Origin of the sequence: Agromyces sp. H17E-10 (assembly GCF_022919715.1) — a bacterium.
Classification (GTDB): domain Bacteria; phylum Actinomycetota; class Actinomycetes; order Actinomycetales; family Microbacteriaceae; genus Agromyces.
Genome location: NZ_CP095042.1, coordinates 3,635,647 through 3,863,585, shown reverse-complemented (window position 1 = coordinate 3,863,585; position 227,939 = coordinate 3,635,647). Strand labels below are relative to the sequence as shown.

Genomic DNA, 227,939 nt, shown 5'->3' with positions numbered 1-227,939 from the left:
CGACGAGTCCACCGGTCAGCGGCGGCGCGCCCGGCACGTCCTCGGTGCGCCAGCGCTCGAACAGCGCCTCGAGGGCGGCGAGGGGCGGCAGCTCGGCGGCGGCGCCGAGCGCCCGCTCGGCGGAGAGCCCGTGGTCGTGCCACTCGACCCGGTCGGCGTGCTCGGTGAGCACGCCATACGACGAGACGCCGACGAACGAGTACCGCGACCAGATGCCGCCCTGTTCGGCCGACTCGAGGAGGAAGGTGCCAGGCCGTCCCTCGCCGAGCTTGCGGTAGATGCCCACGGGCGTCTCGCCGTCGGCGAAGAGCTCGCGGACGACGGGTACGACGCGGCGCCCCGCGAGCAGGCCGGCGAACTCGTCGAAGGTCGTCGTCGCGGTCATCGTGTCTCCTCGTCGTTCGCGTGGATCGGGTGCGGGCGGGTCAGGCGTCGGGCCGGCCAGGCGCCGGGTCGGGTTCGCCGGGGACGCGCCCCTGCACGACCTCGATCGGGTCGCCGTCGAAGCACGTGCGGGTGCCCGTGTGGCAGGCCGCGCCGACCTGCTCCACCCGGACGAGCAGCGTGTCGGCGTCGCAGTCGAGCGCGGCGGAGCGGACGTACTGGGCGTGCCCGGACGTATCGCCCTTGCGCCAGTACTCCTGCCGCGAGCGAGACCAGAAGGTCACGCGCCCCTCGGTGAGGGTGCGGCGCAGCGCTTCGCGGTCCATCCAGCCGAGCATGAGCATCTCGCCGGTGTCCCATTGCTGGATCACGGCCGGCAGGAGCCCCTGTTCGTTGAAGACGGCGCGTTCGAGCGCCTGGTCGGACGTCGAGGGCGTCGAGGGCGTCGTCTCGGGTGCTCGGGTCATCGGACGGTCCTCCCGTCGGCGGCGAGTGCCTGCTTGACCTCGCCGATCGTGAGCTCGCCGTTGTGGAACACGGATGCCGCGAGCACGGCGTCGGCACCGGCGGCGATCGCGGGCGCGAAGTCCTCGACTCGGCCCGCCCCGCCCGAGGCGATGACCGGCACGGTCGAGAGCTCGTGCATGAGCGCGGTGAGCTCGAGGTCGAAGCCCTGCTTCGTGCCGTCGGCGTCGATGGAGTTGACGAGCAGTTCCCCGGCGCCGAGGTCGATCGCCTGTCGTGCCCACTCGAGGGCGTCGAGGTCGGTCTCGGTCCGCCCGCCGTGAGTCGTCACGACGAAGCCCGACTCGGTGCGGTCCGAACGCTTCACGTCGAGCGACAGCACGCACACCTGGGCGCCGAACCGGTCGGCGATCTCGGCGACGAGCGCGGGACGCGCGATCGCGGCGCTGTTGACGCCGATCTTGTCGGCGCCGTGGCCGAGCAACCGCGCGACGTCGTCGGTCGACCGCACGCCGCCGCCCACCGTGAGCGGGATGAACACCTGCTCGGCGACCTGCTGCACCATGTCGTACGTCGTCGACCGGTCGTCGACGGTCGCCGTGACGTCGAGGAACGTGAGTTCGTCGGCGCCCTGCGCGGCGTAGCGCGCCGCGAGCTCGACGGGATCTCCGGCGTCGCGCAGGTTGAGGAAGTTGACGCCCTTGACGACGCGGCCCGCGGCCACGTCGAGGCACGGGATGACGCGGACGGCGAGGCTCATGCGCGCACCCTCACAACCGTGCCGCGTGGATGGCGCTCACGAGGATCGCGCGTGCGCCGAGGGCGTAGAGCTCGTCCATCACGTGGTTCATGTCGACGCGCGGGATCATCACGCGGACGGCGACCCACTCGGGGTCGTGCAGCGGCGAGACGGTCGGCGACTCGAAGCCGGGCGCCGCAGCGGTGGCCTGTTCGAGGTGTTCGACGGGCACGTCGTAGTCGAGCAGCACGTACTGCCGGGCGACGAGCACGCCCTGGAGGCGGCGCAGCAGCGTCGCGGCACCGGGCTTGTCGACGCCCGAGCCGATGAGCACGGCCTCGGACTCGAGGATGACGGGCCCGAAGATCTCGAGCCCGGCCTGCCGGAGGGTCGCACCCGTCGAGACGACGTCGGCGACGGCGTCGGCCACGCCGAGACGCACGGCCGACTCGACCGCGCCGTCGAGCTTCACGAGCTTCGACGGCGTGACGCCCTTGCCTGCCAGGAACGCACCGACGAGTCCGGGGTAGCTGGTCGCGACGCGCACGCCCTCGAGGTCGGCGAGCTCGGCGAAGCGGCCGGCGGGGCCGGCGAAGCGGAAGGTCGAGTCGCCGAAGCCGAGCGGGGCGATCTCCGAGGCATCCGACCCCGAATCGAGCAGGAGATCGCGACCCGTGATGCCGACGTCGAGCGCACCCGAGCCGACGTAGGTCGCGATGTCGCGCGGGCGGAGGTAGAAGAACTCGACCCCGTTGCGCGGGTCGGCGGTGTGCAGGTCGCGCTGGTCGCGACGACCCGTGTAGCCCGCCTCCCACAGCATCTGCGCGGCGGTCTCGGCGAGCGAACCCTTGTTGGGCACGGCGATTCTGAGCATGTCTGAGCTTTCGTGTCGACGGAACTGATCGGGCATGGGCGATCAGAGATGTCGGTACACGTCGGCCGGCGAGAGCCCCTTCGCGAGCATGAGCACCTGGAGGTGGTAGAGGAGCTGCGAGATCTCTTCAGCGGTCTCGGCGTCGGTCTGGTACTCGGCGGCCATCCAGACCTCGGCGGCCTCCTCGACGATCTTCTTGCCGATGGCGTGCACTCCCGCGTCGAGCTCGCGCACGGTGCCGGAACCCTCTGGGCGGGTGCGGGCCTTGTCGCTCAGCTCGACGAAGAGTTCGTCGAAGGTCTTCACACCCACCAGACTATCGGTGCCGGGAGCACCGTCAGTGCGCGTGCGTCGCCGCCGCGGCACGGAGCGCGGCGATCTGGTCCTCGGGGACGCCCCGGAACACCGCCGACCCGGCGACGAACGTGTCGGCTCCGGCCTCCGCCGCGATGCCGATCGTGTCGACCGTGACGCCGCCGTCGACCTGCAGCCAGACGTCGAGTCCGCGGGCGCGCACGGCGTCGGCGACGCGCCGCAGCTTCGGCATGGTCTCGGGCATGAACGACTGCCCGCCGAAGCCCGGCTCGACGGTCATCACGAGCACCTGGTCGAACTCGTGGAGGACGTCGAGGAACGGCTCGGCCCCGGTGCCCGGCTTCAGTGCGATGCCCGCCCGGGCGCCGATCTCGCGCAGCCGCCTGGCGGTCGCGACGACGTCGGTCGCGGCTTCGACATGGAACGTCACACTCGCGGCTCCGAGCTCGGCGTAGGCGGGCGCCCAGCGATCGGGGTCGTCGATCATGAGGTGCACGTCGAGCGGGATCGGGCTCGTCGCCTGGATGCGCTCGACCATCTGCGGGCCGAACGTCAGGTTCGGCACGAAGTGGTTGTCCATGACGTCGACGTGCACGAGGTCGGCGGTCGCGATGCGCGCGAGCTCGTGCTCGATGTTCGCGAAGTCGGCGGCCAGGATGCTCGGATTGATGCGCGTCGTCATGGGCAGCAGCCTAGCCAGCGGCGGATGCCTCGGGCCGCGAGCCGGTCGGGCGTCCGCGGTGCCCGGCCACGCCGGGCGGCCGCCGGCCGAGGCCGGTGGGCGCCCGCTCAGTTCGTGCGACGTACGAGTGCGATGAACATCGCGTCGGTGCCGTGCCGGTGCGGCCAGAGCTGCACCGTCTCGCCGTCGCCGGCGAGGTCGGGCTCCTCGCGGCTGATCGAACGCACCACGGTGCCGGTGTCGAGCTGCTCGAGCCCCGGGTTGCGCTGCAGCGCGGCGCGCAGGGTTCCCCGGGTCTCCGCGGTGTGCGGCGAGCAGGTCACGTAGGCGAGGATGCCGCCGGGCGCGAGCAGCCGCACCGCGTGGTCGAACAGCTCGGCCTGAAGTCGCGTGAGCTCGGGGACGTCGCCCGGCTGCTTGCGCCAGCGCGCCTCCGGGCGACGGCGGAGTGCGCCGAGGCCGGTGCACGGCGCGTCGAGGAGGATGCGGTCGAAGCCGCCATCGGCGTCGCCTCCGCCGAGGAGCATCGATGCCGTCGACTCGCGTCCGTCGCCGACCGCGACGTGCACGTCGAGCGGCACGCCCGCGATCGCGCGTCGCACGAGCTCCGCGCGGGCGGGCACGAGCTCGTTGGCGGCGAGTGTCGCATCGGCGGCCAGCGCCTCCGCGGCGAGGACGGCGGTCTTGCCGCCGGGACCGGCGCACAGGTCGAGCCAGCGCTCCCCGGCCGCACCGGTACGGCACGGGTGAGCGCGAGCGCCGCGAGCTGCGAGCCCTCGTCCTGCACCCGGACGCGGCCCTCGTGCGCTGCGACGAGCGCGAGCGGGCGCTCCGCGGTGAAGCCGATCGGCGAGAACCGGTTCGGCGTGCCGAGCTCGGCGGCGGACTCGTCGCCGAGGCCGGGCAGCGCGACGAGATTGACCCTCGGCGCCGCATTGTCGGCATCGAGCAGGGCGTCGAGCTCGTCGGCACGCCCCTCGGCGTCGAGTGCCGCGCGCAGCGCCCGCACGATCCACTCGGGGTGCGAGGCGAGCGCGGCGATACGGGCGTCGCCCTCGTGCTCTGCGGCCACCGCCTCGCGCCACTCCTCGACGCTCGTGCGCGAGATCGTGCGGAGCACGCCGTTCACGAAGCCGCTCGCGGTCGGGGCGACGCGCTTCGCGATGTCGACCTGCTCGTTGACGGCGGCGTGCGTCGGCACCCGCGTCGACAAGAGCTGGTGGGCGCCGAGCCGCAGCACGTCGAGCACGGGCGGGTCGATGCGGTCGACCGGCCGGCCGGCCGCGATCGCGATGACCTCGTCGTAGAAGCCCCGCATGCGGAGGGTGCCGTACGTGAGCTCGGTCGCGAGCGCGGCGTCGGCCTCGCTGAGCTTCGAGCGCTCGATGCGGTTCGGCAGCAAGAGGTTGGCATATGCTTCGTCGTCGCGCACGGCCGCGAGCACCTCGAACGCGACGATGCGCGGGGGCGAGACCCTCACCTGGCGCGATCGCTGCTGGTCGCGGTCTCGGGAGGGCCGTCGGGCCGGGCGTTGCTGCTGCACCCGTCAACTGTACGCGGCGGCGCCGTGCGCGGCCGGGTCATCCCAGGGCGCGAACGTCCGCGGGGAGTCCGCGACCCCAGTCGGCGGCCGACATCGGGGACTTGCCGGCCGGCTGCACCCGCACGAGTTCGATCGGGTCGCCGGCGGTGCCGACGAGCACGCGGCGGCGTTCGGGGCGCAGTTCGCCCGGCGCGAGAGGCGCCGGCGGCCCGGCCGTGACGTCGGCCGCACGGGCCTCGAGCACCTTGAGCCGCTCGCCGCCGACGGTCGACCACGCGCCAGGCTCGGGCGTCACGCCGCGGAACCGGGCGAGCACCTCGCGTGCGTCGCGCATCCAGTCGAGTCGGCCGTCGTCGAGGCCGAGCTTGGGCGCGAACGTCGGTTCACCCGACTGCGGCTCGGCGTGCGCCGTGCCGTCGGCGATCGCATCGACGACGCCCGCGAGCACCTCGGCACCCTCCTCGGCGAGCAGCTCGAGCGCGGCCCCCGCGGTCAGCGTCTCATCGGCGCGCCGGCGATGCATCGCGAACACGTCGCCCGCGTCGAGCTCGGGCACGAGCTGGAAGACGGATGCGGCGAGCTCGTCGTCGCCTGCGATGATCGAGTGCTGCACGGGGGCGGCGCCCCGCCATGCGGGCAGCGCCGAGAAGTGCAGGTTGATCCAGCCGTGCTGCGGCAGTGACAGCAGCGGTCGGCGCACGAGCCCGCCGTAGGCGACGATCACGCCGAGGTCGGGTTCGAGCGCGTCGATCGCCGCGGTGGCCTCCTCGTCGAGCCTCGCGGCCTTCACGACCGGGAGCCCGAGCCGCTCGGCTGCGGCCGCCACCGGTGAGGGCGTGAGCACGCGCTTGCGCCCGAGCGGGGCATCCGGTCGCGTCACGACGCCCACGATCTGATGCGGCCCGGCCGCGAGGCGTTCGAGGCTCGGCACGGCGGCGGCAGGGGTTCCGGCGAAGACGAGGCGCAGGGTGTTCACTCCGCCATTCTTCCGGATCGGCTCGGGCTTCAGGACCTGCTCGGGGTCGATCGTTCATGGCCTCGGCGGATCCGGAGCGAGCCGGACTCCGCCCTTCAGTCCCTACGGCACCTCGGGGTCGTCGAACCGCACGCGCAGCACCCGAGGCCGCTTCGGCGGGCGACCCGCGACCGGTCGCCGCCGCTCGGTCGCGACGCGGATCATCTCGGCCCGGAGCGCCTTCGCGACCGCCGTGCCGGCCGCGTAGTCGAACCTGACGATGGCGCGTTCGAGTTCGTCATCGGCGGGAGTCGGTCCCAGCACGTCGACGCCCGGCGCGGCCGCTTTCGACGCCGTGATCGCACTGTCGACTCCCGCATGCGGAGCGGTCACGCTCGCGACCCGGACCGCCGGCGGGAAACGGAGCGCGCGGCGGGCGGCGAGCTCGGTGCCCGCCCACTCGAGCTGGCGCCAGCCGGCGAGGGTCTGAGCGAGTACGCCTGCGACGCCGACGAGGAACACGGGGGCCCCGGGCGCGGCGAGGGCTGCGGCGTTCGACCACCAGCGCAGGCAGTCCTCCGCGACGCGGAGGGACTCGCGGAGGAGCATCCGCTCGCCGTCGAGGAGCAGCACGGCGCGATAGCCGCCGTCGGCGATCGGTTCGGCGCCCCTCGTGGCGACCACGAGCGCCGGTTCGGCGCCGACGCGGAGCACGGGACGCTCGCCGTCGGACAGCACGACCTTCGCGCGCGGGAAGGCCCGACCCAGTTCGTCGGCCGTGCGGCTCGCACCGACCGTCGCCGCCCGGAGCCGCGTCGACTCGCAGACCGGGCACTGCCACGAGGCGGCGCTCGTGCCGCACAGCGTGCACCTGGGTGTGCCGCCGCTGCGTGGAACGGCGAGCCCGCCGCCGCACGCCGGGCAGCGCGCCGGCTCGCGACAGCGGTCGCACACGAGCATCGGGGTGTGGCCCGGCCGCGCGACCTGCACGAGCACGGGTCCTTCGCGCACCGCCTCCTGCGCCTGCCGCCACGCCGTCGAGGGGATGCGGGCCGACCCCGGCTCGGGGCTCGACTGCTGCTCGGTCAAGATGACGCGGGGACGGACGTGGCGGTGCGGGGCGATCTCGCGAACCCACCCGATCTCGACCAGGCGCTCGACCTCGACGCTGCGGGTGTGGCCGAGGAAGACGAGCGCGGCGCCCGACTGCTCCTGTCGGATGAGGGCGGCGTCACGCGGATGGACCCCCGGTGAGAGCGGCTCGTGCTGGAGCGCGTCTCCGTCGTCCCACATCGCGATGAGCCCGAGACGTGCCGCGGGTGCATACACCGTCGACCGGTTGCCGATGACGATGCGGGCCGCCTCGCCCGTCGCATCCAGGAACGCCCGGAAACGAGCACCACCCGTCTGGCGCGCGTCGGTCCGCAGCACCCGGCGCGGGTCGACGAGTGCCGCGAGCGCGAGCTCGAGCTGCTCCTGGTCGCGGTAGTCGGGCACGACGAGGAGGCTCGACCTGTCTGCCGCCAGCGTCACGGCGGCCGCCTGCGCGAGCGTGACCGCCCAGGCGCCGACCCACTCGCCGCCCGGCAGGTGTACCGGCCGTGGGTCGGCGGCGAGCGACATGCGCTCCCCCGCAGCGATTCCTGCTTCGACGGCCCCGGGCGCGAAGCCGTCGACCGAGACCGATCCGGGCGCCGGCCGATCGCCCGGATCGGGCTCGGCCGAGAGCCACGATCGCTCGACCCGGACGTAACGGCTCGGGACGGCGAGCCGCAGGATGTCGCTCGCGTTGCCCGCAGCGCGGTCGGCGGCAGCCCGCGCGAGCGCCCAGACCTCGGGAGTGAGCAGCGGCACCTCGGAGACGACGTCGTCGAGCTCGGCGAGCCGCCCGTCGTACTCGCTCGTCGCGACGCGCTCCACCAGCCAGCCGTCGGCGATGCGGCCTCCGGAGCGCAACGGCACGCGAACGCGCACACCCGGCCGGGCGGCCTCGTCGAGGCGGTCGGGGACGCGGTAGTCGAAGAGCTGGTCGAGCTGGGGCAGCGGCGAGTCGACGAGCACCCTGGCGACCGGGCCGCCCGTCACCTCAGAGTCCGGCGGCCGTGCGGAGGTCGGCGACGCGGTCGAGCCGCTCCCACGTGAAGTCGGGCAGCTCGCGGCCGAAGTGGCCGTAGGCGGCGGTCTGCGCGTAGATGGGACGGAGCAGGTCGAGGTCGCGGATAATGGCGGCGGGCCGGAGGTCGAACACGTCGCGGATCGCGGCGATGATCTGCTCGTCGGGCAGCGTGCCCGTGCCGAAGGTCTCAACGTACAGACCCACCGGCGACGCCTTGCCGATGGCGTACGCGACCTGCAGCTCGAGCCGGTCGGCGAGGCCCGCCGCGACCGCGTTCTTCGCGACCCAGCGCATGGCGTACGCCGCCGAGCGGTCGACCTTCGACGGGTCCTTGCCGCTGAACGCGCCGCCGCCGTGCCGGCTCGCGCCGCCGTACGTGTCGATGATGATCTTGCGGCCCGTGAGGCCGGCGTCGCCCTGGGGGCCGCCGATCTCGAAGCGGCCCGTCGGGTTGATGAGCACCGCCAGCTCGGGTCGAGTCAGCTCGACCGTGTCGAGCACGGGTCGGATGACGAGCTCTTCGACCTCGGCACGGAGCTGCTCGTTCGAGACCGCTGGCGAGTGCTGCGTCGAGAGCACGACGGTCTCGATCGTCTTCGGCGTCGGTCCGTCGTAGCCGACCGTCACCTGGGTCTTGCCGTCGGGGCGCAGGTAGTCGAGCTCGCCCGCCTTGCGCACGTGCGCCAGCCGCTCGGCGAGACGGTGCGCGAGCCAGATCGGCACGGGCATGAGCTCGGGCGTCTCGCGGGTCGCGTAGCCGAACATGATGCCCTGGTCGCCCGCGCCCTGCTGGTCGAGCGCGTCGTCGCTCGCCCGCTCGCGCGCCTCGAACGCCTGGTCGACGCCCTGAGCGATGTCGGGCGACTGCCCGCCGATCGAGACCGAGACGCCGCACGAACGGCCGTCGAACCACACGTCGGACGAGTCGTACCCGATCGACGTGACCTTCTCGCGGACGATCGCGGGGATCTCGACGTACCCGGAGGTCGTGACCTCGCCCGCGACGTGCACGAGACCCGTCGTCACGAGGGTCTCGACGGCGACCCGGCTGTGCGGGTCGACGGCGAGCAGCGCGTCGAGGATCGAGTCGGAGATCTGGTCGCAGATCTTGTCGGGGTGCCCCTCGGTCACGGACTCGGAGGTGAACAGGCGGAGGGCGCTCATGCGGGGTCGGCTTCTTTCGTGCGTTCGGTGGTGCTCGTCAGCTTCGAGACAACCACGTCGAGGATGCCATCGGCCACCGACGTCTTCGTTCCGTGTAGTCGTGTGACGACCGTGTCGTCGCGGTCGACGACGACGACCGAGTTCTCGTCGGTCGCGAAGCCCTCGCTCCATCCGACCCGGTTGACCACGAGCAGGTCGGCGCCCTTCGCCCGGCGCTTGGAGCGCCCGAGTTCGAGCAACCGCTCGTCGTCGGGTTCGGTCTCGGCGGCGAAGCCGACGAGCAGCGTCCCGTCGTGCGGCGCCGCCCCGAGGCCGGCCAGGATGTCGGGATTGCGGACCAGTTCGAGGGTGAGGCCGTCGCCCGAGGCATCCTTCTTGATCTTCGACTCGCTCACGGCCGCCGGGCGGTAGTCGGCGACCGCAGCCGCCATGACGACCGCGTCGGCGCCCTGCGCCGCGTCGGTCACTGCGGCCTGCAGCTCGAGCGCGCTCGAGACCCGCCGTACGTCGCAGCCGTCGGGCTCGGCGATCTCGAGGTTCGCGGCGACGAGCGTGACCTCGGCGCCCCGGGCGCGCGCGGCCTCGGCGATCGCGACGCCCTGCTTGCCGCTCGAACGATTGCCGAGGAAGCGCACCGGGTCGAGCGGTTCGCGGGTGCCGCCGGCGGTGACGACGATGCGTCGGCCGGCGAGGTCGCGAGTCGACGGGGATGCCGCGCGCGCGAGCGCCGCGGCGACGATCACGTCGGGCTCCTCCATGCGGCCGGGGCCGCTGTCGGTGCCGGTCAGCTGCCCGACCGCGGGCCCGACGACCGTCACGCCGCGCTCGACGAGAGTCGCGATGTTCGCCTGCGTCGCCGGATTGCGCCACATCTCGGTGTGCATCGCCGGGGCGATGACGACGGGCGCCTCGCTCGCGAGCACCGTGTTGCCGAGCAGGTCGTCGGCGAGTCCCGCGGCGAGCTTCGCGATCGTGTTCGCCGTCGCCGGAGCGATGACGATGAGGTCGGCCGCCTGGCCGATCGCCACGTGGCGCACCTCGGCGACGCCTTCGTAGAGGTCGGTGTGCACCGGGTTGCGCGAGATCGCCTCGAGCGTCGGACGACCGACGAACCGCAGTGCGCCCTCGGTGGGCACGACGTGCACGTCGTGCCCGGCGAGCACGAGGGCTCGCACGACGCCGACGGCCTTGTAGGCCGCGATGCCGCCGGTGATGCCGACGACGATGTTGAGGGTCATGCGGCCCTCGCGGTCACTCGCCGAGGGGGCGGAGCCGGAGCTTGTCCTCGTTGATCTCGTGCATGGCGACCGAGAGCGGCTTGTCGTCGATCGACGAGTCGACGAGCGGGCCGACGTTGTCGAACAGGCTGCCCTCGTGCAGGTCGGCGTAGTAGTCGTTGATCTGACGCGCGCGCTTCGACGCGAAGATGACCAGCTGGTACTTCGAGTCGACCTTCGAGAGCAGGTCGTCGATGGGCGGGTCGATGATGCCGGACTGCTTCTCAGCCATGGAATGACTCCTTGATCGTGGGATGCGCTCGTGGCGCCCGAAAGCTCGTGGCGAGGGAGGCCGGACCGTGACGGTTCAGCGTCGTCCCCTGCGAGGCCTCATCAAGTCTACGACCTTCTGGGCGGCCTCGCCGACGTCGTGGTTCACGACCTGGTGGTCGAACTCGTCGACGGCGGCCAGTTCGACCTTCGCCGTCTCGAGCCGTCGCTGCTGCTCGGCCGCGGTCTCGGTGCCGCGGCCGACGAGTCGGCGCACGAGTTCGTCCCAGCTCGGCGGCAGCAGGAACACGAGCGTCGCATCGGGCATCGCGCGGCGCACCGAACGCGCGCCCTGGATGTCGATCTCGAGCAGGACGCTCTGACCCGCGGCGATCGCCTCCTCGACCGGGCGCCGCGGCGTGCCGTACCGGTAGGCGTTGTGCACCGTCGCCCACTCGAGCAGCTCGCCGGCCGCGACCATGCGATCGAACTCGGCGTCGTCGACGAAGTAGTAGCTCTCACCCTCGACCTCGCCGGGGCGCGGCGCCCGGGTGGTGGCCGACACCGAGAGCCGCACGTCGGGGTGGTGCTGGCGGATGTAACCCGCCACCGTGCCCTTGCCGACCGCCGTCGGACCGGCGAGCACGACGAGGCGGTCGCCCGTGCCGCCATGGGCGGCGATCCAGTCGGCGATGAACTCGCGCAGCCGGCGACGCTGGAGCCGGCCGAGGCCGCCGAGCCGCTTGGAGGTCGAGATCTCGAGGTCGTCCATGATGCGCGCCGACTTGGTCGCACCGATCGCGGGGATCGAGGTCAGGAACTCGGTGACCCGCAGGCGCCCTTCGACGCCCTCGGGCTCCTCGAACGCGACGCGCAGCACGTCGAGCGGGCTCCGTCGGCCGGCGGCCACGTCGGCCTTCACGCTCGCTCGCGCCCGGCGTGCGGCCACGGCGGCGCGCGACGCGGCCACCCGGTCGACGTCGGGCGGGTTCGTCGCGGTCACGGCGCGCTCAGACATCGACCGCGCCGATCTCGTCGATGCGGCGGGCGATGGCGTCGGCGAGCCCGTCGGGCCCGGCGGAGAGCAGCGATCGCGACTCGCTCACGATCACACCGCCCGAGAGGGCACCGAAGACGTGCTTGAGGTCGCGCACCTCGCCGCCCTGGTGGCCGAAGCCCGGCGCGAGCACGGGCAGGCCCGGCCGCGGCACGTCGCCGTGCACGTCGATACCGGATGCCGCGAGGTCGACGGTCGCGCCGATCACGAGGCCGATCGAGCCGAACTCGCGGTCGGCGGCGTCGGGCCGTCCCTGGTTCCAGCTCGTGACGCCGGCGGCGATGGCGCCAGCCACGGTCGCCCCCTCACGGCTCGACTGGGTCAGCACGGCCCGCTGGATCGCTGCCGCCTCGGGGTTCGACGTCGCCGCGAGCACGAAGAGGCCCTTGCCCCAGCGCTCGGCCGAGGTCATGACCGACTCGATCGAGCCGAGGCCCTGGAAGGCGCTGATCGTCATCGCGTCGGCCTCGAGCGACGAGCCCGGACGAAGCCACGCCTCGCCGTAGGCGTCGACGCTCGTGCCGATGTCGCCGCGCTTCGCGTCGGCGATGACGAGCAGGTCGGCGTCGCGCGCCTCGGCGAGCACGCGCTCGAGCGCCGCATAGCCGGCGGCGCCGTGACGCTCGAAGAACGCGACCTGCGGCTTCACGATGCCGGCCAGTCCTGCGGCGGCATCCACGGTGCGCAACCCGAACTCGCGGGCGCCGGCCGCCGAGTCGTCGTACCCCCACGCCGACAGCAGCGAGGCGTGCGGGTCGATGCCGACGCAGAGCCGACCGTAGGCGGCGAAGACGGCACCGAGCCGCTCGCCGAACGCGACGATCTCGTCGGTCACGCGCTCACCTCCCGCTTGCGAGCGTAATCCTGGAGGCTCGTGACCTCGAAGCCGCCGTCCTTCGCGTCGAGCGAGGCGACCGCCGCGGAGAGCTCGGCGATGGTCGTGAACAGCGGGATGTCGGCGGCCACCGCGGCGGCGCGGATCTCGTAGCCGTCGGCACGGGCCGAACGGCCGCTCGGGGTGTTGACGACGACGTCGACCTCGCCGCGGTGGATGAGCTCCACGACCGAGGCGGCGTCGTCGGAGGGCTTCTCGCTGAACTTCATCACCTCGCGGGCGCGGATGCCGTTGCGCTGGAGCACCTCGGCGGTGCCCTCGGTCGCGGCGATCTCGTAGCCGAGCTGCTGCAGGCGCAGCACCGGCAGGATGATCGCGCGCTTGTCGCGGTCGGAGACCGAGACGAACACCGTGCCGGCGTCGGGCATGCCGCCGTAGGCGGCGAGCTGGCTCTTCGCGAACGCGCGCGGGAAGTCGCGGTCGATGCCCATGACCTCGCCGGTCGAGCGCATCTCGGGGCCGAGCACCGAGTCGACCATGATCCCCTCGCGGGTGCGGAAGCGGTGGAACGGGAGCACGGCCTCCTTGACCGCGACCGGTGCGTCCAGCGGGATGCGCGAACCGTCGGCCGCGGGCAGCAGCCCCTCGGCGACGAGCTCGGCGACCGTGGCGCCGACCATGATGCGGCTCGCGGCCTTCGCGAGCGGGATGCCGAGCGCCTTCGAGACGAACGGCACCGTACGGCTCGCACGCGGGTTCGCCTCGAGCACGTAGAGCACGCCCGCGCCGATCGCGAACTGCACGTTGAGCAGGCCTCGCACGCCGATGCCCTCGGCGATCGCCTTCGTCGCCTCGCGAACCCGGTCGACCTCGGCGCGGCCGAGCGTCACGGGCGGCAGCGTGCAGCTCGAGTCGCCCGAGTGGATGCCCGCCTCCTCGATGTGCTCCATGACGCCGCCGATGTAGAGGTCGGTGCCGTCGTACAGGGCGTCGACGTCGATCTCGATCGCGTCGTCGAGGAAGCGGTCGACGAGCAGCGGGTGGCTCGGGCCGACGATGCCCTGGCCCTCGATCCGCGCGAAGTAGTCGGCGAGCGACGCCGAGTCGTACACGATCTCCATGCCGCGGCCGCCGAGCACGTAGCTCGGGCGCACGAGCACGGGGTAGCCGATGCCCTCGGCGACCTGCTGCGCACCCGCGAGGTCGATCGCGGTGCCGTTGCGCGGCGCGAGGAGGCCGGCGGTCTCGAGGATGCCGGCGAACAGGCCGCGCTCCTCGGCGAGGTCGATCGCCTCGGGGGTCGTGCCGAGGATCGGTACGCCGGCCGCCTCCAGGCCCTTGGCGAGGCCGAGCGCCGTCTGGCCGCCGAGCTGCACGACGACGCCCACGAGCTCACCCGTCTGCGACTCGGCGTGGATGACCTCGAGCACGTCCTCGAGGGTGAGCGGCTCGAAGTAGAGCCGGTCGCTCGTGTCGTAGTCGGTCGAGACCGTCTCGGGGTTGCAGTTGATCATGATCGTCTCGAAGCCCGCTGCCGAGAGCGCGAACGAGGCGTGCACGCAGGAGTAATCGAACTCGACGCCCTGGCCGATGCGGTTCGGGCCCGAGCCGAGGATGACGACCTTGCGGCGATCGCTCGGCTCGACCTCGGTCTCGGCGTCGTAGCTCGAGTAGTGGTACGGCGTGAGTGCGGGGAACTCCCCCGCGCACGTGTCGACCGTCTTGTACACCGGGCGGATGCCGAGGATGTGACGCACCTCGCGCGCGTCCGCCTCGCTGCCGAACCCGCGAAGCTCGGCGATCTGCACGTCCGAGAACCCGTGGTCCTTCGCGAGCAGCAGCGTGTCGTGGTCGAGCGCCTCGGCGGCGGCGACGTGCTCGGCGACCTCGTTGATCAGCACGATCTGGTCGAGGAACCACGGGTCGATCTTCGTCGCCTCGAAGGCCTGCTCGATCGACGCGCCCTTGCGGAGCGCCTGCTGCACGAGCACGATGCGGCCGTCGGTCGGCACCTGCGCCTGCTCGAGCAGCTCGTCGACCGTGCGCGCCTCCTCGCCCCAGTGGAACGACGAACCGCGCTTCTCGAGCGAGCGCAGCGCCTTCTGCAGGGCCGTCGAGAAGTTGCGGCCGATCGCCATCGCCTCGCCCACCGACTTCATGGTGGTCGTGAGCGTCGGGTCGGCGGCCGGGAACTTCTCGAACGCGAACCGCGGCACCTTGACGACGACGTAGTCGAGCGTCGGCTCGAAGCTCGCGGGCGTCACCCGGGTGATGTCGTTCGGGATCTCGTCGAGGCGGTACCCGATCGCGAGCTTCGCGGCGATCTTCGCGATCGGGAAGCCCGTCGCCTTCGACGCGAGCGCGCTCGAGCGGGACACGCGCGGGTTCATCTCGATGACGATCACGCGACCGTTCTCGGGGTCGACGGCGAACTGGATGTTGCAGCCGCCGGTGTCGACGCCGACCGCGCGGATGATGTCGATGCCGATGTCGCGCAGCTTCTGGTACTCGCGGTCGGTCAGGGTGAGCGCCGGCGCGACCGTGATCGAGTCGCCCGTGTGCACGCCGACCGGGTCGACGTTCTCGATGGAGCAGACCACGACGGTGTTGTCGTGGGTGTCGCGCATGAGCTCGAGCTCGTACTCCTTCCAGCCGAGGATCGACTCTTCGAGGAGCACCTCGGTCGTGGGCGAGTCGTGCAGTCCGGCACCGGCGATGCGGCGGAGGTCGGTCTCGTCGTAGGCGAAGCCGGAGCCCAGCCCGCCCATCGTGAAGGAGGGGCGTACCACGAGCGGGTAGCCGAGGTCCTCGGCGGCGGCCAGCACCTCGTCCATCGTGTGGGCGATGTGCGAGCGGGCGACGTCGGCGCCGCACTCGACGACGAGTTCTTTGAAGAGCTGGCGGTCCTCGCCCTTGCGGATGGCGTCGACCTTCGCGCCGATGAGCTCGACGCCGTGCTTGGCGAGGATGCCGGCCTCTTCGAGCGCGATCGCCGCGTTGAGCGCGGTCTGCCCGCCGAGCGTCGGCAGCACCGCGTCGGGGCGTTCCTTGATGATGATCTGCTCGATGATCTCGGGCGTGATCGGCTCGATGTAGGTCGCGTCGGCGAAGTCGGGGTCGGTCATGATCGTGGCCGGGTTCGGGTTCACGAGGATGACGCGCACCCCCTCGGAACGCAGCACCCGGCACGCCTGAGTGCCCGAGTAGTCGAACTCGGCCGCCTGGCCGATGACGATCGGCCCTGAGCCGATGACGAGGACGGAGTTGATGTCGTCGCGCTTGGGCATTAGTTGCCGGCCTCCTGGCTGGTGGTCTTCGTCGCGATGACCATGTCGCGGAAACGGTCGAAGAGGTAGTTCGCGTCGTGCGGGCCGGCGGCCGACTCGGGGTGGTACTGCACGCTGAACGCGGGGATGTCGAGGCAGTTGAGTCCCTCGACCACGTTGTCGTTGAGGCCGACGTGGCTGACCTCGACCCGGCCGAAGCCCTGGGCGGACTCGCTCACGGCGTCGATCGGCGCGTCGACGGCGAAGCCGTGGTTGTGCGCGGTGATCTCGACCCGGCCGGTCGAGCGGTCGAGCACCGGCTGGTTGATGCCGCGGTGTCCGAAGGGCAGCTTGTAGGTGCCGAAGCCGAGGGCGCGGCCGAGCAGCTGGTTGCCGAAGCAGATGCCGAAGTACGGCACGCCTGCGCGCAGCGCGGTGCGGAGGATCTCGACGTGCTGGTCGGACGCCGAGGGGTCGCCGGGCCCGTTCGAGTAGAACAGCGCGTCGGGCTGCATCGCGAGGATCTCGTCGGCCGTGATCGTCTGCGGCAGCACGTGCACGTCGAAGCCCCGCTCGGCGAGGTAGTGCAGCGTCGAGGCCTTGACGCCGAGGTCGAGCACCGCCACCGAGCCCACGCGCTCGCCCTCGGCGGGCAGCGTGTAGGCCTCGGCGGTCGAGACCGTCGCGGAGAGGTTCTGCCCCGCCATCTCGGCCCCCGACTGCACGACCGCGAGCTGCTCGCCGGCGCTCAGCAGCGCGTCGTCGCCCGAGAAGATGCCGGCGCGCATGGCACCCGCCGATCGCAGGTGGCGGGTGAGGGCGCGGGTGTCGATGCGCGAGATGCCGACGACGCCGGACCGCTCGAGGTCGTCGTCGAGGCTGCGCTGCGACCGGAAGTTCGAGACGACGCGGGAGGGGTCGCGGACGATGAATCCGGCGACCCAGATCCGGTTCGACTCCTCGTCGTCGTCGTTCATGCCCGTGTTGCCGATGTGGGGTGCCGTCATCATGACGATCTGCCCGGCGTACGACGGGTCGGTCAGGGTCTCCTGGTAGCCGGTCATGCCCGTCGCGAAGACGGCCTCGCCGACGGTGCGCCCACGGGCGCCGTATGCGCGGCCCTCGTAGCGGGTTCCGTCCTCCAGGACGAGCACGGCGTGGTCGCCCGTGCGGGTGGTGGTCTCAGTCATCCGAGGCCTCGCTCTCGTGTTCCGGCCGCGGCGCGTCTGGCGCGGCGGCGATGTCTTCGATGGCCCGGATGATGCGGGCCTGGTCGCCCGGGTACCGGGCGCGGAGATAGCTGTCGACGCGCGGCGGCTCGGCCTCCGCGTCGTCGAGGGCGGCGATCCAGCTGACCGCGATGAGCCCCTCGGGCTCGACCGCGCGGTCGATGGCGTAGGTCGCCGTCGCGGCACCGATCAGGCGATCGGCGGGGATGAAGCTCACGGGCTCCCCCGCGATGCGGAGGGCCACTCCCTCGGCCCCGACCTCGACCCTGCCCGAGCCGCGGAACGCGAGGCCGGGCACGGCGAGCCGCTCGAGCGGTTCGCCCGCCGGCGTCGTGGCCACGTACAGCACCTCGGCCTCGAGCGACGGCGCGCCGAGGGCCGCCGGCAGCGGATGCGCGGAGAGCGCCGCGTCCCTGGTGGTGCGCCGACGCCATGACCGCAGCACGAGCCACGCGACGACCGCGATGATCGCGACGGCGACGAACGCGCCGATCGCCTTATCCATGCGCTCCCCCGGTCGCCTCGATCGCGAGCTGCGCGATCTCGTCGGCGGGCCGGACCCGGCCGTCGATGCAGGTCGCGTAGCCCGCGTGGAAGGTGGCGATCACCCGGCCGGGCAGGGTGCGCCCGAGGTACGGCGAGTTCACGCTGCGTCCGGCGAGGCGGTCGAGGTCGAACACACCGCTCGCCTGCGGGTCGTAGAGCGTGAGCTCGGCCGCCGCGCCTGCGGCGATCGCCTCGCCGTGACCGTGCAGCCGTCCGATGCGGGCAGGTGTCTGCGACAGGATGCGGGCGACGTCGGCCCAGCCCATCAGGCCGGTCTCGACCATCGTCTGGTGCACCACGGGCAGTGCCGACTCGAGGCCGACCATGCCGTTGGCCGCGGCATCCCACTCGCTCTCCTTCGCCTCCGCGGGATGCGGGGCGTGGTCGGTGGCCACGATGTCGATCGTGCCGTCGGCGAGGGCCGCGCGCAGCGCGAGCGCGTCCTCCTCGCGGCGGAGGGGCGGGTTCACCTTGAACCGGGGGTCGTAGCCCGCCACGAGGTCGTCGGTGAGCAGCAGGTGGTGCGGCGTCACCTCGGCGGTGACGTCGATGCCGCGGGCCTTCGCCCACCGGACGACCTCGACCGAACCGGCGGTCGACACGTGGCAGACGTGCAGCCGGCTTCCGACGTGCTCGGCGAGCAGGACGTCGCGGGCGATGATCGCCTCCTCGGCGACGGCGGGCCAGCCGGTCAGGCCGAGCTCGGCCGACAACGGGCCCTCGTTCATCTGCGCGCCCTCGGTGAGCCGGGGCTCCTGGGCGTGCTGGGCGATGACGCCGTCGAACGCCTTGACGTACTCGAGTGCACGGCGCATGAGCAGCGGGTCGGAGACGCAGAACCCGTCGTCGCTGAAGACTCGCACGTTCGCCCGCGACCGGGCCATCGCGCCGAGCTCGGCGAGCTCGGCGCCCTTGAGCCCGACGGTCACGGCACCGATCGGCTGCACGGTCGCGAAGCCCGCGGCGCGGCCGAGGCTCGCCTCCTGCTCGACGACGCCCGCCGTGTCGGCGACGGGGAAGGTGTTCGCCATCGCGAAGACCGCCGTGAAGCCGCCGGCCGCTGCGGCCTGCGTGCCCGTGAGCACCGTCTCGCTCTGCTCGTAGCCCGGCTCGCGGAGATGCGTGTGCAGGTCGACGAGGCCGGGCAGGGCCACGAGGCCGTCGGCGTCGTGGACGGTCGCGCCCGCGGCATCCGAGATCGAGCCGACCTCGGCGATGATGCCGTCGGCCAGAAGGATGTCGGCGCGTTCGCCGCTCGGCAGCGTGGCGCCGGTGATGAGGTGTCGCTCGCCCATCAGGCCTCACCCCGTTCGCCCGACAGCAGCAGATAGAGGGCGGCCATTCTCACTGATACTCCGTTCGCGACCTGTTCTCGCACCGTCGACCGCGGCGAATCCGCCGCGCGGGCCGAGATCTCGAGCCCGCGGTTCATCGGGCCGGGGTGCATGACCATCGTAGTCGGCGGCAGCGCGTCGAACCGGGCGTCGTCGAGCCCCCAGGTTCGGGTGTACTCGCGGCTGTTCGGGAAGAACGCCGCGTGCATGCGCTCCGCCTGGATGCGGAGCATCATGACGACGTCGGGCGTGCGGGCGAGTGCGGCGTCGAGGTCGTACCCGACGGTCGCCGGCCACGACCCCGTCGCGACCGGGACGAGGGTCGGCGGGGCCACGAGTTCGACCACCGCGCCGAGGGTGTGCAGGAGCCACACGTTCGATCGCGCGACGCGGGAGTGCAGGATGTCGCCGACGATGACGACGTGCACGCCGTCGAGCCCGCGGCCGCGCGAGGCCGAGCCGTGCAGGCGCCGGCGCATCGTGAACGCGTCGAGCAGCGCCTGCGTCGGGTGCTCGTGCGTGCCGTCGCCGGCGTTCACGACGCCCGCGTCGATCCACCCGCTCGTCGCGAGCGTGTACGGGGCGCCCGACGAGTGGTGCCGGATGACGACGCCGTCGGCGCCCATCGCCTGGAGGGTCTGCGCCGTGTCCTTGAGGCTCTCGCCCTTCGAGACGCTCGAGCCCTTCGCGCTGAAGTTGATGACGTCGGCGCTCAGGCGCTTCGCGGCGGCCTCGAACGAGATGCGGGTGCGCGTCGAGTCCTCGAAGAAGAGGTTCACGACGGTCTTGCCGCGCAGCGTCGGGAGCTTCTTGACCTCGCGCTCCTGCACGGCCGCCATGTCCTCGGCGATGTCGAGCAGGGCGATCGCGTCGTCGCGCGACAGGTCGCGGGTGCCGAGCAGGTGCTTCACTCGTCGCCCCCCTCGATCGTGACGGCATCGTCGCCGTCGGTCTCGACGAGGCGTACGTTGATGCGTTCGCGGGTCGAGCTCGGCAGGTTCTTGCCGACGAAGTCGGCGCGGATCGGGAACTCGCGGTGACCGCGGTCGACGAGCACCGCGAGCCGGACGGCGCGCGCCCGGCCGAGGTCTGCGAGCGCGTCGAAGGCCGACCGGATGGTGCGCCCCGAGTACAGCACGTCGTCGACGAGCACGACGGTCTTGCCGTCGATGCCGCCGGGCGGCAGCTGCGTGGGCGACGGCGTGCGGGTTCGCGTGCGCCCGAGGTCGTCGCGGTACATGGTCACGTCGAGCGACCCCGCGAGCACGGACGGCGCCGGCGCATCGGGCTCGATGCGGGCGATGGTCTCGGCGATGCGCCGGGCGAGGATCACGCCACGGGTCGGGATGCCGAGGAGGACGAGATCGCGACTGCCGCGATTGGATTCGAGGATCTCGTGCGAGATGCGGGTCAGCGCCCGCTGGATGTCAGCCTGACTGAGCACAGCACGTGCCATCAACCGACTCCCTTCTCCGCCTCTCAGGACGGCCTTAAAGGTTGCCAACTCGAGCCAGTCTATCGTGCGGCCGGCGTGCGTCGCGCATCGACGTGCTGCTGTCGTGCGCGTCTTGGCGCTAGGGTTCGGGCATGCGACGGCATCCCTCGAGAACCTGGTGCGTCATCTCCGCGCTGGCCGCGGCCGGCTGGGCGTTCTTCCTGCTGCCGCCGCAGCAGGCGGTCTGGTCGGGCTCCGGCTCGCCGGAGTGGCTCGCCACGCTCGACGCCCTCCCCGTCTACGACGCGCTGCGCGAGTGGCTCGCGTCGGCCGGCCTCGGCGATCTCTACCTGGTGTTCGGCGCCGCGTCGGCCCTGTCGTTCGTGCTCCTCTGGCTCGCGACCGGCCCGGTGCTCGCGGCGCTCGGGTGGACCGGCCGGGTGCTCGGCTGGCTGCTGATCCTCGCCGCGGTCGTCACCGTGCTCTCATATGCGAACCACCCGGTGGATGCTCCGCTGCATGCGCTCTGGGGCGGCGAGGCCTTCGTGCTGCTGGCGATCGGCGTGTGGGGCATCGTGGTCGCCCTCGTCAACGGGCGGCGCGCCCCGCTGTGGGAGCGGCTGCTGCTCGCAGCCCTCCTCGTGATCATCGTGGGTTCGACCGTGCTGTTCACGTACTGGCCGCACGGGAGCCTCATCGGGCTCGGCCTGGCGGCCGCGGCGCTCGCCGCCTGGGGCGACCGAGCGGACGACGCCGAGACAGCCCCCGCGTAGTGCGGGAGCCGTCTCGGCGTGCGAGCTGCGACAGCCGGGTCGCGGGCGGACCCGTCGTTCGCCCGGGCGACGTCACCGACGGCGGATCGGACGGGTGAGCGCACCGGTCGCGACGACCATCGCCGCGGCGACGAGCACGACGTCCTTGAGGATGTACTGCGCGGTGAGCGTCGGCCCGGCCGTGCTGAAGAGCTCGCCCGTGAAGAACACGAGCGGCGAGAAGATGCCGACGAACGTCGCGGCGAGGGCGAGCAGGCCCACGCGCAGGAACTTGCCGGTGATGAACGTCAGCCCGACGAAGACCTCGAGCGTCGCTGTGAGCGCCATCGCGGCGTAGCCGTCGACGAGACCGAACGAGAGTGCGTTCCACGTGCGCATGACGAGGTCGTCGACGGGGCTCGCGCCGGGGATGAACTTCAGCGCACCGAACACGGCGAACACGAGGCCGAGCGAGATGCGCAGCGCCGGCACACCGGTGCGGGCGAGGAAGCGCTGGAGGACGGCCTGGGCGGCGTCCGCGCGTTCGAGCACGTGGTCGAGACCAGCGGTCGGGGCGGTGCGACCGGTGCCGAGGGTGGTGGAGGACATGACGAGCCTTTCGATTCGATCGGGTTGGTGTGCGCCGAGGGGGCGACGGTTTCCCATCGAATCGCCTCGCCGGAGGCCCGTCGCCCGGAGCACCGCTGAACCCGGCTCGGGGCGAACCCCGAACCCCGACTCGGGGACCGCCCCTCGGTCACCCCCGTTCGCGGGCCGCGTCCCAGCCCGTCGAGACCCGTGCGCGCACGCCGCGGTCGCACGACGTGGCTCCCCCGCGCGCCAGCACGCCCGGGTACACGAAAGCGCCCGGCGCGTCGAGTGACGAGCCGGGCGCCTGCAGGATCGGTGCGGGTCAGGCCTTCGCGTGCGAGACCGCGGCGAGCAGGCCGTTCACGAAGCCGGCCGAGTCGTCGGTCGACAGCACGGTCGCCGCCTCGACGGCCTCCGCGATCGCCACGGGGTCGGGCACCTCGTCGTTGTAGACGATCTCCCAGACGCCGATGCGCAGCAGTGCGCGGTCGACCGCGGGCATGCGCTCGAGCGTCCACCCGCGGGAGTGCGTCTCGATGAGCTCGTCGATCTCGGTGCGGTGGTCGACGATGCCGTCGACGATCTCGCGCGCGTACAGCCACGAGGCCTGACGTTCGGGCTCGTTGGCGGCCTTCTGCGCCTCGACCACGAGCATCTGCTCGACGGGCACCTGGCGCATGTCGGCCGAGTACAGCATGTCGAGCGCGCGCTTGCGCGCCTTCGTGCGTGCGCTCACTAGTCGTTCACGCGGCCGAGGTAGTCGCCCGTGCGGGTGTCGACCTTGACCTTGGTGCCCGTCTCGAGGAAGAGCGGCACCTGGATCTCGTAGCCGGTCTCGACGGTCGCAGGCTTGGTGCCGCCCGTCGAGCGGTCGCCCTGCAGGCCCGGCTCGGTGTACGTGATCTCGAGCACGACCGACGCGGGCAGGTCGACGTAGAGCGGGTTGCCGTTGTTCAGGGCGATCGTGACGGCCTGGTTCTCGAGCATGAAGTTCGCGGCGTCGCCGACGACCGCGGCGGGCACGGTGATCTGGTCGTAGTCGGTCGCGTCCATGAACACGAATCCGTCGCCGTCGTTGTAGAGGTACGTGAAGTCGCGACGGTCGACGTTCTCGATGTCGATCTTCGCGCCCGCGTTGTAGGTGCGGTCGACGACCTTGCCGCTGACGACGTTCTTCAGCTTGGTGCGCACGAACGCACCGCCCTTGCCGGGCTTGACGTGCTGGAACTCGATGACGCTCCAGAGCTGCCCGTCGATGGAGAGGACGACGCCGTTCTTGATGTCAGCGGTGCTTGCCATGCGTGTACGTTCCGTTCGATAGTTCGTGTTCGGTTGCGAAGAGGCTCGGCCGGACTCGGCCCGAGAAGTTCAGTCGATCGAGTTTAGTCGGTCGGCACCGGCAGCGCCAACGCGCAGCACCTGCGGCCGGATGCCCCGTGGCGGGCGCCGAACGGCCGTGTCCTACGCTGGCGGGGTGATCGAAACACCGCGCCCCGGCCCGCGGCCGCTCGTCTCCGACGAGGGTCCCCAGCGCCAGCTCGACCAGCAGGCTCCGCCCGAGATCTGGGGCCGGCTCGTCGCCGCCGTGTTCGCGCTCGACGGCGTCGTCGAAGGCCACAGCCAGGTCTCGCCGAAGTCGTCCCGGGCCGTGTTCTTCACCGATCGCGAGGCTGCCCGCGCTCCCGAGACCTCGCTCTTCCCCGACGGCCGGCTCGAGCCCGTGCACCTGCACGGCGTCGCCGACACCTCCGTGCACCTCGTACTGCCGCCCGAGCGCGGTGCCCGGCTCACCGAGCTCGGCTGGGCCGAACCGCACCAGTACGAGGACTTCGGCACCGAGTTCATGGTCTACGGCCCGCGCGATGCGGGCGAGCTCGACGTGGTGCTCGCCATCGTGGTCGAGAGCCTCGCGTACGCACGGGGCGACTGAGGCACGCACACCCCGACCGCAGGTCAGCCGTCGGCCTGGCCCTCGATGACCGCGATCAGCCGGCGCACCGCGGAGGCGTAGCCCGCGACGCCCTCGCCGACGACGTGCACGACCGCGACGTCGGCCACGTACGAGTGGTGCCGGAACGACTCGCGCTGCATCACGTCCGAGATGTGCACCTCGGCGACCGGGAGCGCAACGCCCGCAAGCGCATCGCGGAGGACGACCGACGTGTGCGTGAGGCCGCCCGGGTTGATCACGATGCCGGCGCAGTCGAGACGCGCGTCGTGGATCGCGTCGAGGAGGACCCCCTCGTGGTTCGACTGCACGGCTCGCACCTCGAAGCCGAGCCCGGCAGCGGCATCCACGACCAGCCGCTCGACGTCGGCGAGGGTCTCGGTGCCGTAGATCTCGGGCTCGCGCGTGCCCAGCAGGTTGAGGTTCGGCCCGTTCACGAGCAGCAGGCGGCGCTCGGTCATGCGACGGGTCCGTTCGGCGAGGGCGTCTTCGTCATCCGGGCAGCCTATCGCCGCGGCATCCCGCCGGCCGTCAGACCGTCGGTGCGGGCTCGCCCTGGTCTTCGGCGTGGTACTGCTCGAGCAGTTCGCGCTCGCGCTTCGCGTTCGGGAACTTCCAGATCACGAGCAGCGCGCCGAGCACGACGGCGATGATGCCCGCGAGGTACGCCCAGTCCTGGCCCTGCTCGAACGACTGCCTGGCGCCCTGGATGATCGCGTCCGAGTACTTCGGGTACTGCTGCGCGATGTCGGCCGCGCTCGAGAACGACTGCGTGAGCTGGCTCTGCACCGAGGACGTGATCTGGTCGGCGTTCGGGGCGTCCTTCATGAGCGCCGTGGCCGACGCCGCGTAGCCCGCGGTCAGGAGCGCGCCGAGGATCGACTGCATGATCGCGCCGCCGAGGTCGCGCTGCAGGTCGGCGGTACCCGACGCCATGCCCGCGCGGCGCACCGGCACCGCGCCCGTGAGCGATCGCGACGCCGGGGTGCCGGCGAGTCCGACGCCTGCCCCGACGAAGGCGTAGCCGAGACCGACGACCCAGTACTGCGCACCCTCGCGCCAGAGCAGCAGCATGGTGAGGAAGCCGAGGAGCACCCCCGCGTACCCGAGCAGCATCGTGAACCGGGCGCCGCGCGACTCGACGAGCTTCGCCGAGCGCGGCGCCAGCAGCACCATGAAGATCGCCGCCGGCAGGATCGCGAAGCCCGATTCGAGCGTCGAGTAGCCGAGCACGTTCTGCAGGTACTGCTGGCCGATGAACATGGCGCCCATCAGCGAGCCGAACACGATGATGCCCGCGCACGCCGCCACCCAGAAGATCGGCCTGGCGGCGATCTTCAGGTCGTACAACGGGTTCTTCGCGAGCTTCTGGCGGATGACGAAGCCGATGAGCGCCGCAGCGCCGATGATCGACAGGCCGAGCACGAGCGTGCCCGAGTCGGGCACCGCGGCGAAGTTGATCGCGAGGATGATGCCGCCGACCATCAGCGCCGAGAGCAGGCCGCCGAGGTTGTCGACCCGCTCGGTCGACTCGTTCACGTGCGCGGGGACCGTCTTCAGGATCATCGGCACCGCGACGACGATGAGCGGCAGCGTCACGAGGAACACCGAGCCCCAGTCGAACGATTCGAGCAGGAAGCCCGCGATGAGCGGGCCCAACGCCGAGATCGCGCCGCCGATCGCCGACCACAGCGCGATCGACTTCGTGCGCTGCGGGCCCGACCAGAAGGCCGTGATGAGCGCGAGGGTGGTCGGGTAGGCCATGCCGGCCGCGAGCCCGCCGACGATCCGCGCGACGATGAGCACCTCGATGGTCGGGGCGAACGCCGCGACGAGGCACGCCGGCAGTGAGAGCAGTACGCCGATGAGCAGCATCGACTTGCGGCCGTAGCGATCGCCGACCGCGCCGAGCCAGAGCACCGACGCGGCGAGTCCCAACGAGTACCCGACGGCCACGAGGTTGAGCTCGGTCTGCGAGGCGTCGAACGCCTTGCCGATATCGGGCAGGGCGACGTTCGCCACCGCGAGCGGCAGGTTGGCGACCGCTGCCACGAGGATGAGCGTGACGAGCGTCACCCCCGTGGCCGTCTTCTTCGTCGTGCCGCTCATGCTGTTCCCCCTCGGAGTGCCGCGCGGAGCGCTGCGGTGTGGTGCGGCGACAGCCTCCCACCGGGCGACGGGGCGCCGCATCACACGATCGACGTGAATCGCGGCGGAACGGTCAGCTCGCGATCTCCTGGTACGCCGCGAAGAGCAGCGACTGGTCTGGGGCGAGCATGACCGTGGGCTTCGCGAGGTCGTCGAGCACGATGAACCGCAGCTGGCCCGCCCGCGACTTCTTGTCGCGCTGCATCGTGGCGAGCAGCGTGTTCCAGCGCCCGGCCGGGTAGCTCGTGGGCAGGCTCAGCAGGTCGAGCACGCGCTTGTGCCGGTCGGCGACGTCGTCGGACAACCGACCGCTCAACCGGCCGAGCTCTGCGGCGAAGGCGAGGCCGACCGCGACGGCCGCACCGTGGCGCCACTGGTAGCGCTCGGCGTGCTCGACGGCGTGGCCGAGCGTGTGGCCGTAGTTGAGGATCTCGCGGAGGCCCTGCTCCGTGAAGTCCTCGGAGACGACGTCGGCCTTCATCTGGATCGACAGTTCGACGACGCGGCGGAACTCGGGCGTCGACGGATCGGTGGCCCGATCGGGGTCGGCCTCGATCGTGTCGAGGATCTCGGGGTAGCGGATGAAGCCCGCCTTCACGATCTCGGCGAAGCCCGCGAGGATCTCGTTCTTCGGCAGGGTCTCGAGCAGGTCGAGATCGCAGATGACCTCGGCCGGCGCGTGGAACACCCCGACGAGGTTCTTGCCCTCGTTCGTGTTGATGCCCGTCTTGCCGCCGACCGCTGCGTCGACCATGCCGAGCACGGTCGTCGGCACCTGCACCACGCGCACGCCGCGCAGCCAGGTCGCCGCGACGAAGCCCGCGAGGTCGGTGATCGCTCCCCCGCCGAACCCGACGATCGCGTCGCTGCGGGTGAAGTCGGCCTGGCCGAGCACCTGCCAGCAGAACGCCGCGACCTCGATGCGCTTGCCGGCCTCGGCGTCGGGGACCTCGGCGAGCAGCACCTCGAAGCGGTCGGAGAGCGCCTCGCGCAGCTCCGCCGCGCGAGCGCCGAGGGTCGCCGGATGCACCACGAGCACCTTCTTGACCGTCGGGCCGAGGGCGTCGCCGATGCCGGCGATCACTCCCCGTCCGACGATCACGTCGTACCCCTCGTCGCCGCCGACTCGGATCGTCGTGCGGTCGTCGCCTGCGGTCATCGTGCTCCTCCGAAGTCGTCGGTTGCGAAACGTGCGGTGATGTCGTCGACGATCCGCGCGACCGACCGGCGCGACGTGTCGACGGCGAGATCGGCCACCTGTTCGTAGAGGGGTCGACGCGCCTCGAGGATCGCCGCCCAGGCGTCGATGCCGCCCGCCGCGATGAGCGGCCGATTGCCGCCGGCGAGCCGCGGTGCCACGGCCTCGCGCGACACCTGCAGCCACACGACGGGCAGCGTCGCGAGGTCGTCGCGCGTGTCGGGGTGCAGCACCGCGCCGCCCCCGAGCGAGATGACGGCCTCGTCGCGGAGCGCTTCGGCCACGACCTCGCGCTCGACGATGCGGAAGTACTCCTCGCCCTCGCGATCGAAGATCTCCTCGATCGGGCCGTAGCGTTCGGCGATGCGCGCATCGGTGTCGACGAACGGCGCTCCCGCGTCGTTCGCGAGGCGCTGGCCGACGCGCGACTTGCCCGAGCCCATCGGACCGACGAGCACGATGGGCAGTGCGAGCCGCCCGTGCTCCGACGGCCGGGCCTCAGACACGAGCGGGGTCGGACTCGGCGGCCGCGCCCGTCGCTCCCGCGGTGCGGAGCGACTCGGGGATCGCCGCGAGGTAGGACTCGAGGTTGCGACGAGTCTCGGCGACGGAGTCGCCGCCGAACTTCTCGAGCACCGAGTTCGCGAGCACGAGCGCGACCATCGCCTCGGCGACGACCCCCGCCGCGGGCACGGCGCACACGTCGGAGCGCTGGTGGTGCGCCGGGGCCGGCTCGCCGGTGGCGACGTCGATCGTCGGCAGTGCGTGCGGCACCGTCGCGATGGGCTTCATGCCCGCGCGGACCCGCAGCACGGTGCCGGTCGACATCCCGCCCTCGGTGCCGCCCGCGCGGTCGCTCGCGCGTTCGATGCGGCCGTCCGCGAGGTGCAGCTCGTCGTGCGCGGCCGAGCCACGGCGACGGGTCGTCTCGAAGCCGTCGCCGACCTCGACGCCCTTGATCGCCTGGATGCCCATGAGCGCCGCGGCGAGCTGCGCGTCGAGCCTGCGGTCCCAGTGCACGTGCGAGCCGAGCCCCGGCGGCACGCCGTAGGCGAGCACCTCGACGACGCCGCCGAGGGTGTCGCCCGACTTGTGCGCGTCGTCGACCTCGGCGACCATCAGGGCGCTCGTGTCGGCGTCGAAGCAGCGCAGCGGATCGGCGTCGACCGCCGCGAGGTCGGCGGGCGTCGGCAGTGCGGCGTCGTCGGGCACCCGCACGGGGCCGATCGAGAGGGTGTGCGCGATCGTCGTGATGCCGAGCTCCGCGAGGAACGACTTCGCGACCGCGCCGAGCGCGACGCGGGCGGCGGTCTCGCGGGCGCTCGCGCGCTCGAGCACTGGGCGTGCCTCGTCGAAGCCGTACTTCTGCATGCCGACGAGGTCGGCGTGCCCCGGGCGCGGGCGGGTCAGCGGCGCACCGCGACCGCGGCCGAGCTTGGCGGGATCGATGGGCTCGGGGCTCATGACCTCCTGCCACTTCGGCCACTCGGTGTTGCCGACGCGCAGTGCGATGGGGCTGCCGAGGCTGAGCCCGTGCCGCACGCCGCCCGAGATCGCCAGTTCGTCCTGCTCGAACTTCATGCGGGCGCCGCGGCCGTAGCCGAGCTTGCGACGTGCGAGGTCGTCGCGGATCGAGTCGAGCGAGACGGGGGTGCCGGCGGGAAGACCCTCGAGGATCGCGACGAGCTCAGGGCCGTGCGATTCTCCGGCAGTGAGCCAACGGAGCATGCTTTCTATACTTCCACAGCGTCAGCGCACGGATTCGCGCATGACGGCGAGCACGTCATGCTCGCCCGGCAGTTCGGTGAACGGGTCGCCGTGCACGAACACCCGCACCTGCAGCAGCGCCTGGTGCAGGAGCATGCCGAGTCCGTGCACGACGCGGCCGGAGCCGGCCAGCCAGGCCGCGCCGAGCGGGCTCGGCCACGGGTCGTAGGCGACGTCGAGCAGCGCGGCCCCCGCCACGAGCGCCGCGGCCGGCGCGACACCGAGGTCGGTGCCGCCGGGCACCGTCGCGATCACGAGCTCCCCGTCGCCCTCGCCGAGCTCGCCGAGCGCTGCCAGCGGGAGTTCGTCGACGGCGACGCCCGCGTTCCGGCCGAGCACGCCGAGCGGATCGGCGGACCCCGGCCGGCGGACGAGCACGCGCACCTCGCGCGCACCGAGCTCGGCCATCGCGACGAGCGCCGATGCCGCAGTCGCCCCGGCGCCGATGAGGATGCCGCGATCGATCGACCGCACACCGGACTCGCCGAGCGTCCGCACGATGCCGCCGACGTCGGTGTTGAAGCCGCGTCGACGCCCGCCGTCGAACACCACGGTGTTCGCGGCTCCCGTGAGCGTCGCGAGTTCATCGACCTCGTCGAGCAGCGGCAGCACGTCCTGCTTGAGCGGCATCGTCAGCGAGAGACCTCGCCACGAGGCATCCCGCTCGTCGACGAAGGCCGCCAGGCGGTCGCCCGTCATCTCGATCGCCGAGTACTCCCAATCGAGACCGAGACGCGCGTACGCCGCCCGGTGCAGCGCCGGGCTCTTCGAGTGCGCGACCGGCGACCCGAGCACCGCGAGACGGGAACCGGGCCGCGCGGGCAGCGGCTCATCCATACTCGGGGTGCTCCTCCATCCAGGCGAGCCACTTCGCGACCGCGGCGTCGTGCTCCTCCGCGGTGGAGGAGAAGATCGTCTCCCCCGTGTCGAGGTTCCAGGTGACGAAGTAGAGCCACGGCCCGTCGGCCGGGTGCAGCGCGGCGTCGATCGCGAGGTCGCCCGGGTTCGAGATCGGGCCGACCGGCAGGCCGGGATGCACGTAGGTGTTGTACGGGTTCGACGCGTCCTCGCGCTCGGCATCGGTCGTCGTGACGAGGTGCGTGTTGCCCGTGCCGTAGGCCACGGTCGCGTCGGACTGCAGCAGCCCGCTCTCCCACTTGGCCGGGTCGAGCCGGTTGAGGAACACGCGCGAGACCTTGTAGTAGTCGTCCTTGAGCCCCGCCTCGCGCTGCACGAGGGCGGCGAGCACGATCGTCTTCCACCGGTCGGCCGGGGCGACGCCCGCCTCGTCGAGCGCCTGGAACTGCCGGTCGACGAGCGTCTGCAGCACGCCGCGCGCATCGAGGTCGGGGTCGAGCGTGTACGTCGCCGGGAACAGGAAGCCCTCGAGGCTCTTCGCCTCGGCCGGCAGCCCGTACGACTGGGGAGACTCGGCCGCCGCGGCCTGCAGCTCCTCGAGCGGGAGGCCGGTGCCTTCGGCGATGAGCGGCAGCGCGTCGACGGTCGCCGTGCCCTCGGGGATGACGAACGTGTTCTCGAGCTTGTTCGCCGGGTCTTCGAGGGCGTCGAGCGCGGCCTGGGCGCTCATCTTCTCGGCGAGCCGGTAGGCGCCCGGGTAGAAGATCGGCGACGGGTCGGCGTCGGCCACCGCTTCGAGGAACGCGTCCTCGCTCGCGACGACCTTCTCGGCCACCAGGTTCGTCGCGATCGACGACCCCGTGTCGCCCTCGTGGATCATGAAGACGACCTCGCCCGTGCCCGTGCCGTCGTAGTCGGCGGCGGGCTGGAACCGCTCGATCACGGCATTGATCGGCCCCTGCAGGAAGACGTAGGCACCGACGCCGAGAGCCGCGACGACGAGCAGGCCGATGAGGCAGCCCCATCCTCCGCGCCGCCGCGGCTTGTCATGCTCGTCGTGGTCGTGATGGTCGACGGATGCCGCGGCCCGGCGCTCGGCACGGGACGGCTTGCGCCGTGGCGGCTCGGGGTCGTCTCCGCGTTCCGACCCGCCGAGCAGCGCGGCGAACGCAGAGGCCGGCGCGTCGGGGTGGAGGGGCGTCGGGCCGGCGTCGGGGGCGGTGGGCGCGGCGGGAGCGGGCGTCGGCGCGACCGCCGGCGCACCCACGGGTGCGACCGACGGCACCGGGGCGGCGGCAGCCGCCGCTGCGGAGACCGGTGCCGCGAACTGCTCGTTCGGCGTGAGGGTCTCAGCGGTCGGGGTCGGGACCGACGTCGTCGCGCTCGTCGTCGCCGGGGTCGCCGCCGCTTCGGCCGCGGCCCGACGCTGCTCGGCCTCGCGCGCCTCCCGGCGTGTCATCGGGCGCCCCTCGCCGGCGACTGCTGCCGCCGCCGACGGAGAAGCAGCGGGTTCGACCGGTGCGGCGGGAGCGGCCGGCTCGTGCGAGGCCGGTGTTCCGGAGGACGAGTGGGACTGGCCCGCCTGCGGCATCGGCATGACCGGCGACGGCCGCGTCGTCGCGGGCTGTTGACCGTCGAGCATGGCCTGCCAGTCGCGCATGAGCGCGTCGGCGTCGGATTGCTCTGGGGGGAGCTGGGTCACAGGGGTCAGGGCCCTTCATCGGTGTCGAGGGTGCGACCGGGCGCGTGCCCGGAGGCCCGCTCGGCATCGATCGCGTGTTGCAGAATGATAACGGCTGCGACTTGGTCGACGATGGGACGCTGCTGCTTCGCCTTCTTGCCGCTCGCCCGGAGCGCCTGCTGGGCGCTCACCGTCGACAACCGCTCGTCGACGAGCCGAACGGGTCGGTCGGGACTCGCGGTCGCGAGTCGCGCCGCGAACGCCACGGCGTCGTCGGTCGAGGGCGTGGGCTGCCCCGAGAGGGACAGCGGGTTGCCGACGACGAGCTCGATCGCCTCGAACTCCTCGGCGATCGCGAGGATCCGCCGCACGTCGGCGTCATCGCCCTCGACCGCTCGCGGCACGGTCTCGACGGGCACCGCGAGCAGTGCCCCGCCGTCGCAGCGCGCGACGCCGATCCGCGCCCGGCCGACGTCGATGCCGAGCCTCGCCCCTGCGCGCATCGGTCGACTACCCGCCGAGTCCGCGACGCACGGCCTCGAGGGCCGCCGGGATCGCCGCGAGGTCGCTGCCGCCGCCCTGCGCGAGGTCGGGCTTGCCGCCGCCGCCACCGCCGAGGGCGGCCGCGGCCGCCTTCGCGAGGGCACCGGCGTTCGCACCGCGTTCTCGCGCGCCGGGCGTCGTCGCGACGATCGTCAGCGGCTTGCCGCCGACCTCGCCCGCGAGCGCCACGACCGCGTCGACGTCGCCGAGCTTGGCACGCACCGAGAGCGCGAGCGAACGCAGTTCGTCGCCCGACCCGAGCTCGCCCGCCGCCTCGGCCACGAGCAGGACGTCGCCGACCCGCACGGCCTTCGCCGCGAGCGCCGGGACCCGGTCGCCGAGTGCCTTGGCCTCGAACGCCTGGATGCGCTTCTCGGCCGCCTTGAGGTTCGTGACGAGTTCGCCGACCCGGTCGACGAGCTGCTCGGGCCGCGTCTTCAGCGTCGAGGTGAGCTCGTTGACGAGCGCACGCTCGGCGGCGAAGCGTCGGAACGCCTCGAGGCCGACGAGCGACTCGACGCGACGGTTCGACGCACCGACCGACGACTCGCCGACGATGTTGATCATGCCGATCTCGGAGCTCGTGGAGACGTGCGTGCCGGCGCAGAGCTCGCGCGACCAGGGGCCGCCGATGTCGACGACGCGCACGACGTCGCCGTACTTCTCGCCGAACAGCGCCATCGCGCCGAGCGCCTTCGCCTCGTCGAGGGGCAGTTCGCGGGTGACGACCTGCAGGTTGTCGCGGATGGCCGAGTTCGAGATCTCCTCGATCTCGCTGCGGGTCTCGGGTGAGAGCGCCGAGTTCCAGCCGTAGTCGAGACGCAGGTAGCCGGCCTTGTTGAACGAGCCCGACTGGTGCGCGTTCGGGCCGAGCACCTGGCGCAACGCCGCGTGCACGATGTGCGTGCCCGAGTGCGCCTGCGTCGCCCCGCGGCGGTAGTCCTCGTCGACGAGGCTCGTCGCATGCTCGCCCACGCCGACCTCGCCCGAGGTGACCTTGACGGTGTGGCTGATGAGGCCCTTGACGGGCTTCTGCACGTCGAGCACCTCGAGCTCGAAGCCGTCGCCGACGATGCGCCCCTGATCGGGTGCCTGGCCGCCGGACTCGGCGTAGAGCGCGGTCTCGGCGAGGATCACCTCGGCGGTCTGCCCGGCGACGGCGCGCTGGGCGGGGCGGCCGTCGACGAGGATGCCGAGCACGTTCGACTCGGTCGCGAGCTCGGTGTAGCCCGTGAAGACGGTCTCGCCCTTCGCCCGGAAGTCGGCGTACACCGAGAGGTCGGCGAGCACCTTCTTCTTCGACTTGGCATCGGCCTTCGCTCGGGTGCGCTGCGCCGTCATGAGCTCGTCGAACGCTCCGCGGTCGACCGCGAGACCCGCTTCGTCGGCCATCTCGAGCGTGAGCTCGATCGGGAAGCCGTAGGTGTCGTGCAGCAGGAACGCCGTGTCGCCGGCGAGCTGCGACCGACCCGCATCCTTGGTCTTCTCGACGGCGAGGTCGAGGATCGAGGTGCCCGCCGCGAGGGTGCGGAGGAACGTCTCCTCCTCGCCGAGGGCGAGTTGCTCGATGTGCGCGTAGTCGCGCGCGACCTCGGGATAGGCCGACTTCATGGCGTCGCGCGACGCCGCGAACAGCTCGCGGAAGGTCGGGCCCTCGACGCCCAGGAGGCGCATGGCCCGGATGCTGCGGCGGAGGAGCCGGCGGAGGATGTACCCGCGGCCCTCGTTGGACGGGCTGACGCCGTCGCTCATGAGCATGAGCGCCGAGCGGATGTGGTCGGCGATGACGCGCATGCGCACGTCGTCCTCATGGTCGGCGCCGTAGCGACGACCCGAGAGCTCGGACGCCTTGTCGAGCACCGGCCGCACCTGGTCGATCTCGTACATGTTGTCGACGCCCTGCTTGATGAACGCGACGCGCTCGAGGCCCATGCCGGTGTCGATGTTCTTCTTCGGCAGCTCCTTCACGATGCGGAAGTCGGTCTTCGACACCACGTCGTCGATGAGGTACTGCATGAACACGAGGTTCCAGATCTCGACGTAGCGGTCGTCGTCGGTCGCCGGCCCGCCGTCGATGCCGTACGCGGGACCCCGGTCGAAGAAGATCTCGGAGCACGGACCCGCCGGACCGGGCTGCCCGGTGTGCCAGTAGTTCGTGTCCTTGCCGAGCCGCTGGATGCGCTCGTCGGGCAGGCCGGCGACGCGCTTCCAGATCTCGATCGCCTCGTCGTCGTCCTCGTAGACGGTGACCCAGAGGTCGTTCGGGTCGAAACCGTAGCCGCCGCCGGACTCGGGCGTGGTCAGGAGCTCCCACGCCATCGAGATGGCGCCCTCCTTGAAGTAGTCGCCGAACGAGAAGTTGCCGTTCATCTGGAAGAACGTGCCGTGGCGCGGCGTCTTGCCGACCTCTTCGATGTCGTTGGTGCGGATGCACTTCTGCACGCTCGTCGCGCGCGGGTACGGCGCGGGCACGATTCCGGTGAGGTACGGCACGAACGGCACCATGCCGGCGACCGTGAAGAGCAGCGTCGGGTCGTCGGAGACGAGCGAGGCCGAGGGCACCACGGTGTGGCCGCGCTCGGCGAAGAAGTCCAGCCAGCGCTGGCGGATGTCGGCAGTCTGCATGGTTCCGTTCTGGGGTCGAGCCCGGCGCGGCCGGGCCGGAATGCGGTTCTGGGTGGGAGTCAGCGATCGCCGGCGGAGCCGGCCTCGGCACGCAGCTCGGCGTCGCGCGCGTGGTAGCCCTCGGCGATCGCGTGGCCGAACGCGCGGGCCTTGGCGTCGATCGACTCGAAGAAGTCTCGCCCCTGCTTGGTCTGGTTGACCTGGTGCGCGACGACGAATCCGGCCGCGACGCCGACGGTGAACCACAGAATGCTCTTCACGGGTGCTCCCTGTTCGATCTCTCGCCGGCGCCTCGGGGCGCTCGGCACGCCTCCGACCAGTCTAGTGGCGCAGCACCGGCGCCCGTCCGGTGGCGGAGGCGCATGCCGTCGACCGCAGACGCGAACAGGGGCCGCGGGAAACCCCGCGACCCCTGTTCGGTGCAGTCTGCGTCAGCGAGCCGCGTAGTACTCGACGACGAGCTGGACGTCACAGGTCACGGGGACCTCGGCGCGCTTCGGGCGACGGACGAGCTTGGCCTGGAGCTTGTCGAGCTCGACCTCGAGGTAGCCCGGGACCTTGGGCAGCACGTCGGCGTGACCGCCGGCGGCGGCGACCTGGAACGGCTCGGTGCCCTCGCTGCGGGTCTTCACGTGCACGAGCTGGCCCGGCTTCACGCGGAACGAGGGGCGGTCGACGAGCTGGCCGTCGACGAGGATGTGGCGGTGCACCACGAACTGGCGGGCCTGCGAGATCGTGCGGGCGAAGCCGGCACGCAGCACGAGAGCGTCGAGACGCATCTCGAGCAGCTCGACCAGGTTCTCACCGGTCTGGCCGTCGATGCGCTTGGCCTCGTTGTAGGCGATGCGGAGCTGCTTCTCGCGGATGCCGTACTGGGCGCGCAGACGCTGCTTCTCGCGCAGACGCACGGCGTAGTCGCTGTCGGCCTTGCGCTTGGTGCGGCCGTGCTCACCAGGAGCGTAGGGGCGCTTCTCCATGTAGCGGGCGGCCTTCGGGGTGAGGGCGACGCCGAGCGCACGGGAGAGGCGGGTCTTGCTGCGGGAACGGTTCGACACGAATGTCCTTTCGGAAGAATCTCAAGTGAAACCCGCGGCGCGCTGATGCACCGCAGGTCTGTGTCAGAGGGATTCGCCAGGGGCCGATCGGCTACAGATCGCACCCACTCGCCGGTGATCCTCTCGCAGCCGCGCTCGAGGATCTGGCTTCAGGCCAGCGTCAATGGTATCACGGCGCCGTCGGCCAGCCGTGCCGCCCGCCGAGCCGGCGTCCGCCGAGCGGCGCCCGCCGAGTCATCGACCCCCGCGCACGATGCGCCGGAGCTTCGCGAGCCTGGCCGACACCTCGCGCTCGTTGCCGTGCTCGGTCGGCTCGTAGTAGACCGCCCCGCGCAACGTGTCGGGCAGGTACTCCTGGGCCACCACGCCGATCGCGTCGTCGTGCGGATACCGGTAGCCTTTGCCATGTCCGAGCCGCTTCGCCCCCGGGTAGTGGGCGTCGCGCAGGTGCTTCGGCACGCGCCCCGCCTTGCCGGCGCGCACATCGGCGATCGCCTTGTCGATGCCGAGGTAGGCGGCGTTCGACTTGGGCGCCGTCGCGAGATGCACGACCGCCTGCGCGAGCGGGATGCGCCCCTCGGGCATGCCGATGAACTGCACCGCGTCGGCCGCCGCGACCGCGACGCCGAGCGCCTGCGGGTCGGCGAGCCCGATGTCCTCGGAGGCGAGCACGATGATGCGCCGGGCGATGAACCTCGGGTCCTCTCCGGCCTCGATCATTCGCGCGAGATAGTGCAGTGCCGCGTCGACGTCGCTGCCGCGCACCGACTTGATGAAGGCGCTGATGACGTCGTAGTGCTCGTCGCCGTTGCGGTCGTACCGCAGGAGAGCCCGGTCGACCGCCCGTGCCACGACGTCGGCGGTGATGACCGGCAACCGGGATGCCTCGGCGTCGGCGTCGTCCGCATCGGCATCGTCGACCCCATCGGCATCGGTATCGGTATCGGCATCGCCGGCATCGCTCGCTTCGGGTGCGGCCGCCGCCTCGGCGGCTGCGGAGATCGCCGAGGCCTCGAGCGCGGTGAGCGCACGGCGTGCGTCGCCTGACGCGAGCCTGACGATCGCCGAACGCGCCTCGGCGTCGAGCACGACCTTGCCGGCGAGCCCGCGCGGGTCGGCGACCGCGCGGTCGACGAGCACGCCGAGGTCGTCGTCGCTCAGGAGCTCGAGCGTCAGCAGCAGCGAGCGCGAGAGCAGCGGCGAGATGACCGAGAACGAGGGATTCTCGGTCGTCGCCGCGACGAGGATGACCCAGCCGTTCTCGACACCCGGCAGCAGCGCGTCCTGCTGCGCCTTCGTGAATCGGTGGATCTCGTCGAGGAAGAGCACGGTCGAGATGCCGTAGAGGTCTCGGCTCGCCTGCGCCTCCTCCATCACCTGGCGCACGTCTCGGACGCCCGCGGTGACGGCCGAGAGTTCGACGAACTTGCGCCCCGACGACCGCGCGATCGCCTGGGCGAGCGTCGTCTTGCCCGTACCGGGCGGCCCCCAGAGGATCACGGACACCGAACCAGACTCCCCCGTGCGGTCGCCCGCGAGCGCGACGAGCGGAGAACCGGGGGTCAGCAGGTGCCGCTGCCCGGCCACCTCGTCGAGGCTGGTCGGGCGCATGCGCACTGCGAGCGGGGTCGCGCCCGTGCGCAGCCCCGGGCCGGATTCCACCATACGATCAAGCGTAGTCGCGGCATCCGACACCCCCTTCTGCGCCGACGGGCAGCGCGGCGATTGGTGCGCGCCCGGGGGCTCAAGTACAGTCGGCTCGCAGCAGCAGTGCTCACCGGCAGGCGCAGGCCCGACGGGAGCGGCCCGAGAAGGAGCAGGCGTGGCATCGAACGACCGTCAGGCACGCGAGGAACGCGCGCGCCTCCGCACGTACCAGGCCCGGCAGGAGGTCCACGCCGGCAAGCAGCGCCGCCGCACGCGCGACAACGTCATCGCGGGCATCGCGCTCGTCGTCGTGCTCGCCCTCGCGGTCGGCGCGCAGCTCCTCTTCTTCAACGGCGGTCCCGGCAGCCCCGAGCCCGAGGCGTCCGCGACGCCCACGCCCACGGCTGCGGCCGGGGAGAACCAGGGCGACGTTCCCTCGGCCGACCTCGCCGAGGACCGCACGTGGACGGGCACGCTCACACTCAACGACATCCCGCTCGGCGTGGAGCTCGACGGCGCCGCCGCACCGCAGGCGGTCTCGAGCGAGATCAGCCTCGCCCAGGCCGGCTTCTACGACGGCGTCAGCTGCCACCGCCTCACCGATGAGGGCATCTGGGTGCTCCAGTGCGGCGACCCGAACGGCGACGGCTCCGGCGGACCCGGCTACAGCTACGGACCGATCGAGAACGCGCCCGCCGACGGCGTCTACCCCGCGGGCACGATCGCGATGGCGCGGCAGTCGGGCGACGCCTACAGCCAGGGCAGCCAGTTCTTCATCGTGTACGAGGACTCCCCCATTCCGGCCGACGCGGCCGGCGGGTACACCGTCATCGGCCAGGTCACGAGCGGTCTCGACGAATTGCGCGCGGGCGTCATCGACGCCGGCCCCGTCGACGGCACGACCGACCCGTCACCGAAGGTGCCGACGACCATCACCTCGTTCACCGTCGAGTGAGCGGGACCCGCCTCCGGGCGGTGCAATAGGCTTGAGAGCACATCGCCGCCGATGGGCGGCATCCGACCTACAACACACAGGGTGAGGCCGTGACCGAATCAGATCAGCAACCGTGGGGCCGCGTCGACGAGACGGGCACCGTCTTCGTCCGCACGAGCGACGGCGAGCGTGAGGTCGGCCAGTACCCCGATGCCACCGCCGAGGAGGCGCTCGCCTACTTCGAGCGCAAGTACGCCGATCTCGCCGGCCAGGTGACCCTGCTCGAGCAACGCGTCCGCCGCGGCGCACCCGCCGCCGACGTCGCGAAGGCCGTCGCCGCGCTCCGCGAGTCGGTCGCGGGCGCGCACGCCGTCGGCGACCTCGACTCGCTCTCCCGCCGGCTCGAGGCGCTCTCGGGCACCGCGAAGGAGCTCACCGAGCAGCAGCAGGCCGAGGCGAAGGCGGCGCTCGGCGAGGCGATCGCCGAGCGCACCCGCATCGTCGAGCAGGCCGAGAAGCTCGCCGCGCAGGACCCGGCGAAGACCCAGTGGAAGCAGACGTCGGCCGAGCTCGACGCGCTCTTCGCCAACTGGCAGCGTCACCAGCAGGAGGGCCCGCGACTGCCCAAGGGCGAGGCGAACGACCTGTGGAAGCGGTTCCGCGCCGCGCGCTCGACGATCGAGCAGCACCGCAAGGCGTTCTTCGCCGAACTGGATGCGACGCACCGCGACGTCCGCACGCGCAAGCAGCGGCTCATCGAGCGGGCCGAGGCCCTCGCACCGCGCGGCGCCGACGCCGTCGGCGACTACCGCAACCTTCTCGACGAGTGGAAGCAGGCGGGCCGCGCCGGCAAGAAGCTCGACGACCAGCTGTGGGCGCGCTTCAAGGCCGCCGGCGACGTGCTGTTCGACGCCAAGGCCGAGATCGACGCGAAGGAGGACGAGGCGTACCGTGCGAACCTCGACCAGAAGCTCGCGCTGCTCACCGAGGCCGAGGTGCTCCTGAAGGAGACCGACCCGAAGCCCGCCCGTCAGGCGCTCAACCGCATCCAGCGGCAGTGGGACGAGATCGGCCGGGTCCCCCGCGACCAGGTCCGTCCGATCGAAGACCGCCTGCGCAAGGTCGAGAACCACGTGCGCTCCCTCGAGGACGAGCGCTGGCAGCGCGAGGACCCCGAGAAGAAGGCGCGCTCCGAGGGCATGCTCGGCCAGCTGCAGGACGCGATCGAGAAGCTCGAGGCGGAGCTCGCCGCCGCAGAGGCCTCGGGCGACCAGAAGGCCGCCGCGGAAGCCCGTGAGGCGCTCGACGCACGCAAGGCGTGGCTCAAGGCCGTCGGCGGCTGACTCCACTCGTCCGCGACATCCCACCGCGATCGGCCGTTCTCCACAGAACGGCCGATCCGCTGTTTCGGGGCGATCCGATGCCGCAGCATTGGGACATGTCCAGGCTCCCCTCGGTACTCGGCACCGACGATCTCACGCTGGCAGAGCTCTGCGCCGCGCGCATCGACGGCGAGCTGTTCCGCATCGACGACGCCTGGGCGCCGATCGACGAACCCGACCTGCCCGGCCTCCGCGCCGCGGTCGTGGCGCGTCGGGCGCCGCGCGCGCTCATCGTCGAGCGGTTGTCGGCGGCCTGGGTGCACGGAGCGATCGACGCTCCCCCGCAGGTCGCGCAGTTCTGCGTGCCGCACCGCGCGAGGGTCGCGGTCGTGACCGCGCACGCCGCGGTCGTGCGCGAGGTGACGATCACCGACGACGAACTCGTCTCCTTCGACGGTGTCGTCTGCACCGACCGGTTGCGCACCGCATTCGACCTGCTTCGCGACCCGTCGCTCGACGACGACGCGGTCGAACCCGTCGTCGCCCGCATGATCTCGGCGGACGACGAACTCGTGCCGCGCCTGCACGAGCGCCTCGCTGGCGCCAACCGGCTGCCGCATCGAAGCCTCGCGCTCGGTCGACTCGGCCGCGCGGAGACGGCCGTGCGGGTCGAAGCGACCGTTCGCGCGGAGTGCGAGCAGCGATCGTCGGCCGCGGCCGGGTTCAGCCGTCGCTGACGCGGTAGACGTCGTAGACGGCGTCGATGCGGCGAACCGCGTTGAGCACACGGTCGAGATGCGTCGTGTCGCCCATCTCGAAGACGAAACGGCTGAGGGCGAGGCGATCGGTCGAGGTCGACACGTTGGCCGACAGGATGTTGACGTGGTGCTCGGACAGCACCCGCGTGACGTCGGAGAGCAGCCCCGACCGATCGAGCGCCTCGATCTGGATCTGCACGAGGAACACGCTCTTCGAGCTCGGCGCCCACTCGACGTCGATCATGCGCTCGGGCTCCCGCATGAGCGACTGCACGTTGTGGCAGTTCGCCTGATGCACCGAGACGCCGGCCCCGCGGGTGATGAACCCGACGATCTCGTCGCCCGGCACCGGGGTGCAGCAGCGCGCCAGCTTCACGAGGATGTCGGGCGCACCGCGAACGAGGACGCCCGAGTCGGAGTGTCGGGGAAGCGGGCGCGACCGGGTCGGCAGCGGCAGGTCGGGCTCGTCGACGTCGTCGATGTCGCGCACGAGCGAGACGACCTTCTCGAGCACCGACTGCGTCGACACGTGCCCCTCGCCGACCGCGGCGTAGAGCGACGAGACGTCGTCGTAGTGCAGCAGGGCCGCGACCTCGGCGAACGACTCCTGGCTCATGAGCTTCTGCAGCGGCAGGTTCTGCTTGCGCATCGCGCGGGCGATCGCGTCGCGACCCTGCTCGATCGCCTCGTCGCGACGCTCCTTCGTGAACCACTGCCGGATCTTGTTGCGCGCACGGGGACTCTTGACGAAGCCCAGCCAGTCTTTGCTGGGGCCCGAGTCGGGGTTCTTCGAGGTGAACACCTCGACGACGTCGCCGCTCGACAGCTCGCTCTCGAGGGGCACGAGCCGCCCGTTCACCTTCGCGCCCATCGTGCGATGGCCGACCTCGGTGTGCACGGCGTACGCGAAGTCGACCGGGGTCGCCCCGGACGGCAACCCGATGACGCGCCCCTTCGGGGTGAAGACGTACACCTCCTTCGCACCGATCTCGAACCGGAGCGAATCGAGGAACTCCCCCGGGTCGGCCGTCTCGGCCTGCCAGTCGGAGATGTGCGCGAGCCAGGCCATGTCGGTCTCGTTCGCGAGGGCGGGACCCCCGGCAGAACGACCGGTGGTCTGCTCCTTGTACTTCCAGTGGGCGGCGACACCGTACTCGGCCCGCTGGTGCATGTCGTGCGTGCGGATCTGGATCTCGACCGCGCGCCCCTTCGGACCGATCACGGTGGTGTGCAGCGACTGGTAGAGGTTGAACTTCGGCGTCGCGATGTAGTCCTTGAACCGGCCGGGGAGCGGCGTCCACCGGGCGTGGATCGCGCCGAGCACCGCGTAGCAGTCGCGGACCGAGTTGACAAGCACGCGAATGCCCACGAGGTCGTAGATCTCGTCGAAGTCGCGACCCCGAACGATCATCTTCTGGTAGATCGAGTAGTACTGCTTCGGGCGACCCACGACCTTGCCACGGATCTTCGCGGCCTTGAGGTCGTCGTTCACGAGATCGATGACGTTCTGCACGAACTCCTCGCGCTGCGGGGTGCGCTGCTTCACGAGGCTCTCGATCTCGGCGTAGAGCTTTGGGTAGAGCACGGCGAACGACAGGTCCTCGAGCTCCCACTTGATCGCCTGGATGCCGAGACGATGCGCGAGCGGCGCGTAGATCTCGAGGGTCTCGGTCGCCTTCTTCGCTGCCTTCTCGGCGGGCACGAAGCCCCACGTCCTGGCATTGTGCAACCGGTCGGCGAGCTTGATGATGAGCACGCGGATGTCCTTCGACATCGCGACGATCATCTTGCGCACCGTCTCGGCCTGCGTCGAGTCGCCGTACTTGACCTTGTCGAGCTTGGTGACGCCGTCGACGAGCATCGCGATCTCGTCACCGAAGTCGGCGCGAACCTCGTCGAGGGTGTACGCCGTGTCCTCGACGGTGTCGTGCAGCAGGGCGGCAGCGACCGTCTTGGAGCCGATGCCGAGATCGGCGAGGATCTGCGCGACCGCGATCGGGTGCGTGATGTACGGCTCGCCGCTCTTGCGCTTCTGGCCCTCGTGCGCCCGGTCGGCCACCGTGAACGCGCGCTCGATGAGCGCGACGTCGGCTTTCGGGTGGTGCATGCGCACCGTGCGGATCAGCGTATCGACCGCACCCGACGGTTGTGCCTTGGAGAAGATCCGAGGCACGAGTCGGCGCAGCGACGCCGTCGAATTGACCCCGGTCTCCGTCACCCGCGCACCTCCAGAACTCAATTATCACCGCTCCGGAGGCCCCGGCGTGCACGAGAGCGCACGCCGGGGGCGAACGTCAGGCGCTCGGCAGGGCCTCGGCCGTGGTCGTCGACGACGATCCGGCGCGCTCGCGCTCCTTGAGCACCTTGAGGTCGTGGCGCTTGATCTCGGGCTCGCCCTCGCGCAGCAGCGAGTAGAGCGGAGCCGCGAGGAACACCGTCGACCAGGTGCCCACGAGGATGCCGATGAGCAGCGCGAGCGAGATGTCGCGCAGCGTGTCGGCTCCGAGCACGCCCGCACCGATGAAGAGGATCGACGCGACCGGCAGGGCCGCCACGACGCTCGTGTTGATCGAGCGCACGAGGGTCTGGTTGACCGCCAGGTTGACCGACTCGGCGAAGGTGCGCCGCGACTCGTGCCCGTCTTCGGCCGTGTTCTCGCGGATCTTGTCGAAGACGACGACCGTGTCGTAGAGCGAGTAGCTGAGGATCGTGAGGATACCGATCATCGCGGCCGGGCTGATCTCGAAGCCGACCGCCGCGTAGAGACCGGTCGTGATGACGAGGTCGGCCATGAGCGCGAGGATCGCGGCGAGCGACATCTTCCAGGTGCGGAAGTACAGGGCCATGACGAGCGCCGCGAGCAGCACGAACGCGACCAGGCCGACGACGGCCTGACGGGTGACGTCGGCACCCCAGCTCGGGCCGATGAACGAGGACGTCACTTCGGACTCGGGCACGTCGTACGCCTCGGCCAGCGCCGAGGTGACGTCGTGCGACTCGTCCTGCGAGAGCTGATCGGTCTGGACGCGGACGCCGACGTCGCCGACGATGGTCACCTTGGTCGTCGCTTCGGGGACGACCGACGCGACGGCGTCGATCGCGGGCTGTGCGGTCGCGTTCTCGACACCGGAGATCTGGAACTGCGATCCGCCGCGGAACTCGATGCTGAAGTTGACACCGGTCAGCAGCGGGATCACCACCGAGAGCAGCACGATCACGCCGGCGATCGAGAACCACTTCTTGCGGCCGCCGACGAAGTTGAACGAGCGCTTGCCGGTGTAGAGGTCGTTGCCGAAGGTCGTGAGACGGTTCGCCATCAGGACTCCTTCCCCTCGTTCTCGGTATCGCCGGCTCCGACCGCAGCCGCCTTGCGCTCGGCGATCGTCTGGCGCCGCTGCGCCTCCTTCGCGCTCGAGGCGGCCTTCTTGGCGGGCACGGCGGTGGGCTTGCGGAACTCGGCGCGACCGCGGTACACGGCGCCGAGCGCGTTCGGGTCGAGACCCGACCACGGGTTGCCGCTCGAGAAGAACTTCGTCTGCGCGAGCAGCTGCAGCATCGGGTGCGTGAACAGGATCACGATCACGACGTCGATGATGGTCGTGAGACCGAGCGTGTAGGCGAAGCCCTTGACGCTGCCGACCGCGAGGATGAAGAGCACGATCGCCGCGAGCAGGTTGACGCCCTTCGAGGCGAGGATGGTGCGGAAGGCGCGCTTCCACCCGGCCTCGACGGCGCCGACCAAGGGTCTGCCGTCTCGCAACTCGTCTCTCACGCGTTCGAAGTACACGATGAACGAGTCGGCCGTGAAGCCGATCGCGACGATGAGGCCCGCGATGCCGGCGAGCGACAGGCGGTAGCCCTCGCGCCACGACAGGATCGTGATCGTCAGGTACGTGATGAGCGCCGCGATCACGAGCGAGGCGATCGTGACCGTGCCGAGGGCGCGGTACTGGAAGAGCGTGTAGATCACGACGAGGATGAGGCCGATGAGGCCGGCGATCAGGCCCGACTGCAGCTGCGAGGTACCGAGCGTCGCCGAGATCGTGTCGGAGGACTGCACGGTGAAGCTGATCGGCAGCGCGCCGAACTTGAGCTGGTCGGCGAGCGCCTTCGACGACTCCTGCGTGAAGCTGCCCGTGATCTGCGGGCGACCGTCGGTGATCGCACCGTTCATGGCCGGCGCGGTGAGCACCTGGCCGTCGAGCACGAACGCGAACTGGTCGCGCGGCGTCTGCCCGGAGAGGGCGAAGAGGCGGGTGCTGACCTTCGCGAACTCCTCGGTGCCCTTCTCGTCGAACACGATGTTGACGGCCCACTGGCCCGTCGAGGCGCCCGTCTGGGTCGTGACCATGCCGTTGGTGGCGTCGACGATGTTCTCGCCGCTGGCCTCGACCGGGCCGAGCAGGTACTTGGCCGTGCGGCTCACGTCACAGGTGACGAGCGGCTCGTCGGCCGGGGCGACGCTCGCGTCGGTCTCGTCGATCTGCGAGCAGTCGAACGAGTCGAACTCGGCCTGCAGGGCCGGCGTGATCCACGCGGGGTCGCTGCCGTCGGTCGGCACCGCGGTCGGCGTCGACTCGAGGTCCTCCGACGGCGTCTCGGTCGGCGAGGGGCTCTCGGTCGGGTTGATCGCCTGGTTCGTCGCCGCATCGGCGAGCAGCACGGCGCGCAGCTCGAGCTTCGCGGACTGCTCGATGCGGGCGCGCGTCTGGTCGTCGAGCTCACCGGGGATGCGAACGACGATGTTCTGCCCCTCGGTGTTGATCTCGGCCTCGGAGACGCCCGAGGCGTCCACGCGCTGGCGGATGATCGAGACGGCCTGGTCGAGCTGCTCCTGGGAGGCCGTGTCACCGGTCTCGAGCTTCGGCGCGAGGATGATCTGCGTGCCGCCCTCGAGGTCGAGCGCGAGCTTCGGCGTCCACGATCCACCGCCCCACATCACGCCGGCGGCGTTGATGCCGAACAGGAGGGCGATGATGACACCCAGCCAGATGAGTGAACGCCATGCCTTGCGGACGGGCGTCGGCCGGGATGACCGCTTGGATGGTGCAGCCACGTGTTCTGCTTTCTCTGCAGGAGCCCGCGCGACATCGCGCGGGCCCAGCCTCAGGGGTGAATCCGAGTCGCTCGACTACTTCGCGTCGGGCTTCTCGTCGTTGTTCGACTGGTCGGTGCCCGACGCGTCGCTGGTCGTCTCGTCGGTCGCGGCGTCGGAGACCCGCTCGCCGAACTCGGGCTCGCCGTCGAGCGCGGGCGTCTCGTCGACGTCGACCGCGTCCTTCGGCTCGACCACGCGAGCGATCGTCTGGCGGTGCACCGTCAGGATCGTGCCGGGCGAGGTCTCGAGCAGCACCTGGTTCTCGTCTTCGTCGATCGAGAGGATCGTGCCGAACACACCGAAGTTCGTCATCACCTGCGCACCGGGCTGGACCTTCTGCTGCATCTCCTTCGCATCGGCCTGCCGCTTGCGCGAGTTGCGGAACATGAAGAAGATCAGCACCGCCAGGACGGCGAGCATGATGATGGTGATCGGATCGAACGTCATGAGGGTGAGATACCTTCCGGGGTGCGCGTCGCGCACGAAGTCGAGGGGCGTTGAGGGTGACGCCTCAAAGGATTATAGGTCATCGATCGGAAGGACCGCTGCCGTGCCGTCGGCGCCCGCGGTCAGCCCGAAGTGCCGCCATGCGGCAGGGGTTGCGACGCGTCCGCGGGGGGTGCGCGTGATGAGCCCGATGCGGACGAGGAACGGCTCGACGACGGCCTCGATGGTCTCCGACTCCTCACCGACCGAGACTGCGAGGGTGTTGAGGCCCACCGGTCCCCCGCCGAAGCGGGTGAGGATCGTCTCCATCACCGCGCGGTCGAGCCGGTCGAGCCCGAGGGCGTCGACGTCGTAGAGCTCGAGCGCCGCCCGCACGGCCTCGACGTCGGCTCGGCCGGTGTGGACGAGCGCGTAGTCGCGCACGCGTCGCAGCAGGCGGTTGGCGATGCGCGGGGTGCCTCGGCACCGACCCGCGATCTCGGCCAGCGCCTCTCGGTCGATGTCGAGCCCGAGCATCGTCGCCGCACGGCCGAGCACCTGCTCGAGCTCCGCCTCGTCGTAGAACTCGAGGTGCGCGGTGAATCCGAATCGGTCGCGCAGCGGGTTCGGCAGCAGGCCGGCCCGCGTGGTCGCACCCACGAGGGTGAACGGCGCGAGGTCGAGCGGCACCGAGGTCGCGCCGGCACCCTTGCCGACCATGATGTCGATGCGGAAGTCCTCCATCGCGAGGTAGAGCATCTCTTCGGCCGAGCGGGCCATGCGATGGATCTCGTCGATGAACAGCACCTCGCCGGGCACGAGCGAGCTCAGGATCGCGGCGAGGTCGCCCGCGTGCTGGATGGCCGGGCCGCTCGACATGCGCAGCGGCCGGCCCCCCTCGTGCGCGACGATCATCGCGAGCGTCGTCTTGCCGAGTCCGGGCGGACCGGCGAGCAGGATGTGGTCGGGGGTGCGCTGCTGCAGCGTCGCCGCCGTGAGCAGGAGCTGCAATTGCCCGCGCACGCGCGTCTGCCCCACGAACTCCTGAAGACTCCGCGGTCGGAGGGCCCCCTCGAACGCGAGCTCCGCCTCGGAGGCGAGTTCGGGATCGGTCAGGTCGTCGGCAGGTCGGCTCATCGGCTCCTCCCGGCCTGCTGGGCGGGACCGAGCCGGGCGAGCGTCAGACGCAGCAGCGTGGGCACCGACGCCTGCTCGACCTCGGTCGCCCCGGCCATCGTCTCGTCGAGCGCATCGGCGGCCACGCGCTCGGACCAGCCGAGACCCGTGAGCGCCGCGAGCACGCTGTCGGCGACGCCGCCGGACGCGACCGGCGCCGCGGCCGAGCGCGCAGCAGGCGCCGCGAGCTTGCCCGCGAGCGAGACGGTGATGAGCTTCGCCGTCTTCGGCCCGATGCCGCTGACCTTGCGGAAGACCGCGTCGTCTTCACGGTGCACGGCCTCGGCGACCTGGTCGGGTGAGAGCGACGACAGCACGCCGAGCGCCGACTTCGGGCCGACGCCGGTCACGCCGATGAGCAGCTCGAACACGTCGAGCTCGTCGCGGGTGCCGAAGCCGAACAGGGTCAGCGAGTCCTCGCGGACGATCAGCGAGGTGTGCACCGAGAGCTCATGACCCTCGCGGCTCGCGAGCACGAGCGCGGGGGTGGTGTTGACCTGGAAGCCGACGCCGCCGACGTCGATGACGACCGAGCTGCCGGCGGCGGCGAGCACGCGCCCGCGAAGAGAGGAGATCACTCCTTCACCCTACGGGCCGCCCCCGACACGGCTGCGGAACGCTCGGCGGCGAGCCACGCCCGCTGCGCGGGGGTCAGCGCCGCGGCATCCCCGGCGGTCGCACCGCCGCGTGCGCCACCGCGCGCCGCGTCACGGATCGCCTCGCCGGCGACGCCGCCCGTGCGCCAGGCGTGGCAGATCGCTAGCGCGAGCGCGTCGGCCGCGTCGGCGGGCTTCGGCACCGCCTCGAGCCCGAGGATGCGCGCGACCATCGCGCCGACCTGCTTCTTGTCGGCCCGCCCGTAGCCCGTGATCGCAGCCTTCACCTCTGACGGCGTGTGCAGCGCGACCGGTAGCTCGCGGCGTGCGGCGATGAGCATCGCGACGCCCGAGATCTGCGCCGTCCCCATGATCGTCGAGACGTCCGAGCGCGCGAAGACGCGCTCGAGGGCGACCGCCTGCGGGCGGTGCTCCTCGAAGATAGCCTCGAGCCCGTCGGCGATGCGCGCGAGCCGTCGTTCGATCGGCGCGTCGGTCGGCGATCGCAGCACGACGACGTCGACGAGCGTGGCCTTGCGGTCGCCCCGCACGTCGACGACGCCGACGCCGCAGCGGGTGAGCCCGGGATCGATGCCGAGCACCCGCATGACGATGGGCCTACTCCGCCTCGAGCTCGGCCTGCACCTCGGGGGTCAGGTCGAAGTTGCTGTACACGTTCTGCACGTCGTCGCTGTCCTCGAGGGCGTCGATGAGCCGGAAGACCTTGCGCGCGGTGTCGGCGTCGATCTCGACCTTGAGGTTCGGCACGAACTCGATGTCGGCCGACTCGTAGTCGAGCCCGGCCTCCTGCAGCGCCTTGCGCACCTCGACCATGTCGGACGGGTCGGTGATGACCTCGAAGCCCTGGGCGTGCGGCTCGATCTCTTCGGCGCCGGCCTCGAGCGCCGCCATCATGACGTCGTCCTCGGTGGTGCCCTCGCCCGAGACGACGATGACGCCCTTGCGGGTGAAGTTGTACGCGACCGACCCCGGGTCGGCGAGCGTGCCGCCGTTGCGGCTCAGCCCCGTGCGCACCTCGGCGGCGGCGCGGTTCTTGTTGTCGGTCAGCACCTCGACCATGAGGGCGACGCCCGACGGGCCGTAGGCCTCGTACGTGATGCTGAGGTACTCGACAGCCTCGCCGCCGATGCCGGCGCCGCGCTTGATGGCGCGATCGATGTTGTCGTTCGGCACCGAGGTCTTCTTGGCCTTCTGCACGGCGTCGTACAGGGTCGGGTTGCCGTTCATGTCGGCGCCGCCCATCTTGGCTGCGACCTCGATGTTCTTGATGAGCTTCGCGAACGACTTCGCGCGGCGCGCGTCGATGACGGCCTTCTTGTGCTTGGTCGTCGCCCACTTGGAATGCCCGGACATGCTGCTCCTGTATCGACTTCTCGGCGGGGGCGCCCGCCGAGGCTACATTCTAGTCGAGCGCGCGGCGCGCGCCCGTGAACACGACGGGGATGCCTCGCCGCGCGGCTCGATCAGACGACGAGCTTCTGCAGCGTGCGGAGGTTGCGCGTCGTGATGCTCGGCTTGAACCGCGCCTTCGCCGTGAGCTTCGAGAACGTGCTGTCGACGCCCCGGGCACGGCGATTGTGCCAGTAGAGCACGCCGTCGCCGGGCGTCACCACGTCGTCGGCCGCGTCGAGCGCGCCGGCGCCTGCGACGAGGTCGTCGAGCGCCGTCTGCGACGACGAGAACACGACGTAGGGATGCCACCCCTCGCGTTCGGCATCGAACGGGAAGCCCGCGATGACGCGTACGAGCTCGTCGCGCGAAACGAGCACGATCCACGCCTCGTAGCCGAAGCGGTCGGAGAGGGCCTGTTCGATGCGTGACTTCAGCCCCGAGGCATCCGTCTCGCCCGCCGGCGCCGTTGAAAACGCGACATTGCCGCTTGCGAGCACCGTGCGCACGCCCTCGAACCCGAGCCCGCGGAAGAGCTCGGCGAGTTCGGCGGAGCGCACGGTGACACCGCCGACGTTGACCCCGCGCAGCAGGGCGATCCATTCGGTCACGTGGGCGAGCGTAGCGCGGGCCGCCGACGCGCGACGCCGCGCGACGCCGTCACACCATGGCCGGCATGCCCTCGGGGAAGAGCCCCTGCTGCCACGCCGTGTACTTGCGCCGCATCAACAGCACCCAGAGGAGACGGATCGGTGCGGGCAGGTTCGACTTCAGCCACTGGTCGCGCTCGCCGGCCGGCACGGCGTCGATCATGAGGCCGAGCTGGACCGGCATCTCCTCCTTCGGGAGCGCCGCTCGCCCGTGCTCGCCGAGCTCCTCCCACTCGGACTGGCTGAGCACCCGGGCGGCGACCGGCACGATGTCCGTCTCCTCGCGACCGAGGTGCACGCCGAGGGTCGTGCCGACGTCGTCGAGCGCGGCGGCGAGCCGCTCCCCCGTCGTCGGGTCGGCGGTGGAGCTCCACGACGCGGCGAGCGGGTCGACGAGCTCCAGGAGCTCCGCGACGCGGGCGTGCTGTGCCTTCATCACGTCGACGTGCATCGAGCAGCCGGGCTCCCGACGCTCGAGGCGGTCCCAGAGCAGTTCGTCCTCGCCGTGGTGGTGCACGTGCAGGCCGCGGTCGAGCTGGTCGATGGCCTGTGCGACCGTTCGCGCGCGGACGACGTCGCCGGGCGCGACCTCGCGGACGAGTCTGGGCAGTTCGCGGTACCCCCAGCGGAAGATGCGGTGGATGATGAAGATGTCGCTCGTGTCGCAGCCGGTCTCGTCGACGACACGGTTCTCGGCGCCGGTGCTCGGCAGTCGTTTGGTCATGCGGGCGACGCTATCGATCGGCGACCGCGCCGGAATCGGTGCCGGCACTGAGACGCCCGCCCCCGTTCGAGGGTCCGGGCCCCGCGCCCGGACGGCAGCTGCGCACCCGCTCCGGCGCGTCGGACTCAGACCCGCGCGCCCACCTTCGACAGGAAGTACTCGTGGAACCGGTGCTCCCCGTTGATCTCGGGGTGGAAGCTCGTGCCGAGGAGGTTGCCCTGCTCCACCGCGACGACGCGGCCGTCGTCGAGGGTCGCGAGTGCCGTGGCCGCGGGCCCCACCGACTCGACCACCGGGCCGCGGATGAACACCGCGTGCACGGGCGGGTCGCCGAGTTCGGGAATCACGAGGTCGGTCTCGAACGACTGGTTCTGCGAGCCGAAGGCGTTGCGGCGCACGACGACATCGAGCCCGCCGAGCGACTGCTGCCCCTCGATCGCGTCGAGCACGGTGTCGGCGAGCATGATCAGGCCGGCGCACGTGCCGTAGACGGGCAGGCCATCGGCGATCGCCGCCCGCAGCGGCTCGGCGACGCCGAACATGCGCGAGAGCTTGTCGATGACGCTCGACTCGCCCCCGGGGATGACGAGGCCGTCGACCTCGGCGAGCTCCTCGGGGCGGCGCACGAGCGAGACGCGCGCACCGAGGGCTGCGAGCACTTGGGCGTGCTCGCGGAAGTCGCCCTGCAGGGCGAGCACGCCGACGCGGGGTCCGGCAGCGGCCGGCTCCGCATCGACGGAGCCGGCTCGCAGGGTCGTCGTCACCAGCCGCGCTCGGCGAGGCGGTGCGGCGCCGGCAGGTCGCCGACGTTGATGCCGACCATCGCCTCGCCGAGGCCGCGCGACGCCTCGGCGATGACCGACGGGTCGTCGTAGAACGTCGTCGCCTTGACGACGGCCGCGGCACGCGCCTCGGGGTTGCCCGACTTGAAGATGCCCGAGCCGACGAATACGCCGTCAGCGCCGAGTTGCATCATCATGGCCGCGTCGGCGGGCGTCGCGACGCCGCCCGCGGTGAAGAGCACGACGGGGAGCTTGCCCGTCTCGGCCACCTCGGCGACGAGTTCGTACGGTGCCTGCAGCTCCTTCGCCGCGACGTACAGCTCGTCCTTCGTCATCGAGCGCAGCGCGTTGATCTCCGAGGTGATCTTGCGGATGTGCTTCGTCGCCTCCGAGACGTCGCCCGTGCCGGCCTCGCCCTTCGAGCGGATCATCGCGGCACCCTCGTTGATGCGACGGAGCGCCTCGCCCAGGTTGGTCGCGCCGCAGACGAACGGCACGGTGAAGTTCCACTTGTCGATGTGGTTGACGTAGTCGGCCGGCGAGAGCACCTCGGACTCGTCGATGTAGTCGACGTCGAGCGCCTGCAGCACCTGCGCCTCGACGAAGTGGCCGATGCGGGCCTTCGCCATGACGGGGATGGAGACCTCGGCGATGATCGCCTCGATGAGGTCGGGGTCGCTCATGCGGGCGACGCCGCCCTGCGCGCGGATGTCGGCCGGCACGCGCTCGAGCGCCATCACGGCGACGGCGCCGGCGTCCTCGGCGATGCGCGCCTGCTCGGGGGTGACGACGTCCATGATGACGCCGCCCTTCAGCATCTCGGCGAGGCCGCGCTTGACGCGGTTCGAGCCCGTCTCGGGTGCGGTCACGGGGGAATCCTTTCGACGAGCGCGACGCGGTTCGCGCATCAGAACAGACCAACGGAATCATTGACCTAGGCCAAAAGATAGCATGGCCGGAGAACTGCGGAAGGATGGTGACGTGAGCATCGACATCGAAGGACGTTCGGCCGCCGAGATCGCGGAGAGCCTGCGCGCGTTGATCGAGCGCGGCGACCTGCGGCCGGGCGACGCCCTCCCCCCGGTGCGCAGCCTCGCCGAGCAGCTCGGCGTCAACCGCAACACGGCCGTCGCCGCATATCGACAGCTCACGACCGCCGGCGTGGTCGTCACGCTCGGTCGCGGCGGCACGCGCGTCGCGGGGTCGGCGCCGGTCGCACAGGAGGGCTTCGCCCCCGACACCGCCCTCCGCGACATCGGCACGGGCAACCCGGATGCCTCGTACATCCCCGATCCCTCGCGGGCCCTCGCGACCATCGCCCGCCGCCCCGTGCTCTACGGCGAACCCGTCATCGATCCGGGCCTCGAGGAATGGGCCGACGCCTGGATGCGCGCCGACCTGCCGCCCGGCACGCCGATGCGCCTCACGGTCACGAGCGGGGCCGCCGACGCCGTCGAGCGCCTGCTCGCCCAAGCGCTCACCCGCGACGACGCCGTCGCGCTCGAGGACCCGTGCTTCCTCACGAGCATCCACACGGTGCGCGTCGCCGGCTACCGCCCGGTACCGGTGGCGGTCGACGAGGAGGGCATGACGGTCGAGGGGCTGCGCAGCGCGCTCGAACAGGGCGTGCGCGCCGTCATCTGCACACCGCGCGCGCAGAACCCGACCGGGGCGAGCCTCTCGGCCGAACGGGCGGCCGCACTGCGCGAGGTGCTGCGCGAGCACCCGTACGTGCTGGTCATCGAGGACGACCACTACTCCCTGCTGTCGCAGCAGCCGTTCCAGTCGCTCATCGGGCCCGAGCACCGGCGCTGGGCGCTCGTGCGCTCGGTGTCGAAGTTCCTCGGCCCCGACATGTGCCTCGCGGTGACCGCGTCCGATCCCGAGACGGCCGACCGCCTCGCCATGCGGCTGACCCCGGGCACGACGTGGGTGAGCCACCTGCTGCAACGGCTCGTGCACGCGCTCGCGACCGATCCCGACGTCGCCGACGGCATCCGGGCCGCCGGCGCGCACTACGCCGCCCGCAACGCCGAGTTCGCGGCGCTGCTCACGGCGGCGGGGGTCCCCACGACACCGGGCGACGGGCTCAACGTGTGGGTGCCGCTCGCTGCACCGGCCCGCGCCGTCTCCGAGCAGCTCATGCGACGAGGGTGGCTCGCCCGCCCCGGCGACGAGTTCGCGCTCGGCGACCGGGCACCGTACGACCGGATCCGCCTCACCGTGCACGACCTCGACGACGACGAACTCCGGAAGCTCGCCGCCGACGTCGGGGCCGCGGTGCGCGTGGCGTCGGTGCCGGCCGCGACGCCCGCACGGGGCATCCGCTTCGAGATGGGATGATCGAACGGTGAAGATCCTCTCGATCCAGTCGGCCGTCGCCTTCGGTCACGTCGGCAACTCCGCGGCCGTGTTCCCCCTCCAGCGCATCGGCGTCGAGGTGCTCCCCGTGTATACGGTGAACTTCTCCAACCACACCGGCTACGGCGCCTGGCGCGGCCCGCTCATCTCCCCCGACGACGTCCGCGAGGTCATCACGGGCATCGAAGAGCGCGGGGTGCTCGGCGACATCGACGTCGTGCTGAGCGGCTACCAGGGCAGCGACGGCATCGCCGACGTCATCCTCGACGCCGTGGCCCGCGTGAAGGCCGCCAACCCATCGGCGATCTACGCCTGCGACCCCGTCATGGGCAACGCGAAGTCGGGGTGTTTCGTGGCACCCGCCATCCCCGTGCTCCTGCGCGAGCGCGTCGTGCCGGCCGCCGACCTCATCACGCCGAACCAGTTCGAGCTCGGGTACCTCACGGGCACCGAGCCCGACACGCTCGAGTCGACCCTCGCCTCCGTCGACCTCGCGCGCGCGTCGGGCCCCTCGACGGTGCTCGTCACGAGCGTCGAGCGCCCCGACCGCGAACCGGGCACGATCGAGATGCTCGCGGTCGACGCGAACGGCGCCTGGCTCGCGAAGACCCCGCACCTGCCGCTCAAGGCGAACGGCTCGGGCGACGTCACCGCCGCCCTCTTCACGGCGCACTACCGTCGCACGGGCGACGCCGCCGACGCGCTCGCGCGCACGATCTCGAGCGTCTACGACCTGCTCGCCACCACGCACGAGTCGGGCGAGCGCGAACTGCAGCTCGTCGAGTCGCAGGAGTTCTACGCCCACCCGCGCATGCAGTTCGAGGTGCAGCAGGTGCGCTGAGCTCGGCCTCGCGAACCACGACGGCGCCCCGGTCCACGACCGGGGCGCCGTCGTCATGACGGTCGACGACTCAGGCGGGCCACCCGTCGGCGATCTCCTGCCGCACCTCGCCGAGCAGCCGCGGCAGTGCCTTCGTGCCCGCGATGATCGGGAAGAAGTTCGAATCGAGCGCCCAGCGCGGCACGATGTGCTGGTGCAGGTGCTCGGCGATGCCGGCGCCGGCGATGCGCCCCTGGTTCATGCCGATGTTGAACCCGTCGCACCTCGACACCTGCTTCACGACGCGCATCGCCGTCTGCGTGAGGGCGCCGATCTCGGCGACCTCGTCGGCGCTCGCCTCGTCGTAAGTCGCGATGTGGCGGTACGGGCAGACGAGCAGGTGCCCCGAGTTGTACGGAAAGAGGTTGAGCAGCACGTACGCGTGCTCGCCCCGCGCCACGATGAGCGACTGCTCGTCGCTCATCTCGGGCGCACGGCAGAACGGGCACGTGTGCTCGTCGGGCTGCTGCCCCTGCTGGATGTAGACGAGCCGGTGCGGCGTCCAGAGCCGCTGGAACGCATCGGGGACACCAGCCAGGTCGGCCGAGGAGTCCGTGGGGACCCCGTCGAACTCGTCGCGCTCGTAGCTGGTCATGAGAACAGGTCGTCGCGGGTCGTCACCTGCCGGTGATCGGCGATCGACTCCCGCACGAGCTCGATCGCCCGATCGATCGGCACGCCGTTCTCCTGCGTGCCGTCGCGGAACCGGAAGCTCACCGTCTCGCCCGAGCGGTCGTTGTCGCCCGCGATGAGCTGGAACGGCACCTTCTGCGTCGTGTGCGTGCGGATCTTCTTCTGCATGCGGTCGTCGCTCACGTCGAGGTCTGCACGCACGCCGAAGCCCTTCAGCTGCTCGATGATCGCACCGAGGTAGGGCGCGTACTCGTCGGCGACGGGGATGCCGACGACCTGCACGGGCGCGAGCCACACCGGGAAGACGCCCGCGTAGTGCTCGAGCAGGATCGCGAAGAACCGCTCGATCGAGCCGAACAGCGCCCGGTGGATCATGATCGGCCGGTGCTTCTCGCCGTCGGGCCCCATGTACTCGAGCTCGAAGCGCTCGGGCAGGTTGGGGTCGACCTGCACGGTTGAGAGCTGCCAGGTGCGGCCGATCGCGTCACGGGTCTTGAGGTCGATCTTCGGGCCGTAGAAGGCCGCCTCGCCGGGCACCTCGGTGAGCTTCAGCCCGCTCGCGACCGCGACGTTGCGCAGCGCGTTCGTCGAGTACTCCCAGAACTCGTCGCTGCCGATCCACTTCGACTTCTCGTCGTCGCGCATCGACAGCTCGAGCTCGAAGTCCTCGAGGCCGAAGTCGCGCAGCATCGAGATGACGAACTCGAGCACCCGGGTCGCCTCCTCCTCGAGCTGCTCGGGGGTGACGAAGAGGTGCGAGTCGTCCTGGGTGAAGCCGCGCACGCGGGTGAGGCCGTGCAACGCCCCCGAGAGCTCGTTGCGGTAGACCGTGCCGTTCTCGGCGAGCCGCATCGGCAGGTCGCGGTAGCTGCGCGCGCGCTCCTTGTAGATGAGGATGTGCATCGGGCAGTTCATGGGCTTCAGGTAGTAGTCCTGGCCCTGCTTGGTGACATTGCCCTCGGCGTCGCGCTCCTCGTCCATGACGATCGGCGGGAACATGCCCTCGCGGTAGGTGACGAGGTGGTTCGACTGGAGGAAGAGGTCCTCCTTCGAGATGTGCGGCGTGTACACGTAGGTGTAGCCGCCCGCGATGTGGCGCCGGCGCGCGTGCTGCTCCATCTCGCCGCGCACGATGCCGCCCTTGGGGTGCCAGACCGACAGGCCCGAGCCGATCTCGTCGGGGAAGCTGAACAGGTCGAGCTCCTTGCCGAGCTTGCGGTGGTCGCGCTTGGCGGCCTCCTCGAGCCGGTGCTGGTAGGCGCGCAGCTCGTCCTTCGTCGGCCAGGCGGTGCCGTAGATGCGCTGCAGCTGGGGGTTCTTCTCGCTGCCGCGCCAGTATGCTCCGGCGACGCGCTGCAGCGCCCAGCCGTTGCCGATCATGCGGGTGTTCGGCAGGTGCGGCCCGCGGCAGAGGTCCTTCCAGGCGACCTCGCCGGTCTTGGGGTCGACGTTGTCGTAGATCGTCAGCTCGCCCGCGCCGACCTCGACGTTCTCGTTGTCGCCACCGGCCGAGGCGCTGCCCTTGAGGCCGATCAGCTCGAGCTTGTACGGCTCGTGGGCGAGTTCGGCGCGCGCCTCGTCGTCGGTGACGACGCGACGCACGAAGCGCTGGCCGGCGCGGATGATGCGCGCCATCTCCTTGTCGAGCGCCTTCAGGTCGTCGGTCGAGAACGCCTCGGCGACGTCGAAGTCGTAATAGAAGCCGTCGGTGACGGGCGGGCCGATGCCGAGCTTGGCCTCGGGGTTCACGTTCTGCACCGCCTGCGCGAGCACGTGCGCGGTCGAGTGGCGCAGGATGTTCAGCCCGTCGGGCGAGTCGATGGTCACGGGCTCGACGACGTCGGCGTCCGTCACCGTCGTGGCGAGGTCCTTGAGCTCGCCGTTGACGCGCATCGCGACAACGGAACGGTCGGTGAAGAGCTCGAAGCCGTCAGCCACCTGGATCCACTCCTTGTTTCTTGAAAACGAACCCTTCAACTGTAGTCGGCCGAGGTACCCCTCTTCGGCGCGCGGCTTGCGCCGGGTTGCACGCAAACGGATGCCTCGGGACCGACCTGTTTGCGACCGCTTGCGTTCGATCCTGCAAGAACAGGACTTTCCGTCGACAATTCGCGCGCATGGCTTGTGGCCCCGGTGTCGGCGCTCCTACAGTCGCCGCATCCGGGCCGATTCGGGCCCGCGAGCTGTCCGATGGCGCACACGACTCGAGAGGACCGTGCCGACATGCCCCTCCGCTCCCCCACCCGTTTCACGCGATCGGCCGCCGCGTCGGCCCTCGTGCTCGCCGTCTTCGCGTCGGTCCTGCTCGCCGCACCCGCGACGGCCGCCGCCGCGAAGCCGGCCCCGCCGGCGACCCCGCACGTCACTCGAGCCGCGCTCGAGCCGGTACTCGTCGCCGGCCGCGGCGCCGACGTCGCCTTCCTCGAGCAGGAGGCGGAGCACGCGACGACGACCGGAACCGTGCTGGCGCCGAGCCGCGATGCGTACACGCTCGCCGCCGAGGCCTCCGGCCGCTCGGCGGTGCAGCTCGCGCCCGGCCAGTACGTCGAGTTCACGCTTCCCGCGCGCGCGAACGCGCTCACGGTGCGCTACTCCGTTCCCGACGCCCCGGGCGGCGGCGGAATCGAGTCTCCGCTCGAGGTGACGGTGAACGGCCGTCAGTCGCACACGATGATGCTGACGAGCGAATACTCATGGCTGTACAACCAGTACCCGTTCACGAACGACCCGGAAGCGGGCCTCCTGCACCCCGACTGGTGGATCACCGAGTGCGGCTGCGTGCCCGGCGAGGGGTACGAGGTGCAGAAGCCGTTCCGTCCGATGCACTTCTACGACGAGCAACGCCTCCTGCTGCCGAAGACGTATCGGGCCGGCGACGTCCTCCGACTCACGGCACCGGCCGGCGCGACCGCGGCGCTCACGACGATCGATCTCGTCGACACCGAGTACGTCGAACCTCCGGTCCGCCGGCCGCGGGCGGCGAACGTGCTCGCCTTCGGGGCCGACCCGACCGGACGTCGAGACGCAGCCGGCGCGATCGAACGCGCGATCGAGTTCGCGAAGCGCACCGGCACGTCGGTCTACCTGCCGCCCGGCACCTTCCGGGTCGACCGCCACATCGTCGTCGACGACGTCACCGTCGAGGGCGCCGGCAACTGGTACACGATCGTCGCCGGATCGGAGATCGCGCTCGACGAGCCCGCCGCCGACGGCTCGGTGCACACCGGGGTCGGCTTCTACGGTCGGGATGCCGCGGACGGGGGCAGCTCGAACGTGCACCTGTCGGGCTTCACGATCCGCGGCGACGTCGCGGAGCGCATCGACACCGATCAGGTCAACGGCGTCGGCGGTGCGATGAACGACTCGACGATCGAAGGCCTCTACATCGAGCACACGAAGGTCGGCATGTGGTTCGACGGGCCGATGGACGGCCTCGTCGTGCGCGACAACGTCATCGTCGACCAGATCGCCGACGGCCTGAACCTCCACCGCGGGGTCACGAACTCGGTCGTCGAGGGCAACTTCATCCGCAACACGGGCGACGACGCCCTCGCGATGTGGTCGGAGGGCATCGCGAACGCCGGCAACACGTTCACCCGCAACACGGTGCAGACGCCGACCCTCGCCAACGGCATCGCCGTCTACGGCGGAGCCGACAACACCATCACCGGCAACCTCGTCGCCGACCCGATCCGCGAGGGCAGCGGCATCCACGTCGGAGCCCGTTTCGGCGCCGAGCCGTTCACCGGAAGCCTCGAGATCGGCGACAACACGACCGTCCGCGCCGGTACCTACGAGCTGAACTGGAACATCGGACTCGGGGCGATCTGGTTCTTCGCGCTCGACCGCTCGATCGACGGCGCCGAGATCACGGTGACGGGCGATCACTACCTCGACAGCACCTACAACGCGATCATGCTCGTCACCGACTGGCCCGTGAAGGATCGGCATGGCATCGAGCGGGTCGCGTTCAGCGACGTGCGGATCGACGGAACGGGAACGTCCGTCCTCAGCGCCCGTACGGCGGGCGAGGCGTCGTTCGCGAACGTCGACGCCCGCAACGTCGGGGCGGTGGGCATCAACAACTGCGGGGCGTTCAACTTCCCGCCGACGGGCTCGGAATTCTCGGTGATCGACCTCGGCGGCAACGACGGCGGCGGCACGACGGGACCCTGGCTCGCGCCCTGGGAGCTGCCGAACACCATCACGTGCGACGACCGGCCGCCGCGCGTCGCTCCGCCCGCGCCGAGCGCCTGGTAACGCTTCGCACCGTGCACATGCCCCGAACGGGGGTGTACCCCGGAGTAGGCATTTCGGGGGACAATTCCCCATGGACCGACCTTGTGCCGGCCCACCGGATCCCGGTGAAAGCGAAAGCCGGTCACCGGGGTCCGGCTCACCCCATTCCGAACAGGATGCGGCGAGCCGGGCCCGCACCGAGAAGTCGACGTGGAAACGAGAAAAGCCCCGGCTGAGCCGGGGCTTTCGTTGTGGTGGGCGATACTGGGATCGAACCAGTGACCTCTTCCGTGTCAGGGAAGCGCGCTACCGCTGCGCCAATCGCCCGAGTCGAGATCGGAGGATCTCGGCTTGGAGGTGGATACGGGATTCGAACCCGTGTATACGGCTTTGCAGGCCGCTGCCTCGCCTCTCGGCCAATCCACCGTTCATGGGTTCACCACCAAAGAACAGGAGCCGGGCTTTCGCCCGACCCTGATCAGAGCGGATGACGAGACTCGAACTCGCGACCCTCACCTTGGCAAGGTGATGCGCTACCAACTGCGCCACATCCGCGTTGCTCCGCATTTCTGCGTGCAGAGAAGACTTTATACACACTTCGAGCGATTCACAAACCGAGCGAGCGCCGGCGGGACTTCTCCCCGGTCACACGGCCAATCGTCCCGTGAATCCCGGGCGTGTCGACACCTTCGTCCGCTCCGCGCCGCGCCCGGCCGACGCCCGATGTGCATTCGCCCCGCTCCGTCGGCTAGTATCGAGTCCGGTCACCGCAACGGCGACCGAAATCCCACATGGGCGATTGGCGCAGCTGGTAGCGCGCTTCCTTCACACGGAAGAGGTCGTCGGTTCGAGCCCGGCATCGCCCACCACGAGAACGCCCCCGGTACGCCGGGGGCGTTCGTCGTTTCGAGACCACCACACGAAACCATCGCCCACAACAGAAAGCCCCTGGCCAGTCCAGGGGCTTTCGTCGTCTCGAGACCGAGAGCGCTCAGCGCCAGCCGTAGCGACGTCCGAGGGCGTCGGCGACGAGTCCGTAGCGTTCGGCGTCGAGCGAGGCCGCCTCGCGGCGCATGCCGCCGGTACGCACGCGGAACACCCGATCGGTCTTCGCCCAGCTCGGGCGGCCCTCGGCGTCCCAGGCCCCCTCTCCGAGCGCCACGTAGTCGCGATCGCCGTCGTGCGCCTTGCTCGTGAGCTGTACCGCCAGGAAGTCCCCGGTGCCCGAAGCGGCGACGATCACGACCGGACGGTCCTTGCCGCGCCCGTCGCGCTCCTCGTACGGCACCCACGTCCAGACGACCTCCCCGGGGTCGGGCTCGCCGTCGTGGCTCGGGGCATAGCCCAGCCGGACGTCGCGCAGGCGGCCCGGGTCGATCTCGACGGTCGCATCCGGGCCCGACTGCCCCGGCGAGACCTCGTCGGGAGAGAAGGGCGCCGGCGCGGCATCCCGAGTCGAAAGGGCCGCCGTGCGGCTCGCCGCCGTGCGAGCGCTGCCCGAGGTGAACGCCCGCAAGAAGCGGCCGACGGCGGTGCGGAGGCGGCCGGTGTCAGTCACACCGGGCACACTACCCCACCGCCGTCGGCCGGCCGAGGCTCGAGGATGAGCGTCAGACGGTCTCGAGCTTGTACGCGTCCTCACCGTGCACGACGGTGTCGATGCCGGCGATCTCGTCCTCGTTCTTGACGCGGAAGCCCATCGTCTTCTGGATGAGCGTGCCGATGCCGTAGGTGAGCACGAACGAGTACACGAGCACCGAGACGGCGGCGATCGCCTGCACAGCCAGCTGCGTCAGGTTGCCGCTGTAGATGAGCCCGGTGCCGTTCGCGAAGATGCCGAGGTACAGCGTGCCGATGAGGCCGCCCACGAGGTGGATGCCCACGACATCGAGCGAGTCGTCGAAGCCGAACTTGAACTTCAGGTCGATCGCGAGGGCGCACACGGCACCGGCGACGAGGCCGAGCACGATGGCCCAGATCGGCGTCAGCGAAGCGCACGCGGGCGTGATCGCGACGAGACCGGCCACGGCGCCCGACGCGGCGCCGACCGAGGTCGGCTTGCCGTCCTTGATCTTCTCGACGAGGAGCCAGGCGAGCAGGGCCGCGGCCGGCGCGGCGATGGTGTTCACGAAGGCGAGGGACGACGTGTTGTCCGCGGCGAGCTCCGATCCCGCGTTGAAGCCGAACCAGCCGAACCACAGGAGACCGGCGCCGAGCAGCACGAACGGCGGGTTGTGCGGCACGTGGGCGCCCTTGGAGAAGCCGACCCGCTTGCCGAGCACGAGCGCGAGGGCGAGCGCCGCCGCGCCGGCGTTGATGTGCACGGCCGTGCCGCCCGCGAAGTCGATCGCACCGACGCCGAAGACCTCCTGCAGGCCGTAGGTGATCCAGCCGCCGTACGCGAAGCTGCCATCGTCGGCGAGGCCGAAGTTGAACACCCAGCTCGCGACCGGGAAGTAGACGATCGTCGCCCAGATGCCCGCGAACACCATCCAGCCGCCGAACTTCGCCCGGTCGGCGATCGCGCCCGAGATGAGCGCGACCGTCAGGATCGCGAAGGTCGCCTGGAACGCCACGAACGCGAGCGGCGGGTACGCGGCGCCCTCGGGGGTCTCGAGCAGGCTCTCGAGCCCGATCGCCGACCAGTCGATCGACCACGGCGGCACGAGGCCCTCCGAGCCGGGGAAGGCGATGGCGTAGCCGTAGAGCACCCACAGCACGCCGATGAGACCCATCGCGCCGAAGCTCATCATCATCATGCTGATGACGCTCTTCGCCTTGACGAGGCCGCCGTAGAAGAACGCGAGCCCCGGCGTCATCAGCAGCACCAGTGCCGCCGAGATCAACAGGAACGCGGTGTTGCCTTGATCCATCTCTCGAACCTCTCTCGGATTCGGGCCGAGGGGGCGACCCGTGCCGCAAGTGTCACGAGCGGGCGTTTCGAGCGGTTCGTCGTTGTGTTTCGGGGGCGTTACGGTCGGGGCGGCCGTGTGAACAGCAGATTTCGGGATGCCTCGATCCTGCGGTGAATCGGCTGCGCGAGTGCCCCGATCAGTCGTGCGGCGGCAGCTCGCCCGAGGTGAGCGCGATCATGCGGCTCATCGAGCGGAGGTACTTCTTGCGGTAGCCGCCGGCCATCATCTCGGCGTCGAAGACCTCGTCGAGCGGGATGCCGCTCGCGATGACCGGCACCTCGGCGTCGTAGACGCGGTCGATGAAGGCGACGAGGCGCAGCGCCGCGTTCTGGTCGTGCAGTTCGTGGGCGCCGGTGAGGGCGATGGCGTCGAGTCCCTCGACGAGGCGCACGTACTTCGACGGGTGCACCGTCGCGAGGTGGGCGATGAGCTCGTCGAAGCCGTCGAGCGACACCCGATGCCCTCGCGAGGCGAGCGCGTCGACGGTGCGTCGCACCGCTTCGTCGTCGCCCGCGTCGACCGCGTGGCCCTCGGTGTCGCGCCGGCGGTAGTCGAGTCCGTCGATGCGCAGCGTCTCGAAGTTCGACGAGAGCGCGTGGATCTCGCGGAGGAAGTCGGCGGCCGCGAAGCGCCCCTCGCCGAGTGCGTTCGGCGGCGTGTTGCTCGTCGCGGCGACGCGCGTGCCGCCGGCCATGAGCTCGCCCAGGAATCGGGTCATGAGCATCGTGTCGCCCGGGTCGTCGAGCTCGAACTCGTCGATGCAGATGAGCTTGGCACCGCGAAGCAGCTCGACCGCCTGCGCGTACCCGAGCGCACCGACGAGCGCCGTGTACTCGATGAACGTGCCGAAGTACTTCGGCCCGTGCGCGACGTGCCACAGCGAGGCCAGCAGGTGGGTCTTGCCGACACCGAAGCCGCCGTCGAGGTACACGCCCGGCAGCTCGATGCGCGCGGGGCGCTTGCGTGAGAAGAATCCGCCCGGACGCTGGGCCGCTCGCCAGGCTCCCGCGAACTGGTTGAGCCGGTCGAGGGCGGCCTGCTGCGAGGGGAAGTCGGGGTCGGGACGGTACGACTCGAACGACGCGTGCTCGAACTGCGGCGGCGGCACGAGCTCGGCCGCGATCTCGGCCCCCGAGATCGATGGATTGCGATCGACGAGACGGATGGGTGCCGGGCTGGAGGCCGTGGTCATGCTGGAGAGCTCCCGTGTTGCACCTGATGACGGGTGCTGTGACTGCGCCCCGCGGGCCGCGTAGATTCTGAGGTGGACAGGTGATCAGCCTAGTCCGCTCCCCCGCTCAACCCGCCCGACCGGGCGACCACAGGAGGCCCCCATGTCCGCCGAGTTCGACTCCGCCGCGAAGTTCGCCGAGTACGCCCACCCCGAGCGCCTCGTCTCGACCGACTGGCTGGCCGAACACCTCGGCGAACCGGGCCTCGTCGTGGTCGAGTCCGACGAGGACGTCCTGCTGTACGAGACGGGTCACATCCCCGGCGCCGTGAAGATCGACTGGCACCTCGACCTCAACGACCCCGTCGTGCGCGACTACGTCGACGCCGAGCGGTTCGCCGAGCTCCTCGGGTCGCGCGGCATCGCACGCGACACGACCGTCGTGATCTACGGCGACAAGAACAACTGGTGGGCGGCGTACGCGCTCTGGGTGTTCACCCTGTTCGGCCACGAGGACGTGCGTCTGCTCGACGGCGGCCGCGACCTCTGGATCGCGGAGGGCCGCGAGATCACGACCGCCGTTCCCGACGTCGCGCCCGTGGAGTACCCGGTCGTCGAGCGCGACGACCGCGCGGTGCGGGCCTTCAAGGACGACGTGCTCGCGCACCTCGGGCAGTCGCCGACCGGGAGGGCGCTCATCGACGTGCGCTCGCCCGAGGAGTACACGGGCGAGCGCACCACGGCGCCCGCCTACCCCGAGGAGGGCGCGCTTCGAGCGGGCCACATCCCGACCGCGGCATCCGTGCCGTGGGCCCGTGCCGCGGCGGCCGACGGCACCTTCAAGACCCGCGCCGAGCTCGACGCGATCTACCGCGACGAGGTCGGCCTCGCCGACGGCGACGACATCGTCGCGTACTGCCGTATCGGCGAGCGGTCGAGCCACACCTGGTTCGTGCTGCAGCACCTCCTCGGGTTCGAGAACGTGCGCAACTACGACGGCTCGTGGACCGAGTGGGGCAGCGCCGTGCGCGTGCCGATCGTGACCGGCGCCGAGCGCGGCGAGGTGCCCGGCCGCTGAGGCGCTGCGCCGCGGCCCGACCCCGGCCGCGGCATCCGCGTCGCATGGGAGAATGGCTGGGATGGAACCGACGACCCTGCCCACCGCCCTCGCCGAGATCCGCGACGACTTCCTCGCCCTCGGCGTGCGCGACCGGCTGCAGCTGCTGCTCGAGTTCTCGAACGAGCTGCCCGAGCTGCCCGAGCGCTACGCCGACCACCCCGACCTGCTGGAGCGGGTCGTCGAGTGCCAGTCGCCGGTCTACATCTTCGTCGAGGTGCAGGACGGCATCGTGCACCTGTTCGCGACCGCCCCGGCCGAGTCGCCGACGACGCGCGGGTTCGCCTCGATCCTCGTGCAGGGCCTCGCGGGACTCACCGTGCAGGAGGTCCTCGACATCCCCGCCGACTATCCCCAGTCGCTCGGGCTCGGCGAGGCCGTCTCCCCGCTGCGGGTGCGCGGCATGACCGGCATGCTCGCGCGGGCCAAGCGTCAGCTCCGCGAGCGCGTCGCGGCCTGATCAGCCGACGATCTCCGCGTCGCCCTCGCCGGCGGCATCGGCCGGTGCGCCACCCGATCGCGTCGCGAGCCACGCCGTGATCAGTCGCGTCCAGCGTTCGGGATCGTGGTTCCACAGCTTCGTGTGACGGGCGCCGGTGAACTCCTCGAACTGCACGAGATCGGGGCGGGATGCCGCGAGCCGGCGCGACCCGTCGATGGGCACGAACCCGTCATCGGTGCTGTGCATGAGCAGCATCGGCGTCGCCAGCTCCCCCGATCGGGCCACGAGGTCGAGTGCGACGAGGTCGATCGGCGCTGCGGCCCCGGTGAGGCCGACGCCCACGGGCGCCCCGAGGACGCCCGCCACGAGGTCGCCGAGGCCGGCCGGAAGGCCGAGCGCCGTCCCCTGGAAGCGGAGGATGTCGACCCAGTCGACCGCGGGCGAGTCGAGGACGACGCCGACGAGGTGCTCGCGCGCCTCCTCGGAGCGCAGCACCGCCTGCAGTGCGATCATGCCGCCCATCGACCAGCCCATGAGCACGATCTCGCGGGCGCCGCGCGCGGTCGCGAACCGCACCGCCGCGACGACGTCCTCCCACTCGGTGCCGCCGAGGCCGTAGCGGCGGTCGGCGCTCTCGGGTGCCTCGCCGTCGTTCCGGTAGGAGATGAGGAGACTGTTCCAGCCCGCCTCGTGAACGGGCGGCACCGCCCGCAGCGCCTCGTGGCGCTTCGCGCCGCGGCCGTGCACCTGCACCACCCATCGGTCGGTCGGAGCGGCGGCGGGCACCGACCAGGCGGGCGCCGGGCCGAGCGGGGTCTGCACGACGACGTCGCGGTACGGCAGGTCGAGCTCCCAGGGGCCGAGGAAGTACCACCCGTCGATGCGCCCTCGCCGTGCCCGATCGAGACGACCGTAGTCGACGGCGTCGATGCCGCGGATCACGACACCGCCTCGCTCCTCGTCGACGTCGGCGAGGCGGGCGTGACCGCTGTCGCCTTCGAACCAGAGCCCGTAGCGGCCGTGCATCCGCGACTCGTCGCTCGCCGCGAGCGTGATGCGGCCGGCGGCGAGGTCGACGCCGACGATCCGCACGTCGTCGTCACGTTTCGCCTGGGGGGTGACCACCTTCCGGGCGAAGACGACCGTGGCGAACGCGGTCGCGACGGCGGTGACGACGGCGATCGCGCCGGCAACGATCCCCACGGCTGCGACCGTCGTGCCGAGGACGCGCAGTCCCGTGCTCCGCTTCGCCATCCGCTGCTGCCTCCCCTTCGACGCCACTGCGAGCCGGTGCGGCGTGCCGCCGCCCCCGGCTCCGATGGAGACTCTAGTCTGCACTCGTGCCCGACCACCCGACCGTCGCCCCCGCCGAGTTCGAGAACGCGCTCGCCTCGATCCGGGCCGCCGTGCCACGTGCCGAGCTCACCGTCTCGGAGATCCCGGCTCCGGGCGGGCTGGCCCCGTTCTCGGTGGCCCTGTCGGCCGACGTCTCCCCCACCCGGCACGGCGACGACTCCGAGCTCGGCACGGGTCGGTTCATCCTGCTCTACGACCCGGCCGAACCCGAGGCCTGGGGCGGCCGGTTCCGCGTCGTGTGCTTCGCACAGGCCCCGCTGGAGACCGACATCGGGCTCGACCCGTTCCTCGCCGACGTCGCCTGGTCGTGGCTCATCGACGCACTCGACGCGCGGGGCGCTCGGTACGTCGCCGCGTCGGGCACGGCCACGAAGATCCTCTCGACCGGTTTCGGCGAGCTCGCCCACCAGGGCGACGGCGCGCAGATCGAGCTGCGGGCGTCGTGGACGCCGCTCGACGCGGCGATCGGCACCCATGTGGAAGGCTGGGGAGAGTTGTTGTGCATGCTGGCGGGGCTCCCGCCTCGTGCTGAAGGGGTGACCGCACTGCCCCGCCGGAGGTCTGATCGTGGATGAGTATCGGGTGATCGAGACGCCGGGCGCGTTCGACGAGGCCGTCGACCTGCTGCTCGGCGGCGAGGGACCGATCGCGGTCGATGCCGAGCGCGCGAGCGGGTTCCGCTACTCGCAGCGCGCCTACCTCATCCAGATGTACCGGCGCGGAGCCGGGGTGTTCCTCTTCGACGCCCCCGCGGTCCCCGACTTCTCGGCCCTGGAGGACGGCATCCGCGCCGAGGAGTGGGTGCTGCACGCCGCGAGCCAGGATCTCGCGTGCCTGCGCGAGGTCGGCCTCGACCCAGACCACATCTTCGACACCGAGCTGGCGGCACGCCTCCTCGGCATGCCGCGAGTCGGACTCGCCTCGGTCGTCGAGGAACTGCTCGGCGTCAAGCTCGCGAAGGAGCACTCCGCGGCGGACTGGTCGACCCGGCCCCTCCCGCAATCGTGGCTGAAGTACGCGGCCCTCGACGTCGAGCTCCTCGTCGACGTGCGCGACCGTCTCGTCGACCGGCTCGACGAGACGGGCAAGGCCGCCCTCGCCGGGCAGGAGTTCGACGCCGTGCTGCATCGCGCCGCGAAGCCGCCGGCCGCCGAGCCGTGGCGCCGGCTGTCGGGCATCCACTCGATGCGCAGCCCCCGCAACCTCGCGGTGGCACGCGAACTGTGGGTCTCGCGCGACGCGCTCGCTTCGGAGACCGACATCGCGCCCGGGCGGCTCATCCCCGACGCATCCATCGTCGCGGTCGCGAGGGCGCTCCCCTCGACGCGTCGCGCACTCGCCGACCTCCGCGAGTTCACGGGTCGCGCCAGCCGCTCGGAACTCGATCGGTGGTGGTCGGCGATCGAGCACGGGCTCTCGACCGACGAACTGCCGGCCGTCCGCGTGCCGAGCGACGCGCCCCCGCCGCCGCGGGCCTGGGCCGCACGCAACCCCGAGGCCGACATCCGCCTGAAGGCGGCGAAGGCCGCCGTCGCGGTGATCGCGGAGCAGCTCGACATGCCGGTCGAGAACCTGCTGACCCCCGACTTCCTGCGGCGTGTCGCATGGCACCCGCCGCAGCCCGCCGATGCCGTGTCGATCGGCACCGCGCTCGCTCAGCTGGGCGCACGCCCGTGGCAGATTGAGGCAACCGCACAGATTATCGCCGATGCGTTTGTCGAGGCATCACAATCGCTCCTCGACGCGACCTCGGAGGGTTCGTAGGAACCGTCAAGCGATTCACGGGCGCCGAACACCGGTTCGTAGGATCGAAGCATCCTGATTTCGAAACGGAGCTGCAGCGTGGCTGAACGAGCTGATGTCGTGTTCGTCGACGGGGTCCGAACCCCGTTCGGACGAGCCGGTGAAAAGGGCATGTACTGGAACACCCGGGCCGATGACCTCGCGGTCAAGGCCATCACCGGGCTCCTCGAGCGCAACCCGAACCTCCCTCCCGAGCGCGTCGACGACGTCGCCATCGCCGCGACGACGCAGCAGGGCGACCAGGGTCTCACGCTCGGCCGCACGGCTGCGATCCTCGCCGGCCTGCCGATGAGCGTGCCGGGCTTCGCGATCGATCGCATGTGCGCCGGCGCGATGACCGCGGTCACGACGACCGGGTCGGGCATCGGCTTCGGCCAGTACGACGTCGTGATCGCCGGCGGCGTCGAGCACATGGGTCGCCACCCGATGGGCCTCGACGCCGACCCCAACCCGCGCTTCCTCACCGAGAAGCTCGTCGCGGCCGACGCCCTGAACATGGGCAACACGGCCGAGCGCCTGCACGACCGGTTCCCCGAGCTCACGAAGGAGCGCAGCGACCGCTTCGGCATGCTGAGCCAGCAGAAGGTGCAGGCCGCGTACGACGCCGGCCACATCCAGCCCGATCTCGTGCCGGTCGCGATCCGCACCGCCGAGGGCTGGGGCCTCGCGAGCGAGGACGAGGGCCGTCGCCCCGCGACGACGATGGAGGGGCTCGCGAGCCTCAAGACCCCGTTCCGCCCGCACGGCCGGGTCACGGCGGGCAACGCCTCACCGCTGACCGATGGCGCGACCGCCGCGATCCTCGCGAGCTCGGACGCCGCGAAGGAGCTCGGCCTCACCACGAAGATGCGCATGGTGAGCTTCGGCTTCGCCGGTGTCGAGCCCGAGGTCATGGGCATCGGCCCGATTCCGTCGACCGAGAAGGCGCTGAAGCGCGCCGGCCTCTCGATCGACGACATCGGCCTGTTCGAGCTCAACGAGGCGTTCGCCGTGCAGGTGCTGAGCTTCCTCGACCACTTCGGCATCGCCGACGACGACCCCAGGGTCAACCCGTGGGGCGGCGCGATCGCGATCGGTCACCCGCTCGCCGCGTCCGGCGTGCGCCTCATGCTGCAGCTCGCCCGTCAGTTCGAGCAGCACCCCGAGGTGCGCTACGGCGTCACCGCGATGTGCGTCGGGCTCGGCCAGGGCGGCACCGTCATCTGGGAGAACCCCAACCACAAGAAGTACGGAAAGGGCCGCTGAACGACATGACCGACTACTCGAAGATCGACTTCTCCGAGCTGGCGGCCGCGTTCGCCGACGACGAGGTCGTCACGCACTCGTACGTGCGCGACATCCGCCTCGCGTCCGGACGCACCATCGCCCTCATCACGCTCGACAACGGGCGCGACCACACGCGTCCGTCGACGCTCGGCCCGGTCACGCTGCTCGAACTGAACGACCGCCTCGACGAGCTGAAGGGCCGTGCCGCGGCGGGCGAGATCCAGGCGGTCGCCGTCACCGGCAAGCCGTACTTCCTCGCGGCGGGCGCCGACCTCTCGAAGGTCGGCGAGATCCCGAGCCGCGCCATCGCGCTGCAGATGGGCCAGCTCGGGCACATGGTGTTCGGCAAGCTGAGCGAGCTCGGCGTGCCGTCGTTCACGTTCATCAACGGCCTCGCCCTCGGCGGCGGCCTCGAGATCGCGCTCAACAGCGATTACCGCACGGTGGATGCCTCGGCGCCGGCGATCGCACTCCCCGAGGTCTTCCTCGGCATCGTGCCCGCCTGGGGCGGCGCGTACCTGCTGCCGAACCTCATCGGCATCGAGAACGCCCTCAAGGTCGTCATCGAGAACCCGCTCAAGAACAACCGCATGCTGAAGGCGAAGGACGCGTTCGACCTCGGCATCGCCGACGCGATGTTCGCCCCGGTCAACTTCCTCGAGGACTCGCTCAAGTGGGCCGACGGCGTGCTCGGCGGCTCGGTGCAGGTGAAGCGTCCGAACGTGCCCGGCAAGCTCGAACGGCTCGCCAAGTGGGACGTCGCGGTCGGCATCGCACGCAAGAGCATCGAGGGCAAGCTCGGCACGACCGCGAAGTCCCCGTACGTCGCCCTCGACCTGCTCAAGGCGGCGAAGTCGGGCACGAAGGCCGAGGGCTTCGCCCGAGAGGACGAGGCGCTCGCCGACCTCGTGGCAGGCGACCAGTTCGTCGCGTCGATCTACGCGTTCAACCTCGTGCAGAAGCGCGCCAAGCGGCCCGCCGGTGCGCCCGACAAGTCGCTCGCCCGCAAGGTGACGAAGGTCGGCATCATCGGCGCGGGTCTCATGGCGAGCCAGTTCGCGCTGCTGTTCGTGCGCCGCCTGCAGGTGCCGGTGGTCATCACCGATCTCGACCAGGCGCGCGTCGACAAGGGCCTCGCGTACATCCGCGACGAGATCGGCACGCTCGAGCAGAAGGGCCGCATCGACGGCGACGAGGCGAACCGCCTGCGCGCCCTCGTCTCGGGTACGACCGACAAGGCCGACTTCGCCGACTGCGACTGGGTCATCGAGGCCGTCTTCGAAGACCTGGCCGTGAAGCAGCAGGTGTTCGCCGAGGTCGAGCCGCACCTGTCCGAGACCGCCGTCATGGCGACGAACACCTCCTCGCTCTCGGTCGAGGAGATCGGTGCGAACCTCGCGCACCCCGAGCGCCTCGTGGGCTTCCACTTCTTCAACCCGGTCGCCGTCATGCCGCTCCTCGAGATCGTCAAGACGCCGAAGACCGACGACGAGACCCTCGCCACCGCGTTCGCGACGGCGGCCAAGCTCCACAAGAGCGCCGTGCTCACGGCCGACGCACCGGGCTTCGTCGTGAACCGCCTGCTCGCGAAGGTCATGGGCGAGGCGGCACGCGCCGTCGACGAGGGCACGCCGGTGCCCGTCGTCGAGAAGGCGCTCGCACCGATCGGCCTGCCGATGGGGCCGTTCGAGCTCATCGACCTCGTCGGCTGGGCGGTCGCCGCCCACGTGCAGGACACGATGGTGCGCGAGTTCCCCGAGCGCTTCTACGCCTCCCAGAACATGCACGCGCTGTCGAAGCTCGGCGCTCCCGTCGTCGAGAAGGACAAGCACGGCAAGGTCACCGACCTCACGAAGGACGCGAAGAAGGCCATCACGGTCGGCAAGACCGCCGTCGACGCCGCGACGATCCTGCGTCGCGTCGAGGACGAGCTCGCCCGCGAGATCAAGCTCATGCTCGACGAGGGCGTCGTCGCCGCGGCGGAGGACATCGACCTCTGCCTCATCCTCGGCGCCGGCTGGCCGTTCCAGGCCGGCGGTGCCACGCCCTACCTCGACCGCGTGGGCGCGTCGGAGCGCGTGTTCGGCGACACCTTCCACCACCCCGCGATTCGCGGGGTCGGCGCGTAGGCCGTCACCTCCACGCAACGGGCCCGCGACCGGAAGGTCGCGGGCCCGTTGCGTGTTCGGAGAACCTGCGCAGGCTACTTGCGGGCGTGCGCGACGATCGGCTGCGTGCCGGTGTCGCCCGACGCCCCACGCGCGTGCGGAAGCTTGGTGCCGAGCACCATCGCCGTGACGTCGTGGGCGATGTGCTGCGGGGTCAGCCCGACACGCTCGAGGATGTCGGAGCGTGAACCGTGCTCGAGGAACTCGTCGGGCAGCCCGAGCTCGGTGACGGCCGTGTCGACGCCCGCCTCGCGCAGGTCCTGGCGGATGCGCGTGCCGACACCGCCGACGCGGATACCATCCTCGAGCGATACGACGATGCGGTAGTCGCCCGCGAGCTCGACGACGCTGCGCGGCACGGGCACGACCCAGCGCGGGTCGACGACGGTCGCACCGATGCCCTGCGCCTCGAGCCGCTCGGCCACCTCGAGCCCGATGCCGGCCATCGGGCCGACGGTCACGATGAGCACGTCCCTGCGGTCGGATTCGACGAGCACGTCGACGCCGTCGTCGGTGCGACGGACGGCGTCGTACTCGGTACCGACCGACCCCTTCGGGAATCGCAGCACGGTCGGGGCATCCGTCACCTGCACGGCTTCGCCGAGCTCCTCGGCGAGGCGGATCGCGTCGCGCGGGGCCGCGATGCGGATGCCCGGGACGACCTGGAGGATCGAGAGATCCCAGACGCCGTGGTGACTTGGGCCATCAGGCCCGGTGACGCCTGCGCGGTCGAGCACGAACGTGACGCCGGCCTTGTGCAGCGCGACGTCCATGAGGAGCTGGTCGAACGCGCGATTCATGAACGTCGCGTAGACCGCGACGACGGGGTGCAGTCCCCCGAACGCGAGGCCCGCCGCAGACGTCACGGCGTGCTGCTCGGCGATGCCGACGTCGAACACGCGCGTCGGGAAGCGCTCGGCCATCCGGTGCAGGCCCGTGGGCCGCAGCATCGCCGCGGTGATGCCCACGAGGCGGTCGTCGCGCTCGGCGAGGTGCACGAGCTCGTCGGCGAAGACGCTGGTCCAGCTCTTCGCTCCCCCGGTGTCGAGCGGCTCGCCCGTCTCGGGGTCGATCTGGCCGACGGCGTGGAACTGGTCGGCGACGTCGTTGCGGGCCGGCTCGTAGCCACGACCCTTCTCGGTGATCGCGTGCACGATGACGGGTGCGCCGTAATGCTTCGCCTGCTGGAGGGCCGCCTCCAGCGCCTGCTCGTCATGACCGTCGACGGGGCCGACGTACTTGATGTCCAGGTTCGAGTAGAGCGCCTCGTTGTCCGTGAACCGTGAGAGGAAGCCGTGCAGGCCGCCGCGGACGCCTCGGTAGAACGCCGTCGCCGGGCCGCCCATCTTCTCGAACGCGTCACGGCTCGACAGGTGCAGGTTGCGGTAGGTGCGCTTCGTGCGCACGGAGTTCAGGAACCGCGCCATGCCGCCGATCGTCGGCGCATACGAGCGACCGTTGTCGTTCACCACGACGATCAGCTTGCGCGTGTTGTCGTCGGAGATGTTGTTGAGCGCCTCCCAGGTCATGCCGCCCGTGAGGGCGCCGTCGCCGACGACGGCGACGACGTGACGGTCGTGCTGACCGGTCATCTCGAAGGCCTTCGAGATGCCGTCGGCCCACGAGAGCGAGCTCGACGCGTGCGACGACTCGACGATGTCGTGCTCCGACTCGCTGCGCTGCGGATATCCGGCGAGGCCCCCCGTCTGACGAAGGGTCGAGAAGTCCTGGCGACCGGTGAGTAGCTTGTGCACGTACGACTGGTGGCCCGTGTCGAACACGATCGCGTCACGCGGGGAGTCGAACACGCGGTGGATCGCGATCGTCAACTCGACCACGCCGAGGTTCGGCCCCAGGTGGCCGCCGGTCTTCGCCACGTCGGCGACGAGGTGCTCCCGCACCTCGACGGCGAGCTGCTCCAGCTGCTCCTTCGAGAGTGCGTCGAGGTCGCGGGGGCCTCGGATCGTCTCGAGCAAGGTCATGCGTTGGGCCTCCGGGGTGACGCGGACGATGCCGCCGAACGGAACGAGTCTACGCCGGGCAACCTGAGCGCCCGGGCAGACGACAGGGCGATCGGCGCAATCGCCGATCGCCCTGTCGTCGAGGTGGTGCGCGTCAGACGAGGCTGCGCAGCACGTACTGCAGAATTCCGCCGTTGCGGTAGTAGTCGGCTTCACCGGGCGTGTCGATGCGGACGACCGCGTCGAACTCGACTGTCTCCTTGCCGGCGGGCGAGTGCTCGCTCGGCGCAGCGACGACGTGCACGGTCTTCGGCGTCGTGCCCTCGTTCAGCTGCTCGAGGCCCGTGATCGAGACGATCTCGGTGCCGTCGAGGCCGAGCGACGCCCAGCTCTCACCGGCCGGGAACTGCAGCGGGACGACGCCCATGCCGATGAGGTTCGAACGGTGGATGCGCTCGAAGCTCTCGGTGATGACCGCCTTGACGCCGAGCAGGCTCGTGCCCTTGGCCGCCCAGTCGCGCGACGAGCCCGAACCGTACTCCTTGCCGCCGAAGATGACGAGCGGGGTGCCCTCGGCCTGGTAGTTCTGCGACGCGTCGTAGATGAACGACTGCGGGCCGCCCGCCTGCGTGAAGTCGCGGGTGTAGCCGCCCTCGACGCCGTCGAGCAGCTGGTTCTTCAGGCGGATGTTCGCGAACGTGCCGCGGATCATGACCTCGTGGTTGCCGCGGCGCGAGCCGTAGGAGTTGAAGTCCTTGCGGTCGACGCCGTGCTCGGTGAGGTAGCGGCCCGCGGGGCTGTCGGCCTTGATCGAACCGGCCGGCGAGATGTGGTCGGTGGTGACCGAGTCGCCGAGCTTCGCGAGCACGCGGGCGCCCGCGATGTCGCTGACCGGCGTGGTCTCCATCGTCATGCCGTCGAAGTACGGGGGCTTGCGGACGTACGTCGACGCCTCGTTCCACTCGAACACCGATCCGGTCGGGGTCTCGAGGTTGCGCCAGCGCTCGTCACCCTCGAACACGCTCGCGTACTGGTGCACGAACATGTCCTTGTTGATCGAGTTGTCGATCGTCTCCTGCACCTCGGCCGCGTCGGGCCAGATGTCCTTCAGGAAGACGTCGTTGCCATCGGTGTCGGTGCCGAGCGCGTCGACCTCGAAGTCGAAGTTCATCGACCCGGCGAGGGCGTACGCGATGACGAGCGGCGGTGACGCGAGGTAGTTCATCTTCACGTCGGGGTTGATGCGACCCTCGAAATTGCGGTTGCCCGAGAGCACCGCGGTGACGGCGAGGTCGGAGTCGTTGACGGCCGTCGAGATCTCGTCGATCAGCGGGCCCGAGTTGCCGATGCAGGTCGTGCAGCCGTAACCGACGGTGTAGAAGCCGAGGGCCTCGAGGTCGGCGGTGAGTCCGGCCTTCTCGTAGTAGTCGGTGACGACCTTCGAGCCGGGCGCGAGCGTGGTCTTCACCCACGGCTTCGCCTTGAGGCCCTTCTTCGCCGCGTTGCGGGCGAGGAGGCCGGCGGCGAGCATGACCGACGGGTTCGACGTGTTGGTGCACGAGGTGATCGCCGCGATCGCGACGGCGCCGTGGTCGAGCGTGAACTTCTCGCCGTCGGCGAGGGTCACGGGCGTCGGGTTCGACGCGGTCGCCGGAGCGTGGCTCGCGTGGTGGTGCTCGTGGTGGCTGTGCTCGTCCTCGGGCGAGTTGCCGGGCGGGTCGGAGGCCGGGAACGACTCGGCGATCTCGAGGTCGACGAGGTCGTGGTCGACCGTCGCGTAGTTCAGGAGGTCCTGTTCGAAGGCGGCCTTCGAGTTCGAGAGCTCGATGCGGTCCTGCGGACGCTTCGGGCCGGCGATCGAGGGCACGACGGTCGAGAGGTCGAGCTCCATGTACTCGCTGTACTCCGGCTCGTTGTCGGCGTCGTGCCAGAGCTTCTGCGCCTTCGAGTAGGCCTCGACCAGGGCGATCTGCTCGTCGCTGCGGCCCGTGAGGCGCAGGTAGTCGAGGGTCACGTCGTCGATCGGGAACATCGCGGCGGTCGAGCCGAACTCGGGGCTCATGTTGCCGATGGTCGCGCGGTTGGCGAGCGGCACCGAGGCGACGCCCGAGCCGTAGAACTCGACGAACTTGCCGACGACGCCGTGCTTGCGCAGCATGTCGGTGATGGTCAGCACGACGTCGGTCGCGGTGACGCCCGTCGGGATCGAGCCCGAGAGCTTGAATCCGACGACCTTGGGGATGAGCATCGACACGGGCTGGCCGAGCATCGCGGCCTCGGCCTCGATGCCGCCGACGCCCCAGCCGAGCACGCCGAGGCCGTTCACCATCGTCGTGTGCGAGTCGGTGCCCACGCAGGTGTCGGGGTAGGCGCGGAGCACGCCGTCGACGGTACGGGTGAAGGTGACCTTCGCGAGGTGCTCGATGTTCACCTGGTGCACGATGCCGGTGCCCGGCGGGACGACCTTGAAGTCGTCGAAGGCGGTCTGGCCCCAGCGGAGGAACTGGTAGCGCTCGCCGTTGCGCTCGTACTCGATCTCGACGTTGCGCTCGAGGGCGTTCTCGGTGCCGAACAGGTCGGCGATGACGGAGTGGTCGATGACCATCTCGGCCGGCGCGAGCGGGTTGATCTTGTCGGGGTCGCCGCCGAGGGCGACGACGGCCTCGCGCATCGTGGCGAGGTCGACGATGCACGGCACGCCGGTGAAGTCCTGCATGACGACGCGCGCGGGCGTGAACTGGATCTCGGTGTCGGGCTCCGCCGTCGGCACCCACGAACCGAGGGCCTCGATCTGCTCCTTGGTGACGTTCGCGCCGTCTTCGGTGCGCAGCAGGTTCTCGAGCAGCACCTTCAGGCTGAACGGCAGCTTCTCGTGCCCCGGCACGGTGTCGAGCCGGAAGATCTCGTAGGACTTGTCACCGACGTGGAGCGTGTCCTTCGCCCCGAAACTGTTCACTGCAGACACGATGTCCTCTCCTTCGTGGATGCCGCCCGGCATGCGGACAACACTCCATCTTCTCCGTCAGACAGGGGGCCGATCCAGCAAGGGTAACCTAAGCCGAATGCCCGCCGACAGGCCTCGCACGGTGTGCGGATTTATCTTGACGTCGAGATAACTGTATCACTCGGTCGGTTGCTTGGCCGACGGGTAGACCGCGCGCACGACGAGCCACGAGAAGACGAGCACGAGGGCGTACAGCGGCACGCCCATGAGCAGCCGCATCGCGCCGAGCGCTTCGACGTTGTCGGCGAGGTAGAACGGCACCTGCACCGCCAGTCGGGCGACGAAGAGGCCGATCCAGACGAGGGTGAGGAACTGCATCGCCCGGTACTTGCGACGGTCCTTCCGCCAGGCGACCCCGTCGCCCATGAGGAATCCGACGATCAGCCCGATCGCGGGCCAGCGCACGAGGAGCGAGACGATGAGCGCGAGCGCGTAGGCGGCGTTCGTGAAGAAGCCGAGTACGTAGTTGTCGCGGGCGTTGCCCGTCCACAGCGCGAGCGCCGCCGAGGCGAGCACGCCGATGAGTCCGGCGATCGCCTGCGTGGGTTGCCCCTTCGTCGCGACCCGCACGAGTGTGAACACGACGGCGAGTCCGACCGACGCGATGAGCGCCGGAATCAGGGCGGCTTGCGCGTCCTGTCCGGCGAAGCTCGTGAGCGAGCTGTAGACGATGAGGAACACGAGCCCCGGCAGCAGCGCCTCGAGGATGCCGCGAACACCGCCGACCGCGGTCAGCAGGTCGCGCCCGCTCAGCTTCTCGTCGCGCGCGAGCGCGCCGAGTCCGCTCTTCTCGGCCGCGGCTGCGAACGCCCGGCCGAACTCGCCTGCGTCGGACGCGGATTCGCCCGCGGCATCCGCGTCGTCGTCGGGTTCGGGGCGCCCGGCGCCCGTCGCCTCGGTCACCCTACGCCGTCGGTGCGCCGGCGGACGAGGCCGGCATGCGCAGCGGGATCAGGTCGCGCGGCGGCATCGGCGTCGCCCCGCGGACCACCACGATCGAGCGGAACAGGTCTTCGATCTGCGCCGCAGCGGCCGGGTCGACCGCGGCCTGCCCGGCGATGACGCCGCGCAGGAACCACCGCGGCCCGTCGACGCCGATGAAGCGCGCGAGACGCATCTGGCCCTGCTGGCCCTCGCCAGCGGCGACCGGGATCTGCGCGAGCAGCTCGGGGCCGAACGTTCCCTCGCGGACGGTCGTGGTGCCGCCCTGACGGGCGATCTGATCGGCGATCTGCCCACGGATCTCATGCCACAACCCGCTCGAACGGGGCGCCGCGAACGGCTGCACCTGCAGCGTCGAGTTCGCGTAGTCGAGCCCGATCGCGACGACGCGCTTCGTGCCCTCCTCGACCTCGAGCCGGAGATGCAGGCCCTCGCGCGGGAGGATCTTCACCCCGCCGAGATCGACGTACGGTCGAACCGGGTTCGCCTCGGCCTCGTCGAGCGGTCCGGCACTGGCACGGTCGTCGGGGGCCGACTTGGGCTGGTCGACGGGAACCCCGTCGGTGTTCTCGATGTCGCTCACGCGTTCACTCCTGACTTGTGCTCCCCGAATCCCGTGGAGCCGAATCCCCCGTCGCCGCGCAGGCTGCCCGGCAATTGCTCGACCTCGACGAAGCGCGCCCGGCTGACGGGCATCACGACGATCTGCGCAATTCGATCGCCCTTCGCGATGGCGTACGACTCGCGCGTGTCGGTGTTGAGCAGTGCGACCTTGATCTCGCCCCGGTAGCCGGCGTCGACCGTGCCGGGTGCGTTCACGATCGTGATGCCGTGCTTGAACGCCAGACCCGATCGCGGGACCACGAACGCGACGTAGCCGTCGGGCAGGGCGATCGAGACGCCGGTGCCGACGGTCGCACGCTCGCCGGGGCCGAGCACGACCGCCTCGGCGGCGTGCAGGTCGGCTCCTGCGTCGCCCGGATGGGCGTACTCGGGGGTGCGCTCGGCGGTGATGAGGACGTCGACGGAATCGGTCACCGTAAGAGGCTAGTGCAGAAGTCCGGGGAGCGAGCACGGAAGGGGCGAGGTGACCGGCGGCACGGAAGTCTGATCTGATAGACCCATGCCCGACTATCGCGAGAAACTGTGGCCGACGCCGTGGATCTACCTCGCCAGCCTGCTGCTCGTGCCCGCGAGCATCCTGGTGCTGGCTCCCGTGTCGATGCCCGCCGGCATCGCCACCGGCATCATCCTCTACGCCGCCGTGGCCGGCGCGCTCACGATCACCGCGCCGGTCGTCGAGGTGCGCGACGGTCGGTTCCACGCCGGACGCGCCGAGATCTCGCTCGACCTGCTCGGCGAGGCGGTCGCGGCCGACGAGGCCGCCGCCCGCATGGAGCGGGGAACCGGGCTCGACGCCCGCGCGTTCCTCGTGATCCGCGGCTGGATCCGGCCCGTCGTGCGGGTTCCCGTCGTCGACCCCGCGGACCCGACCCCCTACTGGCTCGTCTCGACGCGGCATCCCAAAGAACTGGCCGCCGCGATCAACGGATCGCGACGGCCTGACGGTACGGAGCAGAGCGCTTAGGAGGCGCACTCCAGGCAGATCGGCCCGAGCTTCGTCTCGTGGTCGATCTGCGAGCGGTGCTTCACGAGGAAGCAGTTCACACACGTGAACTCATCGGCCTGCGGTGGCAGCACGACGACGTCGAGCTCGACATCCGACAGGTCGGCACCCGACAGGTCGAAACCTCCGGGGTTGTCGGCGTCATCGACGTCGACCACACCCGACATCTTGTCGGGGACGCGTTCCTTGAGGGCCTCGATCGACTCCGAGTCGTCTTCGGTCTTCCGCGGGGCGTCGTAATCCGTTGCCATTCCCATCCATTTCCTCAAGCGCCGGAGATTCGGCGGCCATAGTCTGCATCAAAACGATCACGTAAGCAAACCCTTTGCGCGGCCGTCGTCCGATGCTTCCTGCTCAACTTCCGCCGCGCCCGCGCTATTCCCGCGAGCACCCGTTCGGCCGTGGCATCCTTGGGCGGAGACGAAAGCACGGAAGGGCTTGTCGCGATGCAGGAACTCAAGGTAATCGGGGTCGAGAACGGCGCGCTCCTCGCCGCCTCCGACGATGGCGCGCGCTTCCGGATCGAGATCGACGAAGTGCTCCAGTCGCGGATCCGCCAGGCGCAGCCCGAACAGCACACCGGCCCGAAACCCTCGCCCCGCGAGGTGCAGGCCCACATCAGGGGCGGCATGTCGGCCGAGGAGGTCGCCCAGCTCACGGGCGCCGCGGTCGAGTACATCCGTCGGTTCGAGGGCCCCGTCATGGCCGAGCGCGAACACGTCGTGACCTCCGCACTGGCCGTGCCCGTGAATGTGACCCTCGACGTCGATCCCGCCGACGAGCCCGCCTCGTTCGGCGGCGTGATCCGCGACCGGCTCGCGAAGCTCGGTGCCGAGGGCGAACGCTGGGCGAGCTGGAAGGACGAGGAGCGCGGCTGGATCGTCAAGCTCGAGTTCACCGCCGACACGATCGACCACGACGCCCGCTGGACCTTCGAGCCCCGCAAGCAGTCGCTGCAGCCGCTCAACTCCGAGGCCATCACGCTCTCGCAGCAGGGCGAGCTCAAGGGCGGGCTCATCCCCCGGCTGCGCGCCGTCGGGCCCGACTCCGACGAGTCGCGCTTCGACAGCGGCGCATTCACGTTCGACGAGATCGAGCAGAGCGACGACGACACGGCCCCCCACCTGGAGCCGCTGCCGTACGCCCGCAGCGCCCAGACGTCGAGCCCCGCCGTCGCACGAGCCGCGATCAAGCGCGCCGACGAGCCGAAGCAGTCGATGGGCGAGACCGCCGACCTGCTCGAGGCCCTGCGGCGCCGTCGGGGCGAGCGCGAATCCGCGACGGTCGACGCCCCCGCTCCCCTGCAGCCCACGCTCCCCGAGCCCGCCGACGAACCCGCAGCGGCCGTCGAGACGCCGAGCGAGCCGGTCACCGACGAGAAGCCCGGAGCCGGCGCACGCAGCATCTGGGGCAAGGTCTCGTCGTCCTCCTCGTCGAACTCGGGATCGAGCCGAGCGGCGAAGAAGGGTCGCGCGTCGATGCCGAGCTGGGACGAGATCGTCTTCGGCGCCCGCACCGACGACGACCTGGCCTGACGGCTCGCCGCCCGGGGCGCGGATGACGCGCCGAGCGGCCGCACAGCACGACGAGAGCGGGCCCCGACACCGTCATGGTGTCGGGGCCCGCTCGTCGGCTTCGGACGCCGCTACGCCGACTTCTCGGCGCGTCGCGGCTTGTGCGGCACGATGGTCGGCGCGGCGTTGTCGAGCACGGCGGCCTTCGTGACGACGACCCGTGCGACGCCCGTCGAGGACGGCACCTCGAACATGATCGGCCCGAGCACCTCCTCCATGATCGCGCGGAGGCCCCGGGCGCCGGTCTGGCGGAGCACCGCGAGGTCGGCGATGGCCTCGAGGGCGGCGTCTTCGAAGTCGAGCTCGACGCCGTCGAGCTGGAACATGCGCTGGTACTGCTTCACGAGTGCGTTCTTGGGTTCGGTGAGGATCTCCATGAGCGCCTCCCGATCGAGCGGGGTGACGGTCGCGACGACGGGGAGGCGACCGATGAACTCGGGGATGAGGCCGAACTTGTGCAGGTCTTCAGGAAGGACCTCGCTGAAGATGTCGGCCTCTTCGGCCTTGTTGTGCAGCGGGGCGCCGAACCCGATGCCGCGCTTGCCCGCGCGCGACGAGATGATGTCTTCGAGTCCGGCGAACGCGCCGGCCACGATGAACAGCACGTTCGTCGTGTCGATCTGGATGAACTCCTGGTGCGGATGCTTGCGGCCGCCCTGCGGCGGCACCGAGGCGACCGTGCCCTCGAGGATCTTGAGCAGCGCCTGCTGCACGCCCTCACCAGAAACGTCGCGCGTGATCGACGGGTTCTCGGCCTTGCGGGCGATCTTGTCGACCTCGTCGATGTAGATGATGCCGGTCTCTGCGCGCTTGACGTCGTAGTCGGCGGCCTGGATGAGCTTGAGCAGGATGTTCTCGACGTCTTCGCCGACGTAGCCCGCCTCGGTGAGGGCGGTCGCGTCGGCGACCGCGAACGGCACGTTGAGCTGCTTCGCGAGGGTCTGTGCCAGGTAGGTCTTGCCGCAACCGGTCGGGCCGATGAGCAGAATGTTCGACTTCGCGATCTCGACGTCGTCGTGCGTGCGGTCGGCGGTCGTGAGCGTCGTCTTCGCGCGAACGCGCTTGTAGTGGTTGTAGACCGCGACGGCGAGCGCCTTCTTCGCGGCCTCCTGACCGATCACGTACTCCTCGAGGAAGCCGAAGATCTCCTTCGGCTTGGGGAGCTCGAACTCGCCCGACTCCGTCTCGCCGGCCTCGGCCAGGCGCTCCTCGATGATCTCGTTGCAGAGTTCGACGCACTCGTCGCAGATGTAGACGCCGGGCCCGGCGATGAGCTGCTGCACCTGCTTCTGGCTCTTCCCGCAGAAGGAGCACTTGAGCAGGTCGGCGCTCTCCCCGATGCGTGCCATCGCACCCTCCTCTCGACGAGCCTGTTCCGAGCCTAGCCCGACTTCGCGCGGTTGCGGCGTAGCGCGCGGGATTCGACACGCGAGGCGTTTCGCCGGTCGCGAACCGGCGCGTGATCAGAACGACGGATGCCTCGGCCGATCATCCGGCCGAGGCATCCGTACCCGTCGAAACGCGCTCAGCGCCCGATCGCCGGGAGGGTCTTGCGCGAGGTGAGCACCTGGTCGATGAGGCCGTAGTCGAGCGCCTCCTCGGCCGAGAGGATCTTGTCGCGGTCGATGTCGTCGTGCACCTGCTGCTGGTCGCGGTTCGAGTGACGCGCGAGCGTCTCTTCGAGCCACGTGCGCATGCGGAGGATCTCGGCAGCCTGGATCTCGATGTCGCTCGCCTGGCCGTGGCCCGCCTCGCCCATCGCCGGCTGGTGGATGAGCACACGCGCGTTCGGCAGCGCGAGGCGCTTGCCGGGCGTGCCCGCCGCGGCGATGACCGCCGCGGCGGAGGCCGCCTGGCCGAGCACCACGGTCTGGATCTGCGGACGGATGTACTGCATCGTGTCGTAGATCGCCGTCATCGCGGTGAACGAGCCACCGGGAGAGTTGATGTAGAGGATGATGTCGCGGTCGGGGTCCATCGACTCGAGCACCAGGAGCTGGGCCATGATGTCGTCGGCCGAGGCGTCGTCGACCTGCACGCCGAGGAAGATGATGCGGTCCTCGAAGAGCTTCGCGTACGGGTCCTGGCGCTTGTAGCCGTAGGCGGTGCGCTCCTCGAAGCTCGGCAGGATGTAGCGCGAGCCCGGCGCCTGCACGCCGTTGAAGGCGGTGCCACCGAAAGCAGGGATGTTCATTCTGACGTTCTCTCTTCTCTCGCTGCCTACGCCTGGGTCCCGCCGCCGCCGGCGACGTCGAGCGCCGACTCGCGGATGTGGTCGACGAAGCCGTACTCCAGGGCCTCCTGCGCGTTGAACCAGCGGTCGCGGTCGCCGTCGGCGTTGATCTGCTCGACGGACTTGCCGGTCTGCGCGGCCGTGATCTCGGCGAGGCGGCGCTTCATGTCGAGGATGAGCTGCGCCTGCGTCTGGATGTCGCTCGCGGTGCCGCCGAAGCCGCCGTGCGGCTGGTGGAGGAGCACCCGGGCGTTCGGCGTGATGTACCGCTTGCCCTTCGTGCCCGCCGTCAGCAGCAGCTGGCCCATCGAGGCGGCCATGCCGATGCCGACGGTGACGATGTCGTTCGGCACGAACTGCATGGTGTCGTAGATCGCCATGCCCGCGGTGATCGAGCCGCCGGGCGAGTTCACGTAGAGGTAGATGTCCTTCTTGGGATCCTCCGCGGCGAGCAGCAGCAGCTTGGCCGCGATCTCGTTCGCGTTCTCGTCGCGCACCTCGGAGCCAAGCCAGATGATGCGGTCCTTCAGCAGTCGATCGAAAACACCCGTGCCTGGTGTCGGTTCGGCCATGTGTCGCTCCGTTTCGGTTGTCGCGTTGGAATCGAATCTATCCGTTGCAACGCGCGCGAACTCCGCTGTTCGCCCTAGGCGGATGCCGTGAGCCCCTCCGCGTACGCGGCGACCGACACGCGGTACCGGGCGAGATGCGGGGCGAGCGCCGCGAGGGCGACGGATGCCGCGTGGCGGGCGTCTCCCGCGTCGATGAGTGCGAGCGCGCGGAATGCCGCGACGGCGTCGCGAAGGTCGCCCGACTCGGGCTCGATCGCGACGAGGAGGGCGATCGACTCGAGCGGGCGCCCGAGGTTGCGCACCGTCGAGGCGAGCTGGATCTGGGCCTGCACGCGCTCGGAGCCGGAGAGTCCGGCGTCGATGGCGCGACGGTAGAGCCGTTCGGCCTCGGCCTCGAGCCCGGCCGAGTCGCGGGCGCCGGCTCGCTCGAAGAGGGCGAGCGGGTCGCCATCGGGCCGTTCGTCGGCGAGTGCGTCGATGCGCCGGATCACCTCGTCGTCGCCGAGCCCGCCGGCGGCGTCCCAGACCGCGTCGACGCGGCGCTGCCAGTCGTTCGTCATGATGCCTCCCGGTACGCGAAGCGGGGCCGGGCGAAACGCCCGGCCCCGCTCACCACGGTTCGATCGTCGATTACTCGGCGTCGGCCTTCTTGGCGGCGCGCTTCTTGGCGGCCGGCTTCTTCTCCTCGGCGGCCTCCTCGACGGGAGCCTCCTCGGCGGCGGCCTTCTTCGGGGCGCGCTTCTTGGCGGCCGGCTTCTTCTCTTCGACGGGAGCCTCAGCGGCCTCCTCGGCGTCGTCGTCACCGGCGACGGCGGTGAACTCGGAGAGGTCGACGGCGTTGCCCGCGGCATCCGTCACCTTCGCCTTGCCGAGCGCGATCGCGAGCGCCTTGTTGCGCGCGACCTCGCCGACCATGGCGGGGATCTGACCCTGCTGGCTGAGGATCTGGACGAACTCGTTCGGGTCCATGCCGTACTGGGCGGCGCCCTGCACGAGGTACTGCGTGAGCTCCTCCTGGCTGACCTGGACCTTCTCGGCCTCGGCGATCGCGTCGAGCAGGATCTGCGTCTTGAACGCCTTCTCGCTCGCCTCGGCGACCTCGGCGCGGTGCTCGTCGTCCTCGAGGCGGTTCTCGCTCTCGAGGTGGCGGTGCACCTCGTCGTCGATGACGCCCTGTGCGACGGGGACGTCGACGAGCTCGAGGAGCTTCTCGACGAGGAGGTCGCGCGCCTGGTTGCCCTGGCCGAAGACCTTGTTGCGGCCGGCCTGCTCCTTGAGCGAGTCCTTGAGCTCGGCGAGGGTGTCGAACTCGCTCGCGATCTGCGCGAAGTCGTCGTCGGCCTCGGGGAGCTCGCGCTCCTTCACGGCGGTGACGGTGACGCTGATCTCGGCGGTCTCGCCCTCGTGGTCGCCGCCGAGCAGCTTCGACGAGAACGTGGTCGACTCGTCGGCCGACAGCGTGTCGAGCGCCTCGTCGATGCCCTCGAGCAGCTCGCCCGAGCCGAGCTCGTACGAGATGCCGCTGGCCTTGTCGACCTCGGTGCCGTCGATCGTGGCGACGAGGTCGAGGGTGACGAAGTCGCCCGTCTTCGCCGGGCGGTCGACCGTGATGAGGGTGCCGAAGCGGCTGCGCAGGCGCTCGAGCTCGCCCTCGATCTCGTCGTCGCCGACCTCGACCGAGTCGACCGTCAGCTCGATGCCGTCATAAGCGGGGAGCTCGATCTCGGGGCGCACGTCGACCTCGATGGCGAGCAGCAGGTCACCGGAGAAGTCCTTCTCGCTCGGCCACTCGACGATGTCGGCCTCGGGGCGGCCCATCGGGCGCAGTTCGTGCTCGGCCACCGCGGCGCGGTAGAAGCCGTCGAGGCCCTCGTTGACCGCGTGCTCGAGCACGGCGGCCTTGCCGACGCGCTGGTCGATGATGGGCGGCGGCACCTTGCCCTTGCGGAAGCCGGGCACGTTGACCTGCTCGGCGATGTGGCTGTAGGCGTGGGTGATGCTGGGCTTCAGCTCCTCGGGCGTCACCGAGATGGTGAGCTTGGCGCGCGTCGGGCTCAGCTTCTCAACCGAAGTGGTCGGCATGTGGAAGTTCTCCTGTTGTGTGGAAGTTCGTGTCGAGTCGGATCGACTCGTCGGGGCGACAGGATTCGAACCTGCGACCTCCCGCTCCCAAAGCGGGCGCTCTACCAAGCTGAGCTACGCCCCGAGTCGCGACTCAACTCGTCGGACCGTCGGCGCGGGCATGCCTGAAGCACGCGTCGACCGATGGACCCCCGAAAGTCTACTGCACACGGGCAGGGCACTGCGGTGCGCCCCCGACACGCGCCTGTGGATGGTGCGAGGTCGGCGCCGAGGCGTCGTGGCAGAGTGTGCCCATGACCGACAGCCCCGCCGCCCGAGCGACGAGCCCCGGCCTCCGTCGATGGCCGACCGAACCGGCGTACTTCGCCGATACGACGCGCTGCCCCGCCTGCTTCGAACTCCTCGTCGAACCCCGCTGCCTCGTCTGCGGACTCGACCTGGCGACGCCCGACGCCGTGCGACTGCTCGCTGCCGGCACGCGGGTGCGCGACGCGGAGTCCGACCGGCAGGTGCTGCTCGGCGAGGTCTTCGTCGCCCAGGCGGCGGCACGGCGTTCGCAGGAGGCGGCCCGGTCGGCGAGCGTCGCGGCGGCGAGTGCCGTCGCGGCGGCCCCATCGATCGACCTTCCCGAACCGGCCGCCGTGTCCGTACCGGTCGAGCTCCCCGCGCCGGTCGCCGCGCCAGAACCGGTCGCAGCGCCCGAGCCGATCGCGCTGCCCGACCCGATCGCGCCGCCCGAACCGATCACGCTGCCCGCTCCGGCGGCAAGGACCGCGCCGGCCGAGGACCGCACGCCGGGCGCTCCCCGACGGTCGGGAATCCAGGTGTTCCTGCTCACCCTCGGCGTCGTCCTCATCTCGGTGACGGCGATCGTCTTCCTGTTCGTCGCGTACCTCGTCGCGAGCCTCGAGGTGCGCTCGGTGATCACCGCCGTGCTGAGCGTCGTCGTGCTCGGCATCGCATGGCTGCTTCGCGCCCGTCGCCTGCCTGGAACGGCCGAAGGCGTCGCCTCCGTCGCCGTCGTGCTACTGCTGCTCGACGTCTGGATCGTCCGGGCGAACGAGCTGTTCGGCACCGAACGGCTCGATGCCGCCGGCTACACCGGCGGGGCGCTCCTCGTCGTCGCGGCACTGCTCGCCGGGACGCGCGCGCTCAGCGGCCTGCGGATCCCCGGGTTCGCGGCGGCGGGCGTGGCCCCGGTCGCGGTGTTCCTGCTCGTCTTCCAGGGCGCTCCCGAATCGGAGCCCGCCACCGGCGTCTGGGCCGGCGCCATCGCTGCAGGGCTGCTCGGCATCGGTGCGGCGTTCCTCACCCCGTCCATCGAGCGGACGATCCTCATGTCCGCCGGCTTCGGCGCCGGCGCCGTCGCGATGTTCGCTGCGGACTGGGCCCTGCCATCACTCCCGTGGCATCAGCTCGTCACCTTCGGCGCCTGCGCGGTGCTGTGGGGTGTCGCGCTCGTGGTGCTCGAACGCCGCTCCACTGCGTCGGACTGGTGGGCCGGCGTCGCCGCCGCAGCAGCGGGCGTCGCCGCAGCGCTCGCCCCGACGGCCGCGATCGCGGCCGAGGTGCGCCCCCAGGATGCGCTCTGGATCGCCCCGGCCGCGGCCGGCGGCGTGCTCGGCCTCGCAGCGTGGTGGGTGCGGCGGACCCGACCGGAGGCGGGCGCTGCGCACGGTTCCCGCCTACGGGACGCTGTGCTCGGGTTCATCGGCGCCGGCGCGATCGCCGTCATCGCCGCGATCCCCGGCCTCGTCCTCGGTTGCAGCCTGATCGCCGAACGCCTCGCGAGCGCCATCCCGCCCTGGCGCGCACGACCCGTCGCGGGAACGTGGGTCGAGCCGGGCTTCGAGTGGTCCACCGTGCTCGCGCTCCTCGTGGTGGCGGTCGGCGTACTCGTCGTCGTCGTAGTTCTGGGCAGCCCGCGCCGATGGATCGCGCTTCCGGTCGGCGCACTGCTCGGCTGCGGGTCGGTCGCCGGGGCGGTCCTGGAGTCCGCTGGCGCCGCCACCGGTCTCCTGCTCGCCATCGCGGCCGGCACGCTCGCCGTCGCATCCCGTTCGTTCCCGGCGCCCGGTCTCCGACCCGTCCTGGCCGGTGGCGGCGCCCTCGCCGCGACGATCGCGCTCGCGATCGGCTACGCGGATGCCGCTACCTGGCCCTGGGCGATCGCCGGTCTGCTCCTGCTTCTGATCGCCGGGCGCCTGCTCGCGTCGAGGGTCTGGCCCGAGCCCGAGCTCGACTGGTTCGGTGCCGCGCACGTCGCTGCGGCCGCCGCCCTCGTGGCGTTCGCGTCCGCATCGTTGCCCGCCTGGTTCGTCGCCGCCGACCTCGACGCCGTTCAGCCCTGGGACGCCGTCCCGGTGTGGCTCGGCACCGTCGCGTCCTCGCTCCTCCTCATCGGGTCGCTCGCACGGATCGGGACCGCAGCCGACCGGCTCGCGTTCACGACGCCCCTGCTGTTCGCCGCGGTCGTCGGCCTGTTCTGGCTCGCACTCGACAGCGAGGTGGAGACCCTCCGCTGGCTTCCGCCGGCACTCTTCACGGGCGCCGGAGTGCTCTGGGCCTTCGCACGCGGCGTCGCAGCCCCCCTCCGCATCGTCTTCGCCGCTCTGACCCCGGTGACCCTCGTCGGCGCCGTCATCGCTGCAGTCTCGGAGTGGGCGGGCAGCGAGTTCGCGCTCTACGGCGCGGCCGGTGCCGTGCTCGCCGCCGCGGCCTTTGCACACGTCTTCGCCGCTCCCGCCGATCGACCGGTCAGGACCGGCTGGGTCGTCTCGCTCGCGGTCGTCGGCTGCTGCGTCGTGATGGCAGTGATCGTCGGCCCGATGCTCGCGGCGGTCGCCGAGCCGTGGCTCGTCCTGCTCATCCTGACGCCCATCCCGGTGCTGCTCGCGGCGCTCGACGGAGACCCCGTCGGCGGGAACGCGCCGGCACGCCATGCCGCATGGCTCAGCGCGGGACTCGCCGTGGCCACGATCTGGACCTGGCTCGCCGGCGAGGGCGTGGACGACGTCGAGGCCTACTCGCTGCCGCTCGCCGGCGTGCTCGTCGCGATCGCACTGCTCATCACCTGGCGCCGACCGACCACGGCGCGGAGCGCGACCGGCCGGACGGCCCTCCTGGCATCGGCCGCGAGCGTGGCGGTACTGCCGAGCGTCGCGTCGACCGCCGACTCCGACCTCCGCACCCTCGTCCTCGTGGCCGGCGGGGCGATCGTCGCCCTCGCGTCGAGCTTCCTGCCCGAGTCTGCGCGCGGCGTGCCCGTGCGGCTGCTCGGCGTCGTCACCGGGTGGACGGCGGCGACCGGAGCCGCGCTGGTCCGGGCCACCGCCCTCATCACCGGCTCCGAGAGCCCGCTGCCGCTCGAGTTCTGGCCCGTCGCAGCGCTCGCGGTCGGCGTCTTCTCCGCGGTCGTGTGGTCGCGGCTCCGCTCGACGCCGGGCTGGGTCGCCGAGGCGATGTTCGCCGCAACGATCGCGGCCGCGAGCACGCCGACGATCTTCGCGATCGCGGTCGACGATCACGCCGTCTCGCGGGCGCTCGTGCTGCTGTCGGCCGTCGGGGTGCTGCACGTCGCCGGCACTCTCACCGACGCCCGACCCCTCGCCGGCCCGGTGTCCGCCTGGACGACCCGCGCCCTCCTCGTGCTCGCGGGGCTCGCCGCCCTCTCGTCGAGGGTCGACCCGGTCGACCTCGTCACCGTCACGGTCGGTCTCGCACTTGCACTCGGTGCCGCGTTCTCGCGGCGCACCGGCGACCCGGCGAGCACGCCGATCATGTGGCTCGGCGCGGCCATCGCCGTGCTCCCGAGCGTCGCCGCGAGCGTCGACTCGCAGCCGAGGGCGCTCGTCACCGTGGCCGTGGGCGCAGTGCTCGCGCTCCTCGCCGGCGCCCTGCCGCAGACCGCGCACGGCGCGCCGGTCCGACTGCTCGTGGTCGTCATCGGCTGGGGTGCGATGACGGGGGCGGCCCTCGTGCACGGGACCGCACTCGCCGTCGGTGCGGCCTCGCCGAGCGGACTTCCGCTCGAGCTGCTCCCGGCCGTCGCGCTCGTCGTCGGCGTCGTCACCGCGAGCGTCTGGGCGCGGTCGGCGTCCCGGCCGGCGCCGCTCGCCGAGATCGGACTCGCGGCATCACTGGCGCTCGCGAGCGTGCCGACGCTCGTCGCGATCGCCTCCGCCGATGTGCCGCTCCTGCGGGCGGCGGTGCTGTTCCCCTTCGTCGCCGCGGCGCACGTCACGACGGTCGCCGTCACCTGGCGCCCGTTCGCCGGACCTGTTCCCGTGTGGACGACACGAGGGATCCTCGCGGTCGGCGGCGCCGTCGCCCTCGCGAGCTCGACGGTCGACCCGTTCGATGTCGTGACCACGCCGATCGGTCTCGCGTTCATCGTCGCGGGCGCGATCGAGCTCCGCCGTTCACCCTCGCTCCGGAGCTGGCCGGCGTTGGGCGCCGGACTCGCGATCCTGCTGGTACCGCCCCTGATCGCCGACTTCCTCGACCCGCAGCTCTGGCGCGTCGTCGCGCTCGGCATCACCGCGGCGATCGCCGTCGTGCTCGGGGTGGTCCGCCGGCTGCAGGCGCCGTTCGTGCTCGGCGGCGTCGTGCTGCTCGTCCACGCCGTCGTCCAGCTGTGGCCGGCCGTCTCGTGGCTGTACGAGGCCGTCTGGTGGTGGCTGTGGCTCGGGGTCGCCGGCGTGCTGCTCGTCGTCTTCGCGGCGACGTACGAACGGCAGCTGCGCCTCGCCCGATCGACGATCGGCTCGATCGCCGCGCTGAGATAGCGGCGACCCCGACGAGCCGGCCCCCGAGCTTCGTCGTGCACGAGCGCGTCGTCGCCGTGTACTACGATGATCCATGGCCCGCGAGCGCTCGCGGGGATGTAGCTCAATGGTAGAGCCTCAGTCTTCCAAACTGATTACGCGGGTTCGATTCCCGTCATCCCCTCCACTCGCACCGCTCGCGGGCATGCAGAACGGCCCGCGATCGCTCGCGGGCCGTTCTGCGTTCGACGCGGCGTCACTCAGTACTTGTTGCCGAGCGCCTTGTTCTTGATCGCGTCGAACTCGCCCTGCGTGATCGTGCCGGCGTCGAGCAGCGCCTTGGCCTTGGCGATCTCGTCGGTGGGGCTCGCGAACGACACCTGCCGGATGTAGTCCTCGCTGTACTCCTGGTACTCGCGCTGCTTGCGTGCGGACCGCTCCGCCATGCCCTTGCCTCGCGCGATCAGGTACACGAGGGCGGTGAGGAACGGCACGAAGAACAGGAAGATCGTCCAGGCCGCCTTCGCCCAGCCGTTGAGCTCCGCGTCGCGGAAGACGTCGATCAGGATGTAGACGAGCGCGAAGATGTACGCCACGTAGGCGAACATCCAGAAGAGGAACCAGAACCAGTCCCACACGTCGTTGAGGAAGTACATGGCAGACCCTTTCGTTCGTGCCGCCAAACTAGCGGCTCGGCGGCGTCGAGCGCGAGCATGACGCGCGACTCCGCGCCGAGGCGTCCGGCCCGCCATCGATCGCCCGATACCACGAACCCAGCCCTGCCTACCCTTCCTTGAAATACCGCGGCAGGTGCGTAGCGTTGAAGGGGACATACTCCAGGGAAGGTGGACACGATGACCGACATCCAGACCGCACCGAAGACCGGATCGAACGCCGACGTCGCGGCAGGCGTCGCGCAGTACCTCACCCCCGTCGTTCACGAGCTCGTCGCCCTCGTGGTCAACGGCAAGCAGGCGCACTGGCACGTGCGCGGCGCGAACTTCATCGCCGTGCACGAGCTGCTCGACGACGTGGTGGCGCACGCCCAGGAATGGGCCGACCTCGCCGCCGAGCGGGTCGTCGCCCTCGGCCTGCCGATCGACGGACGTCTCGGCACCGTCGCGGCGAAGAGCGGCGCGAAGGACCCGAAGCTCGGCTTCCTCTCGTACGAGGAGGCCATCTCGGGCGTCGTGAGCCAGATCGACCTCGCGACCGAGAAGATCAACGCCGCGGTGGAGGGTCTGGCCGACCTCGACCCGGCCAGCCAGGACGTCGCGATCGAGATCCGTCGCGGACTCGACAAGGACCGCTGGTTCCTGTTCTCGCACATCGCCGTCGAATGACGGCGTGACGGGTCGACGGGCCCGGATGCCTCGCGCCGACCTCGTCGGTCGCGGCATCCGGGCCCGTCGTCGTCCACGTGGGGATTTCACACGGATCGCACGACCCGACCGGGCCCGCAGTGCGCGAGAATCATCTCAGGGGCCCCGGCCGACGACCGGGCGCGCGACGGAAGGGGAAGCGGCGATGGCGAGCACGGAGGCGGCCTCGAACCGGCATCGGGAGCGCAAGACGCCCAAGCGCCCGCAGTCGAAGCTCGCCGAGCACTGGACCACGGTCGACGGGCTCGACGTCTTCTACCGCGAGTCGCCGACGCCTCCCCCGGGAGCCCCCGTCGTCATGCACGTGCACGGGTTCGGACTCTCGGGGCACTACCTGCTGCCGACCGCAGAACTCCTCGCCGACGACTTCCACACGCTCGTGCCCGACCTGCCGGGGTTCGGGCGCAGCGCGCGCCGAACCCGCGCCGAGGGCCTCACGCTGAGCTCGCTCGCCGAGGCTGCCGTGCGCTTCCTCGACGATCGCGGCATCGAGAAGGCGACACTCGTGGGCAACTCGATGGGATGCCCCGTCATCTGCGAGTTCGGCAACACCTACCCCGACCGGCTCGAGCGGGCGGTCCTCGTCTCGCCCGCGGGCGGGTACCACAACCAGCCGCTCGCTCGCGCGATGGTGCAGCTCGCCCGTGACGGCGGGCGCGAGCCGAAGCGGATGATGCGCGTCGCCGCGCCCGACTACCTGAAGTTCGGCGTCGCGTCGACGGTCAAGATGTTCGGCGCCCTGACCCGCTACCCGACCCTGGAGCGCCTGCTCTCGCTGCCGGTGCCGATCATCGCGGTGATCGGCGACCGCGACCCGCTCATCCCCGCGCCCACCCGCGTGCACGAGGTCGTGTCCCACGTCGACACCGACGTCACCGTCGTCGTCATCGAGGGCGCGGCGCACGCGATCAACTTCAGCCACCCGGGCGAGCTCTCGCACATCATCCGGCAGTTCATGGCCGATGAGCCGATCACCGACGACCCCGACTCCCCCGGCGAGACGAAGGTCATCGAGATCCACCGCGGGGCGCCGCGCCACTCGTCCGACGAGGGCTGACCGCCGGACGATCCGCCTGCGCGGTCGGGCCCCGCCCCGTTCGCGGGATGGCGAGGCGGTGCGTCACGGGTGCACAATGCCGACATGGCGGCGGATGCTTCCGGGCCCGCACTGCCCGAGGACGACGCCGCATCGCTCAGCGATGCGCAGAAGTCGCTGCGCGCGCAGATGCTCGCGACGGAGCACTGGAGCCTCCTCGCCTCGCGGAGCACGACCCAGAGCGAGGTGCTCACCCGCATCGCGATCTTCCTCACGCTCGTCTCGGCCGGCCTCGTCTCGCTGGGCGTACTCGGCAACGCCACGCAGTTCCGCGGCTGGTTCGGCGCCGCCGCCGTCGGCGTGCTCACGCTGCTCGTGGTGCTCGGGGCGATCACCCAGCTGCGGGTCTTCAACACCGCGACCGAGGACCTCGTGTACGTGCTCGCGATGAATCGGCTGCGCAGGGGGTACCTCGACCTCGACCCCGGGATGGCGCGCTACCTCGTGACCGGCACGACCGACGACGAAGCGGGCGCGAAGACGACCTACTACCCGTACGCGACGCGGGACCGCTCGCAGGTGCTCGCGAGCTCGATGATGGTGATGCTCGTCGTGAACACCGCGCTCGTCGGACTCTTCTCCGGTGCGGTGGTCTTCGCGGCGACGGCCTCGCCCGCGTGGTCGATCGGGGTCGGAGCGGTGGTCGCGATCGTGCAGTTCGTACTCTGGATGCGACGGGGGTACCGCAGCTACCGCTCGGTGCTGACCGCGCACGCATCCCTGCCCGCCTCGCCCGGATGACCGCTCAGCGCTGCAGCCAGGTGAGCACGGCGAGCACCCGGCGGTGGTCGGTGCCCGAGTCCTCGAGCGAGAGCTTCTGGAAGATCGACGTCACGTTCTTCTCGACCGCGCCCACCCCGATGAACAGCTGCTTCGCGATGCCGGCATTGGTGCGCCCCTCGGCCATGAGCTCCATGACCTCCCGCTCACGCGGAGTGAGCGTCGCGAGCGGATCGCTGCGGCGGGCGAGGAGCTCCCGTACGACCTGCGGGTCGAGCACGGTGCCGCCCTCGCTGACGCGCTCCACCGCGTCCTCGAGCTCGTCGAGCGACGCCACACGGTCCTTCAGCAGGTAGCCCATGCCGCCCTCGCCCGAGGACAGGAGCTCGTGCGCGTAGGTGCCCTCGACGTACTGGCTGAGCAGCAGCACGCCGAGACCGGGCCGGCGCTTGCGCAGTTCGATCGCCGCGCGCACCCCCTCGTCGCGGAACGTCGGCGGCATGCGCACGTCGAGCACCGCGAGATCGGGGTTCGTCTCGTCGATCGCGGCGAGCAGGGAGTCGGCCTCGCCGTAGGCGGCGACCGTCTCGAAGCCCGCCTCGTCGAAGAGGCGCACCAGCCCCTCGCGCAGGAGCACCGAGTCCTCGGCGAGCACGATGCGGAGGGGCCGGGCCGAGTCGGTCATGGCCCCACACTATCGAGCGTTCGGGATGCTTCATGGCGTGGTCTCGATACGGCGCTGGGCGCCGACTCGACCGACCGTTACGCGTACGGGATGTGAGCGCCGATCGTCGTCGGTCCGCCGGCCGGGCTGTCGACGACGAACTGGCCCTGGAGCCCCTGCACGCGCTCGGCGAGCCCGGCGAGACCGTGGCCGGGCACCGCCGAAGCGCCACCACGACCGTTGTCGGTGACCCACACATCGACCCAGCGACCGGTGGCCCCGGTGTTGCGCGTCGACACGGCGAGGCGGACGCCCGCCGCATCGGCGTGCTTCGCGGCGTTCGTCAGCAGTTCGGCGGCCACGAAGTACACGTTGCGTTCGATCGCCGCCGGCAGCGGAGCATCCGCGGGCAGCGCGATCTCGACGGTGACGGGCACCGGGCTGCGCGCGGCGAGCGACTCGAGCCCGACCGCCAGTCCCCGGTCCTGCAGGATCGGCGGGGCGAAACCGCGTGAGAGCGCCCGGAGCTCGTCGAGCGTCTCGCGCGCCTGGCTGCGCGCTTCGCCGAGCAGTTCACGAGCCGACTCGGGGTCGCGATCCAGCTTGCGCTCGATCGCGGCGAGGTCCATCTGCAGGCGCACGAGTCGCTGCTGCGGCCCGTCGTGGATGTCGCGTTCGAGGCGCCGGAGCGAGGCGTCCTCCGCCTGCACGGCGGCCCCACGGGATGCCGCGAGCTGGGCGACCTCGCGTTCGAGCGCCTCCGACCGCCAGGCCCCGAGCATGCCGCGGCCGATGACGTCGTGCAGCAGGGTGAGCCCGCGGAAGACGAACGGCAGCGTCGCGAGGAAGACGAGACCGACGACGAGCTCGAACACCGCCTCGCCGACGCCGGGATCGATGTGCCACGTGTTGGCCGGGAAGAGGAAGTCGAGCACCGTGTCGTAGAGCCAGAACGCGTCCTCGCCGCGATACGAGGGGATGTAGCGCTGCCAGAACCACCCCGTGGTGCCGCCCAGCGCGACCGAGGTCCACGCGACCGTGAGACTCCACGAAACGACGCTGACGATCGGGTTCACGACGATGCCGTGCAGCAGATAGAGCCAGTAGTGGCCGTCGACGAACGGGGCGAACATGGTGCGCCAGAATCCCTGGTCGCGGTCGCCGTGCTCCCACACGGGGCGCGCGATCTCGCGTCGGCCCGCCCAGCGCAGCCGGACGAGCTCGAGCGTTCCGAAACCGCGGGCCATGAACATCGCCGCGACGACGATGAAGATGCCGATGACGAGGAAGATCAGGCCGAGGCCCGTGAAGAACGTCGTGGACAGCACCACGAGGCCGGTGATCGCGATCGGCATCGTCAGGATGAGGAAGCCGAACTCGCGCGGCACGGTCGCCCAGAGCGACCAGTAGCCGCGACGCCGCGGCGCCGCATCGTCGGTGGTGATCGGGTGCATCGTGCCGGTCGGCATCGCTTCCGTGCTCGTCGATTCAGTGTCCATGGTGTCCTCCCGTCATCGTGGCAGACCCCGCCGGGTCGAGGCGTGCCGACTGACCGGGTTCGACGACGGCGAACTGGCCCATCATGCCCTGGTCCTCGTGCCACAGCAGGTGGCAGTGGTACATGTACGGCGTGTCGGGGTCGGTGTAGTCCTCGAACCGCATGAGCAGCTCGTATTCGGTCTCGGGCTCCGTGAAGATCGTGTCCTTCCAGCCGGCCAGCTCGGGCGGCGGCGCCTCACCGTCGATCGACGCGATCCGGAACTGCACGTCGTGCACGTGGAAGCTGTGCGGGACCTGCGTCGCGTTCTCGACGACCCATCGCTCGAGGGTGTCGACCGTGACGGTCTCGTCGATCCGGCCCATGTCCATCGACTCGCCGTTGATCTCGAAGCTGTCGCTGAGCTCGAAGCGGCGGGTGGTCGCGACCTCGCGCTCCTCGAAGTCGGCGATCTCGTTCAGTTGCGCCGGCACCTCGGGCGCCGGGTCGAGCCGATCGGCGGCGCGCACCTCGAGCACGTCGAAGGCGTCGCTGCCGCCGTTGGTTCCGGCCACGGGGCCGACCAGGCCGGCGATCTCGGGGGTCATCCTCGACTGCAGCACGACGCGTTCACCCGGGGTCACGCGCAGCAGCACTTCGGCGCGTTCGCCGGGCGAGAGGCGCACGTGATCGAGGTCGACCGGGGCCTCGAGCAGGCCGCCGTCGGTCGCGATGAGCCGTACCGGCCGGGCGTCGCTCCAGGTGAAGGCGTAGGTGCGTGCCGTCGACGCGTTGAGCAGTCGCAGGCGCACCAGATAATCGTCGACCTCGAGGTACGGACTGCGCGTGCCGTTCACGATGAGCTCGTCGCCGATCCCGCCCGCGTAGGTGCGCTGCTTCGACTCCCGCCGGCCGTCGGCGGAGAAACCCGTGTCCTGCACGATCACGGGAATGTCGTCGACGCCGTACTCACCGGGCAGGCCGAGTGAGCGCTCGTGCTCGTCGTGCAGGATGAACATGCCGGCGAGCCCCTGCTCGACGTGTCCTTCGGTCTCGCCGTGCGGATGCGGGTGGTACCAGAGCGTCGCCGCCTGCTGGTCGATGTCCCACTCCGGCGACCACGAGGCATCCGGCTCGACCATCTGGTGCGGGCCGCCGTCCATCTCTGCAGGCAGGTGCATGCCGTGCCAGTGCACGGTCGTCGGCACGTCGAGCGAGTTCGTCACGTCGACGCGCACGTGCTCCCCGCGGTCGGCGACGAGCGTCGGGCCGAGGTATGAGCCGTCGAACCCCCAGGTGTCGCTCGGAACGCCGGGTTCGAACTCGGTCGTGCCGGACTGTGCGTCGAGTGAGAAGACGCGGGTGCCGTCGGCGTCCACGGTCGAGTCGGCGAGCGCCGGGATCGCGAGCGGGCGGTCGAAGTCGACCTCGCCGACGGTCGAGACTGGAGCGGGCGTGACGATGCCGCAGCCGGCGAACGCGACGGCGACGAGGCCGCCGGCCGCGATCGCGGCGATGGCGCTGCCGATCGCGGCGCGGGGCCTGCGGAGACGGGTCTGAAGCATGATTCCAGCCTCGCGAGCGACGCCGGGCCGGCACAGCCGGCGGGCGCCCCGATCCGAGCGGGGGTTATCCCCCGTGTCGGCTCACGCCTGGCAGTTGGGGCACCAGTAGAGCTTCCGGGCGCCCATCTCCTCGAGCAGGATGTTCGTGCCGCACACGCGGCACGGCAGTCCCTCCCGCTTGTACACCCAGTGACGGTCGTCACGACTCGCCATGGCGGCCCGGTAGGCCTCAGGATCGAGGTCGTCCATCGTCATCATCTGGCCGGTCTCGACGCCGATGCGCAACAGCTTCGCCCAGTCGCGCCAGAGGTCGCGCACGAGCTCCTCGGGCACCCGCTTGCCAGGGGTGTGGGGATTGAGCCGTGCTCGGAACAGCAGCTCGGCGCGGTAGACGTTGCCGATGCCGGCGACGACGTTCTGGTCCATGAGCAGGAGGCCGATGGGCGTCGGCTTCCTGCGCACGACGCTCGTGAAGCGCTCCTCGGCGTCGGGGCCCGGGTCGAGCAGCGGGTCGGGCCCGAGCTTCGCGACGATCTGCTCGACCTGCGCGGGGTCGAGCACCTCGCACGCGGTCGGGCCGCGGAGATCGGCGCAGATCGTGTCGGTGAGCAGCCGCACCCGCACCTGCCCGATCGGCTCGGGCGGGAAGGTGTCGAGGCCGTTGCCCTCCTTCTCCGACTCCGACATGCGCAGGCGCGTCTTGCGGGGCGCCCCGATGGAGGTCAGCGAGTTCTCGCCCGCCGAGTCGAGCACCACCGCGTCGGGGTTCGGTCGGTCGAGGAACGTGCCCCGCTGATTCGTCTGCCCCATGCGGCCGTTCGCCGACGCGATCGTCGCATCCATCAGGATGTCGCCCGCGAAGTCCCACGCCCCGTACATGCCGAGGTGCACGCGCAACCAGACGTCGCCCTCGAAGCCGAGGAACATCTGCTTTCCGACCGCGCGCGCGTCGGTCATGCGCCGGCCGTCGAGCTCGGCGGCGCCCACGGCGAAGCGGCCCTGCGGACTCGAGGCGTGCACGACGTGCCCGACGAAGTTGCGTTCGAACTGCCGGGTGATGCGGTGGACGGAGTGGCCTTCGGGCACCCTGCTACTCCGCCGGTGCCTCGGCGCGAGGCTCGACGTCGACGCCCTTGCCGGCGATGTCGCCGGTCGTCTCGTACTCGGCGAGCTGGGCGATGCGGCGCACGTGGCGCTCGTCGCCCGAGAACGGCTCGGCGATGAACGCGTCGATGTAGCGGATCGCCTCTTCGACCGTGTGATGGCGGGCGCCGATCGAGATGACGTTCGCGTCGTTGTGCTCACGCGCGAGGATCGCGGTGTCCATGCTCCAGACGAGCGCCGCCCGGATACCGGGCACCTTGTTGGCCGCGATCTGCTCGCCGTTGCCCGAGCCGCCGAACACGACGCCGAGCGCCTTGACCCCGGCGGCCTGGTCGCGGGCCACGCCGAGGGCGGCGTTGATGCAGAACGCCGGGTAGTCGTCGAGCGCGTCGTACTCGACCGGACCGTGGTCGATCACCTCATGGCCGCCGTTCGAGAGGTGGGCCTTGAGGGTCCGGCTGAACTCGAGGCCGGCATGGTCGGTCGCGATGTGGATGCGCATGTACCGATTCTAGGGATTCGGCACCCATGTGACGGCTCGCCCGTGCGGTTGCGCCCACGCGAGTTGGACCCCGTCGAGGGCGAGCACGAAGTCGGTCGAGTCGTTCGCGACGTCGGTGCGCACGTCGATGCCCGGGACGATGGATCGGCCCTCGACCGAGAGCCAGTGACCGGGCAGGCCGCGCACCGTCTCGGTGAATCGGGCCCGCCCCGCATCATCGAGATAGGCGATGACGGCGGTGTGGAAGACGACGAGCGTCGCATCGGCGGGCGCCTCCGCGGAGAGCGCGGCGAGCCGTTCGTTGAGGTCGCCGGCGACGATGCGCGGCGGGTCGGCGGCGACGACGGATGCTGCTGCCCGGAGCCGTGCCCGACGGTCGTCGTGCTCGGGCCAGATGAGGGCGTCGAGCCAGTCGAGGTCGGCGGCGTCGGCGACGTCGAGCGGGTGGAGGTCGATGCCGGCACGCCAGACGACGTCGGGAAGCCGCGCGGGAACGGGCACGGGCACTGCCCCGTTCGGCTCGCGAGCCTCGCAGTCGAGTACGACAGGGCTCGGGCCGTCGGCGGGGTCGAGCTGCTCGTGGCCCGAGTATCGATAGCTGTAGCGATCGGGGTAGAGGCAGAGGCCTGCCGATGCGCCGACCTCGAGGAGCGCGAGCGGCCCCGGGATCTCGGCGAGCGCGGGCAGGTGCAGCGCACACCGGCCGGCTTCGTTCGTCTGCGTGGCGTGCGTCTCGGCGGTGGCGCGCACCTCCGGCCAGTGCGCGCCGAGCCACTCGCGGAAGTCGTCGTACGGCGCGGGTTCGGCACCGTGGAACCTCGCCGCCGAGAACACGAGGTTGGGCTGGCGCTTCGCGGGCGGCAGCTCGTCGATGAGCGCGATCGTCGCGGGGTCGCTCGCGACGCCGAGCGCCCACGCGTCGTACGTCGCCGACATGCCGCGGGCTTCGACCTCGGCGAAGGCGCGGTAGCGCTCAGCGGTCGGGGCATCGTTGTCGACGGTGGTGCGCATGGGCTCAGGGTACGCCCGCCGATCGTCGCGCACCGCGTTCTGGGGGCGGCGCCCGCCGCGCACCGTCAGTAGGCTCGCGATCGCCGAGAGGACGGGGATCCGCATGCTGCTGATGATCGTGTGCGGCGTGCTGCTCGTCGTCGGGATCGTGCTGACCGTGCTGTGGTCGGCTGAGCGACTCGTGCCACCGCCGACGCCCGCGGCCCTCGTCGACGATGCCGGAACCCCACAGAGCGAGCGACCGCCGCGCTTCGACGTGCACGCGGCCGGCCTGCGCGTGTATCTCTGGTGGGCGACCGTCTTCACCGTGGTGGGGACTGCGACCGGCGTGCTCATCACGGGCGCGGGCGGTCGGCTCGTCATGCGCTTGCTCGCCGCGACGTCTCCCGACGCGACGGGCGGCATCACTGAGGCGCAGGCGAGCGTGGGCGACATCACCCTCGGCGGGACGATCTCGTATCTCGTGATCGGCGCGTTGCCGGCCGCGTTCCTCTCGGCGGCGCTCTACCTCTTCGTGTATCCGTGGCTCCCGCGCGGCCGGCTCGGCGGCCCCGCCTTCGGCGCAGTGCTGCTCGTGACGCTCGCGCCATTCGTCGATCCGCTGCGCGCGTCGAACTTCGATTTCCGGTTCGTGGGGCCGGGCTGGCTGTCGGTAGTGCTCTTCTCGGCGCTCGCGGTCTTGCACGGCGCCGCCCTCGCGGCGCTCGCGGGACGCCTCAGCCGGAGCCTCCCGCTCGTGACGAGGGCACGCTGGGTCGGACCGTCGGCACCGCTCGTCGCGGCGGTCGTCCTCGTCCCCGTCGGGGTCGTGCTCGCATTCGGGGCCTTCGTCGCGCTCGTCCTGCCGCGCGTGCTGCCGTGGCTCCTCGCCGTACGGGCCTCCCGCATCGGCGTGATCACGGGACGGATCCTCCTCGCCGTCGCAGTCGTCGCAGCCCTCCCCGCGTTCGGCGCTGCGGTGCTCTCGATCGTTCGCGACTGAGACGACTCCGCCGATCGCGCGTCTACTCGGGCGACGCCGCCGAGGGCTAGGCTGGGACGCGTTGCCTGCGGCCACGAGCCGCGTCGATACTTGCGAAGGAGCGCACGTGCCCGGAGAGAACCTCACCCGACTCGAAGCCGAGGAGCGCGCCGCGCTCGTGACGGTGCACGACTACGACGTCGTGCTCGACGTCACCGTCGGCCCCGAGGTCTTCACGTCCACCACGACCGTGCGTTTCGACGCGACCACGCCGGGCGCGTCGACCTTCATCGACGCGATCACCGCGAAGGTGCACTCGGTCACGCTCAACGGCGTCGCGCTCGACCCGGCCGAGGTCAGTGACGGCGTGCGCATCCAGCTGCCGAATCTCGCGGCCGAGAACGTGCTCGTCGTCGAGGCCGACGGCCGGTACATGAACACGGGTGAGGGACTGCACCGCTTCGTCGACCCCGCCGACGGCGAGGTGTACCTGTACACCCAGTTCGAGGTGCCCGACTCGCGCCGCATGTTCGCCGTGTTCGAGCAACCCGACCTGAAGGCCGCGTTCCGCTTCACGGTGACCGCGCCGTCGCACTGGCAGGTCGTGTCGAACATGCCCACGCCCGAGCCCGTCGCCGCCGGCACCGACTCGGCGACCTGGTCGTTCGAGCCCACGCACCGCATCTCGAGCTACATCACCGCCCTCGTGGCCGGTCCGTACGACGTCGTCCGCGACGAGCTCACGAGCTCCGACGGCCGTACCATCCCGCTCGGCGTGTTCAGCCGCAAGAGCCTGTCGCAGTACCTCGACGCCGACTACATCTTCGAGAAGACGAAGCAGGGCTTCGAGTACTTCGAAGACAAGTTCGATGTGCCGTACCCGTTCACGAAGTACGACCAGCTGTTCGTGCCCGAGTACAACGCGGGCGCCATGGAGAACGCGGGCTGCGTCACGTTCACCGAGGTGTACGTCTTCCGTTCCAAGGTGACCGACGCGATCAAGGAGCGCCGCGTCGTCACGATCCTGCACGAGCTCGCGCACATGTGGTTCGGCGACCTCGTCACGATGAAGTGGTGGAACGACCTCTGGCTCAACGAGTCCTTCGCCGAATGGGCGTCGACGATCGCGACCGCCGAGGCGACCGAGTGGCACCACGCCTGGACGACGTTCAACTCGATGGAGAAGAGCTGGGCCTACCGCCAGGACCAGCTGCCGTCGACGCACCCGATCGTGGCCGAGATCCGCGACCTGGAAGACGTGCTCGTCAACTTCGACGGCATCACCTACGCCAAGGGCGGCTCGGTGCTCAAGCAGCTCGCCGCCTGGGTCGGCATCGACGCGTTCTTCACCGGCGTTTCCGCGTACTTCAAGAAGCACGCGTGGGGCAACACGACCCTCGCCGACCTGCTCACCGAGCTCGAGACCGCCAGCGGTCGCGACCTGTCGGGCTGGTCGAAGCTGTGGCTCGAGACCGCGGGCGTCAACACCCTCCGCCCCGAGATCGGCACGGATGACGCGGGGAACATCACCTCGTTCGCGGTGCTCCAGTCGGCCCACCCCGACTACCCGACGATCCGCCCGCACCGCCTCGCGATCGGGTTCTACAACCTGCGTGACGGCAAGCTCGTGCGCGAACACCGCGTCGAGCTCGACGTCGACGGCGAGCGCACCGAGGTCGCCGAGCTGACAGGCCTGGCGCGGCCCGACCTCGTGCTCCTCAACGACGACGACCTCGCGTACGCGAAGATCCGCCTCGACGAGGCGTCCCAGCAGGTCGCGATCGCAAACCTCTCGAAGATCGAGGACCCCCTCGCCCGCGCCCTCGTCTGGTCGAGCGTCTGGGACGCCACCCGCGATGCCGAGACCACCGCGAGCGACTACCTCGAGCTCGTGCTCGGCAACATCGCCAGCGAGACCGAGTCGACGACGCTGCGCATCATCCTCGCGAACGCCCAGCTCGCCGCGAGCTCGTACGTCGCGCCCGAGCGCCGCGTCGACGCGCGTCGCACGCTCGCCGACGGGTTCTGGACGCTCGCGCAGCAGGCCGAGGCCGGCAGCGACGCCCAGTTCCAGTTCGTGAAGTCGTTCGCCGCGATCGCCGAGGCCGGCACCCACGTCGACGCACTCGCCGAGCTGTTCGCGGGCACGCGTTCGCTCGAGGGTCTCGACATCGACACCGACCTCGGCTGGGAGCTGCTCATCGCGCTCGTCGCCGCAGGCCGTGCCGGCGACGCCGAGATCGACGCCCGACTCGCGACCGACAAGACCGCGACCGGCCAGGAGTCGGCGGCGCACGCCCGCGCCGCCATGCCGACCGCCGACGGCAAGCAGCGTGCCTGGGACTCGATCGTCGTCGCCGACACCGCGACGAACTCGGTCGTTCGCACCACCGCGGCCGGCTTCGTCCGCGCCGACGACCAGTCGCTGCTCGCACCCTTCGTCGAGCGCTACTTCGGCATGATCGGCGAGGTCTGGAAGACCCGCAGCTACGCCATCGCCGAGAAGCTCGTCGAGCTGCTCTACCCGGCCACGCTCGCGAACCGCGCCCTCGTCGACGCCAGCCACGCCTGGCTCGACGCCAACCAGGACGCCGCACCGGCCCTGCGCCGCCTCGTCATCGAGAACGTCGCCGGCGTCGAACGGGCCCTGGCCGCACAGGCGCGCGACGCGCAGTAGTGCCGTCGGTGGTCGAGTAGCGAAGCGTATCGAGACCCGCGTGCGTGCGGGTCTCGATACGCGTGCTCCCTCGTCGCTCGCTACTCGACCACCGGGTCCGGGGCGGCGGCGAGTGGTACCGGGGTACCACTCGCCGCCGCCCCGAACCATTCCTGCGGCCGATGCGCCGACGGCCGCGGCATCCGTAGCGTCGAAGACATGATCACCGCAACCGCGCTCACCAAGCGCTACGGCGCGAAGACCGCCGTCAACGACATCTCCTTCAGCGTGCGACCCGGCCAGGTGACCGGGTTCCTCGGCCCCAACGGCGCCGGCAAGTCGACCACGATGCGCATGATCGTCGGACTCGACCGCCCGAGCGCGGGCGTGGTCACCGTCGGCGGCAAGGCGTACGCCGAGCACCGTGCACCCCTGCACGAGGTCGGCGCCCTCCTCGATGCGAAGGCCGTGCACACCGGTCGCACCGCCGAGAACCACCTGCTCGCGATGGCGGCGACGCACGGCATCGGCAAGCGCCGCGTGCGCGAGGTCATCGAACTCACCGGCCTCGAGTCGGTCGCCCGCAAGCGCGTCGGCGGCTTCTCGCTCGGCATGGGCCAGCGGCTCGGCATCGCCGCGGCGATGCTCGGCGACCCCTCCACCCTCATCCTGGACGAGCCCGTGAACGGCCTCGACCCCGAGGGCGTGCTGTGGGTGCGCCAGTTCGTGCGCCATCTCGCCGGTGAGGGTCGCACCGTCTTCCTCTCCTCGCACCTCATGAGCGAGATGGCCCAGACCGCCGACCACCTCATCGTGCTCGGCCGCGGCGAGATCATCGCCGACGCACCGGTGGCCGACATCGTCGCCGGCGGCAACCGACCGCGGGTGCGCGTCCGCTCGCCGCACGCCTCGCAGCTCGCCGACCTGCTCGCCGCGCCCGACGTCGCCGTGGTCCGTTCGGAGGCGGGCCTGCTCGAGGTGACGGGGGTCGAGGCATCCGGCATCGGCGACCTCGCCGCCGCGAACGGCCTCGCGATCCACGAACTCACCCCCCAGAACGCGTCGCTCGAGGAGGCCTACATGGCCCTCACGGCCGACGCCGTCGAATACCGTACGGAGGCCGTCCGATGACCACGATCACCCCCACCGCGACGCACCCCTCGCAGACCGCACGCACGTCGCGGCTGACCTTCGGCGGTGTCCTGCGCTCCGAGTGGATCAAGCTGCGCAGCCTGCGATCGACCGTCTGGTCGTACCTCATCGTCATCGCCATCTCGCTCGGGATGGCCCTGCTCATGTCGCTCAGCATGGTGAACGGCATGGGCGGCGAGGAGATCGACGGCGGCCCGCTTCCCGTGGAGCAGACGCACGAGCTCGTCCTCCAGGCCTCCACGTTCGGCGTGTACTTCGGCCAGCTCGTCGTCGGCGTGCTCGGCGTGCTCGTCATCAGCGGCGAGTACACGACCGGAATGATCCGCTCGACGCTCACGGCGGTGCCGAAGCGGCTTCCCGCCCTCGCCGCGAAGGGCGTCGTGTTGTTCGTCGCGACGTTCGTCGTCGGCCTCGTCGCGAACCTCGCGGCGTACGTGACGTCGACGATCGTCTTCGGCAGCGAGTTCGACCTGGCCGACGCGAACACGCTCCTCGTGCTCGCCGGAGGCGCCCTCTATCTCGCGTTCGTGGCCGTGTTCGCACTCGGCGTGGGCACCATGATCCGCTCCAGCGCAGGCGGGATCGCCGCGGTGCTCGGTCTGCTGCTCCTGCTGCCGACGGTGCTGCAGCTCATCCCCGCCGACTGGGCGCACGACGCTATCCCGTACCTGCTCTCGTCGTCGGGCATGACGATGTTCACCGCGATCGGCGCCGACGACGCGGCGATCACCGGGCCGAACGCCTGGCAGAGCCTCCTGATCGTGCTGGCCTGGGTGGGGGCATCCCTCGCCGGCGCCTCGGTGCTCCTGAAGCGCAGGGACGCGTAGAGTCCTGCCTATGACGGAAGCACCGTTCTCCCCCGGCCGCCCGGCTTCGGCGGTCGGGGGAGAACTCCGTCTGCCGAAGCCGCCGGGCGTCATCCGGCAGTTCTGGGCGCGTCACCCTCGGCTGACCGACTCGCTCATCACCGCGGTCTACGTCGTCCCGACCTTCATCGGGGCCGTCGTGATGGCGAGCGACTCGCAGAACCCGCCCCTCTGGTCGACGATGCTGCAACTCATCGGCATCGCGCTCGGCGGCGCCGCGCTGCTGCTGTTCCGGCGCAGCCGCCCGTGGCTCGTGATGGGCGTCGCCTGGGTCGTGTGCTTCCTCGTGTACCCGTTCGGGGCGAGCGACGTGTACCCGATGCTGTTCGCACTGTACGGCCTCGGCGTCTACCGGTCGACGAAGTCGGCCTGGATCGGCTTCGCGGGCTCGGTCGCGGTCTCGACCGCCGCCGCCTACCTCGCGACCTGGATGGCGGCCGATCCCGCCCTCGGTCGGCCCGACCTCGAAGTCGGTCCCGCCGCGGCGTCGTCGCAGTACGCGGTCGTGCTGCTCATCGCGACCCTGATCGGCGTCACGGTGGGCAACCGTCGCCGATACCTCGACGCGCTCATCGCCCGAGCGCACGACCTCGCGCGCGAGCGCGACCAGCAGGCGCAGCTCGCCGCGGCTGCCGAACGTGCCCGCATCGCGCGCGAACTGCACGACATCGTGTCGCACGGCCTCACCGTGATGGTGACGCTCGCCGACGGCTCCGCGGCGACGACCGCGCGCGACCCCGATCGGGCGGCCGAGGTCATGCGCAGCGTCGCCGAGACGGGTCGCGAGGCCCTCGGCGAGATGCGCCGGATGCTCGGCGTGCTGTCGGAGCCGGGTGCCGCCTCGGCCGAGCTCGCGCCCCAGCCGGGACTCGCCGAGCTCCCCGATCTCGTCGACGGGTTCAGGGACGCCGGCCTGCCCGTCCGGCTCACGACCATCGGCCGGCCGGCCGCCGACCCGGCGCGCGAGCTCGCGGCCTACCGGGTGGTGCAGGAGGGCCTCACCAACGCGCTGCGCCACGGCGAGCGCGCGCACCGCGTCGACGTGCGCGTCGAGCACTCGTCGACCGGTCTCGAGATCGTCGTCGACGACGACTCGCCGCCGCCGAGACCGGGAACCGCGACCTCGACGCAGGGCGCCGGACGAGGGCTCGCCGGGCTCCGTGAGCGGGTCGCCCTCTACGGCGGCGTGCTCGAAGCCGGCCCTCGCGCCGGCCGGGGCTGGCGGCTCCGCGCCGCGATCCCCGACCAGGGCACCGACTCCCCCGACCGACCGACGACCGCGAACGAGGCCGACGAATGACCGAGACCGACATCGACGCCTCGACCGCGCCGCCCGTCCGTGTCGGCCTCGTCGACGATCAGGCGCTCGTGCGCACGGGGTTCCGGCTGGTCCTCGACGCCGAGCCCGACGTCGAGGTCGTCGGCGAGGCGGGCGACGGTCGGGCCGCCCTCGAACTCGTCGATGCGAACCGCATCGACGTGCTGCTGATGGACGTGCGGATGCCCGGGATGGACGGCATCGCGGCCACGGCGCAGGTGACGGCGCGGCATCCCGAGACCCGGGTCATCGTGCTCACGACCTTCGATCTCGACGAGTACGCCTTCGCGGCGATCCGGTCGGGAGCCAGCGGGTTCCTCCTGAAGGACGTACGACCGCAGGAGCTCGTGGCCGCGATCCGCACGGTGCACTCGGGCGAGGCGGCGCTCTCGCCCCGGGTGACCCGCCGCATGCTCGAACTGTTCGCCGCAGAACTGCCGATCGACGGCTCGGCGGCAGCGCGTGAGGACGCCGCGGCCGACCCCGCGCCGTTGGACGCGCTCACCACCCGTGAGCGCGAGATCCTCGTCGCGATCGCCGAGGGGCTCAACAACGGCGAGCTCGCCGAGCGATTCTTCCTCTCGGAGTCGACCGTGAAGACCCATGTCGGCCGCGTGCTGCAGAAACTCGGCGCCCGCGACCGGGTGCAGCTCGTCATCCTCGCCTACGAGCTCGGGCTGCTCGCCCCGCACGGTGGCGCCCCCTCGGATCGCTAGGCTGGCTGGGCACCGCCGCTACGAAGGGATCGTCCATGCCTGCTGCCAACCTCACCCGCTCAGAGGCCGAGGAGCGCGCGACGATCGTCGGCTCCCCGAGCTACGAGGTCGTACTCGACCTCACGGGCGACGGCGAGACGTTCCGCAGCGAGACGACGGCCCGGTTCACGGGCGCGCCGGGCGCCTCGACCTTCATCGAGGCCTGCACCGCGCGCGTGCACGAGGTGGTGCTTAACGGGCGGTCGCTCGACCCGGCCGAGGTGAGCGACGGCACGCGCATCCGACTCGACGGCCTCGCCGCCGACAACGAGCTGCGCGTCGTCGCCGACGCCCGGTACACCAACACCGGCGAGGGTCTCCACCGCTTCGTCGACCCCGTCGACGGCGAGACCTACCTCTACACCGAGTTCGCGGTCGCCGAGGCGAACCGCGTGTACGCCGTCTTCGACCAACCCGACCTCAAGGCGGGCGTGCGATTCACGATCACCGCGCCCGCGCACTGGACCGTGCTCTCGAACGCACCCTCCCCCGAGCCGGTGGCGGGCCCCGCGGCATCCTCGGTCGCGACTTGGGCGTTCGAGACCGGGCCCGTCATCTCGAGCTACATCATCGCGATCATCGCCGGTCCCTACGCGAGCTGGCGCGGGACCGCCTCGAGCATCGACGGCCGCGAGGTGCCGCTCGGCCTCTTCACCCGGGCGTCGCTCGCCGAGTACGCCGACCCCGACATGATGTTCTCGACCGTGCAGGCGGGGCTCGCGTTCTATGAGGACGCGTTCGGCGTGCCGTACCCGTACGGCAAGTACGACCAGATCTTCGTGCCCGAGTACAACTGGGGCGCCATGGAGAACGTCGGCGCGGTCACCTTCAACGAGGGGTACCTGTTCCGCTCGCGGGTCTCCGACGCGCGCCGCGAACAGCGCGCGATCGTCGTGCTGCACGAGCTCAGCCACATGTGGTTCGGCAACTCGGTGACCATGAAGTGGTGGAACGACATCTGGCTCAACGAGTCGTTCGCGACCTGGGCGTCGACCCTCGCGACCTCGCAGGTCACCGAGTTCACGGGCGTCTGGTCGACGTTCGCCAACGACGAGAAGACCCACGCCGCCGAGCAGGACCAGCTGCCCTCGACGCACCCGATCGTCGCCGAGATCCGTGACCTCGAAGACGTGGAGGTCAACTTCGACGCCATCACCTACGACAAGGGCGCGTCGGTGCTGAAGCAGCTCGTCGCCTGGGTCGGCCTCGACGCGTTCAAGCGCGGGGTGGGCGCCTATCTCGCGAAGCACTCGGGCGGAAATGCGACCCTGCGCGACCTGCTCGACGAGCTCGAGGCCGCGAGCGGCCGCGAGCTCACCGAGTGGTCGCGGCTCTGGCTCGAGACGGCGGGCGTGAACACGCTGCGCGCCGACGTCGAGACGGATGCCTCGGGCACCATCATCTCCGCGGCCGTCGTGCAGACCGCGGCCGAGTCGCATCCGACCCTCCGACCGCACCGGCTCGCGATCGGCTACTACGAGCTCGATGCGTTCGGCAAGCTCCAGCGCACGGGCCGCTTCGAGCTCGACGTCGACGGTGCACGCACGGCGGTGCCTGAGCTCGTCGGACTCGCGAGACCCGACCTGCTGCTCGTGAACGACGACGACCTCACCTACGCCAAGGTGCGCCTCGACGGCGCCTCGTTCGAGACGGCGGTTCGGCACCTCGCCGAGATCGCCGACCCGGTCGCCCGCGCGGTCGTGCTCGGTTCCGCGTGGGACGCGGTGCGCGACGCCGAGTTGCCGGCCGCCGCATTCGTGCGACTCGTGCTCGCGGCGATCGGCCACGAGACCCAGTCGTCGGCACGGTCGCTCGCGCTCAGCCGGCTCGAGCTCGCCGTCGGGCGCTACCTCGCCGACGAGCACCGCGAGCGGCTGGCGGCCGAGGCGGGCGACGCGATCTGGGCGCTCGCCGAACTCGCACCCGCCGGGTCCGACGCGCAGCTGCAGTTCGTCAAGGCCTTCACGGCGCTCGCGTCGAGCGACGCGCACGGCGACGTGCTCGGCAGCCTCCTGGAGGGCTCCGTCTCGCTCGACGGACTCGCGATCGACCTCGACCTGCGCTGGGAGATCGTGATCGCCCGCTCGGCGCTCGGCGCGGGCGACGACGACGAGATCGACGCCGCCCTCGCCGCCGACGACACCGCGAAGGGCCGCCAGCTCGCAGCGACGGCGCGCGCGGCGCGGCCCGACCAGGCGGTGAAGGATGCCGCGTGGCGGCGTGCCATGACCGACGAGAGCCTCTCGAACGACCTCGCGCGGGCCGTCGCCGACGGTTGGCGCCGGACGAACTCGCCGGAACTCCTCGCGGCGGTCGCGCGCGACTACTTCGACGCGATGCCGACGGTGTGGGCCGACCGCAGCTTCAACATGGCCTCGATCCTCTCGAAGCGCCTGTTCCCGACGCCGCTCGTCGATGCCGACCTCGCCGAGTTCGCCCGAGCCTGGCTCGCCGATCACCCCGAGCCGGCGTCGATGCACCGGGTCGTCGCCGAGCACCTCGCCGAGCTCGACCGCGCGCTCGCCGCGCGCGCACGCGATGCCAGCGAGCTCTCGGATGGGGCTCAGTAGACTTGCACACCATGTTCGGGTTCACGACATTCACGGCCGCCCAAGCGGAAGACAACCCGGTCAACCCCAACTTCTGGACTGATCTCGGCACTTGGTGGGCGACGAACTGGGATGTCATCCTCGGCAAGTTGATCTCCATCGTGATGATCATCGTGATCGCGCTGCTGATCCGCTGGGTGCTGCACTTCGTCATCGAGCGGGTCGTCAAGCAGATCGTCACGGGCGTCAAGAAGAAGCAGGACGTCACCGACACCCAGGCCCTGCAAGCATCGCCGCTCGCGGCGGTGCGCGTCGTTCAGCGCACCCGCACGCTCGGCACGGTGCTCACGAACATCGTCAACGTGACGCTCTTCATCGTCGTCGTGCTGCTCATCGTCACGACGATCAACGAGCAGATCCTCGGCTCCTTCGCGCTCTTGACCGCCGCGGTCGGCGCAGGCCTCGGCTTCGGTGCGCAGAACATCGTGAAGGACGCACTGAACGGCATCTTCATGGTCGTCGAGGACCAGCTCGGCGTCGGCGACGTCGTCGACCTCGGCCCCGCGACGGGCATCGTCGAGGAGGTGCGCATCCGTATCACGACGGTCCGCGACGTCAACGGCACGCTCTGGTTCGTGCGCAACGGCGAGATCCTGCGCGTCGGCAACATGTCCCAGGGCTGGGCCCGCGTCATCATCGACCTCGCCGTGCCGTACGACGCCGACGTCGAGTCCGTCGAGGCCGAACTGCTGCGCACCGCGACCGAGATGGCGCACTCGAGCAAGTGGCGTTCCCGCGTGCTCGAGAAGCCCGAGGTCTGGGGGCTCGAGTCGATCTCCGCCGACGCGATGGTGCTGCGGGTCGTCATGAAGGTGCGGTCCTCGGCGAAGGACGACGTCGCCCGCGAGCTCCGGATGCGCCTGAAGCGCACACTCGACGAGATGGAGCTGAAGCTGCCGAGCCTCGCGAGCGTCGTGCTTACCGGCTTCGACGGCGCAACTCGGGTGAAGGGCGCGAAGCCGCCGCGCACCGCGCCGAACTCGGTCGTCCCCGGGCAGACCATGACGAAGCCGAAGAACCGGGCACCGCGCCTGCCACGCGGCACGGTCGGCGGCACTGGGGCCGCCGGAACGACGCCGACCACGCCGAAGCCGCCAACCCCGCCCACGGGAGGCACCGCATGACCGAGCCGCAGTCGTTCTACGAGCAGGTCGGCGGCAGTGCGACGTTCGAGCGGCTTGTCGCCGAGTTCTACCGCGGCGTCGCCGACGACCCCGTGCTGAAGCCCATGTACCCCGAGGAGGACCTCGGTCCGGCTGCGCGACGCCTGCAGCTCTTCCTCGAGCAGTACTGGGGCGGACCGACGGCCTACGGCGAGGAGCGGGGCCACCCGCGACTGCGCCTCCGCCACCAGCCGTTCAAGGTCAACCCCGACGCCCGTGACCGCTGGCTCGCCCACATGCGCACCGCCGTCGACTCGCTCGAGCTGCCCCCGCTCGCCGAGGAGACGCTGTGGGACTATCTCCAACGTGCCGCGTTCGCCATGGTGAACACGTTCGACGACTGACCGATCCACCCGCCACCCACCCGAAGCGACGAAGGAGTCACTGTGGCAGCCAACCCCACCCCCGATGCGATCATCGTCGGCGCCGGCCTCTCCGGCCTCGTCGCGGCATCCGAGCTCGTCGATGCCGGCCGCAGGGTCGTGATCGTCGACCAGGAACCCGCGGCGAGCCTCGGCGGCCAGGCCCACTGGTCGTTCGGCGGCCTCTTCCTCATCGATTCACCCGAGCAGCGCCGCATGGGCGTCAAGGACTCGCTCGACCTCGCCCGGCAGGACTGGGCCGGCACCGCGGGCTTCGACCGCGATGAGGACGAATGGGGCCGCCGCTGGGCCGACGCGTACCTCGAGTTCGCCGCCGGTGAGAAGCGTGCGTGGCTGCACGAGAAGGGCGTGCGGTTCTTCCCCGTCGTCGGCTGGGCCGAACGCGGCGCCGGGCAGGCGATCAGCCACGGCAACTCGGTGCCCCGGTTCCACATCACCTGGGGCACCGGTCCGGGCGTGCTCGCGCCGTTCATCGCCCGGGTGAAGGCCGGCGAGGCCGCGGGCCTCGTCGAGTTCCGCCACCGCCACCGCGTCGACGAGCTCATCGTCGAGGGCGGTGCGGTCGTGGGCGTCCGCGGCGCCCTGCTGGCCGCCGACGACGCCGCGCGCGGCGAGGCCTCGAACCGCGACGTGGTCGGCGACTTCGAGCTTCGCGCGCCCGCCGTGGTCGTCTCGTCGGGTGGCATCGGCGGCAACCACGAACTCGTGCGCGCGGCGTGGCCGGCGCGGCTCGGCGAGCCGCCCGCCGAGATGCTCTCGGGCGTGCCGGCGCACGTCGACGGACGCATGCTCGGCATCGCCGAGGCATCCGGCGCGCGTCTCGTGAACGGCGACCGCATGTGGCACTACACCGAGGGCATCACCAACTGGGACCCGGTCTGGCCGCTGCACGGCATCCGCATCCTGCCGGGGCCCTCATCGCTCTGGTTCGACGCCGAGGGTCGCCGCCTGCCGCCGCCGCTCTTCCCCGGCTTCGACACGCTCGGCACGCTCGAACACCTCATGGCGACCGGCCACGGGCACTCGTGGTTCGTGCTCACCCAGAAGATCATCGAGAAGGAGTTCGCCCTCTCGGGCAGCGAGCAGAACCCCGACCTGACGGGCAAGGACCTGAAGCTCCTCGCCCAGCGCGTCCGGCCCGGCGCCCCCGCACCGGTCGAGGCGTTCAAGGAGCACGGCGTCGACTTCATCGTCGCCGACACCCTCGACGAGCTGCTCGAGCGGATGAGCGACCTCTCCCCCGAGGTCGAGCTCGACACCGCGAACATCGAGCGCGAGGTGCACGCCCACGATCGCGAGATCGAGAACGAGTTCTCGAAGGACCTGCAGATCACGGCGCTCCGCGGTGCGCGCCGCTACCGCGGCGACAAGCTCATCCGGGTGGCGACCCCGCATCGCTTCCTCGACCCAGAGGCCGGCCCGCTCATCGCCGTGAAGCTGCACATCCTCACCCGCAAGAGTCTCGGCGGCATCCAGACCGACCTCGACTCGCGCGCGCTCGGCGCCGACGGCACGCCCGTGCCGGGCCTCTACGCGGTCGGCGAGGCGGCCGGCTTCGGCGGTGGCGGCGTGCACGGCTACCGGGCGCTCGAGGGCACCTTCCTCGGCGGATGCCTCTTCACGGGCCGTTCGGCGGGGCGGGCGATCGCGCGCGGCTGAGTCGGGAGTCCGACGTCAGGACTTCAGCGTCCACGGCTTGCGGCGCACGAGCACGTGTCCGCGGCGCGACGTGAGTCGCGTCCACGGACCGGTCTCGAAGAGCCGGACCGGGTCGTCGCCGAGGAACCCGAGGCTGAACGCGGCGAAGGCGGCGCCGGTGGGCACGTACTCGAGCCCGTCGACCCCGCGACCCCAGACCTCGGAACGCACCCGCTGCACGAGCTGCTCGCCGGTGCCCTCGGGAATGGCCTTCGCCACCTCGTCGATGCCCTCGCGGGCGGCGGACTCCAGCACCGCGGCATCCGTCTCACCGAGCGCCCGCCAGCCGCCCCTGGGCGGCGAGATGCCCGCCCAGGTCACGGTGTTCACCTCGGGCGGGCGGGACATCGACACCGGACGCGACTCGTCGTCCTCGCCGAGTTCGCCACGCGCCCGGACGATGCGCTCGACGAGCGAGCGCATCGGCACGACCGAGTCGAACTCGTCGTCGTCGGCGAGGGCGAACGTGCGCAGTCCCAGCACGGTCGGGCTCTCGTCGAGGATGCCGCGGGGGTAGAGGATCGCGGTGTAGACGGCGAGGATGCGGGAGCCCGCGACGAGGCGCACCGACCCGTCTTCGACGCGGCCGGCCCGCTGGAGGTACGTGTGCAGGTCACCGAGCGACAAGCTGTCGGCGAGCGTGAGTCGTTCAACCATCTCCTGTCTAAACTACCAAGTGCGCAGGCCGCATTCCGGCGCATTGCGGTTCGCTGCGCAGCCGCGGCCGCCCACCGACACGGAGGATCGATGAACGGACCGATCGACGGCCTGCTGAGCACGCTCAACCTCACCGACACCGGTGCCCGCACGACGGAGGACATCTTCACCGGTCCGTCGCAGTGGATGCCGCTCGGCCGCGTCTTCGGCGGGCAGGTGCTCGCCCAGTCGATCGTCGCGGCGCTGCGCACCGTGCCCGAGGACCGCAACATCCACTCGATGCACGGCTACTTCCTGCGGCCGGGTGACGTCGCGCACCCGATCACCTTCTCGGTGGATCGCATCCACGACGGCAGGTCGTTCTCCACGCGGCGCACGCAGGCCTACCAGCACGGCGAGCCGATCCTGTCGCTCATCGCCTCGTTCCAGACCCACGACGAGGGCGTCGAGCACCAGCTCGAGATGCCCGAGGGCCTGCCGGATCCCGAGTCGCTGCCGTCGACGGCCGACGTGCTCGGCAGCGTCGAACACGACGTCGCCCGCTACTGGTCGAGCGAGCGCGCCTTCGATGTGCGGCACGTGCCGTCGCCCGTGTACCTCTCGGTCGAGGGCGAGCGGTCGCCGCGGCAGGCGGTGTGGATGAAGGCGTTCGGCCGGCTTCCCGACGACCCCAAGCAGCACCGCGCGGCGCTCGCCTACGCGAGCGACTACTCCATCCTCGAGCCCGTGCTCCGTGCGCACGGAGTGGCCTGGGCGACGCCCGGTCTCAAGGTCGCGAGCCTCGACCACGCGATGTGGTGGCACCGCGACGCCCGCGTCGACGAATGGCTGCTGTACGTGCAGGAGTCGCCGTCGGCGAGCGGCGGGCGCGGCCTCTCGCTGGGTCGCATCTACACCCGCGAGGGGTTGCTCGTCGCGAGCGTCGCCCAGGAGGGCATGGTGCGGGTCCCGCACCCCGCCGACTTCGACTGAGTTTCCGCCGTGGGTTCCGGGCGCAGCTGCGACCGGTGGCACACAATGGTGAGCAGGGCGCCGCTCGACGCCCGACACGGACGAAGGAGTTCGGCGATGGCGACTTCCCCCGATCTCACGCGGCGCGCGGCGATCGCACTCGGTTCGGCCGGCGCGATCGGCGGTGCGCTCGCACTGGCCGGCTGCACGGACGCCTCCGGCACCGGCTCCGATTCCGCGCCGCCTGCTGCCGGGGATGCCTCATCGGCCCCGCCGCCCGCCGGGGAGCAGGTCGCCGCGGCGGCCGATGTTCCCGTCGGCGGCAGCATCGACGCGACCGTCGCCGGTGCCCCGGTGCTCGTGGCGCAACCGAAGGCCGGCGAGTACGTCGCCTTCAGCGCCATCTGCACCCACCAGCAGTGCGTCGTGGCGGCAGCGGGCGCCGAGTTCCACTGCCCGTGCCACGGGTCGATCTACGACGCGGCGACCGGCGACGTGCTGGCGGGGCCGGCACCCGAGCCGCTCAGCCCGATCAAGATCGAGGTCGCCGGCGACGAGATCGTCACGGCGTCCTGAGACCGACCGGAGTCCACAGGAGGCCCGGCGACGCGGCACAGCGGGAGCTCAGCGCCCACGCACCAAGGCCGTCGGAACCCGCGCCGAGGTCGGCGACGCGGCCAGCGGGAGCTCAGCGCCGACGGAACTCGATCGGCGCCTCGAGGTACGGCTCCCACGCGGCGCGCTCGTCGTCGCTCATGCGCCGCGGCCGCTCGGTCGCGGCATCCACGAGCACGATCGTCGTGACCGCACGGGTGTACAGCACGCGCGGCGACGCCCCGGCCGGCGAGTAGACCTCGTAGCAGACGTCGAGGCTCGCACCGCCCATGTGCCCGATCCACAGCTCGACGTCGAGCGGCAGCCGCTGATACGGGATGGGGGCGAGGTACTCCACCTCTTGGCGCGCGATGAGTGTGATCGTCGTCGAGCCGGGCGTCGCATCGAGCACCGCCGTCGACGCGCCGACCGCGTGTTCTGCAGTGCCGTCGTCGTTCACCCAGAACGCCTGGATGCGAGCCTCCTCGAGAAGGCTCAGCATCCGGGCGTTGTTCACGTGCCCGTAGGCGTCGAGATCGCTCCAGCGGAGCGGAGTCGGCACGTGCAGGCGCATCTCAGTCTCGCGTGAGCTTGCGGTACGTGGAACGGTGCGGCTTCGCGGCGTCGGCGCCGAGGCGCTCGACCTTGTTCGCCTCGTACGCCTCGAAGTTGCCCTCGAACCAGTGCCAGTTCGACGGGTTCTCGTCGGTGCCCTCGTACGCGAGGATGTGCGTCGCGATGCGGTCGAGGAACCACCGGTCGTGGGTGATCACGACGGCGCAGCCGGGGAACTCGAGCAGCGCGTTCTCGAGGCTCGACAGCGTCTCGACGTCGAGGTCGTTGGTCGGCTCGTCGAGGAGCAGCAGGTTGCCGCCCTGCTTCAGGGTGAGAGCGAGGTTCAGCCGGTTGCGCTCACCGCCCGACAGGACGCCCGCGCGCTTCTGCTGGTCGGGCCCCTTGAACCCGAAGGTCGAGACGTACGCACGGCTCGGCACCTCGGTCTTGCCGACCTGGATGTAGTCGAGCCCGTCGGAGACGACCTCCCACAGGGACTTGTTCGGGTCGATGCCGCCACGGGTCTGGTCGACGTACGAGATCTGCACGGTCTCGCCGATCTTCACGTCGCCGCCGTCGGCGGGTTCGATGCCCACGATCGTCTTGAAGAGCGTGGTCTTGCCGACGCCGTTCGGACCGATGATGCCGACGATGCCGTTGCGCGGCAGCGAGAAGCTGAGCCCGTCGATGAGGACCCGGTCGCCGAAGCCCTTCTTCAGGTTCTTGACCTCGAGCACGATGTCGCCGAGGCGGGGACCAGCCGGAATCTGGATCTCCTCGAAGTCGAGCTTGCGCGTGCGCTCGGCCTCTGTCGCCATCTCCTCGTACCGGGCGAGACGGGCCTTCGACTTGGCCTGCCGGCCCTTCGCGTTCGAGCGGACCCACTCGAGCTCTTCCTTCAGTCGCTTCGCGAGCTTCGCGTCCTTCTTGCCCTGGACGGTGAGTCGCTCCTGCTTCTTCTCGAGGTAGGTCGAATAGTTGCCCTCGTAGGGGTAGAGGCGACCGCGGTCGACCTCGCAGATCCACTCGGCGACGTGGTCGAGGAAATACCGGTCGTGGGTGACGGCGAGCACCGCGCCGGGGTACTTCGCGAGGTGCTGCTCGAGCCAGAGCACGCTCTCGGCGTCGAGGTGGTTCGTGGGCTCGTCGAGGAGCAGCAGGTCGGGCTTCTGCAGGAGGAGCTTGCAGAGTGCGACGCGGCGCTTCTCACCGCCCGAGAGCACCGAGACGATCTCGTCGCCCGGTGGGCACCGCAGCGCGTCCATCGCCTGCTCGAGCTGCGAGTCGAGATCCCACGCGTCGGCCGCGTCGATCTCCTCCTGCAGCGTTCCCATCTCGGCGAGGAGGGCATCGAAGTCGGCATCGGGCTCGGCCATGAGCAGCGAGATCTCGTTGAAGCGGTCGAGCTTCGCCTTGATCGGGCCGACGCCCTGCTGGACGTTCTCGAGCACGGTCTTGTCCTCGTCGAGCTCGGGCTCCTGCATGAGGATGCCCACGGAGAAGCCGGGGGTGAGCTTCGCCTCGCCGTTCGACGGCTGATCGAGGCCGGCCATGATCTTGAGGATCGTCGACTTTCCGGCGCCGTTCGGACCGACGACGCCGATCTTCGCTCCGGGGAGGAACGCCATCGTCACGTCGTCGAGGATGACCTTGTCGCCGACCGCCTTGCGGGCGCGCACCATCGAGTAAATGTATTCAGCCAAGTCTTTTCCTCACACCGTTCGGCGGCCACCGAGCACGGGCCGCCGCATGTCGGCTACCAGTCTATGGGGCGCATCTGCCCGATGAGGCAGCCGCCCGTGCCGAGCGCGGGGCGCACCGCGCCGTGATAGCCGCCCGACTTGGGGCCGTACTGGCCGACGAGGCACTCGTCCTGGAAGAGCACGGCGAACTGGATCGAGTCGGCAGGATCGCCCTGGGTCGTCTCGTCGGAGGTCACCTGCATCGCCTGCTTGTCGAAGCCGGCGGCGACGAGCGCGTCGATGAAATCGCGACCGTGCGCTTCGGCGTTGGCGACGACGACGGCCGCGTTGACCGAGTTGAAGTACTCGAGGTTCTCGGCGGCCGAGAGCTCGGGTCGGAGCGTCGGCGGCGCAGCCGGCGCGGTCGATGCCGGAACCGATGCGCTCGGCGACTGCGAAGCGGTCGGCGGCGTCGACCCGCCGAACGTGCAGCCGGCGAGCGCGAGCACCGTCGCGGTCGTGACCAGCGCGAGCGCCGCCGTCGTGCCGATCCGCCGTGCCATGCTTCCCCTCACCGCGGTGTCGACCGCCCGAGCCGAGTCTATGCGTTCGACCGGCTCGAGCGGCCAGCCCCGATCAGTCGCTCGCCGATTCGGCGTAGGCGCGCTCGAGTTCGTCATCCGTTGCGATCGGTTCGAGGCCGAGGCTCCCGGTGTCGCCGATTCCGTCGCCGATTCCGCCGAATTCGCCGGCCGACGACACACTCGACCAACCGGCGTCGTCGACGGGCGCGGCCACGTCGTCGGCGGCGTCGCCCGCGCCGGACTCGGCCGACCGGGATTCGGACTGCGTACGGACGTACGACGAGATGCACCACGCCATGTCGTGCCCGATCGCATCGGCTTCGATGTCGACGGAGGTACCGGATTTGCCACCCGCCTCCCACGCGCGCACCCGCAGACGCCCCTGCACGACGACGTGCTGGCCCTTGCGCACCGAGAAGCCGGCGTTGTGGCCGAGCTGCCGGAACGCCGACACCGTGAACCAGTTCGTCTCCGTGCTCTCCCACGTGCCCTTGGCCTTGTCGAAGTAGCGCCGGTTGGACGCGAGGCGGAACGAGGTGATGACGACGCCGTCGCCGATCACCTTCTGGGTCGGATCGGTGCCGACGATGCCGGTCACCGTGATGCTGTCGGTCATGTGCTCTCCTCGAGTCGTGCGCCGTCGCGAGTCGACGGCTCGTGGTTCCGGAGCGACCTCGTGCCGGATGCCGCCCCGGAACCACGTGCCACCAGCGTCGCGTCGGGCACGGAGCATCCCGCCGTCGTCGAGCCGATCTGTGGACGAGGCGAACAGAACCGCGCCTGTCGAGGAGAAGTCGCCGGTTTGGCGTCGGACGGCCGCGAACGAGCGGGAAGGCCGATGTCGGCGGGTCGGAATACGCTCACCGCATCACCCGCGCAGGGCCGGCTGCGACATCGAGAGGAGCAACATGTCGACCATCGCCGCCCGCGTGCGCGACCCCTTCCCCATCACCGTCCCCGGCCTCGCCATCCTGCCCGCGGGCCCCGACCTCTGGCGCGTGGTGCGTCCCGGCGGCACGGTGCTCGGCCACGTCGAGCGCCGCGGCGACGGCATCACCGCACGGTTCGCGGTCCGGCGGTTCGTACCCGGCGGCCGCCCACCGGTGCCGCTCGGCGAGTTCTGGTCGCCCGAGTCGGCGATCGAACTGTTCCGTTGAACGCGGCGTCGATTCGGGCCACGCCGTCGGCGCACGACGGCGCCGCGCGCGCGCCACGCTAGCCTGCGGCCATGCAGTGGTGGAACGACTTCATCTCCTGGCTGACCGCGAGCACCTCCCAGTCGACGGTGTTCACCGCGATCGTGCTCTTCGTCGCCGTCCTCGCCGCGGGGCTCATCGCCGCGTGGATCTCGAGCGCCGCGATCCGCCGTGTCGTCGCGCAGCGCGACCGCGAGGCGAAGGCTGCGGCGATCGCCGCGCTCGTGGATGCCGCGACCGAGGCCTCCGTCTGGAACTCGCTCACCCCGCAGGAGCAGGTGCTCGCCGACCGCGCCGTGGGCCAGGCCGACATCGTCGTACGGCTGCTGCCGATCCGCGGTTCCGATGTCGCGGCGAACTGGGCGGCGCACCAGCTGCACGAACTCAAGCGGGCGTCGGCCACGTTCGGCTACCAGCTCGATCCCGCCGTCGTCGAGTTCCGCGACCGGCTGCTCGACTGGCAGCGCCACCCCGGCCGCAGCCGACGCCAGTTCCAGAACGACCTCGACCGCTGGCGCACCCAACGTCAGGAGCCCGACCAGGGAACGATCGACGCGCAGGACACGTGGGTCGCCGAGCAGCACCACGACCGCTACCGCGAGGTCGCGGCCACCGCTGATCCGGCGACTGCACCGACGCAGACCCTGCCGACCGGGTCGGAGGCTGCGACGGCCGCACTGTCCGAGGCCGAGCCCCGGCGCTGAGTTCGACGAGCTGCGGCCGGGCTCAGCGCCACCACTCGTCGAACATCGACGCGGGCACCGTGCGCTTGTGCCGTGTCTGGAGGTAGCGGGCCTCGATCTTCTCGGCGACCGCTTCGTCGACCTCCTCGCCCTCGAGGTAGGCGTCGATGTCCTGATAGCGGAGCCCGAGGTTCGCTTCGTCGGCCTGACCGGGATCGCCGTCGAGCAGATCGGCGGTGGGCACCTTCAGGTAGAGGCGCTCAGGTGCGCCGAGTTCTTCGAGCAACGACCGCCCCTGGCGTTTCGTCAGTCCGGTCAGCGGCACGAGGTCTGCGCCGCCGTCGCCGAATTTCGTGAAGAACCCGGTCAGCGCCTCAGCCGCATGGTCGGTCCCGACCACGAGCAGCCCGTACTCACCGGCGATCGCGTACTGCGCGATCATGCGCATGCGCGCCTTCACGTTCCCCTTGCCGAAATCGCTGATCGGCGCACCCACGGCCTCCGCGAAGTCGGCCGTGAACCCGTCGACGCCACCCTCGATGCCGAACACGATCGTCTCCTGCGGGTCGATGAAGCTCAGCGCGAGCTGCGCATCGGCCTCGTCGTGCTGGACGCCGTACGGCAACCGGACGGCGACGAAGCGGGCAGCCACGCCCTCGTCGACCAATTCGGCCACCGCCATCCGGCAGAGACGGCCGGCGAGCGACGAGTCCTGGCCCCCGCTGATGCCGAGGACGAACCCGCGAGCGCCGGTCGCGCGCAGGTAGTCCTTCAAGAAGTCGACTCGGCTCCGCACCTCGGCAGCCGGGTCGATGTCGGGGACGACGTCGAGTTCGTCGATGATTCGCGCCTGCAGGTCTCGCATGCCCCGACGATACCGCCGTCGTGTTTCCGCGAGGAAACACGCGCGCTCCACTAGCATCGCCGCAGGACACTCGCCGCCCAGGAGGACACGTGGAGTACTCGATCAGCACCATGGTGCTCGTCCCGGCGATCGCGGTCGCCGCACCGCTGATCGTGCGTGGTCTCGGCCGCTGGATCGCGATTCCGCTCGTCGTGTTCGAGATCGTGCTCGGCCTCGTGGTCGGGCCTTCGGTGCTGGGCTGGGTCGTCCCCGAGCAGTTCATGGGCATGCTCGCGGAGTTCGGCCTCGCGATGCTGTTCTTCCTGGCCGGCAACGAGATCGACTTCCGCGCCATCCGGGGGCGCCCGCTCAGCCGGGCTGCGATCGGCTGGATCATCTCGCTCGCGGCAGGCGTCGGCATCGCCGCACTCTTCGCCCCCGACCTGCCCGCCGCGGCATTCATCGGCATCGCGCTGACCTCGACCGCGCTCGGCACGCTCATGCCCGTGCTGCGGGACTCCGGTGACCTGACGACGCCGTTCGGCCTCTCCGTGCTCGCGATCGGGGCCGTCGGCGAGTTCGGTCCGCTGCTCGCGATCTCGCTGTTCCTGAGCGGGCGGTCGCCGCTCGTCGCAGCGATCGTGCTCGTCCTGTTCGCCGTCATCGCCGGCATCGCGATCTGGCTCGCCGCGAAGGGCGTCGGCAAGCGGATGCACGCGATCATCACCTCGACGCTGCACACCAGCGGACAGTTCGCCGTGCGCCTCGTCATCTTCATCCTGCTCGCACTCGTCGCGCTCAGCATCGTGCTCGACCTCGACATGCTCCTCGGCGCATTCACCGCCGGCGTGCTGTACCGGCTGATGCTGAGTGGAGCGCCCGAGCGCGACGCCGAGGCGATCGAGTCGAAACTCGAAGCCGTCGGCTACGGCTTCCTCGTGCCGGTCTTCTTCATCAACACGGGTATCACGTTCGATCTCGAGGCGCTCTTCGCCGACGGGCGCACGCTCGCGCTCCTCCCGATCTTCCTCGTGCTGCTGCTCATCGTCCGCGGCCTGCCCTCGATGCTCGCGGCGCCAGCGGGCTCGAGCCGACGCGACGTCGCAGCGACCGCGCTCTTCGGCGCGACGGGCCTTCCGATCATCGTCGCGGTCACGGCCATCGGCGTCGACGTCGGCGACCTCACGAGCGGCACCGCCGCGGCGCTCGTCGGCGCGGGCATGCTGTCGGTGCTGCTCTTCCCGCTCATCGCGCTCCTGCTGCGACGCCGCGGCAGCGCTTCGGGCGATCGCGCGATGACCGACGACGTGCACGTGCCGACTGAAGGCTGATCGCGCGTCGGGTCCCGAACCGCATGTTCGACGGGGCAGGGATCGCTATGCTGGCCTGAGCATCGTGCCACGGCCCCCCGTAGCTCAGTGGACAGAGCAGGTGGTTTCTACCCACTTGGTCGGGAGTTCGAATCTCTCCGGGGGGACCATTCACCATCCCCGTCGAGCAGGTCGAAATGCCATGATCGCGCGCGTCGTTGGATCGTGACGATCGCATGGCAGTTCCGGCAGCGAACGTCGCATTTCTCGATCTCGGCCTCGATGATCGCTCGGCTGCGTCCGCGACGAACCAGATTCGCGATCGAGTCGACCTTCGTTCCGCGGACGTGATCGAACTCGAGAACGCGCAGGTCGGTGATTCCACAGTCCACGCAGCCTGTTGCCAGGTGCCGTGCCACGAGTTCCCTCGCCAGGACGAGACGGCGCAGACTCGTAGCACGGACGTTGCGAGCATGACGTTCGAAATTGTCGCGGTAGTACGCCTTCTGACAGAGACGGCAGTACGAGTGCAATCCATCGCGGTTCTTCGGCGACCGGTTGAAATCCTCGCTCGACTTCGCTTCGTTGCACCGTGCGCAGCGTTTCATGCCCTGACCATATGCGGAGCAAACGACATTTCACGGGGGTGTCGGCGTGGCCGGATAGACTCGCCGCATGGCTTCATCGAGCGACAGACTGGTCTGGATCGACTGCGAGATGACCGGGCTCGACCTCGAGGTCGATGAGCTGGTCGAGATCGCCGTCGTCATCACCGACTACGACCTCCGTCCCGTCGACGGCGGGCTCAGCATCGTCATCAAACCCGACGCGAGCGCGCTCGAGTCCATGGGCGAGTTCGTGCGCCAGATGCACACGACTTCCGGCCTGATCGAGGAGATCCCGAACGGGGTCTCGGTCGCCGAGGCCGAGTACCAGGTGCTCGAGTACGTTCTGAAGCACGTTCCCGACGAGCAGAAGGCCCCCCTCGCCGGCAACTCCATCGGCACCGACCGTGCATTCCTCACGAAGTACATGCCCCGACTCGATGCGCACCTGCACTATCGCAACGTCGACGTCTCATCGATCAAAGAACTGGCCAAGCGTTGGTTCCCGCGTGCGTACTTCAACTCGCCCCCGAAGAACGGTGGGCACCGCGCTCTCGCCGACATCCTCGAGTCGATCCGTGAGCTCCACTACTACCGGCGAGCCGTGTTCGTCGCCGATCCCGGGCCCGCGAGCCACGAACTCCAGACGCTCGCTGCCGAGGTGGTCGCCGAGTTCGGGGAGAGCTCGAACGTGTAGTAGGCTCTATCCGTTGTCCTGATCGCCACGGTGATCGAGACGCATGGTGGGTATAGCTCAGTTGGTAGAGCGCCTGGTTGTGGTCCAGGAGGTCGCGGGTTCAAGCCCCGTTACTCACCCCAAGAGCGCCTGGTCACGGTACTCGTCCAGACGCAGGGTCGCGGGTTCAAGCCCCGTTACTCACCCCAAGGTGTATGCGAAGCGCGGGTCGGAGACGGCCCGCGTTTCGTGCATCCACCCCGCTGAGCGTCCAGATGGGAGAGACCGTGGAACTCGATGCCGAGACCTTCGAAGCGCTCGTCGTCGACGAACTCGACCAGTTGCCGGACGACATGATCGACGGGCTCGACAACGTCGTGTTCGTCGTCGAAGACCGCCCCGAAGACGGCTCGCTGGACCTGCTGGGTCTCTACGACGGCACGGCGCTGACCGAACGCGACCGATACGGCTTCGGCGAGATGCCCGATCGCATCATCCTCTACCGCGAGCCGCTGCTCGCGATCTGCGAAGACGAAGAAGAGCTCCGCGACGAGATCCACGTGACTCTCGTGCACGAGATCGCCCATTTCTACGGCATCGACGACGACCGGCTGCACGAGCTGGGCTGGGCCTGAGCTTCGCCGAGATACCCTGATCGTCATGAGTCTGTCCCCCGGCCGCATCGTCGGCATCGCCGTCGGCGCGGTCGCGATCCTCGCGGTCGGCGTCTACGGTCCCGCCATGCTCCTCGGTCCGCTGCCCGAGGCGAAGGTCCACGTCGCGGCGGCCGATGCGAAGACGCAGTCGGAGGCTCCGCCGATCGTGCTGCCCGAGGTCGGATCGAGCGCGCTCGCACTCGTCGACGACGACGGCGGTGCCTCGACGCTCACGACTTCCGGCGAAACCGGTGTCGTGCCGATCGGCGGCGCGGCGAAGCTCGTGACGGTGCTGGCGACGCTCGACGCCCTGCCGCTGCCCGAAGACGGCGGGCCCGGGCCGTCGATCAAGATCGGTCCGGCCGACTACACCGGCTACCTCGAACACTCCAAGGCCGGCAACCGCACGCTCCAGGTCTCACCCGGCGACAGCTGGACCGAGCGCGACGTCGTACGCGCCGCCCTGTTCGCATCGAGCAACAACCACGCCGACACCCTCGCCAGATGGGCCTTCGGCAGCCTCGACGGTTACGTCGACGAGGCGAACGCCTGGCTCGCCGAGCAGGGGTTCGAATCCACGCACGTCGCCGATGCCACGGGCCTCTCGGCGGACAACGTCGGTACGGCCGAAGAGCTCGCCCGACTGGGCGCGATGGCACTCGCGAATCCGCAGCTGGCCGCGCTCGTGGCCGACCCCGAGCGAAGCGACCCGACCTCGCGCAACGTGCCCGACGTCATCGCCCACCTCGGCGATCACGGCCTGCGCGCACTGTCGCGCAGCTACACGGACGAAGCGGGGGTGTCATTCGTCTTCACGACGACGGTGTCGGGCGACACCGATGACCCGCGCGTCGTCGTGGGCGCCATGACGATGATGCCCGACTACGAGACCCTCGACGAGGCTGCGGTCGCCGCCGCCGAGTCGGTCGAGGCGTCGGCGGTGCCGATCACCGTGATCGCGGCAGGAGCCACCTACGGGACCGTCGAGACCGCGTGGGGCGATCGCGCCGAGCTGGTTGCACGGACGGAGCGGACCGATGCTTCCTGGGGCAGCGATCCCGGCGAGGCATCCGTGGTCGTCGAACCGTTCTCAACCGCCACGGCCGGCCGCGCGGTCGGCACAGTGACCGTGCCGACCGCGAGCGGCGACATCGGCAGTGAGCTCGAACTCTCGTCGGACATCGACGACCCCGGTCCCCTGTGGCGCCTCGCCAACCCGTTCGCGCTGATCGACGCCTTCGTCAGCGGGCAGGCCGGGTAGGCGCGAACGCGGACGCCCGCGCGCCTTCGCGCGTCAGTCGTTCTCGTCGTCCGACTCGACCGGATCGGAGTCGCCGGCATCGAAGCTGAAGCGCACCCGCAACTCGCCGGCCACCTCGCGCTCGTCGACGGCGTCGTACCAGAAGAGCGATTCGAGACCGTCGACCGCGGCGACCATGCCGACGCGCTGCTCGGGCTTGCCCCCGACGAGGGCTCGGTGGTCGAACTCGCCCTCGAGCGGTCCGTCGATGAACTCTGCGACGTACTGGGCGCCGACCGTATCTGCACTCATATCCCTACCGTAGACCCCGCGGTACCGCGTCGGGCAGTGCCAGGACGAGGTCGGCCGAGCGTAGCGGCGCCGTGCGGTGCACGTAGCGGCGCCATTCGGTCTCCCAGAGATCCCAGAACGGGTCGAATCCCCCGGCGTCGCGTTCGAGCGCGCGACGCTTCCGCGTCGCCTCCGCGGCACGCAGCCAGACTCGGACGACGCCCGGACGTCCAGCGGTCGCCTCGAAGGCGCCGCAACCCTCGACGATGAGCGGCCCGCCCGGCAGGACGATCGCCGCGGTGCCGGATCGATCATGGCTCCAGTCCCAACGCCGCCATCCGCCCGGCACGCCGCGGCCGAGCGGTGCGAGGAGGGTGCGATCGAGCGATCCTGCGGCCCTCGCGAGTCCGTACCAGCCCGGGTAGACCGAGTCGAGGGCGACGACGCGCGGCGCGGTGGCCGGAGGCCACGCATCCGCGAGTGCACCGGCGAACGTCGACTTCCCGGCTCCGCTCGGCCCGTCGATCGCGACCGCTGCAAGCGGTGCGAGCCGGCGCCGGCGTCGGACCTCGGCGAGCACGCGCGCGACCGCGGCCGCGTCGCTCACGCCCACACCGGATGGAACGTGCCGGCCCAGACCGCGGCTCCGAGCGCCGCCGCGGCGACGGCCAGCGCGATCGCGATGAGCGCCCAGTCGCTTCCGCCGACGGTCGACTCCCGCGCCCAGGTGCGGGTGCGGTCGCTGCCGAATCCCCGTGCCTCCATGGCTGTCGCGAGCTTGGAACCGCGACGGATCGCGAGCACGAGCAGCGCGAACGCCATCGTCGCGAATCGACGCAGCGCGCCGGTGTCGCCGATCCCCCGCGCCCGACGGCTGAGTGCCATCGCGTGCCAGTCCTCGATGAAGAGGCCGACGAGCCTGGCTCCGGCGAGTGCACCGAGCACGAATCGGCTCGGCAGTCGCCAGACCTGTGCCAGGCCGTCGGCGAGTTCGGTCGGATCGACGCGCAGGAACAGCAGCACGGCCGGCAAGCCGATCGCGAGCACCCGGATCGTCACCGCGATCGCGAGCTCGATCGATCCGTCGGTGATGCGCGCGAGCCAGAAGCTCCAGTACTCCTCGCCCGACGGCCGACCGTAGAGCAGCATGCTGATGCCCGCGATGGGTGCTGCGAGGAGGATCGGCCACGCCCGCCGCACGAGCATGCCGAGCCGCACCCCGGCGAGCGTGAAGAGGAGCACCTCGATGACCAGGGCGGTGGCGGCACTGACCCAATCGACCGTGAACAGCAGGGGCGTGGTCACGAGCATCGCGGCCGCGAGTTTCGTCACGGGGTTCACCCGATCGATCAGACGCAGTGGCGGGGCGTCCTGGATGCCGATCGTCGCCGTCACGCGAAGGCCCGTTCGGTCGAGTGCTCGAGCTGGATGCGATCGTCGCCGAGCGCCCCGATGTACGCCGCGTCGTGGGTGACCGACAGCAGGGTCAGCCCGTCGTCGACGAGCGTTCGCAGGAGGGTCGTCAGCTCGAGCCAGGTCGTCCGGTCCTGGCCGAAGGTGGGTTCGTCGAGGATGAGCACCGACGGCCGCGCGGCGAGCACCGCGGCCACCGACAGCCGTCGCTTCTCGCCGCCGGACAGCGTGAACGGATTCGCCCGCGCGATCCGTTCGAGCCGCAGCCGTGCGAGCAGTTCGTCGACGCGTTCTGCGGTCTCGCGGTCACCGAGTCGGAGCGCACGTGGCGCGACCTCGAGTTCGGCGCGGACCGTGCTGGTCACGAACTGGTGCTCCGGCTCCTGGAAGACGGTGCCGATCCGGGTCAGCAGATCACGGGAGCGCCAGGCGATGGGATCACCGCGCAGACCGGCCGAGAGTGAAGCGGATGCCTCGACCCTTCCCTCGATCGGACGAAGCAGTCCACCGAGGGTGAGGGCGAGGGTCGACTTGCCCGCCCCGTTCGGCCCGGTGACGACGGTGCTCGTGCCGCGGAGGAGCTCAAGCTCGAGTCCTCGCTGCACCACGCCCTTCACGCTGCGGCCGATGGCGAGTCCTCGAGCGGCGATCATCGGATCGGGTGCCGTGCCGTCGGTCGCCCTCGCCGTCCCTGCGCCGAGTGGCGCACCCGGTACCCAGACGCCGGCGTCGAGGAGCGCGTCCCGCTCACGGGCGAGCACGAGCCGGGGCGCACCATCGGCGATCAAGCGGCCATCGTGGCCCAGCACGACGACCCGATCGACCAGGTCGGCCCAGATGTCGACCCGGTGCTCGACGACGACGAGCGTCGAACCGTGGCGATCGAGCACCCGTTCCACCGCGGCCCGGACCTCGCGGACGCCCGCAGGGTCGAGGTTCGCGGTCGGCTCGTCGAGCAGCAGCAGGCCGGGACGCATCGCGAGCGCACCGGCCAGCGCCAACCGCTGCTTCTGGCCGCCGGACAGCGCCGAGGTCGGGTGGTCGAGCGGCACATCGAGCCCGACGTCGTCGAGCGCGACGTGCACGCGGCGCCAGATCTCGTCTCGCGGCACGCCGAGGTTCTCGCACCCGAACGCGACGTCGTCGCCGACGCGCGCGAGGATCACCTGCGAGTCGGGGTCCTGCAGCACGAGGCCGGCCCGGCCGCGGGCGCGGGCCGGCTCGATGCCGTCGACCAGGAGTTCGCCGAAGGCCTCGCCCTCGTCATCGCCGCCGTGCACGCCGGCCATGGCGTGCAGCAGCGTCGACTTGCCCGCCCCGCTCGGGCCGACGAGGAGCACGCGCTCCCCGGGTTCGACGCGCAGGTCGACCCCCTGGACGGCCGGTCGGAGCCGGGACGCATGACGCCAGCCCCAGCCGCGCGCGTCGACGGCGGCGGGGTGCGTCGCAAGCCCTTCGGACACGTCAGACCCGCTGCGCCACGTCCTGGCCGGCTGCGAACCGGTTGAGCGCGCCGGTCGCCGCGATCGCGCGCACGAGCAGCCAGCCGACGAGGCCGGCCAGGATCGCGCCCGACACGACGAGGGTTCCGAGGTAGAGGGCGAGGAACTCCGGAGACTTCTGCAGGTTGCCCGACGTGAAGAGCTCGAGGGTCCATGCGCCGACGCCGGCCGCCGCGCCGGCGAGCATCGCCTGCAGCAGGCCGAATCGCCGGTAGAGGAAGAGCGCGAAGACGAGCTCGGCGCCGAGGCCCTGCGCGAGCCCCGAGTAGATGGTCTCGATCGCCCACTGGTTGCCGACGAGCATCGACACGGTGGCGGCGAGCAGCTCGACGAAGAGGGCGGCGCCCGGCTTGCGGATCACGAGGCCGCCGAGCACGCCCCCGAGCAGCCAGATGCCGACCGCGATGCCGCCGAGGCCGGGTGTCACGGCGTCGGCCGCGACGAACCACGCGTAGCCGACGCTGTTCCAGAAGATGAAGACCACCCCGGTCGCGATGCCGAGCACCGCGGCGACGACGATGTCGACGACACGCCAGCGGAGGTTGCGCTTCTGCGTGGTCGCGGCGGTGGTGGATGGTGCGGTTGCGTGCACTGTCGTGCCCTTTCGATCGTTGGAAAGAGGCACGGGATGTTGAGATCGATTGCCCTCCCTGCGCTGGCATGACCCAGATCAGGTTCGACGGTCGAAGGTTGAGAACCTTCCTCTCAGCCCGGCTCACCGGACTCCCGTGTTCACCGACGAGTATACGCGCGGCACGGTCGCGTGACGCCGTGCGACGGACACCCCGCGTCGCCGACGCCGGAAGCGGTGGAGACCGGGATCGGAATTTGGGTCAGTGCTTGAGCGCGCGGATGACCGCCTTGAGCGCCTTGCCGGTGACCCAGATGAGTGGCGTCGCAACGAGCAGGAGTCCGATGAGGTTCGGCTCGAAGCGGACGTCGCCGCCCCGGCCGACGTATGCGCCGAGCGGAATGGACAGTCCGCCGCCGCCACCACCGCCGGCCTGGTCACCGCCCGCGTCGCTGCCGCTGCCGGCGCCGAACCCGTAGTAGCCGAGTGCGACGGGCACGACCTTGGTGCCGTCGAGGTCGACCGTCTCGCCGTACGAGGTCTTCACCCCGACGCCGGCGACGGTCTCTGCGAGTTCGAGGACGAGATCAGCCATGGTGGCCACGCTACCCGCCGAACTGCGTTCGATCCACCCCCGCGCGGCCCTCCGCCGCTTCCACCGCCTCGGCGGCCGCCCGGTCGCGCATCGCCGCGTCGACGGGCGTGCGTCGTATCGACTCGACGCGCGCAGCGGCCTCACCGGGCCGTACGAGCGCGGCCGGCCGCACGGCACCCCGGCCGAAGCGAGCGGTCACCTCGTCGATCGCGCGCTCGGCCTCACGCCACTCCTCGTCGGGGTCCCACAGGGCGGCCCCGCCGCCGGAGGGCCGCAGCTGCTCGGCGCGGACGCCGATCAGCCTGATGCGCGCACCGTCGCCCACGAGTTCACCGAGGGCCGCGGACGCCTCGTCGTAGATGCGCCGGGCGACATCGGTGGGTTCACCGAGCGTGCGCGACCTCGTGACGGTGCGGAAGTCGCCGTAACGCAGCTTGAGCACGACGGTGCGCCCGACTGCGCCGGCCTTGCGCAGGCGCACGGCGACATCGTCGGAGAGCCGCAGCAGCTCCCGCCGGATCTGCTCGGGATCACGCAGGTCGTGGTCGAAGGTGACCTCGTGCCCGATGCTCTTCTCGGACCTCGTGGTCTCGACGTCGCGCGGATCGATGCCGTTCGCGAGCCGAGCGAGTCGAGCCGCGAGCGCCGGGCCCACCGCTCGTTCGAGGGCGTCCGACGGCATCTCGGCGACATCGCCGACCGTGCGCAGTCCGAGTCTCGTCAGCGACTCCTCGGTGACACGACCGACGCCCCACAACGCCGAGACCGGCAACGGATGCAGGAACGACAACGTGTCGGCTGCGGGCACCACCAGCATCCCGTCGGGCTTCGCCCGGCCGGAGGCCACCTTCGCGACGTACTTCGTCGCCGCGACGCCGATCGAGCACGTCAGGCCGGTCTCGGCACGGACGCGCTCGCGGATCGTCCAGGCGATCTGCGCGGGGCTGCCGTGGAGACGGCGCGCCCCGGAGACGTCGAGGAACGCCTCGTCGATGGAGAGCGGCTCCACGAGCGGGGTGACCTGCTCGAAGATCTCCATCACCCGCTTCGAGTAGCGCGAGTAGCTCGCGTAGTCGCCGCGCAGGACGATCGCGTTCGGGCACCGCTGCAGGGCCACCGACATCGGCATCGCCGAGTTCACGCCGTACCTGCGGGCCTCGTAGCTCGCAGCCGAGACGACCCCGCGCCCGGCGGCACCGCCGACGAGCACGGGCTTGCCGCGCAGCTCGGGACGACTGAGCAACTCGACCGAGACGAAGAACGCGTCCATGTCGACGTGCAGGATCGGGGTCGCCGAATCGTCGACCGGTCCCGTCGTCACCTGGCGCGACGAGCCGTCCTGCTTGCTCATGTTGCGACCCTATCCTGAGCCGGCGACACCCAGTTCTCGTCGAGCGCGGCCGGCCGTCTCAGCTCAGAAGCCGAAGTCGCCGCCGCCGAAGTCGCCGCCGCCGAAGTCGCCGCCGAACCCGCCGAAGTCTCCACCGGTGTCGCCCGATGCATCGACCGAGCCCGGGTCCGCCCCGGTGTCGGCCGCCCCCTGATCGCCGCCGGCGTCGAACGAGGTCGCATCCGGGAGGATCGCGTCGGCGATCGCGGTACCGACCACGACTCCGGCGATGGAGCCGAGCAGCGAGCTGCCGAACATCGAGCCGAACGACGGGCCGCCGGGACGGCCGGCGGCACCGGCCTGGCCTGCCGGCCCCGCGGGGGCAGCATTCGCGAAGGCGCGCTCCATGCTGCCGGGCGCGCGCAGCTCCTGCCTGGTAGCCGCACGCGCGAGTGCGCTCGGCTCGTCCGAGACGAGTCGCTCCCCCGCCGGAGCCTGGTCGGCGAGTGCGCGGTAGACCTGCTGACGCTGCTCGGGCGTGAGCTTCGCGAACGCCTCTGCGTGCACTTGTTCGATCGCCTCCGGCGGAGCCGTGCGCAGCAGGTAGCGGTAGCGCTCGATCGCGAGCTCATCCTGCGTGAGCTGACGGGCCGGCGCCTGGGGCAGCGGGCGCTGCGGTTCGGGGGCGCCGAAGAGTCGATCGAAGAATCCCATGGTGTCCTCGCTGATCGTGAAGGGTGTCCATGCATTCTCGCGGTGCCCGCCTTGAAACGGCTGAGAGCCGGGCCGAGGCATCCGCCCTCGACCCGGCTCTCGGAAGCCGCGCCCTACGACTGCTGGGCGCGCTCGAGCACGAGCTCGCGCACGCGAGCCGCGTCGGCCTTGCCCTGCATCGCCTTCATGACGGCCCCGATCACGGCACCGGCGGCCTGCACCTTGCCGTCGCGGATCTTCGCGAGCACATCGGGCTGCGAGGCGAGGGCCTCGTCGATCGCGGCGATCAATGCGCCGTCGTCGGACACGACCGCGAGCCCACGGGCGTCGACGATCTCCTGCGGCGAGCCCTCGCCCGCGACGACGCCCTCGAGCACCTGGCGTGCGAGGCGGTCGGTGAGCGTGCCGGCATCGACGAGCGCGGCGAGCTCGGCGACGTGCTCGGGCGAGGCCAGCGCCGAGGCATCCGTCTCGCTCGCGTTCGCGAGCCGGGTGAGCTCGCCCGTCCACCACTTGCGGGCGGCGGCCGGGCTCGCGCCGGCTTCGATCGTCGCGGAGACCTCGTTGAGGAGACCGCCGTTCACGACGTCCTGGAACTCGAGGTCGGTGAAGCCCCACTCGGCCTTGAGCCGGCGCCGGCGCGCTGCGGGCGCTTCGGGGAGCGCCGCACGCAGCGCCTCGACGAGCTCGGTCGAGGGCACGACCGGCACGAGGTCGGGCTCGGGGAAGTAGCGGTAGTCATCGGCGTCGGACTTCGGACGGCCGGGGCTCGTCGTGCCCGTGTCCTCGTGCCAGTGCCGGGTCTCCTGCGTGATCGAGCCGCCCTTCGCGAGGATCGCGGCCTGGCGCTGGATCTCGTAGCGCACCGCCCGCTCGATCGAACGGAACGAGTTCACGTTCTTCGTCTCGGTGCGGATGCCGAGCTTCTCCGCACCGCGCGGGCGCAGCGAGACGTTCGCGTCGCAGCGCAGGTTGCCGCGCTCCATGCGGGCCTCGGAGATGCCGAGCGCGATCGCGATGTCGCGGATCGTCGACACGTATGCCTTCGCCAGTTCGGGCGCATCGCCCTCGGCGCCGAAGATCGGCTTCGTGACGATCTCGACGAGCGGCACCCCGGCACGGTTGTAGTCGACGAGCGAGTACTCGGCGCCCTGGATGCGACCGGTCGCGCCACCCACGTGCGTGAGCTTGCCCGCGTCCTCCTCCATGTGGGCGCGCTCGATCGGCACCTGGAAGGTGCGTCCGTCGGCGAGCTCGACCTCGACCGAGCCCTCGAACGCGATCGGCTCGTCGTACTGGGAGATCTGGTAGTTCTTCGCGAGGTCGGGGTAGAAGTAGTTCTTGCGCGCGAAGCGGCTCGACGCGGCGATCGAGCACCCGAGCGCCAGGCCGAGCGAGATCGACTTCTCGACCGCTTCGCCGTTCACGACGGGCAGCGATCCGGGCAGGCCGAGGCACACGGGCGAGACGAGCGTGTTCGGCTCGGCGCCGTGGTACTTCTCGTTCGCCGGGTTCGGCGCGGGCGAGAACATCTTGGTCTCGGTGTTGAGCTCGACGTGCACCTCGAGGCCGATCACCGGCTCGAAGAGCTCGAGCGCCTTGTCGTAGTCCATCAGTTCGACGCGCGCCATCAGAGTGCGCCCTCCTCGGTCGCGGTGAGCTCGTGGGTGGTCAGGTCGGGCGCCTTCGCGAGGATGGGTCCGCCCCACTCGGCGACGAGCAGCTGCTCGAGCGCGCTACCGACGTTGTAGAGGCGTGCGTCCTCGCGCGCCGGCGCGAGGAACTGGATGCCGACCGGCAGGCCGTCCTCGGGCGCGAGGCCCGAGGGCAGCGAGATGCCCGGGACGCCGGCGAGGTTCGCCGGGATCGTCGCGACGTCGTTGAGGTACATCGCGAGCGGGTCGTCGAGCTTCTCGCCCAGCCGGAACGCGGTGGTCGGCGCGGTCGGCGTGGCGAGCACATCGACCTGCTCGAAGGCCGCGTCGAAGTCGCGCTGCACGAGCGTGCGCACCTTCTGCGCGCTGCCGTAGTACGCGTCGTAGTAGCCCGCCGAGAGCGCGTAGGTGCCGAGGATGATGCGGCGCTTGACCTCGGGACCGAAGCCGGCTTCGCGCGTCGCGGCCATGACCTGCTCGACCGTGCCACCGCCGTCGGGCGTCACCCGCAGGCCGAAGCGCACCGAGTCGAACTTCGCGAGGTTCGACGACGCCTCAGCCGGAAGGATGAGGTAGTAGGCCGCGATCGAGTACTCGAAGTTCGGGGCGGAGACCTCGACGATCTCGGCACCCTGCTTCTCGAGGAGGTCGAGCGACTCGTGGAACCGCTGACGCACGCCCGCCTGGAATCCGTCGGAGTCGAGCTCCTTCACGACGCCGATGCGCAAACCCTTCACGTCGGCGTTGCGCGCCGCCTCGGCCATCGAGGGCCAGGCCATGTCGATCGACGTCGAGTCGTGCGGGTCGTGACCCGCGATGACGTCGTGCAGGAGCGCCGCGTCGAGCACCGCACGAGTCACGGGGCCGATCTGGTCGAGGCTCGACGCGAGCGCGATCGAGCCGTAGCGGCTGACGGCGCCGTAGGTCGGCTTCACGCCGACCGTGCCGGTCACGTGCGCGGGCTGGCGGATCGAGCCGCCGGTGTCGCTGCCGAGCGCGAGCGGTGCCTCGAACGCGGCGACCGAGGCGGCCGAGCCGCCGCCCGAGCCGCCGGGGATGCGCTCGAGGTCCCACGGGTTGTGGGTCGGACCGTAAGCCGAGTGCTCGGTCGACGAGCCCATCGCGAACTCGTCCATGTTGGTCTTGCCGAGCGGGATGAGCCCTGCCTCGCGGACCTTGCGCACGGGCGTCGCGTCGTAGGGCGGGATCCACCCCTCGAGGATCTTGGAGCCCGACGTCGAGGGCATGCCCTCGGTGACGAGCACGTCCTTGACGGCGATCGGCACCCCCGCGAGCTCGCCGAGCGACTCGCCGGCGGCGCGGGCGCGGTCGACCTCCGCGGCGGCCGCGAGGGCGCGTTCGGCGTCGACGTGGAGGAACGCGTGCACGGCGCCGTCCACGGCGGCGATGCGGTCGAGGTGCGCCCGGGTCGCCTCGACGGACGAGACGTCGCCGGCGGTGAGGCGGCCCGCGAGGTCGGCGGCGTTCAGCCGGATGAGGTCGTCGGCGTGGCTCACTGCTCCTCCCCCAGGATCGCGGAGACGACGAACCGGTCGCCGTCGCGCTCGGGGGCGCCGGCGAGCGCCTGCGCGGGCGTCAGCACGTCGTCGGTCACGACGTCGGCGCGGAAGACGTTCTGCATCGGGATGGGGTGGCTGGTGGGCGGCACCTCGGGGGTCGCGACGCGATTCACCTGCTCGACGGCCTGCATGATCTGGCCGAGCTCGGTGGTGAGGTGCGCGATCTCCTCTTCGGTGAGCGCGATGCGAGCGAGGGTCGCGAGATGCGCGACCTGCTCGGCACTGATTTCAGGCATGCTGCTCCGAACGTGTCGTGACGGGATGCACCGATTCTATCGGGGCGTTCTCTCGGGGTGCGTCCCGTCACGACGCCCCGAAGAGGCCGTGCCCGTGGCGCTCGAGCACGTCGAGCGCATCTGCGTACGTCTCGGGCATGGCCTCGTCGGGCGCGACCTTGGCGAGCAGGAGCCCGAGGAGCCCGCGTGCCGGCGGGCTCAGGGGGCGATCGGGATGCCTCGCCGCCGGGTGGCCGCCGGACTCGGGGTTCGGCGGCACGAACTGGGGCGTCGGCGACGGCCAGGTCTCGGGAGCGCGCGCATCGTCGAGGTTGAGGGCCGCATGGAGTCGGCGCGCCCCGCGATCGCGTTCGGTGAGCTCCTCGAGCCCGTGCTCGTGCGCGAGCGTCGCGACGAGGGCGGCGTGATGGTACTCGTCGCGCACGACGGTGCCCGCACGGGTGTACGCCGAGACGGCGATCGCCGGCACCCGCACACCGAGCCGGTCGAACTCGAACCCCATCTCACCCGGCTCGCGGCGCCCTGGCGGCGTCGCGGTCGGCGGTGCGACGTGGTCGTAGGTGCCGCCGTGCTCGTCGAACGTGATGAGCAGCAGCGTGTTGAGCGCGTTCGATCCCGTCGTCGACCCCCCGCCCTTGACCGCTTCGTACACCCGGTGTACGAGCGCATCGCCGGCCCGGACGTCGGAGATCGCGCTGTCGACGATGAGCTCGCCGTCGACTTCACCCTCGCGCAGTCGCCCGACCGGTGGGTGGAAGTCGTTGTGGTCGTACACCATGCGCGGCTCGATGAATGCGTACACGGGCAGGGTGCCTGCGGCGGCGTCACGCTCGAAGTCGGCCATCGTCGCGAAGTGCTCGGTCTTCCAGTAGCGCTCGAGCGCGGGAGCGTGCAGGAATCCCGTGAACGAGATGAGCTGCAGCTCGTCGAAGTAGATGCGCCAGCTGAGGCCGGCCTCCTCGAGCCGGTTGAAGATCGTTGGCGCCGCGGGCGCGTCGAGCCACTTTCGGTAGCCGCCGTTCTCGACGTTGGTCACGAACCCGTGCGACGTGGAGGCGTGGAAGAACGAGCGGTTGCAGAAGGTCTGCGACGGCACCGCGCAATGCCAGTGGTCGAACACGGCGAACTCGCGCGCGAGCGTCGAGAGCACGGGAAGCATCTCGGGCGCGAACCCGCCCATGATGCGACGCACCTCGCGCTCGTCGGGCTCGACCCCTCGACGGAGCGCGAGGAGGTGCGAACGGTAGTCGCGCACGAATCCGCTCATCGGCGGCGAGGAGGCCTCCTTCGGCGCGTTGAACGGGGCCCGCATCGCGCCGACCTCGGCACCGTCGTTCGACGCGGGGTCGATCACGTCGAACAGCTGGGTGTTGACGTGCGGGTACTCCTCGCCCGGGTCGGGGTCGGGGCTGCCCATGATCACATCGGTCTGCCCGACGTAGACGTGCGCGGGGATGCGCCGGCCGTCGCGATCGTCGTTCGCGTAGTCGCCGAACGCCAACCCCTCGAAGGTGCCGTCGACCGGTTCGTCGCCCGGTGCGTACAGCCGGCCGAGCAGGTTGTCGAACGAGCGGTTCTCGCCCATGAGCACGACCCAGTGCGCGATGGGCCCGCCGGATGCCCCGTGGCCGGAGTCGGGTGCGGCGGCGTGCTCCCCCGCGACGCCTGCCGTGATGGCGGCGCCGGCCGCGCCCCCGACGACCGCTCCTGCCGCCGCCGCGCCGCCGAGCTTCAGGAATCCGCGCCGGGTCGTGGACCGCGCGTCATCGCTCGCATCATCCATCTGCTCCCCCTCCGCCGGCCCCCACCGGCGCCGTCACCCGTCGAGCGCACCCGGCCCGTCGGTCACGAGCACGGCGAACTGCGCTGCGTCGAGCACGCGGATGCCGAGCTCTTCGGCCTTCGCGAGCTTCGAACCCGCACCCGGCCCGGCGGCGACGAAGTCGGTCTTCTTCGAGACGCTCGACGCGGCCTTGCCGCCCGCGGCGATGATCGCCTCCTGGGCGCCCTCTCGGGTGAACCCCTCGAGCGACCCGGTCGCGACGACCGTGAGTCCGGCGAGCACACCGCCCGCCTCGGCTGCTGCGCCCGGCCCCGGGTGCCCGGGCGTCGCCCACTGCACACCGGCAGCCGTCCACCGGTCGACGATGTCGACGTGCCAGTCGACCGCGAACCAGTCGATGAGCGAGTCGGCGATGATGCCGCCGACGCCGTCGACCTGTGCGAGCTCGTCGCGCGAGGCGGCGCGGACGGCGTCGAGCGAGCCGAACCAGTCGGCGAGCGCACGGGCGGCCACCGGACCGACGTGGCGGATGTTGAGCGAGACGATGAGCCGCCAGAGCGGCTTGGTCTTGGCCTTCTCGAGTTCGGCGAGGAGCTTCGACGCGGCCTCCGACGGACCGAGCTCGCGGAAGTCCTTCTTGACGCCGGCGGCGCGGCGTTCGGCGGCGGTCATCTGCTCGGCGCCCGGCGGGTAGGTGATGCGCACCTTCTGGAACGGGGCGCGCTTGACCGGGACGCCGGTCGACTCGTCGACCTTGGGCTCGCCCGTCTCGGCATCGCGCACGACCACCTCGATCGGCACGAGCTCGTCGATCGTGAGGTCGAAGAGCCCGGCCTCGGTCGGCAGTGGCGGCTCGGCAGGGAACGACGGCTGGGTGAGCGCTGCGGCGGTCACCTCGCCGAGGGCCTCGATGTCGAGGCCGCCGCGCGAGCCGATGTGCTCGATGCGGCCACGCACCTGTGCGGGGCACGACCTGGCGTTGGGGCAGCGCAGGTCGATGTCGCCCTCTTTCATCGCCCGCAGCGGGGTGCCGCACTCGGGGCAGAGCTCGGGCATGTGCCACTCGACCTGCGTGCCGTCGCGCAGCTGCTCGACGGCGCCGAGGATCTCGGGGATGACGTCTCCCGCCTTGCGGAGCACGACGGTGTCGCCGATCATGACGCCCTTCGCGCGCACGACCTCTTGGTTGTGGAGCGTCGCCTGGCGCACCGTCGAGCCGGCGACCTTCACCGGCTCCATCACGGCGTACGGCGTGGCCCGGCCCGTGCGACCGACGCCGACGACGATGTCGAGGAGCTTCGTGTGCACCTCTTCGGGCGGGTACTTGTAGGCGATCGCCCACCGGGGCGCTCGGCTCGTGGCGCCGAGCTCGTCGTGCAGGTCGAGCTCGTCGACCTTCACGACGATGCCGTCGATCTCGTGCTCGACGGAGTGCCGGTGCTCGCCGCGTTCGGCGATGTAGTCGGCCACCTCGTCGACCGTGTCGAACACGCGCGAGTGCGGTGAGACCGGCAGCCCCCAGCCGGCGAGGAGTCCGTAGATCTCGGACTGGTTGCGGACGTCGGGATGGGCCCAGGCCCCGATGCCGTGGAGGTACAGCGCGAGCCGGCCCAGCCGCTCGCGCATGAGCTCGAGCTCGAGCCCCGTCTTCTTCTCACGCCGCTGCCTGAGGCTGCCCGCGGCGGTGTTGCGCGCATTCGCGAACTCGGGGTACTTCGTGGGGATCTGGTCGGCGGCCCGCCCCTTGGCGAGCTGGTCGGCCTCGTATGCCGCCTGCAGCTCGTGCTGGCGCTCGTTGAGGGCCTCGAAGTCGACCGAGCGCAGGAACACCTCGCCGCGCACCTCGAAGAAGTCGGGGAAGCCCTCACCCGTGAGGCGGCGCGGGATCGCCGGGATGAAGTCGACGTTCTCGGTGATGTCTTCGCCGACCCGGCCGTCGCCGCGGGTGGTGGCGGTCTCGAGCACGCCGCCGCGGTAGGCGAGGCTGATCGCCAGCCCGTCGATCTTCAGTTCGGAGAGCCAGCGCACGGGCCGCCCTGCGGACGCCTGCGTCTTCGCGGCCCACTCGCGGAACTCGTCGATCGAGAACACGTTGTCGAGGCTCAGCATGCGCTCGGCGTGCTCGTGCTCGGGGAAGCCGGCCGAGACGACGGTGGCCCCCACCTGCTGCGTCGGACTGTCTTGCCCGGCGAGCTCGGGGAACGCGCGCTCGAGCGCTTCGAGGCGATGGAAGTCGGCGTCGTACTCGGCGTCGGAGTACGGCGAGTCCCCGTCGCCGTAGTAGGCCACCCGAGCCGCCTCGATGCGCGCCGTGAGGCGGTCGGCCTCGGCGCGCGCATCGTCGAACGTCATCGACTCGAACTCGGCGGGGATGTCGCTGGCAGCGGTGGTCTCGCTCACAGGCCAACCCTAGCGAAGCCCCCCGACACGCGAACGGCGTTTCGGCGGACGACCCCCGCGGCCTCAGGCGTCGACGGGGACGGCGCTGACCGTGCGATCGATCGTGCACTGCCCGAGCACGCGGCTGCCGACGTAGACGACGGCGGTCTGGCCCGGGGCGACGCCGTCGAGCGGCGAATCGGGGACGATGACGAGCTCGGGATCGCCCGAGGCATCCGTCTCGACGGTCGCACGCGCCGGCACCGGGTCGGCGTGCGCACGGATCTGCACGTCGCAGTCGAACGACTCGCCGACCGAGCCGACGATCCCGGAGGCCACGGGGTCCAGTCCCGCCCACGAGAAGCGCGAGCCCGCGATGAGGCCGACGGCGAGCGCCGCCTTCGGCCCGACGACGACCGTGTTCTCCTTCGGGCGCACCTCGAGCACGAAGCGCGGCTTGCCGTCGGCGGCCGGCGTGCCGAGGCGCAGGCCGCGACGCTGGCCGACCGTGTAGGCGTGCGCACCGTCGTGCGAGCCGACGACAGCGCCCGAGCGGTCGACGATGTCGCCCTGCTCGGTGCCGACCTTGTCGGCGAGCCAGCCCCTCGTGTCGCCGTCGGGGATGAAGCAGATGTCGTAGGAGTCGGGCTTCTGCGCGACGCTGAGGCCTCGACGGGCCGCCTCTTCGCGCACGAGCTGCTTCGAGGCGGTGTCGCCGAGCGGGAAGTACGCGTGCGCGAGCTGCTCGGCGGTGAGCACGCCGAGGACATACGACTGGTCCTTCGCCTCGGCGTTGGCGCGGTGCAGTTCGAGGGCTCCCGAGTCGCCCGTCACGACCTTCGCGTAGTGGCCGGTGGCGACGGCGTCGAAGCCGAGGGCGAGCGCCTTCTCGAGGAGGGCGGCGAACTTGATGCGCTCGTTGCAGCGCATGCAGGGATTCGGAGTGCGGCCGGCCGAGTACTCGGCGATGAAGTCGTCGACGACGTCGGCCTTGAACCGCTCGGAGAAGTCCCACACGTAGTAGGGGATGCCGAGCACGTTCGCGGCGCGCTGCGCGTCCATCGAGTCCTCGATCGTGCAGCAGCCGCGGCTGCCGGTGCGCAGCGTGCCGGGCATGCGGCTGAGCGCGAGGTGCACGCCCACGACGTCGTGTCCCGCCTCGACGGCGCGCGCAGCCGCGACGGCGCTGTCGACGCCGCCGCTCATCGCAGCAAGGACCTTCATGTCCTCCAGTGTAGGCAGGGCAGCCTGAACGGATGCCTCGGGCGGAGGCTCAGCGATCGAACGACGTCGCGCGGGCCGCGAGGCCGGCGCGCGCCGCCTGCGCATGAGCCGCAGGCAGGGCGGCGAGGAACGCGTCGACATCGGCGTCGGTCGAGGTGTGCCCGAGCGTGATGCGCAGGGCGCCGCGAGCGTCCGCCTCGGTACGCCCCATCGCCATGAGGACGTGCGACGGCTCAGGCACGCCCGCCTGGCAGGCGGAACCGGTGGACACCGCCACTCCGGCCGCGTCGAGCAGGAAGAGGAGCGAGTCGCCCTCGCAGCCCGGGAACGAGAAGTGCACGTTGCCCGGCAGGCGCACCGAGGCGCCCGGTCCGGCGTCGCCCGAGAGCCGCGCGCTCGGCACCGCCTCGAGGACGCCGTCGATCACCCGGTCGCGCAGGGCGGCCATGCGCTCGGCGTCGTCGTCGAGACGCGCGGCAACCGACTCCGCGGCCGCCGCGAACGCCGCCGCCGCGGCGACGTCCTGCGTGCCCGAACGCACCTTGCGCTGCTGCCCGCCGCCGTGGATGAGCGGTTCGACGGCGGCCGACCGGTCGAGCACGAGCGCGCCGATTCCGGCCGGCCCGCCGATCTTGTGGGCGGACACGCTGAGCGCGACGAGCCCGGCCCCACGCGGGGCCTCGGTCGACCGCCGCAGCGAGCGGACGTCGATCGGCACCTGCCCGTAGGCGGCGATCGCGTCGACGTGCAGCGGCACCCCGGCGCGCGCCGTCAGCCGGGCGACCTCCTCGACCGGCTGGATCGTGCCGACCTCGTTGTTCGCCCACAACATCGTGACGAGGGCGATCGTCGACGCGTCGTCGAGCTCGCGCTCGAGCACGTCGAGCCGGAGCCGGCCGACCGCGTCGAGCGGGATCTCGACGACGTCGGCACCCTCGTGCTCGACGAGCCAGTCGACGGTGTCGAGGGTCGCGTGATGCTCCCCCGCGGGGACGACGATGCGCCGGCGGGCGGCACCGGCCGCGGCATCCCCGGCGGATGCGGTTCGCCGCTGCCACCACAGTCCCTTGATCGCGAGGTTGACCGCCTCGGTGCCGTTGCCGGTGAAGACCACCTCGATGCCGTCGACGCCGAGCGTCGCGGCCACGCGCTCACGCGACTCCTCGAGCAGCCGCTTCGCCTGCTGGCCCGCACTGTGGATCGACGACGGGTTGCCGACCACGGCGAGCGCGGCGGTCATCGCCTCGATCGCCTCGGGACGCATGGGCGTGGTCGCCGCGTGGTCGAGGTAGACCATTCGCCAGCCCTCCGTGGTCGATCGATTGCGATTCGGGATGCCGCGGCGCGCCGCCTGCACACGCTTGCAGCGGCCGCTCCCGCAAGAACTACTGTAGATCGCATGTCTGCGCCCGATCCCCTCGACGACCTCGGCGTCCGCGCCGACGCCGCGGGCGGACGCATCCGGGTCTGGTCCGAGCACGCATCGAGCGTCGACCTCGTCGTGTTCGATGCCGAGGACCTCGACTGGGCGGCCGAGCGCGTGCCGCTCGTGCGCGATGCCGACGGGGTGTGGTCGGGTGACTCCGCCGCGCTCGTGCCGGGGGCGCACTACGGGCTCCGCGTCGACGGGCCGGCCGGGTTCGACCACGCCTTCAACCCCGTGCACACGCTGCTCGACCCCTACGCCCGCGGGCTCGCCCGCGCCAACGACGGCTCCTGGCGCGGCGTCGTGCTCGGCGGGCTCGACGACGCCGGGTTCGACTGGGGCGGCGTCGGCAAGCCCGGGGTGCCGCTCGACCGCACGGTCGTGTACGAGACGCACGTGCGGGGCTTCTCGAAGCTCAATCACGCGATCCCCGAGCCGTTGCGCGGCACCTACGCGGGCCTCGCTCACGACGCCTCGCTCGAGTACCTCACCGGGCTCGGCGTCACGACGGTCGAACTGCTGCCCGTGCACGCCTTCGTCGCCGAGCAGCGTCTCGTGCGCCAGGGCAAGCCGAACTACTGGGGCTACAACACGCTCGCCTTCTTCGCCGCGCACGCCCCGTACGCGAGCGCCGCGGCGCAGGCGGAGGGTGCGCACGCCGTTCGACGCGAGTTCGCGGGCATGGTGCGGCGACTGCACGAGGCGGGCCTCGAGGTCGTGCTCGACGTGGTCTACAACCACACCGCCGAAGAGGGTCGCGAAGGGCCGACGTACAGCTTCCGCGGCATCGACAACGCGAGCTACTACCGCCATGACGCGCACGGCCGATACGTCGACACGACGGGGTGCGGCAACACCGTGCACTTCGGCAATCCCGCGCCCGTGCGGCTCGTGCTCGACTCGATGCGCTACTTCGCCGAGGAGCTGCAGGTCGACGGATTCCGGCTCGACCTCGCCGCGACGCTCGGTCGCGACGCGAACGGCGAGTTCACGCGCGACCACCCGCTGCTGCGGGGCATGCTCGACGACCCGGTCATCGGCGCGACGAAGCTCATCGCCGAGCCCTGGGACGTGGGCCCGGGCGGCTGGCGCACGGGCGACTTCCCCGCCGGGTTCGGCGAGTGGAACGACCGGTACCGCGACCGGATGCGCGACTTCTGGCTCGGCGACCTGCGCCGCGAGCGGGAGACGGGCTCGGCCGGCAGCGGCATCGGCCGGTTCGCCACCCGCCTCGCGGGGTCGTCGAACACGTTCAGCGCCGAGCGCGGCCCGCTCGCGAGCCTCAACTTCGTGACCGCGCACGACGGGTTCACCCTCGCCGACCTCACCGCCTTCGACGTCAAGCACAATCTCGGCAACGGCGAGCAGAACCGCGACGGCACCGACAACAACAACTCGTTCAACCACGGTGTGGAGGGCGAGGCGGCCGACCCGGCCGTCCGGGCGGCGCGGCGGCGCAGCATCCGCAACCTGCTCGGCACCCTGCTCCTGTCGGCCGGCGTGCCGATGCTGACGGCCGGCGACGAGTACGGGCGCACGCAGCGCGGCAACAACAACGCCTACTGCCATGACTCGCCGCTGACGTGGCTCGCGTGGGATGCGGCCGAGCGTCCGCGATACGCGCCCGAACTCGTCGCGACCGCCCGGCACCTGCTGCGGCTGCGTCGCGAGAATCCGGCGCTCCGGCCGATCCGCTTCGGGCGCGACGGCGAGTCCACGCCGAGCGCCTCGAGGATGGACTGGTACAACGCCGACGGCGAGACCATGGGCATCGACGACTGGAACTCGACCTCTGAGCGCACCCTGCAGTTCGTCGCGGCCTCGACGCCCGAGACCGAGGCGTTCAATCGCATCCTGCTCGTCGTACACGCGCGCGAGACGGTCGCCGACGTCGTGCTGCCCGCCGTCAACGGCGTCACGGGGTACCGGCCGCTGTGGAACTCGGCCGAGGAGGCGCCCCCGGGTGCGGCGGACGGAGAGGACTCCCCCGGCGCGGCCGAACCGCTCGCGGCCGGCGAGCGCGTGCGCATCGTCGGTCCGTCGATGCGTCTCTTCCGCGCAGAGGGCGCCGGGTGATGTCGAAACGGTCGGATGCCGCGTCGGCCGGCACACCCGCCACGCTCGCCCTCATCCGCGCGGGAGTCGCCTTCACGCCGCATGCGTACGAGCACGACCCGCGAGCGTCCGCGTACGGCCTGGAGGCCGCGGAGAAGCTCGGGCTCGACCCCGACCGCGTGTTCAAGACCCTGCTCGCCGACGTCGACGGCGCCCTCGCGGTCGGCATCGTGCCGGTCGCCATGCAGCTCGATCTGAAGGCGCTCGCCGCGGCCGTCGGCGGCAAGCGCGCGGAGATGGCCGACCCGCGGGTCGCCGAGCGCAAGACCGGCTACGTCGTCGGCGGAATCAGCCCCATCGGGCAGAAGACCGCACTGCCGACCGTGCTCGACGAGTCCGCGATCCTGTGCGAGACGATCTACGTCTCGGGCGGGCGACGCGGCCTCGACCTCGAGCTCGCACCCGACGACCTCCTCGCCGTCACGGCCGGCCGGTACGCCCCGATCGCCCGGACCCGCTGACGCTGCCGGGCGATCGACGGCCGCTCACCGCTCGTCAGGATGCGACGGCGACGAGTCCCAGTTCGGCCGGGTTCGTCATCAGCGGATGCGACGGCACGACCCGCACCGAGTAGCCGAAGGCTCCGGCGCGGTCGAGCGTGACGACGCCCTCGTACCCGCCGCCGGCCGCGAGCGCGAGCGTCGTGCGCACGGGCTCGCCGATCGAGTCGTCGGCGAGGCTCCGGCCCGACACCAGCTCGACCGCGACGTCCGTGGCGTCGAGGCCGCCGAGTTCGACCTCCGCGCGGACGTGCAGCTCGTCGCCGACCGCCGGCTGGTCGAGCCCGCCCGACTCGACGTGCAGCACCTTGACCTCGGGCCAGGCCGAACGGACCCTCGCGGCCCATGCGGCGAACTCGCGGGCGCCGCGGGCATCGTCGGCGCGAACCCGGTCGAAGGTCGTCCCCGCGTGCCGGTAGAGCCGCTCGACGTACTCGCGCACCATGCGGTCGGCGCCGAGCTCGGGGACGAGCCGACCGAGCGTCGTGCGCAGCATCCGCACCCATTCGACGGGCACGCGGTCCGCATCGCGCTCGAAGTAGCCCGCCTGGCCGTCGGCGTCGGCCGGGCGGTCGTAGAACGCGGGCACGATGTGGTGCTCCAGCAGGTCGTAGAGCGCCGCCGCCTCGCGAGCGTCGCGCTCGGCGGCGTCGCCGGCCGCATCCGCCGACGGGATGACCCAGCCGAAGTCGTCGCCCGCGTACTCGGCCCACCACCCGTCGAGGATCGACAGGTTGAGGGCGGCGTTCATCGCCGCCTTCATGCCCGAGGTGCCGCACGCCTCGAGGGGCCGCAGCGGATTGTTGAGCCACACGTCGCACCCCGGGTACAGGGTCTCGGCCATCGCCATGTCGTAGTCGGGGAGGAACACGAACCGGTCGCGGACCTCGGGCTTCGCGGCGAACTGCACGAGCCGCTGGATGAGGCGCTTGCCCTCGTCATCGGCGGGATGCGACTTGCCGGCGATGACGAACTGCACGGGGCGATCGGGGTCGGTGAGGATGGCCTCCAGCCGATCGGGGTCCTGCAGCATGAGCGTGAGCCGCTTGTAGGTCGGCACCCGTCGCGCGAAGCCGATCGTGAGCGTCTCGGGGTCGAGGGCGCGACTGATCCACTCGGGCGCGGCCGCCCCGGGATGCTGCTCCACGAAGCTCGCCGCGAGCCGCCGACGCGCGTCGTCGACGAGGCGGGTGCGCATCTCTCGCTTCACCGACCAGAGTTCGGCGTCGCCCACGGCCGAGCTCAGCCAGTCGGCGTGCTCGCTGTCGTCGGTGCCGAGCGTGCGCTCGGCGAGCGCCGTGAGCGCAGGGTCGGTCCAGGTCGGCGCGTGCACCCCGTTCGTGATCGACGTGATCGGCACCTCGTCGGCGTCGAACCCCGGCCACAGGTCGCCGAACATGCGACGGCTGACCCGCCCGTGGAGCTCGGAGACCCCGTTCGCGTGCCCGGCGAGCCGGAGGCCCATGACGGCCATGTTGAACGCGCTCGTCGCCGGGTCGGCACCCGGCTCGACGCCGAGCGCGAGCGCCGCGTCGGGCTCGACGCCGGGCAGGAGCTCGGCGGTCACGTACCGCTCGACGAGTGCACGATCGAACCGGTCGATGCCGGCGGGCACCGGGGTGTGCGTCGTGAACACCGTGCCCGCGCGCACGAGCTGCAGCGCCTCGCCGAACGCGAGCCCCTCGCCGATGTAGGCGGAGATCCGTTCGAGCCCGAGGAATCCCGCGTGCCCCTCGTTCATGTGGAACACATCGGGTGCGGGCGCGCCGACGAGCTCGGCCCACGCACGGAGTGCACGCACTCCCCCGATGCCGAGCAGCAGTTCCTGCAGCAGCCGGTGCTCGCTGCCGCCGCCGTACAGCCGATCGGTGATCGCGCGGTGCTCGTCGTCGTTCGCGGGCACATCGGTGTCGAGCAGCAGGAGCTCGACCCGTCCGACCGCGGCACGCCAGACCCTGGCGTTGAGCGTCGCCCCGTCGGGCAGGGCGAGCGAGACCTGCACCGCGCTGCCGTCGGCGCGACGCAGCACCGTGAGCGGCAGGCCGTCGGGGTCCTGCAGCGGGTAGCGCTCCTGCTGCCAGCCGTCGGAGGAGATCGACTGGGCGAAGTAGCCCGCCTTGTAGAAGAGGCCGACGGCGACGATCGGCACGCCGAGGTCGGATGCCGCCTTGAGGTGATCGCCGGCGAGGATCCCCAGCCCGCCCGAGTACTGCGGCAGCGCCGCGGTGATGCCGTACTCGGGCGAGAAGTACGCGACGAGTCCGGGTTTGTCGCCCTCGAGCCCCTGGTACCAGCGAGGCTCCTCGAGATAGCGGCGGAGCCCGTCGCGCTCGCGCTCGGCCCAGCCGACGTAGTCGTCGTCCGCGGCGAGCGCGTCGAGTCGTGCGGGGTCGACCTCGCCGAGGAAGGTGACCGGGTCGCGCTCCGAGCGCGCCCAGGCGTCGGGGTCGATGTGCTCGAACAGGCGCCTCGTCGGTTCGTGCCACGCCCAGCGCAGGTTGGCCGCGAGCTCCTCGAGTGCGGTGAGGCGGGCGGGGACGACGGCTCGGACGGTGAACTTCCGGATCGACTTCACGGCTCCACCCTAGGTCGCCCAGATGTCGCGCGTGTGAACCCGTGCCGACGCACGTGGGGTCGCGACCGACCCGCGGAGACCGATTCGGTGCTGCGCGAACCCCGACGCGCTACGGTCGGAACGTGACCACCGCTACCCCGCTCGCCGGCCGCATCCCCGTGACGCGGCTCACCCCCGCCGTGCCCGACCCGCGCTGGCACCCGAAGGCGTTCGAGGGCGAGGTCGTGCCGTTCCGTGCGACCGTGTTCCGTGAGGGGCACGACCGGGTCGGCGCCATGCTCGTCGTGACGAGCCCGTCGGGGCGCGAGGAGCGGCATCGCATGCGCGCACTGGCTCCGGGCACCGACCGGTGGGAGGCGCTCGTGCGCGTCGACGAGGTCGGCGAGTGGCGCTGGCACGTGATCGGCTTCGACGACGAGATCGCGACCTGGCGGCACGACGCGGCCGTGAAGATCGACGCGGGCGTCGACGTCGAGCTCATGTACGAACTCGGCGCGCGCCTGATCGAACGGGCTGCGGCCGAGACCTCGCGACCGCGGCCCGTGCGCAAGCGCCTCGCCGAGCTCGCCGACGCGCTGCGCGACGGCCGGGCATCCGCGGCCGCCCGCCGCGCCCTCGTCGACGCGCCCGTACTCTCGGAGTTCGACGCCCGGCCGCTCGCGCGCCTCGTGAGCGAGTCCGGCGAGCAGCGCCTGCTCGTCGAACGTCGTCGAGCGGGCGTCGGCGCGTGGTACGAGTTCTTCCCACGCTCGGAGGGCGCCCGTCGGCAGAAGGACGGCACCTGGCGGAGCGGCACGTTCCGCACGGCGGCGAAGCGACTCGACGGCGTCGCCGCCATGGGCTTCGACGTCGTGTACCTGCCGCCCATCCACCCGATCGGCGTCACGAACCGCAAGGGACGCAACAACACGCTCGACCCGGGTGCCGGCGACCCGGGCTCGCCGTGGGCGATCGGCGGGCTGCTGAAGGACGGATCCCCGGGCGGCCACGACGCCGTGCACCCAGACCTCGGCACCCTCGCCGACTTCCGGGCCTTCGTGCGCCGCGCGAACGAGCTCGGCATCGAGGTCGCTCTCGACCTCGCCCTGCAGGCCTCGCCCGACCACCCCTGGGTGGCGGAGCATCCCGAATGGTTCACGGTGCTGCCCGACGGCACGATCCGCTATGCGGAGAACCCGCCGAAGAAGTACCAGGACATCTACCCCGTCAACTTCGACGACGATCCCGAGGGCATCTTCGACGAGGTGCTGCGCATCGTGCGGCACTGGATGAAGCAGGGCGTGCGGATCTTCCGCGTCGACAACCCGCACACGAAGCCGCTCGCGTTCTGGGAGCGGCTCATCGCGACCGTCAACGCCGACGACCCCGGCGTCGTGTTCCTCGCCGAGGCGTTCACGCGCCCCGCGATGATGCAGGCCCTCGCGATGGCCGGATTCCAGCAGTCGTACTCGTACTTCACCTGGCGCAACACGAAGGACGAGCTCGAGGAGTTCCTCACCTCGGTGTCGCAGGACACGGCCGACTTCATGCGGCCGAACCTGTTCGTGAACACGCCGGACATCCTCACGGAGTACCTGCAGTTCGGGGGCCCCGCTGCGTTCACGGTGCGCGCGACGATCGCGGCGACGGCGGCACCGCTGTGGGGCGTCTACTCGGGGTTCGAGCTGTTCGAGTCGGTCGCCCGTCCGGGTGCCGAAGAGGCGATCGACAACGAGAAGTACGAGTACAAGCCGCGCGACTTCGCCGCGGCCGAGGCCGAGGGGCGATCGCTCGGCCTCTACCTCGGCATCCTCAATCGCATCAGGGCAGAGCACCCGGCGCTCGGACAACTCCGCAACATCCGCTTCCACGCGAGCGAGGACGACGCCGTACTCGTCTACTCGAAGCACCTCGACGGGCGGTTCACCGATGACGGCGTCGACGACACGCTCATCGTCGTCGCGAACGTCGACCCGCACTCGGTGCGCGAGACGACCGTGCACCTCGACCTCGAGGCGCTCGGGCTGCCGCCGGGCGCACGGTTCTCGGTCGACGACCTCGTCACCGGCTCCACCTGGGACTGGGGCGCCTCGAACTACGTCCGGCTCGACGCGTTCACGCGACCCGTCCACATCCTGCACGTGAGAAGAGGATCGGATGACTGACCCGTCGGCCGCCCCGCCCGCCGCCCCCGCCGTGCCCGACGCGGTGCTCGCCGCCATCGCCGAGGGGCGGCACAGCGACCCGCACGCGGTGCTCGGCCAGCACGGGTTCGACGCCGCGCAGGAGCCCGGACCGCTCACCGTCATCCGGACCCTGCGGCCGCTCGCGGCCGCCGTCGACGCCGTGCTGTCCGACGGCACCACGCTGCAGCTCGAGCACGTCGGCCACGGCGTGTGGGCCGGCACCGGCCGGTTCGGCCCGACCGACTACCTCGTCGAAGCGCGCTACGACGACGGCTCGGAGTGGTCGGCCGACGACCCCTACCGGTTCGCCCCAACGATCGGCGAGCTCGACCTGCATCTCATCGGAGAGGGCCGGCACGAGGAGCTCTGGCGCGTGCTCGGCGCCCGCTACCGCGAGCACTGGGGCGTCGACGGTCGCGTGGGCGGCACGGCGTTCACCGTCTGGGCGCCGCACGCCCGCGCCGTGCGCGTCGTCGGCGAGTTCAACCGGTGGAACGGCGCCGCGCACGCGATGCGGAGCATGGGCGCGTCGGGCGTGTGGGAACTGTTCGTGCCCGAGCTCGAGCCCGGGGCGCTCTACAAGTTCGAGCTGCTCGCCGGCAGCGGCGACTGGATCATGAAGGCCGACCCGATGGCCCGGCGCGCCGAGGTCGCGCCCGCCACCGCGTCGATCGTCGACGACAGCCGCTACGACTGGGGCGACGGCGACTGGCTCGCCCGGCGCGCCGCCGAGAACGTGCACGAGCGGCCGATGTCGATCTACGAGCTCCACCTCGGATCGTGGCGCCCCGGCAAGGGGTACCGCGACGTCGCCGACGAGCTCATCGAGTACCTCGACTGGCTCGGCTACACGCACGTCGAGTTCCTGCCGCTCGCTGAGCATCCGTTCGGCGGCTCGTGGGGGTACCAGGTCACCGGGTACTACGCCGCGACGAGCCGGTTCGGCTCCCCCGACGACCTGCGCTACCTCATCGACCGCCTGCACCGGGCGGGCATCGGCGTGATCATGGACTGGGTCCCCGGCCACTTCCCCAAGGACGAGTGGGCGCTTGCGCGCTTCGACGGCGAGCCGCTCTACGAGCACGCCGACCCGCGGCGGGGCGAGCAGCAGGACTGGGGCACCCTCGTCTTCGACTTCGGCAACCCCCGGGTGCGCAACTTCCTCGTCGCGAACGCGCTGTTCTGGCTCGAGGAGTTCCACGTCGACGGGCTGCGCGTCGACGCCGTCGCATCCATGCTCTATCTCGACTACTCGCGCGCCGAGGGCGAGTGGCTCCCGAACGTGCACGGCGGGCGAGAGCACCTCGAGGCGATCACCTTCCTCCAGGAGGCGACGGCGACCGCCTACAAACGCAATCCCGGCATCGTCATGATCGCCGAGGAGTCGACGTCGTGGCCCGGCGTCACGGCGCCCACCTCGTCGGGCGGACTCGGCTTCGGGTACAAGTGGAACATGGGGTGGATGCACGACTCGCTCCAGTACATCCAGAACGACCCGCTCTACCGGTCGCACCATCACCACGAGCTGACCTTCTCGTTCCTCTACGCGTTCAGCGAGCACTTCATCCTGCCGATCAGCCACGACGAGGTCGTGCACGGCAAGGGCTCCCTCGTGCGCAAGATGCCGGGCGACCACTGGCAGCAGCTCGCGAACACGCGCGCCTACCTGGCGTTCATGTGGGCGCACCCGGGCAAGCAATTGCTCTTCATGGGCCAGGAGTTCGGCCAGCTCAGCGAGTGGAGCGAGGAGCGCGGGCTCGACTGGTGGATCCTCGACCAGCCCTCCCATCGCGAGCTCGCCGAGTTCGTCGGTGCGCTCAACCGGAGCTATCGAGCGACCCCCGCGCTCTGGCAGCTCGACGACGATGCGGCCGGGTTCGAATGGGTCGAGGGCGGTGCCGCGGCCGAGAACGTCATCGCGTTCCTGCGCTACGACCGCGAACGGCGCCCGCTCCTGTGCATCGTGAACTTCGCGGGCCGGCCGCACGAGCGTTTCCGGCTCGGCCTCCCCTTCACGGGCCGGTGGCGCGAGGTGCTCAACTCGGATGCCGCGGAGTTCGGCGGCTCGGGCGTGGGCAACCTCGGCGGGGTCGAGGCCGAAGCCGTGCCGTGGGCGGGTCGCCCGGCATCGGCGGTGTTCGCGCTGCCACCACTCGGTGCCGTGTGGTTCGAACTCGACGGCTCGTGAGCTGCTCGGCCGCCGTGGGTCAGTAGAGCAGGCTCGCGAGCCGACGTCGGGCCGCGGCGACGCGCGGGTCATCGGTGCCGACGATCTCGAACAACTCGACGAGTCGCTCGCGAACCGTCGTGCGGCCGTCGGAGTCGAGGTCGGGGAAGATCGTGAGCAGACGGTCGAACGCGTCCTCGACGTGTCCGCCCGAGACATCGAGGTCGGCGACGTCGAGTTGGGCGGCGAGGTCGTCGGGCGCCGCAGCGGCGGCCTGGCGGATGGAGTCGAGGGTCTTGCCGGCGAGGCGGCCGAGGAGGCTCACCTGGGCGAGGCCCGCGACGGCGAGGGCGTCGCGCGGGTCCTGGGCGATGGCGGTGCGGTACGCTGCCGCAGCCGCGTCGTAGTCGCGCCGCTCGATCGCGTCGTACGCCTCCTGGTGGAGGGGCGGCAGCGGCGGCTCCTCGGGCGCGTCGTTCGCACCGGCACCGTCGTCGTCGCCGGCTTCGATACGACCGGCGGCTCCGTGCTGCGCACCGAGCTCGAGGAGCTGATCGAACAGCTGGGAGATCACGTCGTCGGGCTGCTCGCCCGCGAAGAGCGGCACGGGCTGGCCGGCGACGAGCGCGACGACCGTCGGCACCGACTGCACCTGCAGTGCCTGAACCAGCTGGGGGCTGCGATCGGCATCGGCCGCAGCCAGGACGAGCCGACCCTCGCGAGCCCGGACGAGTCGTTCGAGCGCAGCGAGCAGCTGCTGCGACGGCTGGCTCCAGGACGCCCACACGGCGACGACGACCGGGAGGGTGCGCGAGAGCTCGAGAACCTGGCCGAACGAGGCGTCGTCGGTCTCCACGACGATCCGGTCGGCCGACGCCGGTGCGTGCGCGCCGGTGGGTTGTGCTCCGGCCTGCTGACGCTGCACGAGCGCCGTGAGGTCGACGGCGCCGCGCAACGAGGCGCCGGAAGGAGGGGTCGGGTTCGTCATCACTTGACCTCCGATGCTGTGGTAAGGTTCTCGGCCCAGCCGAGCAACTCGATCTTCGCGTCCTCACCGGCGCTGACGCTCGGTACGTAGAAGAGCAGTTGGATGTCGCTCACGCGCTGCACCCCCTTCGCACTCTGACCGGTGAAGCCCGAGAGCGCCGCGGCGCTGCCGCCTTCCTGGAAGCCGGTCGTACCGCCGTCGTTCGGCACGCTCTTCTCGGCGCGCAGCACGTCGACCGACACGATGGCACCCGCGTCGATCGTGCCGAAGCCGATGGTCGGAGCGCTGCCCGCGACGGTCGAGACCGTCAGCGTCGCCGTCGGATTGGCCTTCTCGGCCTCCGCCTTGCGCGTCGCGGCGTTGAGGGCCTCGTCGAGATCCGAGGCCTCGAGATCGAACATCGGCGCGAACGCGCTCGCCGTGCCGTTCTGCAGCACGTCGGCGTACGCCGCGGCGACCTCGCCGGTCGGCATCACGAGGCCCTTGAACTCCGGCGAGATCGGCGGCGCGCCGATCGAGGCCGGCGCCACCTCCGGCACCTCGGTATCGGGGACGAGTGCCGTCTGGGCGATGACGTGGTAGTTGTCTCGCGGCGTCTCCTGCACCAGCACGAGCGCCGTCGGGGCGATGGTCTCGTCCTCGGCGTTCTTGGCGATCGTGAGGACCGTGCGCGGCCAACCGGTCGACTGCTGCGGCAGGGTCAACGTGAGCGGTGCGGCCGGGATCGCCGGCGGCAGCGGGTGGTCGGCGAGGGTCGCGCGGATCGTGTAGTTCGCCGTCCGTGCGGCAAGGGCCGGGCCCGCGAACCGTTCGGCGGCGAGGGTCGCGTCACCGGCCTTGTCGACCTCACTCGTGAACACCGCGATGCGTCGCATGATGCGCTCCATCTGCGGCACCGTGACGGCCGGTTCGACGACCGGCTCCTCGGGGTCGGGCGCGTCGGTCGCGGCCGCACTCGCCTCAGGCGTCGCCGGTGCGGTGGTCGCGGGTGCATCGCCGTTCTCGAACGTCGGCCAGTAGTCGGCGGAGCAGGCGCTCAGCGCGAGGGCGGGCACGAGCAGTGCGGGCACGAGCGCGACTCGCTTCGCGCGACCGATCGCGCGGCGGCCTCCGGTCACCTGGTTCCGCTTTGACGGCTTCGGAGCGCTCGGCAGCTTGCCGCGCGGGCCCTTCGGAAGGTTGCGACGGGGACCGCGTGAACGACGATGCCGCACGAACCCCGAGATGAGGAGGCCGAGTCCGACCAGGAAGACGAGGGCACCGCCGGCGATCAGCGGACCGACCCAGGGCGTCCGCGTGTCGCCCGGCCAGTCGAGTGCGACGCGTGCCGGGGCGGGGTTCACCCCGTCGGAGGCGATGAGCACCGAGATGCCCTCCGGTACGTCGATCGTCGTCGTCACGAACCGTTCGCCCGTGAACTCGTCGAGCCACAGGTCGGAGCCGACCGGTGTCGCGGCGGCGAGCACCTCGGGGTCGATCGGGGCAGGCGTCTCGGTCGCACCCGGAGTCGCGGGCGGTGTCGTGGGAGGCGCCGTGGCAGCCGGCGTCTCCTCGGGCGTCTCGAGCTGCGGGTCGTCGACCGGCTCCGTCGTGACGACCTCGCTCACGAGCGACTTCGTCTCGGGGTCGTAGTGCACGGACTGGTAGGGCGTCGAGCCGAGCCACGCGACCATGTCGGAACTGCGCCCGTACGAGATGAAGATGGCGCCGTCTCCGGAGACCGTGATCTCCTGCTTGCCCGAGTTCGCCTCGAGCGCGTCGGACTCGAGCACGGTGAAGGCCGTGGCCCCGTCGGACTCGACCGCCATCGACGCGCGGTCGGGCTCCATGAAGACCGTGCGCTGGGCGACCCCGAGCCCGATCATCACGGCCGCGGCGACGAACGCCACGATGGCGAAGACGAAGCGCACGAAAACTGACCTCCCAAGCCGCCGCAGCGGCATCCGACAAAGACATTCCACACTACCGGCTGAGTCTGGGAGTCGCCTGCCCGCGCCCTGAACGACCGCGGGCGGCGGGGCGCGCCGAACCCCCGTACAATCAGAACGATTCCCGCTTGAGCCCCCACAAACGCGGGACACGACCCGGAGGAAGCATGGCCGTCGAAGAGACCGAGTTCACACAGGTGTTCCGCGGATACGACAAGGACGAGGTCGACAAGGCCATCAACGGCCTTCGTCGTGACATCATCGCCGCGAACACCGCGTCCGCGGACACGGTGAAGGAGAACAAGCGGCTGCTGGCGCGCATCGACGAGCTCACCGCCGAGCTCGAAGAGGTCGGCAGCCCGACCTTCTCGGGCCTCGGCACGAAGCTCGAGAACACGCTGCGCGTCGCCGAGGAGCAGTCCACCCGACTCATCGCGCAGGCCGACATCGATGCCGAGAAGCTCCGCCGTGCCGCGGAGGACGAGGCGCACCTCATGCGCTCGGACGCGCAGGAGTTCGCGGAGCGCACGCTCGGCGAGGCACGCGCGCAGTCGAACCGTATCCTCGAGAACGCCCGGGCCGAGGTCGACGACATGGTCGCGCGCGCCCACGAGACGAGCGAGCAGCTCCGGCAGGACGCCGCACGCGACGCCGGTGCGATCCGCGGCGCGGTCGCGACCGAGACCGCCGAGCTGCGCTCGAGCGCGAAGCGCGAGTCCGCCGCGGTCATCTCCGCGGCCGAGCGCAAGGCCTCCGAGATCCTGCTCGCCGCGAACACCGAGGCGAGCGAGGCCCGCGCCACTGCGGCCGGCCTCACCCAGGAGACCGAGCAGACCCGCGCCGAGGTCGCGGTCGAGCTCGACCGTGCTCGTGCCGACCTCGCGAAGGAGACCGAGCAGGCCCGCATCGACCTCGCCCGCGAGAGCGAGCAGTCGCGACTCGACCTCGAGCGCGAAACCGCCGAGGCCCGCGCAGCCATCGAGGCGGAGATCGAGGAGCGGCGCGCCGCTCTCGTGCACGAGCTCGAGCAGGCCCGCACCGACCTCGATCGCGAACTCACGGCCGCCCGCACCGAGCTCGCCGAGGAGCGCGAGCAGGCGAAGGTCGACCTCGACCGCGAGGCCGAGTCGGCACGTCTCAAGCTGCAGCACGAGCTCGAGCGCATCCGTGCCAAGCACGCCGCCGACCTCGACCAGATGCGCGCCGACCTCGCGCTCGAGCAGGAGCAGGCACGAGCCGACTTCGAGGCCGAGTCGGAGCAGGCCCGCATCGACCTCGACAACCAGCTCACCGCCATGCGCAAGAAGACCACGCACGAGGTCAACCGCATGCGACGCGAGATCGAGAAGGGTCGACTCGACCTGGAGTCCGAGCTCACCGCGAAGCGCGACGAAGCCGAGCAGGAGCTGCTCGCGGCCCACCAGGAGGCCGTCGCGCAGACCCAGAAGTTCCTCGACGACGCGAACGCCGAGCTCGCCGAGACGAGCGCCCGCACCGCCGAGAGCCGCGCCGAGTCCGAGCGTCTCGAGACCGAGGCGCGGTCGGCCATCTCCGGCATTCGCGAGAAGGCCGAGCAGGAGGCATCCGAGCGCATCTCGGCGGCACACGACCAGGCCCGCAAGCTCATCGCCGACGCCGAGGAGCGCACCCGCGCCCTCGTTGCCGACGCCGAGGACCGGCTCTCGCAGATTAGGATCGAGCGCGACGCGGTCGCCGGCTACTTCGAGAGCCTGCGCGGCGTGCTGACGCAGGCCGAGCAGGTCGCAGCCGACACGAAATAGTCCGAAGGAGCGCGGTGGTTCCGTGAAGATCCTCAACGCGTTCCGCATCGGCCTCGTCGGCACCCTCGGTGTCGGCGTCGGCCTCTTCATCCTGACCTCGATCGTCAGCCTCTCGACGATCATCACCTACATCGGAGCGGCACTCTTCCTGGCCCTCGGCCTCGATCCGGCGATCAGCTGGCTCGAGCGCCGAGGGCTTCCGCGTTGGTCGTCGATCCTCATCGTGATGACCGGCGTGGGGCTCATCGTCGCCGGGCTCGTGCTCGCCGTCGTGCCGATCATCGTCGACCAGGTCGGCCAGCTGATCGAGGAGATCCCGAGGATCGTCGAGCAGTTCGACGCCCAGACCTGGCTCGCGAACCTGCAGGAGCAGTTCCCGCAGCTGCAGGTTCAGGAGATCTACGACCAGGTCACGACCGCGCTCACCGACTTCTTCACGAATCCCGACAAGCTCTCGGAACTCGCCGGCGGCGTGCTGCAGGTCGCGGTCGCGATCGGCTCGGGCATCTTCGCCGTCGTGATCGTGTTCATCCTGATGCTCTACTTCGCGGCATCCCTGAACACGATGAAGCGAGCGACCTACCAGCTCGTTCCCGCGTCGCGTCGCGCGCGGTTCGCCGACCTCACCGAGCAGATCACGCAATCGGTCGGCCGGTACGTGCTCGGGCAGGTCTCGCTCGCCGCCGTGAACGGGGTGCTGAGCTTCATCTACCTGTCGATCATCCGCGCGCCGTTCCCGGCGGTGCTCGCGTTCCTCGCGTTCATGTTCTCGCTCGTGCCGCTCGTCGGCACGCTGTCGGGGTCGATCGTGATCGTGCTCGTCTGCCTCATCCCCGGGCTCGGGTCACCGCTCACGGCCCTCGCCGCCGCGATCTACTACATCGTCTACATGCAGGTCGAGGCGTACATCCTGAGTCCGCGCATCATGCACCGGGCCGTGCGAGTACCCGGCGCACTCGTCGTGATCGCGGCGCTCGCGGGCGGCGCACTCGGCGGCATCCTGGGCGCGCTCGTCGCGATTCCGGTGGCTGCGGCGATCCTGCTCATCATCAAGCAGGTCGTGATCCCCCGGCAGAACGAGCGCTGACCGCACCGCCGACCGGGCTCCGCGGCGCGGCCGCACGGACCGGGGTTACGCGCGCGACCGGCCAGTGCGTCGGCAGCGGCGCGGCCGCCGGGTTCACCGCGGCGACGATCTCGTCGAGCACCCGGCGCGTCTGCGTCTCCCCCACCCACAGGTGCCGGCCGCCGGCCACGTCGATTCGCCGCAGCTTCGGCAGGCCCGCGAACCGCTCGGCGGCTTCGGCCGGCCGCAGGTAGTCGTCGTGCTCGGGGATCAGGGCGACGAGCGCGGGAGTGGCGCCGGCCCAACGGTCGAGCTCGGCGTCGCTCGTGCGGTGCAGCGGAGGCGAGAGCAGGATGGCGCCGTCGATCCCGTGCTCGAGCCCGTACTTCAGCGCGAGCTCGGTGCCGAACGACCAGCCGACGAGCCACGGGTGCGGCAGCGCGCGCTCCGCGACGAAGGCCATGGCCGCGGCCAGGTCGGCCCGTTCGGCGATGCCTTCGCCGAACCGCCCCTCGCTTCTCCCCCGCGGCGACTCGGTGCCCCGCGTGTTGAATCGCAGCACGGCGAGGTCGGCGAGGGCCGGGAGCCGCGCGGCCGCCTTCCGCAGGATGTGCGAGTCCATGAATCCGCCGGCTGTCGGGAGCGGATGCAGCGTGACGAGCGTCGCGACCGGGTCGCGGTCGAGCGGCAGCGCCAGCTCGCCGACGAGCCGCAGCCCGTCGGTCGTGTGCAGCTCGATCTCCTCCCGCCGCGCGGGAAGTTCGACACCCGATCGGATCTCGACCGTCGCGTCCGTCTCGCTCATCGTGCGCCCATCCTCCAGCAGTGCGTGTGCCAATGGCGGCGCGCGGCCAGGTCGGCCGCGTCACCGAGCACGCCGTCCGCCCGCCAGGCGACGAGGTGTGCGACGCCGGGCGCGACTTCGAGGCCGCAACCCGGGCACACGTACGCCTTCACGGCCTGCGCCTCCGAGACCGGCTGCACGTTCCATTCGCGACCGGCGTGCACCTCGGTGCGTCGCCAGCCGGCGGTCAGCCGTTCGACGTCGAGGTCGGGGTGCGCCTCGCGTGCACGTTCGGCGCGCGACCGGGGTCGGTTCGAGCGTGCCATGCGTCCAGTCTAGGGCGGTCGCGACAGGCCGCCGCATCGACGCGGATGCCGCGGCGGAGTGCGCGCGACTCAGTACCAGCCGGCCGACTCCGAGTGCCCCCAGGCACCGCACGGGGTGCCGTAGCGGCCCGTCACGTAGCCGAGACCCCACTCGATCTGGGTCGCCGCGTTCGTCTCCCAGTCGGCGCCGGCCGAGGCCATCTTCGATCCGGGGAGCGCCTGCGGGATGCCGTAGGCCCCGCTGCCGGCGTTGTACGCGTTGACGCGCCAACCCGACTCCTTGTTCCAGAGCGCGACGAGGCAGTCGAACTCGGAGCTCGGCCAGCCACGAGCGGCGACGGCACCGGCCGCGTACGCCTGCGCGGAGCCGGGATCGGGTGTGACCGCCGGCGGAGCCCAGCCGGCGCCCGAGGACGCGGCGACGATGACCGGTTCGGGCTTCTCCTCGACGACGTACTGTTCGTGGCCGTCGACGGTGACCTCGTAGTCGCCGCCGGCGGCCACGGTCTGCACCGACTCGCCGCCGAAGCGGTCGCCGCGTGCGAACTCAGGCGACGCCGTCGCACCCGAGTACGGGTCGACGATGTTGACGAGCACGAAACTGGCCGAGGCGAGGAAGGCGAAGACGACGGTCGCGGCCTGCTTCACCGGCCCGCGGGTGGTTCGGGAAACGGTCGACGACGACGGCTGCGCCGCGTCGCCCGTACCTGCATGCCTACCCACGATTCGTCGAGCATAGCGGAGCGGCGGCCCGTCGGGCCAATGCCGCGCGCGTGATCACCGGACGGCCAGCATGACGTCGACGACCGCGTCGAGCACGAGGTCGACCTGCGCCTCGCGGTAGCCGCCGCGCTGGGTCGCGAAGACGACCGAGCGGACGTCTTCGACCGAGATCGGCCAGCCGTCGCGGAAGTACCGCGTGAGCTTGTCGGCGAACTTGTCGACGTCGCGGACGTTGTACCCCAGGACGAGCGGGTTCATGCGCTCGAAGCGCTCGCCCTCGGGCCGTGCGAGCCGGTTCGAGACGACCTGCGCGGTGAGTCGTGCCTCGCGGAGCCACGCTTCGTCGCCGTGCAGCCGGGCGGCGTCCTGCCGCTCCTGGGCCGCGAACGCGTCTTCGAGCCGCGCGAGCGCTGCGTCGACGTGCTCGGTCGAGTAGCCGCCCTTCTGCATGGCGAACGCGGTGAGCCGGATGCGCTCGCTCGTCATGGGCTCGTCGCCAGGCTCGGACGTGCCGTCGTAGGCGCGTCGGGCGAGCTGCAGGAACTCCTCGACCTGGTCGATCTTGTACCCGAGGCGGGGCTTCCTGGCGCGGGGGAACGTCGAATCCACGGCACCAGTATCGCGCACAGTCATCCGAAGATCCGGAACGCCACGAACGCGACGGCCGCCGACGGCAGGATCGAGTCGAGCCGGTCGAGGAACCCGCCGTGGCCGGGCAGCCACGAACTCATGTCCTTGATGCCGATGTCGCGTTTGATGAGCGACTCGACGAGATCCCCGAGGGTCGCCGTGAGGAAGATCGCTCCGCCGAAGAGCAGGCCGAACCACCACGGTTCGTCGAGCATGAAGAGCGCGAGCAGCACGCCGGCGACGAGGCTCGTCGCGGCGCCGCCGGCGAAGCCCTCCCAGGTCTTCTTCGGGCTGATCACCGGAGCCATCTTGTGCTTGCCGAACATGAGCCCGAACGCGTACGCGCCGGTGTCGGCCGCCACGGCGGCGACGATGAAGGCGAGCGTCCACCACTGGCCCCCGTCGGCCGCGGTCAGCACGACCGCGAAGGTGGCCAGGAACGTCACGTAGCCCTGCACGAAGGCGCTCGCGCTGAGATCGCGGACGAGCGCGCGCCGGCCGGTGCGGCGGTTCGGGACCGCCTGCTCGGCGAGTCGCCACAGCACGACCACCGCGACGCCGAGCACGACGGCGAGGAACTGGCCGCCCGCACCGCCGTAGTACGCGGCGGGCACCGCGACGACCGCGACGGCGACCGTCGGGATGCCCGGAACGCGATAGCCGCCCTTGCGCAGCGCCTGCGCGAGCTCGTAGCTCGCGAACCCGGCGATGACGACCGCGAAGAGCATGAAGAGCTCTTTGACGACGAGCAGGCTCAGGAGCAGGGCTCCGCCGAACACGAGACCGATCAGGATCGCGAGCAGCAGGTTGCGGCCCGTGCGCGCCTTGATCTTCTCCTGCGCCTCGTCGAACTGCGCCTTGGACGCCTCGAACTGACGCTCGAGGTCGGCCTTGCGCGCGTTCACCTGCGCACGGAACTCACCGCGTGCGGCCCGTTCGTGCCCCCCGGCGTCCGACTGACCCTCTTCTGGGACGCCTGACATGGCCCTCCCTCAGACCCCGAGCCCTCAGACCTCGAGGAGTTCGGCTTCTTTCCGCTTGAGCGCCTCGTCGATCGCGTCGACGTTCGCCTTCGTGATCTGCTCGAGCTCCTTCTCGCCGCGGGCCACCTCGTCGTCACCGACCTCGCCCTTGAGGGCGTCGAGGTCGTCCTTCGCCTTGCGACGGATGTTGCGGACCGACACCTTCGCGTCCTCGGCCTTCGAGCGCACGATCTTCACGAACTCCTTGCGGCGCTCCTCCGTGAGCTCGGGAAGCGTCACCCGGATGAGGTTGCCGTCGTTCGTCGGGTTCGCGCCGAGGTTCGGGGTGTCGCGGATCGCCTGCTCGATGTCCTTCAGGGCGCCCTTGTCGTACGGCGTCACGACGAGCGTGCGCGCCTCGGGGTTCTGCAGCGACGCGAGCTGCGCGAGCGGCGTCGGCGTGCCGTAATAGCTCACCATGATCTTCTGGAAGAGCTGGGGGTTCGCCCGCCCCGTTCGCACGGTGGCGAAGTCGTCTTTTGCGACTTCGACCGCCTTCTGCATGCGTGCGGTGGCATCGGAAAGTACATCCGCGATCACGGGAACTCCTTTACGGTTCGCTACTCGAGTCAGTCTATCGGCCGGCCGGCGCGACGCCGTTGCTCACGACCGTGCCGAGGTCGGCGCCGAGGATCGCCGCGGTCACGTTGCCCGCAGGCTCCATGCCGAACACCTGCATCGGCATGCCGTTGTCCATGCAGAGGCTGAACGCCGTCGAGTCGACGACCTTGAGCCCGCGCTGCAGCGCCTCCTGGTAGCTGATGCGGTCGATCTTGGTCGCGTCGGGGTTGGTGCGCGGGTCGTCGGAGTAGACGCCGTCGACGCCGTTCTTCGCGACGAGCACGACATCGGCGTCGATCTCGAGGGCGCGCTGTGCGGCGACCGTGTCGGTCGAGAAGTACGGGAGGCCCGCGCCCGCGCCGAAGATCACGACGCGACCCTTCTCGAGATGGCGCTCGGCGCGACGGGGGATGTACGGCTCCGCGACCTGGGTCATCGAGATGGCCGACTGCACGCGCGTCTCCGCACCCGCCTGCTCGAGGAAGTCCTGGAGCGCGAGCGAGTTCATGACCGTGCCGAGCATGCCCATGTAGTCGGCACGACCGCGGTCCATGCCCCGTTGGCTGAGTTCCGCACCGCGGAAGAAGTTGCCGCCGCCGACGACGATCGCGACCTCGACCGTCTTGGCCGCGTCGGCGATCTCGCGCGCGAGCGCGCTCACCACATCGGGGTTGACCCCGAGCGAACCACCGCCGAAGGCCTCCCCCGAGAGCTTCAGCATCACCCTGCGCTTGCGTTCCGTCATCCCCGCCGTCCTTCCGGTGCCCGTGTCAAAACTAGTGCTTCACCTCGCCCGTGCGCAGCATCGGACCTGGCGCGCGGACCGCGGCCGTTCGAGAACGACCGCGGCGAAGCATCCGCACATGGAAAAGGGAGCCCGGATCGACTGGTCGATCCGGACTCCCTCACTCGGCGCTTACGCCGTGGCCTTGAAGCGGGCGAACCCCGTCACGGTGAGACCGGCGTCCTCCAGGACCTTCTTGACCTGCTGCTTGTCGTCGCGGGCGTACCCCTGCTCGAGGAGCACGATCTGCTTGAAGAAGCCGGTGAGACGACCGTCGACGATCTTCTCGAGCATCGCCTCGGGCTTGCCCTCGTTGCGGCTGATCTCGGTGACGATGTCGCGCTCCTTCTCGACGAGCTCGGCCGGCACGTCCTCACGGGTGAGGTACTGCGGGTCGAACATCGCGATGTGCTGCGCGACGGCGCGAGCCGTCTCGGCGTCGGCACCCGTGTAGGCGACGACGACGCCGATCTGCGGCGGCAGGTCCTTCGAGGTCTTGTGCAGGTAGACCGCGAACTCGTCGCCCGACAGGGTGACGGCCTTCGCGAGCTCGACCTTCTCGCCGAGCGTGGCGGCCTGCTCGTCGATGACCTCGCCGACGGTCTTGCCGTCGACGGGGGCCGCGAGGGCGGCCTCGACGTCGGCGGCGCCGGCGGCGGCGACCGCGTCGAGGACCTTGTCGGCCAGTGCGACGAACTTGTCGTTCTTCGCGACGAAGTCCGTCTCGCAGGCGAGCTGGATCATCGTGTAGCCGGCGGGCGACTCCTTGGCAGCGACGAGGCCTTCGCTCGTCGAGCGGTCGGCGCGCTTCGCGTTGCCCTTCGCACCCTTGAGGCGCAGGATCTCGGTGGCCTTCTCGAGGTCGCCGTCGGCCTCCTCGAGCGCCTTCTTCGTGTCGACCATGCCCGTGCCGAGCTGCTCGCGCAGGGCCTTGATGTCAGCGATGCTGATTGCCATGTCTGGCTGTCTCCTTCGGGGACTTATTCGGCGGGGGTGGCGTCGGCCGCAGCGGCCTCGGCGCCTTCGACGTCGGCGGCCGACTCGGTCGCAGCGACCTCGGTGGCAGCCTCGTCGACGACCTCGGCGGCCTCGACCTTGGCCTCGGCCTCGGTCTCGGCGGTCTTCTCGGTCGCGGCGCTCTGCTGGAGGAGCTCCTGCTCCCACTCGGCGAGCGGCTCGACGGCCGAGACGTTGCCGGCCTCTTCGGGCTTCTGGTGGCGCTCGATGAGGCCTTCGGCCGCGGCGTCCGCGATGATGCGGGTGAGCAGGCTCACCGAGCGGATCGCGTCGTCGTTGCCCGGGATCGGGTACTGCACCTCGTCGGGGTCGCAGTTCGTGTCGAGGATGCCGATGACGGGGATGCCGAGCTTCTTGGCCTCGTCGATCGCGAGGTGCTCCTTCTTGGTGTCGACCACCCAGAGCGCCGACGGCGTCTTCGACAGGTTGCGGATGCCGCCGAGCGACTTGTGCAGCTTGTCGAGCTCGCGCTTCTTGATGAGCAGTTCCTTCTTCGTGAAGCCGCTCGTGGTGCCCTCGAAGTCGAGCTCCTCGAGCTCCTTCATGCGCGCGAGGCGCTTGGAGACCGTCTGGAAGTTGGTGAGGAGGCCGCCGAGCCAACGCTGGTTGACGTAGGGCTGGCCGACGCGGGTCGCCTGCTCGGCGATCGACTCCTGGGCCTGCTTCTTGGTGCCGACGAAGAGGATGGTGCCGCCGTGGGCGACCGTCTCCTTGACGAAGTCGTACGCCTTGTCGATGTAGGCGAGCGACTGCTGCAGGTCGATGATGTAGATGCCCGAGCGCTCGGTGAAGATGAAGCGCTTCATCTTCGGGTTCCAGCGGCGGGTCTGGTGCCCGAAGTGCACGCCGCTGTCGAGCAGCTGGCGAATGGTGACGACGGCCATGAGCCGTTCTCCTTCTGTTCTCAGTTGTCGCAACCGGCCGGCGGCCGGGAGCCCTGGTGCCCGGCACGGCTCCGCCGGTCGCGCTCGCGATGAGCGGGTCGGACTGAGTGGAGTCGGTTGCCGAATGGGCACGCGTAGTCACCTCGACATGCGAGGCGCTCCGGACACTCTACCATCGGCACTCGTCCTCCCCAACCGCGCGCGGGCTCGCACCGTCCACATCGGGCGGTCGACGCAGGCCGGATGCCTCGTGGCCGCGCCACGATCGGCGCATGAATGATCACGATCGTGATGCACGGCGTCGTTCGCGACGTCGCCGGGCCTCCTGGGCCGTCGTCGCCCTGCTCAGCCTCCTGGTCGTCGGGCCGCTCGCCGCGCTCGGCTCGGCGTCGCCGCCCACGGCATCGGCGGTCGGGCTCGATGTCGTCGACGACGGCGCCCGACGGGCGGCCCGCTTCCCACTGCAGTGGATCTGGCCGGCTCCCGCGCCGGTGCGGGTCGTGGCCCCGTTCCGAGCTCCGCCGACGCCGTACGCGGCGGGCCATCGCGGCATCGATCTCGCGGCGACGACGGGCGCACAGGTCGTCGCCGCCGCGGGCGGCACGGTGCGCTTCGCGGGCATGGTCGCAGGCCGTGGCGTGGTGTCGATCGATCACGGCGACGGTGTGATCAGCTCGATCGAACCGGTCGACGCGCTGGTGGAGCAGGGCGATGTGCTCGCCGCCGGCGACGTGATCGGAACCGTCGACCGCGGCGGGCACTGCGAAGGCGACTGCGTGCACTTCGGCATTCGCGTCGACGGCGAGTACGTCTCGCCGTTCCTGTTCTTCGGCGGCTTGCCCCGATCGGTGCTGCTGCCGCTCGACTGAACGGGGCCCGGTGCGCGTTCGGGTTCCTCGCGCGGGTGCGCAAACTCGCGTGAGTGGTCGTGAACGGGTGCCTCACGCTCGCGGGTGCGCGGTGCGGTAGCTCTCCTTCAGGCGTTCGGCCGAGACGTGCGTGTAGATCTGCGTGGTGCCGAGGCTCGCGTGGCCGAGGAACTCCTGCACCGCGCGAAGGTCGGCTCCCCCGTCGAGGAGATGGGTCGCGGCCGTGTGCCGGAAGGCATGCGGGCCGCTCGGACCCGTGCCCGGGATCTCCGCGAGGAGTCCCGCGACGAGCCGGTAGACGCTTCGAGTGCCCATCCGGCCGCCGCGGACGCCGACGAACACGGCCTCGGTCGATGCGCCGGCCGACCCCGGCGCACCCGCTCGCGCGGCCGCGCGACGCTCGTCGGCGGCGGCGAGGATCTCGGCGCGCGCGACATCGAGGTAGCGGTCGAGGGCCCGCGCGGCAGGGGCACCGTAGGGGACGACCCGCTCCTTCGACCCCTTGCCGAGCACCCGCACCGTACGACGCCGCCGATCGAGCCGGTCGCGATCGATGCCGACGAGCTCCGAGACGCGCAGGGCCGACGCGTACAGCAGTTCGGCGATCGCGCTGTCGCGGGCGGCGATCGGGTCGCCGGTCTCGACGGCGCGCGTCTCGAGGGCGGCGAGCGCGTCGCCCAGCGCCGGCGCGGCGACCACCCGCGGCAGTGCCCGCTGGGCACGGGGAGCGCGCAGGCGAACACCGGGATCGGCGGGGAGCTCGCCCCGACGCGCGAGCCAGGCGGTCAGGCCTCGTGCAGATGCCGCCCGCCTCGCGATGCTCGATCGCGCGAGGCCGCGCTCGGTCGCCGCCCAGAGCCAATCCCGCAGCAGTGCGAGGTCGAGATCGCCCGCCTCGACGGCGCCGTGAGACTCGGCGAACCCCGCCAGATCCACGAGATCGGAGCGGTAGGCGGCGACCGTGTGCTCGGAGTAGCCCCGCTCGGCCCTGACGTGACCGAGGTAGTCGTCGATCGCCGCGTCGAGCCTCATGACGACGGCTTGCGCGAGAAGCGGTCGATGCGACCCTCGGCCCCGAGGGACTCGATCTCGGCGAGGAACGCCTCGTCGAACCGCGTCACGACGGCTGCGGACGGGAGCGGCACGACCGAACTGGTGATCGAGTCGTCGTAGACGTGGACGAGCGAGAACGAGCGGCCGCCGTCGACGCCGACGAGCTCGCGCGGCGGGGCCGACAGGTCCATCGTGTACGCCGTCGCTCCCGCGACGGCGACGGGGATGCCCGCGAAGCTGCCCTGCGTCGAGTAGTGCAGGTGGCCGCCGAGGATGAGCCGCACGTCGCGACCGCCGACCACCTCGGCGAGCTCGGCCTGCCCCCGGAGCTCGAGCAGGTCCATGAGCGCGAGCGGCGTCGGAATCGGCGCATGGTGGAGGGCGAGCACCGTGCCGCGCGGCGCCGGCGTCGACAGCACGCCGTCGAGCCACGCGAGCGAAGCGGCATCCAGCTCGCCGTGATGATAGCCGGGCACGCTCGAGTCGAGCGCGACGATGCGGAGCCCGTCGACGTCGACCACCTGGTGCACCGGGTCGTCGGTCGCCGGTTCGCCGAGCAGTTCGGCGCGGAAGGCGGCCCGTTCGTCGTGATTGCCCATGACCCAGACGAGGCGTGCACCCGTCTCGGCCGCGACCGGTTCGAGTGCCGACTTCGCCCGGACGTACGCGTCGGGCTCGCCGAGATCGGCGACGTCGCCCGTCACGACGATCGCGTCGAGGCCCGAGCCGAGCCGGCGCAGCTGCGCAGCGGCCTGGTCGAGTGCGCCCACCGTGTCGGCGACCCCGCCGAGCGGCGCACCCCCCGCGAGCAGGTGGGTGTCGCTCACGTGCGCGATGACGGTCTGTGCGGCCGGGTACCGGCCCAGTCGTGGGTACACGGGACCTCCTCGACGAAAGCCTAGACGGGGCCTGGGACACCACCGCCGACGCGGCCGGGCGTGCCGAGCGACCCGTCCTCCACAGCCGGGGCGTCGCGGGATCCGTCCACCGAAGACCGCAGGGGCCCGGTTCACCCGCTCGGCAGCGTCGACGCTGGGTGCGGAGGTGATGACGATGAGCCACAACACGGAGCTGGGCCGACGCGGCGAGCATCTCGCCGCCTTGCATCTCGAGGCCGCGGGCATGACCGTCGTCGACCGCAACTGGCGGTGCCGGCACGGCGAGCTCGACCTGATCGCGACGACAGGCACGACGCTCGTGTTCGTCGAGGTGAAGACCCGCTCCGGCGACGGCTACGGCCATCCGTTCGAATCGATCACACTGCGCAAGCTCGCCCGGCTGCGCCGGCTCGCCGCCGCGTGGTGCGAGGAATCGGGCGTACACGCCGAACTCATCCGCGTCGACGCCGTCTCGGTCATCCTGCCCCGCTCGGGGCCGGTCACGATCGAGCACCTGGAAGGGGTGAGCTGATGGCGGTCGCACGTACCCGCTCGGTCGCCCTGCTCGGACTCACGGGTTCCATCGTCGAGGTCGAGGCCGACCTGTCGTCCCAGCTGCCCGCCGTGGTCATCATCGGACTGCCCGACGCCGCACTCGGCGAGGCCCGCGACCGGGTGCGCTCGGCCGCCAGCAACGCCGGCTGCCCGTTGCCGACTCGCCGGCTCACGGTGAACCTCTCCCCTGCAGCACTCCCGAAGCACGGGTCGGGGTTCGACCTGGCGATCGCCCTCGCGTGCCTCGGCGCGGCCGGCGAGGTGCCCGCCGCATCGATCGACCGCGTCGTGCACCTCGGCGAGCTCGGGCTCGACGGGCGTCTCCGCCCGATCGACGGCATCCTGCCCGCCGTCCGCGCAGCGGCCCGGGCCGGTCACGACCTCGTCATGGTGCCGACCGCCAACGCCGCGGAGGCCGCTCTCGTTCCCGGGGTGCGGGTCGTCGGCGTGGCCTCGCTCCTCGAGGCGGCGATCTGGCACGGCGCCGCCTACCCGCCCTGCGAGGCCGAACCGGTGCTCGCCCCGCCCGTCGAAGAGTTCGCGGTCGAGCCGCCCGGCGATCTCGCCGACGTCGCCGGCAACACCGACGCCGTCGACGCGATGCTCGTCGCTGCGGCGGGCGGGCACCATCTGTCGCTCCTCGGGCCGCCCGGCGCGGGCAAGACGATGCTCGCCGCCCGACTACCGGGGCTGCTGCCCGACCTCGACGCCGACGAGGCGCTCGAGGTCGCCTCGATCCGCTCGCTCGCCGGGCTCAGGCCGAACGGCTCGCTCTCGTTCAGGCCGCCGTTCGAGGCTCCGCATCACACGGCGACCGCCGCGGCGATCGTGGGCGGCGGCAGTCGGTTGATCCGCCCCGGCGCGGCCGCCCGAGCGACGCACGGCGTGCTCTTCCTCGACGAGGCGCCCGAGTTTCCCCGTGCGGTGCTCGACGTGCTCCGCCAGCCGATCGAGTCGGGCATGATCTCCATCCATCGTGCGAACGCCGTCGCGACCTTCCCGGCGCGCTTCCAGCTCGTGCTCGCCTCCAACCCGTGCCCGTGCGGCAACGCGGGCACGAGCGAGTGCACCTGCGCGCCGATCGTGCAGCGCCGGTACCTCGCGCGTCTGTCGGGTCCGCTCCTCGACCGCATCGACCTGCAGTTGCGGGTGCCGCGCATCTCGGTGGCGGCGATGCGCATGGGCGGCGACGGGTCGACGATCTCGACCGCCGAGGCGCGACGGCGCGTCACCGAGGCGCGGCACGCGGCAGCCGATCGGCTGCGCGGCACACCGTGGCGCACGAACGCGCAGGTTCCGGGCCCCTGGCTCCGTGGAGCGGGTCGTCTGCACCCCGGTGGTCACGCGACGAAGGGCATCGACCGGATGCTCGAGCTCGGCGCGATCACGATGCGCGGGTACGACCGCATCCTCAAGGTCGCGTGGTCCCTCGCCGACCTCACGGGCGCAGCGCGTCCGGGCGCGGAGCACGTCGGCCGCGCGAGCTTCTTCAAGACCGGAGCCGAAGCATGAACACCACTGGAATCCGAGCGCTCGATGCGACGACGTTCGACGCGATCCGCGGCAGCACGCGCGACGGTGACGAGCGACGGGCGGAGGCCGAGGCCCGCGCCCTCCTCGGGTTCCTCTCGGAGCCGGGAGACGTCGTGCTCGGCCGAGCCGTCGCAGCGGTGGGCGCCCGAGCGACCGTCGACCTCATCGTCGACGGTGCCGGCCCTTCGGACCTCGCGAGCGCGCTGGGTCGCGACGGCGACGCGACCAGCATCCAACAGGCCGTGCAGGCGTTCAAGCGGTGGCAGCCCCGCCTCGATGACGGGGAGTTCGCCCGCTCCCTCGTGCAGGCGGCTCGCGTCGGCGCGCGGCTCGTGGTGCCGGGCGACGCCGAATGGCCGTGGCGTCTCGACGACCTCGGAGCGGCAGCACCGCTCGGGCTGTGGGTGCGCGGCCGCCCGGGTGCCCTCGCCGAGGCCGAGGCGGCCATCTCGCTCGTCGGCGCACGTGCGGCGACGGGGTACGGGCAGCATGTCACCGCAGAGGCGTCGGCCGGCCTCGTGGATCGCGGGTTCGCGATCATCTCCGGCGGCGCGTATGGCATCGACGGCACGGCGCACCGTGCCGCGCTCGCGAGCGACGGCACGACGATCGCGTTCCTCGCCGGTGGCATCGACCGCTACTACCCCAGCGGGCACGAGACCCTGCTCTCCCGCATCGCCGAGACCGGTGCCGTCTACTCCGAGGTCGCCTGCGGCACATCGCCCTCCAAGTGGCGATTCCTCCAGCGCAACCGGCTGATCGCGGCGACGGGCGACGCGACCGTCGTGCTCGAGGCCGGACTGCGGTCGGGATCGCTCAACACGGCGTCGCACGCGACCGACCTGGGCCGGCCGCTGGGCGCGGTGCCCGGCCCGGTCACGAGTCCGGCATCGGCGGGCTGCCATCGCCTGTTCCGCGAACGCGACGCGACCTGCGTCGTCGATGCCGCACAGATGGCCGAGCTCGCCTCGCGCATCGGCACGAGCATCGACGCACGCGCCGTGGCGGGCACGGGCACGGCCGGCGACGCCGGCCCGACCCGTCCCGCTGCCGAGCCCGGCCCCGACGGCGTTCGGGTGCTCGACGCGCTCAGCACGCGTTCCGCCCGAAGCGTCGACGACATCGCCCGGCTGAGCGGGATGTCACCCGGTCACGTGATGGCCGTGCTGCCCGGGCTCGAGGCCGAAGGGCTGGCGCGACGCGACGTCGGCGGTCTCTGGACCCGACGGGTCGTCCGCCGATGACGGTCGGACGGACGGTACACCGGCGCGCGCGCGTCGGTCGGCGCTCACTCGTCGAGCGCGAGCTCCTTCGGCAGCTCGAACTCGCGGGTCGCGAGCTCTTCGACGTTGACGTCCTTGAACGTCAGCACGCGAACGCTCTTCACGAAGCGGTCGGCACGGTAGACGTCCCAGACCCACACGTCTTTCATGGTGAGCTCGAAGTAGAAGTCGTGCTCGGTGTCGCGGCGCACGAGCTCGACCTCGTTCGCGAGGTAGAACCGTCGCTCGGTCTCGACCACGTACTTGAACTGCGAGACGATGTCGCGGTACTCGCGGTACAGGGCCAGCTCGACCTCGCGGTCGTAGTCTTCGAACTCGTCTTCATCCATCGCGATTCATCCTACGCCGAGCTCGAACAGCGCCGGCGCCTCGGGCTCGCGCTCGTGCAGCCAGGTGAGCCGGTGCAGGTCGCTCGGCCCGTGCTCCTCGAGGGCGGCGAAGTGCGCGCGGCTCGAGTAGCCCTTGTTCTCGTCCCACGAGTACAAGGGGGTCGAGACGTGCGCCTGTCGCATCCCACCGTCGCGATGCACCTTCGCGATGACCGATGCCGCGGCGACCGACGCGCAGTCGCGGTCGGCCTTGATGCGGGTGCGCACGCGCGCACGATACTCGATCGAGGCACTCAGCCAGTCGTGGTTGCCGTCGAGGATGAGCGGCGCACCACGCACCGCGACGGCGAGCTCGGGCGGCAGCGACGCGAGCGCCCGAGCGCCGGCGAGACCGAGGCACGCCATGATGCCGAGCTCGTCGATCTCGTTCGCCGACGCCTCCCCCACCGCGGCGGCCGCGACCCATGCGGTCGCGCGCGGCGCCATGGCCTCGCGACGCGGCTCGGTCATGAGCTTCGAGTCGCGCAGGCCCGTCGGCATGCGGCGCACGGTCGGGTCGATGACGACGAGTCCGACGGTCACAGGACCGGCCAGGGCGCCGCGACCGACCTCGTCGCACGCGAGCACGAAGGGAGCTCCCTCGTCGAAGAGCTCTCGCTCGAGCTTGAGGTTCGGGATCGCCTGCTTGGGCATCAGCCGGTGCCTTCGTCGACGCCCTCGAAGACCTGCGGGTAGTTGTCGAGCCAGGCCCAGTGCGAGACCGGCCAGCTGACGACGAACGCCCGCCCGACGACGTTCTCGATCGGCACGAAGCCCTTCGTCGGCGTGTCGGCGTTGTAGCGGGAGTCCTTGGAGTTGTTGCGGTTGTCGCCCATGACCCAGAGCGAGTCGTCGGGAACGACCTCGTCGAAGTCGACCTGCGAGGCCTTCGACTCGCCCGGCGGCAGGAAGATGTACGGCTCGTCGAGCGGCACGCCGTTGACGCTCATCTGCCCGAGGGCGTTGCAGCACGTGACGTGGTCGCCCGGCAGGCCGATGACGCGCTTCACGAGGTGGTCGTTCGAATCGGGTGCGCTGAGGCCCACGAACGCGAGGAACCAGTCGACGGCCGCGACGAGCGGCGGCTGCTGCACCTCGGGTCGGGCCGGAAGCCAACCGCCCGGATCCTTGAAGACGACGACGTCACCGCGGGAGATCGGCATGAGCTCGGGTTCGAGCTGGTTGACGATGATGCGGTCGTCCTTCACGAGCGTCTCCTCCATCGACTGCGACGGGATGAAGAACGATCGGATGAGGAACGTCTTGATGAGGAACGACACCAGCACCGCCACCACGAAGATGACGAGCAGATCTCTCAGGAAGAGGAGGATGCCGCGTTGCCGGCGTTTCGTCGCCGTACCCGCGTGGTCTTCACGCGTGGTGGTGTCTTCTGTCATTTAACCGCCCGAGCTCCCCACCAGTCTATGGTGGGGAGCTCGGTTCGGAGTTCGCGGCGAACCGCGATTCGCGCGCGCCGGATCAGGCGTCGCGCTTCTCCTTGATCTTCGCCTTCTTGCCGCGCAGCTTGCGCAGGTAGTAGAGCTTCGCGCGACGCACGTCGCCGCGGGTCACGACCTCGATGTGGTCGATGACCGGCGAGTGCACCGGGAACTTGCGCTCGACGCCGACCTGGAAGCTGACCTTGCGGACCGTGAAGGTCTCGCGGACGCCTTCGCCCGAGCGGCCGATGACGACGCCCTGGAAGACCTGGATACGCGAGCGCGTGCCTTCGATGATGTTGACGTGCACCTTGACGGTGTCGCCCGCGCGGAAGTCGGGGATGTCCGACCGCAGACTCGCCGCGTCGACATGGTCGAGGATGTGCATGATGATTCGCTCTCTGCGCCCGCCACCGGTCGAACGCGGATCTTGATGGGAAAGTGTCTGGTGCCGCCTCGCACGGTGACCGTGCGTCGCATGCTCCCCGGAGGCAGAGTCGTCGGCAGGATCACTCCTGCAGCGGCACAATCCTCTATTGTGCCATGCCGACGGCCCGACAGCCAAAGCGGCGAGGGGGATGCCTCGGCGCCGACGTCCGTCGGCTCAGTCGCGCACCTCGTGGACGATGATCACGTCGCCGTCGCCGTCGTCGAACGGAGGACGACGCCCCGCGGCATCCCCCGTCGGCGAACCGGCCTGCTGCTGGGCGGCGACGCGCTCGAACTCGGCCATCGACGCGTTCATGCGCCGCGCACCGTCTCGGACGAGCTGCCACAGCACGACCCAGAACGCGGCGACGGCTCCGACGACCGCGAGCAGGCCGAACAGGGCCGAGCCGGTGTAGAAGCCGGTGCCGATGATCGCCGCGTGCCAGAGGCCGAGCACCGCCACGTCGGTCCAGGAGGCGGCGCGTTCGCTGCGCACGGTCGGCCTCGCGTTCACGAGCAGCGCGACGACCCCGAGCGTGAGGAACGCGATCGGCACGACGATGACGAGCCCCAGGGTGCCCCAACCGCCCGAGCCGAAGATCGCCCAGCCCACGAGCAGCCACACCGGCAGCGCGATGATCGCGATGAACTGCCAGCGGTAGAAGAGGCGCCGGATGAGCATGTGCCAAGGCTAATCCCGGCGGGCTGCGAGCGCGCCGGGTGTTCACTCAGGGCGGAGCCGCCAGAATGGACTCGGAGAGGATGAGCGTGATCGAACTGAGGACCCCCGCCGAGATCGAGGAGATGCGGCCCGCCGGCCGCTTCGTCGCGAGCGTCATCGAGGCGACGTCGAAGGCCGCAGCCGTCGGCGTCAACCTGCTCGAACTCGACGCGCTCGCGCACGAGATGATCCGCAATGCCGGCGCCGAGAGCTGCTACATCGACTACCACCCGTCGTTCGGCGCCAGCCCCTTCGGCAAGGTCATCTGCACGTCGGTGAACGATGCGGTGCTGCACGGCCTGCCCCGCGACTACAAGCTGCGCGACGGCGACCTGCTGAGCGTCGACTTCGCCGCCTCCGTGAACGGCTGGGTCGCCGACTCCGCGCGATCGATCGTCGTCGGCACTCCGCGCGAGGAGGACCTGCGCCTCATCGAGACGACCGAGCGCGCCCTCGCCGCCGGCATCGCCGCGGCTCGCCCGGGCAACCGCATCGGCGACATCTCGCGAGCGATCGGCGACGTCGCGAAGGCCTCGGGCTACCGCGTCAACACCGACTTCGGCGGACACGGCGTCGGGCGCACGATGCACGGCGACCCGCATGTGCCCAACAGCGGCCGCCCGGGGCGCGGTCTTCCCCTGAAGCCGGGCCTCGTCATCGCGATCGAGCCGTGGTGGCTCGAGACCACCGACGAGATCTTCACCGACCCCGACGGCTGGACGCTGCGCAGCGCCGACGGCTCGCGCGGCGCGCACTCGGAGCACACGATCGCCGTGACCGACGGCGACCCCATCGTGCTCACCCAGCGAGGCTGAGCCCGCACGGCCGGATCGCGCATCGACGTCAGTCGGCGAGCTCGACCTCGATCATGCCGCCGACGATGCGCGTGCGGTAGGTGCGCAGCGCGAGCGACCCGTCGGTGAAGCACTCCCCCGTGCCGAGGTCGTAGACCTCCTTGTGCAACGGCGAGGCGATGGTGGGGCGCTCACCCCGCGACCCGACGATGCCGCGCGCCATCACGGGCGCACCGGTATGCGGATCGTGGTGGTCGACCGCGTAGACCTCCCGCTCGTCGACGCGCACGAGCGCGATCTGATGCGGCCCGTGCAGGGCGACCTCGCCCCAGCCCGGCTCGAGGTCGTCGAGGTCGCAGGCCTGCAGCCAGGCGGTGCGCGTTTCGATCGTCGTCGTCATGGCGGCTCCTCCCGTCGTGGTGCGAACGACGCTAGCGATCGCCTGTTTCGACGCCCCGCCTCCCGTGTTTCGCGATCGTGAAGCCCGGCTCACACTCGGCCCGCACTCGTGTGCGGCACCGGTGCACCGCGGTTACCCCGTCGTAACAGGCGCGAAACGGCACGCACCTACGCTCGCCTCATTCGAGCCCGGGAGGCAGCATGACCGAGACCAGCCGCACCGCGGTGCGCGACGTCGTCATCGTCGGCGGCGGACCGGCGGCGCACCGCCTCGCCGACAGCCTGCATGCGCGCGACGACGACCGGACGCTGCGCATCACCGTCGTCGGCGAGGAGCGGCACGCCCCCTACGACCGCGTCGCGCTCAGCACCCGGCTCGCGGATGCCGCGACCGATCTCACGCTCGAACCGAGCGGCATGTGGGATGACGGCCACGTCGAACTGGTCGTCGGCGACCGGGTCGCCGCGATCGACGCCGCGACCCGAACGGCGACGACGGCGAACGGCCTGGCGCTCCACTGGGACGAGCTCGTGCTCGCGACCGGCTCGAGCGCACCCGTGCCGGACATCCCGGGGGCGGAGCACGCCCGGGTCTATCGCACGGTCGACGACGTCGACGCGCTCGTCGCCGAGACCGGCGCGATCGCCGGCCGGCTCGGGCGTCCCGCACGGGTCGTCGTCGCCGGCGGCGGCCTGCTCGGCCTCGAGGCGGCGGGCGGACTCGCCGCACTCGGCGCGCACGCCGCGATCGTGCACTCGGGCGGCTGGCTCATGTCGGCCCAGCTCGACGAGGGCGCCGGGCGAGCCCTCGGCCGGATCATCGCCGGCCAGGGCATCGGCCTGCACCTCGGCACGCGGCCCTCGGCCGTCGTCGTCGAGGGCGGGGCCGTGGTCGGCGTGGAGCTCTCGAACGGCCGGCGCATCGACTGCGACGTCATCGTGTTCGCGATCGGCATCACGCCTCGCGACGAGCTCGCGCGCGACCTGGGCCTCGACCTCGGGCCGCGAGGCGGCGTCGCGATCGACACCTCGTGCGCGGCATCCGCGCCGAACGTCTGGGCCATCGGCGAAGTCGCGAGCTTCGAGGGCCGCTGCACGGGGCTCGTCGCCCCGGCCAACGCGATGGCCGAGGTCGTCGCCGACCGGCTGCTCGGCGGGTCGGCGGAGTTCACGACGGTCGACGACGCGACGAAGCTCAAGCTCTCCGGCGTCGACGTCGCGAGCTTCGGCGACGCGCTCGCGCGCACCGAGCACGCACTCGAGATCGTCTACGCCGACCCCGCACGCGGGCTCTACCAGAAGCTCGTCATGACGGGCGATGCGAAGACCCTGCTCGGCGGAGTGTTCGTCGGCGACGCGGCCCCCTACTCGTCGCTCCGGCCCCTGCTCGGCACCGAGCTGTCGAGCGAACCCGCGGCCTACCTGTCCGCCGCGGGCGTCGAACCGCCCGCGGGCGACGAACTGCCCGCCGGCGCCCTCGTCTGCGCGTGCAACAACGTGACGGCCGGCGCGATCCGGGCCGCCGTCACGGGCGACGAGCACGCGCCGGGATGCACCGAGCTCGGCGAGCTCAAGACCTGCACCCGGGCCGGCACGCAGTGCGGCTCGTGCGTGCCGCTCGTGAAGAAGCTCCTCGAGTCGGAGCTCGTGAAGGCGGGCGTCACCCCGTCGCGCGCGCTCTGCGAGCACTTCGAACTGGGCCGGCAGGAGCTGTTCGAGTCGATCCGGGTGCTGGAACTGACCTCGTTCGACGAGATCATCGCGCGACTCGGCACGGGCCGGGGCTGCGACGTCTGCAAGCCGGTCGTCGCTTCGATCCTCGCCACCCAGCACGGGTCGTACATCCTCGACGGCGGTCGAGGCGGGCTCCAGGACACGAACGACCGGGCCATGGCGAACATGCAGAAGGACGGCACCTACTCCGTGGTCCCCCGCATCCCGGCCGGCGAGGTGACGCCCGAAAAGCTCGCGGTGATCGCGCAGGTGGCGATGGAGTTCGGCCTGTACACGAAGATCACCGGGGGCCAGCGCATCGACCTGTTCGGGGCGCGGCTCGACCAGCTGCCCGACATCTGGCGCCGTCTCGTCGACGCGGGCTTCGAGTCGGGGCAGGCCTACGGCAAGGCGCTGCGCAACGTCAAGAGCTGCGTCGGGTCGACGTGGTGCCGGTACGGCGTGCAGGACTCGGTCGCGATGGCCGTGCGGCTCGAGCTGCGGTACCGCGGCCTGCGCTCGCCGCACAAGCTGAAGTTCGGCGTCTCGGGCTGCGCCCGCGAGTGCGCAGAGGCCCGGGGCAAGGACGTCGGCGTGATCGCGACCGACGCCGGCTGGAACCTCCACGTCGGCGGCAACGGCGGCTTCCAGCCGGCGCACGCGCAGCTGCTCGCGAGCGACCTCGACGACGAGACGCTGATCCGCTACATCGACCGCTACCTCATGTACTACATCCGCACCGCCGACCGGCTGCAGCGGACGGCACGCTGGATGGAGGACCTCGAGGGCGGCGTCGACCACGTGCGCGAGGTCGTCGTCGAGGATTCGCTCGGCCTCGCGGCCGAGCTCGAGGCCGCGGTCGCCGCCCACGTCGACCACTACGAGGACGAGTGGGCGGCGACGCTCGCCGATCCCGAGCGGCTGCGCCGCTTCCGCTCGTTCGTGAACGCGCCCGGCACCCCCGACCCGTCGATCGCCCGGGTCGCCGAACGCGAGCAGTTCCGGCCGGCGACACCCGAGGAGCGCGCCGACGGCCGCGCAGTGCTCATCGCGGGTTCCAGCATCCCCGTCCGGGACGGTGTGCGATGAGCGGCCGGGTGACGATCGTGGGCGGCGGCCCCGGCGCGGTCGACCTGCTGACGCTCCGCGCGGCCAGGGCGCTCGCCGACGCCGACGTCGTGCTGTACGACCGGCTCGCCCCGCACGACGACCTCGCCGAGCTCGCCCCGCGTGCGCGGCTCGTCGACGTGGGCAAGCGACCGGGTCATCACGCCGTGCCGCAGCACGAGATCGAGGCGATGCTCGTCGGCCACGCGGCATCCGGTGCACAGGTCGTCCGGCTGAAGGGCGGCGACCCGTACGTGCTCGGCCGCGGCGGCGAGGAGGTGCTCGCCTGCCACGCGGCCGGGATCCCCGTCGAGGTCGTCCCGGGCGTGACGAGCGCGATCTCGGTGCCCGCGGCGGCCGGCATCCCCCTCACCCACCGCGGCGTCAGCCACGCGTTCACCGTCGTCTCGGGCCACGCACCGCTCGGCGACGACGAGCTGCGCCACCTCGCCGGGCTCGGCGGCACGATCGTCGTGCTCATGGGCATCGGCACGCTGCCGTCGCTCGCGGCCGGCCTCGCGCGGCACGGCCTGCCCGCGAGCCATCCCGTCGCCGTCGTCGAGCGCGGCTGCACCCCGGCGCAGCGGACGACGCTCGGCACGCTGGGCGACATCGTCTCGACGACCGCTCGTGCCCGGGTCGCCTCGCCCGCGGTCGTCGTCGTGGGCGAGGTCGTGCGGCTCGCGCACGACGGCGACGCGAGCGCGGCCGAGCTCATGGACCGCGCGGCCCGCTGGTCGGTGGTCGCATGACGGATGCCGCGGAGTGCCCGCCGGGCTTCCGGCCCGACCAGCTCGCCGGCTTCAGGATCGGCGTGACGAGCGATCGGCGCGCCGGCGACCTCATCGACGCGCTCGCCCGTCGCGGCGCCCAGGTGCTGCACGCCCCGACCCTGCGGATGGCGAATGCCGTCTCCGACGACCCCGTGATCGACGACACCCGCGCGATCATCGCCGCACGCCCCGACGTGCTGCTCGCGACGACCGCGTACGGCGTGCGCCGCTGGTTCGAGGTCGCCGATGCGGCCGGCCTCGGCGAGGACCTCGTCGAGGCGCTCTCGGCCACCGACATCCTCGTGCGCGGGCCGAAGGCCCGAGGCGGGATCCGCGCCGCCGGCCTCGGCGACGTCGGCATGAGCGCCGAGGAGACGACCGAGTCGCTCATCGACGAGGTGCTCGACCGCTACCCTGCCGGCCTCACGGTCGCCGTGCAGCTGCACGGCTTCCTCCAGCCCTTCCAGCTCGAACGACTCCATGCCGCGCACGCGCGCGTGCTCACGGTCGAGCCGTACCGCTGGGTCGAGACCGACGCCGACGACGACCGCGTCGACCGCTTGATCGACGCGGCCTGCTCGGGCGGCCTCGACTGCATCACGTTCACGAGCGCACCCGCGGTGCATGCGCTGTTCGGCGCCGCGGAGGCCCGCGGGCGGTACGACGAGCTCGTCGACGCCATGTGCGGCCCCGTGGTCGCCGCGGCCGTCGGACCGGTCACGGCCGCCCCGCTCCAGGACGCGGGCATCACCCCGATCCAGCCCGAGCGCTACCGCATGGGCGCGCTGATCCGCCTCGTCTGCGAGCACCTCGAGCAGTCGCGCGTCATCCGCCTCGACACCCGCCACGGACCGCTCGAACTGCGCGGCTCCGTGCTCGACATCCACGACCGGCGGGTGCCGCTCGCGCCCGTCGCACTCGCGCTGCTGCGCGCGCTCGTGCTCGCGCACGGCGCCGTCGTGGCGCGCGAGCGCCTCGCCTCGGGCCTGCCCGGGACGACCGACCCGCACGCCCTCGAGGTCGCCCTCAGCCGGCTGCGCCGCACGATCGGCGTGCCCGGCCTCATCACGACCGTCGTCAAGCGCGGCTACCGGATCGACGTCTGACCGCACCCTCACACCCCGCGTCCCGCCGGGTGAGCAGGTGGAGACGCAGCGTTCACGACCGCAGCGACCGGCCGAAACACCCGCTCACTAGCGTCGACGTCACGAACCCCGACCGCGACCGCAACGGAGGCCCCGATGACCGACACCGTGAGCACCCATCCCGACGCCGCCACGGGCACGCGAACGCCCGCACCAGCGCCGGGCCCCGCCGCCGCCGGCGGCGACGCCCTCACGACGCGACCGGGCCGCTGGATCGACGGGTGGGACCCGGAGGACGCGTCGCAATGGGCCGCAGCCGGCCGCGCGATCGCCCGTCGCAACCTGCACTGGTCGATCTTCGCCGAGTTCCTCGGGTTCGTCGTCTGGCAGCTCTGGAGCATCGTCGCGGTCGCGCTTCCGGCCGCCGGGTTCGACCTCTCGACGGGAGAGGTCTTCTGGCTGATCTCGATTCCGAGCCTCGTCGGCGCGACCCTGCGCATCCCGTACTCGTTCCTCGTGCCCCGCTTCGGCGGCCGCAACTGGACGATCGTCTCGGCCGGCCTCCTGCTGCTGCCGGCGATCGCCCTCGCGGTGTGCGTCGCGAACCCGTCGACCCCCTTCGGGCTCCTCCTCGCCGCTGCCGCGCTCGCGGGGTTCGGCGGCGGCAATTTCGCGAGCTCGATGGCGAACATCACGTACTTCTACCCGCAGCGCGAGAAGGGTTGGGCGCTCGGCCTCAACGCCGCGGGCGGCAACCTCGGCGCCGCGGTGGCGCAGTTCGCCGTGCCCGTCGTCGTCACGATCGGCGCCGGGGCGACGCTCAACCTGCCGCTCGCCGGCTGGATCTGGGTGCCGCTCATCGTCGTGGCCATGATCGGCGCGTGGCGCCGCATGGACAACCTCTCGAACGCCAAGGCCGACTTCGCGAGCTCCGCCGCCGCGCTCAAGGAGCCGCACCTCTGGCTGCTCTCGCTGCTCTACATCGGCACGTTCGGCTCGTTCATCGGCTTCGCGAGCGTATTCCCGAAGCTCATCGCCGACCAGTTCCCCGCATTCTCGACGTTCGCGGTCGGCGGGGCCTCCGTCTCCCTCGCGTTCCTCGGCGCGCTCGTCGGCTCCCTCGCGCGACCGTACGGGGGCCGCCTGGCCGACCGGTTCGGCGGTGCCCGCATCACGATGTGCGCGTTCGCGGCGATGGGCGCGATCACGCTCGCGGTGGTCGTCTCGGTGCCGTCGGCGGGCTTCTGGGCCTTCCTCGGCCTGTTCCTCCTGCTGTTCGCGGCGGCCGGCGTCGGCAACGGCTCCACGTACCGCATGGTGCCCGTCGTCTTCGCCCTGCGCGGCTCGGGCGACGAGGCGGCACGCAAGCGGAAGGCGGCGGCCGCGCTCGGGCTGATCTCGGCGATCGGCGCGTACGGCGGCTTCCTCATCCCCCAGGCGCTGAACGTCTCGGTGCAGGCGACGGGCGCATACACGGCGGCGTTCCTCGGCTTCGTCGTCGCCTACGCGGCGCTCCTCGTACTCACCGCGCTCGTCTACGTGCGGCCGCTGCGGTCGCACCGGGTCTGAGGAGGGTGCCCGGATGCCGCGCTCCGCCGACACGCACTGCCCGTACTGCGCGCTCCAGTGCGCGATGAGCCTGACCGAACCGGATGCCTCGGCGGCGGCGCCGTTCGGGAACGCCGAGCCGGCCGCACCGGTGGCGGTGTCCGGGCGCGAGTTCCCCACGAACCGCGGCGGACTCTGCAAGAAGGGCTGGACCTCGGCCGAACTGCTCCGCTCCCCCTCGCGCCTGGTCACCCCGCTCGTGCGCGGCGACGACGGCGAGCTGCACGCCGCGACCTGGGACGAGGCGCTCGACCTCGTCGCGACCCGGCTCCGCGGCATCCGCGACCGGCACGGCGCCGACGCGGTCGGCGTGTTCGGCGGCGGCGGGCTCACGAACGAGAAGGCGTACACGCTCGGCAAGTTCGCGCGGCTCGCCCTCGGCACGAGCCGTATCGACTACAACGGGCGGTACTGCATGGCATCGGCCGCGGCCGCCGCCAACCGGGCGTTCGGCGTCGATCGGGGGCTGCCGTTCCCGATCGACGACCTCGACGGGGCCGACACGGTGCTGCTGCTCGGCACGAACGTCGCCGCGACCATGCCGCCGTTCATCGGGCACCTCGCGGGTGCGCAGGCCGCGGGCGGGCTCGTCGTCGTCGACCCCCGTCGGACCGCGACCGCTCGCCTGACCGACGACGGTCGCGGCATCCACCTGCAACCGGCCCCGGGCACCGACCTCGTCCTCCTGCTCGGGCTCGCGCACGTCGTCATCGCCGAGGGACTCGCCGACGCGGCGTACCTCGAGCGGCGCACGATCGGCCTCGACGCCGTCCGACGGAGCGTCGCGCCCTGGTGGCCCGCGCGCGTGCAGTCGATCACCGGGGTGCCCGCGACGACACTGCGCGACCTCGCGCGCAGGCTCGCCTCGGGCGGCCGCACGTTCATCCTCACGGGGCGCGGCATCGAGCAGCACGTCGACGGCACCGACACGGCGACCGCCGCGATCAACCTCGCCCTGCTCCTCGGGCTGCCGGGCCGACCGGGCAGCGGCTACGGCACGCTCACCGGCCAGGGCAACGGACAGGGCGGGCGCGAGCACGGCCAGAAATGCGACCAGCTGCCGGGCTACCGCAAGATCACCGACCCGGCCGCACGCGCCCACGTCGCTCGCGTCTGGGGCGTCGAGCCCGACGAGCTCCCCGGCCCGGGCGTGCCGGCCGTCGAGCTCCTGGGCTCGCTCGGCCGACCGGGCGGCGTGCGCGCCCTGCTCGTGCACGGATCGAACCCCGTGGTCTCCTCGCCCAACGTCGCCGCGGCGCGCCAACGGCTCGCCGCGCTCGACCTGCTCGTCGTGTGCGACTTCCTGCCCTCGGAGACCGCGGCGGTGGCCGACGTGGTGCTGCCCGTGCTGCAGTGGGCCGAGGAGGAGGGCACGATGACCTCGCTCGAGGGACGGGTGCTGCGGCGACGACGGGCGATCGATCCGCCCACGGGGGTCCGCGACGAGCTCTGGGTCCTCGCAGAGCTCGCCCGGCGCCTCGGCTGCGAGGCCCGCTTCGACACCGACCCCGAGCTCGTGTTCGAGGAGCTCCGGCTCGCCTCAGCCGGCGGGCTCGCCGACTACTCGGGGATCGGCTACGCGGCCCTCGACCGCGGCGAGGCCGCGTACTGGCCGTTCCCGCGCGGCGGCTCGTCGACCCCGCGCCTGTTCGCCGAGCGCTTCGAACACCCCGACGGGCTCGCCCGGCTCGTCGCCGTGTCACCGCGAACCGGTGCGCGCCCCGCGCCGGCGCCCGACGAGCTCACCCTCCTCACCGGGCGACTGCTCGAGCACTACCAGAGCGGGGTGCAGACCCGGCACGTGCCGGAGCTCGTCGCCGCACAGCCCGAGCTCGTCGCCTCGCTGCATCCGGCCACCGCGCTCCGGCTCGGCATCGCCGACGGCGAGACCGCGGTGATCGAGAACGCGCGTGGGCGCATCGAGTGCCGGGTCGCGGTGACCACCGACATCCGGGTCGAATGCGTGTTCCTCCCCTTCCACTTCGGCGACGACCGGTCGGCGAACTTGCTGACCTCGGACGCCGTCGACCCCGTGTCGGGAATGCCCGAGCTCAAGACGAACCACGTGCGGGTCACCGCCGCGGGCGGCGAGGCGCCCGCGGCGGAGCGAGCCGCGGGAACCGGAGCGGCAGCATGAACGCACCCGAGCGCATCGTCCTCATCGGCTACGGACCGGTCGGCGCACGCTTCGTCGAGGAGCTGCTGCCCGCCGTGGCCGACGGGCTCGTCGAGCTCGCCGTCGTCGGCGGCGAGGACGTCGAGGCCTATAACCGCGTGCTCGTCGCCGAGTACGCGGTCGGGGGCACCGCGCTCGAATCGATGCTCGTCGGCGACCGTGCCGGCGCCGAGCACGCCGGGGCGAGGATGCTGCTCGGCACGACCGCGCGGGCGATCGATCGAGCCGCGCGCACGGTCGGGCTCTCGACCGGCGAAGCCGTGCCGTACGACCGGCTCGTCCTCGCGACGGGAGCCCGGGCCAACGTGCCGACGCTCGACGGCGTGGAGCGCCCGCACCGCGACCTCCGATCGCTCGAACGCCGGCCCGCATCGCTCGTCGGCCGGGACGACCGGCTGCCGACGGGCGTCACGACGCTCCGCGACCTCGACGACGCCGAGCGCGTGCTCGCCTCGGTGCGCGCACGCGAGCGCATCGTCGTGCTCGGCGCGGGCGTGCTCGGACTCGAGCTCGCGCTGGCCGCCACGCACGCCGGCGCCGATGTCTGCGTCGTGCACCACGGACCGCACCCGATGCCCCGCAACCTCGACCGCGGCGCCGGCCTCGTGCTCGCCGCCGCAGCCAGGCGCAGCGGCCTCTCGGTCGTCGCCAACTCCCGCGCCGAAGCGGTCGGCTACCGGGGCGCCGACGATGCACGCCGGTTCGACCGTCTCGTCACGGCCGACGGCAAGCAGCTGCGCGGCGACCTGCTCGTCCTCTCGTGCGGCGTCACCCCGCGCACGGAGCTCGCGACCCTCGCCGGCCTCCGGACTGCCGTCGGCGTCGTCGTGCATCCGTGGCTGCAGACCTGGTCGGACCCGGCGGTCTACGCGATCGGCGACTGCGCCCACATCGCCGAGCGAACGGGGTCGGCGACGGACGGCGCCGTGGTCGGAGCGCCGTCGGGACTCATCGGGCCGGGATGGCGCCAGGCCGAGTGGCTCGCCGCCCGCTTCGCGGCCGACGCACGCGCGGCGGCGGTCGCGAGCACGGCGGCCGCCACGACGGGTGCATCTCGAGCGGACGCGGCTGCTGCGACCGGCTCCATCCGGCCGGCCGCGCACGACGACGCCGTGCTCCCGCCCGAGCGCGAGGCCATCGTCATGCTGAAGGCCGAGCACCTCGACGTCGTCGCGGTCGGCGACGTCTCGGCCGATCCGTGGGATGACGACCCCGCCACTCCCCGTCGCCGAGTCGCCCAGTGGGCGGATCCGGAGCACGGCCGCTACGTCAAGATGGTCACCGAGGACGGGGTGCTCACCGCGTTCGCGGCGGTCGGGATGCCCCGCACGGCGGCCGAGCTCACGCTCCTGTACGACCGGGGTGGCGAACTGCCCGCCGATCGTTCGCTCCTGCTCAGGCTGGACGGGCCCGACGACGACCCCGGCTCCGCCACCGCGTCGCTCTCGCCGACCGCGACCGTGTGCTGGTGCAACGGCGTGTCGGCCGGGCGGATCGAGGAGGTCGCCGCGTGCGGGGCGACGACGGTCGAAGCCGTCGGCCGTGAGACGCGCGCGGGCACCGGTTGCGGCGGCTGCCGGAGCCGGATCGAGGAGCTGCTCGCCCGGACCGCCGACGGCGCAGCGAGCGCGGCCGCCTGACTCAGGCGCCGAGCCCCTGATCCGACGGCACCTCGTCGTAACGGGCGAGCACGAGGTCGACGAGCGCGGCCGGCGCCGGCTCGTCGGGCACGAGCAGCGGTGCGGCGACCACGTCGGCACCGACCCCCGACGCCGCGTCGCAGAACACGCCCGGTGCGAGCAGGTACGGCACGACCACGACCCGCCGTGCCGGATGGACCTCCCGGATCATGTCGACCGCGTCGCGCAGCCGCGGAACTCCCGCGGCGATGAAACCGACCGTCACGCTCCGCCCGAGGCGGACGGCGAGACGTCGCCCGGTCTCGAAGCACTCGAGCTGCGCCCGGGGGTCGTTCGATCCCGCCGCCGCGAGCACCACCGCATCATCGCCGGCCAGTCCGCACCGGTCGAGTCGCATCGCGAGGACCTCGACGATGCGATCATCCGGGCCGAGCGCCGCGGCGAGTCCGGCGCTCGAGTGCGAGCGCTCGAGGCGCTGCGTCAGCCCCGTGCGCACGTGGAACCCTGCCGAGAGCACCAGAGGGACGATGACGGCCGCGTCCTCCTCCGGACCCGCGAGGTTCCCGATCCGGCCGCGCCCGGCTTCGCCGGCATCGACGAAGCCGACCGCGACGTCAACCCCTGGCCTCGCGGATGCGACGGCGTCGACGAGGCGGATGACCGACTCGCGATTCGCCGTCGAGGGCGAGCCGTGGGTGACCGCGAGCAACCGGAGGGGACGCGTCGCTGTACTCGTGACGACCATGCTCGGACCTGCGCCTTCCGGCGGGGATCCAGTGGCCGCCGCTACGACGCTAGGAAGGCGCTGTTACACGGAGGGACGACGGATGTTTCGACGGCGTGAAGAAGGGCTCACGCGTCGCCGAGCAGCTCGGGCCGTACGCGACGCGTGCGTTCGACCTGCTGCTCGTGACGCCAGGCGGCGACGGCGCCGTGGTTGCCCGAGCGCAGCACGGGCGGCACCTCGAGCCCGCGCCACTCGGCGGGCTTGGTGTAGCTCGGATACTCGAGCAGGCCGTTCTCGTGCGACTCCTCGACGAGCGACTCGGGGTTGCCGACGACGCCCGGCACGAGCCGGCCGGCCGCCTCGATCATCGCCATGACGGCGACCTCGCCGCCGTTGAGCACGTAGTCGCCCAGCGAGATGAGCCGCACGCGCATGCGCGTCGCGTAGTGGTCGACCACGCGCTGGTCGATGCCCTCGTATCGGCCGCAGGCGAACACGAGATGCGGCTCGGCCGCGAGCTCGCGGGCGAGCTGCTGCGTGAACGGCTCGCCCGCTGGCGACGGCACGACGAGCAGGGCATCGGATGCCCCGTCGCCGACGATCGCGTCGAGCGCCTCGCCCCACGGCTCGGGCTTCATGACCATGCCCGCACCGCCGCCGTACGGCGTGTCGTCGACGGTGCGGTGCCGGTCGTGCGTGTGGTCGCGCAGGTCGTGCGCGGTGATCTCGAGCAGGCCCGACTCGCGTGCCTTGCCGAGCAGCGACAGGTCGAGCACCGAGAAGAACTCGGGGAAGATCGTGACGATGTCGACGCGCATCGGCGGTCCGTCAGTCGCGGGGCTCGTCGGCCGCGGGCTGGTCGACAGCGGGCTCGTCGCCGACCGATGCGGCCTCAGCGGGGGCCGTTGCGTCGTCGGCCTCGGCCGGCGCCTCGGCTGCGGCATCCGCCTCGATCTCGACGATCTCCTCGAAGAGGCCGGCCGGCGGGGTGACCGTGAGCGTGCCCGCTTCGACGTCGACCTCGGGCACGATCGCCGAGACGAACGGCACCATGACCTCGCGGCCCGAGGCCTTGACGATCAGCAGGTCCTGCGCCGGCAGGTGGTCGACGTGCACGACCTCGCCGATGCGCTCGCCGTCGCGGACGACTGCGAGGCCGATCAGCTGGTGGTCGTACCAGGCGTCGGGCTCGCCCGCCTCGTCGTCGGACTGGTCGACCCAGAGGATCGCCTTGATGAGGGTCTCGGCCGCGGTGCGGTCGTCGACGCCCTCGAAGAAGCCGACGGGGTGCCCGTTGTACCAGCGCAGCTCACGCAGCACGAGGTGCTTGCCGTGCCAGGGCGATTCCTTCGGCACCTGCAGCGAGAACTCGGCCCCGGGCGTGAAACGGCGTTCGGGGTCGTCGGTGTACAGCTCGAGCTTGATCGCGCCCTTGAGGCCGTGCGCCTTGGTGAGGCGACCGACCCGGAGCTGCGTCTTCGGTGCTTCGGCCACGTCAGTCGTCGGTGTCGACGACGTCGACCCGCACGCGGCGGCCGTCGGCGAGCGCCGTGACGAGCGTGCGGAGGGCCTTGGCGGTGCGACCGGCCCGGCCGATGACACGGCCGAGGTCCTCGGGGTTCACGTGAACCTCGAGGACCTCGCCGCGTGCGCTCGACGCGGAGACGACCTTCACGTCGTCAGGGTGATCGACGATCCCCTTGACGAGGTGTTCGAGCGCGGACTGGAGCAAGGCCTTACGCCTCGTCCGTCGCGGTCTCCGCAGCCTCGGCCTCGGCCTCGGCGGGCTCTTCGGCCTTGGGGGCCGGCTTCTCCGCCTTGGGCTTCAGCACCGGCTTCTTCTTCTCGTCGGCGACGAACTCGGCCTTGGCGTCCTTCGTCTGGACCGTCGAGACGGCGTTCTCGTCGCCCTTGAACTTGCCCCAGTCGCCCGTGAGCTTGAGGATGGCGAGCACCTGCTCGGTCGGCTGCGCGCCGACACCGAGCCAGTACTGCGCACGGTCGGAGTCGACCTCGATGAACGAGGGCTGCTCGGTGGGGTGGTACTTGCCGATCTCCTCGATCACACGACCGTCGCGCTTGGTGCGCGAGTCGGCGACGACGATGCGGTAGTACGGCGCACGGATCTTGCCGAGACGCTTGAGACGGATCTTGACAGCCACGATTCTCCTGAATGTGTAGAAAGGTTGAACCGATCGCCTGGAGCGTGGGGTGCACACCCGGCGGAAGCTCGAAATGGTCGGACCACGGCCTGATAGAGGGTCGGGCGGCGGTCCAACCCCCTATTCTGCCAGATCGGGGCGGATGCCGCGAACCGGCGCCCGCCGGGCGGCGGTGCCTGCACGCACGTGCGTCAGCGGAGCCGCGCCATCCACGCCTCGACGCCGGCCGCGTCGATCGGGAGCCCGTTCGAGAGCACCTCGCTGCCGGTCGGGGTGACGACGACGTCGTCCTCGAGCCGCACGCCGACGCCGCGCAGCTCGGGCGGGAGCGTCTCGTCGAACGCGTGGAAGTAGAGGCCCGGCTCGACCGTGAGCACCATGCCCGGCTGCATCCGCGCCCCCTGGTAGGCCGCATGGCTCGCGCTCGAGCAGTCGTGCACGTCGATGCCGAGGTGGTGGCCGACGCCGCAGACGATGAAGCGCCGGTGCTGCTGTCCCTGGGGCGAGAGCGCCTCGTCGACCGACACGGGCAGCAGGCCCCAGTCGGCGAGGCCGCGGGCGAGCACCTCCATGCAGGCCGTGTGGAAGTCGGTCCAATCTCGGCCCGGGCCCACGGCGGCGAGGCCGGCACGGTGCGACGCCTCGACGAGGTCGTGCACCTCGCGCTGCACCGTCGAGAACGTGCCGGAGGCGGGCAGCGTGCGGGTGACGTCGGCGGTGTAGCCGCTGCGGCGCTCGACGCCGAGATCGAGCAGCAGCAGGGCCTCCGGGTCGACGGCGCCCTCTGCGCGCACCCAGTGCAGGACGGGCGCGTGCGCGCCGGAGCCGACGATCGAGGCGTAGCCCGTGCCCGCACCGAACGTGCGGGCGTGCCGGTCGAACGTGCCCTGCAGCCATCGCTCGCCGCCGCGGCGCACGGCGTTCGGGATCTCGAGTGCGGTCGCCGCGAAGCCGTCGACGGTCGTGTCGACGGCGGCGCCGAGCTCGGCGAGCTCCCAGTCGTCCTTCACCATGCGGAGCTCGGCGAGCACCCTCGCGAGCTCGGCCGACCGTGGGCGGGCCGCGATGATCGCCGACGGCCCCGTCGTCGGCACGGTGCCGGCGATGAGCGCGCCGCCGGGCAGCTCGAGCGCCTCGATCGGCCGGGTCCGCACGCCGAGCGCGTCCGCCCACTCGGCCAGGCCCGGCATCGGGCCGACCCACAGTTCGCCGCGAAGCGGGTCGGCGAAGAAGCCCTCGTCGCCCGGACGGAAGGGCGCCGGCAGGTACAGGGTCGCGTCGTGCCCGCCGGCGCGGGGCTCGAGCACGAGGACGGCGTCTTCGACCGCCGCACCTGCGAGCCACAGGAAGTCGCTGTCGGCGCGGAACTCGTGGGCGTTGTCGTTCACCCGCATGGGTGCGCGGCCGGCCACGATCGCGAGCACCTCGCCGCTGAACGCGACCGAGAGCCGGTCGCGGTGCCGGGCAGCCGCTTCCGCCGCACCGTCGGCCATCACCGGGGTGCGGTCGGCCTCGCCCCAGCCCTGCAGCATGAACTCCCGGAAGCCTGGCGAGCCGGCCAGGCGCGGCATGCGGGGGTCGGGTTCCTCCGGCAGCGGCATGGATCGTGCGGCGGCGGCGGCCGCGGTGGCGGTGGCGGTGGCGACTTCGGCGTGCATCCTGCTCCTCCTGCGCGTCGTCGCGCGTTTTCGAGTGCTGTATTACACATCACATAGTAGACTCGTCGCATGTCCGATGTCATCGCCGCCATGCGGATGTTCGACGCCGCCGCGCTCCGCGCCCGCATCGACATGCCGAAGGCGATCCACGCCCTCCAGTCCGCGCTGCGCAGCGGGTTCGACCCCGACGACGACCCGCCGCGTTCGATCGTCGACGTCCGTCACGGCCAACTGCTGCTCATGCCCGCGGACCTCGGCCGGTACGCCGGCCAGAAGCTGGCGACGGTCGCCCCCACGAACCCCGCGCGCGGACTCGAGCGCATCCAGGCGATCTACGTCGTGCTCGACGCCGAGACGCTCACCCCGATCGCCCTGCTCGACGGCACCGAGCTCACGAGCCTGCGCACCCCCGCGATGTCGGCCGCGATGCTCGACCTCGTCGCCGAGCCCGATGCGAAGAGCCTCGTCGTCTTCGGAACCGGCCCGCAGGGCGTGCGGCACGTCGAGGCCATGCGCGCGATCCGACCGATCGAGCGGGTCCGCTTCGTCGGCCGCGATCGGGCGAAGGCGCTCCAGGCCGCGGCCCGGTGCGAGGCATCCGGCCTCGACGTCGCGGTCGGCACGGCCGACGACGTCGCCGACGCCGACCTCGTCGTGTGCGCGACGACCGCCCGCGAGCCGCTCTTCGACGCCGACCTCGTGCGCGATCGCACCGCGCTCGTCGCCGTCGGCTCGCACGAGCGCGACGTGCGCGAACTGCCGGGGGCGCTGCTCGGGCGCAGCCAGGTGATCGTCGAGACCGACCGGGTCGCGCGCACCGAAGCCGGCGACGTCATCATGGCGTTCGACGAGGGCCATCTCTCCCCCGGCGAGGTCGTGCCGATGGCGCGCATCGCGACGGGTGCCGTCGAGGTCGCACGCGACCGGCCTCGCATCGTGAAGACGTGCGGCATGGGCTGGCAGGATCTCGCGGTCGCCCAGGCCGCGATCGACGACGCGGACGGGGGCGCGTGATGCGCTGGACCACCGAGGACTGGCACACGGCGGGCGAGCCGTTCCGCATCGTCGAGGACGTGCCGACCGAGGGTGCGAGCGTCGCCGAGCGGCGCGTGCACGCGATGACGGGCGAGCCCGACCGCGTGCGCCGGTTCCTCTGCCTCGAGCCGCGCGGCCACGACGACATGTACGGCGGGTTCATCACGCCGCCCGACGACGACGGAGCCCACTTCGGCGTGCTGTTCTGGCACAAGGACGGCTTCTCGACCGCCTGCGGGCACGGCACCATGGCGCTCGGCGCGTGGGCGGTCGCGACCGGCTGGGTCGCCGCGCCCGACGACGGCGAGGCGGTCGTCGTGATCGACGTGCCGAGCGGGCGGGTCGAGGCCCGCGTGCAGCGCGAGGGCGGACGCACGACCGGCGTCGTGTTCCGCAACGTCGCGTCGCGGGTGCTCGCCCGCGGCATCCCGCTCGCGACGAGCCGGGGCGACGTCGCCGTCGACCTCGTGTTCGGCGGCGCCGTGTACGCGACGCTGCCGGCCGCCGCCCTCGACCTCGAGGTGACGCCCGAGCACACGACCGAGCTCATCCGACTCGGCCGGGAGATCAAGTGGGCGCTGAACGAGCACCCCGCGGCTCAGCTCGACGACGATCGGCTCTCGGGCGTGTACGGCACGATCCTCGTCGACGACCTCGGCCGGACCGACACGGGGCCATGGCAGCGCAACGTGACCGTGTTCGCCGACGGCGAGGTCGACCGCAGCCCCTGCGGCTCCGGCACGGCATCGCGGGTCGCGCTCCTCGCGCACACGGGCGAGCTCGCCGACGGCGAGACGCTCACGCACGACTCCATCATCGGCACCCGCTTCCTCGCGCGCGTCGCCTCGCGCACCGACGACGGGGTCATCCCCGAGGTGACCGGGCAGGCGTACCGCGTCGGCCGCTGCGAGTTCGAGCTCGACCCGGCCGACCCGCTCGCCGACGGGTTCAGCCTGCGCTGAGACGTCGACGCGGACTCGCCGCGCGTTCGCCGTCTCGCCACTCACCGAGGGCGCACTCCGCCCCGCGCCATCTCCACCCACCGAAAGTGCACTCGTCGCCCGAATCAGGGCGACGAGTGCACTCTCAACAAGGGCGCGCTCCGCCCCGCGCCATCTCCACCGACCGAAAGTGCACTCATCGCCCGAATCAGGCGACGAGTGCACTCTCGACGAGGGCGCGCTGGCGGCGCGAGAGCAGATGCGGGGTCAGTGCGAGCCGGTGAGGCTCCCCCACCCCGCTGAGGCGCCCGCGGCGCTGCGGCGCTGCGGAACGCCCCAGGGGTTGTCGTCGCGCAGCGGCGCCGGCAGCAGCGCCTGCGGCGCGTTCTGGTAGGCGACGCCGCGCAGGAAGCGGGTGATGGCCGCGGTGCCGACGCTCGTCGCATCGCTCGTCGTCGCCGGGTACGGGCCGCCGTGCTGCATCGCGCTCGTCACCGAGACGCCAGTGGGCCAGCCGCCGAACAGCACGCGTCCGCTCGTCTCGGCGAGGGCGTCGACGAGGTCGGCGAGCCCGCCGGCGTCGAGCTCGGCATCGCTCGCGTGCAGCGTCGACGTGAGATTGCCCGGGAACAGCTCGCGCTGAACCTCGGGCAGCTCGGCCGCGTCGTCGTACCGCACGACGATCGAGAGCGGGCCGAACGACTCCTCGAGGAGTTCGTCGCGGTGCTCGCGCAGCGTCTCGAGGTCGACCTCGACCACCGTCGGGGTCGCGAAGCGCTGCTCGGCGTCGTCGACGCGCACCTCGCCCGCGGCGAGCACCGTCACGCCGGGGGCGCCGAGCACGGCGCCGCGCCGCTCCTCGAACGCACGCCCGATGCCCGGGTTCAGGAGCCGGTGCTCGGCGACCGACGCAGCGGCCTCGCCGACCGCGCCGAGCTCGGCGTCGCGGGGCACGAAGAGGAAGCCCGGCTTCGTGCAGAGCTGGCCGGCCGAACCCGCGACCGAGGTGAGGAAACCCTGCAGCAGGTCGGGCTCGCCCGCGACGGCGCCCGCCGTCGCGTAGACGGGGTTCACGCTGCCGAGTTCGCCGAAGAACGGGATCGGACGCGGTCGCGACGCGGCGATGTCGGCGAGCAGGCGGCCCACGTGCGTCGAGCCGGTGAACGCGCCGGCGCGAATGCGTTCGTCCTGCAGGAGCTCGACGCCCACCTGCTGGCCCGCGACGACCTGGAACACGCCGTCGGGCATGCCGGCACCGGCGAGCGCGTCGGCGACGATCTCGCCCGTGCGCCGCGAGAGCTCGGGGTGACCCGAGTGCGCCTTCACGATGAGGGGGCAACCCGCGGCGAGCGCCGCCGCCGAGTCGCCGCCCGCGACCGAGAACGCGAAGGGGAAGTTCGATGCGGCGAAGTTGAGCACGGGACCGACGGGCTCGAGTACGCGGCGCACGTCGGGGCGCGGGCCGATCACGTACTCCGCGTCGGCGTCGTCGATGCGGGCGTCGAGGTAGCCGCCGTCGACGATCACCTCGGCGAAGAGGCGCAGCTGGTTCGAGGTACGGCGCACTTCGCCCGTGAGGCGCGCCTCGGTCAGGCCGGTCTCGCGCATCGCGATCGCGATGAGCTCGCCGGCCGCGGCGTCGAGGGCGTCGGCGACGGCGACGAGTGCGGCCGCGCGGGCGCGCGGCGCGGTCTCGGCGAAGGGTTGTGCGGCGCGCGCGGCGCGAGCGGCGACGGCGTCGATGTCGATTTCAGTGGTCATGGATGCCTCCAGCTGGTGAATTCGGATGTCTGCGGGTGCGCGCTTCAGGTCGGGAGGCGCGTCGCGCGGTGTGCCGGGCGCGATCTGGGCCGGCACGCCGCTCCGCTCCTGAATCGCGCACGGTGACAGCGAGGGCGCGTCAGAAGACGAAGCCCTCGGGGAACGGGTCGTCGTCGTCGAGGAAGTACTGGCCGAGGCCCGTCACCCAGGCGCGGCCGGTGATCGTGGGTACGACCGCGGGGACACCGCCGACCTCGGTCTCGCGGAGGAGCCGACCGGTGAACTCGGTGCCGATGAACGACTCGTTGACGAAGTCGGTGTCGAGCGCGAGCTCGCCGCGGGCGTACAGCTCGGCCATGCGTGCGCTCGTGCCGGTGCCGCACGGCGACCGGTCGAACCAGCCGGGGTGGATCGCCATCGCGTGCCGCGACCGCACGGCGTCGGACCCGGGAGCGATGAACTCGACGTGGTGCACGTGGTTCGCCCCGGCGATCACCGGGTGCTGCGGCGGTGCCTGCGTGTTGATCGCGTCCATGATCGCGAGGCCCGCTCGCACGATGTCGTCCTTGCGGGCGCGGTCGAACGGCAGCCCGACGTCGTCGAGCTCGACGAGCGCGTAGAAGTTGCCGCCGAACGCGACCGAGTACGGCACCTCGCCGTAGCCGGGCACCTCGATGGAGGCATCCAGCCGCTCGGCGAAGCTCGGCACGTTCTCGATGGTGACGTGCTTCGCCCGGCCGCCCTCGACGGCGACCCGGGCGATGACGAGCCCCGCGGGCACGTCGAGCCGGATCTCGGTGACCGGCTCGGTGGCCTCGACCATGCCGGTCTCGACCAGGACGGTCGCGACGCCGATGGTGCCGTGGCCGCACATCGGCAGGAACCCGGATGCCTCGATGAAGACGACGCCCCAGTCGGCATCGTCGCGCGCGGGCGGCTGCAGCAGCGCGCCCGACATCGACGCATGGCCGCGGGGCTCGTTCATGAGCAAGCCCCGCAGCCCGTCGAGGTGCTCCATCGCGTAGAGCCGGCGGTCGTTCATGGTCGCGCCGGGGATCCGGCCGACGCCGCCCGTGACGACCCGGGTGGGCATGCCCTCGGTGTGGGAGTCGACGGCCGACAGGACCCGACGCGCTCGCATCAGGCCTCCACCACCGTCGAGACCGGCGCGGTTCGCCGGCCTCCGGGCAGCGTCTCAGGCGCAGGACGCATCAGGCGACCGCCGCCTGCCGTGCCGCGAGCGCTGCCAGGGCGCGCTCGGTGTCGGCCGTGACCTGGGCGTGCTGCTCGGGCGAGAGCGGTCCGCGCGGCGGACGGGTGGGGCCGCCGTACGAGTTGCCGCAGATGTCCATCGAGAGCTTGATGGCCTGCACGAACTCGGTGCGCGAGTCCCAGCGGAACACGGCGACGAGCTGCTCGTAGAGCGCCTTCGCCTCGTGCCACTTGCCGTCGGCGCAGAGGTTGTAGAGCTCGACGGCCTCGCGCGGGAACGCGTTCGGGTAGCCGGCGAACCAGCCGACGGCGCCGTTCACCATGAGCTCGAAGAGCACGTCGTCGGCACCGGCGATGATGTCGATGTCGCAGAGCTCCTTGATCTCGTAGACGCGGCGCACGTCGCCCGAGAACTCCTTGATGGCGACGACCTCGGGGATCTCGGCGAGCTTCGCGACGAGCGAGGGCACGAGGTCGACCTTCGTGTCGAAGGGGTTGTTGTAGGCCATGATCGGCAGGCCGACCTTCGCGACCTCCTGGTAGTGGGCGATGACCTCGCCCTCGTTCGCGCGGTAGATCGTGGGCGGCAGGAGCAGCACGCCGTCGGCGCCGTCCTCCTGGGCGGCCTCGGCCCACTGGCGGGCCTGGTGGCTGCCGACGCCGTGCACGCCGGCGATGACGATGCCGCGTCCGTCGACCGCCTCGACGGCGACCTGGATCACCTTGCGGCGCTCATCGTCGGTGAGCGACGAGTACTCGCCCAGGGAGCCGTTCGGTCCGACCCCGCGGCAGCCGTTCGCCATGAGGAAGTCGACGTGCTCGCCGAACTTGTCGTAGTCGACGGCGAGCCCGGCGGGCGCCGAGGCGTCGGGCTTGAAGGCGAGGGTGGTCGCGACGACGACTCCGCCGAGGTCCATGTTCTGCGTGGTCATTTCGTGTTCCATTCTGATCGGTGTCGTCGCCGTCGGCGACGGGTGGTGGTGAAGTCGGGTGCGACGCGTTCAGTCGCGCATCGAGCGCCGGTTGGTCTCGGGCATCGTGATGACGACGAGCAGGGCGAGCACGGTGACTGCGACGACGTACCAGGCGGGCGCCACGGTGGAGCCGGTGAGGCCGATGAGCCAGGTCGCGATGAGCGGTGCGGTGCCGCCGAAGATCGTGAACGCGAGGTTGTAGCTGATCGAGGCGCCGGTGTACCGCACGCGGGCCGGGAAGAGCTCGACGAACGCCGCGCCCGCCGGCCCGAAGAAGAGGCCGAGGGCGAGGCCGAGCAGGCTCTGGCTCACGATCGCGGCGGGCAGGGTGCCGACGCCCACGAGGAGGTACGCGGGGACCGCGACGAGCGCCCCGAAGAGGCCCGCGATGAGCAGCATGCGCCGACGGCCGATGCGGTCGGAGACGAATGCGGCGACGGGCACGGTGAAGAAGGTGATGAGCAGCGCGATGCTGTTCGAGATGAGCGCGGCCGACGAGTCGAGGCCGATCGTCACGGTCATGTACGAGTAGAAGTACCCCGTGAGGGAGTAGTAGCCGAGGCTCGCGACGGCCGCGATGCTGAAGCAGACGACCATGTTGCGCCACTGCTCGCGGAACACCGTGCGGATCGGCGCCGACTCGACCTTGCGGCTCTCGCGCATCTCGAGGAACGCGGGCGACTCGTCGACGCGCGTGCGGATGTAGAGGCCCACGACCGCGAGCGGCGCGCCGAGCAGGAACGGCACACGCCAGCCCCACGTCTCGTACGCCTCGGGCGACAGCACGGTCGTGAGGGCGAGCACGAGGAGCGCGGCGATGACGGGCGGCAGGTTCGACCAGGTGTAGACGAGCCCGACGTTGAGCCCGCGACGCTTGATCGGCGAGTGCTCGGCGACGAAGGAGTTCGAGCCGATCGTCTCGCCGGCGGCCGAGAGCCCCTGCATCATGCGCAGCAGGATGAGCAGCACGGGTGCCGCGACGCCGATCGCCGCGTAGGTCGGGAGCAGGCCGATGAGGGTCGTCGAGATGCCCATGACGAGGATGACGCCGGCGAGCACGCGCTTGCGGCCGAATCGGTCGCCGAGGTTGCCGATGAGGAAGGCGCCGATGGGGCGCGCGACGAAGCCGACGGCGTAGACGGCGAACACCGCCATGAGCGCGGCCGCGGGGTCGGAGTCTGGGAAGAACAGCGTGGCGATGACCGGCGCAGCGTACGCGTACACGGCGAAGTCGAACCACTCGACGAAGTGCCCGATGGCCGAGGACGTCATGACCTTGCGGACACGGCGGGCCTCGGCGTCGCCGGGCGGGGCGATCTGGGTTTCGGTCTCGAGGGTGCTCATCGGCGGCTCCTTTGTCGCATTACGTGATGTGTAATATATCACACACTACTCAGTCGGATGCTTCGACCGACGTCTGCCCGTCGGGCTCAGCCCGCGCCGGCGACCGCCTCGTCGATGCCGGAGCCCTCGGCGCACGCCGCGAGCTCGCCGATGCGCACCGACGACAGCACAGGTCGGCGGTCGAGGTCGAGCGGGCGGCCGAGCACGGCCTCGACGCTGCGCCCGCACGTGCGACCCTGGCAGGCACCGAGGCCGGCGCGGGTGGCGAGACGGATGCCCCGGCTCGAGCCGGCCGCGTCGGCGGCGCCCCGCAGCCGTGCGACGGTCACCGATTCGCAGCGGCACAGGATCGTCTCGTCGTCGAGCCACGCGGTCCAGCCCGGCGCGATGTCGTGGGTCGCGAGCCGGTCCGCGAACGCGTGCATGCGACGGCGAGCGGCGATCGGGCCGCGCATGCGCGGGTCGTCGGGGTCTCCCCCGGCGGCGGCGAAGCCCGCGACGGCCCCCTCTGCCAGGGCCGCGTCGGCCCCGGCGATGCCGGTGACCTCGCCCGCGGCGTACACGCCGTCGATGCTCGTGGCCTGTCGGTCGTCGACCTCGACGAACCGATTCGGGCTGATGCGGCATCCCGCCTGGATCGCGGCCTCGAGCCGCGGCGTGAAGCCGTGTCCGAGCGCGACGGCGTCGCACCCGACCTGCCGCTCGGTGCCGGGCACCGGCCGCCACCGTGCATCGATGCGCTGGATCGTCACGCCCTCGACCGAGGTCTCGCCGTGGATACGGGTGACCGCCTGACCGAGGCGATAGGGGGTGCGATGCCGGGCGAGCGAGGCCGCGTACTCGCCGAGCTCCCCCGCCTTGCCCGCCACACCGGCCAGCTGCCACGGCGCACGGCCCCAGCCGCGGGCGATGCCCCGGGCGCCGACCGCCTCGACGACCTCGACGACCTCGCCGCCGACCCGGGCGATGCTCGCCGCGACGGGCAGCAGGAACGGGCCGGCCCCCGCCACGACGGTGCGGCGGCCGAGTGCCACGCCGTCGCGCTTGGCGAGCGCCTGGGCGGCGCCCGCGGTCGTCACGCCCGGCAGCGTCCAGCCCGGCACGGGCAGGGCACGGTCGTGCGCACCGGTCGCGATCACGAGGGCGTCGGCCTCGATCGTGAGGGCCGTGCGAGATGCCGCGTCGGCCGGCCCCTGCAGCGCGTGCACGCGCAGGCCGCGCTCAGTGTCGACCCGCCACACGCTCGTCGACGAGTGCACGGTCGCACGGTCGAGCACCGCGCGCAGGCGTTCGAACCGCCCCCACTGGTGCTGCAGGTGCCGGTCGGTGAGGGTGTCGTGGTGCCGCCAGAACTGCCCGCCGACCCGCTCGCCCTCGTCGATGACGATGACCTCTGCACGGTGCGCGAGCGCGGCCTGTGCGGCGGCGAGACCGGCCGGCCCCGCGCCCAGGACGACGACCCGCCGCTTCATCGCGCCTCCTTCTCGATCACGTCGCCGTCGCACGCCGTGCGCTGGCAGGCGCGGACGCTCTCGGTGCCGTTGACGGTCACGATGCAGTCCTGGCAGATGCCGATGCCGCAGAACACGCCGCGCTCCGCCCCGTCGGCGGTGCGCCAGGTGCGTCGTCCGGCGGCGAGCAGCACGCCCGCGATCGTCTGTCCGTCTCGACCGACGATCTCGTCGCCGTCGAAGGTGATGCCGATGGTCATGCGGCCTCCTCCCGGAGGGCTGCCCGCGTGGGCAGGAAGGGTGCTGGGTCGACGGGCGCGGGCGTGCCCAGCACGGCGTGGGCGATGAGCTCCCCCGTCGTCGGCGCGAGTCCGATGCCGGCGCCCTCGTGGCCGGCGGCGTGGAAGAACCCGTCGACGTCGCCGTCGGCGCCGATCGCCGGCAGGTGGTCGGGAGCGTAGGGACGGAAGCCGTGGTAGCTGCGCAACAGCATGGTGTCGGCGAGGAACGGGAACAGCCGCGTCGCCTTCGCGGCGATCTCGGCCAGCGCGGGCAGCGTGTTCGCCGACGAGAAGCCGACGCGCTCGCGGCTGGATCCGATGAGGACCGTGCCGGCGGGGGTCGACTCGACGACCGTGGAGGTCTGCAACGAGGCATCCCCCGACCCGACCGCCCCGACGTAGTCGGAGTCGTACACCTTGTGGAAGACGCGCTGCGGCATCGGTACGGTCACGAGGATCAGGCCGCGCCGCGGCCGGATGTCGAGGCGGGCGCCGAAGAGCGTCGCGACCTCGCCGGCCCACGGCCCGGCGCAGTTGACGACGGCGTCGCCCTCGATCCGGCCGTCCGTCGTCTCGACGCCGACGATGCGGCCGCCGCTCCGGTGCGCGCCGACGACCTCGGTCACGCGCAGGCTGGCGCCGAGCCGCACGGCCCGGGCGATCATCGCCTGGGTCGCGAGGCTCGGCTGCACCTGCGCGTCGTCGGGGTAGTGGATGCCTCGGGCGATCTCGGGCGACAGGTGGGGTTCGAGCGCGCGCAGCTCCGCGGCATCCACGTCGTGTGCGGCGATGCCGATGCCGCGCTGGGAGTCCGCGAACGTGCCGAGCGCCGCCTCGCCGCCGGCGAAGGCGACGACGACGCCGCCCTTCGCCTCGAACTCGGTCGCGGGCTGACCCGGACCGCGGTCGGCGTCGAGGCGGGCGGCGAGGTCGCGCCAGGCGCGGTTCGCGACGATCGCGAGCTCGGCCTCGGGCCCGGGCCCCTTGTCGGAGACGAGGATGTTGCCCTCGCACCGGCTCGAGGTCTCCCCCGCGACGCCGGCACGGTCGACGATCACCACCTCCGCGCCCGCCTCGGCGAGCGCGAGCGCGCTGGCTGCACCGATCGCACCCGCGCCGATCACGATGACGCGCACGAGGCCACTCCTTCCTGTCCCGAATCCCGCCCAGAACCGACGGGTGCGCGCAGCCCGCTCACGCGCCCAGGTAGGCCTCGACGACGCGCGGGTCGGCGGCGAGCTCGGCGGCGGGACCCGACAGGGTCACCGCGCCGGTCTCGACGACGTACGCGCGATGCGCGATCTTGAGGGCCGCGCGCGCGTTCTGCTCGACGAGCAGCACGGTCGTGCCCTGGGCGTTCACCTGCTGGATGATCTCCATCACCTGCTTGACGATGAGCGGGGCCAGCCCCATCGAGGGCTCGTCGAGGAGGAGGAGCTTCGGCCCGCCGATCAGGGCCCGCCCGATCGCGACCATCTGCTGCTCGCCGCCCGAGAGGGTGCCGCCCTGCTGCCTGCGGCGCTCGGCCAGTCTCGGCATGAGCTCGTACACCTCGTCGAGCCGGGTCGCGATCGCCTTCTTGTCGCGCACGGTGTAGCCGCCGAGCAGCAGGTTCTCGTGCACCGTCATGGTCGAGAAGATGCGGCGCCCCTCGGGCACGTGGAGCAGGCCCGCCGACACGATGTTCCACGGCTTCTCGGTGGCGAGGTCGAGGTCGTTCCAGCGCACCTGACCCGACTTCGGCCGTACGAGCCCCGAGAGCATGTTCATCGTCGTCGACTTGCCGGCGCCGTTGTTGCCGAGCAGGCACACGATCTCGCCTTCGTCGACCGAGAAGCTGAGCCCGCGCAGGGCATGCACCCGGCCGTAGTAGACGTCGGCCTCGTTCACCTCGAGCACGCTCATGACCGGCCTCCGTCCGCCTGGACGGCGCTCGCGGCGCCGCCCTCCTCCTCGTCGACGCCGAGGTACGCCTCGATCACGACCGGGTCGTTCTTGATCTGGTCGGGCGTGCCGTCGGCGATCTCCTTGCCGTAGTTCAGCACGACGATGCGCTCGGCCAGCTCCATGACGAGGCCCATGTCGTGCTCGATCAGCACGACGGCGACCCCCATGCCGCGGATCTTGCGGATCAGCTCCATGAGCGACTGCTTCTCGTTGAAGTTGAGGCCCGCGGCGGGCTCGTCGAGCAGCAGCAGCTTCGGGCTCGTCGCGAGCGCCCGGGCGATCTCGACGCGCCGCTGCTCGCCGTACGGCAGCTGCGTCACGTAGAGGTTCTCGTCCTCGGCGAAGCCGACGAAGTCGAGCCAGCCGCGCGCCTCGCGGGCGCACGCGGCCTCCGCCCGTCGATAGCCCGGCGTGTGCAGGAGCGTCGACCAGAACCCCTCGCGCAGGTTCGCGTGCATCGCCGTCTTGACGTTGTCGAGCACGCTGAGCTCGCGGAAGAGCCGCAGGTTCTGGAACGTGCGGGCCATGCCCCACTTCGTCACGCGCGACGGCAGCACCCGGTAGAAGCCGAAGCTCTGCAGCAGGTGCGTGAGGCCGAGATTGCGCCAGAAGGCCGGCACCTCGCGCACGATGCGGTTGCCGTCGAACTCGACCGAGCCCGACGTCGGCAGGTAGAACGCCGAGATGCAGTTGAACGCGCTCGTCTTGCCGGCGCCGTTCGGGCCGATGACGGCGAGGATCTCGCCCTCGCGGACCTCGAAGCTCAGGCCGTCGACGGCCTTGACGCCGCCGAACTGCAGGCGCAGGTCGCGGACCTCCAGGAGTGCGCTCACGGCTGCCTCCCCTCCTCGGCGTCGGTCGCGGGCAGGCCGTCGACCGACTCCATCACGCTCGGCGGCACGGTGGGTTCGCCGTCGATCGCGGAGACGGCCGATGTGAACGGCGGCGGCTGCGGCTTCTGCCGCTTGAGCCACGGCAGCACCGCCGTCGCCGGCCAGAGGCCCGCCGGGCGGAACAGCATGACGACGACGAGCAGCACGCCGAAGATGAGGAACCGCCACTCGGCGAAGTCGCGCAGCAGCTCGGGCGCGAGCGAGACGAAGAGCGCGCCGATGATGACGCCGGGCGTGGATCCCATGCCGCCGAGCACGACCGCCATCAGGATGAGGGCCGAGTACAGGAACTGGAAGCTGTTCGGGCTGATCGCCGACAGGTGGGTCGCCATGAGCTGCCCGGCCATGCCGGCCCACACGGCGCCGATGATGTACGCCGAGATCTTCGCGACGTAGGTGTTGATGCCCATCGCCTCGGCGGCGTCCTCGTCGTCGCGCACGGCCTTCCAGGCCCGGCCCATCTTGCCCTTGCCGAGCCGGCCGGCGCCGATGACGCCGACGACGACCACGACGAGCGCGACGAAGTAGTAGAACACCACGTAGCCGGGGAACTCGATGCCGCCGATCGAGAAGCCGTCGTCGAAGCTCCAGCCGCCGAACTCCCAGGACGGGATGCCGTGGATGCCGCTCGGACCGCCGGTGATCTCGAGGTTGTTCGCGGTGATGCGGATGATCTCGCCGAACCCGAGCGTCACGATCGCGAGGTAGTCGCTCCTGAGCCGCAGGGTCGGCGCGCCGATGATGATGCCGGCCAGCACGCACGCGCAGATCGTCGCGATGAGCGCGAGCCACATCGGGAACCCGAGCACCGTCGTGAAGATGCCCGAGACGTAGGCGCCCACGGCGAAGAACGCGATGTACCCGAGGTCGAGGAGCCCGGCGAAGCCCACCACCACGTTGAGACCCATGCAGAGCATGACGTAGATGAGCGCGCTCGTCGCGATCGACATCGTGTAGCGGGAGGCGTCGAGGAACGGCAGCACCAGCAGGAGCACGACGGCGAGTCCGCCGAGCGCGCGGAGGAATCCGGTCTGCGACGTGAACACGCCACGTGGTGCACGCGGCCGGTCGAAGAGCGGCGAGGGCGCACGCAACGGTGCGTGCTTGAGCGCATGGTCGAGTCGCGTGGCCATGTCACATCCTCTCGACGACGCGAGCCCCGAGGAGCCCGGTGGGTTTGAAGGTCAGGAACAGGATGAGGAACGCGAACGAGAACACGTCGCGCCACTCGCCCCCGAACCACGCGGAGCCGAACGACTCGAGGAGGCCGAGCAGCAGCCCGCCGAGCATCGCGCCGTACAGGTTGCCGATGCCCCCGATGACGGCCGCGGTGAACGCCTTGAGCCCGATGATGAAGCCCATCAGGAAGTCGATCGACCCGTAATAGGCGCCCGCCATGACGCCCGCGGCACCGGCGAGCGCCGAGCCGATGAAGAACACCGTCGCGATGACCCGGTTGACGTTGACGCCCATGAGCTGGGCGCCCTGCGGGTCGAGCGCGATCGCGCGCATCGCGCGGCCCTGGCTCGTGCGTTCGACGATGTGCGCGAGCACGAGCATGAGTACCGCGGCGATCACCACGAGCACGAGCTGCGAGGCCGTGATACGCATGCCGAGCACGTCGAACCCGCTCGATTCGAGCCGGATGGGGAACGCCTCGGGGTTCGGGCCGAAGAGCTGGCGCACGCCGTACTCGAGCGTGAACGACACGCCGATCGCGGTGATGAGCACCGCGAGACGTGGGCTGTTCCGCAGCGGCCGGTAGGCGATCCGTTCGATGCCGACGCCGATGAGCCCCGTGGTCACCATCGAGAGCAGCATGATGACGAGCAGCAGCGGGATCGACGTCTCGTTCGAGATGCCGAACGCCGAGAGGGTGAAGAACCCGACGAAGGCGCCGAGCATGTAGATGTCGCCGTGCGCGAAGTTCAGCAGCTTGATGATCCCGTAGACCATGCTGTAGCCGAGCGCGACGAGGGCGTAGAACGAGCCCACGATGAGGCCGTTCCAGATGAGTTGCATCACGACAGCGGTGTCCTTTCCGCCGGGCCTGGGGATTGGCGGCGGGGCCGGGGACTCTCACCCCCGGCCCCGTCGGCTCAATCCTGCAGGTCGTCCTTCAGCACGAACGCACCCGTCGCCGGGTCGATCGCGACGATGACGAAGCCGCCGCCCGAGAGGGTGTGGTCGTCGGTGAAGGTCAGCGGACCCGCGAAGGTGTCGAAGTCCTTCAGTCCCTCGAGTCCGGCGACGACCTTGTCGAAGTCGGTCGAGCCTGCGTCCTCGATGGCCTGCGCCATGACGCGCACGGCGTCGTACGACTGCGTCGAGTACGGGCCGGGCGCGGCGCCGGCGAGCTCGGTGTAGTCGGCGATCCACTGGTCGGCGCCCTCGATCATGTCGGGCGTCTGGGTGAAGGTGCCCACGACGTTCTCGGTGTAGCCCTTGCCCGCGATCTCGGCGAACTTGGCGTCGACCGAGCCGTCGCCGACGAGGAACACGCCGTCGAATCCGGCGTCCTTCGCCTGACGGGCGATGAGGCCGCCCTCCTGGTAGTAGCCCGTCCAGTACACGAGGTCGGGCTGCTCGTTCGCGAGCTGCGTCGCGACCGCGGAGTAGTCGTTCTCCCCCGGCGTGATGGTGGCCTCGAACGCGACGTCGAGTCCGGCGTCGGTGGCCTGCTCGACGAAGGATGCGGCGAGGTCGGCCGAGTACGCGGTCGCGTCGTCGATCGCGGCGACGGTCTTCGCACCGATCTTCTCGGAGTAGGTGACCGCGGCGAGGGCCTGCTGCGTGCCCGTGCCGTTGATGAGGAACACCCCGGGGAGCTGCTGCTCGACGAGCTCGTTCGAGTTCGCCGCGGGGATGACCATCGGGATGCCGGCCTCGTCGAAGATCGGCAGGGTGGGCAGGGTCGCGCCCGAGCAGTAGCCGCCGACTGAGGCGACGACGCCGTCGGTCACGAGCTTGTTGGCACCGGCGACGGCGGTCGTCGCGTCGCACGCGTCGTCCTCGACGACGAGCTCGAGGTCACGACCCAGCACCCCGCCGTCGGCGTTGAGCTCGTTCACGGCGAGCTGGGCGCCGTTCTTCATGTAGTCGCCGAACGCCGACTCGCTGCCCGAGAACGGTGCGAGCATGCCGAATTTGATGGGGCCCTCGTCGGACCCGCTGTCGGAGCCTCCGCCGCCGAGGCCGCCCGAGCAGCCGGCGGTGGCGATCACGAGGCTCGCCGCGGCGGCGAACTGCAAGAGGCGCGTGCGGCGCCGTGGAGCGTGGGACATGGGGACTCTCCTCTGTCTGCGTCATTGCATGACCTCGGGCTCGCGTCGCTTGGTGCCACGCCGCGCCGAGCGGTACGTGACATATTACTCACGATGAGCGGTCATGCAAGCCGGGGCCCCGGCACCCCGGGCGCGCTACTCGTCGCGGCCGCTCCAGAGTCCCGCGACGTGGCCGATGTGACGGCGCATGAGCGCCTCGGCCCCTTCGCCGTCTCCGGCCACGAGCAGACGTACGAGCTCCGCGTGCTCGAGTGACGACGCCGCGAGCGCGTCGGTCTCGGCGAGGTCGACGAGGCCGACGAGGCGGGTCTGCTGACGGAGCTCGCGCACGAGCCGCACGAGATGCCCGTTGCCGGTCAGTTCGAGCAATGCGAGGTGGAAGGCCGTGTCGGCCTCGAGGTAGTCCTCGAAGCGGCCCTCGCGTCCCGCGGCGACGATCTCGTCGGCGAGGGCGTTGAGCGCATCGACGGTGTCGGCGGGCAACCGGCCCGCGATCGTGCGCATCGGCGGCGCCTCGAGCAGCACGCGCACCTCGCGGAGCTCGCGAAGCTCGTCGTCGGAGACCTCGGTCACCCGGAATCCGCGATTGCGGATGGGGCTCAGGAACCCCCGGCGCGCGAGGTTCAGCATGGCCTCGCGCACGGGGGTCGCGCTCACGCCGAACTCGTTGGCCAGGGTCGGCACGGTCAGCACGGTGCCGGGTGCGAACTCACCGGCGACGATGCGCGACGACAGCGTACGCTCGACCTGCTCGCGGAGGCTCTGCACCTCGAGGAGGCGGATCGGCTCGGGGCTCATCGCGCACCGCCCACGTGATACGTCATGTGGCACATCGTAAGCCACTCGAGCGGTTCCGCACCGCAGCCGGTCACCCCCGAACGGGGTCGTGTCACGCGACGACGCACCCGCGCCCGTGACGTCGGCGCGTGTCATGATTGCCCCACGGGTCCCGCCCGGCGGCCCGCACGGGGAGGACCGCGCATGCCGATCGAGTTCGCCAGGTCGCCGCGATCGACGGTCGGCCTCGAATGGGAGATCGCGATCGTCGACCGCGCGACGGGCGAGCTCGCCTCCGTCGGCGACCGGGTGCTCGCGATGCTCGACTCGATCAGTCCGGGCGGTCAGCACCCGTTCATCACCTCCGAGCTGCTCACCAACACCGTCGAGCTCGTGTCGAGCGTGCACGCGACCGTGCCGGCGGCCGTCGCCGACCTCGAGCACCAGCTCGCCGAGGTGCGCACCGTCGTCGAACAGCTCGGCGACTACGAGCTCATCTGCGCGGGATCGCACCCGTTCAGCCAGTGGTACGACCAGCACCTCACCGACAAACCCAGGTACCACAAGCTCATCGAGCGCACCCGCTGGTGGGGTCGCAACATGATGATATGGGGCGTGCACGTCCACGTCGGCGTCGACGACCGCGACAAGGCGCTGCCGATCCTCGACGGCATGCTCACCTACCTGCCGCACCTGCAGGCGCTCAGCGCCTCGAGCCCGTACTGGGCCGGCGTCGAGACCGGCTACGCCTCGAACCGCGCGCTCATGTTCCAGCAGCTGCCGACCGCGGGGCTCCCCTATCGGCTCGACGACTGGGCGGCCTACGAGCGCTACGTCGACGACCTTCGACGCACGGGCGTCATCGAGGACCACAGCGAGGTGCGCTGGGACATCCGGCCGTCGCCGCGCTGGGGCACGATCGAGGTGCGCGTGTGCGACGGCGTGTCGACCGCGCGCGAGCTCGGCGCGATCGGCGCACTCGTGCAGTGTCTCGTCGAGTGGATGTCGACGCGCCTCGACCACGGCGAACCGCTCGAGGTGCTGCAGCCCTGGTACACCCGCGAGAACAAGTGGCGGGCTGCCCGGTACGGCCTCGAGGCCGTGGTGATCACGGATGCCACGGGGTCGGAGCGCCCCGTCTCCGCCGACCTGCTGGGGCTCGTCGAGACCCTGGCGCCCGTCGCTGCGCGCCTCGGCTGCGAGCGCGAGCTCGCCGAGGTCGCGCACATGGTCGCCGCGGGGGCGAGTGCCAAGCGGCAGGTGGACGTCGCCGAGGCATCCGGCGGCGACCTGAAGGCCGTGGTCGCGCACCTCGCGCAAGAACTGCGCGAGGGCATGGACGGCGACTGACGCGACTAGGTTCGAGATCTGCTCGCAGGTCGTGCCGAGAACAGCTTCGCACCGATGACGAATGCGACCACCGATGCGGAGAACAAGCTCGTTGCTCCGTACATCAGCACGTATATGAAGAGCGACTGGTGGGTCGGGGACGGATCGACCACCCCGATGAACCAGATCGAGGCAACGATCATCAGCAGAAGCGCCACATAGCTCGAGAAAAGAACCAACTTGGGCTGCATCCGGTGCAGCCACACCAGCGCACCGCTGAGAACGAGAGCGAGGATGGCGGCCCAAACCTCACCGCCGTCCATACGACTCATCGTCGAGACGATCCCTCCAGCGATGAAGATCACCGCACCGAGCATGGCCGAAATCGCAACGATCCAGCCCTGGCCGGATCCGCCAGCATCCTGCTCACGATCGGCCGCAATGCCAGCTGCATCTTCGGTCACTGCGTCGCCGTTCCCATCGCCCACGCGCTGAACCTATTCGCTCAGCATTCGCGCAGTCAATGGCGACTCTGCCCGGTGCTTGACGCCCTCTCGTCGGCGGGCTAGCGGCCGCCGAGCAGCTTCTGCATCGCCGCCAGGTCCTGCTCGCTCGGCTGGCCCTGCTTCGCTCCGCCGCCGCCGAGCCCGAAGCCCGAGCCGGTGGGCGCAGCGCCCTGGCCCGCGGGCGTGACGCCCGACGCGATCGCGGCGTTCTCGGCTGCACGCTTCGCGGGGTTGCCCGAGCGCGAGCCGCCCGACTTCTTCTTCGCCTTGGCCGCCTGGCGCTTGCCGCCCCCGTAGCCGCCGGCGCCCGGGATCGGGCCCATGCCGGGGATCTGCGGCACGCCGCCGCGGGCGACGGTCTTCATCATCTTGGCGGCCTGTTCGAAGCGCTGCACGAGCTGGTTCACGTCGGTGACGGTCATGCCCGAGCCCTTCGCGATACGCAGGCGGCGCGAGCCGTTGAGCAGCTTCGTGTTCTTGCGCTCGGCCGGCGTCATCGACTGGATGATCGCCTCGGTGCGCACGATCTCGCGCTCGTCGAAGTTCTCGAGCTGCTGCTTCATGCCGCCCGCGCCCGGCAGCATGCCGAGCATCTTCTTGATCGAGCCCGCGCCGCGCAGCTGCTGCATCTGCGCAAGGAAGTCCTCGAGGGTGAACTGCTCCTTCGCGAGCTTCTCGGCGACCTTGAGCGCCTCTTCTTCGTCGAAGGCCTGCTGGGCCTGCTCGATGAGGGTGAGGATGTCGCCGAGGTCGAGGATGCGGCTCGCCATGCGGTCGGGGTGGAAGGGCTCGAAGTCGTCGAGGCCCTCACCGGTCGACGCGAAGATGATCGGCCGGCCGGTCACCGAGGCGACCGAGAGCGCGGCGCCGCCGCGCGCGTCACCGTCGAGCTTCGACAGCACGACGCCCGTGAAGTCGACGCCCTCCTGGAAGGCCTTCGCCGTCGCGACCGCGTCTTGACCGATCATCGCGTCGATGACGAAGAGCACCTCGTCGGGGTCGGTCGCCTTGCGGATGTTCGAGGCCTGCTTCATCATCTCGGCGTCGACGCCGAGGCGGCCGGCGGTGTCGATGATGACCACGTCGTGCTGGGCGCGACGCGCTTCGGCGACGCCGTCCTTCGCGACCTTGACCGGGTCGCCGACGCCGTTGCCGGGCTCGGGCGCGTACACGGGCACACCCGCCTGCGAACCGACCACCTGGAGCTGGTTCACGGCGTTCGGGCGCTGCAGGTCGCTCGCGACCAGGAGCGGCGTGTGCCCCTCTTTCGCGAGGTGCTTCGCGAGCTTGCCCGCGAGCGTCGTCTTGCCGGCGCCCTGGAGGCCCGCGAGCATGATGACCGTGGGCGGGTTCTTCGCGAACTGCAGGCGGCGCTGCTGGCCACCGAGGATGGCGACGAGCTCGTCGTTGACGATCTGCACGACCTGCTGGGCGGGGTTCAGCGCCTTGTTGACCTCGTCGCTCAGTGCGCGCTCGCGCACGTGCGCCGTGAACTGCTTGACCACGTCGAGCGAGACGTCGGCGTCGAGCAGCGCCCGACGGATCTCGCGGACGGTGCCGTCGACGTCGGATGCGGAGAGCTTGCCCTTGGTGCGGAGGTTCTTGAAGGTCTCGGCGAGGCGGTCAGACAGGTTTCCGAAGGTAGCCATGGTGCCTTCGATTCTAGGCGAGTCCGGATGCCTCCCCGCTGCGCGGGCCGATGCCCGTGTCCGAGCGGGTCGTCAGCCCTCGAACCGCACGTCGACGATCTCGCGTTCGAGGTCGATCGCGACGATGAGACGCTCGTCGGTGTCGTCGGGTGCGAGCGCGTACTCGTACTCGGCGAAGGCGTCGCCAGGTTCGTCGGCGTCGGGCCGCAGGTCGACGCGCACGAGGCTCATCGACCGCAACGCGTCGACCTGGCGGTCGCCCGACTCGCGGCCGATGGCGGCATCGATGTCATCGGCCTGTTCGAGTTCGGGGTCGAGCACCGTGTCGAGGTAGCGCACGACGGGCGAGCTCTTCGTGTCGAGCTGGCTGACGAAAGCCTGCCGCAGCTCGTCGTCGATGAGCTCGAGCTCGCCGACCATCGCCGACGCCACGTCGAGCGCGGCGATCGACACGAGGTCGGCGTCGGCGTCGAGCACGACCTCGACGCGCTGATCGGCGTACTCGAACGTCTCCGACCAGTAGTCGCCGACGAGTCCGAAGTAGTCGTGTTCGAGTGACATGGCTGGATGCTCCTTATCCGACGAGCTTCTGGGCGAACACGTGCGGGGTGAAGCCCGTGAGGTCTCCGATGCCCTCGCCCTGCCCGATGAGCTTGATGGGCAGGCCCGTCTTCTCCTGCACGGCGAGCACGAAGCCGCCCTTCGCCGAGCCGTCGAGCTTCGTCAGCACGAGGCCCGTCACTCCCCCGTGCTCGATGAAGGCCTCGGCCTGCGCCAACCCGTTCTGGCCGGTCGTCGCGTCGAGCACGAGCAGCACCTCGCTGATGGGCGCCTGCTTCTCGACGACGCGCTTGATCTTGCCGAGCTCGTCCATGAGCCCGCCCTTCGTGTGCAGGCGGCCGGCGGTGTCGATGATGACGATCTCGGTGCCGTCCTGCTTGGCCTTGTCGACGGTCTGGAACGCGACCGACGCCGGGTCCTGGCCCTCACGCTCCGGCCGCACGATGCCGACGCCCGCGCGCTCGGCCCAGGTCGCGAGCTGGTCGACCGCGGCCGCACGGAAGGTGTCGGCCGCGCCGACCACGACCGAGCGGTCGTACGTGCGCAGGAAGCGTGCGAACTTGCCGATCGTCGTCGTCTTGCCGACGCCGTTGACCCCGACGACGAGCACGACCGCGGGCCGCTCGGTCAGCTTCAGCGTCGGGTCGTACTTCGACAGCCGCTCCTCGACGATCTCGCGCAGCATCCGCTGCACGTCCTTCGGGTCGGTCGTCTTGTACCGCTCGACCTGTGCCCTGATCCGATCGACGATCTCCTCGGTCACCGCCGGGCCGAAGTCGGCCGTGATGAGCGCCGCCTCGAGGTCGTCCCACGTGTCCTCGTCGATCGTCTTCGCCCCGAAGATGCCGCGCAGGGCGTTGCCGAGCGACCATGAAGAACGTTCTGCCATGACTCCAGCCTACGGGTGGCGGAGATGCCGCGGCTCCCGTTGCACGGCCGACCGCGACCGTGCAAGGGGTTGCCGCGAGCCCCGCCCGCCGGAAGTCTCGGGGCATCGGAAGGAGCGCGGATGACGATCGTGGGCTTCCACGCCTCGCACGAACAGCTGTCGCCCGCCCGACTGCTCGACGCCGTGAAGCGCGCCGAGCAGGCAGGGTTCGGGGCGGCGATGTGCAGTGACCACCTCGCGCCATGGAGCGTCCGGCAGGGGCATTCGGGATACGCGTGGAGCTGGCTCGGAGCTGCCCTCGAGGCGACCCGGTTCTCGCTCGGCGTCGTGACCGCCCCCGGGCAGCGCTATCACCCGGCGGTCGCCGCGCAGAAGATCGCCACGCTCGCCGAGATGTACCCGGGACGCTTCTGGGCGGCGCTGGGCAGCGGCGAGGCGATCAACGAGCACGTCACGGGCGACGACTGGCCCGCGAAGGACGTGCGCGACGCGCGGCTCGTCGAGACCGTCGACGTGATGCGCCGGCTGCTCGCGGGCGAAGAGGTGTCGACCGACGGCCTCGTCCGTGTCGATCGCGCACGCGTGTGGAGCCGGCCGGCGGTGCCGGCGCCGCTCCTCGCCGCCGCCGTGAGCGCCGAGACGGCACACGAGGCGGCGGGATGGTCCGACGGCGTCATCACCGTCGACCAGTCGCCTGAGACGCTCCGCTCGTTCATCGACGCCTACCGCGGCGCCGGCGGCCGCGGCCCGATCGCGGTGCAGGTGCACCTGAGCTGGGCGCGGACCGACGACGAGGCACTCGCCATCGCCCACGACCAGTGGCGGCAGAGCCTCGTGCCCGCTCACCTCTCGTGGGAGCTCGAGCGGCCCGAGGACTTCGACGCCCGCACCGCGGATGCCACGCCCGACGAGGTCGCGGGCACCCTCGTCGTGTCGTCCGATCCGTCCCGCCATCTCGACCACCTCACACGGATCGCCGAGCTCGGCGTCGACCGCATCTACCTGCACCACGTCGGCACCGAGCAGGCCGAGTTCATCGACGTGTTCGGTGATCGGGTCGTGCCCGACCTCGAGGCGGTGACCGCGTGAAGATCACCGATCGCAGCGACCTCTGGTGGAAGACGGCGGTCGTGTACTGCCTCGACGTCGAGACGTACATGGACTGGAACGACGACGGGTCCGGCGACTTCGAGGGGCTCGCCCACCGCCTCGACCACCTCGCCGAGCTCGGCGTGACCTGTATCTGGCTCATGCCCTTCCAGCCGACGCCCGACCGCGACGACGGCTACGACATCACGGACTTCTTCGGCGTCGACCCGCGGCTGGGCTCGCTCGGCGATGTCGCGGAGTTCACCCGCACCGCTCGCGACCGGGGTATGCGGGTGATCATCGACCTCGTCATGAACCACACCTCGACGCGGCATCCCTGGTTCAGGTCGGCACGTCGGAGCCGGAACTCGCCCTTCCGCGACTGGTACGTGTGGCAGGACGACCCGCCGAAGCAGCCGAACGCGGTCTTCCCGGGCGAGGAGCACTCCGTCTGGGAGTTCGACGAGCGCGCCGGCCAGTACTACCTGCACAGCTTCTACCGCCACCAGCCCGACCTCAACATCGCGAACGCCGCGGTGCGCGACGAGATCGCGAAGACGGTGGGCTTCTGGCTCGAGCTCGGCATCTCGGGCTTCCGGGTCGATGCCGTGCCGTTCCTGATCGAACCGCCCGACGGCGTCGACATCGGCGACCCGCACGAGTTCCTCCGAGACCTGCGCCGGTTCCTGCAGCGACGCTCGAGCGACGCGGTGCTGCTCGGCGAGGTCAACCTGCCCTATGCCGAGCAGCTCGACTACTTCGGGCGGGCCGGCGATGCGGCCGAGCTCACGATGCAGTTCGACTTCCTCGGCATGCAGGCGCTCTACCTGTCGCTGGCCCGGGAGGACGCGCGGCCCCTCGCTGCGACGCTCGAGCGGCGCCCGCCGATCGAGCCCGAGGCGCAGTGGGCGAACTTCGTGCGGAACCACGACGAGCTCACCCTCGACAAGCTCTCCGAGTCCGAGCGGGCCGAGGTGTTCGACGCGTTCGCACCCGACGAGCGGATGCGCGTGTACGACCGCGGCATCGTCCGTCGCCTGCCCCCGATGCTCGACGGCGACCCCCGCCGCATCCGCCTCGTCTACAGCCTGCTCTTCTCGCTTCCCGGCACGCCCGTGCTGTTCTACGGCGAGGAGATCGGCATGGGCGAGAACCTCGCGCAGGAGGGCCGGCAGTCCGTGCGCACCCCGATGCAGTGGACCGACGAACGCAACGGCGGATTCTCCCGGGCGATCCCGTCGCGGCTCGTCGCGTCGCCGCCGACCGACGGCTACGCACCGGAGCACGTGAACGTCGAGGCGCAGATGCACGACCCGGACTCACTGCTCTCGTTCATCAAGCGCCTCGCGACGAGGTACCGCAGCTCCCCCGAGATCGGCTGGGGCGAGCTCGACGTGCTGCCGGCCGAGGCGCACCAGGTGCTCGCCCACCGCATCACGGCCGACGTCGGGCGGTTCGTCGCCGTGCACAACTTCGCGCCCACGCCCGTCCTCGTGCCGCTCGAGCTCGGCCCCGTCGCACCCGACGCGGTCCTCTCCGACCTCTTCGCGCCCGACACCTACCCGCTCGACGAGCGCGGGCGCATCGAGGTGCACCTCGAGGCGTACGGTTACCGCTGGTTCCGCATCGTGGAGACCGACGACCGACGACTCACCTGAGCCCGCGGTCAGCTCGCGCGCTCCTCGCGCTCCTCGCGAACCCGCTGGCCGACGACCGCCGAGACGCCGTCCTGGCGCATCGAGACGCCGTAGAGCGCGTCGGCGATCTCCATCGTGCGCTTCTGGTGGGTGATCACGATGAGCTGGCTCGCGTCGCGCAGGCTCTCGAACGTCGTGAGGAGGCGCCCGAGGTTCGCGTCGTCGAGGGCCGCCTCGACCTCGTCCATGATGTAGAACGGGCTGGGGCGCGCCTTGAAGATCGCCATGAGCAGTGCGACCGCCGCGAGCGAGCGCTCCCCGCCCGAGAGCAGCGAGAGCCGCTCGATCTTCTTGCCGGCGGGCTTCACGCTCACCTCGATGCCCGTCGTCAGCATGTCGTCGGGGTTCGTGAGCGAGATGCTGCCGGCGCCACCGGGGAAGAGCACCGGGAACACCTCGGCGAACGCGGCCTTCGTGTCGTCGAACGCGCTGCGGAAGATGGACTCCATCTTGCCGTCGATCTCCTCGATGATCGTCAGCAGGTCCTTGCGCGTGTTCGCGAGGTCGGTGAGCTGCTCGCTCAGGAACTGATGCCGCTGCTCGAGCGCGGCGAACTCCTCGAGCGCGAGCGGGTTGACTCGACCGAGCTGCGCGTACTTGCGCTCGGCGACCGCGAGTCTGCGTTGCTGCTCCTCGCGACGGAACGGCACGTCCTCCCCGTCCTCCGTCTCTGCTGGGACGGGCTGCTCGGGACCGTACTCGGCGATGAGCACCGTCTCGTCGAGGCCGAGCTCGGACTCGGCGCGCTCGACGAGGCCCGTGACGTGCAGCTTCTTCTCGTAGATGCGCAGCTCGAGCCCGTGCACGTCCTCGGTGACCGACTGCAGGCGCTCGCGCACGGCGGCCTCTTCGCGGCGCACGGACTGGAGCTCCTCGTTGCGACTCGCGCGCTCGGCCTCGGCGCGGCCGAGCGCAACGCGCGCCTCGGCGACCGAGGCGTCGACCGAGGCGAGCGCCGGCGGCAGTGCTCCGGCGACACGACGGGCGGCATCCAGCTGGGCCCGACGGATCACGGCCCGGCGCGCGGCCTCCTCGGCGGCACGGCGCTCCTGGTCGAACTGCGTCTCCATCGCACGGATCCGAGCCTCTTCGGCCCGCACGCGCTCCTTCGCGGTCTCGAGCTTGAGCTTCGCCTCGACCTCGGCCTCGCGCGCCGTCTCGACCGACGCGAGCGCGCCGTCGCGCACCGACACGTCGAGCACCGGCCGCGGCACGGCACGGGCCGCCTCGACGGCGGCCTTCGCCTCGTCGGCGGCGCGCTCGGCCTCGGCGACCCGCTCCTCGGCGTTCGCGGCGGCCTGCTGCAGTCGCTCCGACTCCGCTTCGGCGGCCTCGGCCTGGACCCGCGCGCGATTCAGGCGTTCGGTGCGCTGGGCGAGCTGCGCGTCGAACTCGCGCAGCGCGGCGAGCGCACGCTTGGACTGCTCCTTCGACTGCTCGACGAGCTGCCGCTGTTCGGCGAGCTCGGCACGGCTGCGTTCGATCTCGCCGCGCACCTCCTCGAGGCGGGCTGCGGCGCGGTCCCGTTCGGCGATGAGCTCGATGCGGCTCTGCTTGCGCCCTGAGCCACCGCGGACGACGAATCGCCCGATCACGGTGCCGTCGCGCGTGATGACCGTGACCGGCCGATCGAGCGCGGCGAGCGCCGGCTCCGCGGCACGGGCCGCGGCGAGGTCGTCCGCGACGAGCACCTCGGCGAGGAGGCCGCGCACGCCGGCTGGGGCGGTGACGACGGATGCCGCGGGCGTGAGCCCCTCGACGGAGACGGCGTCGACCGCGGAGGCGCGGCCCGGCTCGGCGACCGCGAGCGCGACGCGCCCCAGCTCGCCCTGCTCGGCGCGATCGAGCGCCCGATACGCGGCCTCGCGGTCGTCGACGAGGACTGCGTCGGCGAGCGACCCCAGTGCCGCGGCGATCGCCGCCTCGAACCCGGGTTCGACCTGCATCGACTCGGCGAGCAGTCCGCGGACGCCGTCGACGCGGGCGGCGACGAGAGCGGCGGAGCCGTCCTTCTGGTCGAGGGCGAGCGAGAGCGCCTGGGTCCGCGCGCTGAGGGCGCCGTGCTCGCGTTCGCGGCCGTGCAGCTCCTCGCGGATCCGCTCGATCTCCGCCTCGCTCTCGAACACGGCGGCCTGCGCGAGCTCGTACGCCTCGTCGAGGTCGGTCTCGGCGGACTCCTCGATTCCGGCCGCCGCCTCGGCTTCGGCGAGCGCCGCGGCGGCGGCTTCGCGCCGCCCCGCAGACGCCTCGAGCGCGTTCGCGTGGCGCAGCACCTCGCCGCGCACCGCGGCGAGCTTCGAGGCGGCCGAGTCGGCCTGACCCGACAGCTTCGAGAGCTCGAGGTCGTAGGCCGACACCTGCGCCGACTGGCGCGCGATCTCCTGGTCGACCGCGTCGAGTTCCGCCCGCGTGCGCATCGTCGTCTCGTGGGCGAGGTCGAGCGAGGATGCCGCGGCGCCGATGCCGTCGCGCAAGCCCTCGAGCTCGGCGACTGCCGCGTCGATCATCTCGCGGGTGACGCTCGGAGCGGCATCCGTGTCGTCTGACGCGCCCTCGAGGAGGGCGATGCGCTGGCGGGCGAGCGAATCGAGCGACCGCAGCTTCGACTGCGCCTGCTCGAGCGCGAAGCTCGTGGAGCGGGCGCGGTCGACGTCGTCGCCGCCCTGGGCCTGCTCGAGCGCCGTCACCTTCATCTGGTGCTGTTCGAGCCGCTCCTGCAGCACGAGCCGCTCGGCATGGCGTTCGTGCTCGCTCTTCCCGTGCTCTTCGAGGGCGCGGCGAAGGCCCACGACCTCGTCCGCGAGCAGGCGCGCCTTCGCATCGCGCACGACGGCGGCGATCGTGGCAGCCTCGCGGGCGACCTCGGCCTGACGGCCGAGCGGCTTGAGCTGCCGCCGGATCTCGCCGGCGAGGTCGGAGAGGCGCGTGAGATTCGTCTGCATCGCATCGAGCTTGCGGAGGGTCTTCTCCTTGCGACGTCGGTGCTTGAGGATGCCCGCAGCCTCCTCGATGAAGCCGCGGCGGTCCTCGGGCGTCGCGCGCAGCACCTGGTCGAGCTGGCCCTGGCCGACGATGACGTGCATCTCGCGCCCGAGACCCGAGTCGCTGAGCAGCTCCTGCACGTCGAGCAGGCGGCACTGGTCGCCGTTGATGGCGTACTCGCTCGTGCCGTTGCGGAAGAGGGTGCGTGAGATCGTGACCTCGGTGTACTCGATCGGCAGGGCGCCGTCGGTGTTGTCGATCGTGAGGCTCACCTCGGCGCGGCCGAGCGGGCCGCGGGTCGAGGTGCCCGCGAAGATGACGTCCTCCATCTTGCCGCCGCGGAGCGTCTTCGCCCCCTGCTCCCCCATGACCCAGGCGAGGGAGTCGACGACGTTCGACTTGCCCGAGCCGTTCGGACCGACGATGCAGGTCACGCCGGGCTCGAAGGCGAAGGTCGTCGGTTGTGCGAAGGACTTGAAGCCCTTGAGCGTCAGGCTCTTCAGGTACACGTCCCACCCTCTCCTGTTCGCGAGAACGCTGCGGACTACGGTAGCCGAGGTTCCGGCCGGAGCCGCGCACGCGCGCCGACCATCGGCGATCGCCTCTTGTCACCCCTCGGCCGCGGCGGGTAGTCTGGGCGGCTGCCCATTCGGGAGCCGACGCCGTTCGAAAGGAGCAGCCGATGCCCGTCGAGGTCCGCGAGGTCGCGATCCCCGCGTCACTCGGCACTCCCGAGTCGACCGAGTTCGAACGAGTGGTCGAGCTCCAGACCGAGATCGAGGTCGAGCGCTGGGGCGACGACCGGTTCGCCTACACCGCGCCCGAGCTGCTCGCCCTGTACCGCGACGAGTACCTTCCGCGGCGGGTCTTCGCCGCGTGGGACGGCGACCGCTGCGTCGGACGCGCCACCGTCTGGTGGGAGGCCGACCCCGCCGCCGTGCGCGGCGACATCGTGATCGAGGTCGCACCCGACCGCCGCCGGTCCGGCCTCGGCTCCGCGCTCCTCGAGCGCGCCGAGGCGGTCGTCCACGACCTCGGCCGCGACGTCTTCGGGATGTTCGTCGACCTGCCCATCGCGGCGGCTGAACAACCCGGCGAAGGCCTGCGCGCGCCGCAGGGAGACGCCTCGATCCCAGCCGATCTGCCAGGAGTGCGCTTCGCGCAGCACCACGGCTACACGCTTCGCCAGCTCGAGCGGCAGAGCGGGCTGACCGTCGCGGGTCGCCTCGACGAGTTCCGCGACGCAGCCGGGCGGCGCGAGGCCGAGGCATCCGCGTATCGGCTCGTCGGTTGGGTCGATCGGACCCCCGAGGACCTCGTCGAGAGCTACGCGGCCGCCCGTGCGAGGATGGCGCTCGACGTGCCCGCCGGCGGTCTCACGCTCGACGAGGAGCACTGGGATGCGGCGCGTGTGCGCGCCCACGAGGACCGCGCCCTCGAGGGCGGGCGGATGCTCCTCGTGCAGGCCGCGGTCGCCGCGGACGGATCCGTCGCCGGGTACACCGAGCTCGAGCTGCCGCCCGGCAAGCCCGTCGCCTACCAGTCCGACACGCTCGTGGTCGCCGCGCACCGCGGGCACGGTCTCGGCCTTCGGGTGAAGCTCGCGAACCTCGTGCGGCTCATCGAGGTCGCCCCCGAGCGCACCGACGTCTACACCTGGAACGCGGACGAGAACGAGCACATGCTCGCGATCAACGTGGCGCTCGGGTTCGAGGTGCGGGGCTTGTCGGCGGAATGGCAGCGCGGCTGATGCGGGTCGCGCTCGCGGTGCTCGGCGTCGTCGCGATCGTCGCGTACGCGGTGCTCGGCGCGTTCATCATGAACGACTGGGCCGTGGTCGCCGCGAGCGGCCGCCCGCTCGACGAGACGATCGCCGCGATGGGAGCCGCCGGCGAGCAGTACCGCACCACCCCGGGATTCCTCTTCGCGATACTTGGCGTGCTCCTCGCTCTGGCCTGGGGCTTGCTCGTGCTCCACCCGCTCATCCGCCTGCCCGTCTGGGCCGCGGTCATTTTCTGGGGAATCATCCTCGCGTTCGGTGCCCCGGCGTACTTCTTCGCCGCGTTCGCCAACCTCAACTCGGTGGGCGACGTGTTCTCCGACTGGGACGCGGAGGCGGCGTTCGCAGTGGAGGCGCCGCTCTACGCGGTCAGCGGCGTCGCCGTGCTCGTCGTCATCGCGGCCGCGGGCGCGGCGGCGATCGCTGCGGTGGTCCGGGGCGTGGTTCGGCGTCGGAGGGCGGATCGCGGCGTCCCCGCCGCGTGACCTCGACCCTGGGCCTGGGCCTGGGCCCAGGCGCCGCTGCCGCACGGGACGGCGCGGTCATTCAGCGCCGTCGCTGGCACTTCGGGCAGAGATGGCTCGACCGGTTCATGAACGGTTCGCGCACGATCGGGGTGCCGCACCGCGCACAGGGCTCGCCAGTCTGCCCATAGGCGTTGAGCGAGTGCGCGAAGTAGCCCGACGCCCCGTTCACGTTCACGTACTGCGCGTCGAAGCTCGTGCCGCCCTCGACGAGAGCTCGGCCGAGCACGTCGCGCACGGCGGCGAGCAGTTCGTTCACCCGGCGCAGGCTGAGTGACGACGCGGGCTGCTCGGGATGCAGCCGCACCGCCCAGAGCGTTTCGTCGGCGTAGATGTTGCCGATGCCGCTCACGACGCCCTGATCGAGCAGCACGCGCTTGATGCCCGTGTCGCGTCGGGCGAGCCGGGCCGCGAACGCCGATTCCGAGAACGCCGGATCGAGGGGATCGCGCGCGATGTGCGCAACCTGACTGGGGATGGACCGCGCCCACTCCCCCGTCACCGATGCGGAGAATCCCGCGATCTGCCCGTCGGACGTGGGCAGCATGCGGTCGACGGCGAGCGAGCCGAAGATGCGCTGGTCGACGAAGTCGACCCGCAGCTCCCCGTGCTCGGGGTGTTCGACATGCAGCCGCACGCGCGCATGGCGGTCGTCGCCGGGGTGCTCGGGGGTGCGCAGCAGCATCTGCCCGCTCATGCCGAGGTGGCCGACGATCGCTCGTTCGCCGTCGAGGGGCAGCCACAGGAACTTTCCGCGACGCACCGCCGCCGCGACCCGGGCACCCGTGAGCAGGCGCTCGAAGTCGCCGATCGTCGGGTCGTGGCGCTTCAGCGACCGCCGGTCGAGCACCTCGACCCCGGAGATCACCGCGCCCGTCAGTGCGGGCGCGAGTCCGGAGCGGACGACTTCGACCTCGGGGAGTTCGGGCACGTCAGCCGAGTCTACGCGCCGCGCGAATCCGAACCGCGCGCGCACCACATGCCGGCGCTACCCGCTGATGCGGACCCACTTGTTGCAACCGGCACTCTCGAAGTACTTGTCTGTGCTGTCGATCCTGACGGTGAAGTCGCCGCCGTACCCGATGTCGTTCCAGTTGATCGCATCGGTGTCGTACGGACGTGCGAGGGCGAGCCCGGCGACGTAGCAGTAGCCGTCGGGATCGTTGCCGAGCGACTGGTACAGACCCGTCTGGATGTTCGCACCGACGCCGTACACGCCGTCGCCGAACGACGTCGCACGCGATCCGGTTCCGTCGTATCGGTACCACACGCCACAACCCTCGGTGTAGAAATACGGGTCGCTGCTCAGGATCGTCACCATGCGCCGGCCATATCCAGCGTCCGACGTGATGACATTGCTACCGGCGTAGTCGGTGGCCAGATCCCAGTAGCAGTACTGGTCTGCCCCACCCTTCGTGTAGTAGGTTCCAGGCTTGATGTCGACCCCGACCTTGTACACGCCGTTCGCCGTGATCGACGGGTAGGCGGTGAGCACCCCGACGGTGCGCGTCGAGAACTTCGAGACCGTGCTGTAGCCGCTGCGGCTCGCCGTCACCTTGACGCTCACCTGCTTGCCGATCATCCACGTCTTGACCGCGAACGTCTTCGCCGTCGCCCCGCTGATCGCGGTGCTGTTGAGGTACCACTGGTACTTCAGGGTCGCGGTCGGGGACGCGGTGGCGGACGCCGTCAGCGTGTATCCCACCCGCACCTGGCCCGACAGCGACGGCGTCGACAGCGAGATCGTACCCGGCACGATCGCCGCAGTCCCCGCCGACTTGCGGGCGACGGTGGCATACCCGGACTTGGAACCGGTGACGACCACGGTGACTGACTTGCCGAGATCGGCGGCGGCAGCACGATACGTCGAGGCCGTCGCACCCGTGATCGCCGTGCCCGACCGATACCACTGGTACTTGAGGGCCACCGGCGCCGGTGACCACGTGCCCGGCACTGCCGTCAGCAGGTAGCCGACCTTGCGCGTACCCGAGATCGTCGGCGTCGGCGATGCCGTGAGGGCACGCAGCACCGTCGGGGTGGCCGCCGACGTCTTCGACAGCGACGTGTAGCCCGTTCGCGAGGCGACGACCGTGACGGAGACCTTCGTACCGGCATCGGCCGTGACGAGCTTGTACGTCGACGCCGTCGCACCCGAGATCTTCGCCCCGTTGCGCAGCCACTGGTACTTGTACGAGTTGCCCGAGGGCACCGTGACACCCAAGGTGGAGCCCACGATCGTCGTGCCCTTGACGACCGGCGTGAACGACGCGATCGTCCCGGCCACGACCTTCACCGTCGATGCCGAGTACGCAGTCCGGTCGGCATACCCCGTGACCTTCGCCACGACACGCACCTTCAGCGGAAGGCCGAGATCGGCCGCGACGACGACGTACTTGCTCGACGTCGCACCCGAGATCGCGGCTCCGTTCCGGTACCACTGGTACGTGTATGCCGGACCTGCAGGCACCGACACCGCCAGTGTCCGTCCCACCGCGACCGTGCCCGACACGACCGGCGTGAACACCGGCTGCGTACCGAGCGCGACGGCCGCCGTCGGCACGCTCGTCGTGACCGACACGGCGTAGCCCGGCACGCTCTGGGTCACCTCGACCGAGAACACCGAACCCAGGTCGCTCGCCTTCACCACGTACGACGGCGACATCTCACCGGCGACCGGCTCACCGTTCCGCAACCACTGCACCGTGACCGCGCCCGACGACGGAACCGAGCTGGACAACGTCGCCCCCACGGCCGCGGCACCGCTCACCACCGGCACGAACTCGGGAAGTACGCCCTCGACCACCGCGCCGGTGGGCGAGCTCGTCACGCTGCGGGTCTCGTAGCCGTCGACGGTTCGGGTGATGGTCACGGTGATCGTCGCACCGAGGTCATCGACCGTCGGTACGTACGTCGCGCCCGTCGCGCCCTCGATGGGCGTGTCGCCCCGGTTCCACTGCGCGGTCACCCCGTCGCCGTCGGGAAGCACGGTCGAGAGCGGCGCCCCCACCTGTGCGTCACCCGTGATCTCGGCGGTGAATGCGGGCAGGCTGCCCGCGACGACGTGCCCGGTCGGCGCGGACACCGCGGCAGCGGTCTCGAATCCGGGTCGCGTCGCCGTGACGGCGACCGAGATCGATGCGCCCAGCTGGTCGGCGGTCACGACGAACGTCGGCGCGGTGGCGCCGTCGATCGGCGCGTCATCGGCATTCCACTGGTACGCGAAGTCGAGCCCGTCGGGACTCCACGTTCCCGGCGTCGCGGTCAGCTCTTGGCCGACGACCGGTGCTCCGGCGACGCCCGGCGCCTCGAGGTTCTGGATCGGCGCAGCGATCAACTGGATGTCGACGTCCGTCGCCGATGCGTCCTCGGCGAGCGCGATGAGTCCTTCGTCGGCGGAAGCCGGACGCGTCGTGCCGGTGCGGTACCACGTCGCCTCGAACGAGACGTCTCCGCATCCGTCGGCGGAGACCGCGTACGTGCCCGCCTGCAGGTCTGCGATGGCGTACCCGCCGTCGGCCACCGTCTGCACGGGCTCTCCGACGAGGGTCCAGTTCCCGTCGCCGTCGTCGTCCGAGGAGACGGTCACGCAGGCCCCCTCGAAGGGCTCGCCGACCGCGCCGCGCACGGTGCCCGAGATCGACGCCGCGCCGAGTCCGTCGCCGTCGGCTGCGATTGCGGGGGACGTCCCGAGGAGAGCGCCGACGAGGGCGATGACCGCAGTGGTCGCTGCGGCGGACAGGATGCGTGGCACGATGACTCCGTTCGGGTCGGCAGGGTGCGCTCAGCCTATTGAGCGTCGTGCTTCCTCCCGAGCGAATCGGCTGCCCCACTTCGGGGGACGTCGGCGGGTGCGCCGTGCCGGTTGCCGGTCAGCCCGCGGCGTTGAGCAGGGTCCAGGCCTCGAGCGCGGCGGCCATCTCGGCCTGCTTCTTGCTCGAGCCCTCGCCAGACGCCTCGACGAGGTCGCCGACCGTCACGGTCGCGACGAAGTGCTTGTTGTGGTCGGGGCCGGATTCGGCCACCGAATAGGACGGCGCCGGTGCGCTGCGACGTGCTGCGATCTCCTGCAGGCTCGTCTTCGGGTCCATCGCGGCGCCGAAACGCTCGGGATCCTGCATGAGGGGCGTGACCAGACGCAGCACGAGATCGGTCGCAACCTCGCCGCCGGCGTCGAGGTACACCGCGCCGATGATCGCCTCGACCGTGTCTGCGAGGATCGACGGCTTGTCGGCGCCGCCCGTGAGCGTCTCGCCGCGGCCCAGCCGGATGTACCGGCCGACGCCGATCGCACGACCCACCTCCGCGAGCGCGACACTCGAGACGAGGCTGGCACGCCGCTTCGCGAGCTCGCCCTCGTCGAGGTCGGGGTTGTCGCGGAACAGTTTGACGGTGACGGCCTGACCGAGGATCGAGTCGCCGAGGAACTCGAGGCGCTCGTTGGTCGGGATGCCGCCGTTCTCGTACGCGAACGACCGGTGCGTGAGCGCGAGGAGCAGGAGCGCGGGATCGATCTCGACCTGCAGCGTCTGCTGCAGTTCGTCGAGCGTGCGTTCGTCGCTGGCCCTGCGTTCCGTTCGCGTCACGACCGGTCGTCGGTGCGTCTGTGGCCGACTAGACGTCGGCGACCTTGCGGCCCTTGTACTCGAGGAAGAGCGGGGTGCCCGCCGAGTCCTCGACGACCTTCGCGCGGTGCGGGAGGCTGTAGGTGACCTTGCCGTTCTCGACGGTCTTGACGAGCGTGGGGACCTCGGCCTTCCACTGCGAACGGCGCGCGTGGATGTTGGCGCGTGACTTCTTCCGCTTGGGAACAGCCATGACTATCTCTCTTCTCTCTGCTGATCGGCGCCGGACGACGCATCCGGACCGTTGTCTTCGGAAGCCTGGAACCCCGCGAGCGCGGCCCAGCGAGGATCGCTGTGCTCAGGGGTGACGAGTTCCGGATGATCGGCCAGTCGGAGCCCCGTCTCTGGGTCGAGACCTGGGCAATCCGGTCGGCACACCGGCTGGAACGGCAGTGCCAGCACCACCGCATCTCGGATGAGTGGTTCAAGATCCACGTGGTCGTCTTGAACCTCATACTCGATTGCTTCCCCGCCATGATACCCGAAGAGTTCTTGGAACTCGACTCGGACGGGCAGTGCGATGTCGGTGAGGCACCGACCGCACTCGCCCTCGGCGGTCGCGTCGACCTCGGCGGTGACGAGGATTCCCTCGTGCACCGACTCGAGCCGGAGGTCGAGATCGAGCTCCGAACCCGCCGCGACGGAGACGAGGCCCTCGCCGAGCTGCTCGGGCGCGGGCACGGTGATGAGCTGTTCGCGCATCTCGCCCGGACGGTTGACGAGATCGCGCACGTTCACGCTGAACGGGGAGTGCTTGATGACCACGATCGACGATTCTACGCGCCGGCGGCCGGACGTTCGCCGAACGACGGGCGCACCCGGTCGAGGAGCGAGCGCGGCACGAGCACGGCGCGATACCGCTCGGCGATGGGCTCGCCGACCGCGAGCGCGGCCCGGGCCGTCGACAGGGCGGTGAGCAGGCGATCTGCGGATGCCTCGTCGGCGTGTCGCGCGGGTCCGAAGCGCTCGTGCTCGACGGCGTTGCGGAGTGCCACGAGGGCGGCGGCCGCGGCGGGCGGTCCGAAGCCCGGCCGATCGGCGAGCTGGGCAGCCGCAGCACGCGGCGTCGCGTTCGCCTCGACTCGCACCCCGAGGTCGCGGGCGCTTGCGAGGAGCTCCTCCCATGCGGCATCCGCCGGCCGTTCACCGCGGTGGATGCGCCGCACCCGCGCCGCCCGCTGGGCCGCGCGCGACGCCGCCGGGGCGCACAGCACCGCGGCCGCGATGAGCACGATGAGACCGCCGCCGAACCACCAACCGCCGCCACCGGACGACCCGCCCGTGGGGGCGCCGAGGCCGCGGTCGGGGTCGCGCTCGGGGCGGCCGCTCGGGGGCGCGCTCGAGGCACCGGGCGTCGCCGTCGGCGTCTGCGCGCCGTCGTCGGCGCCGGGTCGGCTGTAGGCCGGCACGCTGCCCCGGCCCGGCGTCGGCTCGAACGGCACCCAGCCCACGCCTTCGAAGTAGAGCTCGGGCCAGGCGTGCAGGTCGTGCGAGTCGACCTCGACCCGCTGCACACCGCCCACGCGCTCCTGCGTCGCAGAGCCCTGCGTGTACCCGACCGAGATGCGCGACGGGATGCCCACCTCGCGCGCGAGCACCGCCATCGTCGACGCGAAGTGCACGCAGTAACCCGACTTCTGCTCGAGGAACTTCGCGATCACCTCGAACCCACCGCCGTCATAACCCTCTTCGACGGGGGCCTCGGTCGAGTACTCGAAGTCGTCCGACCGCAGGTACGACTGGATGGCGACGGCGGCGTCGTACGGGGTCTCGGCCGATCCCACCACCTCGGCCGCCGTCTCGGCGATCACGGGCGGCACGTCGTCGGGCAGTTCGAGGTAGCGCTCGAAGCCCTGGCCGCGCACCGGTCCGGCGGCGCGGAGCTGCGCGACGGTGGGCTCGCGCTCGAGCCACGTCGCCCGATAGCGCTGACCGCCGGTGTCGGAGTCGACGCTCCGCACCGTGAGCGAGCCCGGATCCCAGAACCACGACCCGTTCAGGCCCTCGACGCTGCGGGTGGGGTACGGCAGCGGCAGCCAGGTCGTGCGCACCTCGTCGACGACGATCTCGATGGGGTGCTCGGCGACGTCGACCCCGTCGTCGAGCCCATCGGGCAGGGGCAGTTCGTCGACCGTGTTGTCGGCATCGACCGGCGACTCGGTGACGCCCCACGAGGCCCCCTCGAACTTGTCGAGGGTGAGGAGGGTGAAGTACGGCCGGTCGTTGTCGCGCGCGAAGTAGTGGAACGCCGGCCGCGGCTCGGGCCGACGCAGATCACGCCCCAGGTCGATGAACGGCGTCACGCCGCGGCCGAAGATCGTGCCCTGCGAACCAGTGCCGAGCAGGAGGCTCGTCGAGATGCTGGGCGTCGACGCGGCGAGGACGGCCGCGACGAGGATGCCGGCCGCCGTCAGTCCGAGTGTCGTCATGAGCCCCGAGGCGACCGGCGTGCGCGCCGGCGGAACGACGGTGGCAGCCCGATCGTCGTCGGCGCGCGCGGCGAGGTTCGCGCGACGTCGCACCCGCACGTCGACCCGCAGCAGCAGGAGGTACGCCGCCGCGGAGAAGACGAGTGCCGGCAGTTCGGTGCCGGACTCGATGATGAACCCGGGGATGAGGATCGGCACGAGAGCCGGAGCCGCGGCGAGCGCCGGCATGCGCACCGTCTGCACGAGCACGTCGACGCAGACCGCGAGCACGCCGACGCCGAGCGCGAGCATGAACGCGAGGGCGGGCACGGCGATCGCCGGCACCGCCTGTTGTTGGATCGTGCGCTGCGCCCCCTCGAAGAGGTCGCCGAACAGGGGGAACGTGTCGACGGTCGGCACGATCAGCGCGAAGCTCGTCGATCCGCCGAACACCATGGTGAGCAGGAGCAGCAGGATGACGAGCTCGCCGAACGGCACGAGCCCTCCGGGCACCCGCAGCGCACGCAGCCCCGCGCCGCCGAACAGCGTGACCGCCGCGACGAACGCGCACAGCCACCACCACGCGCTGCCCGAGATGAGCGGGCCGAGCGCCATCGCGGCGACGGCGACCAAGAGGAACGACGCCGCGGTGAGTGCGAGTCGCTGCGGCCGGCTGAGGGGGCGGTCATCGGGATGCATCGCGCCCGGCCTCCTCCGCCTGCACGCCGTGCTCGGCTCGGACGGCGATGCCCGACCAGGCGTCACCGATCGCGGCGGGTCGGCGCACCCGAACGACGCGCCAGTCGGCCTCCTCGAGGGCTTCGACGACGCGGTGGGTCACGGTCTCCGCGACGAATGCGATCGCCGGCTCGATCGTCTGGCGGAGCGCCACCAGGGTCGCGGCGTCGCGTTCGTCGGGTTCGACGAGCACGGCGAAGCCCGGCATCCGCGCCTCCCGCGCGCGGACCTCCCCGCCGACGCGCTCGTTTCGCGGCATCCGGGATGCTGCGTCGTCTCGGCGCGCGACCTCGAGCCGGGCGAGGTCCTCGAGCAGCATCCGATCGCCGCCCGGCATGCGATAGGGCCCCGACGCGGTGCCGCTCGCGAGCGAACCGCGACCAGGGTCGGCCACCGGATCGCAGCGGACTCGGAACCCGCGTTCGAGCAGGTGCACGCCGATCGAGGCGACGACCTCCACGCCGAGCTCGAAGCCCGCATGCCCCTGGTCGGGTGCCGCGTGGGCGAACGCGCCGGTGCGCGGGCGAGCGGCGAGCGTCGTGTCGATGAGGATGCGCACCTCTGGGTCGCCCCGCTGCTCCTCCTCGCGAACCATGAGCTCGCCCCGGCGAGCCGTGGCCGCCCAGTTGACGCGGCGCATCGGATCGCCGTAGCGGTACTCGCGCGCGATGAGCTCATCGGAGTTGGGATGCGTGCGGCGCTGCAGCCCGTGGAGCACGCCGTCGACGCTCGCCGCCGACCCGAGCGCGCGCTCGAGCGGCGTGACCCGTGGCGTGACTACGACGTCGTGGCGGGTGCCGGCGTCCCGGTCGAAGCGGGCGAGGGCGAACGGGTCGAAGACGCCGACGCGCAGCGGTCCGATGCCGTAGACGCCGCGCCGCGGGAGCCGCAGCCGGTACTCGAGTCGGACCGTGTCGTCGCCCGACGGCAGCACCGCCTCGTACGGGCCGATCGCCGGCAGCACCGCCTCGGGCGGCGCGTCGAGCCCCTCGGGAACCCGGTCGCGCCAGTGCGCCCCGTCGAAGGTGCGTCGGGAGCGATTGCGCACCGTGATCGCGACGCTCGCCCCGGAGCCCGCGCTGACGACGGGAGGTGTGAAGGTGCGGGTGACCGCGAGTCTCGGTGCCCGCAGCGCGACGAAGAGCGCTGCCACGGCGGGCATCGCGATGCCGACGAAGGCGAGCAGCATGATGTCGCGCAGGTCGAACCACAGCGAGACGGCGAGTAGCACCACCCCGACGACGATGAGGGCGCCACCGCGCCTCGTCAGCCGCGGCCATGCGGTCGATCGGAGGAGGCGCGGGCGCTTCATCTCAGTTCCTTCGCGCGCTGCCGACCGGAACCGGCGTCTCCCCCACGATGCGTCGGACGATGGCGTCGATGAGCGGACCGGCGTCGCGGTCGTGCGCGCCCAGCGCACGGCTCGTCGGCACGAGCCGGTGCGCGAGCACCGGCACGGCGAGCGCATCGACGTCGTCGGGCAGCACGAAGTCGCGGCCGTGCATGGCGGCGTGGGCCTTCGCCGCGCGGATGAGCTGCAGGGTCGCCCGCGGGCTCGCGCCGAGCCGGAGCTGCCGGTCGTCGCGAGTGGCGCGCGCCAGGTCGACCGCGTACTCCTTCACCGGCTGCGAGGTGAAGACGTGCTGCACCGCCTCGATCATCGACCGCAACTCGTGCAGCGAGACGACGGGGGCGAGTCCGTCGAGCGGGCTCGACGTCTCGCGCGTCGCGAGCATCGCGAGCTCGTCGGCGGAAGCCGGGTACCCCATCGAGATGCGCGCCATGAACCGGTCGCGCTGCGCCTCGGGCAGCGGGTACGTGCCCTCCATCTCGACCGGGTTCTGCGTCGCGACGACGGTGAACGGCGCATCGAGCCGGTAGGTCGTGCCGTCGGCGGTGACTTGGCGCTCCTCCATGCACTCGAGCAGGGCCGACTGCGTCTTCGGGCTCGCCCGGTTGATCTCGTCGCCGATGACGAGGTTCGCGAACACGGGGCCGCGCTTGAACTCGAACCGGCGGCTCGACTGGTCGAAGACCG

General features: G+C 71.1%; 205 protein-coding genes, 8 tRNA genes, 1 pseudogene and 1 riboswitch (2 of these 215 only partly in view). Of the genes and pseudogenes, 66 read left to right on the top strand and 148 right to left on the bottom strand.

From position 1 onward, the window contains the following. The 20 genes and pseudogenes from MUN74_RS17500 to pyrR all read right to left on the bottom strand — a co-directional run. A protein-coding gene (locus MUN74_RS17500; RefSeq protein ID WP_244853889.1) for an anthranilate synthase component I crosses the window boundary here: on the bottom strand, positions 1-385 show its 5' portion. It extends 1,139 nt beyond the left edge of the window; 385 of the gene's 1,524 nt are visible here — the first part of the coding sequence; it begins with the start codon at positions 383-385; its stop codon lies beyond the left edge, outside the window. Between the two features lie 40 nt (positions 386-425). Beyond that, positions 426-851: a phosphoribosyl-AMP cyclohydrolase gene (hisI, locus tag MUN74_RS17495; RefSeq protein WP_244853888.1), complete on the bottom strand. Its 426-nt coding sequence runs from the start codon at positions 849-851 to the stop codon at positions 426-428. After that, a complete protein-coding gene (hisF, locus tag MUN74_RS17490) occupies positions 848-1,609 on the bottom strand; it encodes an imidazole glycerol phosphate synthase subunit HisF (protein ID WP_244853887.1) in 762 nt (253 codons plus the stop codon). The genes hisI and hisF overlap by 4 nt, the downstream gene beginning before the upstream one ends. A 10-nt stretch (positions 1,610-1,619) precedes the next feature. Beyond that, complete coding sequence (gene hisG, locus MUN74_RS17485; protein ID WP_244853886.1) at positions 1,620-2,462, bottom strand: ATP phosphoribosyltransferase; 843 nt, start codon at positions 2,460-2,462, stop codon at positions 1,620-1,622. 42 nt (positions 2,463-2,504) lie between these two features. Beyond that, on the bottom strand, positions 2,505-2,768 hold the full coding sequence (locus MUN74_RS17480) for a phosphoribosyl-ATP diphosphatase (RefSeq protein ID WP_244853885.1): 264 nt from the start codon (positions 2,766-2,768) through the stop codon (positions 2,505-2,507). A 31-nt stretch (positions 2,769-2,799) separates the two neighbouring features. Beyond that, on the bottom strand, positions 2,800-3,459 hold the full coding sequence (gene rpe / locus MUN74_RS17475; RefSeq protein ID WP_244853884.1) for a ribulose-phosphate 3-epimerase: 660 nt from the start codon (positions 3,457-3,459) through the stop codon (positions 2,800-2,802). A gap of 107 nt (positions 3,460-3,566) precedes the next feature. After that, a pseudogene (locus MUN74_RS17470) lies at positions 3,567-4,939 on the bottom strand (RsmB/NOP family class I SAM-dependent RNA methyltransferase). Between the two features lie 100 nt (positions 4,940-5,039). Then, complete coding sequence (gene fmt, locus MUN74_RS17465) at positions 5,040-5,969, bottom strand: methionyl-tRNA formyltransferase (protein WP_244856489.1); 930 nt, start codon at positions 5,967-5,969, stop codon at positions 5,040-5,042. Between the two features lie 111 nt (positions 5,970-6,080). After that, the gene (locus tag MUN74_RS17460) at positions 6,081-8,042 is read right to left on the bottom strand and encodes a primosomal protein N' family DNA-binding protein (protein ID WP_244853883.1); all 1,962 of its coding nucleotides are present in this window, start codon (positions 8,040-8,042) and stop codon (positions 6,081-6,083) included. A gap of 1 nt (position 8,043) precedes the next feature. After that, positions 8,044-9,237: a methionine adenosyltransferase gene (metK, locus tag MUN74_RS17455; RefSeq protein ID WP_244853882.1), complete on the bottom strand. Its 1,194-nt coding sequence runs from the start codon at positions 9,235-9,237 to the stop codon at positions 8,044-8,046. Continuing rightward, positions 9,234-10,475: a bifunctional phosphopantothenoylcysteine decarboxylase/phosphopantothenate--cysteine ligase CoaBC gene (coaBC, locus tag MUN74_RS17450; RefSeq protein WP_244853881.1), complete on the bottom strand. Its 1,242-nt coding sequence runs from the start codon at positions 10,473-10,475 to the stop codon at positions 9,234-9,236. Before coaBC ends, metK begins: the two co-directional genes overlap by 4 nt. 13 nt (positions 10,476-10,488) lie before the next feature. Beyond that, complete coding sequence (rpoZ, locus tag MUN74_RS17445; RefSeq protein WP_231430904.1) at positions 10,489-10,746, bottom strand: DNA-directed RNA polymerase subunit omega; 258 nt, start codon at positions 10,744-10,746, stop codon at positions 10,489-10,491. Between the two features lie 75 nt (positions 10,747-10,821). Beyond that, positions 10,822-11,742: a guanylate kinase gene (gene gmk, locus MUN74_RS17440; RefSeq protein ID WP_244853880.1), complete on the bottom strand. Its 921-nt coding sequence runs from the start codon at positions 11,740-11,742 to the stop codon at positions 10,822-10,824. After that, a complete protein-coding gene (pyrF, locus tag MUN74_RS17435) occupies positions 11,735-12,616 on the bottom strand; it encodes an orotidine-5'-phosphate decarboxylase (RefSeq protein ID WP_244853879.1) in 882 nt (293 codons plus the stop codon). The genes gmk and pyrF overlap by 8 nt, the downstream gene beginning before the upstream one ends. After that, positions 12,613-15,903, bottom strand: a complete 3,291-nt coding sequence (gene carB / locus MUN74_RS17430) for a carbamoyl-phosphate synthase large subunit (protein WP_244853878.1) — start codon at positions 15,901-15,903, stop codon at positions 12,613-12,615. Before carB ends, pyrF begins: the two co-directional genes overlap by 4 nt. Next, on the bottom strand, positions 15,903-17,072 hold the full coding sequence (gene carA, locus MUN74_RS17425; protein WP_244853877.1) for a glutamine-hydrolyzing carbamoyl-phosphate synthase small subunit: 1,170 nt from the start codon (positions 17,070-17,072) through the stop codon (positions 15,903-15,905). The genes carB and carA overlap by 1 nt, the downstream gene beginning before the upstream one ends. Continuing rightward, positions 17,065-17,616: a PH-like domain-containing protein gene (locus MUN74_RS17420; protein ID WP_244853876.1), complete on the bottom strand. Its 552-nt coding sequence runs from the start codon at positions 17,614-17,616 to the stop codon at positions 17,065-17,067. Before MUN74_RS17420 ends, carA begins: the two co-directional genes overlap by 8 nt. Then, complete coding sequence (locus MUN74_RS17415) at positions 17,609-18,952, bottom strand: dihydroorotase (RefSeq protein WP_244853875.1); 1,344 nt, start codon at positions 18,950-18,952, stop codon at positions 17,609-17,611. Before MUN74_RS17415 ends, MUN74_RS17420 begins: the two co-directional genes overlap by 8 nt. Continuing rightward, the gene (locus tag MUN74_RS17410) at positions 18,952-19,902 is read right to left on the bottom strand and encodes an aspartate carbamoyltransferase catalytic subunit (RefSeq protein WP_244853874.1); all 951 of its coding nucleotides are present in this window, start codon (positions 19,900-19,902) and stop codon (positions 18,952-18,954) included. The genes MUN74_RS17415 and MUN74_RS17410 overlap by 1 nt, the downstream gene beginning before the upstream one ends. Continuing rightward, positions 19,899-20,450 (bottom strand): bifunctional pyr operon transcriptional regulator/uracil phosphoribosyltransferase PyrR, encoded by a 552-nt coding sequence (pyrR, locus tag MUN74_RS17405; RefSeq protein WP_244853873.1) that lies wholly within the window; start codon positions 20,448-20,450, stop codon positions 19,899-19,901. The genes MUN74_RS17410 and pyrR overlap by 4 nt, the downstream gene beginning before the upstream one ends. Before the next feature lie 128 nt (positions 20,451-20,578). On the opposite strand from pyrR, the gene MUN74_RS17400 reads away from it, so the two are divergent. Then, a complete protein-coding gene (locus MUN74_RS17400; protein WP_244853872.1) occupies positions 20,579-21,199 on the top strand; it encodes a hypothetical protein in 621 nt (206 codons plus the stop codon). A 72-nt stretch (positions 21,200-21,271) separates the two neighbouring features. Here MUN74_RS17400 and MUN74_RS17395 read toward each other — a convergent pair whose 3' ends face one another. The 3 genes from MUN74_RS17395 to efp all read right to left on the bottom strand — a co-directional run bounded on the left by MUN74_RS17395 (position 21,272) and on the right by efp (position 23,068). Further along, entirely contained in the window at positions 21,272-21,787 is a 516-nt protein-coding gene (locus MUN74_RS17395) for a DoxX family protein (RefSeq protein WP_244853871.1), read from the bottom strand. A 304-nt stretch (positions 21,788-22,091) separates the two neighbouring features. Further along, a complete protein-coding gene (gene nusB, locus MUN74_RS17390) occupies positions 22,092-22,505 on the bottom strand; it encodes a transcription antitermination factor NusB (protein WP_244853870.1) in 414 nt (137 codons plus the stop codon). Further along, positions 22,505-23,068, bottom strand: coding sequence for an elongation factor P (efp, locus tag MUN74_RS17385; RefSeq protein ID WP_244853869.1), 564 nt, complete (start codon positions 23,066-23,068; stop codon positions 22,505-22,507). The genes nusB and efp overlap by 1 nt, the downstream gene beginning before the upstream one ends. Before the next feature lie 175 nt (positions 23,069-23,243). Between efp and MUN74_RS17380 the strand changes: the two genes are divergently transcribed. Further along, positions 23,244-23,699 (top strand): luciferase domain-containing protein, encoded by a 456-nt coding sequence (locus MUN74_RS17380; protein WP_244853868.1) that lies wholly within the window; start codon positions 23,244-23,246, stop codon positions 23,697-23,699. 23 nt (positions 23,700-23,722) lie between these two features. Here MUN74_RS17380 and MUN74_RS17375 read toward each other — a convergent pair whose 3' ends face one another. The 12 genes from MUN74_RS17375 to MUN74_RS17320 all read right to left on the bottom strand — a co-directional run bounded on the left by MUN74_RS17375 (position 23,723) and on the right by MUN74_RS17320 (position 37,257). Next, entirely contained in the window at positions 23,723-24,178 is a 456-nt protein-coding gene (locus MUN74_RS17375; protein WP_244853867.1) for a type II 3-dehydroquinate dehydratase, read from the bottom strand. Positions 24,179-24,248: 70 nt separating this feature from the next. After that, the gene (locus MUN74_RS17370) at positions 24,249-25,826 is read right to left on the bottom strand and encodes an MFS transporter (protein WP_244853866.1); all 1,578 of its coding nucleotides are present in this window, start codon (positions 25,824-25,826) and stop codon (positions 24,249-24,251) included. Between the two features lie 112 nt (positions 25,827-25,938). Further along, the gene (gene aroB / locus MUN74_RS17365; protein ID WP_244853865.1) at positions 25,939-27,024 is read right to left on the bottom strand and encodes a 3-dehydroquinate synthase; all 1,086 of its coding nucleotides are present in this window, start codon (positions 27,022-27,024) and stop codon (positions 25,939-25,941) included. Continuing rightward, complete coding sequence (locus MUN74_RS17360; RefSeq protein ID WP_244853864.1) at positions 27,021-27,569, bottom strand: shikimate kinase; 549 nt, start codon at positions 27,567-27,569, stop codon at positions 27,021-27,023. The genes aroB and MUN74_RS17360 overlap by 4 nt, the downstream gene beginning before the upstream one ends. After that, on the bottom strand, positions 27,562-28,791 hold the full coding sequence (gene aroC / locus MUN74_RS17355; protein WP_244853863.1) for a chorismate synthase: 1,230 nt from the start codon (positions 28,789-28,791) through the stop codon (positions 27,562-27,564). Before aroC ends, MUN74_RS17360 begins: the two co-directional genes overlap by 8 nt. Positions 28,792-28,812: 21 nt before the next feature. Then, positions 28,813-29,667 (bottom strand): shikimate dehydrogenase, encoded by an 855-nt coding sequence (locus MUN74_RS17350; RefSeq protein WP_244853862.1) that lies wholly within the window; start codon positions 29,665-29,667, stop codon positions 28,813-28,815. Beyond that, entirely contained in the window at positions 29,660-31,147 is a 1,488-nt protein-coding gene (gene mltG / locus MUN74_RS17345) for an endolytic transglycosylase MltG (protein ID WP_244853861.1), read from the bottom strand. Before mltG ends, MUN74_RS17350 begins: the two co-directional genes overlap by 8 nt. A 248-nt stretch (positions 31,148-31,395) precedes the next feature. Beyond that, on the bottom strand, positions 31,396-31,872 hold the full coding sequence (gene ruvX, locus MUN74_RS17340) for a Holliday junction resolvase RuvX (RefSeq protein ID WP_244853860.1): 477 nt from the start codon (positions 31,870-31,872) through the stop codon (positions 31,396-31,398). A gap of 7 nt (positions 31,873-31,879) precedes the next feature. Then, positions 31,880-34,537 (bottom strand): alanine--tRNA ligase, encoded by a 2,658-nt coding sequence (alaS, locus tag MUN74_RS17335; RefSeq protein WP_244853859.1) that lies wholly within the window; start codon positions 34,535-34,537, stop codon positions 31,880-31,882. Between the two features lie 59 nt (positions 34,538-34,596). After that, positions 34,597-34,797: a hypothetical protein gene (locus MUN74_RS17330; RefSeq protein ID WP_244853858.1), complete on the bottom strand. Its 201-nt coding sequence runs from the start codon at positions 34,795-34,797 to the stop codon at positions 34,597-34,599. 171 nt (positions 34,798-34,968) lie between these two features. Continuing rightward, positions 34,969-35,592 (bottom strand): 30S ribosomal protein S4, encoded by a 624-nt coding sequence (gene rpsD / locus MUN74_RS17325; protein ID WP_244853857.1) that lies wholly within the window; start codon positions 35,590-35,592, stop codon positions 34,969-34,971. Positions 35,593-35,826: 234 nt separating this feature from the next. Next, positions 35,827-37,257 carry a replication-associated recombination protein A gene (locus tag MUN74_RS17320; protein ID WP_244853856.1) on the bottom strand — a complete coding sequence of 477 codons (1,431 nt, stop codon included), beginning with the start codon at positions 37,255-37,257 and terminating at the stop codon, positions 35,827-35,829. A 157-nt stretch (positions 37,258-37,414) separates the two neighbouring features. Between MUN74_RS17320 and MUN74_RS17315 the strand changes: the two genes are divergently transcribed. From MUN74_RS17315 to MUN74_RS17305, 3 genes are all read left to right on the top strand, one after another. Next, positions 37,415-38,194 (top strand): peptidylprolyl isomerase, encoded by a 780-nt coding sequence (locus tag MUN74_RS17315; RefSeq protein WP_244853855.1) that lies wholly within the window; start codon positions 37,415-37,417, stop codon positions 38,192-38,194. 89 nt (positions 38,195-38,283) lie between these two features. Continuing rightward, a complete protein-coding gene (locus MUN74_RS17310; protein WP_244853854.1) occupies positions 38,284-39,516 on the top strand; it encodes a DUF349 domain-containing protein in 1,233 nt (410 codons plus the stop codon). 95 nt (positions 39,517-39,611) lie between these two features. Continuing rightward, entirely contained in the window at positions 39,612-40,232 is a 621-nt protein-coding gene (locus MUN74_RS17305; RefSeq protein ID WP_244853853.1) for a hypothetical protein, read from the top strand. Here the strand turns inward: MUN74_RS17305 and MUN74_RS17300 are convergent. From MUN74_RS17300 to pdxS, 12 genes are all read right to left on the bottom strand, one after another. Continuing rightward, positions 40,219-42,471 (bottom strand): RelA/SpoT family protein, encoded by a 2,253-nt coding sequence (locus MUN74_RS17300; protein WP_244853852.1) that lies wholly within the window; start codon positions 42,469-42,471, stop codon positions 40,219-40,221. The genes MUN74_RS17305 and MUN74_RS17300 overlap by 14 nt on opposite strands. 76 nt (positions 42,472-42,547) lie before the next feature. Then, positions 42,548-43,570 carry a protein translocase subunit SecF gene (secF, locus tag MUN74_RS17295; protein WP_244853851.1) on the bottom strand — a complete coding sequence of 341 codons (1,023 nt, stop codon included), beginning with the start codon at positions 43,568-43,570 and terminating at the stop codon, positions 42,548-42,550. Beyond that, the gene (gene secD / locus MUN74_RS17290; protein ID WP_244856488.1) at positions 43,570-45,192 is read right to left on the bottom strand and encodes a protein translocase subunit SecD; all 1,623 of its coding nucleotides are present in this window, start codon (positions 45,190-45,192) and stop codon (positions 43,570-43,572) included. Before secD ends, secF begins: the two co-directional genes overlap by 1 nt. 192 nt (positions 45,193-45,384) lie before the next feature. Continuing rightward, entirely contained in the window at positions 45,385-45,798 is a 414-nt protein-coding gene (gene yajC, locus MUN74_RS17285) for a preprotein translocase subunit YajC (RefSeq protein WP_244853850.1), read from the bottom strand. 72 nt (positions 45,799-45,870) lie between these two features. Further along, on the bottom strand, positions 45,871-46,914 hold the full coding sequence (gene ruvB / locus MUN74_RS17280) for a Holliday junction branch migration DNA helicase RuvB (protein WP_244853849.1): 1,044 nt from the start codon (positions 46,912-46,914) through the stop codon (positions 45,871-45,873). Continuing rightward, positions 46,911-47,531: a Holliday junction branch migration protein RuvA gene (ruvA, locus tag MUN74_RS17275; RefSeq protein WP_244853848.1), complete on the bottom strand. Its 621-nt coding sequence runs from the start codon at positions 47,529-47,531 to the stop codon at positions 46,911-46,913. The genes ruvB and ruvA overlap by 4 nt, the downstream gene beginning before the upstream one ends. Then, the gene (gene ruvC, locus MUN74_RS17270) at positions 47,528-48,157 is read right to left on the bottom strand and encodes a crossover junction endodeoxyribonuclease RuvC (protein ID WP_244853847.1); all 630 of its coding nucleotides are present in this window, start codon (positions 48,155-48,157) and stop codon (positions 47,528-47,530) included. Before ruvC ends, ruvA begins: the two co-directional genes overlap by 4 nt. A gap of 10 nt (positions 48,158-48,167) precedes the next feature. Beyond that, a complete protein-coding gene (locus MUN74_RS17265) occupies positions 48,168-48,923 on the bottom strand; it encodes a YebC/PmpR family DNA-binding transcriptional regulator (protein WP_244853846.1) in 756 nt (251 codons plus the stop codon). Positions 48,924-49,033: 110 nt separating this feature from the next. Next, positions 49,034-49,570 (bottom strand): DUF1697 domain-containing protein, encoded by a 537-nt coding sequence (locus tag MUN74_RS17260; RefSeq protein ID WP_244853845.1) that lies wholly within the window; start codon positions 49,568-49,570, stop codon positions 49,034-49,036. Positions 49,571-49,619: 49 nt separating this feature from the next. Continuing rightward, positions 49,620-50,333, bottom strand: a complete 714-nt coding sequence (locus MUN74_RS17255; protein ID WP_244853844.1) for a hemerythrin domain-containing protein — start codon at positions 50,331-50,333, stop codon at positions 49,620-49,622. 125 nt (positions 50,334-50,458) lie between these two features. Then, positions 50,459-51,097 (bottom strand): pyridoxal 5'-phosphate synthase glutaminase subunit PdxT, encoded by a 639-nt coding sequence (pdxT, locus tag MUN74_RS17250; protein WP_244853843.1) that lies wholly within the window; start codon positions 51,095-51,097, stop codon positions 50,459-50,461. Further along, positions 51,094-52,023, bottom strand: coding sequence for a pyridoxal 5'-phosphate synthase lyase subunit PdxS (gene pdxS, locus MUN74_RS17245; RefSeq protein ID WP_244853842.1), 930 nt, complete (start codon positions 52,021-52,023; stop codon positions 51,094-51,096). The genes pdxT and pdxS overlap by 4 nt, the downstream gene beginning before the upstream one ends. 43 nt (positions 52,024-52,066) lie before the next feature. Between pdxS and MUN74_RS17240 the strand changes: the two genes are divergently transcribed. Together MUN74_RS17240 and pdxY are read left to right on the top strand one after the other, a co-directional pair. Then, positions 52,067-53,458, top strand: coding sequence for an aminotransferase class I/II-fold pyridoxal phosphate-dependent enzyme (locus tag MUN74_RS17240; RefSeq protein ID WP_370647312.1), 1,392 nt, complete (start codon positions 52,067-52,069; stop codon positions 53,456-53,458). A 7-nt stretch (positions 53,459-53,465) separates the two neighbouring features. Continuing rightward, positions 53,466-54,317, top strand: a complete 852-nt coding sequence (pdxY, locus tag MUN74_RS17235) for a pyridoxal kinase PdxY (protein ID WP_244853840.1) — start codon at positions 53,466-53,468, stop codon at positions 54,315-54,317. A gap of 70 nt (positions 54,318-54,387) precedes the next feature. Here pdxY and MUN74_RS17230 read toward each other — a convergent pair whose 3' ends face one another. Together MUN74_RS17230 and thrS are read right to left on the bottom strand one after the other, a co-directional pair. Further along, positions 54,388-54,951, bottom strand: a complete 564-nt coding sequence (locus MUN74_RS17230; RefSeq protein ID WP_244853839.1) for an HIT family protein — start codon at positions 54,949-54,951, stop codon at positions 54,388-54,390. Continuing rightward, entirely contained in the window at positions 54,948-56,882 is a 1,935-nt protein-coding gene (thrS, locus tag MUN74_RS17225; RefSeq protein ID WP_244856487.1) for a threonine--tRNA ligase, read from the bottom strand. The genes MUN74_RS17230 and thrS overlap by 4 nt, the downstream gene beginning before the upstream one ends. A 330-nt stretch (positions 56,883-57,212) precedes the next feature. On the opposite strand from thrS, the gene MUN74_RS17220 reads away from it, so the two are divergent. Further along, the gene (locus tag MUN74_RS17220; RefSeq protein ID WP_244853838.1) at positions 57,213-59,249 is read left to right on the top strand and encodes a glycosyl hydrolase family 28-related protein; all 2,037 of its coding nucleotides are present in this window, start codon (positions 57,213-57,215) and stop codon (positions 59,247-59,249) included. Between the two features lie 231 nt (positions 59,250-59,480). Here the strand turns inward: MUN74_RS17220 and MUN74_RS17215 are convergent. The 3 genes from MUN74_RS17215 to MUN74_RS17205 all read right to left on the bottom strand — a co-directional run bounded on the left by MUN74_RS17215 (position 59,481) and on the right by MUN74_RS17205 (position 59,783). Further along, positions 59,481-59,555: transfer RNA gene (locus MUN74_RS17215), tRNA-Val, on the bottom strand. Positions 59,556-59,580: 25 nt separating this feature from the next. Next, positions 59,581-59,654, bottom strand: a tRNA-Cys gene (locus tag MUN74_RS17210). 56 nt (positions 59,655-59,710) lie between these two features. Then, positions 59,711-59,783, bottom strand: a tRNA-Gly gene (locus MUN74_RS17205). A gap of 238 nt (positions 59,784-60,021) precedes the next feature. On the opposite strand from MUN74_RS17205, the gene MUN74_RS17200 reads away from it, so the two are divergent. Next, positions 60,022-60,097 (top strand) — tRNA-Val (locus MUN74_RS17200). Between the two features lie 122 nt (positions 60,098-60,219). On the opposite strand, the gene MUN74_RS17195 is transcribed toward MUN74_RS17200, so the two are convergent. The 3 genes from MUN74_RS17195 to zapE form a co-directional block, all read right to left on the bottom strand. Next, positions 60,220-60,786 (bottom strand): type II toxin-antitoxin system PemK/MazF family toxin, encoded by a 567-nt coding sequence (locus MUN74_RS17195; RefSeq protein WP_244853837.1) that lies wholly within the window; start codon positions 60,784-60,786, stop codon positions 60,220-60,222. 52 nt (positions 60,787-60,838) lie between these two features. Beyond that, entirely contained in the window at positions 60,839-62,101 is a 1,263-nt protein-coding gene (locus tag MUN74_RS17190; RefSeq protein ID WP_244853836.1) for an ammonium transporter, read from the bottom strand. Positions 62,102-62,279: 178 nt separating this feature from the next. Then, positions 62,280-63,335, bottom strand: a complete 1,056-nt coding sequence (gene zapE / locus MUN74_RS17185; protein ID WP_244853835.1) for a cell division protein ZapE — start codon at positions 63,333-63,335, stop codon at positions 62,280-62,282. 142 nt (positions 63,336-63,477) lie between these two features. Here zapE and MUN74_RS17180 point away from each other — a divergent pair, with 142 nt between their 5' ends. Further along, the gene (locus tag MUN74_RS17180) at positions 63,478-64,392 is read left to right on the top strand and encodes a sulfurtransferase (RefSeq protein ID WP_244853834.1); all 915 of its coding nucleotides are present in this window, start codon (positions 63,478-63,480) and stop codon (positions 64,390-64,392) included. A 61-nt stretch (positions 64,393-64,453) separates the two neighbouring features. Beyond that, on the top strand, positions 64,454-64,891 hold the full coding sequence (locus MUN74_RS17175) for a SufE family protein (protein ID WP_244853833.1): 438 nt from the start codon (positions 64,454-64,456) through the stop codon (positions 64,889-64,891). Here MUN74_RS17175 and MUN74_RS17170 read toward each other — a convergent pair whose 3' ends face one another. Then, entirely contained in the window at positions 64,892-66,127 is a 1,236-nt protein-coding gene (locus tag MUN74_RS17170; RefSeq protein ID WP_244853832.1) for an alpha/beta hydrolase family protein, read from the bottom strand. Positions 66,128-66,213: 86 nt separating this feature from the next. On the opposite strand from MUN74_RS17170, the gene MUN74_RS17165 reads away from it, so the two are divergent. From MUN74_RS17165 to MUN74_RS17150, 4 genes are all read left to right on the top strand, one after another. Further along, positions 66,214-66,804, top strand: coding sequence for a DUF3000 domain-containing protein (locus MUN74_RS17165; RefSeq protein WP_244853831.1), 591 nt, complete (start codon positions 66,214-66,216; stop codon positions 66,802-66,804). Continuing rightward, positions 66,797-67,993, top strand: a complete 1,197-nt coding sequence (locus MUN74_RS17160) for an HRDC domain-containing protein (RefSeq protein ID WP_244853830.1) — start codon at positions 66,797-66,799, stop codon at positions 67,991-67,993. The genes MUN74_RS17165 and MUN74_RS17160 overlap by 8 nt, the downstream gene beginning before the upstream one ends. Positions 67,994-68,071: 78 nt before the next feature. Further along, on the top strand, positions 68,072-69,277 hold the full coding sequence (locus tag MUN74_RS17155) for a thiolase family protein (protein WP_244853829.1): 1,206 nt from the start codon (positions 68,072-68,074) through the stop codon (positions 69,275-69,277). 5 nt (positions 69,278-69,282) lie between these two features. Beyond that, a complete protein-coding gene (locus MUN74_RS17150) occupies positions 69,283-71,427 on the top strand; it encodes a 3-hydroxyacyl-CoA dehydrogenase NAD-binding domain-containing protein (RefSeq protein WP_244853828.1) in 2,145 nt (714 codons plus the stop codon). A gap of 74 nt (positions 71,428-71,501) precedes the next feature. Here the strand turns inward: MUN74_RS17150 and dxs are convergent, their stop codons facing one another. The 5 genes from dxs to dut form a co-directional block, all read right to left on the bottom strand. Then, complete coding sequence (dxs, locus tag MUN74_RS17145; RefSeq protein WP_244853827.1) at positions 71,502-73,448, bottom strand: 1-deoxy-D-xylulose-5-phosphate synthase; 1,947 nt, start codon at positions 73,446-73,448, stop codon at positions 71,502-71,504. A gap of 133 nt (positions 73,449-73,581) precedes the next feature. Beyond that, positions 73,582-76,392, bottom strand: a complete 2,811-nt coding sequence (acnA, locus tag MUN74_RS17140) for an aconitate hydratase AcnA (RefSeq protein WP_305038257.1) — start codon at positions 76,390-76,392, stop codon at positions 73,582-73,584. A 156-nt stretch (positions 76,393-76,548) separates the two neighbouring features. Beyond that, positions 76,549-77,334 (bottom strand): DUF3159 domain-containing protein, encoded by a 786-nt coding sequence (locus tag MUN74_RS17135; RefSeq protein ID WP_244853825.1) that lies wholly within the window; start codon positions 77,332-77,334, stop codon positions 76,549-76,551. Position 77,335: 1 nt separating this feature from the next. Further along, positions 77,336-77,956 (bottom strand): DUF3710 domain-containing protein, encoded by a 621-nt coding sequence (locus tag MUN74_RS17130; protein WP_244853824.1) that lies wholly within the window; start codon positions 77,954-77,956, stop codon positions 77,336-77,338. Next, the gene (dut, locus tag MUN74_RS17125) at positions 77,953-78,411 is read right to left on the bottom strand and encodes a dUTP diphosphatase (protein WP_244853823.1); all 459 of its coding nucleotides are present in this window, start codon (positions 78,409-78,411) and stop codon (positions 77,953-77,955) included. The genes MUN74_RS17130 and dut overlap by 4 nt, the downstream gene beginning before the upstream one ends. A gap of 85 nt (positions 78,412-78,496) precedes the next feature. Here dut and MUN74_RS17120 point away from each other — a divergent pair, with 85 nt between their 5' ends. Beyond that, positions 78,497-78,961: a DUF3093 domain-containing protein gene (locus MUN74_RS17120; RefSeq protein WP_244853822.1), complete on the top strand. Its 465-nt coding sequence runs from the start codon at positions 78,497-78,499 to the stop codon at positions 78,959-78,961. Here MUN74_RS17120 and MUN74_RS17115 read toward each other — a convergent pair. After that, positions 78,958-79,251, bottom strand: coding sequence for a DUF4193 domain-containing protein (locus MUN74_RS17115; protein ID WP_026378289.1), 294 nt, complete (start codon positions 79,249-79,251; stop codon positions 78,958-78,960). The genes MUN74_RS17120 and MUN74_RS17115 overlap by 4 nt on opposite strands. A 195-nt stretch (positions 79,252-79,446) precedes the next feature. Between MUN74_RS17115 and sepH the strand changes: the two genes are divergently transcribed. Then, on the top strand, positions 79,447-80,535 hold the full coding sequence (sepH, locus tag MUN74_RS17110; protein WP_244853821.1) for a septation protein SepH: 1,089 nt from the start codon (positions 79,447-79,449) through the stop codon (positions 80,533-80,535). 110 nt (positions 80,536-80,645) lie between these two features. On the opposite strand, the gene clpX is transcribed toward sepH, so the two are convergent. The 6 genes from clpX to MUN74_RS17080 form a co-directional block, all read right to left on the bottom strand. After that, entirely contained in the window at positions 80,646-81,923 is a 1,278-nt protein-coding gene (gene clpX, locus MUN74_RS17105; protein ID WP_244853820.1) for an ATP-dependent Clp protease ATP-binding subunit ClpX, read from the bottom strand. Between the two features lie 176 nt (positions 81,924-82,099). Further along, positions 82,100-82,768, bottom strand: coding sequence for an ATP-dependent Clp protease proteolytic subunit (locus MUN74_RS17100; RefSeq protein ID WP_244853819.1), 669 nt, complete (start codon positions 82,766-82,768; stop codon positions 82,100-82,102). Between the two features lie 26 nt (positions 82,769-82,794). After that, positions 82,795-83,379 (bottom strand): ATP-dependent Clp protease proteolytic subunit, encoded by a 585-nt coding sequence (locus tag MUN74_RS17095; protein ID WP_244853818.1) that lies wholly within the window; start codon positions 83,377-83,379, stop codon positions 82,795-82,797. A 74-nt stretch (positions 83,380-83,453) separates the two neighbouring features. Then, positions 83,454-83,939 (bottom strand): tetratricopeptide repeat protein, encoded by a 486-nt coding sequence (locus MUN74_RS17090; RefSeq protein WP_244853817.1) that lies wholly within the window; start codon positions 83,937-83,939, stop codon positions 83,454-83,456. A gap of 70 nt (positions 83,940-84,009) precedes the next feature. After that, positions 84,010-85,461 carry a trigger factor gene (gene tig, locus MUN74_RS17085; protein WP_244853816.1) on the bottom strand — a complete coding sequence of 484 codons (1,452 nt, stop codon included), beginning with the start codon at positions 85,459-85,461 and terminating at the stop codon, positions 84,010-84,012. Positions 85,462-85,511: 50 nt separating this feature from the next. Further along, positions 85,512-85,585: transfer RNA gene (locus tag MUN74_RS17080), tRNA-Pro, on the bottom strand. Positions 85,586-85,754: 169 nt separating this feature from the next. On the opposite strand from MUN74_RS17080, the gene MUN74_RS17075 reads away from it, so the two are divergent. Both MUN74_RS17075 and MUN74_RS17070 read left to right on the top strand, forming a co-directional pair. After that, positions 85,755-90,248, top strand: a complete 4,494-nt coding sequence (locus MUN74_RS17075; protein WP_244853815.1) for an SCO7613 C-terminal domain-containing membrane protein — start codon at positions 85,755-85,757, stop codon at positions 90,246-90,248. 92 nt (positions 90,249-90,340) lie between these two features. Continuing rightward, positions 90,341-90,414, top strand: a tRNA-Gly gene (locus MUN74_RS17070). Between the two features lie 73 nt (positions 90,415-90,487). Here the strand turns inward: MUN74_RS17070 and MUN74_RS17065 are convergent. Beyond that, positions 90,488-90,883, bottom strand: coding sequence for an SHOCT domain-containing protein (locus tag MUN74_RS17065; protein ID WP_244853814.1), 396 nt, complete (start codon positions 90,881-90,883; stop codon positions 90,488-90,490). A 198-nt stretch (positions 90,884-91,081) separates the two neighbouring features. On the opposite strand from MUN74_RS17065, the gene MUN74_RS17060 reads away from it, so the two are divergent. From MUN74_RS17060 to MUN74_RS17050, 3 genes are all read left to right on the top strand, one after another. Continuing rightward, positions 91,082-91,570 (top strand): Dps family protein, encoded by a 489-nt coding sequence (locus MUN74_RS17060; RefSeq protein ID WP_244853813.1) that lies wholly within the window; start codon positions 91,082-91,084, stop codon positions 91,568-91,570. 184 nt (positions 91,571-91,754) lie between these two features. After that, complete coding sequence (locus MUN74_RS17055) at positions 91,755-92,666, top strand: alpha/beta fold hydrolase (protein ID WP_244853812.1); 912 nt, start codon at positions 91,755-91,757, stop codon at positions 92,664-92,666. 84 nt (positions 92,667-92,750) lie between these two features. Then, complete coding sequence (locus MUN74_RS17050) at positions 92,751-93,446, top strand: hypothetical protein (protein WP_244853811.1); 696 nt, start codon at positions 92,751-92,753, stop codon at positions 93,444-93,446. A 4-nt stretch (positions 93,447-93,450) separates the two neighbouring features. On the opposite strand, the gene MUN74_RS17045 is transcribed toward MUN74_RS17050, so the two are convergent. The 6 genes from MUN74_RS17045 to MUN74_RS17020 form a co-directional block, all read right to left on the bottom strand. Then, entirely contained in the window at positions 93,451-94,110 is a 660-nt protein-coding gene (locus MUN74_RS17045) for a response regulator transcription factor (RefSeq protein ID WP_244853810.1), read from the bottom strand. 77 nt (positions 94,111-94,187) lie between these two features. Further along, positions 94,188-95,588 carry a sensor histidine kinase gene (locus MUN74_RS17040; protein WP_244853809.1) on the bottom strand — a complete coding sequence of 467 codons (1,401 nt, stop codon included), beginning with the start codon at positions 95,586-95,588 and terminating at the stop codon, positions 94,188-94,190. Beyond that, the gene (locus tag MUN74_RS17035; RefSeq protein WP_244853808.1) at positions 95,578-97,131 is read right to left on the bottom strand and encodes a multicopper oxidase family protein; all 1,554 of its coding nucleotides are present in this window, start codon (positions 97,129-97,131) and stop codon (positions 95,578-95,580) included. The genes MUN74_RS17040 and MUN74_RS17035 overlap by 11 nt, the downstream gene beginning before the upstream one ends. A gap of 81 nt (positions 97,132-97,212) precedes the next feature. After that, positions 97,213-98,217, bottom strand: coding sequence for an Fpg/Nei family DNA glycosylase (locus MUN74_RS17030; RefSeq protein WP_244853807.1), 1,005 nt, complete (start codon positions 98,215-98,217; stop codon positions 97,213-97,215). A gap of 4 nt (positions 98,218-98,221) precedes the next feature. Next, positions 98,222-98,737, bottom strand: a complete 516-nt coding sequence (locus MUN74_RS17025) for a ribose-5-phosphate isomerase (RefSeq protein ID WP_244853806.1) — start codon at positions 98,735-98,737, stop codon at positions 98,222-98,224. A 9-nt stretch (positions 98,738-98,746) separates the two neighbouring features. Continuing rightward, complete coding sequence (locus MUN74_RS17020) at positions 98,747-99,853, bottom strand: DUF2332 domain-containing protein (protein ID WP_244853805.1); 1,107 nt, start codon at positions 99,851-99,853, stop codon at positions 98,747-98,749. On the opposite strand from MUN74_RS17020, the gene MUN74_RS17015 reads away from it, so the two are divergent. The 10 genes from MUN74_RS17015 to MUN74_RS16970 all read left to right on the top strand — a co-directional run bounded on the left by MUN74_RS17015 (position 99,852) and on the right by MUN74_RS16970 (position 113,270). Next, positions 99,852-100,730: a hypothetical protein gene (locus MUN74_RS17015; protein ID WP_244853804.1), complete on the top strand. Its 879-nt coding sequence runs from the start codon at positions 99,852-99,854 to the stop codon at positions 100,728-100,730. The genes MUN74_RS17020 and MUN74_RS17015 overlap by 2 nt on opposite strands. Positions 100,731-100,836: 106 nt before the next feature. Continuing rightward, positions 100,837-103,386 carry an aminopeptidase N gene (gene pepN, locus MUN74_RS17010; protein WP_244853803.1) on the top strand — a complete coding sequence of 850 codons (2,550 nt, stop codon included), beginning with the start codon at positions 100,837-100,839 and terminating at the stop codon, positions 103,384-103,386. A gap of 198 nt (positions 103,387-103,584) precedes the next feature. Beyond that, complete coding sequence (locus MUN74_RS17005; RefSeq protein ID WP_244853802.1) at positions 103,585-104,496, top strand: ATP-binding cassette domain-containing protein; 912 nt, start codon at positions 103,585-103,587, stop codon at positions 104,494-104,496. Then, complete coding sequence (locus MUN74_RS17000) at positions 104,493-105,344, top strand: ABC transporter permease (RefSeq protein ID WP_244853801.1); 852 nt, start codon at positions 104,493-104,495, stop codon at positions 105,342-105,344. Before MUN74_RS17005 ends, MUN74_RS17000 begins: the two co-directional genes overlap by 4 nt. Positions 105,345-105,354: 10 nt before the next feature. Further along, positions 105,355-106,683: a sensor histidine kinase gene (locus MUN74_RS16995; protein WP_244853800.1), complete on the top strand. Its 1,329-nt coding sequence runs from the start codon at positions 105,355-105,357 to the stop codon at positions 106,681-106,683. Then, a complete protein-coding gene (locus MUN74_RS16990) occupies positions 106,680-107,417 on the top strand; it encodes a response regulator transcription factor (protein ID WP_244853799.1) in 738 nt (245 codons plus the stop codon). Before MUN74_RS16995 ends, MUN74_RS16990 begins: the two co-directional genes overlap by 4 nt. A 35-nt stretch (positions 107,418-107,452) precedes the next feature. Next, positions 107,453-110,026: an aminopeptidase N gene (pepN, locus tag MUN74_RS16985; protein WP_244853798.1), complete on the top strand. Its 2,574-nt coding sequence runs from the start codon at positions 107,453-107,455 to the stop codon at positions 110,024-110,026. An 11-nt stretch (positions 110,027-110,037) separates the two neighbouring features. Next, entirely contained in the window at positions 110,038-111,189 is a 1,152-nt protein-coding gene (locus tag MUN74_RS16980) for a mechanosensitive ion channel family protein (protein WP_244853797.1), read from the top strand. Beyond that, positions 111,186-111,572, top strand: coding sequence for a globin (locus MUN74_RS16975; RefSeq protein WP_244853796.1), 387 nt, complete (start codon positions 111,186-111,188; stop codon positions 111,570-111,572). The genes MUN74_RS16980 and MUN74_RS16975 overlap by 4 nt, the downstream gene beginning before the upstream one ends. A gap of 42 nt (positions 111,573-111,614) precedes the next feature. Next, the gene (locus MUN74_RS16970; RefSeq protein ID WP_244853795.1) at positions 111,615-113,270 is read left to right on the top strand and encodes an FAD-binding dehydrogenase; all 1,656 of its coding nucleotides are present in this window, start codon (positions 111,615-111,617) and stop codon (positions 113,268-113,270) included. A gap of 15 nt (positions 113,271-113,285) precedes the next feature. On the opposite strand, the gene MUN74_RS16965 is transcribed toward MUN74_RS16970, so the two are convergent. Beyond that, a complete protein-coding gene (locus tag MUN74_RS16965; protein WP_244853794.1) occupies positions 113,286-113,966 on the bottom strand; it encodes a DUF8185 domain-containing protein in 681 nt (226 codons plus the stop codon). 90 nt (positions 113,967-114,056) lie between these two features. On the opposite strand from MUN74_RS16965, the gene MUN74_RS16960 reads away from it, so the two are divergent. Next, a complete protein-coding gene (locus tag MUN74_RS16960; RefSeq protein ID WP_244853793.1) occupies positions 114,057-114,938 on the top strand; it encodes an acyl-CoA thioesterase in 882 nt (293 codons plus the stop codon). Positions 114,939-115,034: 96 nt separating this feature from the next. After that, positions 115,035-115,493: a QcrA and Rieske domain-containing protein gene (locus MUN74_RS16955; protein WP_244853792.1), complete on the top strand. Its 459-nt coding sequence runs from the start codon at positions 115,035-115,037 to the stop codon at positions 115,491-115,493. Between the two features lie 112 nt (positions 115,494-115,605). On the opposite strand, the gene MUN74_RS16950 is transcribed toward MUN74_RS16955, so the two are convergent. From MUN74_RS16950 to MUN74_RS16935, 4 genes are all read right to left on the bottom strand, one after another. Beyond that, positions 115,606-116,085 (bottom strand): acyl-CoA thioesterase, encoded by a 480-nt coding sequence (locus MUN74_RS16950; RefSeq protein WP_244853791.1) that lies wholly within the window; start codon positions 116,083-116,085, stop codon positions 115,606-115,608. A gap of 1 nt (position 116,086) precedes the next feature. Continuing rightward, the gene (gene ettA, locus MUN74_RS16945) at positions 116,087-117,769 is read right to left on the bottom strand and encodes an energy-dependent translational throttle protein EttA (protein ID WP_244853790.1); all 1,683 of its coding nucleotides are present in this window, start codon (positions 117,767-117,769) and stop codon (positions 116,087-116,089) included. Between the two features lie 53 nt (positions 117,770-117,822). After that, positions 117,823-118,311, bottom strand: a complete 489-nt coding sequence (locus MUN74_RS16940; RefSeq protein ID WP_244853789.1) for a DUF6993 domain-containing protein — start codon at positions 118,309-118,311, stop codon at positions 117,823-117,825. Positions 118,312-118,384: 73 nt separating this feature from the next. Continuing rightward, positions 118,385-118,948, bottom strand: a complete 564-nt coding sequence (locus MUN74_RS16935; protein ID WP_244853788.1) for a single-stranded DNA-binding protein — start codon at positions 118,946-118,948, stop codon at positions 118,385-118,387. Positions 118,949-119,240: 292 nt separating this feature from the next. On the opposite strand from MUN74_RS16935, the gene MUN74_RS16930 reads away from it, so the two are divergent. Continuing rightward, the gene (locus tag MUN74_RS16930; protein WP_244853787.1) at positions 119,241-119,489 is read left to right on the top strand and encodes a hypothetical protein; all 249 of its coding nucleotides are present in this window, start codon (positions 119,241-119,243) and stop codon (positions 119,487-119,489) included. Positions 119,490-119,560: 71 nt separating this feature from the next. Then, on the top strand, positions 119,561-120,232 hold the full coding sequence (locus MUN74_RS16925) for a hypothetical protein (protein ID WP_244853786.1): 672 nt from the start codon (positions 119,561-119,563) through the stop codon (positions 120,230-120,232). A 22-nt stretch (positions 120,233-120,254) separates the two neighbouring features. Here MUN74_RS16925 and nadE read toward each other — a convergent pair whose 3' ends face one another. Then, positions 120,255-121,076, bottom strand: a complete 822-nt coding sequence (gene nadE, locus MUN74_RS16920) for an ammonia-dependent NAD(+) synthetase (RefSeq protein WP_244853785.1) — start codon at positions 121,074-121,076, stop codon at positions 120,255-120,257. Positions 121,077-121,165: 89 nt separating this feature from the next. Here nadE and MUN74_RS16915 point away from each other — a divergent pair, with 89 nt between their 5' ends. From MUN74_RS16915 to MUN74_RS16890, 6 genes are all read left to right on the top strand, one after another. Beyond that, the gene (locus tag MUN74_RS16915; RefSeq protein WP_244853784.1) at positions 121,166-122,386 is read left to right on the top strand and encodes a cation:proton antiporter; all 1,221 of its coding nucleotides are present in this window, start codon (positions 121,166-121,168) and stop codon (positions 122,384-122,386) included. A gap of 73 nt (positions 122,387-122,459) precedes the next feature. Continuing rightward, positions 122,460-122,535 (top strand) — tRNA-Arg (locus MUN74_RS16910). Between the two features lie 505 nt (positions 122,536-123,040). Continuing rightward, on the top strand, positions 123,041-123,667 hold the full coding sequence (gene orn / locus MUN74_RS16905; protein ID WP_244853783.1) for an oligoribonuclease: 627 nt from the start codon (positions 123,041-123,043) through the stop codon (positions 123,665-123,667). 46 nt (positions 123,668-123,713) lie between these two features. Next, positions 123,714-123,789 (top strand) — tRNA-His (locus MUN74_RS16900). Between the two features lie 132 nt (positions 123,790-123,921). Further along, entirely contained in the window at positions 123,922-124,281 is a 360-nt protein-coding gene (locus MUN74_RS16895) for a metallopeptidase family protein (RefSeq protein WP_244853782.1), read from the top strand. Positions 124,282-124,306: 25 nt separating this feature from the next. After that, complete coding sequence (locus tag MUN74_RS16890; RefSeq protein ID WP_244853781.1) at positions 124,307-125,563, top strand: D-alanyl-D-alanine carboxypeptidase family protein; 1,257 nt, start codon at positions 124,307-124,309, stop codon at positions 125,561-125,563. Between the two features lie 33 nt (positions 125,564-125,596). On the opposite strand, the gene MUN74_RS16885 is transcribed toward MUN74_RS16890, so the two are convergent. From MUN74_RS16885 to MUN74_RS16815, 15 genes are all read right to left on the bottom strand, one after another. Then, positions 125,597-125,854: a hypothetical protein gene (locus MUN74_RS16885; RefSeq protein WP_244853780.1), complete on the bottom strand. Its 258-nt coding sequence runs from the start codon at positions 125,852-125,854 to the stop codon at positions 125,597-125,599. Between the two features lie 4 nt (positions 125,855-125,858). Further along, a complete protein-coding gene (locus MUN74_RS16880) occupies positions 125,859-126,440 on the bottom strand; it encodes a nucleoside/nucleotide kinase family protein (RefSeq protein WP_244853779.1) in 582 nt (193 codons plus the stop codon). Further along, on the bottom strand, positions 126,437-127,228 hold the full coding sequence (locus tag MUN74_RS16875) for an energy-coupling factor transporter transmembrane component T family protein (protein ID WP_244853778.1): 792 nt from the start codon (positions 127,226-127,228) through the stop codon (positions 126,437-126,439). Before MUN74_RS16875 ends, MUN74_RS16880 begins: the two co-directional genes overlap by 4 nt. Beyond that, a complete protein-coding gene (locus MUN74_RS16870; RefSeq protein WP_244853777.1) occupies positions 127,225-128,709 on the bottom strand; it encodes an ATP-binding cassette domain-containing protein in 1,485 nt (494 codons plus the stop codon). The genes MUN74_RS16875 and MUN74_RS16870 overlap by 4 nt, the downstream gene beginning before the upstream one ends. Position 128,710: 1 nt before the next feature. Beyond that, on the bottom strand, positions 128,711-129,340 hold the full coding sequence (locus tag MUN74_RS16865) for an ECF transporter S component (protein ID WP_244853776.1): 630 nt from the start codon (positions 129,338-129,340) through the stop codon (positions 128,711-128,713). A 38-nt stretch (positions 129,341-129,378) separates the two neighbouring features. After that, positions 129,379-129,488, bottom strand: a riboswitch (TPP riboswitch). A 93-nt stretch (positions 129,489-129,581) separates the two neighbouring features. Then, complete coding sequence (locus tag MUN74_RS16860) at positions 129,582-129,914, bottom strand: hypothetical protein (RefSeq protein ID WP_244853775.1); 333 nt, start codon at positions 129,912-129,914, stop codon at positions 129,582-129,584. 10 nt (positions 129,915-129,924) lie between these two features. Beyond that, positions 129,925-131,265 (bottom strand): DNA polymerase IV, encoded by a 1,341-nt coding sequence (locus MUN74_RS16855; RefSeq protein ID WP_244853774.1) that lies wholly within the window; start codon positions 131,263-131,265, stop codon positions 129,925-129,927. Between the two features lie 63 nt (positions 131,266-131,328). Then, the gene (locus tag MUN74_RS16850; RefSeq protein WP_244853773.1) at positions 131,329-131,958 is read right to left on the bottom strand and encodes a hypothetical protein; all 630 of its coding nucleotides are present in this window, start codon (positions 131,956-131,958) and stop codon (positions 131,329-131,331) included. A 113-nt stretch (positions 131,959-132,071) separates the two neighbouring features. Next, complete coding sequence (gatB, locus tag MUN74_RS16845) at positions 132,072-133,589, bottom strand: Asp-tRNA(Asn)/Glu-tRNA(Gln) amidotransferase subunit GatB (protein ID WP_244853772.1); 1,518 nt, start codon at positions 133,587-133,589, stop codon at positions 132,072-132,074. Beyond that, positions 133,589-135,130, bottom strand: a complete 1,542-nt coding sequence (gene gatA, locus MUN74_RS16840) for an Asp-tRNA(Asn)/Glu-tRNA(Gln) amidotransferase subunit GatA (protein ID WP_244853771.1) — start codon at positions 135,128-135,130, stop codon at positions 133,589-133,591. Before gatA ends, gatB begins: the two co-directional genes overlap by 1 nt. Further along, positions 135,127-135,429, bottom strand: coding sequence for an Asp-tRNA(Asn)/Glu-tRNA(Gln) amidotransferase subunit GatC (gene gatC, locus MUN74_RS16835; RefSeq protein WP_244853770.1), 303 nt, complete (start codon positions 135,427-135,429; stop codon positions 135,127-135,129). The genes gatA and gatC overlap by 4 nt, the downstream gene beginning before the upstream one ends. Positions 135,430-135,496: 67 nt before the next feature. Next, positions 135,497-137,212, bottom strand: coding sequence for an alkaline phosphatase family protein (locus MUN74_RS16830; protein WP_244853769.1), 1,716 nt, complete (start codon positions 137,210-137,212; stop codon positions 135,497-135,499). 33 nt (positions 137,213-137,245) lie between these two features. Next, the gene (ligA, locus tag MUN74_RS16825) at positions 137,246-139,564 is read right to left on the bottom strand and encodes an NAD-dependent DNA ligase LigA (protein ID WP_244856486.1); all 2,319 of its coding nucleotides are present in this window, start codon (positions 139,562-139,564) and stop codon (positions 137,246-137,248) included. 111 nt (positions 139,565-139,675) lie between these two features. Then, the gene (gene mnmA / locus MUN74_RS16820; RefSeq protein WP_244853768.1) at positions 139,676-140,815 is read right to left on the bottom strand and encodes a tRNA 2-thiouridine(34) synthase MnmA; all 1,140 of its coding nucleotides are present in this window, start codon (positions 140,813-140,815) and stop codon (positions 139,676-139,678) included. A gap of 49 nt (positions 140,816-140,864) precedes the next feature. After that, the gene (locus MUN74_RS16815; protein WP_244853767.1) at positions 140,865-142,112 is read right to left on the bottom strand and encodes a cysteine desulfurase family protein; all 1,248 of its coding nucleotides are present in this window, start codon (positions 142,110-142,112) and stop codon (positions 140,865-140,867) included. 102 nt (positions 142,113-142,214) lie between these two features. Between MUN74_RS16815 and glgX the strand changes: the two genes are divergently transcribed. Further along, the gene (glgX, locus tag MUN74_RS16810) at positions 142,215-144,317 is read left to right on the top strand and encodes a glycogen debranching protein GlgX (RefSeq protein WP_244853766.1); all 2,103 of its coding nucleotides are present in this window, start codon (positions 142,215-142,217) and stop codon (positions 144,315-144,317) included. Beyond that, positions 144,317-144,817, top strand: coding sequence for a Cys-tRNA(Pro) deacylase (ybaK, locus tag MUN74_RS16805; RefSeq protein ID WP_244853765.1), 501 nt, complete (start codon positions 144,317-144,319; stop codon positions 144,815-144,817). The genes glgX and ybaK overlap by 1 nt, the downstream gene beginning before the upstream one ends. A 34-nt stretch (positions 144,818-144,851) precedes the next feature. Here ybaK and glgP read toward each other — a convergent pair whose 3' ends face one another. After that, complete coding sequence (glgP, locus tag MUN74_RS16800) at positions 144,852-147,431, bottom strand: alpha-glucan family phosphorylase (RefSeq protein WP_244853764.1); 2,580 nt, start codon at positions 147,429-147,431, stop codon at positions 144,852-144,854. 122 nt (positions 147,432-147,553) lie between these two features. Between glgP and MUN74_RS16795 the strand changes: the two genes are divergently transcribed. Next, positions 147,554-149,575, top strand: coding sequence for an alpha-1,4-glucan--maltose-1-phosphate maltosyltransferase (locus MUN74_RS16795; protein WP_244853763.1), 2,022 nt, complete (start codon positions 147,554-147,556; stop codon positions 149,573-149,575). Further along, complete coding sequence (glgB, locus tag MUN74_RS16790) at positions 149,568-151,784, top strand: 1,4-alpha-glucan branching protein GlgB (protein WP_244853762.1); 2,217 nt, start codon at positions 149,568-149,570, stop codon at positions 151,782-151,784. Before MUN74_RS16795 ends, glgB begins: the two co-directional genes overlap by 8 nt. A gap of 19 nt (positions 151,785-151,803) precedes the next feature. Here glgB and MUN74_RS16785 read toward each other — a convergent pair whose 3' ends face one another. Beyond that, complete coding sequence (locus tag MUN74_RS16785) at positions 151,804-152,751, bottom strand: tetratricopeptide repeat protein (protein WP_244853761.1); 948 nt, start codon at positions 152,749-152,751, stop codon at positions 151,804-151,806. Then, a complete protein-coding gene (locus MUN74_RS16780) occupies positions 152,751-154,661 on the bottom strand; it encodes a hypothetical protein (protein ID WP_244853760.1) in 1,911 nt (636 codons plus the stop codon). The genes MUN74_RS16785 and MUN74_RS16780 overlap by 1 nt, the downstream gene beginning before the upstream one ends. A gap of 185 nt (positions 154,662-154,846) precedes the next feature. On the opposite strand from MUN74_RS16780, the gene MUN74_RS16775 reads away from it, so the two are divergent. Both MUN74_RS16775 and MUN74_RS16770 read left to right on the top strand, forming a co-directional pair. After that, positions 154,847-156,460, top strand: coding sequence for a DivIVA domain-containing protein (locus tag MUN74_RS16775; protein WP_244853759.1), 1,614 nt, complete (start codon positions 154,847-154,849; stop codon positions 156,458-156,460). A gap of 22 nt (positions 156,461-156,482) precedes the next feature. Then, positions 156,483-157,547, top strand: a complete 1,065-nt coding sequence (locus MUN74_RS16770) for an AI-2E family transporter (protein WP_244853758.1) — start codon at positions 156,483-156,485, stop codon at positions 157,545-157,547. On the opposite strand, the gene MUN74_RS16765 is transcribed toward MUN74_RS16770, so the two are convergent. The 9 genes from MUN74_RS16765 to rpsB all read right to left on the bottom strand — a co-directional run bounded on the left by MUN74_RS16765 (position 157,510) and on the right by rpsB (position 164,257). Beyond that, positions 157,510-158,331 (bottom strand): alpha/beta hydrolase, encoded by an 822-nt coding sequence (locus tag MUN74_RS16765; RefSeq protein ID WP_244853757.1) that lies wholly within the window; start codon positions 158,329-158,331, stop codon positions 157,510-157,512. The two genes, MUN74_RS16770 and MUN74_RS16765, sit on opposite strands and share 38 nt — an antisense overlap. After that, positions 158,328-158,636 (bottom strand): hypothetical protein, encoded by a 309-nt coding sequence (locus MUN74_RS16760; RefSeq protein WP_244853756.1) that lies wholly within the window; start codon positions 158,634-158,636, stop codon positions 158,328-158,330. The genes MUN74_RS16765 and MUN74_RS16760 overlap by 4 nt, the downstream gene beginning before the upstream one ends. 69 nt (positions 158,637-158,705) lie before the next feature. Then, the gene (locus tag MUN74_RS16755; RefSeq protein ID WP_244853755.1) at positions 158,706-159,359 is read right to left on the bottom strand and encodes an aggregation-promoting factor C-terminal-like domain-containing protein; all 654 of its coding nucleotides are present in this window, start codon (positions 159,357-159,359) and stop codon (positions 158,706-158,708) included. Between the two features lie 54 nt (positions 159,360-159,413). Beyond that, a complete protein-coding gene (locus MUN74_RS16750; RefSeq protein WP_244853754.1) occupies positions 159,414-159,968 on the bottom strand; it encodes a DivIVA domain-containing protein in 555 nt (184 codons plus the stop codon). A 20-nt stretch (positions 159,969-159,988) separates the two neighbouring features. Continuing rightward, positions 159,989-160,972 carry a phosphatidate cytidylyltransferase gene (locus MUN74_RS16745; protein WP_244853753.1) on the bottom strand — a complete coding sequence of 328 codons (984 nt, stop codon included), beginning with the start codon at positions 160,970-160,972 and terminating at the stop codon, positions 159,989-159,991. Positions 160,973-160,996: 24 nt separating this feature from the next. Continuing rightward, complete coding sequence (gene frr, locus MUN74_RS16740; protein ID WP_244853752.1) at positions 160,997-161,551, bottom strand: ribosome recycling factor; 555 nt, start codon at positions 161,549-161,551, stop codon at positions 160,997-160,999. A 34-nt stretch (positions 161,552-161,585) separates the two neighbouring features. Continuing rightward, on the bottom strand, positions 161,586-162,317 hold the full coding sequence (gene pyrH / locus MUN74_RS16735; protein WP_244853751.1) for a UMP kinase: 732 nt from the start codon (positions 162,315-162,317) through the stop codon (positions 161,586-161,588). A gap of 171 nt (positions 162,318-162,488) precedes the next feature. Then, on the bottom strand, positions 162,489-163,313 hold the full coding sequence (gene tsf / locus MUN74_RS16730) for a translation elongation factor Ts (protein WP_244853750.1): 825 nt from the start codon (positions 163,311-163,313) through the stop codon (positions 162,489-162,491). Positions 163,314-163,336: 23 nt separating this feature from the next. Next, the gene (gene rpsB, locus MUN74_RS16725) at positions 163,337-164,257 is read right to left on the bottom strand and encodes a 30S ribosomal protein S2 (protein ID WP_244853749.1); all 921 of its coding nucleotides are present in this window, start codon (positions 164,255-164,257) and stop codon (positions 163,337-163,339) included. A gap of 272 nt (positions 164,258-164,529) precedes the next feature. Between rpsB and MUN74_RS16720 the strand changes: the two genes are divergently transcribed. Next, positions 164,530-165,126 (top strand): murein hydrolase activator EnvC family protein, encoded by a 597-nt coding sequence (locus MUN74_RS16720; protein WP_244853748.1) that lies wholly within the window; start codon positions 164,530-164,532, stop codon positions 165,124-165,126. 72 nt (positions 165,127-165,198) lie between these two features. Here MUN74_RS16720 and MUN74_RS16715 read toward each other — a convergent pair whose 3' ends face one another. Then, a complete protein-coding gene (locus MUN74_RS16715) occupies positions 165,199-166,158 on the bottom strand; it encodes a tyrosine recombinase XerC (RefSeq protein ID WP_244853747.1) in 960 nt (319 codons plus the stop codon). Beyond that, positions 166,155-167,057 (bottom strand): phosphodiesterase, encoded by a 903-nt coding sequence (locus MUN74_RS16710; protein WP_244853746.1) that lies wholly within the window; start codon positions 167,055-167,057, stop codon positions 166,155-166,157. Before MUN74_RS16710 ends, MUN74_RS16715 begins: the two co-directional genes overlap by 4 nt. Before the next feature lie 175 nt (positions 167,058-167,232). Between MUN74_RS16710 and MUN74_RS16705 the strand changes: the two genes are divergently transcribed. Genes MUN74_RS16705 through dprA form a run of 3 tightly spaced genes read left to right on the top strand, consistent with a single transcriptional unit; the run spans position 167,233 to position 170,389 of the window. Then, a complete protein-coding gene (locus tag MUN74_RS16705; protein ID WP_244853745.1) occupies positions 167,233-167,589 on the top strand; it encodes a YraN family protein in 357 nt (118 codons plus the stop codon). Next, positions 167,589-169,124, top strand: a complete 1,536-nt coding sequence (locus MUN74_RS16700; RefSeq protein ID WP_244853744.1) for a YifB family Mg chelatase-like AAA ATPase — start codon at positions 167,589-167,591, stop codon at positions 169,122-169,124. The genes MUN74_RS16705 and MUN74_RS16700 overlap by 1 nt, the downstream gene beginning before the upstream one ends. Further along, on the top strand, positions 169,121-170,389 hold the full coding sequence (gene dprA, locus MUN74_RS16695) for a DNA-processing protein DprA (RefSeq protein ID WP_244853743.1): 1,269 nt from the start codon (positions 169,121-169,123) through the stop codon (positions 170,387-170,389). The genes MUN74_RS16700 and dprA overlap by 4 nt, the downstream gene beginning before the upstream one ends. Positions 170,390-170,433: 44 nt before the next feature. On the opposite strand, the gene MUN74_RS16690 is transcribed toward dprA, so the two are convergent. The 5 genes from MUN74_RS16690 to MUN74_RS16670 all read right to left on the bottom strand — a co-directional run bounded on the left by MUN74_RS16690 (position 170,434) and on the right by MUN74_RS16670 (position 173,346). Beyond that, on the bottom strand, positions 170,434-170,757 hold the full coding sequence (locus tag MUN74_RS16690) for a DUF2469 family protein (protein WP_022891843.1): 324 nt from the start codon (positions 170,755-170,757) through the stop codon (positions 170,434-170,436). Between the two features lie 6 nt (positions 170,758-170,763). Then, positions 170,764-171,450 carry a ribonuclease HII gene (locus MUN74_RS16685; RefSeq protein WP_244853742.1) on the bottom strand — a complete coding sequence of 229 codons (687 nt, stop codon included), beginning with the start codon at positions 171,448-171,450 and terminating at the stop codon, positions 170,764-170,766. Next, positions 171,450-172,193 (bottom strand): signal peptidase I, encoded by a 744-nt coding sequence (gene lepB / locus MUN74_RS16680; RefSeq protein ID WP_244853741.1) that lies wholly within the window; start codon positions 172,191-172,193, stop codon positions 171,450-171,452. The genes MUN74_RS16685 and lepB overlap by 1 nt, the downstream gene beginning before the upstream one ends. An 82-nt stretch (positions 172,194-172,275) precedes the next feature. After that, on the bottom strand, positions 172,276-172,623 hold the full coding sequence (gene rplS / locus MUN74_RS16675; protein WP_244853740.1) for a 50S ribosomal protein L19: 348 nt from the start codon (positions 172,621-172,623) through the stop codon (positions 172,276-172,278). A 216-nt stretch (positions 172,624-172,839) separates the two neighbouring features. After that, positions 172,840-173,346 (bottom strand): hypothetical protein, encoded by a 507-nt coding sequence (locus tag MUN74_RS16670; protein ID WP_244853739.1) that lies wholly within the window; start codon positions 173,344-173,346, stop codon positions 172,840-172,842. An 86-nt stretch (positions 173,347-173,432) separates the two neighbouring features. On the opposite strand from MUN74_RS16670, the gene map reads away from it, so the two are divergent. Next, positions 173,433-174,200 (top strand): type I methionyl aminopeptidase, encoded by a 768-nt coding sequence (gene map, locus MUN74_RS16665; protein ID WP_244853737.1) that lies wholly within the window; start codon positions 173,433-173,435, stop codon positions 174,198-174,200. Positions 174,201-174,228: 28 nt separating this feature from the next. On the opposite strand, the gene nirD is transcribed toward map, so the two are convergent. Further along, positions 174,229-174,579: a nitrite reductase small subunit NirD gene (nirD, locus tag MUN74_RS16660; protein WP_244853736.1), complete on the bottom strand. Its 351-nt coding sequence runs from the start codon at positions 174,577-174,579 to the stop codon at positions 174,229-174,231. A 200-nt stretch (positions 174,580-174,779) separates the two neighbouring features. Between nirD and nirB the strand changes: the two genes are divergently transcribed. From nirB to MUN74_RS16630, 6 genes are all read left to right on the top strand, one after another. Further along, on the top strand, positions 174,780-177,380 hold the full coding sequence (nirB, locus tag MUN74_RS16655) for a nitrite reductase large subunit NirB (protein ID WP_244853734.1): 2,601 nt from the start codon (positions 174,780-174,782) through the stop codon (positions 177,378-177,380). After that, positions 177,377-178,150: a uroporphyrinogen-III C-methyltransferase gene (gene cobA, locus MUN74_RS16650; protein WP_244853732.1), complete on the top strand. Its 774-nt coding sequence runs from the start codon at positions 177,377-177,379 to the stop codon at positions 178,148-178,150. Before nirB ends, cobA begins: the two co-directional genes overlap by 4 nt. Further along, positions 178,147-179,277: a uroporphyrinogen-III synthase gene (locus MUN74_RS16645; RefSeq protein WP_244853730.1), complete on the top strand. Its 1,131-nt coding sequence runs from the start codon at positions 178,147-178,149 to the stop codon at positions 179,275-179,277. Before cobA ends, MUN74_RS16645 begins: the two co-directional genes overlap by 4 nt. Positions 179,278-179,412: 135 nt before the next feature. Then, positions 179,413-180,825, top strand: coding sequence for an MFS transporter (locus MUN74_RS16640; protein ID WP_244853729.1), 1,413 nt, complete (start codon positions 179,413-179,415; stop codon positions 180,823-180,825). Positions 180,826-180,838: 13 nt separating this feature from the next. After that, positions 180,839-183,001: a molybdopterin oxidoreductase family protein gene (locus tag MUN74_RS16635; RefSeq protein WP_244853728.1), complete on the top strand. Its 2,163-nt coding sequence runs from the start codon at positions 180,839-180,841 to the stop codon at positions 182,999-183,001. Continuing rightward, complete coding sequence (locus tag MUN74_RS16630; protein WP_244853726.1) at positions 182,998-184,680, top strand: FAD-dependent oxidoreductase; 1,683 nt, start codon at positions 182,998-183,000, stop codon at positions 184,678-184,680. The genes MUN74_RS16635 and MUN74_RS16630 overlap by 4 nt, the downstream gene beginning before the upstream one ends. 1 nt (position 184,681) lies before the next feature. On the opposite strand, the gene MUN74_RS16625 is transcribed toward MUN74_RS16630, so the two are convergent. The 6 genes from MUN74_RS16625 to MUN74_RS16600 all read right to left on the bottom strand — a co-directional run bounded on the left by MUN74_RS16625 (position 184,682) and on the right by MUN74_RS16600 (position 189,227). Further along, positions 184,682-185,425 carry a sirohydrochlorin chelatase gene (locus tag MUN74_RS16625; protein WP_244853724.1) on the bottom strand — a complete coding sequence of 248 codons (744 nt, stop codon included), beginning with the start codon at positions 185,423-185,425 and terminating at the stop codon, positions 184,682-184,684. A 107-nt stretch (positions 185,426-185,532) separates the two neighbouring features. Continuing rightward, a complete protein-coding gene (trmD, locus tag MUN74_RS16620; protein ID WP_244853723.1) occupies positions 185,533-186,225 on the bottom strand; it encodes a tRNA (guanosine(37)-N1)-methyltransferase TrmD in 693 nt (230 codons plus the stop codon). Between the two features lie 10 nt (positions 186,226-186,235). Continuing rightward, complete coding sequence (gene rimM, locus MUN74_RS16615) at positions 186,236-186,901, bottom strand: ribosome maturation factor RimM (RefSeq protein WP_244853722.1); 666 nt, start codon at positions 186,899-186,901, stop codon at positions 186,236-186,238. Between the two features lies 1 nt (position 186,902). Continuing rightward, positions 186,903-187,139, bottom strand: coding sequence for an RNA-binding protein (locus MUN74_RS16610; protein WP_056651189.1), 237 nt, complete (start codon positions 187,137-187,139; stop codon positions 186,903-186,905). 4 nt (positions 187,140-187,143) lie between these two features. After that, a complete protein-coding gene (gene rpsP / locus MUN74_RS16605) occupies positions 187,144-187,569 on the bottom strand; it encodes a 30S ribosomal protein S16 (protein ID WP_244853721.1) in 426 nt (141 codons plus the stop codon). A gap of 191 nt (positions 187,570-187,760) precedes the next feature. Then, entirely contained in the window at positions 187,761-189,227 is a 1,467-nt protein-coding gene (locus MUN74_RS16600; RefSeq protein WP_244853719.1) for an aminopeptidase P family protein, read from the bottom strand. 69 nt (positions 189,228-189,296) lie between these two features. On the opposite strand from MUN74_RS16600, the gene MUN74_RS16595 reads away from it, so the two are divergent. Then, positions 189,297-190,241, top strand: a complete 945-nt coding sequence (locus MUN74_RS16595) for an ornithine cyclodeaminase family protein (RefSeq protein ID WP_244853718.1) — start codon at positions 189,297-189,299, stop codon at positions 190,239-190,241. After that, complete coding sequence (locus tag MUN74_RS16590) at positions 190,241-191,224, top strand: proline racemase family protein (RefSeq protein ID WP_244853716.1); 984 nt, start codon at positions 190,241-190,243, stop codon at positions 191,222-191,224. Before MUN74_RS16595 ends, MUN74_RS16590 begins: the two co-directional genes overlap by 1 nt. A 246-nt stretch (positions 191,225-191,470) precedes the next feature. Here MUN74_RS16590 and MUN74_RS16585 read toward each other — a convergent pair whose 3' ends face one another. From MUN74_RS16585 to MUN74_RS16525, 13 genes are all read right to left on the bottom strand, one after another. After that, the gene (locus tag MUN74_RS16585; RefSeq protein WP_244853714.1) at positions 191,471-192,964 is read right to left on the bottom strand and encodes an aldehyde dehydrogenase (NADP(+)); all 1,494 of its coding nucleotides are present in this window, start codon (positions 192,962-192,964) and stop codon (positions 191,471-191,473) included. A 139-nt stretch (positions 192,965-193,103) separates the two neighbouring features. Beyond that, the gene (locus MUN74_RS16580) at positions 193,104-194,105 is read right to left on the bottom strand and encodes a proline racemase family protein (RefSeq protein ID WP_244853712.1); all 1,002 of its coding nucleotides are present in this window, start codon (positions 194,103-194,105) and stop codon (positions 193,104-193,106) included. A 70-nt stretch (positions 194,106-194,175) separates the two neighbouring features. After that, positions 194,176-195,108, bottom strand: coding sequence for a dihydrodipicolinate synthase family protein (locus MUN74_RS16575; protein ID WP_244853710.1), 933 nt, complete (start codon positions 195,106-195,108; stop codon positions 194,176-194,178). 69 nt (positions 195,109-195,177) lie between these two features. Beyond that, positions 195,178-196,494, bottom strand: coding sequence for an MFS transporter (locus tag MUN74_RS16570; protein ID WP_244853709.1), 1,317 nt, complete (start codon positions 196,492-196,494; stop codon positions 195,178-195,180). A gap of 86 nt (positions 196,495-196,580) precedes the next feature. Beyond that, complete coding sequence (locus MUN74_RS16565) at positions 196,581-197,966, bottom strand: FAD-dependent oxidoreductase (RefSeq protein ID WP_244853707.1); 1,386 nt, start codon at positions 197,964-197,966, stop codon at positions 196,581-196,583. Continuing rightward, positions 197,963-198,205, bottom strand: coding sequence for a (2Fe-2S)-binding protein (locus MUN74_RS16560; RefSeq protein ID WP_244853705.1), 243 nt, complete (start codon positions 198,203-198,205; stop codon positions 197,963-197,965). Before MUN74_RS16560 ends, MUN74_RS16565 begins: the two co-directional genes overlap by 4 nt. Further along, positions 198,202-199,362 carry an NAD(P)/FAD-dependent oxidoreductase gene (locus MUN74_RS16555; RefSeq protein ID WP_244853704.1) on the bottom strand — a complete coding sequence of 387 codons (1,161 nt, stop codon included), beginning with the start codon at positions 199,360-199,362 and terminating at the stop codon, positions 198,202-198,204. Before MUN74_RS16555 ends, MUN74_RS16560 begins: the two co-directional genes overlap by 4 nt. Before the next feature lie 58 nt (positions 199,363-199,420). After that, on the bottom strand, positions 199,421-200,131 hold the full coding sequence (locus MUN74_RS16550; protein ID WP_244853702.1) for an ABC transporter ATP-binding protein: 711 nt from the start codon (positions 200,129-200,131) through the stop codon (positions 199,421-199,423). Next, positions 200,128-201,006, bottom strand: coding sequence for an ABC transporter ATP-binding protein (locus MUN74_RS16545; protein WP_244853700.1), 879 nt, complete (start codon positions 201,004-201,006; stop codon positions 200,128-200,130). The genes MUN74_RS16550 and MUN74_RS16545 overlap by 4 nt, the downstream gene beginning before the upstream one ends. After that, entirely contained in the window at positions 201,003-202,199 is a 1,197-nt protein-coding gene (locus MUN74_RS16540; protein WP_244853699.1) for a branched-chain amino acid ABC transporter permease, read from the bottom strand. The genes MUN74_RS16545 and MUN74_RS16540 overlap by 4 nt, the downstream gene beginning before the upstream one ends. A 1-nt stretch (position 202,200) precedes the next feature. Then, on the bottom strand, positions 202,201-203,088 hold the full coding sequence (locus MUN74_RS16535; protein WP_244856485.1) for a branched-chain amino acid ABC transporter permease: 888 nt from the start codon (positions 203,086-203,088) through the stop codon (positions 202,201-202,203). A 77-nt stretch (positions 203,089-203,165) separates the two neighbouring features. Beyond that, the gene (locus MUN74_RS16530) at positions 203,166-204,350 is read right to left on the bottom strand and encodes a branched-chain amino acid ABC transporter substrate-binding protein (protein ID WP_244853698.1); all 1,185 of its coding nucleotides are present in this window, start codon (positions 204,348-204,350) and stop codon (positions 203,166-203,168) included. A 135-nt stretch (positions 204,351-204,485) separates the two neighbouring features. Then, positions 204,486-205,148, bottom strand: coding sequence for a GntR family transcriptional regulator (locus MUN74_RS16525; protein WP_244853697.1), 663 nt, complete (start codon positions 205,146-205,148; stop codon positions 204,486-204,488). Between the two features lie 183 nt (positions 205,149-205,331). Here MUN74_RS16525 and MUN74_RS16520 point away from each other — a divergent pair, with 183 nt between their 5' ends. Continuing rightward, entirely contained in the window at positions 205,332-206,477 is a 1,146-nt protein-coding gene (locus tag MUN74_RS16520) for a glutamate--cysteine ligase (protein WP_244853696.1), read from the top strand. A gap of 5 nt (positions 206,478-206,482) precedes the next feature. Here the strand turns inward: MUN74_RS16520 and MUN74_RS16515 are convergent, their stop codons facing one another. The 4 genes from MUN74_RS16515 to ftsY all read right to left on the bottom strand — a co-directional run bounded on the left by MUN74_RS16515 (position 206,483) and on the right by ftsY (position 210,061). Then, on the bottom strand, positions 206,483-206,944 hold the full coding sequence (locus MUN74_RS16515) for a hypothetical protein (RefSeq protein ID WP_244853694.1): 462 nt from the start codon (positions 206,942-206,944) through the stop codon (positions 206,483-206,485). Between the two features lie 77 nt (positions 206,945-207,021). Further along, positions 207,022-208,611: a signal recognition particle protein gene (gene ffh / locus MUN74_RS16510; RefSeq protein ID WP_244853692.1), complete on the bottom strand. Its 1,590-nt coding sequence runs from the start codon at positions 208,609-208,611 to the stop codon at positions 207,022-207,024. Positions 208,612-208,683: 72 nt separating this feature from the next. Continuing rightward, on the bottom strand, positions 208,684-209,172 hold the full coding sequence (locus tag MUN74_RS16505) for a DUF2004 domain-containing protein (RefSeq protein ID WP_244853690.1): 489 nt from the start codon (positions 209,170-209,172) through the stop codon (positions 208,684-208,686). A gap of 13 nt (positions 209,173-209,185) precedes the next feature. Then, a complete protein-coding gene (gene ftsY, locus MUN74_RS16500) occupies positions 209,186-210,061 on the bottom strand; it encodes a signal recognition particle-docking protein FtsY (protein WP_244853689.1) in 876 nt (291 codons plus the stop codon). A 120-nt stretch (positions 210,062-210,181) separates the two neighbouring features. On the opposite strand from ftsY, the gene MUN74_RS16495 reads away from it, so the two are divergent. Beyond that, on the top strand, positions 210,182-211,150 hold the full coding sequence (locus MUN74_RS16495) for a TIGR03885 family FMN-dependent LLM class oxidoreductase (RefSeq protein WP_244853687.1): 969 nt from the start codon (positions 210,182-210,184) through the stop codon (positions 211,148-211,150). Then, a complete protein-coding gene (locus tag MUN74_RS16490; RefSeq protein ID WP_244853685.1) occupies positions 211,147-212,808 on the top strand; it encodes an alpha-amylase family protein in 1,662 nt (553 codons plus the stop codon). Before MUN74_RS16495 ends, MUN74_RS16490 begins: the two co-directional genes overlap by 4 nt. 8 nt (positions 212,809-212,816) lie before the next feature. On the opposite strand, the gene smc is transcribed toward MUN74_RS16490, so the two are convergent. Beyond that, positions 212,817-216,338 (bottom strand): chromosome segregation protein SMC, encoded by a 3,522-nt coding sequence (gene smc, locus MUN74_RS16485; RefSeq protein ID WP_244853683.1) that lies wholly within the window; start codon positions 216,336-216,338, stop codon positions 212,817-212,819. A gap of 173 nt (positions 216,339-216,511) precedes the next feature. Between smc and MUN74_RS16480 the strand changes: the two genes are divergently transcribed. Both MUN74_RS16480 and MUN74_RS16475 read left to right on the top strand, forming a co-directional pair. After that, positions 216,512-217,579, top strand: coding sequence for a GNAT family N-acetyltransferase (locus tag MUN74_RS16480; protein WP_244853681.1), 1,068 nt, complete (start codon positions 216,512-216,514; stop codon positions 217,577-217,579). Beyond that, entirely contained in the window at positions 217,564-218,094 is a 531-nt protein-coding gene (locus MUN74_RS16475) for a hypothetical protein (RefSeq protein ID WP_244853680.1), read from the top strand. The genes MUN74_RS16480 and MUN74_RS16475 overlap by 16 nt, the downstream gene beginning before the upstream one ends. Positions 218,095-218,155: 61 nt before the next feature. Here the strand turns inward: MUN74_RS16475 and mutM are convergent, their stop codons facing one another. The 8 genes from mutM to MUN74_RS16435 all read right to left on the bottom strand — a co-directional run. Beyond that, the gene (gene mutM / locus MUN74_RS16470) at positions 218,156-219,064 is read right to left on the bottom strand and encodes a bifunctional DNA-formamidopyrimidine glycosylase/DNA-(apurinic or apyrimidinic site) lyase (protein ID WP_244853678.1); all 909 of its coding nucleotides are present in this window, start codon (positions 219,062-219,064) and stop codon (positions 218,156-218,158) included. 57 nt (positions 219,065-219,121) lie between these two features. Continuing rightward, positions 219,122-221,884 carry a carboxypeptidase regulatory-like domain-containing protein gene (locus MUN74_RS16465; RefSeq protein WP_244853676.1) on the bottom strand — a complete coding sequence of 921 codons (2,763 nt, stop codon included), beginning with the start codon at positions 221,882-221,884 and terminating at the stop codon, positions 219,122-219,124. A 118-nt stretch (positions 221,885-222,002) separates the two neighbouring features. Then, on the bottom strand, positions 222,003-222,668 hold the full coding sequence (gene rnc, locus MUN74_RS16460) for a ribonuclease III (RefSeq protein ID WP_244856484.1): 666 nt from the start codon (positions 222,666-222,668) through the stop codon (positions 222,003-222,005). Between the two features lie 76 nt (positions 222,669-222,744). Beyond that, positions 222,745-222,948 carry a 50S ribosomal protein L32 gene (gene rpmF / locus MUN74_RS16455; protein WP_244853675.1) on the bottom strand — a complete coding sequence of 68 codons (204 nt, stop codon included), beginning with the start codon at positions 222,946-222,948 and terminating at the stop codon, positions 222,745-222,747. Positions 222,949-222,950: 2 nt separating this feature from the next. Further along, complete coding sequence (locus MUN74_RS16450) at positions 222,951-223,520, bottom strand: YceD family protein (protein ID WP_244853673.1); 570 nt, start codon at positions 223,518-223,520, stop codon at positions 222,951-222,953. Between the two features lie 11 nt (positions 223,521-223,531). Then, positions 223,532-225,862, bottom strand: coding sequence for a transglutaminase TgpA family protein (locus MUN74_RS16445; RefSeq protein ID WP_244853672.1), 2,331 nt, complete (start codon positions 225,860-225,862; stop codon positions 223,532-223,534). Then, entirely contained in the window at positions 225,849-227,213 is a 1,365-nt protein-coding gene (locus tag MUN74_RS16440; protein WP_244853671.1) for a DUF58 domain-containing protein, read from the bottom strand. The genes MUN74_RS16445 and MUN74_RS16440 overlap by 14 nt, the downstream gene beginning before the upstream one ends. 1 nt (position 227,214) lies before the next feature. Next, positions 227,215-227,939, bottom strand: the 3' portion of a protein-coding gene (locus tag MUN74_RS16435) for an AAA family ATPase (RefSeq protein WP_370647311.1). Its footprint extends 304 nt past the window's final position; the window shows 725 of its 1,029 coding nt (coding positions 305-1,029); its start codon lies beyond the right edge, outside the window; the stop codon is at positions 227,215-227,217.

Bases quoted from the DNA above. Each gene is read 5' to 3' on its own strand.
- hisI (WP_244853888.1), bottom strand. From the start codon at position 851: ATGACCCGAGCACCCGAGACGACGCCCTCGACGCCCTCGACGTCCGAC.
- hisF (WP_244853887.1), bottom strand. From the start codon at position 1,609: ATGAGCCTCGCCGTCCGCGTCATCCCGTGCCTCGACGTGGCCGCGGGC.
- hisG (WP_244853886.1), bottom strand. From the start codon at position 2,462: ATGCTCAGAATCGCCGTGCCCAACAAGGGTTCGCTCGCCGAGACCGCC.
- rpe (WP_244853884.1), bottom strand. From the start codon at position 3,459: ATGACGACGCGCATCAATCCGAGCATCCTGGCCGCCGACTTCGCGAAC.
- metK (WP_244853882.1), bottom strand. From the start codon at position 9,237: ATGAGCGCCCTCCGCCTGTTCACCTCCGAGTCCGTGACCGAGGGGCAC.
- coaBC (WP_244853881.1), bottom strand. From the start codon at position 10,475: ATGACCCTCAACATCGTCGTCGGCATCACCGGCGGCATCGCGGCCTAC.
- rpoZ (WP_231430904.1), bottom strand. From the start codon at position 10,746: ATGGCTGAGAAGCAGTCCGGCATCATCGACCCGCCCATCGACGACCTG.
- gmk (WP_244853880.1), bottom strand. From the start codon at position 11,742: ATGTCTGAGCGCGCCGTGACCGCGACGAACCCGCCCGACGTCGACCGG.
- carB (WP_244853878.1), bottom strand. From the start codon at position 15,903: ATGCCCAAGCGCGACGACATCAACTCCGTCCTCGTCATCGGCTCAGGG.
- carA (WP_244853877.1), bottom strand. From the start codon at position 17,072: ATGACTGAGACCACCACCCGCACGGGCGACCACGCCGTGCTCGTCCTG.
- MUN74_RS17420 (WP_244853876.1), bottom strand. From the start codon at position 17,616: ATGGATAAGGCGATCGGCGCGTTCGTCGCCGTCGCGATCATCGCGGTC.
- MUN74_RS17415 (WP_244853875.1), bottom strand. From the start codon at position 18,952: ATGGGCGAGCGACACCTCATCACCGGCGCCACGCTGCCGAGCGGCGAA.
- MUN74_RS17400 (WP_244853872.1), top strand. From the start codon at position 20,579: ATGCGACGGCATCCCTCGAGAACCTGGTGCGTCATCTCCGCGCTGGCC.
- MUN74_RS17395 (WP_244853871.1), bottom strand. From the start codon at position 21,787: ATGTCCTCCACCACCCTCGGCACCGGTCGCACCGCCCCGACCGCTGGT.
- efp (WP_244853869.1), bottom strand. From the start codon at position 23,068: ATGGCAAGCACCGCTGACATCAAGAACGGCGTCGTCCTCTCCATCGAC.
- MUN74_RS17375 (WP_244853867.1), bottom strand. From the start codon at position 24,178: ATGACCGAGCGCCGCCTGCTGCTCGTGAACGGGCCGAACCTCAACCTG.
- MUN74_RS17370 (WP_244853866.1), bottom strand. From the start codon at position 25,826: ATGAGCGGCACGACGAAGAAGACGGCCACGGGGGTGACGCTCGTCACG.
- aroB (WP_244853865.1), bottom strand. From the start codon at position 27,024: ATGACCGCAGGCGACGACCGCACGACGATCCGAGTCGGCGGCGACGAG.
- aroC (WP_244853863.1), bottom strand. From the start codon at position 28,791: ATGCTCCGTTGGCTCACTGCCGGAGAATCGCACGGCCCTGAGCTCGTC.
- MUN74_RS17350 (WP_244853862.1), bottom strand. From the start codon at position 29,667: ATGGATGAGCCGCTGCCCGCGCGGCCCGGTTCCCGTCTCGCGGTGCTC.
- mltG (WP_244853861.1), bottom strand. From the start codon at position 31,147: ATGACACGCCGGGAGGCGCGCGAGGCCGAGCAGCGTCGGGCCGCGGCC.
- ruvX (WP_244853860.1), bottom strand. From the start codon at position 31,872: ATGCGCGCAGGGGCGAGGCTCGGCATCGACGTCGGCCGGGCGCGGATC.
- alaS (WP_244853859.1), bottom strand. From the start codon at position 34,537: ATGCAGACTGCCGACATCCGCCAGCGCTGGCTGGACTTCTTCGCCGAG.
- MUN74_RS17320 (WP_244853856.1), bottom strand. From the start codon at position 37,257: ATGGTGGAATCCGGCCCGGGGCTGCGCACGGGCGCGACCCCGCTCGCA.
- MUN74_RS17305 (WP_244853853.1), top strand. From the start codon at position 39,612: ATGTCCAGGCTCCCCTCGGTACTCGGCACCGACGATCTCACGCTGGCA.
- secF (WP_244853851.1), bottom strand. From the start codon at position 43,570: ATGGCGAACCGTCTCACGACCTTCGGCAACGACCTCTACACCGGCAAG.
- secD (WP_244856488.1), bottom strand. From the start codon at position 45,192: ATGTGGGGCGGTGGATCGTGGACGCCGAAGCTCGCGCTCGACCTCGAG.
- yajC (WP_244853850.1), bottom strand. From the start codon at position 45,798: ATGACGTTCGATCCGATCACCATCATCATGCTCGCCGTCCTGGCGGTG.
- ruvB (WP_244853849.1), bottom strand. From the start codon at position 46,914: ATGAGCCGACCTGCCGACGACCTGACCGATCCCGAACTCGCCTCCGAG.
- ruvC (WP_244853847.1), bottom strand. From the start codon at position 48,157: ATGCGGGTGCTCGGCATCGATCCCGGGCTCACCCGCTGCGGCGTCGGC.
- MUN74_RS17265 (WP_244853846.1), bottom strand. From the start codon at position 48,923: ATGTCCGGGCATTCCAAGTGGGCGACGACCAAGCACAAGAAGGCCGTC.
- MUN74_RS17255 (WP_244853844.1), bottom strand. From the start codon at position 50,333: ATGACCAAACGACTGCCGAGCACCGGCGCCGAGAACCGTGTCGTCGAC.
- pdxS (WP_244853842.1), bottom strand. From the start codon at position 52,023: ATGCGCGAACCGCGTCGCGCTCGTCGAAAGGATTCCCCCGTGACCGCA.
- MUN74_RS17240 (WP_370647312.1), top strand. From the start codon at position 52,067: ATGGCCGGAGAACTGCGGAAGGATGGTGACGTGAGCATCGACATCGAA.
- MUN74_RS17230 (WP_244853839.1), bottom strand. From the start codon at position 54,951: ATGACCAGCTACGAGCGCGACGAGTTCGACGGGGTCCCCACGGACTCC.
- thrS (WP_244856487.1), bottom strand. From the start codon at position 56,882: ATGCGCGTCAACGGCGAGCTCAAGGACCTCGCCACGACGGTGACGGAC.
- MUN74_RS17220 (WP_244853838.1), top strand. From the start codon at position 57,213: ATGCCCCTCCGCTCCCCCACCCGTTTCACGCGATCGGCCGCCGCGTCG.
- MUN74_RS17190 (WP_244853836.1), bottom strand. From the start codon at position 62,101: ATGGATCAAGGCAACACCGCGTTCCTGTTGATCTCGGCGGCACTGGTG.
- zapE (WP_244853835.1), bottom strand. From the start codon at position 63,335: ATGACCACGGCCTCCAGCCCGGCACCCATCCGTCTCGTCGATCGCAAT.
- MUN74_RS17180 (WP_244853834.1), top strand. From the start codon at position 63,478: ATGTCCGCCGAGTTCGACTCCGCCGCGAAGTTCGCCGAGTACGCCCAC.
- MUN74_RS17175 (WP_244853833.1), top strand. From the start codon at position 64,454: ATGGAACCGACGACCCTGCCCACCGCCCTCGCCGAGATCCGCGACGAC.
- MUN74_RS17170 (WP_244853832.1), bottom strand. From the start codon at position 66,127: ATGGCGAAGCGGAGCACGGGACTGCGCGTCCTCGGCACGACGGTCGCA.
- MUN74_RS17150 (WP_244853828.1), top strand. From the start codon at position 69,283: ATGACCGACTACTCGAAGATCGACTTCTCCGAGCTGGCGGCCGCGTTC.
- dxs (WP_244853827.1), bottom strand. From the start codon at position 73,448: ATGACCTTGCTCGAGACGATCCGAGGCCCCCGCGACCTCGACGCACTC.
- MUN74_RS17120 (WP_244853822.1), top strand. From the start codon at position 78,497: ATGCCCGACTATCGCGAGAAACTGTGGCCGACGCCGTGGATCTACCTC.
- MUN74_RS17115 (WP_026378289.1), bottom strand. From the start codon at position 79,251: ATGGCAACGGATTACGACGCCCCGCGGAAGACCGAAGACGACTCGGAG.
- sepH (WP_244853821.1), top strand. From the start codon at position 79,447: ATGCAGGAACTCAAGGTAATCGGGGTCGAGAACGGCGCGCTCCTCGCC.
- clpX (WP_244853820.1), bottom strand. From the start codon at position 81,923: ATGGCACGCATCGGGGAGAGCGCCGACCTGCTCAAGTGCTCCTTCTGC.
- MUN74_RS17100 (WP_244853819.1), bottom strand. From the start codon at position 82,768: ATGAACATCCCTGCTTTCGGTGGCACCGCCTTCAACGGCGTGCAGGCG.
- MUN74_RS17095 (WP_244853818.1), bottom strand. From the start codon at position 83,379: ATGGCCGAACCGACACCAGGCACGGGTGTTTTCGATCGACTGCTGAAG.
- MUN74_RS17090 (WP_244853817.1), bottom strand. From the start codon at position 83,939: ATGACGAACGACTGGCAGCGCCGCGTCGACGCGGTCTGGGACGCCGCC.
- tig (WP_244853816.1), bottom strand. From the start codon at position 85,461: ATGCCGACCACTTCGGTTGAGAAGCTGAGCCCGACGCGCGCCAAGCTC.
- MUN74_RS17075 (WP_244853815.1), top strand. From the start codon at position 85,755: ATGACCGACAGCCCCGCCGCCCGAGCGACGAGCCCCGGCCTCCGTCGA.
- MUN74_RS17065 (WP_244853814.1), bottom strand. From the start codon at position 90,883: ATGTACTTCCTCAACGACGTGTGGGACTGGTTCTGGTTCCTCTTCTGG.
- MUN74_RS17060 (WP_244853813.1), top strand. From the start codon at position 91,082: ATGACCGACATCCAGACCGCACCGAAGACCGGATCGAACGCCGACGTC.
- MUN74_RS17055 (WP_244853812.1), top strand. From the start codon at position 91,755: ATGGCGAGCACGGAGGCGGCCTCGAACCGGCATCGGGAGCGCAAGACG.
- MUN74_RS17050 (WP_244853811.1), top strand. From the start codon at position 92,751: ATGGCGGCGGATGCTTCCGGGCCCGCACTGCCCGAGGACGACGCCGCA.
- MUN74_RS17045 (WP_244853810.1), bottom strand. From the start codon at position 94,110: ATGACCGACTCGGCCCGGCCCCTCCGCATCGTGCTCGCCGAGGACTCG.
- MUN74_RS17040 (WP_244853809.1), bottom strand. From the start codon at position 95,588: ATGGACACTGAATCGACGAGCACGGAAGCGATGCCGACCGGCACGATG.
- MUN74_RS17035 (WP_244853808.1), bottom strand. From the start codon at position 97,131: ATGCTTCAGACCCGTCTCCGCAGGCCCCGCGCCGCGATCGGCAGCGCC.
- MUN74_RS17025 (WP_244853806.1), bottom strand. From the start codon at position 98,737: ATGCGCATCCACATCGCGACCGACCATGCCGGCCTCGAGTTCAGCCGG.
- MUN74_RS17015 (WP_244853804.1), top strand. From the start codon at position 99,852: ATGCTGCTGATGATCGTGTGCGGCGTGCTGCTCGTCGTCGGGATCGTG.
- MUN74_RS17020 (WP_244853805.1), bottom strand. From the start codon at position 99,853: ATGCGGATCCCCGTCCTCTCGGCGATCGCGAGCCTACTGACGGTGCGC.
- MUN74_RS17005 (WP_244853802.1), top strand. From the start codon at position 103,585: ATGATCACCGCAACCGCGCTCACCAAGCGCTACGGCGCGAAGACCGCC.
- MUN74_RS17000 (WP_244853801.1), top strand. From the start codon at position 104,493: ATGACCACGATCACCCCCACCGCGACGCACCCCTCGCAGACCGCACGC.
- MUN74_RS16995 (WP_244853800.1), top strand. From the start codon at position 105,355: ATGACGGAAGCACCGTTCTCCCCCGGCCGCCCGGCTTCGGCGGTCGGG.
- MUN74_RS16990 (WP_244853799.1), top strand. From the start codon at position 106,680: ATGACCGAGACCGACATCGACGCCTCGACCGCGCCGCCCGTCCGTGTC.
- pepN (WP_244853798.1), top strand. From the start codon at position 107,453: ATGCCTGCTGCCAACCTCACCCGCTCAGAGGCCGAGGAGCGCGCGACG.
- MUN74_RS16980 (WP_244853797.1), top strand. From the start codon at position 110,038: ATGTTCGGGTTCACGACATTCACGGCCGCCCAAGCGGAAGACAACCCG.
- MUN74_RS16975 (WP_244853796.1), top strand. From the start codon at position 111,186: ATGACCGAGCCGCAGTCGTTCTACGAGCAGGTCGGCGGCAGTGCGACG.
- MUN74_RS16965 (WP_244853794.1), bottom strand. From the start codon at position 113,966: ATGGTTGAACGACTCACGCTCGCCGACAGCTTGTCGCTCGGTGACCTG.
- MUN74_RS16960 (WP_244853793.1), top strand. From the start codon at position 114,057: ATGAACGGACCGATCGACGGCCTGCTGAGCACGCTCAACCTCACCGAC.
- MUN74_RS16955 (WP_244853792.1), top strand. From the start codon at position 115,035: ATGGCGACTTCCCCCGATCTCACGCGGCGCGCGGCGATCGCACTCGGT.
- MUN74_RS16950 (WP_244853791.1), bottom strand. From the start codon at position 116,085: ATGCGCCTGCACGTGCCGACTCCGCTCCGCTGGAGCGATCTCGACGCC.
- MUN74_RS16940 (WP_244853789.1), bottom strand. From the start codon at position 118,311: ATGGCACGGCGGATCGGCACGACGGCGGCGCTCGCGCTGGTCACGACC.
- MUN74_RS16935 (WP_244853788.1), bottom strand. From the start codon at position 118,948: ATGACCGACAGCATCACGGTGACCGGCATCGTCGGCACCGATCCGACC.
- MUN74_RS16930 (WP_244853787.1), top strand. From the start codon at position 119,241: ATGTCGACCATCGCCGCCCGCGTGCGCGACCCCTTCCCCATCACCGTC.
- MUN74_RS16925 (WP_244853786.1), top strand. From the start codon at position 119,561: ATGCAGTGGTGGAACGACTTCATCTCCTGGCTGACCGCGAGCACCTCC.
- nadE (WP_244853785.1), bottom strand. From the start codon at position 121,076: ATGCGAGACCTGCAGGCGCGAATCATCGACGAACTCGACGTCGTCCCC.
- orn (WP_244853783.1), top strand. From the start codon at position 123,041: ATGGCTTCATCGAGCGACAGACTGGTCTGGATCGACTGCGAGATGACC.
- MUN74_RS16895 (WP_244853782.1), top strand. From the start codon at position 123,922: ATGGGAGAGACCGTGGAACTCGATGCCGAGACCTTCGAAGCGCTCGTC.
- MUN74_RS16890 (WP_244853781.1), top strand. From the start codon at position 124,307: ATGAGTCTGTCCCCCGGCCGCATCGTCGGCATCGCCGTCGGCGCGGTC.
- MUN74_RS16885 (WP_244853780.1), bottom strand. From the start codon at position 125,854: ATGAGTGCAGATACGGTCGGCGCCCAGTACGTCGCAGAGTTCATCGAC.
- MUN74_RS16860 (WP_244853775.1), bottom strand. From the start codon at position 129,914: ATGGCTGATCTCGTCCTCGAACTCGCAGAGACCGTCGCCGGCGTCGGG.
- MUN74_RS16855 (WP_244853774.1), bottom strand. From the start codon at position 131,265: ATGAGCAAGCAGGACGGCTCGTCGCGCCAGGTGACGACGGGACCGGTC.
- MUN74_RS16850 (WP_244853773.1), bottom strand. From the start codon at position 131,958: ATGGGATTCTTCGATCGACTCTTCGGCGCCCCCGAACCGCAGCGCCCG.
- gatB (WP_244853772.1), bottom strand. From the start codon at position 133,589: ATGGCGCGCGTCGAACTGATGGACTACGACAAGGCGCTCGAGCTCTTC.
- gatC (WP_244853770.1), bottom strand. From the start codon at position 135,429: ATGCCTGAAATCAGTGCCGAGCAGGTCGCGCATCTCGCGACCCTCGCT.
- MUN74_RS16830 (WP_244853769.1), bottom strand. From the start codon at position 137,212: ATGGATGATGCGAGCGATGACGCGCGGTCCACGACCCGGCGCGGATTC.
- ligA (WP_244856486.1), bottom strand. From the start codon at position 139,564: ATGACGTTCGACGATGCGCGCGCCGAGGCCGACCGCCTCACGGCGCGC.
- mnmA (WP_244853768.1), bottom strand. From the start codon at position 140,815: ATGAAGGTCCTTGCTGCGATGAGCGGCGGCGTCGACAGCGCCGTCGCG.
- MUN74_RS16815 (WP_244853767.1), bottom strand. From the start codon at position 142,112: ATGGTCTACCTCGACCACGCGGCGACCACGCCCATGCGTCCCGAGGCG.
- glgX (WP_244853766.1), top strand. From the start codon at position 142,215: ATGTCTGCGCCCGATCCCCTCGACGACCTCGGCGTCCGCGCCGACGCC.
- ybaK (WP_244853765.1), top strand. From the start codon at position 144,317: ATGTCGAAACGGTCGGATGCCGCGTCGGCCGGCACACCCGCCACGCTC.
- glgB (WP_244853762.1), top strand. From the start codon at position 149,568: ATGACTGACCCGTCGGCCGCCCCGCCCGCCGCCCCCGCCGTGCCCGAC.
- MUN74_RS16785 (WP_244853761.1), bottom strand. From the start codon at position 152,751: ATGACGAACCCGACCCCTCCTTCCGGCGCCTCGTTGCGCGGCGCCGTC.
- MUN74_RS16775 (WP_244853759.1), top strand. From the start codon at position 154,847: ATGGCCGTCGAAGAGACCGAGTTCACACAGGTGTTCCGCGGATACGAC.
- MUN74_RS16765 (WP_244853757.1), bottom strand. From the start codon at position 158,331: ATGAGCGAGACGGACGCGACGGTCGAGATCCGATCGGGTGTCGAACTT.
- MUN74_RS16760 (WP_244853756.1), bottom strand. From the start codon at position 158,636: ATGGCACGCTCGAACCGACCCCGGTCGCGCGCCGAACGTGCACGCGAG.
- MUN74_RS16745 (WP_244853753.1), bottom strand. From the start codon at position 160,972: ATGTCAGGCGTCCCAGAAGAGGGTCAGTCGGACGCCGGGGGGCACGAA.
- pyrH (WP_244853751.1), bottom strand. From the start codon at position 162,317: ATGACGGAACGCAAGCGCAGGGTGATGCTGAAGCTCTCGGGGGAGGCC.
- tsf (WP_244853750.1), bottom strand. From the start codon at position 163,313: ATGGCAATCAGCATCGCTGACATCAAGGCCCTGCGCGAGCAGCTCGGC.
- rpsB (WP_244853749.1), bottom strand. From the start codon at position 164,257: ATGGCCGTCGTCACCATTCGCCAGCTGCTCGACAGCGGCGTGCACTTC.
- MUN74_RS16720 (WP_244853748.1), top strand. From the start codon at position 164,530: ATGAATGATCACGATCGTGATGCACGGCGTCGTTCGCGACGTCGCCGG.
- MUN74_RS16715 (WP_244853747.1), bottom strand. From the start codon at position 166,158: ATGAGGCTCGACGCGGCGATCGACGACTACCTCGGTCACGTCAGGGCC.
- MUN74_RS16705 (WP_244853745.1), top strand. From the start codon at position 167,233: ATGAGCCACAACACGGAGCTGGGCCGACGCGGCGAGCATCTCGCCGCC.
- MUN74_RS16700 (WP_244853744.1), top strand. From the start codon at position 167,589: ATGGCGGTCGCACGTACCCGCTCGGTCGCCCTGCTCGGACTCACGGGT.
- dprA (WP_244853743.1), top strand. From the start codon at position 169,121: ATGAACACCACTGGAATCCGAGCGCTCGATGCGACGACGTTCGACGCG.
- MUN74_RS16690 (WP_022891843.1), bottom strand. From the start codon at position 170,757: ATGGATGAAGACGAGTTCGAAGACTACGACCGCGAGGTCGAGCTGGCC.
- MUN74_RS16685 (WP_244853742.1), bottom strand. From the start codon at position 171,450: ATGCCCAAGCAGGCGATCCCGAACCTCAAGCTCGAGCGAGAGCTCTTC.
- lepB (WP_244853741.1), bottom strand. From the start codon at position 172,193: ATGACAGAAGACACCACCACGCGTGAAGACCACGCGGGTACGGCGACG.
- rplS (WP_244853740.1), bottom strand. From the start codon at position 172,623: ATGCACATCCTCGACCATGTCGACGCGGCGAGTCTGCGGTCGGACATC.
- MUN74_RS16670 (WP_244853739.1), bottom strand. From the start codon at position 173,346: ATGCTCATCCGGCGCCTCTTCTACCGCTGGCAGTTCATCGCGATCATC.
- nirD (WP_244853736.1), bottom strand. From the start codon at position 174,579: ATGACGACGACGATCGAAACGCGCACCGCCTGGCTGCAGGCCTGCGAC.
- nirB (WP_244853734.1), top strand. From the start codon at position 174,780: ATGACCGAGACCAGCCGCACCGCGGTGCGCGACGTCGTCATCGTCGGC.
- cobA (WP_244853732.1), top strand. From the start codon at position 177,377: ATGAGCGGCCGGGTGACGATCGTGGGCGGCGGCCCCGGCGCGGTCGAC.
- MUN74_RS16645 (WP_244853730.1), top strand. From the start codon at position 178,147: ATGACGGATGCCGCGGAGTGCCCGCCGGGCTTCCGGCCCGACCAGCTC.
- MUN74_RS16640 (WP_244853729.1), top strand. From the start codon at position 179,413: ATGACCGACACCGTGAGCACCCATCCCGACGCCGCCACGGGCACGCGA.
- MUN74_RS16635 (WP_244853728.1), top strand. From the start codon at position 180,839: ATGCCGCGCTCCGCCGACACGCACTGCCCGTACTGCGCGCTCCAGTGC.
- MUN74_RS16630 (WP_244853726.1), top strand. From the start codon at position 182,998: ATGAACGCACCCGAGCGCATCGTCCTCATCGGCTACGGACCGGTCGGC.
- MUN74_RS16625 (WP_244853724.1), bottom strand. From the start codon at position 185,425: ATGGTCGTCACGAGTACAGCGACGCGTCCCCTCCGGTTGCTCGCGGTC.
- trmD (WP_244853723.1), bottom strand. From the start codon at position 186,225: ATGCGCGTCGACATCGTCACGATCTTCCCCGAGTTCTTCTCGGTGCTC.
- MUN74_RS16600 (WP_244853719.1), bottom strand. From the start codon at position 189,227: ATGCACGCCGAAGTCGCCACCGCCACCGCCACCGCGGCCGCCGCCGCC.
- MUN74_RS16595 (WP_244853718.1), top strand. From the start codon at position 189,297: ATGTCCGATGTCATCGCCGCCATGCGGATGTTCGACGCCGCCGCGCTC.
- MUN74_RS16590 (WP_244853716.1), top strand. From the start codon at position 190,241: ATGCGCTGGACCACCGAGGACTGGCACACGGCGGGCGAGCCGTTCCGC.
- MUN74_RS16585 (WP_244853714.1), bottom strand. From the start codon at position 192,964: ATGACCACTGAAATCGACATCGACGCCGTCGCCGCTCGCGCCGCGCGC.
- MUN74_RS16580 (WP_244853712.1), bottom strand. From the start codon at position 194,105: ATGCGAGCGCGTCGGGTCCTGTCGGCCGTCGACTCCCACACCGAGGGC.
- MUN74_RS16575 (WP_244853710.1), bottom strand. From the start codon at position 195,108: ATGACCACGCAGAACATGGACCTCGGCGGAGTCGTCGTCGCGACCACC.
- MUN74_RS16570 (WP_244853709.1), bottom strand. From the start codon at position 196,494: ATGAGCACCCTCGAGACCGAAACCCAGATCGCCCCGCCCGGCGACGCC.
- MUN74_RS16565 (WP_244853707.1), bottom strand. From the start codon at position 197,966: ATGAAGCGGCGGGTCGTCGTCCTGGGCGCGGGGCCGGCCGGTCTCGCC.
- MUN74_RS16560 (WP_244853705.1), bottom strand. From the start codon at position 198,205: ATGACCATCGGCATCACCTTCGACGGCGACGAGATCGTCGGTCGAGAC.
- MUN74_RS16550 (WP_244853702.1), bottom strand. From the start codon at position 200,131: ATGAGCGTGCTCGAGGTGAACGAGGCCGACGTCTACTACGGCCGGGTG.
- MUN74_RS16540 (WP_244853699.1), bottom strand. From the start codon at position 202,199: ATGGCCACGCGACTCGACCATGCGCTCAAGCACGCACCGTTGCGTGCG.
- MUN74_RS16535 (WP_244856485.1), bottom strand. From the start codon at position 203,088: ATGCAACTCATCTGGAACGGCCTCATCGTGGGCTCGTTCTACGCCCTC.
- MUN74_RS16530 (WP_244853698.1), bottom strand. From the start codon at position 204,350: ATGTCCCACGCTCCACGGCGCCGCACGCGCCTCTTGCAGTTCGCCGCC.
- MUN74_RS16525 (WP_244853697.1), bottom strand. From the start codon at position 205,148: ATGAGCCCCGAGCCGATCCGCCTCCTCGAGGTGCAGAGCCTCCGCGAG.
- MUN74_RS16520 (WP_244853696.1), top strand. From the start codon at position 205,332: ATGCCGATCGAGTTCGCCAGGTCGCCGCGATCGACGGTCGGCCTCGAA.
- ffh (WP_244853692.1), bottom strand. From the start codon at position 208,611: ATGGCTACCTTCGGAAACCTGTCTGACCGCCTCGCCGAGACCTTCAAG.
- MUN74_RS16505 (WP_244853690.1), bottom strand. From the start codon at position 209,172: ATGTCACTCGAACACGACTACTTCGGACTCGTCGGCGACTACTGGTCG.
- ftsY (WP_244853689.1), bottom strand. From the start codon at position 210,061: ATGGCAGAACGTTCTTCATGGTCGCTCGGCAACGCCCTGCGCGGCATC.
- MUN74_RS16495 (WP_244853687.1), top strand. From the start codon at position 210,182: ATGACGATCGTGGGCTTCCACGCCTCGCACGAACAGCTGTCGCCCGCC.
- MUN74_RS16480 (WP_244853681.1), top strand. From the start codon at position 216,512: ATGCCCGTCGAGGTCCGCGAGGTCGCGATCCCCGCGTCACTCGGCACT.
- MUN74_RS16475 (WP_244853680.1), top strand. From the start codon at position 217,564: ATGGCAGCGCGGCTGATGCGGGTCGCGCTCGCGGTGCTCGGCGTCGTC.
- rpmF (WP_244853675.1), bottom strand. From the start codon at position 222,948: ATGGCTGTTCCCAAGCGGAAGAAGTCACGCGCCAACATCCACGCGCGC.
- MUN74_RS16445 (WP_244853672.1), bottom strand. From the start codon at position 225,862: ATGCATCCCGATGACCGCCCCCTCAGCCGGCCGCAGCGACTCGCACTC.
- MUN74_RS16440 (WP_244853671.1), bottom strand. From the start codon at position 227,213: ATGAAGCGCCCGCGCCTCCTCCGATCGACCGCATGGCCGCGGCTGACG.